General features: G+C 60.2%; 215 protein-coding genes, 1 tRNA gene and 7 pseudogenes (2 of these 223 cut by a window edge). 114 read left to right on the top strand and 109 right to left on the bottom strand.

The window, feature by feature from the left end; all coding sequences use genetic code 11:
- The 7 genes from OEG84_RS02290 to OEG84_RS02260 all read right to left on the bottom strand — a co-directional run.
- A protein-coding gene (locus OEG84_RS02290; protein WP_267652235.1) for a class I fructose-bisphosphate aldolase crosses the window boundary here: on the bottom strand, positions 1-108 show its 5' portion. 738 nt of this gene lie to the left of the window's left edge; only the first 108 of its 846 coding nucleotides appear in the window; it begins with the start codon at positions 106-108; its stop codon lies off the left edge, out of view.
- An 11-nt stretch (positions 109-119) separates the two neighbouring features.
- A complete protein-coding gene (locus OEG84_RS02285) occupies positions 120-1,823 on the bottom strand; it encodes a glycerol-3-phosphate dehydrogenase/oxidase (protein WP_267652234.1) in 1,704 nt (567 codons plus the stop codon).
- A 2-nt stretch (positions 1,824-1,825) separates the two neighbouring features.
- A complete protein-coding gene (locus OEG84_RS02280; protein WP_267652233.1) occupies positions 1,826-2,821 on the bottom strand; it encodes an aldo/keto reductase in 996 nt (331 codons plus the stop codon).
- Positions 2,802-3,785 carry a sugar-binding transcriptional regulator gene (locus OEG84_RS02275; RefSeq protein WP_267652232.1) on the bottom strand — a complete coding sequence of 328 codons (984 nt, stop codon included), beginning with the start codon at positions 3,783-3,785 and terminating at the stop codon, positions 2,802-2,804. The genes OEG84_RS02280 and OEG84_RS02275 overlap by 20 nt, the downstream gene beginning before the upstream one ends.
- 3 nt (positions 3,786-3,788) lie before the next feature.
- A complete protein-coding gene (locus OEG84_RS02270) occupies positions 3,789-4,760 on the bottom strand; it encodes an ABC transporter permease (RefSeq protein WP_267652231.1) in 972 nt (323 codons plus the stop codon).
- Positions 4,757-6,301, bottom strand: coding sequence for a sugar ABC transporter ATP-binding protein (locus OEG84_RS02265; RefSeq protein ID WP_267652230.1), 1,545 nt, complete (start codon positions 6,299-6,301; stop codon positions 4,757-4,759). Before OEG84_RS02265 ends, OEG84_RS02270 begins: the two co-directional genes overlap by 4 nt.
- An 87-nt stretch (positions 6,302-6,388) precedes the next feature.
- Positions 6,389-7,420, bottom strand: coding sequence for a substrate-binding domain-containing protein (locus tag OEG84_RS02260; RefSeq protein ID WP_267656060.1), 1,032 nt, complete (start codon positions 7,418-7,420; stop codon positions 6,389-6,391).
- 395 nt (positions 7,421-7,815) lie between these two features.
- Here OEG84_RS02260 and OEG84_RS02255 point away from each other — a divergent pair.
- The 7 genes and pseudogenes from OEG84_RS02255 to OEG84_RS02225 form a co-directional block, all read left to right on the top strand.
- A pseudogene (locus OEG84_RS02255) lies at positions 7,816-7,967 on the top strand (transposase); the annotation flags it as partial.
- A 152-nt stretch (positions 7,968-8,119) separates the two neighbouring features.
- Positions 8,120-8,884, top strand: a complete 765-nt coding sequence (locus OEG84_RS02250; RefSeq protein ID WP_267652229.1) for an NAD kinase — start codon at positions 8,120-8,122, stop codon at positions 8,882-8,884.
- Positions 8,885-8,937: 53 nt separating this feature from the next.
- The gene (locus OEG84_RS02245) at positions 8,938-9,537 is read left to right on the top strand and encodes a hypothetical protein (RefSeq protein ID WP_267652228.1); all 600 of its coding nucleotides are present in this window, start codon (positions 8,938-8,940) and stop codon (positions 9,535-9,537) included.
- A 281-nt stretch (positions 9,538-9,818) separates the two neighbouring features.
- Positions 9,819-10,781: an NAD(P)/FAD-dependent oxidoreductase gene (locus OEG84_RS02240; RefSeq protein WP_267652227.1), complete on the top strand. Its 963-nt coding sequence runs from the start codon at positions 9,819-9,821 to the stop codon at positions 10,779-10,781.
- Positions 10,768-11,628, top strand: coding sequence for a hypothetical protein (locus tag OEG84_RS02235; protein WP_267652226.1), 861 nt, complete (start codon positions 10,768-10,770; stop codon positions 11,626-11,628). Before OEG84_RS02240 ends, OEG84_RS02235 begins: the two co-directional genes overlap by 14 nt.
- Positions 11,600-12,379 (top strand): SDR family NAD(P)-dependent oxidoreductase, encoded by a 780-nt coding sequence (locus OEG84_RS02230; protein WP_267652225.1) that lies wholly within the window; start codon positions 11,600-11,602, stop codon positions 12,377-12,379. The genes OEG84_RS02235 and OEG84_RS02230 overlap by 29 nt, the downstream gene beginning before the upstream one ends.
- A 4-nt stretch (positions 12,380-12,383) precedes the next feature.
- Entirely contained in the window at positions 12,384-12,716 is a 333-nt protein-coding gene (locus OEG84_RS02225) for a dihydroneopterin aldolase (protein WP_267652224.1), read from the top strand.
- 108 nt (positions 12,717-12,824) lie between these two features.
- On the opposite strand, the gene prfB is transcribed toward OEG84_RS02225, so the two are convergent.
- From prfB to OEG84_RS02210, 3 genes are all read right to left on the bottom strand, one after another.
- Positions 12,825-13,953 (bottom strand): peptide chain release factor 2 gene (gene prfB, locus OEG84_RS02220; RefSeq protein WP_267652223.1). Its coding sequence is split into 2 segments (ribosomal slippage): positions 12,825-13,883 and positions 13,885-13,953, totalling 1,128 coding nucleotides; the frame shifts between segments, so codons are not numbered across the junction.
- A gap of 122 nt (positions 13,954-14,075) precedes the next feature.
- A complete protein-coding gene (locus tag OEG84_RS02215) occupies positions 14,076-16,538 on the bottom strand; it encodes a penicillin-binding protein 1A (RefSeq protein ID WP_267652222.1) in 2,463 nt (820 codons plus the stop codon).
- Positions 16,539-16,741: 203 nt separating this feature from the next.
- Positions 16,742-17,974, bottom strand: coding sequence for an N-acetylmuramoyl-L-alanine amidase (locus OEG84_RS02210; RefSeq protein ID WP_267652221.1), 1,233 nt, complete (start codon positions 17,972-17,974; stop codon positions 16,742-16,744).
- Between the two features lie 831 nt (positions 17,975-18,805).
- Between OEG84_RS02210 and OEG84_RS02205 the strand changes: the two genes are divergently transcribed.
- The gene (locus tag OEG84_RS02205) at positions 18,806-21,823 is read left to right on the top strand and encodes an Rne/Rng family ribonuclease (RefSeq protein WP_267652220.1); all 3,018 of its coding nucleotides are present in this window, start codon (positions 18,806-18,808) and stop codon (positions 21,821-21,823) included.
- A 129-nt stretch (positions 21,824-21,952) separates the two neighbouring features.
- Here the strand turns inward: OEG84_RS02205 and OEG84_RS02200 are convergent.
- Positions 21,953-23,072: pseudogene (locus OEG84_RS02200) on the bottom strand (pyridoxal phosphate-dependent aminotransferase).
- Positions 23,073-23,281: 209 nt separating this feature from the next.
- Between OEG84_RS02200 and OEG84_RS02195 the strand changes: the two are divergent.
- The 6 genes from OEG84_RS02195 to OEG84_RS02170 all read left to right on the top strand — a co-directional run bounded on the left by OEG84_RS02195 (position 23,282) and on the right by OEG84_RS02170 (position 30,517).
- Positions 23,282-24,694, top strand: a complete 1,413-nt coding sequence (locus OEG84_RS02195; protein ID WP_267652219.1) for a M48 family metalloprotease — start codon at positions 23,282-23,284, stop codon at positions 24,692-24,694.
- 51 nt (positions 24,695-24,745) lie between these two features.
- Positions 24,746-25,510 (top strand): DsbA family protein, encoded by a 765-nt coding sequence (locus tag OEG84_RS02190; protein ID WP_267652218.1) that lies wholly within the window; start codon positions 24,746-24,748, stop codon positions 25,508-25,510.
- Between the two features lie 266 nt (positions 25,511-25,776).
- A complete protein-coding gene (gene accB / locus OEG84_RS02185; protein WP_267652217.1) occupies positions 25,777-26,235 on the top strand; it encodes an acetyl-CoA carboxylase biotin carboxyl carrier protein in 459 nt (152 codons plus the stop codon).
- A gap of 12 nt (positions 26,236-26,247) precedes the next feature.
- A complete protein-coding gene (gene accC / locus OEG84_RS02180) occupies positions 26,248-27,609 on the top strand; it encodes an acetyl-CoA carboxylase biotin carboxylase subunit (protein ID WP_267652216.1) in 1,362 nt (453 codons plus the stop codon).
- 37 nt (positions 27,610-27,646) lie between these two features.
- A complete protein-coding gene (gene aat, locus OEG84_RS02175; RefSeq protein WP_267652215.1) occupies positions 27,647-28,267 on the top strand; it encodes a leucyl/phenylalanyl-tRNA--protein transferase in 621 nt (206 codons plus the stop codon).
- Between the two features lie 165 nt (positions 28,268-28,432).
- Positions 28,433-30,517, top strand: coding sequence for an OmpA family protein (locus tag OEG84_RS02170; protein ID WP_267652214.1), 2,085 nt, complete (start codon positions 28,433-28,435; stop codon positions 30,515-30,517).
- Positions 30,518-30,919: 402 nt separating this feature from the next.
- On the opposite strand, the gene OEG84_RS02165 is transcribed toward OEG84_RS02170, so the two are convergent.
- The 4 genes from OEG84_RS02165 to OEG84_RS02150 form a co-directional block, all read right to left on the bottom strand.
- Positions 30,920-31,351, bottom strand: a complete 432-nt coding sequence (locus OEG84_RS02165; RefSeq protein ID WP_267652213.1) for a DUF2155 domain-containing protein — start codon at positions 31,349-31,351, stop codon at positions 30,920-30,922.
- 151 nt (positions 31,352-31,502) lie between these two features.
- Positions 31,503-31,901, bottom strand: coding sequence for an NADH:ubiquinone oxidoreductase subunit NDUFA12 (locus OEG84_RS02160; RefSeq protein ID WP_267652212.1), 399 nt, complete (start codon positions 31,899-31,901; stop codon positions 31,503-31,505).
- Between the two features lie 104 nt (positions 31,902-32,005).
- Positions 32,006-32,410 carry a GNAT family N-acetyltransferase gene (locus OEG84_RS02155; RefSeq protein WP_425602886.1) on the bottom strand — a complete coding sequence of 135 codons (405 nt, stop codon included), beginning with the start codon at positions 32,408-32,410 and terminating at the stop codon, positions 32,006-32,008.
- A gap of 65 nt (positions 32,411-32,475) precedes the next feature.
- Positions 32,476-32,964, bottom strand: a complete 489-nt coding sequence (locus tag OEG84_RS02150; RefSeq protein WP_267652210.1) for a DM13 domain-containing protein — start codon at positions 32,962-32,964, stop codon at positions 32,476-32,478.
- Between the two features lie 239 nt (positions 32,965-33,203).
- Here OEG84_RS02150 and OEG84_RS02145 point away from each other — a divergent pair, with 239 nt between their 5' ends.
- Positions 33,204-33,590, top strand: a complete 387-nt coding sequence (locus OEG84_RS02145; RefSeq protein WP_267652209.1) for a hypothetical protein — start codon at positions 33,204-33,206, stop codon at positions 33,588-33,590.
- A gap of 52 nt (positions 33,591-33,642) precedes the next feature.
- Here the strand turns inward: OEG84_RS02145 and OEG84_RS02140 are convergent, their stop codons facing one another.
- The 3 genes and pseudogenes from OEG84_RS02140 to gatB form a co-directional block, all read right to left on the bottom strand.
- Entirely contained in the window at positions 33,643-34,140 is a 498-nt protein-coding gene (locus OEG84_RS02140; RefSeq protein WP_267652208.1) for a GNAT family N-acetyltransferase, read from the bottom strand.
- A 97-nt stretch (positions 34,141-34,237) separates the two neighbouring features.
- Positions 34,238-34,900, bottom strand: a complete 663-nt coding sequence (locus OEG84_RS02135; RefSeq protein ID WP_267652207.1) for a YdcF family protein — start codon at positions 34,898-34,900, stop codon at positions 34,238-34,240.
- Positions 34,901-34,910: 10 nt separating this feature from the next.
- A pseudogene (gene gatB, locus OEG84_RS02130) lies at positions 34,911-36,414 on the bottom strand (Asp-tRNA(Asn)/Glu-tRNA(Gln) amidotransferase subunit GatB).
- Between the two features lie 187 nt (positions 36,415-36,601).
- Between gatB and OEG84_RS02125 the strand changes: the two are divergent.
- On the top strand, positions 36,602-36,886 hold the full coding sequence (locus OEG84_RS02125; RefSeq protein ID WP_267652206.1) for a DUF6455 family protein: 285 nt from the start codon (positions 36,602-36,604) through the stop codon (positions 36,884-36,886).
- Between the two features lie 97 nt (positions 36,887-36,983).
- On the opposite strand, the gene OEG84_RS02120 is transcribed toward OEG84_RS02125, so the two are convergent.
- Positions 36,984-37,511, bottom strand: a complete 528-nt coding sequence (locus tag OEG84_RS02120; RefSeq protein WP_267652205.1) for a GNAT family N-acetyltransferase — start codon at positions 37,509-37,511, stop codon at positions 36,984-36,986.
- Positions 37,512-37,708: 197 nt separating this feature from the next.
- Positions 37,709-38,659, bottom strand: coding sequence for an AraC family transcriptional regulator (locus OEG84_RS02115; RefSeq protein ID WP_267652204.1), 951 nt, complete (start codon positions 38,657-38,659; stop codon positions 37,709-37,711).
- Positions 38,660-38,794: 135 nt separating this feature from the next.
- Between OEG84_RS02115 and OEG84_RS02110 the strand changes: the two genes are divergently transcribed.
- Positions 38,795-39,322 (top strand): DUF4142 domain-containing protein, encoded by a 528-nt coding sequence (locus OEG84_RS02110; protein ID WP_267652203.1) that lies wholly within the window; start codon positions 38,795-38,797, stop codon positions 39,320-39,322.
- The gene (locus OEG84_RS02105; protein ID WP_267652202.1) at positions 39,319-39,657 is read left to right on the top strand and encodes a cupredoxin domain-containing protein; all 339 of its coding nucleotides are present in this window, start codon (positions 39,319-39,321) and stop codon (positions 39,655-39,657) included. Before OEG84_RS02110 ends, OEG84_RS02105 begins: the two co-directional genes overlap by 4 nt.
- A 116-nt stretch (positions 39,658-39,773) precedes the next feature.
- On the opposite strand, the gene gatA is transcribed toward OEG84_RS02105, so the two are convergent.
- The 4 genes from gatA to OEG84_RS02085 all read right to left on the bottom strand — a co-directional run bounded on the left by gatA (position 39,774) and on the right by OEG84_RS02085 (position 43,186).
- Positions 39,774-41,255, bottom strand: a complete 1,482-nt coding sequence (gatA, locus tag OEG84_RS02100) for an Asp-tRNA(Asn)/Glu-tRNA(Gln) amidotransferase subunit GatA (RefSeq protein WP_267652201.1) — start codon at positions 41,253-41,255, stop codon at positions 39,774-39,776.
- Positions 41,256-41,393: 138 nt separating this feature from the next.
- A complete protein-coding gene (gene gatC / locus OEG84_RS02095) occupies positions 41,394-41,681 on the bottom strand; it encodes an Asp-tRNA(Asn)/Glu-tRNA(Gln) amidotransferase subunit GatC (protein WP_267652200.1) in 288 nt (95 codons plus the stop codon).
- Between the two features lie 120 nt (positions 41,682-41,801).
- Positions 41,802-42,392 carry a class I SAM-dependent methyltransferase gene (locus OEG84_RS02090; protein ID WP_267652199.1) on the bottom strand — a complete coding sequence of 197 codons (591 nt, stop codon included), beginning with the start codon at positions 42,390-42,392 and terminating at the stop codon, positions 41,802-41,804.
- A gap of 86 nt (positions 42,393-42,478) precedes the next feature.
- Positions 42,479-43,186, bottom strand: coding sequence for a metal-dependent hydrolase (locus OEG84_RS02085; protein WP_267652198.1), 708 nt, complete (start codon positions 43,184-43,186; stop codon positions 42,479-42,481).
- Between the two features lie 96 nt (positions 43,187-43,282).
- On the opposite strand from OEG84_RS02085, the gene ruvX reads away from it, so the two are divergent.
- Positions 43,283-43,780 (top strand): Holliday junction resolvase RuvX, encoded by a 498-nt coding sequence (gene ruvX, locus OEG84_RS02080; RefSeq protein ID WP_267652197.1) that lies wholly within the window; start codon positions 43,283-43,285, stop codon positions 43,778-43,780.
- Here ruvX and OEG84_RS02075 read toward each other — a convergent pair.
- On the bottom strand, positions 43,766-44,116 hold the full coding sequence (locus tag OEG84_RS02075; RefSeq protein ID WP_267652196.1) for a DUF6105 family protein: 351 nt from the start codon (positions 44,114-44,116) through the stop codon (positions 43,766-43,768). The two genes, ruvX and OEG84_RS02075, sit on opposite strands and share 15 nt — an antisense overlap.
- On the bottom strand, positions 44,113-44,700 hold the full coding sequence (locus tag OEG84_RS02070; RefSeq protein WP_267652195.1) for a hypothetical protein: 588 nt from the start codon (positions 44,698-44,700) through the stop codon (positions 44,113-44,115). The genes OEG84_RS02075 and OEG84_RS02070 overlap by 4 nt, the downstream gene beginning before the upstream one ends.
- A gap of 161 nt (positions 44,701-44,861) precedes the next feature.
- Between OEG84_RS02070 and OEG84_RS02065 the strand changes: the two genes are divergently transcribed.
- Positions 44,862-45,794: an AEC family transporter gene (locus OEG84_RS02065; RefSeq protein ID WP_267652194.1), complete on the top strand. Its 933-nt coding sequence runs from the start codon at positions 44,862-44,864 to the stop codon at positions 45,792-45,794.
- 2 nt (positions 45,795-45,796) lie between these two features.
- On the opposite strand, the gene OEG84_RS02060 is transcribed toward OEG84_RS02065, so the two are convergent.
- A complete protein-coding gene (locus OEG84_RS02060) occupies positions 45,797-47,443 on the bottom strand; it encodes an acyl-CoA dehydrogenase family protein (protein WP_267652193.1) in 1,647 nt (548 codons plus the stop codon).
- A 126-nt stretch (positions 47,444-47,569) separates the two neighbouring features.
- On the opposite strand from OEG84_RS02060, the pseudogene OEG84_RS02055 reads away from it, so the two are divergent.
- From OEG84_RS02055 to dprA, 4 genes and pseudogenes are all read left to right on the top strand, one after another.
- Positions 47,570-48,501 (top strand): annotated as a pseudogene (locus tag OEG84_RS02055) (aspartate carbamoyltransferase catalytic subunit).
- Entirely contained in the window at positions 48,498-49,784 is a 1,287-nt protein-coding gene (locus OEG84_RS02050; RefSeq protein ID WP_267652192.1) for a dihydroorotase, read from the top strand. Before OEG84_RS02055 ends, OEG84_RS02050 begins: the two are co-directional and overlap by 4 nt.
- Positions 49,785-49,874: 90 nt before the next feature.
- Positions 49,875-50,453, top strand: a complete 579-nt coding sequence (gene plsY, locus OEG84_RS02045; protein WP_267656059.1) for a glycerol-3-phosphate 1-O-acyltransferase PlsY — start codon at positions 49,875-49,877, stop codon at positions 50,451-50,453.
- Positions 50,453-51,520 (top strand): DNA-processing protein DprA, encoded by a 1,068-nt coding sequence (dprA, locus tag OEG84_RS02040; RefSeq protein ID WP_267652191.1) that lies wholly within the window; start codon positions 50,453-50,455, stop codon positions 51,518-51,520. The genes plsY and dprA overlap by 1 nt, the downstream gene beginning before the upstream one ends.
- On the opposite strand, the gene OEG84_RS02035 is transcribed toward dprA, so the two are convergent.
- Complete coding sequence (locus tag OEG84_RS02035; RefSeq protein ID WP_267652190.1) at positions 51,500-51,703, bottom strand: hypothetical protein; 204 nt, start codon at positions 51,701-51,703, stop codon at positions 51,500-51,502. The two genes, dprA and OEG84_RS02035, sit on opposite strands and share 21 nt — an antisense overlap.
- Before the next feature lie 252 nt (positions 51,704-51,955).
- Here OEG84_RS02035 and topA point away from each other — a divergent pair, with 252 nt between their 5' ends.
- The 6 genes from topA to rpmG all read left to right on the top strand — a co-directional run bounded on the left by topA (position 51,956) and on the right by rpmG (position 59,635).
- Positions 51,956-54,586, top strand: a complete 2,631-nt coding sequence (gene topA, locus OEG84_RS02030) for a type I DNA topoisomerase (RefSeq protein ID WP_267652189.1) — start codon at positions 51,956-51,958, stop codon at positions 54,584-54,586.
- Positions 54,583-56,949 (top strand): ribonuclease R, encoded by a 2,367-nt coding sequence (rnr, locus tag OEG84_RS02025; protein WP_425602885.1) that lies wholly within the window; start codon positions 54,583-54,585, stop codon positions 56,947-56,949. The genes topA and rnr overlap by 4 nt, the downstream gene beginning before the upstream one ends.
- A 57-nt stretch (positions 56,950-57,006) precedes the next feature.
- Positions 57,007-57,459, top strand: a complete 453-nt coding sequence (locus OEG84_RS02020; RefSeq protein ID WP_267652188.1) for a DUF983 domain-containing protein — start codon at positions 57,007-57,009, stop codon at positions 57,457-57,459.
- On the top strand, positions 57,456-58,172 hold the full coding sequence (locus OEG84_RS02015; protein ID WP_267652187.1) for an NUDIX hydrolase: 717 nt from the start codon (positions 57,456-57,458) through the stop codon (positions 58,170-58,172). Before OEG84_RS02020 ends, OEG84_RS02015 begins: the two co-directional genes overlap by 4 nt.
- Positions 58,173-58,190: 18 nt before the next feature.
- Positions 58,191-59,375, top strand: coding sequence for an MFS transporter (locus OEG84_RS02010; RefSeq protein ID WP_267652186.1), 1,185 nt, complete (start codon positions 58,191-58,193; stop codon positions 59,373-59,375).
- A gap of 92 nt (positions 59,376-59,467) precedes the next feature.
- Positions 59,468-59,635: a 50S ribosomal protein L33 gene (rpmG, locus tag OEG84_RS02005; RefSeq protein WP_267652185.1), complete on the top strand. Its 168-nt coding sequence runs from the start codon at positions 59,468-59,470 to the stop codon at positions 59,633-59,635.
- A 515-nt stretch (positions 59,636-60,150) separates the two neighbouring features.
- Here the strand turns inward: rpmG and OEG84_RS02000 are convergent.
- Both OEG84_RS02000 and OEG84_RS01995 read right to left on the bottom strand, forming a co-directional pair.
- A pseudogene (locus OEG84_RS02000) lies at positions 60,151-61,525 on the bottom strand (PleD family two-component system response regulator).
- 15 nt (positions 61,526-61,540) lie between these two features.
- Entirely contained in the window at positions 61,541-61,912 is a 372-nt protein-coding gene (locus tag OEG84_RS01995; protein ID WP_267656057.1) for a response regulator, read from the bottom strand.
- Between the two features lie 218 nt (positions 61,913-62,130).
- Here OEG84_RS01995 and OEG84_RS01990 point away from each other — a divergent pair, with 218 nt between their 5' ends.
- The 3 genes from OEG84_RS01990 to OEG84_RS01980 all read left to right on the top strand — a co-directional run bounded on the left by OEG84_RS01990 (position 62,131) and on the right by OEG84_RS01980 (position 64,548).
- A complete protein-coding gene (locus OEG84_RS01990; RefSeq protein ID WP_267652184.1) occupies positions 62,131-62,397 on the top strand; it encodes a DUF3572 domain-containing protein in 267 nt (88 codons plus the stop codon).
- Positions 62,397-63,053 (top strand): hypothetical protein, encoded by a 657-nt coding sequence (locus tag OEG84_RS01985; protein ID WP_267656056.1) that lies wholly within the window; start codon positions 62,397-62,399, stop codon positions 63,051-63,053. Before OEG84_RS01990 ends, OEG84_RS01985 begins: the two co-directional genes overlap by 1 nt.
- Before the next feature lie 181 nt (positions 63,054-63,234).
- Positions 63,235-64,548 (top strand): DNA polymerase IV, encoded by a 1,314-nt coding sequence (locus OEG84_RS01980; RefSeq protein ID WP_267652183.1) that lies wholly within the window; start codon positions 63,235-63,237, stop codon positions 64,546-64,548.
- Positions 64,549-64,585: 37 nt separating this feature from the next.
- Here the strand turns inward: OEG84_RS01980 and dnaE are convergent, their stop codons facing one another.
- The 5 genes from dnaE to OEG84_RS01955 form a co-directional block, all read right to left on the bottom strand.
- On the bottom strand, positions 64,586-68,143 hold the full coding sequence (gene dnaE, locus OEG84_RS01975) for a DNA polymerase III subunit alpha (protein WP_425602815.1): 3,558 nt from the start codon (positions 68,141-68,143) through the stop codon (positions 64,586-64,588).
- A gap of 535 nt (positions 68,144-68,678) precedes the next feature.
- Entirely contained in the window at positions 68,679-68,951 is a 273-nt protein-coding gene (hupB, locus tag OEG84_RS01970; RefSeq protein ID WP_267652182.1) for a DNA-binding protein HupB, read from the bottom strand.
- Positions 68,952-69,361: 410 nt separating this feature from the next.
- Entirely contained in the window at positions 69,362-71,794 is a 2,433-nt protein-coding gene (gene lon / locus OEG84_RS01965; RefSeq protein ID WP_267652181.1) for an endopeptidase La, read from the bottom strand.
- 359 nt (positions 71,795-72,153) lie between these two features.
- Positions 72,154-73,434, bottom strand: a complete 1,281-nt coding sequence (gene clpX, locus OEG84_RS01960; RefSeq protein WP_267652180.1) for an ATP-dependent Clp protease ATP-binding subunit ClpX — start codon at positions 73,432-73,434, stop codon at positions 72,154-72,156.
- A 300-nt stretch (positions 73,435-73,734) separates the two neighbouring features.
- Complete coding sequence (locus OEG84_RS01955) at positions 73,735-74,367, bottom strand: ATP-dependent Clp protease proteolytic subunit (protein ID WP_267652179.1); 633 nt, start codon at positions 74,365-74,367, stop codon at positions 73,735-73,737.
- A gap of 550 nt (positions 74,368-74,917) precedes the next feature.
- On the opposite strand from OEG84_RS01955, the gene OEG84_RS01950 reads away from it, so the two are divergent.
- On the top strand, positions 74,918-76,150 hold the full coding sequence (locus OEG84_RS01950; RefSeq protein WP_267652178.1) for a cytochrome P450: 1,233 nt from the start codon (positions 74,918-74,920) through the stop codon (positions 76,148-76,150).
- On the opposite strand, the gene OEG84_RS01945 is transcribed toward OEG84_RS01950, so the two are convergent.
- The 6 genes from OEG84_RS01945 to OEG84_RS01920 form a co-directional block, all read right to left on the bottom strand.
- On the bottom strand, positions 76,140-76,484 hold the full coding sequence (locus OEG84_RS01945) for a cupin domain-containing protein (RefSeq protein WP_267652177.1): 345 nt from the start codon (positions 76,482-76,484) through the stop codon (positions 76,140-76,142). The two genes, OEG84_RS01950 and OEG84_RS01945, sit on opposite strands and share 11 nt — an antisense overlap.
- A 75-nt stretch (positions 76,485-76,559) precedes the next feature.
- Entirely contained in the window at positions 76,560-77,360 is an 801-nt protein-coding gene (locus tag OEG84_RS01940) for a hypothetical protein (RefSeq protein ID WP_267652176.1), read from the bottom strand.
- A gap of 124 nt (positions 77,361-77,484) precedes the next feature.
- On the bottom strand, positions 77,485-77,631 hold the full coding sequence (locus OEG84_RS01935; RefSeq protein WP_267652175.1) for a hypothetical protein: 147 nt from the start codon (positions 77,629-77,631) through the stop codon (positions 77,485-77,487).
- Positions 77,610-77,900, bottom strand: a complete 291-nt coding sequence (locus OEG84_RS01930) for a hypothetical protein (protein WP_267652174.1) — start codon at positions 77,898-77,900, stop codon at positions 77,610-77,612. The genes OEG84_RS01935 and OEG84_RS01930 overlap by 22 nt, the downstream gene beginning before the upstream one ends.
- Before the next feature lie 125 nt (positions 77,901-78,025).
- Entirely contained in the window at positions 78,026-79,309 is a 1,284-nt protein-coding gene (locus OEG84_RS01925) for an O-acetylhomoserine aminocarboxypropyltransferase (RefSeq protein ID WP_267652173.1), read from the bottom strand.
- A gap of 144 nt (positions 79,310-79,453) precedes the next feature.
- The gene (locus OEG84_RS01920) at positions 79,454-79,990 is read right to left on the bottom strand and encodes a CoA-binding protein (protein ID WP_267652172.1); all 537 of its coding nucleotides are present in this window, start codon (positions 79,988-79,990) and stop codon (positions 79,454-79,456) included.
- Positions 79,991-80,158: 168 nt separating this feature from the next.
- Between OEG84_RS01920 and OEG84_RS01915 the strand changes: the two genes are divergently transcribed.
- On the top strand, positions 80,159-80,530 hold the full coding sequence (locus tag OEG84_RS01915) for a hypothetical protein (protein WP_267652171.1): 372 nt from the start codon (positions 80,159-80,161) through the stop codon (positions 80,528-80,530).
- Positions 80,531-80,554: 24 nt separating this feature from the next.
- On the opposite strand, the gene OEG84_RS01910 is transcribed toward OEG84_RS01915, so the two are convergent.
- Positions 80,555-80,989 carry a VOC family protein gene (locus OEG84_RS01910; protein ID WP_267652170.1) on the bottom strand — a complete coding sequence of 145 codons (435 nt, stop codon included), beginning with the start codon at positions 80,987-80,989 and terminating at the stop codon, positions 80,555-80,557.
- A 131-nt stretch (positions 80,990-81,120) separates the two neighbouring features.
- Positions 81,121-81,945, bottom strand: coding sequence for an enoyl-CoA hydratase (locus OEG84_RS01905; RefSeq protein ID WP_267652169.1), 825 nt, complete (start codon positions 81,943-81,945; stop codon positions 81,121-81,123).
- Between the two features lie 231 nt (positions 81,946-82,176).
- Here OEG84_RS01905 and OEG84_RS01900 point away from each other — a divergent pair, with 231 nt between their 5' ends.
- From OEG84_RS01900 to rpsI, 3 genes are all read left to right on the top strand, one after another.
- Positions 82,177-82,614, top strand: coding sequence for a PaaI family thioesterase (locus tag OEG84_RS01900; RefSeq protein WP_267652168.1), 438 nt, complete (start codon positions 82,177-82,179; stop codon positions 82,612-82,614).
- Between the two features lie 244 nt (positions 82,615-82,858).
- Positions 82,859-83,323 carry a 50S ribosomal protein L13 gene (gene rplM / locus OEG84_RS01895; RefSeq protein ID WP_267652167.1) on the top strand — a complete coding sequence of 155 codons (465 nt, stop codon included), beginning with the start codon at positions 82,859-82,861 and terminating at the stop codon, positions 83,321-83,323.
- A gap of 2 nt (positions 83,324-83,325) precedes the next feature.
- Complete coding sequence (rpsI, locus tag OEG84_RS01890) at positions 83,326-83,808, top strand: 30S ribosomal protein S9 (RefSeq protein WP_267652166.1); 483 nt, start codon at positions 83,326-83,328, stop codon at positions 83,806-83,808.
- A 227-nt stretch (positions 83,809-84,035) separates the two neighbouring features.
- Here the strand turns inward: rpsI and OEG84_RS01885 are convergent, their stop codons facing one another.
- Positions 84,036-85,130 (bottom strand): acyltransferase family protein, encoded by a 1,095-nt coding sequence (locus tag OEG84_RS01885; RefSeq protein WP_267652165.1) that lies wholly within the window; start codon positions 85,128-85,130, stop codon positions 84,036-84,038.
- Positions 85,131-85,295: 165 nt separating this feature from the next.
- On the opposite strand from OEG84_RS01885, the gene speB reads away from it, so the two are divergent.
- Both speB and argC read left to right on the top strand, forming a co-directional pair.
- Complete coding sequence (gene speB / locus OEG84_RS01880) at positions 85,296-86,246, top strand: agmatinase (protein WP_267652164.1); 951 nt, start codon at positions 85,296-85,298, stop codon at positions 86,244-86,246.
- A 100-nt stretch (positions 86,247-86,346) separates the two neighbouring features.
- Entirely contained in the window at positions 86,347-87,276 is a 930-nt protein-coding gene (argC, locus tag OEG84_RS01875) for an N-acetyl-gamma-glutamyl-phosphate reductase (RefSeq protein ID WP_267652163.1), read from the top strand.
- Positions 87,277-87,400: 124 nt separating this feature from the next.
- Here the strand turns inward: argC and OEG84_RS01870 are convergent, their stop codons facing one another.
- Both OEG84_RS01870 and OEG84_RS01865 read right to left on the bottom strand, forming a co-directional pair.
- On the bottom strand, positions 87,401-87,688 hold the full coding sequence (locus tag OEG84_RS01870; RefSeq protein WP_267652162.1) for a YrhK family protein: 288 nt from the start codon (positions 87,686-87,688) through the stop codon (positions 87,401-87,403).
- A gap of 141 nt (positions 87,689-87,829) precedes the next feature.
- Positions 87,830-88,966 (bottom strand): COX15/CtaA family protein, encoded by a 1,137-nt coding sequence (locus tag OEG84_RS01865; protein ID WP_425602814.1) that lies wholly within the window; start codon positions 88,964-88,966, stop codon positions 87,830-87,832.
- 198 nt (positions 88,967-89,164) lie between these two features.
- Between OEG84_RS01865 and OEG84_RS01860 the strand changes: the two genes are divergently transcribed.
- Both OEG84_RS01860 and OEG84_RS01855 read left to right on the top strand, forming a co-directional pair.
- A complete protein-coding gene (locus OEG84_RS01860; RefSeq protein ID WP_267656053.1) occupies positions 89,165-89,383 on the top strand; it encodes a DUF2842 domain-containing protein in 219 nt (72 codons plus the stop codon).
- A 162-nt stretch (positions 89,384-89,545) separates the two neighbouring features.
- The gene (locus OEG84_RS01855) at positions 89,546-90,766 is read left to right on the top strand and encodes a GNAT family N-acetyltransferase (RefSeq protein WP_267652161.1); all 1,221 of its coding nucleotides are present in this window, start codon (positions 89,546-89,548) and stop codon (positions 90,764-90,766) included.
- Here OEG84_RS01855 and OEG84_RS01850 read toward each other — a convergent pair whose 3' ends face one another.
- Entirely contained in the window at positions 90,767-92,890 is a 2,124-nt protein-coding gene (locus OEG84_RS01850) for a GumC family protein (protein WP_267652160.1), read from the bottom strand.
- 251 nt (positions 92,891-93,141) lie between these two features.
- On the opposite strand from OEG84_RS01850, the gene OEG84_RS01845 reads away from it, so the two are divergent.
- The 5 genes from OEG84_RS01845 to OEG84_RS01825 all read left to right on the top strand — a co-directional run bounded on the left by OEG84_RS01845 (position 93,142) and on the right by OEG84_RS01825 (position 98,344).
- Entirely contained in the window at positions 93,142-93,717 is a 576-nt protein-coding gene (locus OEG84_RS01845) for a polysaccharide biosynthesis/export family protein (RefSeq protein WP_267652159.1), read from the top strand.
- A 4-nt stretch (positions 93,718-93,721) separates the two neighbouring features.
- Positions 93,722-94,903, top strand: a complete 1,182-nt coding sequence (locus tag OEG84_RS01840; RefSeq protein ID WP_267652158.1) for a glycosyltransferase family 4 protein — start codon at positions 93,722-93,724, stop codon at positions 94,901-94,903.
- A 48-nt stretch (positions 94,904-94,951) separates the two neighbouring features.
- A complete protein-coding gene (locus OEG84_RS01835) occupies positions 94,952-96,517 on the top strand; it encodes an undecaprenyl-phosphate glucose phosphotransferase (protein ID WP_267652157.1) in 1,566 nt (521 codons plus the stop codon).
- Positions 96,518-96,543: 26 nt separating this feature from the next.
- Positions 96,544-97,773 carry an O-antigen ligase family protein gene (locus tag OEG84_RS01830; RefSeq protein WP_267652156.1) on the top strand — a complete coding sequence of 410 codons (1,230 nt, stop codon included), beginning with the start codon at positions 96,544-96,546 and terminating at the stop codon, positions 97,771-97,773.
- Between the two features lie 175 nt (positions 97,774-97,948).
- Positions 97,949-98,344 (top strand): hypothetical protein, encoded by a 396-nt coding sequence (locus tag OEG84_RS01825; RefSeq protein WP_267652155.1) that lies wholly within the window; start codon positions 97,949-97,951, stop codon positions 98,342-98,344.
- Here the strand turns inward: OEG84_RS01825 and OEG84_RS01820 are convergent.
- A tRNA-Pro gene (locus OEG84_RS01820) sits at positions 98,345-98,421 on the bottom strand.
- Positions 98,422-98,722: 301 nt separating this feature from the next.
- Between OEG84_RS01820 and OEG84_RS01815 the strand changes: the two genes are divergently transcribed.
- Positions 98,723-99,286 carry a DUF421 domain-containing protein gene (locus tag OEG84_RS01815; protein WP_267652154.1) on the top strand — a complete coding sequence of 188 codons (564 nt, stop codon included), beginning with the start codon at positions 98,723-98,725 and terminating at the stop codon, positions 99,284-99,286.
- A 107-nt stretch (positions 99,287-99,393) separates the two neighbouring features.
- Here OEG84_RS01815 and OEG84_RS01810 read toward each other — a convergent pair whose 3' ends face one another.
- Entirely contained in the window at positions 99,394-99,663 is a 270-nt protein-coding gene (locus tag OEG84_RS01810; protein ID WP_267652153.1) for a hypothetical protein, read from the bottom strand.
- Between the two features lie 97 nt (positions 99,664-99,760).
- Complete coding sequence (locus OEG84_RS01805; RefSeq protein ID WP_267652152.1) at positions 99,761-100,846, bottom strand: GNAT family N-acetyltransferase; 1,086 nt, start codon at positions 100,844-100,846, stop codon at positions 99,761-99,763.
- Positions 100,847-100,979: 133 nt separating this feature from the next.
- Between OEG84_RS01805 and OEG84_RS01800 the strand changes: the two genes are divergently transcribed.
- Positions 100,980-101,978, top strand: a complete 999-nt coding sequence (locus OEG84_RS01800) for a LysR family transcriptional regulator (RefSeq protein WP_267652151.1) — start codon at positions 100,980-100,982, stop codon at positions 101,976-101,978.
- A 40-nt stretch (positions 101,979-102,018) separates the two neighbouring features.
- On the top strand, positions 102,019-102,177 hold the full coding sequence (locus tag OEG84_RS01795) for a hypothetical protein (RefSeq protein WP_267652150.1): 159 nt from the start codon (positions 102,019-102,021) through the stop codon (positions 102,175-102,177).
- Positions 102,178-102,252: 75 nt separating this feature from the next.
- On the opposite strand, the gene OEG84_RS01790 is transcribed toward OEG84_RS01795, so the two are convergent.
- From OEG84_RS01790 to OEG84_RS01765, 6 genes and pseudogenes are all read right to left on the bottom strand, one after another.
- Entirely contained in the window at positions 102,253-102,798 is a 546-nt protein-coding gene (locus OEG84_RS01790; protein WP_267652149.1) for a MerR family transcriptional regulator, read from the bottom strand.
- A 209-nt stretch (positions 102,799-103,007) separates the two neighbouring features.
- A complete protein-coding gene (locus tag OEG84_RS01785; protein WP_267652148.1) occupies positions 103,008-103,331 on the bottom strand; it encodes an integration host factor subunit alpha in 324 nt (107 codons plus the stop codon).
- 184 nt (positions 103,332-103,515) lie between these two features.
- Complete coding sequence (locus OEG84_RS01780; protein WP_267652147.1) at positions 103,516-104,487, bottom strand: beta-ketoacyl-ACP synthase III; 972 nt, start codon at positions 104,485-104,487, stop codon at positions 103,516-103,518.
- A gap of 9 nt (positions 104,488-104,496) precedes the next feature.
- Positions 104,497-105,555, bottom strand: coding sequence for a phosphate acyltransferase PlsX (plsX, locus tag OEG84_RS01775; protein ID WP_267652146.1), 1,059 nt, complete (start codon positions 105,553-105,555; stop codon positions 104,497-104,499).
- A 105-nt stretch (positions 105,556-105,660) separates the two neighbouring features.
- Positions 105,661-106,216, bottom strand: a pseudogene (locus OEG84_RS01770) (DUF177 domain-containing protein).
- Positions 106,217-106,223: 7 nt separating this feature from the next.
- Entirely contained in the window at positions 106,224-106,721 is a 498-nt protein-coding gene (locus OEG84_RS01765) for a ubiquinol-cytochrome C chaperone family protein (protein ID WP_425602813.1), read from the bottom strand.
- 176 nt (positions 106,722-106,897) lie between these two features.
- Here OEG84_RS01765 and OEG84_RS01760 point away from each other — a divergent pair, with 176 nt between their 5' ends.
- Positions 106,898-107,413 (top strand): outer membrane protein assembly factor BamE, encoded by a 516-nt coding sequence (locus tag OEG84_RS01760; protein WP_267652145.1) that lies wholly within the window; start codon positions 106,898-106,900, stop codon positions 107,411-107,413.
- 129 nt (positions 107,414-107,542) lie between these two features.
- Here OEG84_RS01760 and OEG84_RS01755 read toward each other — a convergent pair whose 3' ends face one another.
- From OEG84_RS01755 to ribH, 4 genes are all read right to left on the bottom strand, one after another.
- On the bottom strand, positions 107,543-109,696 hold the full coding sequence (locus tag OEG84_RS01755) for a sodium-translocating pyrophosphatase (protein ID WP_267652144.1): 2,154 nt from the start codon (positions 109,694-109,696) through the stop codon (positions 107,543-107,545).
- Positions 109,697-109,942: 246 nt separating this feature from the next.
- Positions 109,943-111,181, bottom strand: coding sequence for an MFS transporter (locus OEG84_RS01750; protein ID WP_267652143.1), 1,239 nt, complete (start codon positions 111,179-111,181; stop codon positions 109,943-109,945).
- 5 nt (positions 111,182-111,186) lie between these two features.
- Entirely contained in the window at positions 111,187-111,687 is a 501-nt protein-coding gene (nusB, locus tag OEG84_RS01745) for a transcription antitermination factor NusB (RefSeq protein WP_425602812.1), read from the bottom strand.
- Complete coding sequence (ribH, locus tag OEG84_RS01740) at positions 111,684-112,139, bottom strand: 6,7-dimethyl-8-ribityllumazine synthase (protein ID WP_267652141.1); 456 nt, start codon at positions 112,137-112,139, stop codon at positions 111,684-111,686. The genes nusB and ribH overlap by 4 nt, the downstream gene beginning before the upstream one ends.
- Positions 112,140-112,433: 294 nt before the next feature.
- Here ribH and OEG84_RS01735 point away from each other — a divergent pair, with 294 nt between their 5' ends.
- Together OEG84_RS01735 and OEG84_RS01730 are read left to right on the top strand one after the other, a co-directional pair.
- A complete protein-coding gene (locus OEG84_RS01735) occupies positions 112,434-113,144 on the top strand; it encodes a DUF2161 domain-containing phosphodiesterase (protein WP_267652140.1) in 711 nt (236 codons plus the stop codon).
- 143 nt (positions 113,145-113,287) lie between these two features.
- On the top strand, positions 113,288-114,664 hold the full coding sequence (locus OEG84_RS01730) for an O-antigen ligase family protein (protein ID WP_267652139.1): 1,377 nt from the start codon (positions 113,288-113,290) through the stop codon (positions 114,662-114,664).
- A gap of 22 nt (positions 114,665-114,686) precedes the next feature.
- Here the strand turns inward: OEG84_RS01730 and OEG84_RS01725 are convergent, their stop codons facing one another.
- The 7 genes from OEG84_RS01725 to OEG84_RS01695 all read right to left on the bottom strand — a co-directional run bounded on the left by OEG84_RS01725 (position 114,687) and on the right by OEG84_RS01695 (position 121,175).
- Positions 114,687-115,301 carry a riboflavin synthase gene (locus OEG84_RS01725; RefSeq protein WP_267656052.1) on the bottom strand — a complete coding sequence of 205 codons (615 nt, stop codon included), beginning with the start codon at positions 115,299-115,301 and terminating at the stop codon, positions 114,687-114,689.
- A gap of 4 nt (positions 115,302-115,305) precedes the next feature.
- Positions 115,306-116,409: a bifunctional diaminohydroxyphosphoribosylaminopyrimidine deaminase/5-amino-6-(5-phosphoribosylamino)uracil reductase RibD gene (gene ribD, locus OEG84_RS01720; RefSeq protein WP_267652138.1), complete on the bottom strand. Its 1,104-nt coding sequence runs from the start codon at positions 116,407-116,409 to the stop codon at positions 115,306-115,308.
- 4 nt (positions 116,410-116,413) lie between these two features.
- Complete coding sequence (gene nrdR, locus OEG84_RS01715) at positions 116,414-116,896, bottom strand: transcriptional regulator NrdR (protein WP_267652137.1); 483 nt, start codon at positions 116,894-116,896, stop codon at positions 116,414-116,416.
- Positions 116,897-116,902: 6 nt separating this feature from the next.
- On the bottom strand, positions 116,903-118,216 hold the full coding sequence (gene glyA / locus OEG84_RS01710) for a serine hydroxymethyltransferase (RefSeq protein WP_267652136.1): 1,314 nt from the start codon (positions 118,214-118,216) through the stop codon (positions 116,903-116,905).
- A 234-nt stretch (positions 118,217-118,450) separates the two neighbouring features.
- Positions 118,451-119,722, bottom strand: a complete 1,272-nt coding sequence (locus OEG84_RS01705; protein ID WP_425602811.1) for a L,D-transpeptidase family protein — start codon at positions 119,720-119,722, stop codon at positions 118,451-118,453.
- A 356-nt stretch (positions 119,723-120,078) separates the two neighbouring features.
- Positions 120,079-120,603, bottom strand: a complete 525-nt coding sequence (gene ldtR, locus OEG84_RS01700; RefSeq protein WP_267652135.1) for a transcriptional regulator LdtR — start codon at positions 120,601-120,603, stop codon at positions 120,079-120,081.
- A gap of 125 nt (positions 120,604-120,728) precedes the next feature.
- The gene (locus OEG84_RS01695) at positions 120,729-121,175 is read right to left on the bottom strand and encodes a DUF6163 family protein (RefSeq protein WP_267652134.1); all 447 of its coding nucleotides are present in this window, start codon (positions 121,173-121,175) and stop codon (positions 120,729-120,731) included.
- A 216-nt stretch (positions 121,176-121,391) separates the two neighbouring features.
- On the opposite strand from OEG84_RS01695, the gene hemB reads away from it, so the two are divergent.
- Both hemB and OEG84_RS01685 read left to right on the top strand, forming a co-directional pair.
- Positions 121,392-122,447, top strand: coding sequence for a porphobilinogen synthase (gene hemB / locus OEG84_RS01690; protein ID WP_267652133.1), 1,056 nt, complete (start codon positions 121,392-121,394; stop codon positions 122,445-122,447).
- Between the two features lie 206 nt (positions 122,448-122,653).
- Complete coding sequence (locus OEG84_RS01685) at positions 122,654-123,037, top strand: RDD family protein (protein WP_267656050.1); 384 nt, start codon at positions 122,654-122,656, stop codon at positions 123,035-123,037.
- Here OEG84_RS01685 and OEG84_RS01680 read toward each other — a convergent pair.
- Positions 123,034-123,504 (bottom strand): Lrp/AsnC family transcriptional regulator, encoded by a 471-nt coding sequence (locus OEG84_RS01680; protein WP_267652132.1) that lies wholly within the window; start codon positions 123,502-123,504, stop codon positions 123,034-123,036. The two genes, OEG84_RS01685 and OEG84_RS01680, sit on opposite strands and share 4 nt — an antisense overlap.
- 127 nt (positions 123,505-123,631) lie before the next feature.
- Here OEG84_RS01680 and OEG84_RS01675 point away from each other — a divergent pair, with 127 nt between their 5' ends.
- The 5 genes from OEG84_RS01675 to OEG84_RS01655 all read left to right on the top strand — a co-directional run bounded on the left by OEG84_RS01675 (position 123,632) and on the right by OEG84_RS01655 (position 131,738).
- The gene (locus OEG84_RS01675; protein ID WP_267652131.1) at positions 123,632-127,066 is read left to right on the top strand and encodes an indolepyruvate ferredoxin oxidoreductase family protein; all 3,435 of its coding nucleotides are present in this window, start codon (positions 123,632-123,634) and stop codon (positions 127,064-127,066) included.
- A gap of 186 nt (positions 127,067-127,252) precedes the next feature.
- Positions 127,253-129,073, top strand: coding sequence for an SLC13 family permease (locus OEG84_RS01670; RefSeq protein ID WP_267652130.1), 1,821 nt, complete (start codon positions 127,253-127,255; stop codon positions 129,071-129,073).
- Positions 129,074-129,092: 19 nt separating this feature from the next.
- Complete coding sequence (locus OEG84_RS01665; protein WP_267652129.1) at positions 129,093-129,842, top strand: arginyltransferase; 750 nt, start codon at positions 129,093-129,095, stop codon at positions 129,840-129,842.
- A gap of 153 nt (positions 129,843-129,995) precedes the next feature.
- Complete coding sequence (locus OEG84_RS01660) at positions 129,996-130,907, top strand: DMT family transporter (RefSeq protein ID WP_267652128.1); 912 nt, start codon at positions 129,996-129,998, stop codon at positions 130,905-130,907.
- A gap of 102 nt (positions 130,908-131,009) precedes the next feature.
- The gene (locus OEG84_RS01655) at positions 131,010-131,738 is read left to right on the top strand and encodes a DUF3750 domain-containing protein (protein ID WP_267652127.1); all 729 of its coding nucleotides are present in this window, start codon (positions 131,010-131,012) and stop codon (positions 131,736-131,738) included.
- Between the two features lie 16 nt (positions 131,739-131,754).
- On the opposite strand, the gene parC is transcribed toward OEG84_RS01655, so the two are convergent.
- On the bottom strand, positions 131,755-134,001 hold the full coding sequence (gene parC / locus OEG84_RS01650) for a DNA topoisomerase IV subunit A (protein ID WP_267652126.1): 2,247 nt from the start codon (positions 133,999-134,001) through the stop codon (positions 131,755-131,757).
- 208 nt (positions 134,002-134,209) lie between these two features.
- On the opposite strand from parC, the gene OEG84_RS01645 reads away from it, so the two are divergent.
- Together OEG84_RS01645 and OEG84_RS01640 are read left to right on the top strand one after the other, a co-directional pair.
- Positions 134,210-135,409: a hypothetical protein gene (locus OEG84_RS01645; RefSeq protein WP_267652125.1), complete on the top strand. Its 1,200-nt coding sequence runs from the start codon at positions 134,210-134,212 to the stop codon at positions 135,407-135,409.
- A 242-nt stretch (positions 135,410-135,651) separates the two neighbouring features.
- On the top strand, positions 135,652-135,810 hold the full coding sequence (locus OEG84_RS01640; RefSeq protein ID WP_267652124.1) for a hypothetical protein: 159 nt from the start codon (positions 135,652-135,654) through the stop codon (positions 135,808-135,810).
- 98 nt (positions 135,811-135,908) lie between these two features.
- On the opposite strand, the gene aspS is transcribed toward OEG84_RS01640, so the two are convergent.
- Complete coding sequence (gene aspS / locus OEG84_RS01635) at positions 135,909-137,696, bottom strand: aspartate--tRNA ligase (RefSeq protein WP_267652123.1); 1,788 nt, start codon at positions 137,694-137,696, stop codon at positions 135,909-135,911.
- Positions 137,697-137,916: 220 nt separating this feature from the next.
- Between aspS and OEG84_RS01630 the strand changes: the two genes are divergently transcribed.
- Positions 137,917-139,200, top strand: a complete 1,284-nt coding sequence (locus OEG84_RS01630) for an MFS transporter (protein WP_267652122.1) — start codon at positions 137,917-137,919, stop codon at positions 139,198-139,200.
- Between the two features lie 15 nt (positions 139,201-139,215).
- Complete coding sequence (rnd, locus tag OEG84_RS01625; protein WP_267656049.1) at positions 139,216-140,361, top strand: ribonuclease D; 1,146 nt, start codon at positions 139,216-139,218, stop codon at positions 140,359-140,361.
- Positions 140,362-140,386: 25 nt separating this feature from the next.
- Here the strand turns inward: rnd and OEG84_RS01620 are convergent, their stop codons facing one another.
- The 6 genes from OEG84_RS01620 to OEG84_RS01595 all read right to left on the bottom strand — a co-directional run bounded on the left by OEG84_RS01620 (position 140,387) and on the right by OEG84_RS01595 (position 148,363).
- On the bottom strand, positions 140,387-141,682 hold the full coding sequence (locus tag OEG84_RS01620) for an SAM-dependent methyltransferase (protein WP_267652121.1): 1,296 nt from the start codon (positions 141,680-141,682) through the stop codon (positions 140,387-140,389).
- 212 nt (positions 141,683-141,894) lie between these two features.
- Positions 141,895-143,421, bottom strand: coding sequence for a Ppx/GppA family phosphatase (locus OEG84_RS01615; RefSeq protein WP_267652120.1), 1,527 nt, complete (start codon positions 143,419-143,421; stop codon positions 141,895-141,897).
- 242 nt (positions 143,422-143,663) lie between these two features.
- On the bottom strand, positions 143,664-145,886 hold the full coding sequence (locus OEG84_RS01610; RefSeq protein ID WP_267652119.1) for an RNA degradosome polyphosphate kinase: 2,223 nt from the start codon (positions 145,884-145,886) through the stop codon (positions 143,664-143,666).
- A gap of 57 nt (positions 145,887-145,943) precedes the next feature.
- Positions 145,944-146,651 (bottom strand): DnaA regulatory inactivator HdaA, encoded by a 708-nt coding sequence (hdaA, locus tag OEG84_RS01605; protein WP_267652118.1) that lies wholly within the window; start codon positions 146,649-146,651, stop codon positions 145,944-145,946.
- The gene (locus OEG84_RS01600) at positions 146,648-147,775 is read right to left on the bottom strand and encodes an AI-2E family transporter (RefSeq protein ID WP_267652117.1); all 1,128 of its coding nucleotides are present in this window, start codon (positions 147,773-147,775) and stop codon (positions 146,648-146,650) included. The genes hdaA and OEG84_RS01600 overlap by 4 nt, the downstream gene beginning before the upstream one ends.
- Before the next feature lie 51 nt (positions 147,776-147,826).
- A complete protein-coding gene (locus OEG84_RS01595) occupies positions 147,827-148,363 on the bottom strand; it encodes a CDP-alcohol phosphatidyltransferase family protein (protein ID WP_267652116.1) in 537 nt (178 codons plus the stop codon).
- A gap of 203 nt (positions 148,364-148,566) precedes the next feature.
- Here OEG84_RS01595 and purM point away from each other — a divergent pair, with 203 nt between their 5' ends.
- The 3 genes from purM (at position 148,567) to OEG84_RS01580 (ending at position 151,751) form a co-directional block, all read left to right on the top strand.
- Positions 148,567-149,637, top strand: coding sequence for a phosphoribosylformylglycinamidine cyclo-ligase (gene purM, locus OEG84_RS01590; protein ID WP_267652115.1), 1,071 nt, complete (start codon positions 148,567-148,569; stop codon positions 149,635-149,637).
- Positions 149,634-150,257, top strand: a complete 624-nt coding sequence (gene purN, locus OEG84_RS01585; RefSeq protein ID WP_267652114.1) for a phosphoribosylglycinamide formyltransferase — start codon at positions 149,634-149,636, stop codon at positions 150,255-150,257. The genes purM and purN overlap by 4 nt, the downstream gene beginning before the upstream one ends.
- A 219-nt stretch (positions 150,258-150,476) precedes the next feature.
- Positions 150,477-151,751: an SAM-dependent methyltransferase gene (locus OEG84_RS01580; protein WP_267652113.1), complete on the top strand. Its 1,275-nt coding sequence runs from the start codon at positions 150,477-150,479 to the stop codon at positions 151,749-151,751.
- 121 nt (positions 151,752-151,872) lie between these two features.
- Here the strand turns inward: OEG84_RS01580 and OEG84_RS01575 are convergent, their stop codons facing one another.
- Positions 151,873-152,295, bottom strand: a complete 423-nt coding sequence (locus OEG84_RS01575; protein WP_267652112.1) for an organic hydroperoxide resistance protein — start codon at positions 152,293-152,295, stop codon at positions 151,873-151,875.
- Between the two features lie 119 nt (positions 152,296-152,414).
- Between OEG84_RS01575 and OEG84_RS01570 the strand changes: the two genes are divergently transcribed.
- On the top strand, positions 152,415-152,879 hold the full coding sequence (locus tag OEG84_RS01570; RefSeq protein ID WP_267652111.1) for a MarR family winged helix-turn-helix transcriptional regulator: 465 nt from the start codon (positions 152,415-152,417) through the stop codon (positions 152,877-152,879).
- 42 nt (positions 152,880-152,921) lie between these two features.
- Here OEG84_RS01570 and OEG84_RS01565 read toward each other — a convergent pair whose 3' ends face one another.
- Positions 152,922-155,045 carry a molybdopterin-containing oxidoreductase family protein gene (locus OEG84_RS01565; protein ID WP_267652110.1) on the bottom strand — a complete coding sequence of 708 codons (2,124 nt, stop codon included), beginning with the start codon at positions 155,043-155,045 and terminating at the stop codon, positions 152,922-152,924.
- A gap of 112 nt (positions 155,046-155,157) precedes the next feature.
- Between OEG84_RS01565 and OEG84_RS01560 the strand changes: the two genes are divergently transcribed.
- From OEG84_RS01560 to OEG84_RS01540, 5 genes are all read left to right on the top strand, one after another.
- Positions 155,158-156,009 (top strand): 23S rRNA (adenine(2030)-N(6))-methyltransferase RlmJ, encoded by an 852-nt coding sequence (locus OEG84_RS01560; RefSeq protein ID WP_267652109.1) that lies wholly within the window; start codon positions 155,158-155,160, stop codon positions 156,007-156,009.
- A 70-nt stretch (positions 156,010-156,079) separates the two neighbouring features.
- A complete protein-coding gene (locus OEG84_RS01555; RefSeq protein ID WP_267652108.1) occupies positions 156,080-156,490 on the top strand; it encodes a hypothetical protein in 411 nt (136 codons plus the stop codon).
- Between the two features lie 8 nt (positions 156,491-156,498).
- Positions 156,499-157,215, top strand: a complete 717-nt coding sequence (locus tag OEG84_RS01550; RefSeq protein WP_267652107.1) for a ribonuclease T2 family protein — start codon at positions 156,499-156,501, stop codon at positions 157,213-157,215.
- Between the two features lie 40 nt (positions 157,216-157,255).
- Positions 157,256-157,852 carry a glutathione S-transferase gene (locus OEG84_RS01545; protein WP_267652106.1) on the top strand — a complete coding sequence of 199 codons (597 nt, stop codon included), beginning with the start codon at positions 157,256-157,258 and terminating at the stop codon, positions 157,850-157,852.
- Positions 157,849-158,235, top strand: a complete 387-nt coding sequence (locus tag OEG84_RS01540; protein ID WP_267652105.1) for a diacylglycerol kinase — start codon at positions 157,849-157,851, stop codon at positions 158,233-158,235. Before OEG84_RS01545 ends, OEG84_RS01540 begins: the two co-directional genes overlap by 4 nt.
- 17 nt (positions 158,236-158,252) lie before the next feature.
- Here the strand turns inward: OEG84_RS01540 and OEG84_RS01535 are convergent, their stop codons facing one another.
- Complete coding sequence (locus OEG84_RS01535) at positions 158,253-158,879, bottom strand: TetR/AcrR family transcriptional regulator (RefSeq protein ID WP_267652104.1); 627 nt, start codon at positions 158,877-158,879, stop codon at positions 158,253-158,255.
- 167 nt (positions 158,880-159,046) lie between these two features.
- Between OEG84_RS01535 and OEG84_RS01530 the strand changes: the two genes are divergently transcribed.
- From OEG84_RS01530 to OEG84_RS01515, 4 genes are all read left to right on the top strand, one after another.
- Positions 159,047-159,601 carry a carboxymuconolactone decarboxylase family protein gene (locus tag OEG84_RS01530; RefSeq protein WP_267652103.1) on the top strand — a complete coding sequence of 185 codons (555 nt, stop codon included), beginning with the start codon at positions 159,047-159,049 and terminating at the stop codon, positions 159,599-159,601.
- A 125-nt stretch (positions 159,602-159,726) separates the two neighbouring features.
- Positions 159,727-160,425, top strand: coding sequence for a haloacid dehalogenase type II (locus OEG84_RS01525; RefSeq protein ID WP_267652102.1), 699 nt, complete (start codon positions 159,727-159,729; stop codon positions 160,423-160,425).
- A 76-nt stretch (positions 160,426-160,501) separates the two neighbouring features.
- Entirely contained in the window at positions 160,502-161,155 is a 654-nt protein-coding gene (locus OEG84_RS01520; RefSeq protein ID WP_267652101.1) for a DsbA family oxidoreductase, read from the top strand.
- 59 nt (positions 161,156-161,214) lie between these two features.
- Positions 161,215-161,634, top strand: coding sequence for a hypothetical protein (locus OEG84_RS01515; RefSeq protein ID WP_267652100.1), 420 nt, complete (start codon positions 161,215-161,217; stop codon positions 161,632-161,634).
- 84 nt (positions 161,635-161,718) lie between these two features.
- Here the strand turns inward: OEG84_RS01515 and OEG84_RS01510 are convergent, their stop codons facing one another.
- Positions 161,719-162,357: an outer membrane protein gene (locus OEG84_RS01510; protein ID WP_267652099.1), complete on the bottom strand. Its 639-nt coding sequence runs from the start codon at positions 162,355-162,357 to the stop codon at positions 161,719-161,721.
- A gap of 277 nt (positions 162,358-162,634) precedes the next feature.
- On the opposite strand from OEG84_RS01510, the gene OEG84_RS01505 reads away from it, so the two are divergent.
- From OEG84_RS01505 to OEG84_RS01470, 8 genes are all read left to right on the top strand, one after another.
- Positions 162,635-163,573 (top strand): calcium/sodium antiporter, encoded by a 939-nt coding sequence (locus tag OEG84_RS01505; protein WP_267652098.1) that lies wholly within the window; start codon positions 162,635-162,637, stop codon positions 163,571-163,573.
- 42 nt (positions 163,574-163,615) lie between these two features.
- Positions 163,616-164,374, top strand: coding sequence for an SDR family oxidoreductase (locus OEG84_RS01500; protein WP_267652097.1), 759 nt, complete (start codon positions 163,616-163,618; stop codon positions 164,372-164,374).
- Positions 164,371-166,464, top strand: coding sequence for an excinuclease ABC subunit UvrC (uvrC, locus tag OEG84_RS01495; protein ID WP_267652096.1), 2,094 nt, complete (start codon positions 164,371-164,373; stop codon positions 166,462-166,464). The genes OEG84_RS01500 and uvrC overlap by 4 nt, the downstream gene beginning before the upstream one ends.
- A gap of 116 nt (positions 166,465-166,580) precedes the next feature.
- Positions 166,581-167,165 (top strand): CDP-diacylglycerol--glycerol-3-phosphate 3-phosphatidyltransferase, encoded by a 585-nt coding sequence (gene pgsA, locus OEG84_RS01490; protein WP_267652095.1) that lies wholly within the window; start codon positions 166,581-166,583, stop codon positions 167,163-167,165.
- Entirely contained in the window at positions 167,162-167,419 is a 258-nt protein-coding gene (gene moaD / locus OEG84_RS01485; protein ID WP_267652094.1) for a molybdopterin converting factor subunit 1, read from the top strand. Before pgsA ends, moaD begins: the two co-directional genes overlap by 4 nt.
- 1 nt (position 167,420) lies before the next feature.
- The gene (locus OEG84_RS01480; RefSeq protein WP_267652093.1) at positions 167,421-167,891 is read left to right on the top strand and encodes a molybdenum cofactor biosynthesis protein MoaE; all 471 of its coding nucleotides are present in this window, start codon (positions 167,421-167,423) and stop codon (positions 167,889-167,891) included.
- Positions 167,888-168,577: a uracil-DNA glycosylase gene (gene ung / locus OEG84_RS01475; protein ID WP_267652092.1), complete on the top strand. Its 690-nt coding sequence runs from the start codon at positions 167,888-167,890 to the stop codon at positions 168,575-168,577. The genes OEG84_RS01480 and ung overlap by 4 nt, the downstream gene beginning before the upstream one ends.
- Before the next feature lie 232 nt (positions 168,578-168,809).
- Positions 168,810-170,162: a ferredoxin reductase family protein gene (locus OEG84_RS01470; protein WP_267652091.1), complete on the top strand. Its 1,353-nt coding sequence runs from the start codon at positions 168,810-168,812 to the stop codon at positions 170,160-170,162.
- 100 nt (positions 170,163-170,262) lie between these two features.
- Here OEG84_RS01470 and ndk read toward each other — a convergent pair whose 3' ends face one another.
- The 4 genes from ndk to OEG84_RS01450 all read right to left on the bottom strand — a co-directional run bounded on the left by ndk (position 170,263) and on the right by OEG84_RS01450 (position 172,344).
- Positions 170,263-170,685 carry a nucleoside-diphosphate kinase gene (gene ndk, locus OEG84_RS01465; protein WP_267652090.1) on the bottom strand — a complete coding sequence of 141 codons (423 nt, stop codon included), beginning with the start codon at positions 170,683-170,685 and terminating at the stop codon, positions 170,263-170,265.
- A gap of 308 nt (positions 170,686-170,993) precedes the next feature.
- Positions 170,994-171,686 carry a glutathione S-transferase family protein gene (locus OEG84_RS01460; RefSeq protein WP_267652089.1) on the bottom strand — a complete coding sequence of 231 codons (693 nt, stop codon included), beginning with the start codon at positions 171,684-171,686 and terminating at the stop codon, positions 170,994-170,996.
- A gap of 47 nt (positions 171,687-171,733) precedes the next feature.
- Positions 171,734-172,150: a type II toxin-antitoxin system VapC family toxin gene (gene vapC, locus OEG84_RS01455; RefSeq protein ID WP_267652088.1), complete on the bottom strand. Its 417-nt coding sequence runs from the start codon at positions 172,148-172,150 to the stop codon at positions 171,734-171,736.
- Positions 172,147-172,344, bottom strand: a complete 198-nt coding sequence (locus OEG84_RS01450; protein ID WP_267652087.1) for a type II toxin-antitoxin system VapB family antitoxin — start codon at positions 172,342-172,344, stop codon at positions 172,147-172,149. The genes vapC and OEG84_RS01450 overlap by 4 nt, the downstream gene beginning before the upstream one ends.
- 106 nt (positions 172,345-172,450) lie before the next feature.
- Here OEG84_RS01450 and OEG84_RS01445 point away from each other — a divergent pair, with 106 nt between their 5' ends.
- The 4 genes from OEG84_RS01445 (at position 172,451) to OEG84_RS01430 (ending at position 177,782) form a co-directional block, all read left to right on the top strand.
- Positions 172,451-174,331, top strand: coding sequence for an ABC-F family ATP-binding cassette domain-containing protein (locus OEG84_RS01445; RefSeq protein WP_267652086.1), 1,881 nt, complete (start codon positions 172,451-172,453; stop codon positions 174,329-174,331).
- 247 nt (positions 174,332-174,578) lie between these two features.
- Positions 174,579-175,832, top strand: a complete 1,254-nt coding sequence (locus tag OEG84_RS01440; RefSeq protein ID WP_267652085.1) for an efflux RND transporter periplasmic adaptor subunit — start codon at positions 174,579-174,581, stop codon at positions 175,830-175,832.
- A gap of 38 nt (positions 175,833-175,870) precedes the next feature.
- Positions 175,871-176,578, top strand: coding sequence for an ABC transporter ATP-binding protein (locus tag OEG84_RS01435; RefSeq protein ID WP_267652084.1), 708 nt, complete (start codon positions 175,871-175,873; stop codon positions 176,576-176,578).
- Positions 176,568-177,782, top strand: a complete 1,215-nt coding sequence (locus tag OEG84_RS01430) for an ABC transporter permease (protein WP_267652083.1) — start codon at positions 176,568-176,570, stop codon at positions 177,780-177,782. The genes OEG84_RS01435 and OEG84_RS01430 overlap by 11 nt, the downstream gene beginning before the upstream one ends.
- 41 nt (positions 177,783-177,823) lie before the next feature.
- On the opposite strand, the gene OEG84_RS01425 is transcribed toward OEG84_RS01430, so the two are convergent.
- The gene (locus tag OEG84_RS01425) at positions 177,824-178,273 is read right to left on the bottom strand and encodes a DNA polymerase III subunit chi (protein WP_267652082.1); all 450 of its coding nucleotides are present in this window, start codon (positions 178,271-178,273) and stop codon (positions 177,824-177,826) included.
- 14 nt (positions 178,274-178,287) lie between these two features.
- On the bottom strand, positions 178,288-179,775 hold the full coding sequence (locus OEG84_RS01420) for a leucyl aminopeptidase (protein WP_267652081.1): 1,488 nt from the start codon (positions 179,773-179,775) through the stop codon (positions 178,288-178,290).
- Between the two features lie 259 nt (positions 179,776-180,034).
- On the opposite strand from OEG84_RS01420, the gene OEG84_RS01415 reads away from it, so the two are divergent.
- The 6 genes from OEG84_RS01415 to rsmA all read left to right on the top strand — a co-directional run bounded on the left by OEG84_RS01415 (position 180,035) and on the right by rsmA (position 187,678).
- On the top strand, positions 180,035-181,225 hold the full coding sequence (locus tag OEG84_RS01415) for an LptF/LptG family permease (RefSeq protein WP_267652080.1): 1,191 nt from the start codon (positions 180,035-180,037) through the stop codon (positions 181,223-181,225).
- 2 nt (positions 181,226-181,227) lie between these two features.
- Positions 181,228-182,313 carry an LPS export ABC transporter permease LptG gene (gene lptG, locus OEG84_RS01410; protein WP_267656048.1) on the top strand — a complete coding sequence of 362 codons (1,086 nt, stop codon included), beginning with the start codon at positions 181,228-181,230 and terminating at the stop codon, positions 182,311-182,313.
- A 62-nt stretch (positions 182,314-182,375) separates the two neighbouring features.
- On the top strand, positions 182,376-184,658 hold the full coding sequence (locus OEG84_RS01405; protein ID WP_425602810.1) for an LPS-assembly protein LptD: 2,283 nt from the start codon (positions 182,376-182,378) through the stop codon (positions 184,656-184,658).
- Positions 184,659-184,861: 203 nt separating this feature from the next.
- Positions 184,862-185,800 (top strand): SurA N-terminal domain-containing protein, encoded by a 939-nt coding sequence (locus OEG84_RS01400; RefSeq protein ID WP_267652078.1) that lies wholly within the window; start codon positions 184,862-184,864, stop codon positions 185,798-185,800.
- Positions 185,801-185,813: 13 nt separating this feature from the next.
- On the top strand, positions 185,814-186,848 hold the full coding sequence (gene pdxA / locus OEG84_RS01395) for a 4-hydroxythreonine-4-phosphate dehydrogenase PdxA (RefSeq protein WP_425602884.1): 1,035 nt from the start codon (positions 185,814-185,816) through the stop codon (positions 186,846-186,848).
- Positions 186,848-187,678 (top strand): 16S rRNA (adenine(1518)-N(6)/adenine(1519)-N(6))-dimethyltransferase RsmA, encoded by an 831-nt coding sequence (gene rsmA, locus OEG84_RS01390; protein ID WP_267652076.1) that lies wholly within the window; start codon positions 186,848-186,850, stop codon positions 187,676-187,678. The genes pdxA and rsmA overlap by 1 nt, the downstream gene beginning before the upstream one ends.
- A 6-nt stretch (positions 187,679-187,684) precedes the next feature.
- Here rsmA and OEG84_RS01385 read toward each other — a convergent pair.
- The 5 genes and pseudogenes from OEG84_RS01385 to OEG84_RS01365 all read right to left on the bottom strand — a co-directional run.
- Positions 187,685-188,191 (bottom strand): annotated as a pseudogene (locus tag OEG84_RS01385) (methyl-accepting chemotaxis protein); the annotation flags it as partial.
- Positions 188,192-188,257: 66 nt separating this feature from the next.
- The gene (tnpC, locus tag OEG84_RS01380) at positions 188,258-189,535 is read right to left on the bottom strand and encodes an IS66 family transposase (RefSeq protein WP_267651873.1); all 1,278 of its coding nucleotides are present in this window, start codon (positions 189,533-189,535) and stop codon (positions 188,258-188,260) included.
- A gap of 12 nt (positions 189,536-189,547) precedes the next feature.
- On the bottom strand, positions 189,548-189,883 hold the full coding sequence (locus OEG84_RS01375; protein WP_267652075.1) for a hypothetical protein: 336 nt from the start codon (positions 189,881-189,883) through the stop codon (positions 189,548-189,550).
- Complete coding sequence (locus tag OEG84_RS01370) at positions 189,880-190,437, bottom strand: protoglobin domain-containing protein (RefSeq protein WP_267652074.1); 558 nt, start codon at positions 190,435-190,437, stop codon at positions 189,880-189,882. Before OEG84_RS01370 ends, OEG84_RS01375 begins: the two co-directional genes overlap by 4 nt.
- 197 nt (positions 190,438-190,634) lie before the next feature.
- Positions 190,635-191,093, bottom strand: coding sequence for an Lrp/AsnC family transcriptional regulator (locus OEG84_RS01365; protein WP_267652073.1), 459 nt, complete (start codon positions 191,091-191,093; stop codon positions 190,635-190,637).
- A 112-nt stretch (positions 191,094-191,205) separates the two neighbouring features.
- Between OEG84_RS01365 and OEG84_RS01360 the strand changes: the two genes are divergently transcribed.
- Positions 191,206-192,411: a methionine gamma-lyase gene (locus OEG84_RS01360; protein ID WP_267652072.1), complete on the top strand. Its 1,206-nt coding sequence runs from the start codon at positions 191,206-191,208 to the stop codon at positions 192,409-192,411.
- Positions 192,412-192,444: 33 nt separating this feature from the next.
- On the opposite strand, the gene OEG84_RS01355 is transcribed toward OEG84_RS01360, so the two are convergent.
- Complete coding sequence (locus OEG84_RS01355; protein ID WP_267652071.1) at positions 192,445-192,897, bottom strand: Lrp/AsnC family transcriptional regulator; 453 nt, start codon at positions 192,895-192,897, stop codon at positions 192,445-192,447.
- Between the two features lie 130 nt (positions 192,898-193,027).
- On the opposite strand from OEG84_RS01355, the gene OEG84_RS01350 reads away from it, so the two are divergent.
- Both OEG84_RS01350 and OEG84_RS01345 read left to right on the top strand, forming a co-directional pair.
- The gene (locus tag OEG84_RS01350; RefSeq protein WP_267652070.1) at positions 193,028-193,180 is read left to right on the top strand and encodes a hypothetical protein; all 153 of its coding nucleotides are present in this window, start codon (positions 193,028-193,030) and stop codon (positions 193,178-193,180) included.
- Positions 193,177-195,555, top strand: a complete 2,379-nt coding sequence (locus OEG84_RS01345) for a transketolase (RefSeq protein ID WP_267652069.1) — start codon at positions 193,177-193,179, stop codon at positions 195,553-195,555. Before OEG84_RS01350 ends, OEG84_RS01345 begins: the two co-directional genes overlap by 4 nt.
- A gap of 81 nt (positions 195,556-195,636) precedes the next feature.
- Here the strand turns inward: OEG84_RS01345 and gmk are convergent, their stop codons facing one another.
- The 7 genes from gmk to fabD form a co-directional block, all read right to left on the bottom strand.
- On the bottom strand, positions 195,637-196,293 hold the full coding sequence (gene gmk / locus OEG84_RS01340; protein WP_267652068.1) for a guanylate kinase: 657 nt from the start codon (positions 196,291-196,293) through the stop codon (positions 195,637-195,639).
- A gap of 2 nt (positions 196,294-196,295) precedes the next feature.
- On the bottom strand, positions 196,296-197,183 hold the full coding sequence (locus OEG84_RS01335; RefSeq protein WP_267656047.1) for a YicC/YloC family endoribonuclease: 888 nt from the start codon (positions 197,181-197,183) through the stop codon (positions 196,296-196,298).
- Between the two features lie 52 nt (positions 197,184-197,235).
- Entirely contained in the window at positions 197,236-198,435 is a 1,200-nt protein-coding gene (gene mltG / locus OEG84_RS01330; RefSeq protein WP_425602809.1) for an endolytic transglycosylase MltG, read from the bottom strand.
- 100 nt (positions 198,436-198,535) lie between these two features.
- A complete protein-coding gene (gene fabF / locus OEG84_RS01325) occupies positions 198,536-199,798 on the bottom strand; it encodes a beta-ketoacyl-ACP synthase II (protein ID WP_267652067.1) in 1,263 nt (420 codons plus the stop codon).
- Positions 199,799-199,897: 99 nt separating this feature from the next.
- Positions 199,898-200,134 carry an acyl carrier protein gene (locus tag OEG84_RS01320; RefSeq protein ID WP_035526784.1) on the bottom strand — a complete coding sequence of 79 codons (237 nt, stop codon included), beginning with the start codon at positions 200,132-200,134 and terminating at the stop codon, positions 199,898-199,900.
- Between the two features lie 281 nt (positions 200,135-200,415).
- Entirely contained in the window at positions 200,416-201,153 is a 738-nt protein-coding gene (gene fabG, locus OEG84_RS01315; RefSeq protein ID WP_267652066.1) for a 3-oxoacyl-[acyl-carrier-protein] reductase, read from the bottom strand.
- Positions 201,154-201,252: 99 nt separating this feature from the next.
- Entirely contained in the window at positions 201,253-202,206 is a 954-nt protein-coding gene (fabD, locus tag OEG84_RS01310; protein ID WP_267652065.1) for an ACP S-malonyltransferase, read from the bottom strand.
- A gap of 218 nt (positions 202,207-202,424) precedes the next feature.
- Here fabD and OEG84_RS01305 point away from each other — a divergent pair, with 218 nt between their 5' ends.
- The 7 genes from OEG84_RS01305 (at position 202,425) to OEG84_RS01275 (ending at position 206,832) form a co-directional block, all read left to right on the top strand.
- A complete protein-coding gene (locus tag OEG84_RS01305; RefSeq protein ID WP_267652064.1) occupies positions 202,425-202,751 on the top strand; it encodes an ArsR/SmtB family transcription factor in 327 nt (108 codons plus the stop codon).
- A complete protein-coding gene (locus OEG84_RS01300) occupies positions 202,748-203,182 on the top strand; it encodes an SRPBCC family protein (protein WP_267652063.1) in 435 nt (144 codons plus the stop codon). The genes OEG84_RS01305 and OEG84_RS01300 overlap by 4 nt, the downstream gene beginning before the upstream one ends.
- Positions 203,183-203,244: 62 nt before the next feature.
- Positions 203,245-203,553 carry a YciI family protein gene (locus tag OEG84_RS01295; protein ID WP_267652062.1) on the top strand — a complete coding sequence of 103 codons (309 nt, stop codon included), beginning with the start codon at positions 203,245-203,247 and terminating at the stop codon, positions 203,551-203,553.
- A 107-nt stretch (positions 203,554-203,660) separates the two neighbouring features.
- A complete protein-coding gene (locus tag OEG84_RS01290) occupies positions 203,661-204,056 on the top strand; it encodes a DUF1761 domain-containing protein (protein ID WP_267652061.1) in 396 nt (131 codons plus the stop codon).
- 175 nt (positions 204,057-204,231) lie between these two features.
- Complete coding sequence (locus OEG84_RS01285) at positions 204,232-204,528, top strand: hypothetical protein (protein ID WP_267652060.1); 297 nt, start codon at positions 204,232-204,234, stop codon at positions 204,526-204,528.
- A 237-nt stretch (positions 204,529-204,765) separates the two neighbouring features.
- The gene (locus tag OEG84_RS01280) at positions 204,766-205,692 is read left to right on the top strand and encodes a calcium/sodium antiporter (protein WP_267652059.1); all 927 of its coding nucleotides are present in this window, start codon (positions 204,766-204,768) and stop codon (positions 205,690-205,692) included.
- Positions 205,693-205,788: 96 nt separating this feature from the next.
- Positions 205,789-206,832, top strand: a complete 1,044-nt coding sequence (locus OEG84_RS01275) for an aldo/keto reductase (RefSeq protein ID WP_267652058.1) — start codon at positions 205,789-205,791, stop codon at positions 206,830-206,832.
- 153 nt (positions 206,833-206,985) lie between these two features.
- Here the strand turns inward: OEG84_RS01275 and OEG84_RS01270 are convergent, their stop codons facing one another.
- The 3 genes from OEG84_RS01270 to OEG84_RS01260 form a co-directional block, all read right to left on the bottom strand.
- A complete protein-coding gene (locus tag OEG84_RS01270; RefSeq protein ID WP_267652057.1) occupies positions 206,986-208,188 on the bottom strand; it encodes an MFS transporter in 1,203 nt (400 codons plus the stop codon).
- Between the two features lie 217 nt (positions 208,189-208,405).
- The gene (locus OEG84_RS01265; protein ID WP_267652056.1) at positions 208,406-210,388 is read right to left on the bottom strand and encodes a putative bifunctional diguanylate cyclase/phosphodiesterase; all 1,983 of its coding nucleotides are present in this window, start codon (positions 210,386-210,388) and stop codon (positions 208,406-208,408) included.
- A gap of 26 nt (positions 210,389-210,414) precedes the next feature.
- Complete coding sequence (locus tag OEG84_RS01260; RefSeq protein ID WP_267652055.1) at positions 210,415-210,903, bottom strand: putative pterin-binding protein; 489 nt, start codon at positions 210,901-210,903, stop codon at positions 210,415-210,417.
- A 578-nt stretch (positions 210,904-211,481) separates the two neighbouring features.
- Here OEG84_RS01260 and rpsF point away from each other — a divergent pair.
- The 4 genes from rpsF (at position 211,482) to rplI (ending at position 213,931) form a co-directional block, all read left to right on the top strand.
- A complete protein-coding gene (gene rpsF / locus OEG84_RS01255; protein ID WP_267652054.1) occupies positions 211,482-211,901 on the top strand; it encodes a 30S ribosomal protein S6 in 420 nt (139 codons plus the stop codon).
- An 11-nt stretch (positions 211,902-211,912) separates the two neighbouring features.
- Positions 211,913-212,161 carry a 30S ribosomal protein S18 gene (rpsR, locus tag OEG84_RS01250; RefSeq protein ID WP_267652053.1) on the top strand — a complete coding sequence of 83 codons (249 nt, stop codon included), beginning with the start codon at positions 211,913-211,915 and terminating at the stop codon, positions 212,159-212,161.
- A gap of 148 nt (positions 212,162-212,309) precedes the next feature.
- On the top strand, positions 212,310-213,278 hold the full coding sequence (locus tag OEG84_RS01245) for a DUF2232 domain-containing protein (RefSeq protein ID WP_267652052.1): 969 nt from the start codon (positions 212,310-212,312) through the stop codon (positions 213,276-213,278).
- Positions 213,279-213,310: 32 nt separating this feature from the next.
- Positions 213,311-213,931: a 50S ribosomal protein L9 gene (gene rplI / locus OEG84_RS01240; protein ID WP_267652051.1), complete on the top strand. Its 621-nt coding sequence runs from the start codon at positions 213,311-213,313 to the stop codon at positions 213,929-213,931.
- A gap of 77 nt (positions 213,932-214,008) precedes the next feature.
- Here rplI and OEG84_RS01235 read toward each other — a convergent pair whose 3' ends face one another.
- Together OEG84_RS01235 and OEG84_RS01230 are read right to left on the bottom strand one after the other, a co-directional pair.
- Positions 214,009-215,280 (bottom strand): hypothetical protein, encoded by a 1,272-nt coding sequence (locus tag OEG84_RS01235; protein WP_267652050.1) that lies wholly within the window; start codon positions 215,278-215,280, stop codon positions 214,009-214,011.
- Positions 215,274-215,603, bottom strand: coding sequence for an ArsR/SmtB family transcription factor (locus OEG84_RS01230; RefSeq protein WP_267652049.1), 330 nt, complete (start codon positions 215,601-215,603; stop codon positions 215,274-215,276). The genes OEG84_RS01235 and OEG84_RS01230 overlap by 7 nt, the downstream gene beginning before the upstream one ends.
- A 119-nt stretch (positions 215,604-215,722) precedes the next feature.
- Between OEG84_RS01230 and OEG84_RS01225 the strand changes: the two genes are divergently transcribed.
- On the top strand, positions 215,723-216,631 hold the full coding sequence (locus OEG84_RS01225; RefSeq protein WP_267652048.1) for a uracil-DNA glycosylase: 909 nt from the start codon (positions 215,723-215,725) through the stop codon (positions 216,629-216,631).
- 181 nt (positions 216,632-216,812) lie between these two features.
- Positions 216,813-218,114, top strand: coding sequence for an MFS transporter (locus OEG84_RS01220; protein ID WP_267652047.1), 1,302 nt, complete (start codon positions 216,813-216,815; stop codon positions 218,112-218,114).
- A 103-nt stretch (positions 218,115-218,217) separates the two neighbouring features.
- Here the strand turns inward: OEG84_RS01220 and OEG84_RS01215 are convergent, their stop codons facing one another.
- The 3 genes from OEG84_RS01215 to OEG84_RS01205 form a co-directional block, all read right to left on the bottom strand.
- Positions 218,218-218,631: a universal stress protein gene (locus tag OEG84_RS01215; RefSeq protein ID WP_267652046.1), complete on the bottom strand. Its 414-nt coding sequence runs from the start codon at positions 218,629-218,631 to the stop codon at positions 218,218-218,220.
- Positions 218,632-218,847: 216 nt separating this feature from the next.
- Positions 218,848-219,759 (bottom strand): DMT family transporter, encoded by a 912-nt coding sequence (locus OEG84_RS01210; protein WP_267656045.1) that lies wholly within the window; start codon positions 219,757-219,759, stop codon positions 218,848-218,850.
- 285 nt (positions 219,760-220,044) lie between these two features.
- Positions 220,045-222,342, bottom strand: a complete 2,298-nt coding sequence (locus tag OEG84_RS01205) for a xanthine dehydrogenase family protein molybdopterin-binding subunit (RefSeq protein ID WP_267652045.1) — start codon at positions 222,340-222,342, stop codon at positions 220,045-220,047.
- A gap of 286 nt (positions 222,343-222,628) precedes the next feature.
- On the opposite strand from OEG84_RS01205, the gene pepN reads away from it, so the two are divergent.
- On the top strand, positions 222,629-225,271 hold the full coding sequence (pepN, locus tag OEG84_RS01200) for an aminopeptidase N (protein ID WP_267652044.1): 2,643 nt from the start codon (positions 222,629-222,631) through the stop codon (positions 225,269-225,271).
- Between the two features lie 288 nt (positions 225,272-225,559).
- On the top strand, positions 225,560-227,938 hold the full coding sequence (locus tag OEG84_RS01195) for a PAS domain-containing sensor histidine kinase (RefSeq protein WP_267652043.1): 2,379 nt from the start codon (positions 225,560-225,562) through the stop codon (positions 227,936-227,938).
- Between the two features lie 29 nt (positions 227,939-227,967).
- Here OEG84_RS01195 and OEG84_RS01190 read toward each other — a convergent pair whose 3' ends face one another.
- On the bottom strand, positions 227,968-228,423 hold the full coding sequence (locus OEG84_RS01190) for a MarR family winged helix-turn-helix transcriptional regulator (RefSeq protein WP_267652042.1): 456 nt from the start codon (positions 228,421-228,423) through the stop codon (positions 227,968-227,970).
- A gap of 270 nt (positions 228,424-228,693) precedes the next feature.
- Here OEG84_RS01190 and OEG84_RS01185 point away from each other — a divergent pair, with 270 nt between their 5' ends.
- On the top strand, positions 228,694-229,233 hold the full coding sequence (locus tag OEG84_RS01185; RefSeq protein WP_267652041.1) for a cytochrome b: 540 nt from the start codon (positions 228,694-228,696) through the stop codon (positions 229,231-229,233).
- A gap of 63 nt (positions 229,234-229,296) precedes the next feature.
- On the opposite strand, the gene OEG84_RS01180 is transcribed toward OEG84_RS01185, so the two are convergent.
- Positions 229,297-230,686 carry the 3' portion of a methyl-accepting chemotaxis protein gene (locus OEG84_RS01180; RefSeq protein WP_267652040.1) on the bottom strand. Its footprint extends 428 nt past the window's final position, so only the last 1,390 of its 1,818 coding nucleotides appear in the window; its start codon lies beyond the right edge, outside the window; its stop codon occupies positions 229,297-229,299.

Raw genomic sequence — 230,686 nt, 5'->3', positions numbered from 1 at the left:
ACCAGACATGAAGCTCGGTTCGTTGCAGACGCCGTGGTCGATGGCCACATCGAGACAGCGGCCATTGTTCATCAGCCGGTTGAGACGAACCTTTTTGGTGAGATACATGAGATTTCCTTTCAGGCTTTGCTTTGCTGCATGCGGTGGCGGCGAGCGAAGGTTTGATTGAAACGGTCGATGGCAGCTTGCCTCTGGCTTTCGGTCCATCCCAGTGGGGCCGCCAGCAATTCCGATACTTCGGCCAGCAAATCAGCCGTGATGCGCCCCTCGATGCCGAGTGTGGTGCGCCGCAGCAGGATATCCCCGAGCTCGCGCACCCGCTCGTTCCTGACCAGAAACAGCATTTCCCGGCGGCTATAGTCACTGGCTGTCAGCAGCGGACCGTCGGCCTCTGCGGCGCAATAGGCGGCCACATCGGCAGCGCGACTGCCATAGCGCCCTGCCAGCGTTCGAACACACTCCAGCGGCAGCGCGGTTCGCGCGGCAATCTCGCGCAACCAGTGTTCACGCGCTGGCGACTCCGTCGGGAAGTCGCGCCCACCACCAATGCGAAGATTTCGGGTATCGACTTTCCGGGGAATTCCGAGCCTGGAGAGCGCAAGATCGGCAACCTCCTCGCCGAAGATGCGGAAGGTAGTCCACTTGCCGCCGATCAGGGTCAGTACGGCATAATCACGCGCACCCGGCGCTTCCACATCGATGGAATGATCGCGGCTGATGCGGCCGGTAAAGCCTTCGGCACTCACCGGCAACGGACGCACACCGGTAAAGACATGAACGATTTCCTCGTCCTTGACAACGATGGATGGAAAGACGTTCGCAAGCGCGGAAAGCATATAGGCCTTCTCGTCCTCGAAGCACACAGCGCTGTCAGGATCCTCTACCCGTATATCGGTCGAGCCCACCATCACCGAGCCGGCATGGGCGAAGGTAATGCAGATGCGGCCATCGGCGTTCTCGTAGTAGACCATGCGATCGCCCAACGCGGCTTTAAGAGCCTCGTTGTTGATCATCAAATGCGAGCCCTTGGTTCCCTCCACCCGCTTCTGATCGTTGCCCCGGTCGATCCGTGTCGAAACCTTGTCGACCCATGCGCCGGTGGCATTGACCACCACTTTAGGCACGATCCGGCCCTCGGCGCCGCTAAGCCTGTCCCGCCACACCAGTCCGGTGCGATCCCCTGAGACAATCTCGGTATAGGAAAAGGCACGGGCATCGGTGGCCGCCTCGGTCTCAATCACCATCTCGACACCGAGCCGCTCAGGATTGGTCACACGAGCGTCAAAATAGAGCACGCCACCAACCGCCTTGTCGGTGATACCAGGCACAAGCTTGCGGATGGCTGCGCGGCTCAGCCCCTTGTGCCGAGGCATCGACCGGCTGCGCCAGGACATCACGTCATAAAGCGTCAGGCCAAGGCGGATCATGAGACCAGGCCGGTGGCGCGGCTTGCCGGCAAGATTGAAAAAGGCCGCGGTGGTGGCCAGGGTGCCGCGGAACCAGGTCATGATCGGAACCACGGTGGGCAGCGGTGACACACAATGCGGGGCATTGTTGAGAAGGCGGTCGCGCTCCTCAAGCGATTGCCTGACCAGGCGGAATTCGCCGTTTTCCAGGTAGCGAAGGCCGCCATGAACCATCCGCGACAAAGCCGCACTCGCCCCGGAGCAGAAATCGTCGCGCTCCATCAGAACCACGTTCACGCCTTGCAACGCCAGTTCCCGGAAGGTGCTGATGCCATTTATGCCGCCGCCGATGATGAGCACATCGACGGCCTCCGGCGGCGGGGTCGGATCTTGCAGCTGGGACGGCGAACGATCCATGTTCACGCCGCCGACGCAACGGGACCGAGATGCTCGGCGATGGCCCCATCAATGAGGCGGAGTTCCTCGGCAGTCAGCCGCAGGCTTCCGGCGCGCGCGTTTTCGGCCGCCTGTTCTGCATTTCGCGCCCCGCACAACGAGAAGGTAATGCCCGGTTGTGCCAGGGTCCAAGCGATAACGATCTCGCCCACATTGACGCCACGGGTTTGCGCCATCGGTTCGAGCAAAGCAGTGAAATCGGACACCCGCTGCAGGTTATCCGGCGAAAACCGCGGATTGGTGCGGCGCAAATCGTCGCCTCCAAACACCCGATCCGAATTGATGCGGCCGGTGAGCAGGCCAAGCGCAAGGCTGGAATAGCTAATCACCGAGACACCCTCGTCGAGGCAAGTCGGCAGCAGGGTCTTTTCCAGGCCCCGGTCGAGCATATTGTAGGCTTCCTGGACGCAATCGACGGGGCCGGCTGCGAGATAGGCCGCCAGATCCTGTGGATCCGCGTTGCTGATACCGATCGCCCTGGTTTTGCCCTCGGCCTTGAGCGCGAGAAGCGCTTCCATCGTTTCGGCGATTGGTGTCGTGGGATCTTGCCAATGGGTTATGAAGACATCAACGTGATCGGTCCCCAGCCGTTTAAGGCTGGCCTCAAGCTCATCGCGCACCGAGCGTGCGCCAAGATAGCGATGGATCATCTTGCCATCCTGCTCAACAAACGGACGGCCTTCATCCGTGTCCCAGACCAGGCCACATTTGGTCACCAGCACGACTTCGTCACGTCGCCCGGCGATTGCGCGGCCGACGATCTCTTCGGCGCGGCCCAGCCCGTAGGCCGGTGCGGTATCGATCAGGGTGATGCCGGCGTCCAACGAGGCGCGGATTGCGGCGATCGAAGCGGCGTCATCGCCACCGCCCCACATCCATCCACCCATGGCCCAGGTGCCCAGTCCGACTGCGGTTGCGGATATGCCGCTGGTCCCGATTTCACGCTTCATTTGCATCATTCTTGCCTTTCATCATTTCCACGACAGCCGTCGCCGTGCGCTCGTCGGTAATCACGCTGCTGGCCAGACCTCCCCTGAGCACGGCGGCTATGGGCGATACTTTCTTGGTTCCCGAAGCGATTGCGATCCGATGTGGAATGCTCGCCAGTTCCTCGAGTGTCAGGGCCACCAGCCTGCGGTTGGTGGGGTGATCACAAAGCTCTCCGGTTTCGGTCACCAGATGAGCGAGCACTTCTCCTGTCGGACGGGCAAGCTGCAACGCTTCACGGCCGATGGCGTCGGTAAGTGAAAGATAGGTGGAATCTTCTTCCTCGACCGAGCCGATGCCGAAGACCGCGATGTCCGCTTTCTTGGCCATGTCGAGAACCGACCGGTTGGCCTCTGCGCGGATCAACGCGGCGCGCTCTTCCTCGCTGGCAGCAAACAGCGGCGCGTAGAGTTGGTAGGCAACGCCGCCGAGCTTTTCGGCCAACTCCACCGCGACATGGTTGACGTCGGTGCGGAACCGGCCCTGCACGCCCCCCGTCGCCGGAATCACCCGGACATCATATTTCCGTTTCGGAGCAATGGCCTCAATGAGAGCACAGAGGCCTTCGCCGCCGGAAACAGCAATGGTCATGCCGTCCGACAATTGGTCAAGCAGCGCCGTCGCCGCCGCCTCGGCGACGGCCTTGAGCACGATGGCCGGGTCGCTCGATGGCGCGTGGACGGCCACCGCGGAATCGAGATTGCCCAATTGCTTGAGACGCGTCTTGAGTTCCGCCTCCATGCCGAACGGCGCGTGCAGTTTGATCTCCACCAACCCGCGCTCGTGCCCCTCGCGGATCATGCGATTGATGGTGGCCGGCGAAATGCCCATGTGCTTGGCAATGTCAGCCTGCGAGCGGTGCTCTTGGTAGAACAACACCAGCACCTGATAGATACGCCGCAGCCGTTCACTGTCGCTGTAGAGCGGAGCTGCCATTTTCTAGCCTCTCGACTTGCGGCTGTTGAGCATGTGGTCGGCTGTGACAGCGACCAGCAGAATGCCGCCGCGGATGATGTCCTGCCAGTACACGGGCACGTCGAGAAGGATCAGTGAGGATGTAACCAGCGACAGCAGTCCAGCGCCGAGCACCGCACCGGCAATGGTGCCGGAACCACCGTTGAGGCTGGCGCCGCCGATCACCGCCGCGGCGATCACGCTGAGTTCCATGCCGACCCCGAATTGCGGTGTCGCCGCACCGAACCGGGCCATGTAGACAACGCCGGCCACCCCGGCCAATGTGCTGCATATGGTGGCGCAGATGACCTTGGTGCGGTTGGTGTTGATACCCGAGAACCGGGCGGCCTTTTCATTGCTGCCGGTGTAATAGACCCGCCGGAACAAGGTCGACCGCCGAAGCAGCACATCGAACAAAGCGATCAGCACGAAAAAGATGACGATCACGAAAGGCAGGCCCTTGATCGTGCCCTGGCCGATGAACTTGAAGGACGGCGGCAGCGAGAACAGCGACTGCGGCGTCCCCCGGGTGATCAACAGGCACAACCCGCGCGCAATCACCATCACGGCCAGCGAAACGATGAAGAAATGCAGGCCGATGCGGGTGACGATCTGCCCCATCAGAAAGCCAATGAAACCGCAGCAGGCGATGGCAATCAGGCTTGCTATCCACGGATCGATGCCAGCCAGAAACAACGCGCCGCCAATGACCATTGACAGGCAGACGACAGAGCCGACCGACAGGTCGATACCGCCGACAATCAGCAGGATCGTCATGCCGATCACCACGATTCCCTCGATCGAGAACGACAGCATGATTGCGCGCATGTTCGACCAGGTCAAAAAGTAAGGCGATGCAAAGCTCATCCCCACCGATATCAGGATGATGATGGCAAGCAGGCCAAATTCGCGGACCCGGATCAGACGCTGGAGAGGGTGAAGGGCTTGGCTGCTCATAGGGGCATACTCGGATTTTCGTGTGAATTTACAGGCGCGCCGGTCGGCTGTTCGCTCAGGCCGGACGCCAAATGCATGATGTTTTCCTCGGTCATGCGCTCGCCGCTGACCTCGCCGGCAACTCGACCTTCATGCAGAACGACGATGCGGTCGCTGACGCCGATGAGTTCGGGCATCTCCGAAGAGATCATCACAATGGCGCTGCCCTGATCGGCAAGCGACCTGAGGATGGCGTAGATTTGCGACTTGGCGCCAATGTCAACGCCACGGGTGGGTTCATCCACGAACAGGACCTTCGGCTCCACCGCCAGCAGCTTCGCCAGCGCGACCTTCTGCTGATTGCCGCCCGAAAGCGTTCCGACGGGTTGGTGGACATCGGCGCACCTGATACCCAACCGGTCGCGCATCACCTCGGCAAGGGCTGTTTCGGCAGGCCCATTGACGGCCAACCGGCCGGCCACCCGGCGCAGATCGAGGGCGGAAATATTCTGTGCGATCGACAGATCGAGAAAGATGCCGCTGCCCTTGCGATCCTCGCTCAGATAGACAATTCCCTGGCGAATCGACGCACGATAATCTTCCTGGGAGATCTCCGAGCCCTGATAGCAAATCCGGCCGGAACTGCGCCTGGTGAGGCCGCAGATCGACTGCGCCGTTTCTGTACGGCCCGAGCCGATCAAGCCTCCAAGCCCGAGGATTTCCCCGGGACGAATTTCCAGGCTGACATCGCGAACACAATCGTCGTCGGACAAACCTTCGACCGTCAGTACCGATGCGGCGGGAGAACCCTGCCTGCGTGGCGGGTACAAATCCAGCAGCGCGCGGCCGACCATTTTCGCCGCCACCTCTTCAGGATCGGTGTTCGCGGTCACCAGCGTGTCGACATATCCGCCATCGCGAAACACGGTAATCCGGTCGGACAGGGCAAAAATCTCGGCCATGCGATGGCTGATGTAAATGATGGCGATGCCTTTGGACTTCAACTTCGAGATTATCCGAAACAGCGATCGGGATTCGGTTTCGGTCAGAGCTGCGGTCGGTTCGTCGAAGATCAGCACATCGCACTTGAGCGTCAGCGCCTTGGCTATTTCGACGATCTGCTGGCTGGCGATCGGCAGGTTGCCAACCTTGGCGTCGGCTGGCACCGGATGCAATTCGGACAATGCAGCTTCCGCGCGCTGCTTCAGATCCGCAGGCCTCATCCAGACCGCGTGGCTGGCATTGGTTTCGGCCATGAAGATGTTTTCGGCCACCGACATATCCGGGCACAGGGCGATTTCCTGATGCACAAGCCCGATGCCCAACGCCTGGGCGACCGCCGGGCTGGCAATCTGCCGGGTCTTCCCCTTGAGCACGATTTCACCTGCGTCCGGTTGCAGCACGCCGCCCAAGATGTTCATCAGCGTCGATTTACCAGCGCCGTTCTCCCCCATCAGGGCGTGAACTTCACCGGCTTTGACGTCGAGACGCACGTCGTTGAGAGCGCGAACAAAGCCGAAGGACTTTGAAATATGGCTGACCGTGAGAACTGTGTCTGACATGGTGACCTCAACGGGCGCCGGACACCCGCGCGCATGAAAGGGCCGGCCGGACATTGCAGCCCGGCCGGGAAACAAATGCGTCGACGCTTACTCGTCGATTCCCTTGGTGCCGCGCCGCTTGAGATAGCTGTCCCAATAGAAGAAGTCAGCATTTTCGGCGGTGACCACGGCATAGCCATTGTCAATGAAGGGAATATTCATTGGGTTCTTGCCGGCGGCGACATCGCCGTTCATCGGATCGATCATTTCCGGATGAGCGGCAAGAAACAGGGTGATAAACCCGATATAGCCTTGCATGCCCTGGTTCGGATTGATCGAACCGAAAACTTCGCCAGCCTTGATCATGTCGAGAATCTTGGCATTGACGTCGGCGGTCATGACCTTGATCTTGCCACCCAGTTCAACGCTGGCCTGCGCAGCGCCGAGTGCCGAATTGGCTTCCGGCATGAACACGGCACCCAGATCCGGATGCGCCTGGGCCATCGACAGAAGAGCCTGGTAGGCCTTGTTCGGATCCTGGTTGGACGCTGCCCGCGCCACCAGTTTCATATCCGGATATTTCGCTTCCATCCGTCCGATGAACGCGGCGATGCGGCGGTCATGGTTGTCCTGGCCCGGATTTTCCAGCACCGCATATTCACCCTTGCCACCCATGGCTTCGGCAACTGCGTCGGCGGCGCCCTGCCCTTCAAGATCATTGTTGGAAGTGATGAAGGCCGTGCGGTTGGAATTGGGCGAGTCGGCGGCGAAAGTGACGATTGCCGTGCCCTGCTCGATTGCCCGGTTGATCGGTTCGATGAACGGGTCGGAGTTCATCGGATGAACCATAATGCCCTTTGGCTGGCGCGCCAGGATCTGGTCAAAGCTGGCGATCTGCTTGGTCACGTCATATTCCGGCGTGCCGGTATAGACCGTGTCGCAACCCATCTGCTTGGCCGCTTGCTTGAACATCTCGTAGACCGGGAACCAGTATTCCACACCCGAAACCATCACGTTCATCGCGTAAAGGTCACCCGGTGCGCAGCGGAACGGGCCGGGATCTTCGGCCTTGGCTGGCGCCAGACCGAACGAAAGACCCAACACCGCGGCCCCTGCCAGCAATTTCCCCAGATTCGTCATCATGTTGCACTCCTCCCAATTAAACCAACTGTCTGTCGGCTCTCGCCGATCACGACTGGAAGATATTTCAATCATTGATTTATCTTCCATCTTAGAAAATGGATTTCGCGCTGACTGTCAAGAGCTTTCTACGAGGCGGTCGAACAATTGGCGTATCTGCACACCGCTCGGCACCGAATCGAACTTCAGGGGATTAATGAAAGGCACGAGGAGTAGAAACGTTGCGTGACACTTAGCGAACGACTGATAATGGGGCCGATTGTGCAAACAGCAATAAGCGATAGGAACCACAGACAGGGTGTTCTCCGCCATCGCCAATGGTTCAGACTTGAGGTTCTGATTTAAGGCGAGTTTTGGTTTCGTCGTCGTATCGAAGGAACGAAGATGAAACTTGAATCTGCAAGTACCAAAAGCCTGCTGAGCAGGTGGTGAAAGACATTCGCGTAAAACACGGCGGCATTTTTCTGCGGACGACCAGATCAGGATCGTGTTGGAGGGCCTGCGCGGCGAAGACAGCATCGCTGAGCTTGGCCGCAAGGAAGGCGTCAAATTCTGGTGATTGCGGCGTCACATCCGCCGCTATTGAGATTGAGCCAAAGCCCCCCTTGCCGCACCCGGATTCCGCTGCGTGTCGGCGGCTCTTGCATCCTGACCGGGCAATCGGCATTGTCCAGCAATGACCGGGAGCAAGTTCATCATATGACACGGAAATTCAGTTTCATTGCCTCCGGCGCCCCGGATGCGCGGGCGGCGGCCAAGCATTTGGCGGCGCTTTACGGCAATACTCGCCAGGAGGACGCCGACGTGATCATCGCGCTCGGCGGCGACGGCTTCATGTTGCAGACCCTGCACGAGCAGATGAACTCCGGGCGGATGGTTTACGGGATGAATCGCGGCTCGGTCGGGTTCTTGATGAACACCTATGCGGATGCCGACCTTCCGGGACGCATCGACGCAGCGGTGGAAAACGTCATCCGGCCGCTGGAAATGGAAGCGACGGACGACGAGGGCGTCACCCATCGAGCGCTGGCGATCAACGAGGTTTCGCTGCTCAGGCAGAGCTATCAGGCCGCCAAGCTGCGGCTGTCGATCGACGGCCAGGTGCGGATGGAAGAATTGATCTGCGACGGCATCATGGTCGCGACGCCCGCCGGATCAACCGCCTACAATTTGTCGGCCCACGGGCCGATATTGCCGCTGGACGCGCAATTGCTGGCGTTGACCCCGGTGAGCCCGTTCCGGCCCCGACGCTGGCGCGGCGCGCTGCTGCCCAACAAGGTCACCGTCAGCATGGATGTGCTGGAACATGAGAAACGGCCGGTCAACGCGGTGGCCGACCATCAGGAAGTCAAATCCGTGGTTCGGGTTCAGGTTTCTGAATCACAGGATCAGACGGCCCGGATCCTCACCGATTCGAGCCATTCCTGGAATGATCGCATTCTCGCCGAACAGTTCCTGTACTGATCCTCGGCAAACCACAAAACGCTTTCGGAGCAACCACCAACCCTGAAGAGGTCATGCCGATGTCGCTTTGCACACCGAAGACCCTGCTGTTTCTGGCCGGACTGATCCCGGCACTGGCCAGCCCGAGCCTTGCCCAGGATATCGACGGCATTGCCGAAAGCTTGTCCGAACGGGTGTTGTTCGTCACCAGCGGCGGGGCGTGGATTGAAACCGCCAGCGCCGAACCGACGTCAACCGATGCGACCAGCGAAGACAGGGTAACAGAGCCGCAGGCGGAGACAGATGCGGACCCGGCGGAGGTTAGCTCCAACGCAGACGCTGCGGGAACCAACCCTGAGGCTGCGCCGCAGCGCGGCTATTACCGACTGGTGGCACTGCGTGGGCCCGACAACAGATCGCTGCTGCATCTGCAGCAAATAGCGCTGACCGCTGACGGGCCTGAGTTGATTCAGTCGATCGAGGTCGAGGAAATCAACACTCTGGGCGCCTATGTCACCGATATCCGTCCCGAGGATTCAACCGGCGCCGCCAGCCAGCCGGGCTTCGCCGCCTATATCTATCTGAAAACCGATCCGACCATGGTCGAGCCAGAGACCTGGACATTGTACGTCGATGAATTCGGTGACATCGTGGTGGAAAAATCGTCCAACTGACGCATGCGGTACTCAAACAGTTTGGTTTGAGCCCAAACTGCAGCCCCCAAATCAAAGCGCTGAGACAGCCGCTAAAAATCGACAAGGGAGCGCAGTTGGTATTAGCTGCTGGTTGAGGCGATACATACACTTTTCGGCTGAACTTCGCTCCCGCCCTTGCAAATACGCCAGGCGGCATAATTGCCCGCCCATCAAGGATGGTATCCGCGGGATCAAGGCCCCGGAAGGTATCCCGTGATTAGCGACATCTGAGAAACAAACCGACCGCCGACACAAGCGCGATGGCCGTCTCGATCTTTGTTTTGCAACAACCTGCCAGATACGTTAACACGCACGACACAGGAAACCATGGAACGCTTGGCGCCGCTTTCAACATGAAAACGAACTACGATACAGTCGTGATTGGTGGAGGCCCTGCCGGTTCGCAGTGCGTTTTGTGGCTAACGAAGCTCGGCCTGGATGCGTGCATGGTGGAGCCATCCGAAATTGGAGGCCTTCAAGCGCGTTCGCCCTACACGAATTCATGGCTGTCGGTGGTTCAGGCAACCACTTCCGCCAAACAGGTAGCACAAAACATTGCGGCGAACGTTTCGTCCCAAGGGTGCATTGTCCACCGGATTAACTGCGACAAAATCAATTATTCGGATCAATTCGGAGTTTTCACAGTTCACTCTGGGGATCAACGAATTGAAGCGAAGAATGTGGTTATCGCCACCGGTACAAAGGAACGTACCGGCGGACTCAAGCTGACAAACCAGGTATTGGGATTGGTCGGCGCATTTTCAATGGAATGCCTGGGTTTAAGAGTGGCGATAATTGGCGGAGGGGATGCATCCTGCGAAGCCTATCAATTGGCCAAGGAAAAGGCGGCCAAGGACGTCAAAATTTTCGCACGAAATGTGCGTGCGCGGAGTTCACTATGGGATGCGATACCGGTTGCAGACAAATACGTCGGGGTATACGCGGCCAGCGACAGCAAAATCGATCATCGAGGCGGCAGCTACGATTTTGACATCATATGCATTTGCTATGGGTGGGAGGCAGTGGTGCCAGAACTCGGCTTCAATATCGATACCAACGACATTGGTAGAATCGTCGTTGACAAATCCATGCAAACATCGCTCCCAGGACTTTATGCCATTGGCGACAACAACGACGCCTCATACCCTTGCGTGGCGACCGCAATATCTGACGGAGTTTGCGCCGCGAAATCAATAGAAAGATTCATGAATGAATATTTCTAATCAAGTACAAATAATTTATGTACCATACTGGGTACGACTAGTTGTTTTTTTACTAATGTTCTCTTCGATTTCCATTTGTGGATATCTGTTTTTTCGCGCATTGGCCGATGGTGACAAGCCTGACTGGATAGCCGCCGGCGCATATCTCTTGGGTGTCGTTTTTCCAATTCTGCTGCTCGTGATCGTCGTCGCCGGCGCCTCTTTCGGTGAACGCTCGATCGTCAAAAGAACGGAAAAGATGCTGGTCAAAACAATACCGTATCATCTTCAGTTTCTCCCGGAGGAAAAACGCACCTTCGTTGACTTCCGGCGGCATAAGAAATCACCGAAAACCAAAAGCGGCGAACTTGCAAAAATCCAGGTATTTCATTCACTCGGGCGCTGCTATGCCGACTACATCATCGACACTCCATTTGATGGCGCGACACTGAGACTCGAATTACGTGTGGAGATGAACGTAAAGAGAGCAAATATCAATGTTTGGTTCTCCTTGGACAAACTGAACGCTCTTATCGCCAAAGAAGGCCATGGGGGGGATGTCCGCGCTTTTCTGAGAGACAAGTTTCGCCACTCACTCGATATCGAAGAGCTGCAAGCCGCTGGAAACACTACAACTCCGGCAGAGAGTTCATCTACGATCGCCTACTCGTTCAACCGAGCATTCCTGACCCGGACGGTCGATGACGTCGAGTATCTGATTGTTGTTGCCACGACGAACCTTCCTGAAGACACGGTGTGGAACCCATCGGAGCGCGTCTTCTTTGCGCAAGACTTGATGTTCATGGTCCGCTCATTCATGCAGGAACGCCCCGAGATTTTTGAAACAAGGGAGCACCAGAATTCCTAGCGTACTTATAACGGGTGGAGCCAAGCGAATAGGTGCGGAACTTGCGCGCCGATTTGCGAAAGAAGGTTTCAAGGTCGCGATCCACTATAACTCTTCTTGCGAAGAGGCTGCTGCATTGGGCGCCAAATTGAATGCCACCGCAAAAATCTGCACGATACTCAAGGCCGATCTACGCAGCAGGGATGGAATTGGGGACCTTTTCAACAAAGCGAGAGATGCTGTTGGTGAAATTGACGTGTGCATCAACAATGCCGCAATGTTTGTAAATGACGATGTTTTTGACATCGACGACAAGCAATTTGACGACCATCTAAGTGTCAACGTCAAAGCTCCGGTCTATTTGAGCGCCCTCGTCGCTGCTCAGCCGGAAAAAGCGGATGACCGCCTTGTGATCAATCTACTTGATAACAAGGTGTTCGCGATCAACCCGGATTTTTTCACCTACACATTGAGTAAGTCCGCTTTGCTTACCGCTACCCATATGATGGCGATGCGGTTTGACGGATTCCCTCGAGTCTGCGGCATCGCTCCGAGCATAACTCTTATCAGCGGCAAACAAAGCGAAGAAAACTTTGACAAAAGCAGTCGACTAAATCCTCTGCACCGGAGGATCCTCCCCTCGGACATCGCGGACGCAGCCATTTTCATATGGAAAACCAAAACCTACAACAATCAAATAATAACAATAGATGGGGGACAGACAATGTGGAAACTACCCAGAGACGTCGCATTTTTGACAGAGAAAGCATAATTCGATGAGTGACTACAAGATCCTGATTGAAGACATTGAAATAGAAATGTACTTGGGCATTCACGATTTTGAAAAAAAACAACAGCAAAGAGTTTTACTCAATATCGACATAGATATATCCTCCCCCAGCCCGATGAAGGAGCATCTATTTGACTACGACAAAGTCGTTCACTTCATTCGCAAATTTAACGGCAGATCCATAGAAACACAGGAAGAATTAATTGAGACAGTATATAACTACATTATCGATTTGGGCGCAAAATCGGCAAAAGTATACTCTCGAAAGCCTGATGTATACAAGGATTGCAAGTCCGTAGGCGTCGTATACCAGGGTTGAATAGAGTTAAATTCGCGCCGTAGAACGCGTATCGCGCATATTTCTTGATCGGTTGGACCCCGACGTGCCGCCATCCGGAACAGGCTGAAACCACCAGTGTGGTATCGCTCAGTCGATGTCGTCGACGTCGGCAGCTCCACCGTAAACCCGCTGCGCCAGTGCCGCTTCCATGAACTGGTCAAGATCGCCGTCAAGCACGCCCTGCGGATTGGTGCTTTCGGTGCCGGTGCGCAGATCCTTGACCAGCTGGTAGGGCTGCAGCACGTAGGAGCGGATCTGGTGGCCCCAGCCGATTTCGGTCTTTGACGCCGCTTCTTCGCTGGCCGCCTCTTCGCGTTTCTTCAGCTCGGCCTCGTAGATCCGCGCCCTGAGCATATCCCAGGCCTTGGCACGGTTCTTGTGCTGCGAGCGTTCCTGCTGGCACTGCACGACGATGCCGGTCGGAATATGCGTGATACGGACCGCGGAATCGGTGGTGTTGACGTGCTGACCGCCAGCGCCAGACGCGCGGTAGGTGTCGATGCGGCAATCGCTTTCGTTGATGTCGACATCGATCGAATCGTCGATCACCGGATAGGTCCAGATGCTCGAGAACGAGGTATGGCGGCGCGCCTGGCTGTCATAGGGCGAGATCCGCACCAGACGGTGAACGCCGGATTCGGTCTTGAGCCAGCCATAGGCATTGTGGCCCTTGACCAGCAGCGTCGCCGATTTGATGCCGGCTTCTTCGCCATCGTGGATTTCCATCAGTTCCACCTTCATGCCACGGCGCTCGGCCCATCGGGTGTACATGCGCAAAAGCATGTTGGCCCAATCCTGGCTTTCGGTGCCGCCGGCGCCCGAGTGGACTTCCAGGTAGGTGTCGTTGCCGTCCGCCTCACCCGACAGCAGCGACTCGATCTGCTGCTTGGTGACTTCGGTGCGCAGTTCCTTGAGCGCTGATTCGGCCTCGGTGACGATGTCGCTGTCGCCCTCCTCCTCGCCCATCTCGATCAATTCGAGATTATCGGCAAGCTGGGTTTCAAGCCGCTTCAGGCCGTTGATGGAATCATCAAGCTGCTGACGCTCGCGCATCAGATTTTGCGCCTCCTGGGGATCATCCCAGATCGTCGGGTCTTCAGCCTTGGCGTTCAGCCATTCCAGACGTTTTTGAGCAGGATCCCAGTCAAAGATGCCTCCTCAGCAGGCTTACGGCCTGCTTGATTTCATCGACAACAGTCTGGGTTTCTGAGCGCATGGATCAATAATTCCGTCAGGTGATACAGTGTGGCGAACATGCCAAAGCGGGCGGAACATAAGGTCCACGCCTGGCGATGTAAAGCCGTCAGACGAAGCCTCGTGCCCGTTTATCTGACGGCCTCAGTAGAGCCCGCCGGAACCGGTAACAACAGCCTGGTTGGCCTGCGGTGAGATGTTGGTTATGGCTTCCCCGGTGGCGTAATCCTCAAGCCCGATCACCGAATAGACATCAGACGGGCCTGTGCCGGGCTTGAATGCTTCCATGATCACGCCGGGCTCTCCCGGATTGGCCTGCATGCCGGTCTTGCGGTTAATGGCAATCAGCTTCATGCCATCGGGAATGCGGAAATCGACCGGCCGTGTGCCTTCCAGCGCCGCGAGCATGAATTCATTGAACACGGGTGCCGCAAGGGCGCCGCCAGTTGAACCGCGGCCCATCGGCGTCGGGTTGTCGAAACCGATAAACACGCCGGTGACCAGGTCTGGTGTGTAGCCAACAAACCAGGCGTCCTTTTCGTCATTGGTGGTGCCGGTCTTGCCGGCCGTCGGACGGCCGAGATTGACCTTGCTGGCGGCAGTCCCGCGGGTAACCACACCCTCCATCATCGAGGTGATCTGATAGGATGTCATCGGATCGAGCACCTGCTCGCGGGTATCAACCACCTCGGGCTCGTCCTGCGACAGCCAGGCGGTGGCGACACAGGCATCGCAGCTGCGCTCTTCGTGCTTGAAGATAGTCTTGCCGTAGCGGTCCTGGATACGGTCGATCAGCGAGGGTTTTATCTGCTTGCCGCCATTGGCCAGTACCGAATAGGCCGACACCATGCGCATCACCGTGGTTTCGCCCGAGCCCAGCGACATCGCCAGCACCGGAAGCATCTTGTCATAGAGGCCAAAACGCTCTGCATATTCGGCGACCAGGCTCATGCCCATGTCCTTGGCAAGCCGCACCGTCATCAGGTTGCGCGACTTCTCGATACCCAGACGCAACGTCGACGGACCGGCGGAACCGCCGCCATAGTTTTTAGGCTTCCAGATTTCGCCGCCGGAGACGATTTCGATCGGCGCGTCGAGCACCACGGATGCCGGCGTATAACCATTGTCGAGCGCTGCCGCATAGATGAATGGCTTGAAAGCGGAGCCGGGCTGGCGTTCAGCCTGAGTGGCGCGGTTGAACTCGGACTGGGCATAGGAAAAGCCACCGACCATCGCCAGCACGCGGCCGGTATGGGGGTCCATGGCGACAAGCGCACCCTGGATCTTCGGCGGCTGGCGCAACCGCAGCCGGCTCTCGCCTTCCTTGTCATAGGCCTCGACATAGACCACGTCGCCGGGGTTGAGCACCTCGGCAGCGGACTTGACGTTGCGGCGCTTGTCGCCGGTGATGTTGAGCCGATAGGCCCATTTCATGTCTTCGGCGAGGATCGTACCGGTGTGCCGGTCGGTCTCGACTGCGCCGGATTCATCGCGGCCCGGACGCAGCCCGACATCGACCGTTTTGTCGGCTGCCGACAAAACCACTGCCAGCGTCCATTCGGGCACATCGCGCAGCGGATCAATGTCAGCGAGAAGCGCGCCCCAATCGCCCGACACATCAACGCGCTCGACCGGTCCGCGAAAACCACGGCGCTCGTCATAGGTGACAAGGCCATGCTGAAGCGCCTTGCGTGCCAGCGCCTGAAGCTTCGGATCGAGTGTGGTACGGACCGACAACCCGCCTTCGTAAAGCGCATCCTTGCCGTAACGGTCAATCATCTCGCGGCGCACTTCCTCGGCGAAGAATTCCGAGGCGAACAAATATGAACCGGTTTTACGCACCGAGACCCCGAGCGGCTGGTTCTTGGCAGAGCTTCCGTCGGCGGCGGTGACATAGCCATTTTCGACCATCCGGTCGATTACCCAATTGCGGCGCTCGATCGCGCGGTCGGGATGGCGGAATGGATGATAGTTGGACGGCGCCTTGGGCAAGGCGGCGAGGTAAGCGGTCTCGGCAATGGTCAGTTCGTTGACCGACTTGTTGAAATAGGTCAGCGCCGCGCCGGCGATCCCGTAGGCGTTCTGGCCAAAGAAAATTTCGTTGAGATAGAGTTCGAGAATCCGGTCCTTGGAATAGGCCTGCTCGATACGGAACGATAGAATCGCTTCCTTGACCTTGCGGTCGATGGTCTGGTCGGCCGACAGCAGGAAGTTCTTGGCAACCTGCTGGGTGATGGTCGAGGCGCCGACCGGCCTGCGGCCTGAGCCGAGGTTCTGGATGTTGACGACGATTGCACGCGCAAGACCAATCGGGTCTACGCCGGGATGAGAATAGAAATTCTTGTCTTCGGCAGACAGGAAGGCAGCCTTGACGCGGTCGGGAATGGCCTGGATCGGCAGGAACAGCCGCCGCTCACGGGCATATTCGGCCATCAACTCACCGGAAGCGGCATGAACCCGGGTGGTCACCGGCGGTTCGTAGCTGTTGAGCACTTCGTAGTCTGGCAAATCCTTGGAGACATCACCGATGTACCAAGCCACGCCGGCAGCCACGATCAGGAACATCACTGCCCCGATCCCAAAGAAATATCCAATCAGTCGTATCATCAGTCAGCTACCGTTTTCTATTCTTGTTGAGCCGCCGGACAGGCGCCGGCAAAGACCATCTTTCCGCCGACCGGTTAGCCCGGACAATGTGCGGAAAATAGGGCCTAAATTCGTATTCGGCGAGACCATGCCATTTGCCGCGACCGTCGTTGCCAATCTATCACACCGCGTGCGCACCGCCGAGAACCATATGGCGAACCCCGTCAATGTCGTCCCGCCAAGATGGTTTGCCGGTACTTGTGGACCGATTGAGCCAGCAGCCGCGCGGTGTTTTTCCGCCAGGTTTCGTCGGTGAGAAGCTTCTCGTCTTCCGAGTTTGAGAGATAGCCCAATTCAACCAGCACCGAGGGGACATCGGGGGCCTGCAACACCTTGAAACCGGCCTGGCGGTGCGGATTATTGATCAGCTTGACCTGACCTTCGAAGGAATGGATCACCTCCTGCGCAAGATCCGAGGAGAACACCCGCGTCTCGGTTCGCGCCAGATCCACCAGAATGGCTGCCACCGCCTCGGGCGCTTCATCAAGACTTGCACCACCAGCAAGGACGTCATCCCGGTTCTCCTGGTCGGCGAGCGACTGGGCCAGCACGTCGGAGGCCTTGTCGGACAGGGTGTAGACGGTTGCCCCGCGCAAGGACCGGACCCGGATCGAATCAGCGTGCAGTGAAATCAGCAGATCGGCCTTTTCCTCACGCGCCTTGCGCACACGCGCCGAAAGCGACAGGAACGTATCATCGGTGCGGGTCATGGCGACGCGGATGCCGTCTTCCTGCTCGAGCGCCCGCTTGAGCGCCTCGGCAAATGCCAGGCTGATGTTTTTTTCCATCGAACCGTCCGCGCCTTCGGCGCCGCCATCGATACCACCGTGACCAGGATCGATGACGATAGTCAGCGTGTCGCTGGCAGCGCTCGCATTGCGGTCTGCGGGCCCCTTGAGATCCGGCTCCAGCCAATCAGAATCGTCAACCTGTGCAGCGAAGGTTTGCGCGTCCACAGTAACGGCGTCGAACACCAGCCGATGAATGCTGCCACCGGCCTCCTCGCTGGTATCGGCGAGTTCAAACCTGGCTGGCGCGGCGAGACCGAACACCATTCGCGCCCTGCCCTCGCCGGATTTGCCGTAGCGAACTGCCGAGATCAACCCACGCGCGACCAGAGATTTGTTTTCAAAAGCAAAAACCGTCTCGGGAAGATCGATCACAACCCGATTTGGTTCAGCGAGATAGCGCAACTTGAAGTCTGACTCGCCTTCAAAATCCATCACCAGACGGACACGGTTCTCATCGCCAGCAATGCGCGCGTCGATCGCAACCAGCGGCTGCCTGTCGGCGGATTGAGGGTCGTCTCGGGCAAGGGCCGGGACACATGCAACGGTAACCAGCAGACAGCAAGTCCACAGACAACGCCGCCATCCCTGAACATCTGCACCCGTCATATGATTCTGCCTGTCATGCGCGATCGATCGCATTCACCCGCCCTGATCTCTGGCCACGCAGCCACGCCTCTTGCCGCATCTCGTCGTCGACCGACCAAACGTGGATCGACTCACCGTATTGACCCTGGTTATCTTCCCGCAATCTGGTTAACCAGCCGTTTACCATGTTCACCTCGGCCCGCTTTCTTACGCTGCGGTACACTTAGCCGGGACCGAGCACACCACTACCAAGGGGTGCAAGCATTTCAGCTTGCCAGATCGCACCTCACCCCATAGAAGCATGAAGTGGGAAAGTGTTCTGACGGGATAGAACTGTCACCCTTCCGGCCGCCGCCCGAATCGGGCTTACGGCGCCAGGAGTGCGGATCGTCCGTCGTCTAGAAGAATTCTTCCCCAGGGCAACCGGTAATTTTGTTCTCATGTCGAGAACCCATCCGGGGTGCTCGTGCAAGGCAATATGGCCCAAAATGCGGCGAAGTGCTTCAACTTTTATCCGCCTGCGGCCAGGACACATATTCAACCCGGCAGGCAAAGTAGCCTGCCACAACCTTCGCGGCGAACTTGCCGCACACCCCGACAGGGGTTCTTCATCGGTCCGCAAGGACTATACGCAAATGAATTTCCGGCCGGCTATCATGGTGCAACAGCGGATCTCCCCTAGTGTAAACAGGCCCCGGGCGTTAATCGCTCCGGCTTCTGCCTCTTTGCATGCCGCCCTTGACCGAGCATCGGAAAATCTTTCATCCGGCACCCGCCCCCCGTTCCTCCGCTGTACCTGTCATCAGGCCGGCGGATCAAACGCATCTGGGCGTGCCGAGGAGCTCATACTCAATGGCAGAAAAAATGCTTATCGACGCGTCCCATCCCGAGGAGACCCGCGTTGTTGTCGTCCGTGGAAGCCGCATAGAGGAATTCGACTTCGAATCGCAGCACAAGAAACAGCTGCGAGGCAATATCTACCTGGCCAAGGTGACCCGCGTTGAGCCGTCGCTGCAGGCTGCGTTTGTCGATTACGGCGGCAATCGCCACGGCTTCCTGGCCTTCTCCGAAATCCACCCGGACTACTATCAGATCCCCCTCGCCGACCGGCAAGCGCTGCTTCAGGCAGAAGCCGAAGACGCTGCATCCGATCCAGATTTCGACAGCGCTGACGAGGCGGAGAGCGAAACCAGCAAACCCAAGGCCAAAGCAAAGTCACGCTCACGCTCGCGGTCGAAATCCAGCGACGCCAAGTCAGATGATGCTGACACAAGCGACGCCACGTCGAGCGATGCCGAAGAAGGCGACGAGACGGCAAAGACCGCGAAATCGCGCCCGCGCCGCAGCCGTCGCGGCAAGAAGACAGGCGACGAGGCAACGACAGACGCGGCTGACGACACAACAGCGGAAGCAGCTGAGCCGGCAGAGCAGCCCGCTACCAACGTGGAAGCGGACGCGGACGCAGCGAAAGCCCAGGACGACGGCGACGACAAGCCGACCGAAATGGCAGCTGAAGTGGAAGCCGATGAAATTTCCGAACCGGTGTCGCGCCGCAGGCGCAAGAAGGGCAGCGAAGACGACGACAATAATGGCGCCAGCGAAGATGATGCCGTCGAATCGGTAGGCTCCGAAGACGCGATGGAAGAAGTTCCGACGCGCTCGCAGCGCAAGCCGCGCAAGCAGTACCGTATCCAGGAAGTCATCAAGCGCCGGCAGATCCTGCTGGTTCAGGTGGTCAAGGAAGAACGCGGCAACAAGGGCGCAGCGCTGACGACCTATCTGTCGCTCGCCGGTCGCTATTCGGTGCTGATGCCAAATACCGCCCGTGGCGGCGGCATTTCCCGCAAGATCACCAACCTGCCCGACCGCAAGCGTCTCAAGGAGATCGCCCGCGAGCTCGAAGTACCGAAGGGCATGGGCGTGATCCTGCGCACCGCCGGGGCCAACCGCACCAAGGTCGAGGTCAAGCGCGACTTCGAATACCTGATGCGGCTGTGGGAGAACGTTCGCAACCTGACGCTTAAATCAACGGCGCCGAGCCTCGTCTATGAGGAAGGCAGCCTGATCAAGCGGTCGATCCGTGACCTTTACAACAAGGACATCTCGGAGATCGTCGTCTCCGGCGAGGAAGGCTACCGCGAAGCCAAAGACTTCATGAAAATGCTGATGCCGAGCCACGCCAAGGTGGTTCAGCCCTATAGCGACCTGCATCCGATTTTTGCGCGTTCAGGCATCGAAGCCCAGCTCGACCGGATGCTGCAGCCGCAGGTGACGCTGAAGTCCGGCGGTTACATCATCATCAACCAGACCGAAGCGCTGGTCGCGATTGACGTCAACTCGGGTCGTTCGACCCGCGAGCACTCGATTGAAGACACGGCGCTGCAGACCAATCTGGAAGCAGCAGAAGAAGTCGCCCGCCAGCTCAGGCTGCGCGATCTGGCCGGCCTGATCGTCATCGACTTCATCGACATGGAAGAAAACCGCAACAATCGGTCGGTTGAAAAGCGGATGAAGGATTGCCTGAAAAACGACCGCGCCCGCATCCAGGTCGGTCGGATCTCGCATTTCGGCCTTCTGGAAATGTCGCGCCAGCGGATCCGCGCATCGGTGCTGGAAAGCACCATGCAGATCTGCCCGACGTGTGGCGGCAACGGGCTTATCCGGTCGCAGTCGTCGGTGGCGCTGCATGTGCTGCGCGGCGTTGAAGAGTATCTGCTCAAGAACACCACGCACGACATCATCGTGCGCACCACCGCAGAAACCGCGCTTTACATGCTCAACCACAAGCGTGACACGATTGTCGATCTGGAGAACCGGTTCGGCGTATCGATCAGCTTCTCCGCCGACGACGCAGTGGGCACCAACCACTTCGCCATCGACCGCGGCGCGGCCGTGGAAACGCCGGTCAATATCGAGCACATCACTGTCAACTCGCCGGCCTATCCCGAAGATGATGATGATCCCGAAATCGTCGAAGATGAAGCCGAGGTCGATGAGAGCACCGAGGCAGAAGAGCCGAAGGCCGAGGCACAGGGCGATGATCACAGCGAGCGCGAAGACGGCTCGGGCCGCAAGCGTCGTCGGCGCCGGCGGCGCGGTGGACGCAAGTCCGAGGGTGAAAACGGCAATGGCGACGAAAACGCAGCCTCGTCCGCGGATACTGCGGGCGACGCCGGTGACAAGGATGAAGATAACGACAACGACGATGCTTCGGGCGATGATGACGCTTCGGCTGATGCAGCCGAGAGCGATGAGCACCGCCGGGGCAAGCGCCGCCGGCGTGGCAAGCGTGGCGGACGCCGCAATCGCGAAGACGAGGCAACGACAGGTGAAAACGGCGATGAAGCGGTAGCCGCAGAGCAGTCCGAAGCTTCGACTGAGACCGACGCCACAGCAGACGCTGCTCCGGTAACGAAAGAAGCCGACGTCACCGAGCCTGCTGCAGAAACCGTACCCGAAAAGACGGAACCTGCGGCCAAGACTGAAGCGCAGCCGGAGGCTGAAGCCGAGGCGCCTGCCAAACCGGCGCGTCGCCGTCGCCGCACCAAGGCCCAGATCGCTGCCGACGAAGCTGCCAAGGCAGCAGAGGAAGCCGCGACCGAAAGCGATGAGGCAGCCGCCACCGAAACCCCGGACGTCTCCGGCGTGGTGATCGAGGAGCCGGCGGCAGAAGAAGCTCCTGCTCCGGCGGAAGTGGCAGCGGAAACGCCAGTTGAGAGCGAAACGGCTGCTGCCGAAGAAGACAGTCGCCGCGCCCGCACCGATCTTGCTGCCAGCGCCACGGCGCCGGTGGTGACGTCATCAAGCACACCGGACAAGGGCACGAAGCCCAAGAAGGCCGGCTGGTGGCAGAAGCGCGGTTTCTTCTAGAATTCGCTCAAATCAATACAGAAAACGGCCGCTTTCGAGCGGCCGTTTTTGTTTGTCAGTTCAAGATGTTGGCTTCAACACACAGATGCCGGTCAAGGGTTTGACTAACGGGCTCGGTTTTGGCGCGCGTCAACGCCGTCCCAGCCAACCTTCCAGGCGATCGAGCGCGGTCTTCATCTCGTCCTGGCTGCCGGCATAGGAAAATCGCATGTAGCGTGCGCCATCGACCGGGTCGAAGTCACGTCCCGGGGTCGCAGCGACATGGATGTCGGCCAGCATCTGATGCGCGAATGCCATCGAGATCATTGGTGTGACCAGAAGCATCGACCCATGCATAGAACGCGCCGTCCATGGGGGCTGCGAACGGCAATCCGAGTGCCGGCAAGCGTTCGGCCAGCAGCGTCCGGTTCTGCCGGTAACCGGCACACACCGCGTCCATCTCGGCAGTTCCCGTCAGCGCCGCTTCCGCGGCAATCTGGGAGAGCTCCGGCGGGCTGATGTAAAGGCTCTGGGCCAGACATTCCACCGGCCGCACCAGATCTTCGGGCAGAACCATCCAGCCGATCCGCCAGCCGGTCATGCAGAAATATTTCGAGAATGAATTGATGACGACCGCCCGGTCCGAGACCGACAGCGCTGTGGCCTCTTCACCGCTCCAGGTCAGGCCGTGATAGATCTCGTCGGATATGAAGGCAACGCCACGCTCGGCGCACCAGGCATCGAGTGTGGCGATGGCATCACGCCCGTGGACTGCGCCGGTTGGATTGGCCGGACTGGCGATCAGCACGCCGGCAACGCGGCCGCCGGCCTCGCGTTCCGCAGCCTCTATGGCCGCAGGCGTCAAGGCGTGCCCGGTCTCGGCACCGACCGCGATTTCCACTACCTGGAGGCCGAGCGCTGCAAGGATGTTGCGATAGGCGGGATAGCCCGGTCGGGTGATCGCCACCCGATCGCCAGGGCTAAACAATTGCAGGAAAGCCAGATTGAACCCGGCAGAAGAGCCTGTGGTAACTGCAACCCGTTGCGGATCAAGGTCGATGCCGTATCGGGTTTGGTAGTGGCTGGCGATAGCCTTGCGCAGGCTTTTCAGCCCAAGTGCGTCAGTATAACCCAAACGCCCAGCCTCGAGCGCTCTGGCCGCTGCCGCGCGCGCCGCGGTCGGAGCCGGATGCGCCGGCTGGCCCACCGCCATCGAGATCACATCGTTGCCGAGTGCCTTCAAACGGGTGGCTTCGGCGAGTATATCCATGGCATGGAACGGCTCTACCGATGATTTGCGCTGCAAATTCACTTTATCAACTCCGGGATGTTCGTTTCGTCGATCACGATTGGCCGCACAATTGCCCGATTGTCGTGGCCATCACAAGTGCGAGAGCAAGCCAGTCCAACCGTTTTGAGCAATTGCTTTTCCGGGCTTTGCCGCTACCTTTCATCTGAAGGACGAGGACATCAGCATCCATGAAGACCAACACAGCGTTGAATAGCGAGCGACCGGCCGCGACCATACGGTTCGGAAAAGGATACGCCGCACGGCTCTCGCGCTGCGTCATCACAGCAGCTCTGGCCTGTTCGTTCGCATTGCCGGCGCTGGCCCAGGGACGGGTGGCGGTGGTGCGCGATGCTGAAATCGAAACACTTCTCAAGGAATACGCCCAACCGGTGCTCAAGGCCGCAGGGTTAAAATCGAGCCGGGTGCAGATCGTGCTGGTCAATGATCCAAGCTTCAACGCCTTCGTTGATGGCCAACGGATTTTCGTCAATACAGGCGCGCTGGCCGCAGCCTCCGTCCCCAACGAAATCATCGGCGTGATCGCCCACGAGGCCGGACATTTGGCCGGTGGTCACCAGCAGCGCCTGCGTGAACAGATCGCCGCGGCGCGGACGATGGCCATCGTTGGCAGCCTGCTTGGCGCCGGCGCTATTGCCGCGGGCAGCATCTCGGGCAACTCGGGTGGTGCACAGGCAGGTGGCGCGCTGATTACCGCGGCGCCGGGTTTGGCCCAACGCAGCCTGCTCAGCTATCGGCGTTCTGAGGAAATGAACGCCGATCAGGCCGCTGGCCGTTACCTCAACGCCACCGGGCAATCGATGCGCGGGATGCTGACGACGTTCGAACGCTTCTCGCAGAGTCTTTCATTGTCGGGCGTGCAGGTCGACCAGTACCAGATCAGCCACCCGCTGCCACGCGACCGTATCGCGTTGCTGGAGGAACTGGCGCGCAAGAGCAAATATTTCGACGCTAAGGATCCGGCCGGACTGGTCGCCAGGCACAATCTGATGCGCGCCAAGATCGCCGCCTATAGTGGCGGCGCGCAAGCGGTTGCGCGGTTGTTTGCCAAGGATCGTGGTTCCCTGCCCGCACGCTATGGCGATGCGATTGCCACCGACCTGGCTGGCAATTCGACCGCAGCGTTGAAAAAGCTGGATGGATTGATCAAGGAACAGCCGAAAAACCCGTATTTTCACGAATTCCGAGGCGAAGTGCTGATCAAACTGCGCAGGAATGACGAAGCGGTCAAGGCACTGAGCACAGCGACCAAGCTGGATCGAAGCGGTTCCGCGCTGATCCGGGCGCGGCTCGGTTTTGCACTGGTCGCGTCGGGCAAGGCCGGTAACGTCAAACGCGCCATCGAGGAACTGAGGGCATCAATCCAGAGCGAGCCGGACAATTTCACCGCCTACAGGAACCTGTCGCAAGCCTATGGCCAGTCCGGAGATGTCGGCAACGCCGAACTGGTGCTGGCCGAAGGTAATTTTCGCGCCGGCAACACCCGTGACGCAAAGGTGTTTGCCGCCCGCGCACTGCAAAAGCTTGCCAAAGGATCGCCGGGCGCGGTTCGCGCCAATGACATCTTAACCATCGGAAAATAGAACTGCTTTCCAAGAAAGCGCTCCGCTAGAACTGACAAGAGGAAACCCGACATGGCATTTCGCAAACGCATCCCCCTGATGGCAGCGCTGCTGATTGGCACCGTTTCTGCCGTTCCGTTTCCGGCTGCTGCGTTCGACGATGCCGAAAAACAGGAAATCGGCGAAATCGTACGCGACTATCTGCTGGCCAATCCGGAAATCTTCGAAGAGGTGCAGCAGGCTCTGGCCCTGAAAAAGGAAGCCGAAAGCCGCAATATTGCGCAGGCGGCGATCACCGGCAACACCGACGCGATCTTCAACGCAGCCGAGGACATCTCGCTTGGCAACCCGAATGGCGACGTGACCGTGGTCGAATTCTTCGATTACAATTGCGGTTTCTGCAAGCGCGCCATGCAAGACATGGTCACCATCATCGAACAGGATGACAATGTCCGCTTCGTGCTCAAGGAATTCCCGATCCTGGGACCGGATTCAGTGGCAGCGCACCGGGTCAGCATGGCGTTTCGCAAGATTGCGCCTGAGCAATACGAGGCGTTTCACCTGAAACTGCTAGGCGGCGACGTGCGGGCAACTGAAGCCCAAGCGATTGATGTGGCGGCGGGTCTCGGGGTCGACGAGGCAACGCTGCGGGCCGGCATGGACGACCCGGAAATCGAGCAGTCGATCCGGCAATCGTACCAGCTCGCCGATGCGCTGGGCATTTCCGGCACACCGTCCTTCATCCTTGGCGACGAAGCGGTTTTCGGCGCCGTGGGCGCAGAGCCGTTGCTTGACAAGATCGCCAATCTGCGGTCCTGCAAAAGCACCGTCTGCTGATCAGAAACCTATCCTGCACAAGGCAATGCCCCGCAATCGCTTGTGGACAATCCGGAGGGCGGGTCAAAAGCCTTCCCCCGGCTTGGAGTCAAGGTGTATGACTGGGGCCGCGCGGCTCGACGCTGGCTGCAGGATCGGAACCATTTTCGCGGCCGCAGATCCCTTGGCGGGCTTGTCAGCAGACGGCACGGGGCTGTAAAGGGACGAACAAACAACGAGACGGCTGAAGCCGCCGTCCACGGCACCAACAATAGAGGCAATGTCCGATGGCAACAAGAAAACCGTCGATCGACCAGGATCTGATCCGGGATCTGGCCAATATTCTCAACGAGACCGATCTGACCGAAATCGAAATCGAGCAGGACGACTTGCGGGTGCGCGTCAGCCGCGCCGGGACGGCTCAGACGATTCATGCTCCAATTGCCCAGCCGCAGGTTACCGCCCCTCAGCAGGCCCCTGTTGAAGCGGCGCCGGTTGCGGCGACTCCATCAGCCAACGCCATCACGGCGCCGATGGTCGGCTCGGTCTACCTGTCGCCGGCGCCCGGCTCCAAGCCGTTCGTCGAGGTTGGCCAGATGGTCAAGGAAGGCCAGACCATCCTGATCATCGAAGCGATGAAGACCATGAACCAGATTCCCTCACCGCGCGCCGGCAAGGTCATCCAGATTCTGGTTGCCGATGGCGATCCGGTGGAATTCGCCGAACCGATGATCGTGATCGAATAAGTGAGTCAGCCCATGTTCTCCAAGGTTCTCATCGCAAACCGTGGCGAAATCGCTCTGCGGGTGCTGCGCGCATGTAAGGAGCTGGGCATCCAGACCGTGGCTGTGCATTCGACGGCCGATCAGGACGCCATGCATGTACGGCTGGCCGATGAAAGCGTGTGCATCGGGCCGCCGCCTTCGCGCGACAGCTATCTCAATATCCACCAGATTGTCGCGGCCTGCGAGATCACCGGTGCCGATGCGGTGCACCCGGGCTACGGCTTTTTGTCGGAGAACGCCAAATTCGCCGATATTCTCGATGCGCACGGCATCACCTTCATTGGCCCGACTGCGGATCATATCCGCCTCATGGGAGACAAGATCACGGCCAAGAAAACGGCTGTGTCGCTTGGCATCCCTTGCGTGCCGGGCTCTGATGGCGAGGTGTTCGACGTAGAACAGGCGATAAAGGTTGCCGAGGAAACCGGTTACCCGGTGCTGATCAAGGCAACAGCTGGCGGCGGCGGCAAGGGCATGAAAGTGGCCCATAATGCCGAGGAGCTGTCGGAAGCCCTGTCGACGGCCCGATCGGAAGCGCTGGCAAACTTCGGCAATGACGCCGTGTACATGGAAAAATACCTGGGCAAGCCGCGTCATATCGAAATTCAGGTTCTTGGCGATGGCGAAGGCAACGCGATTCATCTGGGCGAACGCGATTGTTCGCTGCAGCGGCGCCACCAGAAGGTCTGGGAAGAAGCAAATTCGCCTTCGCTGAACGAAGACCAGCGCATGGAAATCGGCGAGATCTGTGCCGCTGCGATGCGCAAGCTGAAATATCGTGGCGCAGGCACCATCGAGTTTCTCTATGAAAACGGGGAATTCTATTTCATCGAAATGAACACGCGGCTGCAGGTCGAACACCCGGTGACCGAGGCGATCACCGGCATCGACCTGGTCAACGAGCAGATCCGGGTCGCTTCCGGCGCAGGCATGTCCGTCACCCAGAGCGACATTCGCTTCCACGGCCATGCCATCGAATGCCGCATCAACGCCGAGGATCCGGACACGTTCGTGCCGTCGCCGGGAACGATCACCCATTACCACACACCCGGCGGCCTGGGCGTACGGGTCGATTCAGGCGTCTATCAGGGTTACAAGATCCCACCCTATTACGACAGCCTGATCGGCAAGCTGATCGTGCACGGGCGCACCCGGGTCGAATGCATGATGCGGCTGAGGCGCGCGCTGGATGAATTTGTGGTCGACGGCATCAACACCACGCTGCCGCTGTTTCGCGATCTTCTTGCCAATCCGGACATCGCCAATGGTGACTACGACATTCACTGGCTGGAAAAGTTTCTTGCCGCCAAGGCTGCGGCCAAAGCCGGTAAATAGGATCGCGGGCAGGTCCGCGGCGCGGGGCACCTGAGGTATGGCACGCAGTTCGTATCCGCCGATCACGCCCGACCTGCTGTTGCAGGCCTATGCCTCGGGGCTGTTCCCGATGGCCGATTCGGCAGATGATCCTGAACTTTTCTGGGTCGAGCCGGAAATCCGCGGCGTGCTGCCCCTGGACAAGTTTCATGTGCCGCGGCGGTTGGCCCGGACGGTACGTCAGGCCCCCTATCAGATCCGATTTGACACGGATTTCGACGGCGTGCTGGCAGCGTGCGCGGCTTACGCCGACAATCGGCCATCGACCTGGATAAATTCCACCATCTCAGAACTTTACAGCAGCCTGCACCGGCTCGGTCATGCCCATTCGGTGGAAGCCTGGCTGAATGGAAAATTAGTTGGCGGGCTCTATGGTGTCTCGCTCAGGCGCGCCTTCTTCGGCGAAAGCATGTTCACCCGCGCCACCGACGCCTCGAAGATCTGTCTCGTGCATCTGGTCGAGAGGCTGCGTGCGCGCGGTTTCATCCTGCTTGATACCCAGTTCACCACAGAGCACCTCAAGCGGTTCGGCGCGATCGATATCCCGCGCCAAGAATATGCCGATCTGCTTGCCGCAGCGCTTGAGGGCGACAACATCGCCTTTTCCGACCCTGCATAAAATACTCCCTTATTTACACGATGGCTGATGCCCCACCGACCGCCGCTACGCGTCGCTGAGCAGCCCAGCGCTTGTCGAACTCTGCGTGCAGATTGCCTGAAGGGAACCAAGCAAAGCCACAATGCGTTGTCAGGGTGAAGGAACATCCACCTATAGGAGTCACCCGTGATCTCAACCCGCCTCTTACTCGCCTCGACTGCTGTTTTCAGCTTCGGCACCTTGGGCCTCTCGCATGCCGCCCCATTTCCGCAAGCCGGGTTGCTGAACGTTGCCCCGCCTGCGGTTACACAATATCTCATCAAGGTGCAGGTCAGCGCTGACGACGCACAGGCAGCCCTTGCTGCGGCCCAGGCGCGGCTGGCAGAAGCGGGAGCTTCCGGCGGCGACGTTGCCGCCGCCCAGGCAGACGTGCAGGCTGCGCAGGCAGCGCTTGCTGCCGCACAGGCTTCGCCGGCTCCCGAGCCGGAACCCGCGCCTGAACCGGCAGCCAAAACTCCGGAACCTGCACCCGCAGCAGAAGCGCCGCCGGCACCAGAAGCAGCACCGGAACCGGCTCCGAAACCTGTAGAAGAGGCAGCACCAGCTGCGGAACCTGTTCCGGCGGCCGAAGCAGCACCCGAGCCGAAGGCAGAAGTGCAGGCTGAGCCCGAGCCAGCGGAAGAGGCTGCACCGACGGCAGAATCTGCTCCGGCACCCGAAGCAGCAGCTGAACCGGCAGCACCTGCGGATGCCGCACCCGAGCCAGCGGCAACGGTCGAAAAAGCACCTGAGCCCGCAGCAGATGCACAAGCAGAGCCAGCTCCTGAAGCAGCCACTGACCCGGCAGCAGAATCCGCGCCAACAGAGCCAGCAGCCGAGGCGGCGCCCGCAGCTGAACCGACAGCAGTACCGGCTGCTGAAGCTGAGCCCGCAACGGAGCCTGCTGCTGAGCCCCCGGCCGAGCCTGCCGCGGAAACCGACGTCAAACCTGAGCCAAAGCCCGACGCCGCCCCTGCGGCCAAAGCTGCCCCGACACCAGAAGCCAAACCAGACACGACGCCTGAAAACACGCCCGCTCCGCAAACCAAGCCGGAAACAGCAACAGAACCGGCCGCAGACGCTGCTGGGGCCGAGCAGTCAGCTCCCGCCGACCAGCCAGCAGAAGAAGTGCTGACGCTGCCGGTTGAGGGTGGCGCGCCGGTGCTCGACAGCGCCAAGGAAGACGTTGAACCGGCGGAAGCGGGTGCTACTCCCGCCCCTGCCCGCACCAAAAAGCCATCCGCACCACCTGCAGCCGCGCCCAAATCGGACGCCGAAGCCCAAGGTCCTGCAGCAGCCGATCAGGCGACCCCCGAACGGGCCATGTCCGAACAGGGTGAACGGGTCAAGGAGCGCCCGGCACGAGAGCGCCAGACCGAAGTGACGATCATCAACCAGATCGACAACCGCACGATCATCGAGGTGGACAACCGCACCATCATCGAACATGACGACGATCAGCGGCTGCGCGCGGGCAGCGAGGAAGTCTATTACGAGCAGCTGCGTGGCGGCCGCGTGCGTGAAGTAATCGTCAGGCCCAACGGCGTACAACTGGTCACCATCACCAATCGCTGGGGCGATGTGATCCAGCGCAGCCGGATCATGCCTGATGGTCAGGAATATGTGCTGTTTTTCGCCGAAGCCCGCAGCGATGGCTCACGCGAAGCCTTTGTCGACCCGGGCCGCGAACTGCCGCCATTGCGGCTGTCGATCCCGATTGACGAGTACATTCTCGAGGCCACGGTCGCCGAGCCATCGGCCTACCTCGACTTCCTGATGGAGCCGCCGGTTGAACAGGTCGAACGGCTGTATTCGGTAGAAGAAGTTCGATATTCGGCCCGAATCCGCGACAAGGTCCGGCGTATCGACCTTGATTCGCTGACATTCGAGTTTGGCAAGGCGGCAATCGCCGAGGACCAGATCCAGCATCTTTCCGACGTTGCCGATGCGATGGAGAAGATTCTCGAAGCCAACCCAGCGGAGACTTTCCTGATCGAGGGTCACACCGATGCGGTAGGGCGCGATGAAGCCAATCTGGTGCTGTCGGACAAGCGTGCCGAAACCGTGGCCATCGCGCTCACGGATGTGTTCGGGATCCCACCGGAAAACCTTGTCACCCAGGGCTATGGCGAGCGATACCTGAAGGTGCGTACGGAAGCACCAGAACGGCTTAATCGCCGCGTGACCATCCGCCGGATCACGCCACTGGTCACCCCGGTCGCCTCACGCTGACCTGAGGCCCGGCAACTTTGAACCTGAGGCGTCGCGCATTCTTGCCAATGCGCGACGCTGCCTGGTAAAGAGCCGTCCGCAAAGGTCGTGCAATTACTTAATCTCGAGGCAATGGAGCAAGCTGCCCGGCACCAAGACAACCTCCCACCCGTGTCTTGTCGTCGCCTACACAACGGGCCGCTTTACATTTGAAGAATGAGTTGGTGACCCAGTGGCGCCGCTCGTTACAGCAGGTTCATCTGGCTGGCATGATCAACTTTATCAATGAATGTGTGGAGTGTGGACAGACAGGACGAGTGTCACGGCAGTCTCCTTGGCACTCGACGATGCGATTGCCCAGGCCTCGTGGCAACAGATAAATCTGCCAGCAGGAAGTGACTGACCAGGGAGTTGCCGCTCAGTTCAGTCGTCAACTGCAGGCGCTGGAATGTCTGATTCCTGCTTGCAGGCCTTGAGCCAAACGTCATAGACGGCGTGGTCCACGGCATTGAGGCCGGGAGAATCGGCAAACATCCAGCCGGTAAACAACCGCCGGATCTTGCGGTCGAGGGTGATCTCATCAACCTCGACAAAGGTGGTGGTCTTGGGCGCTTCGGTATCGTCGCGGCTGTAACACACACGCGGCGTCACCTGCAGTGCACCGAACTGCACGGTCTCGTTGACATAGACATCGAAGGTCGTGATCCGTCCGGTGATCTTGTCGATGCCGGAAAAAACGGCCACCGGGTTTTCAATGCGCGCGGCGACTGCTGGCGTCTGGGCACCGAAGACCGCGATCGCACCGAGAATCAGCGCCATCCCGCGCCCGGCAAAATTGTTAGTTTGGAAATTCATCTGCTTCACTCGTCACAACGATGTCCCGTCGGCGGGATGCCAGGCCGGGACGTGATCCGGCGCGTCTCGAATCGAGACCCTAATTCAACGCCGTCAATGAAGCGTTAACCATGCAATTGTGTCATGGCTGCGCCAAACCAGAGGCAGGAATTCAGGATTTCGGGGTCCAGGCATCGTAGTCGCCGGTCACATGCGGACGGGCGCCCTGATTGAGGATCGATCCCTTCGGCCGGTAGGCCTGCGCGGTGCCGGTGTAATTTTTCCGGTGCGCCAGTTCCCACGGCTTGGCCACATAGGTTTCCGCTGACGGCGCAACATCGGTGCGGTGATGCATCCAGCCATGCCAGCCGGCCGGAATCGCCGAGGCTTCGGCCGGGCCATTGTAGATTACCCAGCGCCGGGTGCGGCCTTCCGAATCGGACCCGCCCTCGTAATAGATATTGCCGAGCTCATCATCGCCGACGCGTGTGCCATGCCGCCAGGTATGGAAACGCGTTCCCATTGTCTGACCGTTCCACCAGGTGAAAATCTGAAGAAGTAGCGTCTTCATGTAAGCCTCTCGTCCGGGGAGCCGCGTGGGGGCATTCCCCCTTGGGCCGTGCCTGCCTTATGACCCGGCCCGGCGCTGATGTCCAGTGGCGCACGTGCCGATGCTCAGCGCAATTTCATCTTGAAACCGAGATGACTCTGGACGAAGCCGAGACCGCTGTAGAAGCGATGCGCGTCAACCCGTGTGGCATTCGACATCAATTGCACCAGTCGCACGCCCTGCACCCTTCCCAGTTCGATCGCGTGGCGTATCATCGCCGCACCAATCCCCATTCCGCGGCAATCCGAACGGGTGTGAACCGCCTCGATGATCAGGCTCGACGAACCCCTGCCGGTCATCGAGACAATCAACGTTGTCTGAAACGTGCCCACCACCTCGCCATCCCTTACGGCGACAAACAATGTGTCATTGGCGCTCGCGGCGATGCGTTCAAAGGCCGCATGGTAGAATGGCAGGTTTTCGGGACCGGCGCTGTCGCCATGGCCGCCAAGCGAATCCGCGGCAAACATGGCGGCAATCGCTGCCACATCAGCCTTTTCGGCGAGGCGGATCTCGACAGGTTGGGCCAATAGCGTCAGCCTTCGGTCGGGTTCAGCGTCGCCACCGAAAACAGCACGCCGAACTGTTCGCACCAGACTACAGCCGAGCCCCACTGGTCAATATCGGTGCCGTCGGCAATGACATAGGTCTGGTCGCCCTTGTTGCCCTTGAGCGGGCCAAGCGAAATCCATTCACTGGCGGTGACATCTGCGGATTTCTTCGGATCCGGGTGTTTGACCAGCCAGACTTCCAGATCGGGGCCATTGGTGACTTCGAATTCGGTAAAGCGCAACACCGCGCCACCAGCGTCGGAAATCAGCACCTGCGCCTTGCCCGATCCGCGGTGGGCACCGTCAACGTCGCGGAACTCCCCGGCCCGCGCATGGTTAAGCGTAATGCCTGACGGCAATTGCTCATTGACCACCCGGTCGATGAGCAACGGCGAAAACAGATACCAGAACGCGCCGCCGGCAATGAAGCCAATGACAAACACCGGAATAGCGATCTGGAGAAACCTGTTCATGCGCACTTCCTTCTATCTACCTTGCCGATTTTACCTTGCTTGACTGCCCGCCAATACCTGTTTCCACGCAGGCGGTTTCGCGCACGGCGACAATACCCGGCCTACCGCCGAATCCCATAGTTTCTTGGTTGTCGTTGCCGGGCAAGCAGTTTTGCCATCATACTGCGAAATCTTGCAGGAACCGTCAGGAGCAGACGTTCATCACCGCCAGCCCCACACTTGCCGCCTTGTATTGCCTCTTGCTGGCTGCCCCGGCGGCCATCGCCCAGGACGGCCCGATCGGCATTGCTTTTTCCGAAGCACCGAAACGATCGTCAGGCGTATGCACAGGCCAGAACACCGAGGCGACCCTCAATTCCGCGCGCGCCAAATGCGTCGAGGGTGGCGCCATGGCCAGTGACTGCCTGCGGGTCAAATGGTGCTATCCGGCAGGCTGGTCGGCCGACCTGTTCGTGCAGCATCGGGAAGGCATTCACTGGCATGAATATCTGTGCGGCTGGAATTCGAAGGAGGCAGTGATGGCGGCGGTCACCGTCGCCTGTGACCGAGAGCGCCGTAATTTCCTTATCGAATGTTCGGCAGTGCAATTGTGGGATGACAAGGGCCGGGAACTCACACCAAACTGATCCGGCAAACTACACCGAAAGCCGGGAAACCGCGCCTTCGACGCGCGGCCCCCTATCCGGCGAGTGGTTTTTCGAGAATCAACGCCGGAATGCCGGACTGATCCTTGCCGCAATTGTCGGTGCGGCCAGCTTCGACCATGCCGTGGGCCCGGTAGAAGCCAATCGCCGGCTCGTTGCCCGGATCAACCTCCAGCGTAAGTTTTTGCGCGCCGGGAAAACAGCTTTCGATCTCGGCAAAAAGATCGCGGCCAATGCCAAATCCCTGACATTTGGGGCGGACATAGAGTTGGTGCAACGTGATGGTATTGCCGTCGGCAGACTTGCTGGCAAAGGCGACGCCGCCAATCATCTTGCCATCATCGGCTACCAGATACTCGCCATCCGGTCGCGAAAGCGCGGCCTTGACGGCGGCTTCGGAATGCCAATCGGCTATGATTTCCTCAACCTTGGCAGCGCCATAGAACAGCGCATAGGTCGCCCGCCAGGTTTCGGCCAGGACTTCACGGATGGCGGTCACATCCCGGGGCGACGCGGAGCGGACAAAAAACATGGGCAGTTTCCTCAGTTTGTCTCGGCTTGGCGCCGTGGCTGGCCAGACTGTCAGCGGTCGGTGACCAACGAACGGCGCCGGTGCATCTGGAAATCAATCATTGCTCAAGTGAGCGTACACCCGGCGGCAAATGGTGGGTAAACCCCGCCGTGACAAGGGTGTCAAACGCGATTCGTACCGCGGGCGGTAGCGGTTGGCTGGCTTGAAAGCCCTTTTTGGTATAGGCCGCCATCCGCCAAACGTCGCCGACCATTTCGGAAATCAATGCCTCGAGCGGATGATGCGCGCTCGGCTGCGCCGCCAGATCATGCGCGGGAGCGGCGATCATCGAGGTCACCTCAGGCCAATTGACAAGCAGCGTTGCGCTCACCCGACGTCTTGTTTGCGGCTTGGTCACCCAGATCACTTGTTGCGCATCTGGCAACAGGGCGCGGACAAAGCTGATGTTCTCGGCAATATTGGTGGATTTTGGCTCGAGGCTGATCACGCCGGCGGGGACACCGAGGGCGATGGCGCGATCAGCAAATGCGTGCGCTTCGGAACTCGCAAACATGCCGCGCGTCCAGTTGCCCATTGCACCGGCAAAGACAACGCGTGGCGCCAGACCGCTTAAGAAAAGCTCAGCGCAGCGATCCGCCACCCGCAGGTCGTAACTGCCCAGACCAATGATCGCATCAGCAGCCGCAAGCGGCGTCCCGGTGTCGTGGTAGTCCCAGAGAATCCGGGCTTTCTGCATCACCAGGACGTCGCTGATGGCCATTAGCTATCAGTCAGTCTTCGATGCCGAGCTTGGCCTTGACCAGATCCTGCACCGCTTTGGGGTTGGCCTTGCCGCCGGTCAGCTTCATCACCTGGCCGACGAACCAGCCGGCCAGTGCCGGCTTGGCCGCGACCTTGGCCACCTGATCGGGGTTGGCGGCGATGATTTCGTCGACCGCCTTTTCGATGGCGCCGGTATCGGTGACCTGCTTCATGCCCCGGGCTTCGACGATGTCGGCCGGGTTGCCGCCTTCAGTGAAGACGATCTCGAACAGATCCTTGGCGATCTTGCCGGAGATGGTGCCGTCCTTGATCAGGTCGAGAATAGTTCCGAGCTGATCGGGAGAAACCGGAGTCTCTTCAATGCTTTTGCCGGCTTTGTTCAAGGCGCCCAGCAAGTCATTGATGACCCAGTTGGCGGCGGTCTTGCCGTCACGACCCGAAGCCAGCAATTCGTAATAATCGGCAATCGCCTTTTCCGAAACCAGGATCGAGGCGTCATAGACGCTCAGCCCCATGTCGGCGACAAGCCGGGCCTTCTTGTCATCGGGCAGTTCCGGCAGATCGGCCTTCAGCGCTTCGACAAAAGCATCATCGAACTCAAGCGGCAGCAGGTCGGGATCGGGGAAATAGCGGTAATCATGCGCGTCTTCCTTCGAGCGCATCGAGCGGGTTTCGCCCTTGGCCGGATCAAACAGACGCGTTTCCTGATCAATGGTGCCGCCATCCTCGATGATGGCGATCTGGCGACGGGCCTCATAGTCGATCGACTGGCCAACAAAGCGAGATCGAGTTGACGTTCTTGATCTCGCAGCGGGTGCCGAACTCGCCACCGGGCTTGCGGACGGATACGTTGACGTCGGCGCGCATCGAGCCTTCATCCATGTTGCCGTCGCAGGTCCCGAGATAGCGCAGGATCGAGCGCAGCTTGGTGACATAGGCTTTGGCCTCGTCGGCCGAACGCATGTCGGGCTTGGAGACGATTTCCATCAGCGCCACGCCGGAGCGGTTGAGATCGACATAAGACATGGTCGGATGCTGGTCGTGCATCGACTTGCCTGCATCCTGCTCCAGGTGCAGCCGTTCGATGCCAATCTCGATATCCTCGAAATTGCCCTTACGATCGGGACCCACGGAAATGATGATAGTGCCCTCGCCGACGATCGGGTCCTTGAACTGCGAAATCTGGTAGCCCTGCGGCAGGTCGGGATAGAAATAATTCTTGCGGTCGAATACCGAGCGGTTGTTGATCTGGGCCTTGAGCCCCAGCCCGGTGCGCACGGCCTGGGCCACGCATTCCTGGTTGATCACCGGCAGCATGCCGGGCATGGCCGCGTCGACCAGGCTGACATTGGAATTGGCGGCATTGCCGAAATGGGTCGAAGCGCCCGAGAACAATTTCGAGTTGCTGGTCACCTGGGCGTGGACCTCGAGACCGATGATGATCTCCCAGTCGCCGGTCGCGCCGGGAATCAGTCGTTTCGGATCGGGAGTGCGGGTATCGACGAGGCTCATGGCATGCTCATTTTTTGGGAACGTTCAGCGTCCTGTCCGGTAGAGCAAAGCAGGCCAGACTGCAAGGCTTTCGGCACATTACGACGCTTCTTGCCCCGCACAGCTATCTGCAAATTGTTTGACCAGGATCAAGGCAGACAGCGGGATTGGGTGCAAAACTTACTTTGAATTAACGGAGGAATAGCCGATGAGCGTTCTCGATATTTTCAGCCGACTGACCCAGCAAGCCGACCTGATGGACGCAATGATGGACAAGCTCGGCGTCGCTGACGAGATGCGCAGCATGCCCGATCATGCCGCAGTTTTGCGCCGGGCGGCCAATCGTTGCCTGACCTGTGATCGACCCGACAGTTGCCAGGAATGGCTGGGCCATGAAACCAACCCCGACGAAGCGCCGGGATTCTGTAAAAATCATGACCTGTTTGACCGGGTCCTGGATCAGATGGCCGTCGAAACGGCGCCAACCGCATGAATTCACGTACCCTCTAGGCGAAGTGATCTTTGCCCAACTCGGAAACCCGGAACGCACTCTTGCTTCCGGGTCTTTTTTTGCGCACGATCGGGCAGTTTCAGATGCCGTAGAGCCCGTCTTCGTCCAGGTCTTCGGAGGTGGCGCCAAGATCGAAATCCTTGATCATCTCGACCTTGTCGACATCCTCGTCGAGTACGTCCGAATAGGTGACAAGATAGGCCTTCACGCGGTAGCCGAGCCGCTTGTAGAGCCGGATTGCACCGGCGTTGCGAGCATGGGTTTCAAGTCGGGCTGCGGGATAGCCGCGCTGTTTGATTTGCCCCTCGATGACCTCAAGCAGGCCGGTGCCGAGGCCTCTTCCCTGAAATGCCGGATCCACCCAGAGATCGGTAATGAAGTCATCGGCCTTTTCGCAAGAGCCCCACCCGGCGAGATCGCCGTTCCATTCGGCGACAAGGATGTCGGGCCAGAAGCGCGTGCAGAAATCGTAATAGGCGGCCTCGGCGTTGTCGCGCAGCCTGTCGGCGTCCTCGCCCCAGGCGCCGACCGCGGCCTCCCATGCCGCCAGACCGATGCGGGCGAGATGCTGGGCGTCGGCGGAATTGGCCGGCCTTATAGCAAGCATGCGGTCTCTGCTCCCTGAGTTGCAGGCCGTTACCTCTCAACCGGCCCTGATTGCCACTGTCGCCGGTAACGGATCCGTCATCAAGCCCCCTAAGGCGCCATACAACGCTTCAGGTCTGCCACTGCCATGGCAGCGCATGATGGAATATCAATCCGGATTCTCAGGTGTCGGCGAATGTGTCGCGACGGCGAGCCGGGTCAGATTCGTTCGGAATGACCCTGGTTGCGGCTGGCGGCGGGAGAAAAACCGGTCTCGCGCTTGAACACCCGCGAGAACGCCGATTCGGAGGCGTAACCCGCGAGCGCCGCGGCATCGGCGACGCTTGCCTGATGCTCGACCAGCGCTTGACGGGCAATCTGCATTCGCCAGGACGTCATGTAGTGCAGCGGCGTCACCCCGAACTTACCGGTGAAAGCAACGGCAAATGTGGTGCGCGACATGCCTGCTTCGCGTGCCAGCGCGTCAATGCTCCAGTTGCGCTGGGGATTGCGGTGGAACGCTTGCAGCGCGCGGGCCAGCCTGCGGTCGGCGAATCCCGAAAGCGAATGGGCGTCGCCCTCGCTGCGTTCGATATAGGCCCGGATCGCCTGGGCGAAAATCGCCTCCGACATTTTCAGCGCGATCAAGTCGCCACCGAGCCGCGAGCCACCGGCCTCGGCACCGATCACCCTGAGCGTGGCGTCAAGCCAGGCGCCTGCCGCCTCGCCGTAATTAGGGATATGCAGGATCGGCGGCAAACGATCATAGATCATGTGGCGGACACCGGGCGCCAGGGAAAAATGCCCGCAAATCAACTGAATGTCGCGCTTGCCGCCATCGCCGCCCCAGACCAGCACTCCGTCACCGTTGAATCCCGAGCGCTCGATCACCTGTTCCAGCTCGATCGCATCGGGCGGCACTGTGATCGGGCAATGCAGCACATGCTGGGCGCCATGCGGGATGATCGCCAGGTCACCCTGGGCCAGCATCAAGGTGTCACCGGTCGATGGCAAATAGATCAGGCAATCGCCGCGGTGGGCGTAGTGAAACCGGGCTACGTTGTTAAAGGCCGGCACCCGCACCCCCCAGGGTTCGGAAAAACTCGAGCGGAAATAGAGCGTCCCCTTGAGGGAAAGCCGGGTGAGGATATCACTGAGCAGGTCAAGCATGCTGACATAATGCGCCAAACCTCGGAAATGTCCACACTGCGGAACGATCGGACAGAATTATCGGCGTATCCGGCATTCACCCGTACTGATTCTCTTGCGATCAATGGGGTCTCGAAACCAACCGGAGTACCCCCGATGAGACACTCGATTCTTTCCCTTGCGCTCGTACCGATGCTGTTTACGGCCCCTGCCATCGCCGCCGACGCCATGAATGACCTGCAGATCGCCCACACCGCCTACACCGCCGGTGACATCGATATCCGTTATGCCCATCTGGCGCTGGCACTGTCGGATAATGCTGACGTGCGCGATTTTGCCACTACCATGGTGCGCGACCACGCAGCCGTCAACGACGCCGCCATCGCGCTGGTTACCGAGCTCAAGGTCACGCCCGAAGACAATGCGCTGAGCCAGGCGCTGGTCAAGGGTGCCGCCGACAAGCGGGCCGAACTGATGTCGCTTGAAGGCGAAGCTTTCGATTGCGCCTATGCAACCAACGAGCTGGCCTACCACCAGGTCGTCAACAAGACGATTGCCGAGAGCTTCCTGCCCGCCGTCACGGTGGCACCGCTGAAGGACCTGCTCGAGGATGCGCTGGCCACCTTTACCCAGCATGAAGGCCATGCCGAGCACATGGTTGCGCAACTGGGCTGCGCCTCATGAGCAGCATAACCCGTCGGCAATTCGGTGGCGTACTCGCCGCCGGATGCGCCGGGCTGCTCTTGGGCGCCCGTGAAGGTCGCGCCGCCACCACCCACCAGATCGAGATCAAGAGCTTTCACTTCAAGCCCGAAAGGCTGGTGATCAAGGCCGGAGACACGGTGGAATGGGTCAATCACGACATCGCCCCGCATACCGCGACGGCCGATGACAAGAGCTGGGACACGAAGACGCTGCGCAAGAACAAGAGCGGCAGCATCACCTTCGCGGACGCAGGCACGCAGACCTACTACTGCAAATTCCATCGCAAGATGGTCGGGGAAATCATCATCGAATGATCCCCGCGCAATGTCGCCCCGGTTTCCCGCCACGACAAATGGGCGACAAGCCCGCCGCACATACTCGCTTGCGGCGGGCGTTTTGCTGTCTTGTTACAACCGCATTTACCGGCCTGCTACCACCAGCGCTTGGGCTCGAAGCGGCCGGCGGCCTGCTCGATCACGTGAGCGGTCCTGAACAGGGTTTCCTCGTCGAACGGGCGACCAATCAACTGCAGGCCGAGCGGCAGCCCCTTGGGATCGAGGCCGGCGGGCACGGCGATACCGGGAAGGCCCGCCATGTTGACGGTAACGGTGAAGATGTCGTTGAGATACATCTTGACCGGATCACTGGCGAGGTTCTCATCCCCCACGGCAAAAGCCGAGGACGGAGTGGCGGGCGTCAGAATGGCGTCGACACCGGCGTCAAAGGCCAGTTCGAAATCGCGCTTGATCAGCGTACGGACCTTCTGCGCGCGCAGGTAATAGGCGTCGTAGTAGCCGGCCGAAAGCACGTAGGTGCCGATCATGATGCGGCGCTTGACCTCCTGGCCGAAACCGGCGGCGCGGGTCTTTTCATACATCTCGGCAATGTCCTTGCCGGGCACGCGCAGGCCGTAGCGGACACCGTCGTAGCGGGCGAGATTCGACGAGGCTTCGGCAGGTGCGACGATGTAATAGGCGGGCAGCGCGTATTTGGTGTGCGGTAGTTCGATGTCGACGATCTCGGCGCCGGCGTCCTTGAGCCATGCGATGCCCTGCTGCCAAACGGCGTCGATCTCTTCGGGCATGCCATCCATGCGGTATTCGCGCGGGATGCCGATCTTCAAACCCTTGACCGAGCCGCCGAGTGCTGCTTCGTAATCGGGCACAGGCAGGTCGACCGAGGTGGTGTCCTTTGCGTCCGCCGAGGCCATCGATTTAAGCATGATCGCCGCATCACGGACATCGCGGGCAATCGGACCGGCCTGATCGAGCGAGGAGGCAAAGGCAGCGATGCCCCAGCGCGAGCAGCGACCATAGGTGGGCTTGATGCCGACGGTGCCGGTAAACGCCGCGGGCTGGCGGATCGAGCCACCGGTGTCGGTGGCGGTAGCACCGGCGCACAGCAGCGCTGCAACCGCTGCGGCTGAGCCGCCCGACGAGCCGCCCGGCACCAGATTGGCGTTCGAGCCCTCCGCGCGCCAGGGGTTAATCACCGGGCCGTAATAGGAGCTTTCATTGGACGAGCCCATCGCGAACTCATCCATGTTGAGCTTGCCGAGCATGACCGCGCCGTCGGCCCACAGATTGGCGGTAACGGTGGATTCATAGCGCGGCTCAAATCCGTCGAGCACGTGGCTGCAGGCCTGGGTGTGCACGCCTTCGGTAGCATAAAGATCCTTGATGCCGAGCGGAATGCCTTCAAGCGCGCCAGTGGCGCCGCTGGCGCGGCGGACATCGGAGGCCTTGGCCATGTCACGGGCCTTGTCGGCGGTGACCTTCACATAGGCATTGATTGCCGGATTGGCGGCCTCGATGGCGGCCAGATAGGCATCGGTCAACTCGAGGCTGGAAAAACCGCCCTTGCCCATTTCGTCACGGGCTTCGGCGATGGTCAGACGGGTCAGGTCGGTCATGCGGACAACTTCTTTTCAAAGAACCGGGAATAGCCGGAATCAGAATTATCGAACACGGCACCACGCTCGGCGAAGCCATGATTTTCAAACAGCCGGACGGCGGCGCTGCTGCAGAGTGCGATTGATGCAGCCATGATGTTACTCGACCACCTTCGGCACCATGAAGAAATTGTCGGTGGTTTCGGGCGCGTTGGCGACGATATCATCGGCCTTGGAGCCATCGGTGACGACATCCTCGCGCTTCTTCATCGCCATCGGCATCACCGAGGTCATCGGCTCGACGCCATCGACGTCAACTTCCGAAAGCTGCTCGACAAAGCCGAGGATGACATTGAGTTCGCCTTCCATGCGGCTGGCTTCCTCGTCTGTCACGGCGATACGGGCCAGGTGCGCGACACGTTTGACGGTGGCTAGATCTACGGACATCGGGTCCTCATCGGGTGGTGTGAACTGTTGGCCCCGCTATAGCGGGGGGCGGCGGGACGCGCAACTGCGGGCCGGGGTTTTGTCGCAGCAAACCCGGTCATGGCCGCGCGCGAGCCAAGCTCACTTGGTCGCGGTAACATGGAGCCAATCCGTTGGCATCTGGTCATAGCCTCCACCGATTTCGGCGGAGATTTCCACTTCCGCCCAACCTGCAGCCATGTACCATTCGCGCAACGAACGCTCTGACGGGTAATTGTAGTACCGGTCAAATCGGTCGCGGCCTTCGGTTTCACCCGCTTTGAAGCTTGCGTAAAATAGCCCGCCGTCCTTCAAGGCAGTTCGAATTTTCGCAAGAACGCCGGGCAGATCTGCTCTGGGGACATGCAAAAGACAGGCATGTGCCCATATTCCATCATAGGCCCCCTCCTCGTTCATATCGGCAAAAAGCAGGTTGGCAACCGGAATTCCAAGACGCTTTTCGGCCGCCCGCGCGATTTCAAAGGTACCGTCCGTGGGGCGCACGTCGAACCCTCTGGAGATCATGAATTCACTGTCCTGCCCGGCGCCGCATCCCAGTTCGAGAATGACGGACCCAACTGGCAGCGCAGACAGGAATGCCTCGATATATGTCAGATTCGGCTTCAAACACCGTGATGTATAGGCGATCGCTTCCTGGCCATAAAACTTGAGTGTCCTGTCGTCCTGGGCCACTTTTTATTCTCATTTCCAGTTTGTCAGCGAACGGGCATTGGGACTGATGCCCGTGTATTTTCGCCCAGTGTGCTCCGGTCTCACGGTCAGACCTCGATGCTGCCGCCGGATTTCGGCACGGCCACGCTGGCGGCGTCGTCTTCCATTGCTTGCAAAAACGCGTCGGCTGACTGGTCGAGAATCGGAAACGAGCCGTAATGGCATGGCAAGACCTTGGCAAAGGAGAAAAACCGGCGGCAGGCCAGTGCCGCCACCGCGCCGCCCATGGTGAAACGGTCGCCGATCGGCACGATGCCGATTTCCGGACGATGCAGTTCGTTGATCAGCGCCATGTCGGAAAAAATGTCGGTGTCGCCCATATGCAGCAGCGACGGTTCATCATCAAAATGCAACATCAAGCCGTTGGCGTTGCCGAGCGAGTGCGACACGCCATCGGAGGTGATCTGGGCGGAGGAATGCAGCGCATTGACGAAGGTGGCGGAGAAACTGCCGAGCGGAACGGTGCCACCGGTATTGCCCGCTTCGATCTTCTCAAGCCCGTGATGATGGCCAATCCATGCCGCCAGATCGGCGTTTGCGAGAATGGTGGCACCGGTCTGCTTGGCAATCTCGGCGGCGTCGCCTACGTGATCGCCATGGCCATGGGTAAGCAGGATGTGGGTTACACCCTTGAGCGCGTCTTTCCTGTCATTGCCTTCAAAGCCCGGATTGCCAGTCAAAAACGGATCGATCAGGATCGTCGCCTTGGCGGTTTCAAGCCGGAATGCCGAATGGCCGAGCCAGGTGATCTTCATTGGATATCTCCTCGTATTTGTCGGTTTTGTCCGTTAAACCGGATTTTTCCATACCTAACGCGGCATCGCCGCTGGCGCAAAGGCAGAGTGCAGGAAATGGCAGCAATCGAAATAGAGGAGCTGGCCGGTCGCATTCTGCCAGGTCAGACCATTGCCGGGATCGATCTGGGGACGGTGACCATCGGACTGGCGGTCTCGGATCTGTCGCTCAGGTTGGCGTCGCCGCGACCAATGATCAAGCGCAAGAAATTCACGCTTGATGCCGTGGTGATGCTGGCGTCGTTTGAACGCGACCGGGTTGGTGCTGCCGTGATCGGCCTGCCGGTCAATATGGACGGCAGCGAAGGTCCGCGGGCGCAGGCCACCCGTGCATTCGTGCGCAGCATGGCGGAAAAATCCGACCTGCCCTTCGTGTTCTGGGACGAGCGATTGTCGACGGTGGCTGCCGAACGGGCGCTGATCGAGATGGATGTGTCGCGCAAGAAGCGCAAGGAGCGGATTGATTCGGCCGCCGCCAGCTTCATCCTGCAGGGCGCACTCGACCGGTTGACCGGCTTGCGCGCTGCGGCTCGGGCCCAGTCAGGGGATGTTTGAGAAATTGGCCTCGGGAACGGTCTCACTCTCGCGCGCTTTCTGCTCACCTTGATCCCACCCGAAAAAGCGCTGAACAGCCGACCAGATCTGCTTGCGCCGGCGCTTGATCACGATGAATCCGAGCACCAGGAAAGTATCGAAGACAATCGCCTTGAGCACCAGCGGCGGGATCGATTCGGGCGGGATACCGAGAAGATTGCCGTAGATCACGAACACCAGGTCGTGCAGATCACGGGTGAGAATCCGAAACCCGAAATTGAGATCGTAATAGGATAGCCCGTACCAGCCGCCGAGCAGCACGATGGGGGCGGCCCAGAGGATGAGGAACACCTTCATGTCATCTGCTCCCGGCGTGAAAGCTGGGCCAGCTGGGCGCTGAAGGCAGCATGGCTGGCGGCATGATCGGCGATAACGTCATCCAGAACGGCAGTCTCGTCACATTCGGGGGCGCTGACGACAGGCACTGAGGTAAGTGACAGCACGATCAGCAGCAGCCCGCCAAGTGCCGCGGTTTCAAGCAGCAACAAGGCACCTGCCTGACCGCCGGCAAAACCGACGATCACGGTAACCGCGGCCGCCGCCGCCGCGCACATCGCCGCCCCTTCGGCCAGCGGCCGGGCGTCGCGTTGCTCGGCTTCTTCGCCGAGTACGCGGAACATCGCGGCAAACAGGACCAGGCCGGCAGCGGCAAGATTGAGGCCACCGAGAAGGCCGAACACCACGCTTTGGGTGGTCTGATGGAAGCCAATGGCTTTCATCGCCAGCAGCAGAGAATCGATCAATCCGGTGTTGGCAAACAGTTTCAGCCCTGCCAGATGCACCCCGCCCTGCGGCGCATAGGTGACCACCAGCGCCAGCAACGACAGGAAGCAGACCCAGAAAATCATCATGGCGGCATAAAACAGGCGGCTCGGTGTCATAGCAGGTCCGTCACCTCTCACTGGAGACATATCATTCAACTCCAACCATGAACGCCGGGTTCCCCGGGCGCAATGTAAACCATTTGTTAAGGTTAACGGACGGCATTGCCCTGTGGAGACAGCCCGCTTATGACGTGCCCCTTCTTCAAATGGCACAGATCATGATTCCGATATTCGAAAGCATCCTGCCGATATTCCTGATCGTGCTGCTCGGCGTGGCGCTCAAACGCACGCCCTTCATCGATCAAAGCGTCTGGCCGGGTCTGGAAACACTCGGCTATTACGTGCTGTTTCCGGCGCTTTTGTTCCTGACGCTGGCGCAGGCCGATTACAGCAGCTTCGAATTGGGCACGATGGCGATGGTCTCGCTCATCGCGGTCATGGTGATGATTGCGTTGTTGCTGGCGATCTATCCCCTCGCCCGGGCCCACGGCATCTCGGATGCCAGCTACAGTTCGGTGTTCCAGACCTCGTCACGCTGGAACGGGTTCATCGCGCTGGCGATTGCCGAGAAGCTGGCGGGCGTCGAAGGACTGGCGCTGGTCGCGCTGGTCATGGCGGTGATCGTCATCCCGCTCAACCTGATCAACGTGGCGATGCTGGTGTGGTTCGGGACCGGCGCCCGCAGCTTCGGTTCGCTGGCCCGGCGGATCATCGGCAATCCGCTGATTCTCGGCTGTCTCGGGGGGATCCTGTTTGGCGCGCTACCTTTTGGAATCTACCCGCCGATGGAACAGGCCATCGACCTTGTCGCCCGGTCGGCGCTGGGGCTTGGCCTGGTCATGATCGGCGCCGGATTGACGGTCACCGACGCGTTGCGCCCGACCCCGGCACTGATAATGCCGGTGGTTCTCAAGTTGCTGGTATTTCCAGTGATCATGATCGGGCTGGCGCTCGGTTTCGGGCTCGGCGGCGAGACGCTGATCATCCTGGCGCTGTGCGCAGCGGTTCCAACGGCGATGAACGGCTTTGTACTGGCGCGACAGATGGGGGGTGACGCATCGCTCTACGCGGCGGTCGCAATGCTGCAGACCATCGCCTCGTTCCTGACGATTCCTGCCGTTCTATGGGCCGCCGGCCAGTTGGCCGGATAAATTCAGCTCGCCGGCGGATACAGCATGTCGACGATCTGGCGCGCATCAAATCGGGCGTCAAGCATGCCATAGGTCGAGCGCCAGGCGCCGCCCAACCGGGTTTCGACAAAGGCTTCGGCAACATGGCCGGCGCCAAGACGGGTGAGCTCGGCGGCAGCAGCAGCCAACGCAAGTTGCTCGGTCAGCATCCGGCTTGCGCCCTCGTCGCGTTCGGCAACCGCCATGCAGGCCCTGAGCACGTCGACCGTGCGGGGGCCGGCTGCGCCAAGATCGTCGTTGATGCTTTGCAGCGCCACATCGCAAAGTTCGCGGCCGCGAGTCAGAACCCTGAGCACATCGAGCGCCATGACATTGCCCGAGCCTTCCCAGATCGCGTTGACCGGCGCTTCGCGGTAATGACGCGCAGCGGCACGCTCCTCGACATAGCCGTTGCCGCCCATGCACTCCATCACCTCATAGATGATAGATGGCGCGATCTTGCAGACCCAGTACTTGATCACCGGCGTCATCAACCGGGCAATGGCGGCTTCGGCTGGCTTGTCGCGGGCGTTATCAAAGGAGCGGGCAAGCCGCAGCGACAGCGCCGTGGCGGCGGCGACATCGAGCGCCAGATCTGCCAGAACCCGGATCATCAGCGGCTGATCGATCAGCAACTCGCCAAACACCCGGCGGTGGCGGCAGTGATGCACCGCCTCGGCGAGGCTCGCGCGCATCATGCCGGCGGAAGCAAGCGCGCAATCGAGCCTGGTCAGGGTGACCATGTCGAGAATGGTGCGGATGCCGTCGCCTTCGCCGCCGAGCAGGAACCCGTAGGTGTCAGAAAACTCGACTTCCGAAGAGGCGTTCGAGCGGTTACCGAGCTTGTCCTTGAGCCGTTGCAGCCGCAGGCCGTTGAGGTTGCCGTCTTCGAGAATGCGCGGCACCAGAAAACAGCTCAGCGCATCGCCGGTCTTGGCCAGCATCACGAATGCGTCCGACATCGGCGCTGACATGAACCATTTGTGGCCTTCGAGCCGATAGACGCCCTCGCCGGCGCGTACGGCTACACTTTCATTGGCGCGGACATCGGTGCCGCCCTGCTTTTCGGTCATGCCCATGCCGATGGTGACCCCGGATTTCTGCATCGCCGGGCGGTTGCTGGAATCATAACGGCGCGAGACCACCAGCGGCGCCCAGCTTTTTTCAATGCGCGGCGAGGCCATGATGGCGGCGATGGAGGCGTTGGTCATGGTCAGCGGGCAGAGGTGGCCGCATTCCATCCCGGCGGTAAGATAGAAGCGGATGGCGCGGGCCTGGTGGGCAAAGCCTGCTTCCTCGCGCTTTCCCTCCCAGACCGAGCCCTGCAGTCCGATCGAGACGCCACGGCGCATCAGCGCATGCCAGCTGGGATGGAAATCCACCTGGTCGATGCGGTTGCCGAATCCGTCATGGGTTCTCAATTCCGGCACCGCGCGATTGGCGATGCGGGCGAGATCCTGGGCTTCAGCAGAGGCCACGAACTTGCCGGTGGTCTCGAAATCGTCGCGCAGCGCACGCGGCATGTCGCTGGCGATATCCTTGAGCAAGGGATCGGAACGAAACGCGTTGTGCCCCGAAAACAGCGGGCTCTGATTGTCGGCCTGGTGGCCTGAAGGTTGGGTCGGGCTCATCGCACCTCGCTTACAGGGATTCGTTACGTATTGCATGGGGACATCAGCGTTTTCCGCCAGCGCATCCTTGCCCCCGTGCGAGAACCTTTCTATGAACACTGCAAATTCTAGATCACAGGACACCCGATGTCATTTCCGCACCGTCACCTGCTGGGTATCATGCAGCTCTCGGAGCAGGACATCCATTATTTGCTCGACCGCTCGGACGAGGCCGTCAAACTTTCGCGACAACGCGAAAAAAGACCTCGACCCTGCGCGGGCTGACCCAGATCAACCTGTTTTTCGAAAACTCGACGCGGACCCAGGCTTCGTTCGAACTCGCCGGCAAACGGCTGGGTGCGGACGTGATGAACATGTCGGTGGCCAATTCCAGTGTCAAGAAGGGCGAAACACTGGTCGATACGGCGATGACGCTCAACGCCATGCGGCCCGACGTGCTGGTGGTGCGTCATTCCTCGGCCGGCGCCGTGGCGCTGCTTGCGCAAAAGGTCGGCTGCCCGGTGATCAATGCCGGTGACGGCGCCCATGAGCACCCGACCCAGGCGCTTCTGGACGCGCTGACCATTCGCCGCGCCAAGGGCAAGGTCGGGCGGTTGATCGTTGCCATCTGCGGCGACGTGCTGCATTCGCGCGTTGCCCGCTCCAACATCCTGTTACTCAATGCAATGGGCGCGCGGGTGCGGGTGATCGCCCCTTCGACGCTGCTGCCCGCCGGTATCGCCGACATGGGCGTCGAAGTATTCCACCGGATGGAAGACGGGCTCAAGGACGCCGATGTGGTGATGATGCTGCGGCTGCAGCGCGAGCGCATGGCCGGTTCCTTCGTGCCATCGGTGCGCGAGTATTTCCGCTATTTCGGGCTTGATGCCGAAAAACTGAAACTGGCCAGAGAAGACGCGCTGGTGATGCATCCCGGCCCGATGAATCGCGGTGTCGAGATCGCCTCCGACATTGCCGACGGGCCGCAAAGCGTGATCGAGCAACAGGTCGAGATGGGCGTGGCGGTGCGCATGGCAGTGATGGAAACACTGATGCTCGAAGGGGAGTTGGCGCGATGAAGCCGCGGGTACTCGCCAATGTGCGGATCATCGATCCGTCAACGCAGATGGACGAAACCGGCGATATCGTCATCATCGACGGCAGGATTGCCGCCATTGGCGCTGCGGCGACAGGTTTTGCGGTGCCAGCCGGCACCGAGATCGAGGATTGTTCCGGGCTGATTGCGGTTCCCGGCCTGGTCGACGCCTGCGTGCATATCGGCGAACCCGGTGCCGAGCACCGCGAGACCATTGCCTCGGCAAGCCGCGCGGCAGCCTGCGGCGGCGTCACATCTATCGTCATGATGCCGGATACCGATCCGGTAATCGACGATGTGGCGCTGGTGGATTACGTGCAAAGACTGGCGCGCGACGAAGCCGTTATCCGGGTCTATCCGGCCGCGGCCCTGACCAAGGGGCTCAGGGGCGAGGAGATGACCGAATTCGGCCTGTTGCTGGAAGCCGGCGCTGTGATGCTCAGCAATGGCCGGCACACTGTCGACAATCCAGCAGTGATGCGCCGGGCGATGACCTATGCGCGCGATTTCGGCGCCGTGGTGGCCGTCGCCACCCAGGACCGGCAACTGATCGCCACCGGGGTTATGAACGAGGGCCTGTTTGCCAATTGGCTGGGCCTGCCGGGAATTCCGCGCGAAGCCGAGATCATTCCGCTCGAGCGCGATCTGCGGCTGGCAGCGCTGACGAAGGCGCGTTACCACGCGATGAGCATCTCGGTACCTGAATCCGCAGACGTGATCCGCGCCGCCAAGGCGCGCGGGATGCCGGTCACCGCAGGAATTTCCATCAACCACCTGACCCTCAACGAGACCGATATCGGCGAATACCGCACCTTCTTCCGGCTATCGCCGCCGCTCAGGACCGAAGACGACCGCCGCGCCATGGTAACCGCGATTGCCGACGAGACCATCGACATCATCGTCTCGGCGCATGACCCGCAGGATGTCGACACCAAGCGGCTGCCATTTGCCGATGCAGAGAACGGCGCGATCGGGCTGGAAACACTGCTGGCGGCAGCGCTCAGGCTTTACCATTCCGGCGACGTTTCGCTGATGCGGCTGATTGATGCGCTGTCGACCCGTCCGGCGCAGATCCTCGGTCTCGACGCCGGGACGCTGAAGGTGGGCGCGCGCGCCGACATCGCCCTGATCGACCCTGAATACCCATGGGTGCTGAGCAAGGACGAGATCGTTTCCAGGTCCAAGAACAGTGCCTTTGAGGATGCCCGGTTCACCGGCAAGGTGTTGCAAACACTGGTTGCAGGTGCCACAGTTCACAGTGCCTGATCCACGCCCGTACGGCGGCAGATTGCGCAGCAACGCAGGAGACATCGCACCGTGCCTGAACTGGTCAGTTGGTCCCTTCCCGCTTCGGTGATGCTCGGCTCGTTGCTGTTTGGCTATCTCTGCGGCTCGATCCCGTTTGGCCTGATATTGACCCGCATGGCCGGACTTGGCGACGTGCGCAAGATCGGCTCGGGCAATATCGGCGCCACCAATGTTCTGCGCACCGGCAACAAGAAGCTGGCAGCCGCGACCCTGATTGCCGATATGCTCAAGGGCACGGTGGCGGTTGTCGTCGCCCGCGAGGCAATCGGGCTGGAGGCGGCGCTGATTGCCGGCCTCGGCGCGTTCTTGGGGCACCTCTATCCGGTCTGGCTGAAATTCAAGGGCGGCAAGGGCGTGGCCACCTATATCGGCGTGCTGCTCGGGCTGGCACCGATGGTGGTAATTGTGTTCGCAGTTATCTGGCTCGGCATGGCAAAGCTGTTTCGCTATTCCTCGCTGGCCGCGCTTGCAGCGGCGGTGGCGGTGCCGATTGCACTTTATCTTTATGGGAGGCCGGACATCGGCTCTCTGTTCGTGGTGATGTCGCTCATCACCATCCTGAAGCACCACGCAAACATCCGCCGGCTGCTGGCAGGAACCGAAAGCCGGATCGGGGACAAGGGCTGATGCCTGCGGGCGGCGAAGGACGACGCGGTGTCGTCCTCTCCGACCGCCAACGGCTCTCCTGGCTGCGGCTGATCCGCTCCGACAATGTCGGCCCGGCGACCTTTCGTGACCTGATCAATCATTTCGGTTCTGCCGAGCGCGAACTGGCGGCGATACAGCGCTTCGGCGCGCAATTCATCGGCATCGGCGAGCCCGACTACCCACCCGCACTCAGGCGCATCGACGGCGCACCACCGCTGATTTCGGCCATCGGCGATTTGACGTTAGCAACGCAGACAAGCGTCGGCATCGTCGGCGCCCGCAATGCCTCGGTGTCGGGCGCGAAGATGGCGGCTCGAATGGCGCGCGAACTGGGAGTTGCGGGCTACGTGATCGTCTCAGGAATGGCCCGCGGCATCGACGCTGCCGCCCATCGTGCCAGCCTGGATCAGGGCACAATCGCCGCCATGGCCGGTGGGCTGGACCAGCCCTACCCGCCCGAAAACTTGGACCTGTATAACGAGATCTGTTCGGGCAAGGGGCTGGCTCTGAGCGAGATGCCGATGGGCTGGGAGCCACGGGCGCGGGATTTCCCGCGCCGCAACCGGCTGATTGCCGGCATCGGCCTGGGGCTGGTGGTGATCGAAGCGGCGCAGCGCTCCGGCTCGTTGATCACGGCACGGCGGGCGGCGGATTTTGGCCGACTGGTGTTTGCCGTTCCCGGCTCTCCGCTGGACCCACGCGCGGCGGGCACCAACGGTCTGCTCAAGGACGGGGCAATCGTGACCACCGAAAGCCGCGACGTGATTGATGCGCTGGCACCGTCGAGTCAGCTGTTTTCACGCGATGACCCGAACCTGGAAGAACCGGGTGATGACGGCGCCCTGCCGTTCTCAGAACCTGCGGAAAACGACCGGGCGCGGATCATCGAGGCGCTGGGCCCCTCGCCCGCGGAAATCGACGACATCATCGCCCATACCGGCGTCGATCCGGCGACAGTCTATCTGGTATTGCTGGAACTGGATCTTGCCGGCCGGCTGCATCGCCACCCCGGCGGCATGGTATCGCTAGCGTTCGACGGCCCGTAAAGGTCGCTGCCCAGCCAGCACGTCGCCAGCCTCAATGTAGGCCATCTCGATCAAATAGCACAGCATATCGGCATTTTCACTGTCGGCCACGGTGCGCAACTCCGATAGCATCTGCATTATATAGGTGATGCTCTGCTCCGTCCGGGCGCTCTGCAGTGAACCTGCTGTGGGGCGGACTGCCATGCTCGTTCCCTCTTCCTGAGCCGCGAATATATCTTCTGAAAGCCGCCAGACGGTGCTGAAACACAAGATAATCTAAATATCTTTAATTGCAATACGATTACTATCGCGCAAAGGTTGTATTAAGGTGTGAAATGTCCCCTTTTCAGAAGATGGACTTGACCGCGCCGCTTTCCCTGTACATTTCGTGGACCCAACCGATACGGCGCAAATTGCGCGGTACCGTGAAATTCAACGCCCGAGTGCGAGAAACTTATGAATGTAGTGGTAGTGGAATCGCCTGCGAAGGCAAAAACGATCAACAAATACCTGGGCAGCGGCTTCAAGGTGCTGGCCTCCTTCGGCCATGTACGGGATCTGCCGGCCAAGGATGGCTCGGTGCTGCCCGACGAAGATTTTGCCATGAAATGGGAGGTCGACACCGCCTCCAACAAGCGCCTCAAGGACATCACCGAGGCGCTCAAGGGTGCCGACTCGCTGATTCTGGCGACTGACCCCGACCGCGAGGGTGAGGCCATTTCCTGGCATGTGCTTGAGGTACTGACCAAGAAAAAGGCGCTCAAGGACAAGAAGGTCTCCCGCGTGGTGTTTAACGCCATCACCAAGAAATCCGTGCTCGACGCAATGGAAAATCCACGTGAGATCGACACGCCGCTGGTCGATGCCTATCTGGCGCGCCGCGCACTTGACTATCTGGTGGGCTTCAACCTGTCGCCGGTGCTGTGGCGCAAGTTGCCCGGCGCGCGTTCGGCAGGACGGGTGCAATCGGTGGCGCTGCGACTCGTCTGCGACCGGGAAAGCGAGATCGAACGGTTCATCTCCGAGGAATACTGGCAGATCTCCGCCGATCTGAAGACCCCGCGCGGCGATGGCTTCACCGCACGGCTGACCACGCTTAACGGCGAAAAAATCAACAAGATGTCGGTGACCAATGGCGATCTGGCCGGCAGCATCCGCGACATGCTCGACGGCGCATCCTTTATCGCCGACAGCGTTGAGGCCAAGCCGACCCGTCGCAACCCATCACCGCCATTCACCACCTCGACATTGCAACAGGCCGCCTCCTCCAAGCTGGGATTCAACGCATCACGCACCATGCAAGTGGCGCAGAAACTCTATGAAGGCATCGACATCGGCGGCGAGACGGTCGGTCTGATCACCTATATGCGTACTGACGGCGTGCAGATGGCGCCGGAAGCCATCGACGAGGCCCGGTTGGCGATCGCCGCGCGCTTTGGTGACCGTTACGTTCCTGAAAAGGCCCGGATTTACACGACCAAGGCAAAGAATGCCCAGGAAGCTCATGAGGCAATCCGCCCGACCGGCTTTGAGCGCGCGCCCGACGAAGTCAAACGCTATCTCGATGCAGATCAGCTCAAACTCTACGATCTGATCTGGAAGCGGGCGACCGCCAGCCAGATGGCGTCAGCAGAGATCGAACGGACCACGGTCGATATCACCGCTTCCAAGGACGGCAAGACCGCGGGCTTGCGCGCCACCGGCTCGGTTGTAAGGTTTGACGGCTTTATCGCCGCCTATACCGACGCCAAGGAAGATGGCGAACAATCCGACGGCGACGATGATGATGCCCGGCTGCCGGAGATCAATGCGCAGGAAGCGCTGGCCAAGGACAAGATCAACGCCACCCAGCATTTCACCGAACCTCCACCGCGCTTTTCCGAAGCCTCGCTGATCAAGAAGATGGAAGAACTCGGCATTGGCCGCCCTTCGACTTATGCCTCGACACTGTCAACGCTGCGCGATCGGGAATATGTGGCGATCGAGAACCGCAGGCTGACCCCGGAACCCAAGGGTCGCCTGGTCATCGCGTTCCTGGAGAACTTCTTCAACCGCTATGTCGAATTCGGCTTTACCGCCGATCTTGAAGAAAAGCTGGACCGGATCTCGGCGGGCGAACTGGCCTGGAAGGACGTGTTGCGCGAATTCTGGACGGAATTCCACCAGCATATTGACGACACCAAAGAACTTCGCGTCACCCAGGTGCTCGATGCACTCAACGAGGCGCTTGCACCGCTGGTCTTCCCTGTGCGCGAAGATGGCTCGAACCCGCGGATCTGCCCGACTTGCGGCACCGGCAACCTGTCGCTCAAGCTCGGCAAGTACGGCGCCTTTGTCGGCTGCTCGAACTATCCCGACTGCAGCTTCACCCGGCAACTGTCTTCGGAAGGCTCGGATACTGATGCGGCACTCTCCAACGAGCCAAAGGATCTGGGCATCGATCCGCATACCAGCGAGCCGATCACGCTGCGCACCGGACGGTTCGGTCCCTATGTCCAGCGTGGCGAGGGCAAGGAAGCCAAGCGCTCCAGCATTCCCAAGGGGTGGGATGTGGCAAGCATCGACCATGAAAAGGCCATGGCGCTGATCAACCTGCCGCGCGATATCGGCCAGCACCCCGAATCCGGCAAGATGATTTCGGCCGGCATCGGCCGCTATGGCCCGTTCGTGTTGCATGACGGCACTTACGCCAATCTCGAGACGGTGGAAGAAGTGTTCAGTATCGGGCTTAACCGGGCGGTCACAGTGATTGCCGAAAAGCTCGCCAAGGGTCCCGGTCGCGGCCGTGGCACACCGACCGCATTGAAGGCGCTGGGCGACCATCCAGACGGCGGCCCGATCACCGTACGCGATGGCAAGTACGGTCCTTATGTCAATTGGGGCAAGATCAACGCAACTCTGCCCAAGGATAAGGTCCCGGCTGATGTCACGGTCGAAGAAGCGCTGGAAATGATCGCCGCCAAGGCTGCGACTTCGGGCAAGAAGACCAAGGCCCCGGCCAAGAAGGCGGCAAAGCCCAAAGCCAAGGCCAAAACCACCAAGGCAAAACCGGCTAAGGCAAAAACCGCGACGGCGAAGAAGGACTGAGTTTGACCACCCCTCCGCGCACCACCGAATCCGGCAAGCCAGGCGGCGAAGACGACACAACGGCCCAAAAGCCGGTGGCGTTTCGACGTGGCGACATGCCCGACCGCGAGACGATCCTGCGGTTTTTGAGCGAGAACCCAGACCGCGCCACCAAGCGCGACATCGCCAAGGCGTTCGGGCTCAAGGGTGAGACCAGAACCGAGCTCAAGGATGTGCTGCGCGAACTTGAAGATGAAGGGCTGCTTGAACGCGACCGCAAGATGCTCAGGCGTCCGGGTACGCTTCCCGCCGTCACCGTGCTGGAAATCACCATGCGCGGTAGCGGCGGAGACCTGATCGCCCGTCCGGCCGAATGGCTGGAAGAGCACGGTGCTGCGCCGGTTGTCACCGTGCGCCAGAGCAATGCCGGACGTGATAGCGGTCGCGGCAAATCCCGCTCGCCGTCGACAGCCGCTGCGATTGGCGATCTTGTGCTGGCACGGATATTTGCGGCCCCGCATGGCAAGTCCACGGCTTATACCGCACGCATCATGAAAATTCTCGAGCGCCGCGGCGGCGCTGTTCTGGGCGTTTTCAAGGAAACACCGGGCGGTGGCGGACGGCTGATGCCGATCGAGCGGCGCGGCGAGGAATATCTGATCGATCAGGATGCCGCCGGCGAGGCCAAGGATGGCGATCTCGTCGAGGTCGAAACCCTTCGCGCCGGCCGCGTCGGGCTGCCGCGCGCGAAAGTGCTGACAGTGCTGGGCTCGGTCGAAAGCGAAAAGGCGATCTCGATGATCGCCATTCACGCCCACGGCATTCCGCATGTTTTTCCCGCAGAGGTGTTAAAGGCTGCGGATGAGGCCAAGCCGGCGCCGCTGTCGGGCCGCGAAGACTGGCGGCACATCCCGCTGATCACCATCGACCCCAGCGACGCCAAGGATCATGACGACGCGGTCTATGCCGAGCAGGACCCCTCGCCCGACAATCCCGGCGGCGTCATCGTTACCGTGGCGATTGCCGATGTCTCCTGGTATGTGCGCGCCGGCTCGGCGCTCGACCGAGAAGCGCTCAAACGCGGTAATTCGGCCTATTTCCCCGACCGGGTGGTGCCGATGCTGCCCGAACGGATCTCCAACGACCTTTGTTCGCTGCGCGAAAAGGAGGACCGGCCGGCGCTTGCGGTGCGGATGCGGTTTTCCAGTGAAGGCCGCAAGATCGGTCACAAATTCCACCGGGTGATGATCAAAAGTGCCGCCAAACTCTCCTACCAGCAGGCCCAGGCAGCGATCAACGGTAAACCGGACGATGCCAGCGGCCCGTTGCTCGAGCCTGTACTGAAGCCGCTGTGGGATGCCTACGCGGTGCTCAAGCGCGGACGCGAACGGCGCCAGCCGCTTGAACTCGACATGCCGGAACGCAAGATCCTGCTGGCACCGGAAGGCAAGGTCGACAAGGTTGTGGTGCCCGAACGTCTGGATGCGCACAAGCTGATCGAAGAGTGCATGATCCAGGCCAATGTGGCGGCTGCCGAAACGCTGGAGCAACGACGCCAGCCGCTGATCTTTCGGGTGCACGACCAGCCTTCGCTGGCCAAGCAGGAAGTCTTGCGCGAATTCCTGACCACCCTTGGGCTATCGCTGGCACGTGGGGCAGCGGTGAGGGCCAGTTCGTTCAACGGCATTCTCGCCCGCGCCTCGGGCGAACCCTATCAGATCATGGTCAACGAGATGGTTCTCAGGAGCCAGAGCCAGGCAATCTACTCGCCGGAGAACATCGGCCATTTCGGCCTCAACCTGATGAAATACACGCATTTCACCTCACCGATACGGCGTTATGCCGACCTGATCGTCCACCGCGCTCTGGTGGGGGCGCTGGGGCTTGGCGAGGGCGGCATCACTGCGGACGAGGAAGCGGCGCTGGAAACCATCGCCGCCGAGATCTCCACCACCGAACGCCGGGCCATGAAGGCCGAACGCGACACGGTCGACCGCCTTGTCGCACACCATCTGGCCAGCCGGATCGGCGAAGCTTTTGACGGGCGCATCTCCGGCGTGACAAAATCAGGTCTGTTTATCAGCCTGCCTCAATTTGGCGCAGATGGTTTCGTCCCGGTTTCGACCTTGCGGCTTGACTATTACCACTATGACGAGGCTCATCAGGCGTTGACCGGCGAGAAGACCGGTCTGGGTTACCGCCTTGGCGACAGTGTCGAGATCAAGGTGGTTGAAGTGATACCACTTGCCGGCTCGCTGCGATTCGAGATGCTCAGCGAAGGCCAGAAGATGCCGACCGGCACGCGCTCGTTTCACAAATCCGGACGTGCCCGGCGCGGTGGACCCAAAAAACCCGGCACGAGACCGCCACGTGGTCGCCGTTGACGGAATTGCCACGATTGGCGGCGTGAAGACGCGTCCGCTTTAAAAAGGAGATGAACATTGCTCGAATTTGGCGCCCCCACCACCGAGAGTGTTTCCGAAGATGAGCCGCGTAACACCTGGCTTTCCATCAAGCGCGGCCTGCTCGGGCGTTGCCCGCATTGCGGCGAAGGCAAGTTGTTCAGGGCCTATCTCAAGCCGGTGGATGCATGTGCGGTCTGCGGCGAAGAGATGTTTCACCACCGCGCCGATGATTTTCCGCCCTATCTCGCGATCTTCATTGTCGGTCACATCGTTGTCGCCGGTTTCATGGCAACCGATAGTTGGCTGGTGCTCGAAAGCTGGCAGCACCTGATGATCTGGATCCCGATCACGATAATCCTGTCGCTGTCGCTGCTGCCCCCGCTCAAGGGCGGGGTCATCGGCCTGCAATGGGCTTTGCGCATGCATGGCTTTGGCGGCGAGGACGATGAGGTGCTGTTGGCGCCGGTGGCCCACGAGGATGCACGGTGAGCGACAAAGGTGCGCACAAGGCCGACCTGCTGACGGAAGACCTTAAACACCGAAACGAAATACGGCATGCACCGCGCACGCCGCGCGATGCTGCATCGTTGCTGCTGATTGACCGCAGCCAATCAACCCCGCGCGTGCTGGTGGGAAAACGCGGCAAGAAGCATGCCTTCATGCCCGATCTCTATGTGTTTCCCGGCGGGCGCCGGGATCCGGGCGACAACAGGACCCCGTTTGCCTGGCCGCTGCACGAGGAGGTGGAGGGCAAGCTGATGGAGCGGACCAATTCCCGCTTCAGGCCGACGGCGGCCCGCGGCCTGGCCGTTGCCGCCGCCCGGGAAATGCTCGAGGAAGCGCATCTGTCGCTGACGCCGGCCGAATATGCCGGGTTGCTGCGTCCCGATGTCTCGAAATTCCGGTTTCTCGCCCGGGCGATCACGCCGCCGGGCATGCCACGCCGCTACGATACTCGATTTTTTGCCTGTTTTACTGACGAGACAAGTGCGGATCTGTCTGCGCTCAGCGACAGCGACGAATTGCATGATCTGAGTTGGGTGGCGATCGACCACCACGAGGAGTACCCACTGCCCCGTATTACCAAGGTAATTCTGACCGATCTTTGCCAGGCGATGAAGGAAGATCCGTCTTTACCATTTGGCAGGGCAGTTTCTTTCTACTATTTCCGCAATGGACGATTCGTTCGCGAGTTGATTTAACCCACCAGGTTTTTGCAGATGGATCATTCTTCCTCAGGCACACCGGCGATCCGCGAGGAGATCCACTGGCCAGCGCTGATAGCTGCCGTTGCAGCCATTACCGCTGTCGGCATTGCTATAGGTCTTGGGCTACCGCTGCTTTCAGTCATTCTGGAAAAACGCGGCGTCTCCTCGACAATGATCGGGCTCAATTCGGCCATGGCTGGTGTGGCGGCGATGGCGGCGGCGCCGGTAACCACCTGGATTGCCCAGCGACTGACCGTGGTCAACACCATGGTGCTGGCCATCATCGCGGCGGCGGCCAGTGCACTGGGCTTCTTTTATGCAGAAGCGCTGTGGATGTGGTTTCCGCTACGAATCATCTTTCACGGCGCGATCACGGTGCTGTTCGTACTCTCGGAATTCTGGATCAACACGGCTGCCCCACCATCGCGACGCGGCCTGGTGCTGGGAATTTACGCCACGGTTCTTTCCCTGGGATTTGCCGCGGGACCGCTGATCTTTTCGGTGGTCGGCTCTGAAGGCGTGATGCCGTTTGCAATCGGCGCCGGCATCATCCTGATGGCTGCGATCCCAATCCTGATGGCGCGCAAGGAAAACCCGGTAATCGGCCCCTCAACCGACATTCCGTTCATGCGCTATATTTTCCTGGTTCCCACGGCAACGGCTGCAGTGTTCGTGTTCGGCGCGGTCGAATCAGGCGGTCTTTCGCTGTTTCCGGTCTACGCCAACCGCACCGGCTTCACCGAATCGCAAGGCGCACTGCTGTTGACCATGATCGGCCTGGGCAACGTCTTGTTCCAGATCCCGGTGGGACTGGTCGCCGACCGGATTGGCGATCGCCGTCGGCTGCTTTCGTTATTTGCTGTGATCGGGCTGGTCGGCTCGCTGGCGCTGCCCTTCCTGATCCACAACTGGCTGCTGACAGCCGTCATCCTGTTGTTCTGGGGTGGCAGCGTTGCCGGGCTCTACACCGTCGGGCTGGCGCATCTGGGCGACAAGCTGCATGGCGCCGATCTGGCCTCGGCCAATGCCGCCTTCGTGTTCTGCTATGCAATGGGCATGTTGCTGGGACCGCAGACCATCGGCGTGGCCATGGATCTGAGCGGGACTCACGGTTTTGCCTGGGCGTTGGCGTTCTTTTTCGGCCTGTATGTGGTGCTAACGCTGTTTCGGCTGCTGCTTAGCCCAAAACGGACTTGACTTTCCGCCGGGCTTTTGTAGTTTCCGCGCAAGTTTCGCCGTGGAGCCTTGTGTGCTGCCCGCGGCTTCATTTTTGAAGAAGGCAAAACACCATGGCCAAGGCGACCACCATCAAGATCAAGCTCCAGTCGACCGCCGACACGGGCTTTTTCTACGTAACAAAGAAGAACAGCCGTACCTTTACCGACAAGATGGTGAAGACCAAGTACGACCCGATTGCCAAGAAGCACGTCGAATTCAAGGAAGCCAAGATCAAGTAACAGGCTCCCTGCCCCGGCGACTCACCGGAACAGTATCGATCAAAGCAAAAAACCCGCCTCTTTCCAGAGGCGGGTTTTTTGTATCAAGGGCCGACCAAAACAAAGGCGTGGAACGAGGATGCCACTATGCACTTAATTTCGATCGGCCGCCCCACGACCCAGGAGATGCGGCGGACCTGAACATCATGGGGTTTTCGTATTCAGTAAGACTGTATCAGTTTGATGTGACAACACTTGGACACCGTCTTCACTATGAACTTTTGTACAAAATCGCCCAAAAATCAATAGTTTCTTAACCAACGACCAGCTCTGTCCACGGTTGTGGTTAATTACAGCGCGTAAAACTGCTGATGCTGCACGAAATAGTGACTGTGCGAAAACGGCACTACGCGACGCGCCGATCAGCTGTTTATGCCGATAGGTCCGCTTTGATGTGGTTTAATCATGAAATGCCTAGGATTTAAGGGGTTTCGCCGACAACACGAGCATCAACCCGCTCCACCCGCAACGCAGAATCAGGCGGCTTCACAGACGACGCGGTTGCGGCCGGCGTTCTTGGCCCGGTACAGTGCCTGGTCGGCGCGGCGAAGCAGCGCATCGACACCCTCGCCGGCGTTCTCCAAGGTGGCGATGCCGACCGAGGTGGTCACCGCCGCCATGGCACCGGTGGCTGAAACCTTGAATGGCGCCGAAGCGATGGCATTGCGCAGCCGTTCGGCAACCTGTGAGGCGACATCAGGCGTCGTGTCGGGCATCACCACGACAAATTCCTCGCCGCCATAACGGCAGGCAAGATCGGCACCGCGCACCGCGCCGCGCAACCGGCGGGAAAATTCGCGCAGCACGTCATCGCCGCCTTCATGGCCATGAACATCGTTGATAGCCTTGAAATGATCGATATCGGTAATCAGCACTGACAACGGACGGCCACGTCGGTTGGAGCGCTCGACCAGCGCCGCCAGATGGGTATCGAGATAACGGCGATTGTTGAGCCCGGTCAGCGAGATCGGTGACGGCAAACTCGACCGATTGCGTCAGGCTCGAACGCAGTTGGCCGGTGTAGCGCATGCGGCGGATCTGGGTGACGCTGCGGGCAACTAGTTCGTTGGGATCGAGCGGCCGCAGCAGATAATCATTGACGCCGAGATCGAGCGCCCGGATCATCAGGTCCTCTTCGCCCTGCTCGGCGACCATCAGCATCGGGATGAAGCGCGTGCGATCGAGCGAACGCAGTTGCGAGCACAGCCTCAGCGGATCGTAATCTTCGAGCGCCGAGGAAACGATTACCAGCTCATAAGGTTTTTCGGCCGCCTCGAACAGCGCCGCCTGCGGATCGCCGATGGCGGTGACATCTGCGATGCCCTTCAGCGCCCGGGTCATGCGGTCCTGGGTGTTGGCGCGGCCTTCGACCAGTAACACAAGTCCGGGCTCTTCCAGATGCCCCTGGTGCGGCGCCAGCAGCCCCTCGAGGCCAAGGTCGCGCGCAGTCTCGGCACGCAGCCGAAGCTCGTCAGAGAGCGCCTTGAAGCGAACCAGGCTCTTCACTCGGGTCATCAGTTGCAGGTCATTGACCGGTTTGGTCAGGAAATCGTCGGCGCCGGCCTTGAGGCCGCGGACCCGGTCAGCCGGTTGGTCGAGTGCGGTGACCATGACCACCGGGATATGGGCTGTGCGCGGGTTCTGCTTGAGCCGCTCGCAGACTTCAAATCCGTCGATGCCCGGCATCATGATGTCGAGCAGGATGAGATCAACCTGGGTCTGGTCGCAGATCGACAGCGCGGTCATGCCGTCTTCGGCCGTCAGCACCTCGAAATATTCAGCCAGCAGCCGAGCCTCGAGAAGCTTCACATTGGCCGGAATGTCGTCAACCACCAGGATCCGCGCGGTCATCTTGAGTCTCCGCCCCTATGCATCGCCGAGATAGGTCTTGAGGGTTTCGATGAATTTGGGCACCGATATGGGTTTGGAAATATAGGCCTCGCAGCCCCCCTGCCGGATGCGCTCCTCATCACCCTTCATCGCAAAGGCGGTAACCGCGATAACCGGAATCATATGCAGGTCGTCATCCTGCTTGAGCCATTTGGTGACTTCCAGACCCGAGACTTCGGGCAACTGAATATCCATCAGGATAAGGTCGGGGCGATGCTTGCGGGCAAGATCCATCGCTTCCATGCCATTGCGGGTCTGGATGGTCTTGTAGCCTGACGCTTCGATCAGGTCCCGGAACAGCTTCATGTTGAGTTCATTGTCCTCAACAATCATCACCTGCTTTGTCATATCCATTCCCATCCTCGAATCGGCGGTTCTTCCAACCTGCCAGATCCTCCCGATGCCAACCGCCACCGCCAAGAATTGCCAGTCTCACACCAGACCCGATTGCAAACAAACCGCGTCCTGATGCCAGTCAACACAACCACCTTAGTTTCATTAGGTTGAAAAAGTGGTAATCGGATCGTGCGAATGCGGTACATGATCCAAACAAGGAAACCCGGGCGATGGCGGATGCAGAAGAAACGGCGATTGCGGTGCTTGGATGGCTGGCCGGAGAGCCCGAACTGATGGGCCGTTTTCTGGCCTTGACCGGGCTTGAGGCTTCCAATCTGCGCGAAGCGGCAAAGGAACCGGGGTTTCTCGCCGGCGTGCTCGGTTTCCTGATGAACCACGAGCCGACATTGATGGATTTTTGCGCCTCGACCGGCACCCGGCCGGAAGCGGTGACGCGCGCCTTCCAGGCGCTGGGCGGCGCCAGCGAGGCCGGATGATGATACGCATTCCCGACGCCGAACATGACGATCTCAATCTCGGCGAAAGAGCCTTGATCGTTTGCGATATCGACGAGGTGGTGCTGGAGTTCATCACCCCGTTCCAGGCATTCCTGATCGATAACGGCCACGAGTTGCGACCGCGCTCGTTCCGGCTCACCGGCAACATATTCAATCTTGCTGACAGTTCCGAAACCGGACACGACGAGGTCGAGCAACTGTTGGAGAGCTTTTTCACGGCCCAGGATGGCTGGCAGACGCCGATCAAGGCGGCAGCCGACAGTCTGGCCCGGCTGTCGGAAGACGCCGATATCGTGTTTCTGACGGCGATGCCGCCGCGCCACCGATCGGTGCGCCGCATCTTGCTCGACCAGCACGGCTTCGATTATCCGATGATTGCCACCGAGGCGCCCAAAGGACCGGCGGTCAAGGCGCTGCATGCCGGCCGAGATCACCCGCTGGTGTTCATCGACGACATTTTCACCAATCTTCAGTCGGTAAGGGCGCACATGCCCGAAACGCTGCTGGTCAACCTGATGGCCAACGACGCTTTCCGGGCGTTGGCGCCGCATCCAGGTGACGGCGTTGCGATGGCGGGCGACTGGAACGAGGCGGAAGCGCTCATAAGGACCCATCTGACGTCCCTTCCCGGCTGAACAGATAGCGCTTTTGGGCCCGAACGGCGTTCCCGGCTGTGGCCATAGCGCCTCGGCCAGAAGGCGAGATCGACATCGACATCAAAACCGGCTCCCATCACATAATGGTGGACTTGTGAGTCGCCAGACTATTGCGTAATCTGGCGATGTTCAACGTTTGTTCTCTTTTGCTATCGAGCCGATGCCCCAAGCGCCGCAGCATTCCGATCCACTTCCCGGTTTTTGCCGTGATTGCCTGACGCCGGCAGGCGCCGGGCGACGCTGTGCGATGTGCGGCAGCCCGCGCCTTATCCGCCACCGCGAAATCGGGGAGCTGACGCTTGCCCATGTTGACTGCGATGCGTTTTACGCCACGGTGGAAAAACGCGACAATCCTGAACTGGCCGACAAGCCTGTTATCATCGGCGGTGGCAAGCGCGGCGTGGTTTCCACCTGCTGTTACATCGCCCGGATCAATGGCGTGCGTTCGGCCATGCCGATGTTCAAGGCGCTCGATGCCTGCCCGGATGCAGTGGTGATCAAGCCCGACATGGAAAAATACGCGCGCGTCGGCCGCGAAGTCCGGCGGATGATGGAAGAGCTCACACCGCTGGTACAGCCGATTTCGATCGACGAGGCGTTCCTGGACCTTGCCGGCACCGAACGGCTGCACAAGGACACCCCTGCCCGCACGCTGGCCAGGTTTGCCGCACGGGTGGAGGCCGAGATCGGCATCTCGCTGTCGGTGGGGCTGTCCTATTGCAAGTTCCTGGCCAAGGTCGCCTCCGATCTCGACAAGCCGCGCGGATTTTCGGTGATCGGCAAGCAGGAGGCGCTGGATTTTCTCAAGCCGCGTCCGGTGACGATGATCTGGGGCGTTGGCAAGGCATTCGGGGCAACGTTGGAGCGCGACGGCATCCGCACCATTGGCCAGTTGCAGACCATGGAGCTGACGGCGCTGATGCGCAGCTACGGGGTGATGGGCAAGCGCCTCTATCATCTGGCCCGTGGCGAAGGCGATCGCACCGTGCACCCCAATGAGGGCGCCAAGAGCGTCTCGGCGGAAACCACCTTCAACCACGATCTTTCGGAGGCCAAGGATCTGGTGCCGGTGCTCCGGCGGCTGTCGGAAAAGGTCTCGGCCCGGCTCAAGGCCTCGGGCATTGCCGGGCAGACAGTGGTGCTCAAGCTCAAGACCGGCGATTTCAAAAGCCGCACCCGCAATATCAAGCTTGAAGATCCGACCGTGCTTGCCGACCGGGTTTTCCGCACCGGACTGCATCTTCTGGAAAAAGAACTCGGCGGCGAGCGTTTCCGGCTGATCGGCATCGGCGTTTCAGACCTGACCGACGCGGCGCGCGCCGACCCGCCGGATCTGGTGGACCCCGCCGCCGCGCGCCGGGCGGTGGCGGAAAGCGCCATCGACAAGGTCCGGCAAAAATTCGGCCGCGACATTTTGGAGACCGGTTATACCTTCGGAACCTCGCGCAAGACCAAGCAGGCCGAAGAGGATTAGCTCAGAGAGCGGCTCCAAGCAGCGAAAGCCGCCGACATTAAACCAGCTCGACGTCAAGCACACCGGGCGCCGCCTTCAGCGCGGAAGCCAATTGCGGTGTGAGCTTGTAGCGGTCCGGCAACGTAACTTCGATTTCTCGACGACCGTCATCCTTGATCATGACGAAAGACACCTGCCCTTCACCGCGCGATTTCAACTGGGTCGAGACCGAATTGAGCGGCTTTGCATCACGCATGTAAACCCTGAGTGCGGACTGGCCGCGCGCGGCCCGATCTTCGAGCGAGTCGGCCGTCTGGATGCGCAGACCGATGCCTTCGGGACGCTCCTCGGCAGTGACGGTGATGACGATCGACTTACCCGGTTCGAGCAACTCGCGGTAAAGCGCCAAGCCTTCGGAAAACAGCACTGCCTCGTACTGGCCGGAACTGTCGGAGAACGCCACAATGCCCATCTTGTTGCCGGTGCGGGTCTTGCGTTCCTGCTTGCTGGTGACAGTGCCCGCCAGCCGCCCCGCGGTGGCGCCGGCCTTGACCGAGACCGAAAAGTCGGCCCAGGTCTGCACCCGCATCTTGGCCAACAGATCATTATAGGAATCAAGTGGATGGGCTGACAGATAGAAGCCCAGCGACTGATATTCGCGGTGCAGTTTCTCTGCCGCCAGCCAGGGCATCGTTGCCGGCAGGTGGATGGTTTCAATGTTTTCGGCAGCGCCTGAGCCGAACATATCGCTCTGCCCGCTGATACGGTTTTCCTGCGCGCGCTGGGCGAAGCCGAGAATGCGGTCAAGGCCGGCGACGAGGATGGCCCGGTCATGGCCGAAACAATCGAGCGCGCCGGCGGTAATCAGGCTTTCAAGCACCCGCCGGTTGACCTGGCGCGGATCGATCCGCAGGCAGAAATCCTCCAGCGTGGCAAACGGCGCGTCGCCGCGGACTTCGACGATGTGTTCAACGGCGGCATCGCCCACACCCTTGATTGCCGCCAACGCATAATAGATCCGGTTTTCGCCGGTCTCGAAATGCCGGAAGCTGGTCTGCACCGATGGCGGCACCACCTCGATGCCAAGCCGTTTGGCGTCCTGGCGGAAATCGTTGATCTTGTCAGTGTTCGACATATCCAGCGTCATCGAGGCAGCCAGAAATTCGACCGGGTAATGGGCTTTCAGGTAGGCCGTCTGATAGGAAACAATGCCGTAGGCTGCGGCGTGAGACTTGTTGAAGCCGTAATTGGCGAATTTCGCGAGAAGATCGAAGATCAGATTGGCCTGCGGCTTGGACACATCGCGTTCGACGGCACCATCGACGAAGCGGGCGCGCTGCTTGTCCATTTCCGCCTGGATCTTCTTGCCCATGGCACGGCGCAGAAGGTCGGCTTCTCCAAGCGAGTAGCCTGCCAACACCTGGGCGATCTGCATCACCTGTTCCTGATAGACGATCACGCCCTGGGTTTCGGCCAGCAGCCCGTCGATCTTGGGATGGATCGAGGCCAGTTCCTCCTCGCCATGCTTGCGCGCATTGTAGACCGGGATGTTTTCCATCGGGCCGGGACGATAGAGCGCGACCAGCGCAATGATGTCCTCGATCCTGTCGGGGCGCATGCCAATCAGCGCCTTGCGCATGCCCGCCGATTCCACCTGGAACACGCCGACCGTCTCGCCGCGTGACAGCATCTCGTAGGTCGGCTTGTCATCAAGCGGCAAGGCTTCGAGATCGATGGTGATGTTGCGCTTGGCGATAAACCCGACTGCCGTCTTCAGCACAGTCAGGGTCTTGAGGCCGAGAAAGTCGAACTTGACCAGGCCGGCCTGCTCGACCCATTTCATGTTGAACTGGGTGACCGGCATGTCGGAACGCGGATCGCGGTACATCGGCACCAATTGCGACAGCGGCCGGTCGCCAATGACGATGCCGGCGGCGTGGGTGGAGGCGTGGCGGTACAACCCCTCGAGCTTCTGGGCGATATCGAGCAGGCGCCCGACGGCGGGTTCCTTGTCGACTTCCTCGGCGAACCGCGGCTCTTCCTCTATTGCCTTGCCCAACGGCGTCGGGTTGGCGGGATTGTTGGGCACCAGCTTGCAGATCCGGTCGACCAGACCATAGGGCATTTCCAGCACCCGGCCGACATCGCGCAACGCCGCGCGCGCCTGAAGGCTTCCGAACGTGATGATCTGCCCAACCTGCTCTCGGCCATATTTCTTCTGCACATAGCGGATCACCTCTTCGCGGCGATCCTGGCAGAAGTCGATGTCAAAGTCGGGCATCGACACACGGGCGGGGTTGAGAAAACGTTCGAACAGCAGCGAAAAACGCAGTGGATCGACATCGGTGATAGTCAGCGCGTAGGCGACCAATGAGCCCGCACCGGAACCACGACCGGGTCCCACCGGAATGCCCTGATCCTTGGCCCATTTGATGAAGTCGGCCACGATCAGGAAGTAGCCGGGAAACTTCATGTTCTCGATGATGTCGAGCTCGATCTGCAACCGTTCGCGATAATCCTCGATGGTGTAGCCATCGGCCATCCCGACCCGCGTCAGACGCCGTTCCAGCCCCTCGATCGACTGCCGCCGCAGTTCTGCTGCTTCTGCGGCAAGCGCAGCTTCGGGGTTCCCATGATCGGCACCGGTGAAATGCGGTAGAATCGGCGCACGGGTCTCGACAATCGCCGCACAGCGGCGGGCGATTTCCACCGTGTTGGCCAGCGCTTCGGGGGCATCGGAAAAGATCGCCATCATTTCAGCGCGGGATTTCAGGCAGTGGTCGACACTCAGGCGCGGCCGACGGTCGTCCGACATGACGGCGTTGTGGGCGACCGCCATCAGCGCGTCATGGGCCTCAAAATCGTCCGGTCCGGGAAAAAATGCCTCGTTGGTGGCAACCAGCGGCACCTCGCATTGATACGCAAGCGCGATCATCGTCGCCTCAAGTCCGCGATCATAGCCTTTCTGGCGCTGCAATTCGAGGTAAAGCCGATCGCCAAAAAGCGCCTTGAGGCGTTCAAGCCTGTCCCTGGCCTTGTCGGGATGCCCCTCGCGCATCGCCTGGTTGACCGGCCCGCCATCGGCGCCGGTGAGCGCGATCAGGCCTTCGGCGCCCTCTTCCAGCCAGGAAATGGTGATATGCGGGCGCTCAACGCTGTCGCCTTCGAGATAGGCGCGGCTGACCAGCGCCACCAGACGGTCGTAGCCGGCAGCGGTGGCGGCGTAGAGGACAATCGCAGGTGATTTTTGCAGGTGGTCGCGGTGAGACCGGCGATCACCCTGCTGGCCGTCCTCCATATCGATGTCGAGTTGACACCCGATCAGCGGCTGGATTCCGGCTTCCATGGCCTTAACCGAAAATTCAAGCGCGCCAAACAAATTGTTGGTGTCGGTAATTGCCAGTGCCGGCTGCTGATCGGCAACGGCGCGTTTGATCAGCGTCTTGATCGGCAATGCGCCTTCAAGCAGCGAATAGGCCGAGTGCACCCGCAAATGCACGAAGCCCGGCCAAGTGCCGGTCTCGCCGAGCTCAACATCATCGGCCCCATGGCGCGTCGATTTGGCCCCCGCGGCCAGATTGGCGAGCATTTTCGCCGCCTTGTTTTCCCGTGCCATGGATATCCCCTGCTGAACGGCCGCGGCATCTGCACCTTTTTGGGCGCACCACAGACTCAAGCAGCAATTGTGAGGACCCGGACTCGAAAGTCCAGAGCAGGAGCAAGCAAAACCGGCGCTTCACACAGGCACGGGCACGCGTACCTCAAAACGGAAACAGAGAACCCGCGTGGGATAATTGGCCATGCGGGACCCGGATCACCTCAAGTACGCCCGCAGGCGCCAGCTTGAGTGACCGGGTTGGCACCAACAATGGCGGCCTAAAACGCCATTACAACGACGGCAAAACTTGCAACAAACAGAGACATGGAAACGAAGGCGGCGAGATCGCGGGCAAATGCAGTCATGATCAACTCCTGTGTATTCGCTTTATGTTTCTATCTTGTTCTATATCTGTTCCGCTGTCAAGCACCGCACGAATGCCGTCACCGCGAAGAGCCCGCAGCGGAAAGCCGCCCGCGGACCGGGTCTGCACGAAAAAGCCCGGAGGATTTCTCCCCCGGGCTTTTCATTCAATCAATCGAATGGATGCGGCTTAGTTGCACGCGTCCTTGAGGCCCTTGCCGGCCGAGAATTTCGGCACGTTGCGAGCCGGAATATCGACTTCCTTGCCGGTCTGCGGGTTGCGGCCCTTGGAGGCTTCGCGGCGCGACACGGTGAAGTTGCCAAAGCCGATCAGGCGGACGTCGCCGCCATTCTTGAGCTCACCGGTGATGGTTTCGAAAACCGCCTCGACTGCCGATGTTGCGTCACCCTTGCTGATGCCCGACTTCTCGGCAACTGAGGCCACGAGTTCGTTCTTGTTCATTTTCCGTCCCTTTCTGGCGTAATGTCGACTCAATGTGTTCGATGGCGTGATCCTACGCATCTCGCGGTATCGCGCAACAAAACTCCTTGCAAACGAACGGTTTTCAGCGGTTTTCACAGGGCTTCACACAGAAAACTGACTGAACGCCCCGTGCCTGACCGCCCAGTTGCCCGGTTTGGCTGTATTGCAACGACTCCAGTGTTCGCTACCGGCGGTGGGAGCCTACCCAAATTGCATTGCAATCCTCCGGGGCCATTACCAGCAGACAATTACCGCCGGACGGCTCTCGCCGGTCAGGCAGCGGCAAACGCAAAAGCGCCGCGCATTGAAGCCAACGCGCGGCGCTTTCATGGTTCAAGATGAGGCAAGCAGGATGACGCTTGAATCAACCGATCCGGGCGCCACCACCATCAATGGGCGATTGCAGTGCCGCTCTCATCAACGGTCTCAGCGACAATCGGCGCTTCAGGCTTGGCGTCAGGATCCCAGGTGATCGCCTCGGGCATGCGCACAAGCGCGTGGCGCAGCACGTCACCCATCTTGGCGACCGGGATGATCTCCAGGCCGTTTTTCACATTGTCCGGGATCTCGGGCAGATCCTTGGCATTGTCCTCGGGAATCATCACCGTCTTGATGCCGCCCCGCAGGGCTGCCAGCAGTTTTTCCTTGAGGCCGCCAATCGGCAGAATTCGTCCACGCAGTGTGATTTCGCCGGTCATGGCGACATCACGGCGTACCGGAATCTTGGTCATGATCGACACAATAGCAGTTGCCATTCCCACACCGGCCGAGGGACCGTCCTTCGGGGTAGCCCCTTCGGGTACGTGGACGTGGATATCGCGCTTGTCGAACAATGGCGGCTCAATGCCGAAATCAACCGCACGCGAGCGGACATAGGAGGCCGCCGCCGAAATCGATTCCTTCATCACGTCGCGCAGATTGCCGGTGACGGTCATCTTGCCTTTGCCCGGCATCATCACGCCTTCGATGGTCAACAACTCGCCGCCCACTTCGGTCCAGGCCAGCCCGGTAACCACGCCAACCTGATCGTCGGTCTCGGCTTCGCCATAGCGGAACCGCGGCACCCCGAGATAGTCGGCAAGATTGTCCTCGGTGATCTTGACCGACTTGACGCCGGTTCTCAGAATCTCTGTGACCGCCTTGCGCGACAGCTTCATCAATTCGCGTTCGAAATTACGTACGCCTGCTTCCCGCGTATAGGTGCGGACAATCTGCAGCAGCGCGCCGTCGGTGATTTCGAATTCTTCCGGACGCAGCGCGTGATCGCGCACTGCCTTGGACAGAAGATGCCGGCGGGCGATCTGCTGCTTCTCATCCTCGGTGTACCCGGCGATGCGGATGATCTCCATCCGGTCCATCAACGGTGCCGGGATGTTGAGCGTATTGGCCGTGGTGATGAACATCACGTTGGACAAATCGTACTCAACTTCGAGATAGTGATCCATGAAGGTCGAGTTCTGTTCCGGATCAAGCACCTCAAGCAGCGCAGAAGACGGGTCGCCACGGAAATCCTGACCCATCTTGTCGATCTCGTCGAGCAGGAACAACGGGTTGGTTTTCTTCGCCTTCTTCATCGACTGGACGACCTTGCCGGGCATCGAACCGATATAAGTGCGGCGGTGACCGCGAATTTCGGCCTCGTCACGCACACCGCCAAGCGCCATGCGGACGTATTCGCGGCCGGTTGCCTTGGCGATCGACTTGGCGAGGGAGGTTTTGCCGACGCCGGGAGGTCCGACGAGGCAGAGGATCGGCCCCTTGAGCTTGGATGAGCGCGCCTGCACGGCGAGATACTCGATGATCCGCTCCTTGACCTTCTCAAGGCCATAGTGATCCTCCTCGAGCGCCTTTTCGGCGGCAGCAAGATCGATCTTGACCCGAGATTTTTTGCCCCAGGGCAAACCCAGCAACCAATCGAGATAGTTCCGCACCACCGTGGCTTCTGCCGACATCGGGCTCATCTGCTTGAGTTTCTTGAACTCGGCATCGGCCTTTTCGCGGGCTTCCTTGGACAGCTTGGTCTTGGCGATCCGCTGTTCGATCTCGGTCATCTCGTCGCGGCCGTCCTCGCCGTCGCCGAGTTCCTTCTGGATCGCCTTCATCTGTTCGTTGAGATAATACTCGCGCTGGGTCTTCTCCATCTGCCGCTTGACGCGGGAGCGGATGCGCTTTTCCACCTGCAGAACAGAAATCTCGCCTTCCATGAAGCCGAGCGCCTTTTCCAGCCGGCCCTTGACCGAAACCGTCGAGAGCATGTCCTGCTTTTCGGTGATCTTGATCGACAGATGCGAAGCCACCGTGTCAGCGAGCTTGGAGTAATCGTCAATCTGGCTTGCTGCGCCCACAACTTCGGGCGAGATCTTCTTGTTCAGCTTGACGTAATTTTCGAACTCGGAGACCACGGAGCGCGACAGTGCCTCGATTTCCACCGGGTCTTCATCGGGCTCGGCAAGCTCGACGGCATGGGCCTCGTAATAGTCGACCCGATCAGTGTAATTGACGATCTCGGCGCGGGCGCGGCCTTCGACCAGAACCTTTACAGTCCCGTCGGGCAATTTGAGCAACTGCAGCACATTGGCGATGGTGCCGATCTGATAGATCCCTGCGGGATCCGGATCATCATCACCGGCATTGATCTGGGTGGCCAGCATGATCTGCTTGTCCGATCCCATCACTTCCTCAAGCGCCAGGATCGATTTCTCGCGACCGACGAACAATGGTACGATCATATGCGGAAATACAACGATGTCGCGCAGCGGAAGAACGGGATAGACCCCGGCATCTTCCGGCGTCTGTGAGGGGCTCACGATTTTGTCCGGCATGTCATTTCCTTTCATGACCCTTTTGTCAGGGCCGATTGGCAACGCAGGACGCGGCCCCGGGTGAACCAGCAACCGCTGTTAGCGTCCTTATCGAGGGTTCAATCCCTCCTGATATCTAATTGGAGAACCAGAGGCCCTGTTTCAAGTCGGATTAATGGCCGGCGAACGCTTCCTCACCGATTCGTGACGATATTAGACAATGAAAGTGGCGGGAAGCTGGAGTGACAGAAAAAGCCGCCCCTATGATCGACGCTCTCGTTTCAGTCATATGATTGCGGTCACAAACCATTCCTATAGCAAAAAGCCCTCCGGATGGCTCCGGAGGGCTTGATTTTCAGAGGCTTTCAGAAGAAGCCCGATCAGGCCGAAGCCGATCCCTTGGCGTCATCGTCACGCTCGGCGTAGATGTAGAGCGGTCGGGCGTTGCCGTTGACCACCTCATCGGAGATCACCACTTCGCGCACACCTTCAAGCTCGGGCAGTTCGAACATGGTGTCGAGCAGGATCTTCTCCATGATCGAACGCAACCCGCGGGCGCCGGTCTTGCGGATGATGCCACGCTTGGCAATTTCCGTAAGCGCGCTCTCGTGGAAGGTCAGTTCGACATCTTCCATCTCGAACAGCCGCTGATACTGCTTGACCAGCGCGTTCTTGGGTTCGGTCAGAATCTGGATCAACGCCGATTCATCAAGGTCTTCAAGCGTTGCCAGCACCGGCAGCCGGCCGATGAATTCCGGAATCAGGCCGAATTTCACCAGATCCTCGGGCTCGAGTTCGCGCAACACTTCGCCGACCCGGCGTTCGTCCTGGGCGCGAACCGTAGCGGAAAAGCCAATCGAGGTCTTTTCGCCACGTGCCGAGATGATCTTGTCGAGGCCGGCAAACGCTCCGCCACAGACAAACAGGATGTTGGTGGTGTCCACCTGCAGGAATTCCTGCTGCGGGTGCTTGCGACCGCCCTGGGGCGGCACCGAAGCGACAGTTCCTTCCATGATCTTCAGAAGCGCCTGCTGGACGCCCTCGCCCGAGACATCACGGGTAATCGACGGATTGTCCGACTTGCGCGAGATCTTGTCGACCTCGTCGATATAAACGATGCCGCGCTGGGCGCGTTCGACGTTGTAATCGGCTGACTGCAGCAGCTTGAGGATGATGTTTTCGACATCCTCACCGACATAACCGGCCTCGGTCAGCGTGGTCGCATCGGCCATGGTGAATGGCACGTCGATGATGCGGGCCAATGTCTGGGCCAGATAGGTCTTGCCGCAACCGGTCGGTCCGACGAGCAGGATGTTGGACTTGGCCAATTCCACTTCACCCGACTTGGACGAATGGTTGAGCCGCTTGTAGTGGTTGTGTACGGCGACCGAGAGGATCTTCTTGGCCTGATGCTGGCCAATCACATACTCGTCGAGCGTTGCGATGATTTCCTGAGGAGTAGGCACGCCGTCGCTCGACTTCACCATCGAGGATTTGTTTTCCTCGCGAATGATGTCCATGCACAATTCCACGCATTCATCGCAGATGAACACAGTGGGACCGGCAATCAGTTTGCGCACTTCATGCTGGCTCTTGCCGCAGAAAGAGCAATAAAGGGTATTCTTGGAATCGCCGCCGTTGCTGCCGCTGACCTTGCTCATTTCACTTTCCTTCCCGCGATCCAGGCAACAGACCTGGATGTATAGCGCCTGACCGCTCCCAACGCCGAAACGGTGGGGCATACAGGCAATTTCGGGGTACAAACCCGGTCTCAGGTAAAACATTCCCGAGACCGGTGGCAACGAATCCCCGTCAATCCGGCGATGTTACGCCCGAGAATTTGAACATAGACTTAACGTTCAATACTAACGCGATCCAGCCATAGCGCCACCCCGCAGACACGAAAACGTGTTGCAAAGGGGGCGCAATGACATGAAAAACGCAGTGTCATGGACGTCTTTCTAGGTTGAAGCCGGAGCCTCGATGTTCTCGCGCTTGTCGAAGACCCGGTCGATCAACCCGAACTCGAGCGCTTCGTTCGCAGTCATGAAGTGGTCACGATCAAGCGTCTTTTCAACTGTCGCGTAATCCTGACCCGTATGTTCGACGTAAATTTCGTTGAGCCGGCGCTTCATCTTGATGATGTCCTGGGCATGCCGCTCGATGTCGGACGCCTGGCCCTGGAAGCCGCCGGAAGGCTGGTGCACCATGATGCGGGCGTTGGGCGTGGCAAAGCGCATGTCCTTGTGCCCGGCGCACAACAGCAGCGAACCCATCGATGCCGCCTGGCCGATGCACAGCGTCGAAATCGCCGGTTTGATGAACTGCATGGTATCGTAGATTGCCATGCCGGAGGTGACCACGCCGCCGGGCGAATTGATGTAGAGCGCGATTTCCTTCTTCGGATTCTCGGCTTCCAGGAACAGCAATTGCGCGCACACCAGCGTTGCCGTGTGGTCCTCGATCGGACCGGTGATGAAAATGATGCGCTCCTTGAGGAGCCGCGAGAAAATGTCGTATGACCGTTCACCGCGGTTAGTCTGCTCAACGACCATCGGCACAAGTGCCATGGCGGTATCGACTGGATTTGTCATTACGCTTCCCTTGTCAAACGGCCCGGCAGACGCCTCGGCCCGCGGGGAATCAATCTTGTTGAACCCACTACATAGAGTGTGCCCCCCGCCGCTTCAAGACGCAAGACGGCGAAACGGCGTGCGTCTCTTGTTCACGTACGGTGTTAAATTGAGGTTACGGTTTTCAAAGCTTCTGCATTCCAGTGCGATTCCGGATGGTTGCGAGGGTTTGTTTGTGCCCTCCGCCGCGGCGAATCAGTAACGCCGTGGTCAATCACGGATCAGGTTCTGAGTAAAACCAGCCCCCACATCGCGGCAATCCGACCGGTATGGACCACCGCATGGCGGATGTTCTCACAATGAAGACCGAAGCGCGCACGGTGGAGATCCTCCCTATAGTCTCCGGCTGGCTGCAGATTTCTGACAAGCGACACTTGCCATCAAGCTGAATCGGCTGCCGTGCAAAGCCGTGATGCGCTGGCAGTCCGGCGGAAAGGGTATCTTTGAATAATTGCGGGGATCAGTGCATCCCCGGATACACGCGCGGCCAGATCCACGATATGGCTCTTGAATGTCAAAGCTTTCTCATACCGTTTCGCAAGACCCGAGAGATCCCGAATTCGTTCAGGACCCCTATGATTTTTATGCCGAGATGCACCGGCTTTCGCCTGTATTTTACTGGCGCGAATACGGCATGTGGGCGGTGGCAGGCTACGATCAGGTCAATGCGCTCTTGCGCGACCGGCGGCTGGGCCGCGAGAACCGTTGGGGCGCACCGCTCAATCCGGTCGAAGGCCGCGGCCATCTTGGCGATTTCGACCGAATTGAAAGCGGATCGCTGCTCGAACGCGAACCGCCGGCGCACACGCGGCTCAGAACTCTGGTCAACCGGGCGTTCGTCTCGCGCTCGGTCGAGCGGCTGCGACCGCGTATCCATGCGCTCGCCCACGATCTGGTCGACGCCCTGCCCGCTGGCCAGCCGTTCGATCTGCTGTCGGAATTTGCCACACCCATTCCGGTCACCGTGATCTGCGAGTTGCTCGGCGTGCCGGTCGAGCGCGGCGATGACCTGCTGGGCTGGTCGCATGCAATGTGCGAAATGTACGTGCCACAGCGCTCACGCGAGACCGAAGAGCGCGCCAATCTGGCCGCAAGCGCCTTCGGGGCGTTCCTCACCGCCCATATCGACGAACACCGGCACACCAAGGCCGATGATCTGCTTTCGGCGTTGATCGCCGTACGCGATACCGGCGAGAAACTCAGCGATGAGGAGTTGATCTCGACCTGTGTGCTGCTGCTTAATGCCGGGCACGAGGCCACCGTGCATCAGACCGGTAACGCGGTAAAAACCCTGCTCGAACAAGACGGCGACCCACGGCGGTTCGTGGCAACGCCCGAAGCAACGACTGCAAGCATCGAGGAAGCACTGAGGTTTGGTGCGCCGCTGCACATGTTTACCCGCTACGCCTATGAGCCTGTCGACCTCGGCCCGGTCACATTGAAACCGGGCAAACAGGTGGCGCTGCTGCTTGGCGCGGCCAACCGCGATCCGTCAGCCTTCGAGGCACCGGACGAATTCCGACCCGGACGCGCTGACCAGAAAAACGTCACCTTCGGCGCGGGCCTGCATTTTTGCATCGGCGCGCCGCTGGCACGGCTGGAACTGCAGGAATCGCTGTCGGTGCTGTTTGAGCGACTGCCGACGCTGCAGATGGACGGTGTGCCGCGCTACCGAGACAGCTTTCATTTTCACGGGCTCGAGCAACTTAAGCTTTCCAGCCGGGACGCCGGCGCTACAGCCTGATCACATAGTCCTTGCGAGTCGTTTCAATGACTTCCCAGCTTCCCTTGAAGCCGGGCCTGAGGACGAAGCTATCGCCGGCCTTGACCGTAACTGCCTCGCCGCCATCTTCGGAAATTACCGACACGCCTTCAAGAATGCGGCAATATTCCCATTCGTCGTAGGAGATGCGCCATTTGCCCGGCGTCGATTGCCAGATGCCGCAATAAAGCCCGTCCCGCTCCTCCAGGCTCCAGGTGGTGTGCACCGGATCGCCGGAGAGAATCTTGGCGGCCTCGGGACGAGAAACCTCAGGCTCGGCAGACGGGGTCACGGGGATTATATGCGCAGTAGCCATGAACCGCTCCAATGTTGGTGAGCCGAGATTACCCTGATACACAGCCATCGCGCCAGCCATGCGTGCCTGTCCGGATCAGCCGCCGAGCTGTGCTGACAACGCCTCCGGCGGCAGATATTTCAGTTCATCGTTGGAAAATGGAATTGTGAAACTTGCCGTGGCGTCAGGATCGGAGCTCTCCAGCTTGCGGGCGACAAGATCGGCAAAGCGCGCTGACCCGCTGTCCGCGTCGCTGACGATTTCATAGCTGTGGCGATAGCAGGTGCCGAGCCCATCGCCGCAGGTGCCCTCATTGTCGGAATAGGTGTCGATAAAGCCGAGATCGACGACCTTGTCGCCGAGCACACCAAACACGCTTACGCCACCCTGGGTGTATCCTTGCCCGGTAAAGCCGCTCTCGATCAGCCAACCGTAATTGTCTTTGCCAAGACGTACCACGCGGAACGCCTCCTCCGGAGGAGCCATCCCCCATGACCCGATGTCCTCAGAAAGGCTGTTGCGCGCCACCAGAGCCAGGCGGTTGCCCGCGGCGCGCAAGACAACAAGCCCGAGCTTACCGGCGCAGCCGTGACACTCGGCGTGGCTTCCATCAGGCTGGATCGCATGGCCCGACATGGCGGCAAACTGGGTCACTTCGCCCCCAACCATGACGGAAGATAACAGGTGCGGGCGCATGCACAGCCGCTCGGCGCCAGCTTTGCCGATCCAGCATTTGGAGCGCTTGCTGTAGGGGCCGTAAAATTCCTCCATGACCGCGCCCCAGAAGCTTTTGGCATCGTCAACAGTCGAAGCCGGGATCGAGGTCAACACCTGCGACCGGACCGGCCCCAGTCCGGCGAGCATGCAAAACCCCAAAAACAGTAAAAGTCTCGCCATGGTGCGCTTCCCCCTCGCCGTCATCATCGCTTTGGCACGCCGATCCTGCAAGCCCATGCTGCCAAACGAAAAACGACCCGATGCGAACACCGGGCCGTCATCATTGACGGTGATTGGTTGAGGCCTACCCCTTGACCAGCGCCTGTTCGGTATCGGCGATCATGGCAATGCGTTTCGGAGCTTCCATTTTCCGGGGACCTTCTCCGCTTGGTTGCGCAACAAATTCCTTCGACAAGACACTGGCCGAAGTCAGCAAATCTGAACGCCGCATTCGCTAATGACGAATTTATCCGCGGGCTCGGTCAGGGTGCCGTCGAACCGGCGGCCGTCATCACACTGGGCGCGGGCTTCAAAGGTCAGCCTCCCGGCCAACTCGCCTTCCGTGATGTTGAAAAAATAGCTGACGGCGCACTGTTTCTCGACGGCGAGCTGGTCGGACAGATTATCAAGCCAGGCCGGATTGGCGGATTGGGCGTAGGCCAGTGGCGCCAGCACCAGGATCGCGACAGTTGTGAAAGTCAGCACATTGAATTGCGGCATGGGGGCCTCCACGGATTAACTTTGGTGGAAGCCTAGCGCCATTTGGCGTCTGCGGACTTGTTGCAGATCAAACGGCCCGGCATCAAATGCCGGGCCGCCGAAGATATTCATCAGGCAATCAAGGCTTATGCCTTGGCCAGCGCCTGTTCGATATCGGCGATGATATCGTTGACATCCTCGATGCCGACCGACAGCCGCACCACGTCCGGACCAGCGCCTGCGGCAACCAGTTGCTCGGCGCTCAGCTGACGGTGAGTGGTTGATGCCGGGTGAATGACCAGCGAACGGGTGTCGCCGATGTTGGCGAGGTGGGAGAACATCTCCAGGCCTTCGACGAACTTGACGCCGGAATCGTAACCGCCCTTGAGGCCGAAGGTGAACACCGAGCCGCCGCCCTTGGGGGCGTAACGCTGCTGCAACGCGTGGTTTGCGTGATCCGGCAGGCCGGCATAATGCACCCATGCCACCTTGTCGTGCTTGGAGAGCCATTCGGCGACAGCCAGTGCGTTGTCGCAATGGCGCTGCATGCGTAGTGGCAGGGTCTCTACGCCGGTCAGGATCATGAAGGCGTTGAACGGCGAGATCGAAGGACCGAAATCGCGCAGACCCAGCACCCGGCAGGCAATGGCGAATGCAAAATTGCCAAAGGTTTCATGCAGCACCATGCCGCCGTATTCCGACCGCGGCTCCGACAGCATCGGATACTTGCCGGATTTCGACCAGTCAAACGAACCGCCATCGACAATCACGCCGCCCATCGAGTTGCCATGGCCGCCAATGAACTTGGTCAGCGAATGGACCACGATGTCCGCGCCATGCTCGATCGGACGAACCAGATAAGGCGAGGCCATGGTGTTGTCGACGATCAGCGGAATGCCATGCTTGTGGGCAAGCTCAGCCAGCGCATTGATATCGACAAAGGTGCCGCCGGGATTGGCGAGGCTTTCGACAAAGATCGCCTTGGTGCGCTCATCGATCTGGCTCTCGACACTGGAAAGATCAGCCGGATCGGCCCAACGGACATGCCAGTCGAACGACTTGAAGGAATGGCCGAACTGGTTGATCGAACCGCCGTAAAGCTGATTGGCGGCAATGAAATTGTCGCCGGGGTTCATGATGGTGTGGAACACCAGCAGCTGCGCGGCATGGCCGGAAGCCACCGCCAGCGCAGCGGTGCCGCCTTCAAGCGCTGCCAGACGCTCTTCAAGCACCGCCTGGGTCGGGTTCATGATGCGCGTATAGATGTTGCCGAATGCCTTCAGGCCAAACAGCGAGGCTGCATGATCAGCATCGTCAAAGACGAAGCTGGTGGTCTGGTAGATCGGCGTGGTGCGCGCGCCCGTGGTCGGGTCCGGCTGGGCCCCCGCATGAATGGCTAGTGTATCAAATCCCGGTTGGCTGTTCGACATGATCGTCTCCCCTATGTGCCCTGTTGGCTGTCGAGGTGTTTATCCCGCATGTCTGCGCCCCGGTCAAAGAAGATTTTTGCGGGAAATCTGCCATTGCCTAGCATGCACGCGCAAACAAGGCCGGTTGCAAGAAATATTATTCCATCAATCGCCATCCCGTGGCGGCACCCGAAGGCCAAAACTCTGGTAGCCCTCGCGGCGTACCGGCTTGCGCGACGAAATTACGCCGCTGTTGACACCGCTCCAGCCGATTTCACCCGACAGCCGGGCATATTCAATCTTCGGGCAGCGGTTCATTACCACCTTGAGGCCAGCCGCTTCAGCAAGCGCTGCCGCCTCGTCATGGCGGACGGTCAGCTGCATCCAGATCACCTTGGGCAGTGACTCAAGCTTGAGTGCCTCCTCGACAATGCCAGGCACTGCGTCAGAGGCGCGAAACACGTCCACCATGTCGATCGGCTCAGGGATCTCGGCAAGCCGCGCATAGGTCATCTGCCCCAAGATTTCCTTGCCCGCCTGCCCGGGATTGACGGGAATGATGCGGTAGCCTTTGCCAAGCAGGTATTTCATCACGAAATAACTTGGCCGCACGTCGTTGGCCGATGCGCCCACCACGGCGATGGTCTTTACCGATTGCAGAATTCCGGAAATATAGGCGTTGTCATAGTGATCGTGGTTCATGAGCGGTTTTTCCTCGGCGAGGCTTCCGGTTTGGCAATGCGCGCCGATCACGTCAAGTCTACGTATTTTGATGTTTCCGCCATTTGAAGGCTAGGCCCTTGTCCAACCTTCTAATCCGCGCCACATGTGAGCGAGACCATCTTGTCGAAAGCCAATTGGGAGACACTCATGACCTGTATGCACATGCCCATGCGGCAATTGATCCCGCTCACCGGCTTGCTGGCAGTTTTTGTGGCGATGGCGGTGACGCCGGCAAACGCCATCAACCGGATCGAGACCACCCAGACCGATTGCGCCGACATCCGCGCCACCCTGATTGACGAGGGTGCGGCCATTCTGCGCTATACCTCGAAAAAAGGACTACCGATCTATGATCGTTACGTCAGCAACTCACGGATGTGTCAAAACTACGAAGTTGGCGTCTGGGTCAGCCTGCCGGCTCGCGACACCAACGCCTGCCGGGTGATCGCCTGCCAGGCCGACCCGAATGACAATGACGACATGACCCGTTTCCGGCCACTGCTGCAGATCACACGATAGCGGATTCCTTAATAAAAGGCCTGATCACTCCGGCAGACGCATGTGACCATCCTCGCCCAGCGGCATGAACGGATTGTGCGCCAGTTCCCACAGATGCCCGTCAGGATCGGCAAAATACCCCGAGTAGCCGCCCCAGAATACCTTGTGCGGCTTCTTCACCGGCCCAGCGCCGCACTCGACAGCAAATTGCCAGGCCGCATCCACTTCGTCGGGCGAGCCGAGATTTTGCGCTACAGAAAAGCCTTCGAAGTTTTGCCGCGCGGTCGGCTCACGACCAGCGTCGGCGGCGAGTGCGTCGCGGCCGAACAGGCCCAGTACGGTTCCATTCATGTGGAAGAAGGTGACTTCGTCATTTGACGCCGAGGAACGCTTAAAGCCCAGACGCTGATAAAACGCCGTTGACGCGGCCACATCGGCGACGCCCAGCGTGATCATGGTGATGCGGGGTTCAAATGTCACTACCACCTCTCCTCCGGCGCAGCGCAATTTGCGACAGCGCTTTCAATCAGAACATAACGCGAACAGAATGCTGCATTGAAGCCTGGTCAAGATCGGCATGTCGCCGGGTAATCTGGGCGACAACGCAGCCCCTATTCCCCGGTCCACTCGGCCTTGCGCTTGTCGATGAAGGCGCCGATGCCTTCCTCCGCGTCCCGTGCCATCATGTTTTCGACCATCACCTGGGCTGTGTAGTCATAGGCATCCTCAAGCGTCATCTCCGCCTGTTTGTAGAACGCCTCCTTGCCAATCTTCAGCGTCAAAGATGATTTGGAAGCAATGACTTCGGCGTATTTCCTGACGATCTGATTCAGGTATTCGCGCGGCACGATACGGTTGATCAGGCCGAATTCACGCGCCGTCGAAGCGTCTATGGTCTCGCCGGTGAGCAGCATTTCCATGGCTTGCTTGCGGTGCACGTTGCGGGTCAGCGCCACCATCGGGGTGGAGCAGAACAGGCCGATATTGACACCTGGGGTGCAGAAGGTGGAGGTGTCGGTGCAGACCGCCAGATCGCACGAGGCCACCAGCTGGCAACCGGCGGCGGTGGCCAGTCCGTCGACTTCGGCGATCACCGGCTTGGGCAGACGGACAATGGTCTGCATCAACTCGGCGCAAAGTTCCATGGTCTGGCTGAAAAACGCCCTGCCCTTGTCGGCATCGGCGCGGTGGGCGGTCAGTTCCTTGAGGTCGTGACCGGCGGAAAACAGCTTGCCGGGTTTGGCCGAGGCGATCACCACGACCCGCACCGCCTTGTCGTCACCGGCGGCGGCAATCCGGTCGCGCAGCGCCTGCATCAGCGCGATCGACAGCGCGTTGGCCGGCGGATTGTTCATTTCCAGGCGCAGCCCACCCTCGCGCAGTTCCTCAATCACCACATCGGATGGTGTATCCGGTTTCAGCTCAACCACATTCATCTCACGTGACCCTTGTTTGTTCGCACTCCAGCTTAGCGTTTCAAAGGCGGCGCGGAAACCCTCTGGCAACGTTGACCGGACGATCAATTTCCGCAACGGTGGGCCTGAAACAGTCGGGTCAGTTGGCGCAGATGGCCAACATCTTGCCGGGCTGCGACGGGCAGGCTGAGCGCTTACCCGGCCATTTGCAATTGTATCCTGCCTGCAGGACCATGTTACAGGAATATTCCCATGCCCGCACCGGCTTTGCCCGTGATGACCGCCCCGGAAGTCTCGGCCTATCTCGACGAAGTGTTCCCACAGATCAGAGCGAATGGAGACAACATAGAAGTGATTGAGGTATCACCGGGGAATGCGCGCGTCTGCCTCCATGCCGACGAGCAGCACCTTCGCCCCGGCGGCACAGTCAGCGGGCCAACCCTGTTCATGCTGGCCGACCTTGCTGCTTACGCAGTGATCCTGGCGCATATCGGCCGGCTGGCGCTGGCGGTCACCACCAATCTCAATATCAACTTCCTGATGAAGCCCGCCCCCGGGGCGCTGGAAGCCACCGCCAGCATCCTCAAACTGGGCAAACGACTGGTGGTCACCGACATCGCGATCCGCGACGCAAACGGTGAATTGGTGGCGCACGCGACCGCCACCTATTCGATTCCGCCGCAGAATTGAGCGGTATTATAATACCGCATTACTAAGTCATTGTTTTTGCTTTGATATTTTCCGATGCGCCGCAAATCATCGTCTTGACGGAAAAATCGGGCTCGCCTATAAGCACGCAGCGTCCGGATCTCGTTGGATCTGGCGCACGGTTGTCACCGATCAAATGCCTCTGGCAAGGGTCGCGGCAACACAAGCAACAAGAAACGTCCGGCCGCTGGCTTGATCAGCCCGGATCCTGAATGAGAGAAAATCCATGAAAACCTTTTCGCAGAAGCCTGCTGAGGTGGAAAAGAAGTGGGTGATTATCGACGCGACAGATCTCGTCGTCGGTCGTCTCGCCACTGTCATCGCCACCCGCCTGCGCGGCAAGCACAAAGTCACCTACACCCCCCATGTTGATGATGGCGACAACGTCATCGTCATCAATGCGGCAAAGGCTGTGCTGACCGGCAACAAATACACCGACAAGAAGTACTACTGGCACACCGGTTATCCCGGCGGCATCAAGGAGCGCACCGCGCGCCAGATTTTCGAAGGTCGCTTTCCCGAGCGGATCGTCGAAAAGGCTGTCGAGCGCATGGTTCCGCGCGGCCCGCTTGGCCGTCGCCAGATGAAGAACCTGCGCGTTTACGCCGGTGCGGAACATCCGCATGAAGCCCAGCAGCCGGACGTCCTCGACGTCGCCGCGCTAAATTCCAAGAACAAAAGGAGCGCCTGATAATGGCTGAACTCAATTCGCTTGAGGAGCTCGGCGCATCTGTCAACGCGACCGAAGCTGAACCTGCGGCACCGGTTCACGTCCGCAAGGTCGACGATCTGGGCCGTTCCTACGCGACCGGTAAGCGCAAGAACGCCATTGCCCGCGTCTGGATCAAGCCGGGTACCGGCAAGATCACCGTCAACGGCCGTGATTTCGTGACCTACTTCGCACGTCCCGTGCTGCAGATGGTTGTTCAGCAGCCGGTTGTCGCCGCTGACCGCCAGGGCCAGTTCGATGTCGTCTGCACCGTCACCGGCGGCGGCCTCTCCGGCCAGGCCGGTGCGGTACGCCACGGCATCTCCAAAGCGCTGACCTACTATGAACCCGCCCTGCGCGCGGTTCTCAAGAAGGGTGGCTTCCTGACCCGCGACAGCCGCGTGGTTGAGCGTAAGAAGTACGGTAAGGCCAAGGCCCGCCGTTCGTTCCAGTTCTCCAAGCGTTAAGTCGCCTGGTCGACATTGGAATGCATTTTTGGACGGGGCTTCGGCCCCGTCTTTTTTGTGCCTGGCGGCAGCAGTTCCTCTTCTGTGTCGGGCAAACAATGGCAATCTACGCTTGCGGCCTCAGCAAGCCCTTGATTGCTGCGCATCGCCCGCGACGCTGGAACCCGTATTCATCAGCGGCCCGATCACGCATGTACAGATGACAAGCGGCTAGTTTGCAAACGCGCTCAGGCGCCGTGGCTCGGCTCGGCGACCGAAAGCGCTCGGGGTCGGCGAAGCCAGGCAAGGGTCAAGCGCGACAATGGCCGTTCGACGAGCGTGTAAAAACCAGCGGCGACGGCCAAGGCAGCACCGGTCATGATCAGATAATGCGCTTGCCATGGCAGGCTGATGGGAGCGATCGCTGACATAATATGCTTGATATAGAGCGTCACCACGAAGACGTGGGTGATATAAAGTGCATATGACCAGTATCCCAGGCGAGCCAGAAATGGGCTGGTGAAGGTGAGTACACCCAATCCGCCATACAACACCGCCATCGCCGGCACGCCCCAGAAAAACGGACGCCAATCCTGCAGCGGCCGCTCCCATTGCCCCACCAGCAGAATGATGCCAAGCGCAAAAATGGCAATCGAGGCAAGACGTCGGCCACCAAGTTCGCGCCCGCCGCCCCATTTCCAAGCGTGATACACCAGGATGCCGAAGACGAATTCGAGAAGTATCGGGTTGGTATAAAATTCCAGCGTCAGGTTGGCCGGATGGGCCACAATGCCAGTCACGACCACAGCGATGATGACCGCCGATGCAGCAAGTAGTCTGCGGTCGGAAAACAACCCCGCCGTCACCGCAACGAGCACGTAGAAGGCCATCTCGTAATTCAGCGTCCAGCCGACCACCAGCAGCGGCCCGGTGTTGCCATCGCTCTGCTCGAGCGCAACAAAAGACAGTGACACAAACAGATTGTGGAGGCTGGCGACCGTGGAATTGAACAGGCTCGGCAAAGTCCAGGCCAGCACGAACACCAGCAGTGTAATCACCCAATAGGCTGGAACCACGCGGGCAACCCGCCGGATCCAGAAATCACGGACGTCAAACCGGCCCGGTCGACCGACGATCATCGCCATGATGAACCCGGAAATGACGAAAAACAGATCGACGCCGGCCGCGCCAACATGATCGACCCGTTCCGGATCAAGTCCCCAGGTTTCCTGTGACAATGCGGACACATGATAAAAAACCACCGCCAGAGCGGCGGCTGCGCGCAGGTATTGGACGGCAAACAGGGTGTCGGACGATTTTGTTAGCGGGGGCGTGGCGATCAATTGGTTTTCCGTTCATTAAGGCGTGGACCATATCACCGCCCAAACCGGCGCACCGGACAAACCGCCCTTAACCTTAACGTCGCAGCCCAGCGCCCAACGGTCTGCGGACTTTATCCGCTGGCGGGAATACGCTAGGCAAGAACAAGTTCAAGCCGGAGCACCGCCATGGCCGCCAAATCCATCGACCACGCCTTTACCGCCCGTTCGCTCAACACGGCGGCTACCGACCCGACCTATGCCGGAGCGCTGTCGTTCATGCGGCGTAAATACACCAAGACGCTCAAGGGCGCTGATGCCGTGGTCTGGGGCATTCCGTTCGATGCGGCAGTGTCAAACCGACCCGGCGCGCGCTTTGGCCCGCAGGCAATCCGCCGCGCCTCGGCAATTTTCGACAATGACCCACAATACCCGTTTGACCGCGACCTGTTCGAGCAGTTGGCGGTGATAGATTACGGCGATTGCCTGCTCGATTACGGCAACCACCAGAAGACGCCGGCAACGATCGAACGAGAAGCGGCCAAGATCCTCAAATCCGGCGCGTTCCTGATGAGCATGGGCGGCGACCATTTTGTCACCTGGCCGCTGCTCAAGGCCCATGCAGCCAAATACGGACCGCTGGCGCTGGTGCAGTTCGACGCTCATCAGGACACCTGGTTTGATGATGGCAAGCGGATCGATCACGGCTCGTTCGTCGGACGCGCAGCGCGTGACGGGGTGATCGACACCACACACTCAATCCAGGTTGGAATCCGCACCCATGCACCGGAAGATTGCGGCATCCGCATTCTCTATGGCCACGAAATCGAGGACATGAAGGCCGCCGAGATTGCCGCCTCCATTGTTGAGCACGTGGGCGATGCGCCATGCTACATCACCTTCGATATCGATTGCCTCGATCCGGCGTTTGCACCCGGGACCGGAACGCCGGTGGCCGGCGGACCATCAAGCGCCAGAATGCTGTCGGTACTACAGAAGCTCGGCGCGCTTGATATCAAGGGTGCCGATATTGTAGAAGTCGCTCCAGCCTATGATCACGCGGACATCACCGCGATTGCCGGAGCCTCCGTCGCCATGCACTATCTGGGACTTCTCGCGGAACGTCGCGCTCGACGATAACACGCGCAAACCTGTTTCCGGATCTGGTTTGCGAGGTTGGCAAACTGAGTCCGGAACCCTGCACAAGCACTTGATTTTCATGCATGAACGGAGAAGCCCTATGGCTCCCAAGATTTTTATTGACGGCGAACATGGCACAACTGGCCTGCAGATCGTCTCGCGGCTACAAGGTCGGGACGACATCGAACTAATGTCGATGCCGGCCGAACAACGGCGCGATCAGGAGGTACGGAAAAGCTTCCTGCGCGATGCCGACATCGCTATCCTGTGCCTGCCCGATGACGCAGCGCGGGAAGCCGTGACGCTGGCGGCAGACGCCGGAACCCGGTTCATCGACGCCTCTACCGCGCACCGCACCCACCCCGACTGGGCCTTCGGCTTTGCCGAGCTGTCGTCGGAACAGGGCGCCCGCATCGCCTCGGCGCAGTTTGTCTCCAACCCGGGCTGCTATTCCACTGGCGCCATCGCGCTGCTGGCGCCGCTGGTCAATGCCGGCTTGCTGCCCACCGATTACCCGGTGACCATCAATGCCGTTTCGGGTTACACCGGCGGCGGCAAACAGTTGATCGCACAGATCGAGGATGGTTCGCGCGACGACGCGATCAGTGCGACTTATTTCTCCTATGCACTGACGCTTGCCCACAAGCATGTGCCGGAGATCGTCACCCGTGCCGGGCTATCCCGGCTGCCGATCTTCACGCCCGCAGTCGGCCGCTTTGCCCAGGGCATGTTGGTCAATGTGCCGCTGCATCTCGACCTGCTGGGTAAAGACGCGTCGATTGCGACGCTGCACGCAGTGCTCGCTGACCATTATTCCGGCGGCAGCGTGGTCGAGGTTGTCTCGCTCGCTGCGACTTCCGCCCTCGCCCGCCTCGATCCCGAAGAGATGAAGGGCACCGATCAGATGAAGCTCTATGTCTGCGGCAATGAAGAGGCCGGACAGGTCAATCTGGTTGCCTCGCTCGACAATCTCGGCAAGGGCGCATCGGGTGCGGCAGTCCAGAATCTGGGATTGATGATCGGCGGCTAATTTCGGAATGGCCGACGCGTCATTATTATGCGCGTTGGCGTTTTCGCTTCGGTTTGCAGCTATGATCGGGCAAAATACCGGAAACGACCAGCCAACCTCGCGAGGTACGGCTCACGAAACCGGTTTACTGCTCTTTCTCGAACCGTTTGGCCAGATCTTCGTAATCGTCGTTCTTCATGTAGCGCAGTTCGCGAACGATCCGTAGCACCGGCTTGAGCGCAAAGCAGATCGAACCAATCAGAAAGCACCAGGTGCCTGCCGTCAGCCAGGCTTCCGAGAAAAACATGATCGAGCCAATCACGAACAGGCCGGCGGCGGAGACGTCCACTGCCGTGTAGGCCAGTTCGAACCAGGCATAGGTCTGTTCATCGGAAACGTATTTGCGATGCCTAGAGAGTTTGAAAAGCGTCATGTCATTCTTCCTTCCGGAGAGGTCGACCGACAGCACCACGCATCCAACGAAATGCGCAAAACAAGCGGTAACAGATTGAATTAATGCATGTACGTTAAATTCGACTGAACGCGATTTGCATCAAACTCCGGTGGACCGCACTCAGTTGCCGATGCGAATCCCTGATTCCATCGGATAAGCGCCGTAAAAGCCGCGCCAATGAGCGACCGAGAAGCCAAGCACGACGATGGCCCAGCCCTGATGGACCAGCGCCCAGCCAATCGGCACCTGCCCGAGGATAACGACAATCCCGAGCACCGCCTGAATGGTGACAAGGCCGAACAGCATGACGGTGCGACGGCCATGGGTACTGCCGCGCCCGCGGCCGATGGCGGCCAGCATGTGCCAGAACGTCAACGCAAACAGCGTGTAGCCGCCCAAGCGGTGAACGAATTGCACGGTAAGCTGGTTTTCGAAGAAATTGTGCCAGGCGGGCGACAATTCCAGCAGACCTTCAGGCACGAAGGCGCCGTTCATCAACGGCCAAGTGCTGGATGCCAGACCGGCATCAAGGCCGGCCACCAGACCGCCAAGATAGATCTGCACCAGAACCAGAACACTGATCACCCCTGCCCCGCGCCTCACCCCAACGCTTGGCACAGGATCATCCGAATGCGGCACCAGTCCGCGCATCACCCAGACAATGGCGGCGAAGATCAGGCAGGCGAGCGTGAGATGGGTGGCGAGCCGGTACTGACTGACGTCGACGCGGTCGACCAGGCCTGAAGCCACCATCCACCAGCCGACAGCCCCTTGCAGCCCACCCAGCAGCAGCAGGCCGAACAGCGGCCAGCGCAGGCGCTTTTCGACACGTCCGGTGGCCAGAAAGAACACGAATGGAATGGCAAACAGCACGCCGACGCCGCGCGCCAGAAACCGGTGCGCCCACTCCCACCAGTAGATCTGCTTGAATTCGCCCAGGCTCATGCCCTTGTTGATCAGCTGATACTCGGGAATCTGACGGTAAAGTTCAAGTTCCTGCTGCCAATCGGCCTCGCTCAAGGGAGGAATGACGCCATGGATCGGCTTCCACTGGGTGATCGACAGGCCGGAATCGGTCAACCGGGTGGCACCACCGACCAGAATCAGTGCGAAAATTGCCACCAGCACAGTCCAGAGCCAGATCTTTTGTGCGGTCCGGTTGCGCTCGATACGCTGCTCCGCCGCGATCACGTTTGGCGCCGTTGAAGCGTCAAATGGTGGCTGAGATGATGGCATGGAAACGGAGCTCGTGGTCATCGGCGGTGTCTTTCCTTGGATCTACCGGACATGTGCCCCACCGGGCCCTGCAAGGCAAGGCCGAAGCCTTTGCGGCATGCGGTCGCGGCGAGCCGCAGGCATCCGACCACCCTTGCGTTCAGCGTCAAAGCCGCTATGTCCGGGGTAGACGCCAGCAGCAGGTCGCACCCTGCAGCCGACACCATGGAAGACCAGATCATGCCTGTTCGCCTGAAGAAACTCATAGGAACCGTCATCATTGTGGCGCTGGTGGTGCTGTACGCGCTGATCGCCACCACCATCGCCAGCTACCGGCTGGCCGAATCGGCCTGGTATGTGCACATGCTCTATTTCCTGTTCACCGGCATCCTGTGGATCGTACCGGCCATGTTCGTGATCCGCTGGATGGAACGGCCGCCCAAGCACCGGCAATCGTGACAACCGCAGCAGTGCGCAAGCCGCCCCGGACAGAGCGCCGTTAACCCATTGTTAGCCCTGAGGCTTAGTTTCCGGTGCCGTGCTTGCGTGTTTACCGGAATTTTGAGGCCTGAGGACCATGCTTGCGCGCAAGGAAGAACAAACCCCGCGAGCGTTCAAACAATGGCAAATGCGCACGACATCACCGCAACACCGATCGCCAGAGCCGCGGTCGTCTCCCGGCGTCCGCGACTTTCCGCCTTTGTCTGCCATGACGTGACCGGCGCTGGCCGGCTATGGCAACAGCTTGAGGCCAACCCCGCGGCGACATTTCATCAAAGCCGCGCATGGGTGGAAGCCTGGGTCGGTGGGACCGGAACAACGCTTTCGATCGTCACACTGGAACTGGAAGGCCAACCGCTGGCTATTCTGCCGCTGGAAATTGTCCACCGCCGCGGATTGAAAGTGGCGCGGTTTGCCGGAACTGCTTTTTCCAACGCCAATACCGGTTTGCTACCCGAGAGCTTGACCGGCGCACGCGCCGATATTGCACCGGGCGAACTGGCCGCAGCGCTGTCGCGCGCCGGGCTTGACGCCGATATCGTCCTGTTTGACAAGATGCCGCCTGACGCAGCCAGCCAATCCCCTTTCAGCGAATTGCCGCGGGTATTCCATCAAAATCCAAGTTTCCAGCTTCCCTTGCTTACCGATTTCAACGCGGTACTGGCGCAAATCAATGGCAAGCGCCGGCGCAAGAAATTCCGGGTGTCGCAACGACGGCTGGAAGCCTTGGGCGGCTATCGCCACATCATCGGCGAGGATGATGAGCAAGCGCTCAGGTTGCTCGAAGTGTTTTTGAAGCAAAAGCCGGTGCGCCTGGCCGCGCAAGGCCTGCCCAACGTGTTTGCCGATCCTGGCGTTCGCGCTTTCATGGCGCGACTGGCCATGACCCGAGACCAGCGAGGCCGGCCGGCGCTGGAACTGCACGGCATCGAGCTGACCGGCGGAGACAACAAGGGCGAGATCATCGCTGTCGCCGGACTGACGATCAAGGACCGGCACGTCACCTGCCAGTTCGGATCCATCAACGACGAAATTGCCCCCGATGCCAGTGTCGGCGAATTGCTGTTCTACCACATGATCGAGCGTGCTTCGGTGGCCGGCGAGCAGGTGTTCGATTTCGGTGTCGGAGATCAGCTCTACAAGCGTTCCTGGTGTCCTGTGCGGACCGATCTGGTGGATTGCCATGTGCCGCTGACCGTCAAGGGGCGATTGGCGGCGCCGGCTATCACCGGCATGATCCGCCTGAAACGCAAGATCAAGACTTCGCCGATGTTACACCGGTTTGCTGCCTGGTTGCGTGGCCTTGTCGTCCGCCGCCAGAGCGCGCCGGTCGACATCTGATCAGGCCGCCGAACTGCGATTTCCCAACGGGCTGAGCGGTTCGCCCGGCGTCATCAACAACACATCCTCAAAGCCATGTTCGTGGAAGTCGGCCAGCAGCGTCTTCACCGCCGCCTCATCCGCATGCAGGATCGACAACACGATCTCGCCGGTGTCGGCGCGCGCAATCCTTGCGATGGCAGCCGCATCGGCTGCACCGCATTCGACAATAACGATGTCATAGGCCTCGGTCAGCGCATCGATGACCATTGGCAAGCGGTCGATCGCCCGCATGGCGCGGCGCGCATTGGCGTTGCCGCGCGGAATGATATGGGCAGACGACAACCGGTCCGGGTGGATCGAATCGGCAATCGCGATCTCGCCACACATGAGGTCGGTGAGCCCCGGCAGCCGTAACGATTCGGCCATAAGTTCGGTCGGACATGCAGATCCCGTCAAGTCAATCAGCAGGGTCTGCAGGCCTTCACCGGCAATCGTGCGCGCCAGCATCACCGAAGTCGCCGAGCCTTCGTCGCCTTCCGGCGAGACGCAGACGGCGACGGAAACCTGATCCGTGACAAGCTGCTCGGCAACGGCTTCGACGGTGAAGTCATCGGCCTCATTGGCGATGATCGGCAAGGCCGCAGTACCGGCTTCGATGTCTGCATTCGGGGACACAGGTACCGCAGCCGCGACCACCGGTTCGGCTTCGGCCTGGTAGGCTTCATCGCGCAGCATGGGCGTTGACGGACGCAGCGCTCGCCCGGAAAACAGCTCGCCCAGCATGATGCCGACGGTCGACAGCAGCAATGTCGCAAAAGCGGCGACAATGATAATCGGTCCCTTCTTCGGGTAATGAGATTCAGAAGCCGGGACGGCGCGCGAAATCACCCGTGCGTCGGCCGGCAGGGCCTTGGGCTCGGTCCGCGAAGCAGCCTCCCGGTAGCGACCGAGGTAGGTTTCCAGCAGGTCGCGCTGGGCAGCAGCTTCGCGCTCGAGCGAACGCAATTCAACAGCTTCCTCGCCCTCCCGCGCCGATCCGGCCTTGAGTTCGTTGAGCTGTGCGGTCAATTCCTCTTCGCGGATCTTGGCCACCCTGGCATTGCTTTCGAGGCTCGACAGCACCTTGCGGATTTCAGCCAGGATCTGCCGTTCGATATCAGCCAGTTGCGCGCGCAAGCCCTTCATGCGCGGGTGCGCTTCAAGCAGGGTTGTCGAAAGGTCAGCCAATTGTGCGCGGACCGAGCCTTCGCTCTCGCGCAGGCGCTGGACCAACGCCGAACCCAGCACATCAGAAATGGCATCCACAGATTGACCGGATTTCAAGGCATTGCGAACCGACTGGGCGCGTGCTTCGGAATCTGCGCGCTCGGCGCGAACCCGGCTCAATTCGGTGGAGATGTCGGACAGTTGCTTGGCGGCGATGGTGTCCTGCTGGTTGACCAGCAGAAGTCCCGTTTCAGACCGGTATTGCGCGATCTTTTCCTCGGATTCACGCACTTTCTGCCGCAGCTTGGTGATTTCCGGCTCCAGCCAGGCACTGGCGTCGGTGTTGTTTTCAAGCTTGGCGCCGGATTGCGAAGTGAGATAGGCATCAATCAACGCATTGGGAACCTGGGCGGCAATGTCCGGATCTTCGGAGGAAAACTCGATGGCAATGACCCGTGATCCGGGGACAGCGTAGACCTCGAGCTTCTTGTAGAATTCCTTGAGAACCCGCTCATCGGCAGGTACCAGAAGCGGATCCTTCTTCATCCCGACCAGCACCAGCAGATTGCCGATTGCAGAGGTATTGGCAGCGGAATCGAATTCTTCCCGCGAGGAAAGGTCGAGCTCGCGCGCTACCTGCTTGACCAGGTCGGTCGATCTGAGGATCTCCACCTGACTGGTGACCGCGCGCTCGTCGAGCATCGCCGCATCACTGCCGGTCCGGTTCTGGTCACTGCTGTAAACAGGCTCTCGGGTTTCAATCAGCAGCCGGGCTTCCGACTTGTAGAGCGGATTGATCATCCCGGTGATGATGAAAGCCAATCCCGCAGCCGCGGCTGTGAGCCCCGCAACAAGCAACTTGCGCTCCCAGACCGCCTTGAAAAGACGCCCCAGATCAATATCGACATCCGGCTGATTGACTGGTCCCACAGACATAATCGGGATACTCCTACTAACACAAGTCCGGGAGGGTAAAGGAACATGGTAACGCAACGGTTAAGGCGCCGGTGACGCTTCCTTTACTTATCGCGCCCTGCCCGCGACTGTGATTTGTCGGCTTCACGCTCGGGCCCTGCTTCCACCAGCAACCGCCGCAAATAATGCTCGTCTCTTTTACCGACCGTTAACCCTAATGGATCGATAACGGGCTTCGACATTCACACGTCTCGCGTGGAGCAAGCACAAGCATGAAACCCGCCAAGTCCAAAGTGACAGCCCTGCTGGCGGCCGCCATGACCTCGGTCATGCTGGCGGGATGCTCGGGCTACCAACCTGCCCCCAAGGCGTTTCACGAAGCCGTCATCCAACCCTATCGGCTCGACGCCGGCGACCGGCTGCGGATCACCGTGTTTGAACAGACCGGCCTGACAGGAACCTATGCAGTGGATCAGGCGGGCTATATCGCCTTTCCGCTGATCGGCGCCGTGCCGGCGCGCGGACGGACGCTGCAGGAGCTTGAAGCTGGTATCGCCGCGAGCCTGCGTCAGGGCTACCTGCGCGACCCGGACGTTTCCATCGAGATCGACCGTTACCGCTCGTTCTTCATCATGGGTGAAGTCGGACAAGCCGGCCAATACTCCTATGTCGCAGGCATGAACGTTCAAAACGCCATCGCCATCGCCGGCGGATTTTCGCCACGCGCCAATCAACGCATGGTCGACATCACCCGCAAGATCAACGGAAAGGTCATGACCGGACGGGTCTCGATTTCCGATCCGATCCTTGCCGGCGATACGATTTATGTACGCGAGCGGCTGTTCTGATCTGATGACAGGCCATAAACCCCTGCGGATCCTGCATTGTTTCCGGTCGCCGGTAGGCGGAATATTCCGCCATGTCCGCGATCTCGCCGAAGAACATGCCAAAGCTGGCCACGAGGTAGGGATCCTGTGTGATTCCTCGACCGGCGGAGCCTATGAAGAGGCGTTGTTCGACGCCATCATGCCGCATCTCTCGCTCGGGCTGATGCGGATGCCGATTCGCCGTTCGCTTGGTCTCTCAGACCTTTCGGCTGCATACAAGACATTCAACAAGGTCAAAGATTTGAAGCTGGACGTGTTGCACGGACACGGCGCCAAAGGTGGCGCTTTCGTACGACTTGCCGGCTCACGGTTACGGGTATCCCAGTCTCGCGTTGCCCGTTTATATTCGCCCCATGGCGGCAGCCTGCACTACAACAGCCACACGGCGCGGGGGCAGGCCTATTTTTGCATCGAGCGCCTGCTCGAACGCTGGACCGACAGTCTGGTGTTTGTGTCCGAGTACGAGCGACAAACCTATACGGAAAAAATCGGCAAACCGCGCGCACCTTGTCGGTTGATCCACAACGGCTTGCGCGCCGATGAGTTCGAGCCAGTGGAGCCCGTGCCCGACGCTGTGGATTTTCTCTATATCGGCATGATGCGCGACCTCAAGGGGCCGGATGTTTTCATCGAAGCCATACGGCGCGCCGAACAACTTGCCGGAAGACCGTTGCGCGGGGTCATGGTCGGCGATGGCGACGACAAACCGCGCTACCAGGCACGCATCGACGCGCTGGGCATGGGAGCACGGCTAACCATGCACGACGCAATGCCTGCGCGCGAAGCCTTTGCGCTGGCACGCACGGTCGTCATCCCATCGCGGGCTGAATCAATGCCCTATATCGTTCTCGAAGCGGTGGCTGCGGGCAAACCGGTAATTTCCACCAGGGTTGGTGGCATTCCCGAAATTCTGGGCGAGAATTGTGCAGCCTTCGTGCCGCCAGGCGATGCCGAGGCGATGGCTCAGGCGATGGCACAAGCGGTTTCAGAGCCCGAGTGGCTCACCGCTGCGATGCCCGAGCTCAACCGGTTCCGTCACCAGTTCTCGGCCCAGACGATGGCCGAGAGGATGACCAAAACCTACCAGGAATGCCTGGTCAGCAAGGTGAACCTCAAGGCCAACCGGACCGCGTCAAGTCTTTCTTAGGGCCACCGTGCTATCTCGGGAAGAACAGTTTCCCGGGAGAGTTTGGTCGTGAACAAGATAGACCGAGACGATGCATTCAATTCGGACAACATTCGCAAGGCGATGGCCGAAATCGAAGCCACGCCCGCTGCCAAGTCCGAAGCCGGTGCCCCCAAACCAGAAATGAGCCGTTTGGCCGTCCAGACCGCTCACCGGTTGTCCCAGGAAAACTACTCCCCGACAATGATTATCGGCACCTTGAGGCTGGCCGAATTCGCCCTGCTGGCGCTCACCGGTTTCGTCATCTACGCGCTTTATGTCGGCTTCAGCCAGGAGGTCCTGCTGCTGTACTATGGTCCGGCGATCTTTGTCGGGTCGGCGCTTGCCGTGCTCCTGATCCAGACCGCAGATGGCTATCAGGTGCCGGCGCTGCGCAGCGCGCTGAAAACCCTGCCACGGATCCTCTCGGCCTGGGCCGCGGCCTTCGCGCTGATCGCGCTGGGTGCCTTTTTCCTGCAAAGCGGCCTGGCGTTTTCGCGTGTCTGGTTCGCCGCCTGGTTCATTACCGGCGCGATCGCCCTGATCATCGGTCGCAACATCGTCGCCTACAGCATTCGCCGCTGGGCCCGCAACGGCATCATGGAGCGCCGTGCGGTGATCGTCGGCGGCGGCAACATGGCCAAGGCGCTGATCCGTTCGATCGAGCAGGATCCCGACAATGACATCCGCATCTGCGGAATTTTCGATGATCGCGATGACCGCCGATCACCGCCGATGGTGGCAGGCTATCCGAAACTCGGCAATATCGACATGCTGGTGGATTTCGCACGCATGGCGCGGATCGACATGTTGATCATCGCCATGCCGCTGAACGCGGAATCGCGGGTGCTGGAACTGCTCAAGAAGCTGTGGATCCTGCCGCTCGACATCCGGCTTGCCGCACACGCCAACAAGCTCAGGTTCCGGCCACGCGCCTACTCCTATGTCGGCGCTGTGCCGATGCTCGACATCTTCGACCGGCCCATCACGGACTGGGATTCGGTGGCCAAGCGGATTTTCGATATCTTCTTCTCGGTGCTTGCGATCCTGCTTTTGTGGCCGGTGATGATCGGCACTGCGATCGCCATAAAGCTCAACTCCAAGGGCCCAGTGCTTTTCATGCAAAAACGGCACGGCTTCAACAATGAAGTCATCGACGTGTTCAAATTCCGCTCGATGTACACCGACCAATGCGATCCCACGGCGCGCGCCGCCGTGACCAAGGGCGACCCGCGCGTCACCAGCGTCGGCCGCTTCATCCGCAAAACCTCGATCGACGAACTGCCGCAGTTCTTCAACGTGCTGCGCGGCGACCTGTCGCTGGTGGGACCGCGGCCGCATGCCGTCGTCGCCGCCGCCCATGACCGCCTGTTCGCCGAGGTGGTGGACGGCTATTTCGCCCGTCACCGGGTCAAGCCCGGCGTCACCGGCTGGGCTCAGATCAACGGCTGGCGCGGCGAGATCGACAATGACGAGAAAATCAAGCAGCGCACCGCCTGCGACCTCTATTACATCGAAAACTGGTCGCTGCTGTTCGATCTCAAGATCCTGTTCCTGACACCGTTGCGGCTGCTCAACACGGAAAACGCCTATTGACCAGTGCCACTCTCCCCGCACCCGCGATGTTTCAGCCGCAGCGCGCGGCGATGTCGATGCTGGCCTCGCTGTGCGTGGCGTTCGGTGTGTTCTTGTCGGGGTTCGTCATTCGCGAACCGGCGCCCTATGAGCTGTTTCTGGCGGCACTGATCAGCATCTGGGCCTTGTTCGGGCTGAAACTGTCGCGTCATATCGCGCCGCTGATTGCGCTCTATATTCTCTTCAACATCGGCGGCATGTTTTCGATCCTGACCATGGAAGCGGTCAAGGATACGCCGATGTACATGGCAGTTTCGCTGTTCCTGGCGCTTTCGGCGATCTTCTTTGCAGCCATCATCGAGGCCGACCACCGACGGCTCAGGCTGATTTTCCGCGCTTATGTGGCGGCGGCGATCATTACCGCACTGCTGGGTATCCTGGGCTATTTCGGAGCCATCCCCGGTGGCGAGGTGTTTACCCGCTACAGCCGTGCAATGGGCGCGTTCCAGGACCCCAACGTGTTCGGCCCCTATCTGGTGCTGCCGACGCTCTATCTGATGCACGGGCTGCTGACCGGCACCCTGAGAGCAGCGCCACTGCGCGTCATCGGGCTGATGATCCTGGCGCTCGGGGTGTTTCTGTCATTCTCGCGCGCGGCCTGGGGGCTGCTGGCGATCTCGATGGCGCTGTTGGTGCTGACCATGCTGATCAAGGAGCGCACCGGCGCATTCCGGTTGAAAATCCTGATGATGTCGCTGCTGGGTTTTGTGTTGCTGGTCGGCGCGATTATCGTCGCGCTGCAATTTGACCAGGTCGCTGACCTGTTTACCGATCGCGCCAAGCTGGTGCAGGCCTATGATGGCGCGCGACTGGGCCGGTTCGAACGCCACGCCATCGGTTTCCGCATGGCGATGGAGCATCCGCTTGGCATCGGTCCGCTGGAGTTCGGGCTGATGTGGGGCGAAGACACCCACAATATCTGGCTCAAGGCGCTGATGGATTATGGCTGGCTCGGCTTCATCAGTTATCTGATGCTGATGTGCTGGACATTCGTGCTGGGCTTCCGCCACCTGCTGCGCGACCGGCCCTGGCAGTCCTATCTGATGTTGGCGCTGATCGTCCTGTTCGGCCACACCCTGATCGGCAGCGTGATCGATACCGATCACTGGCGTCATTTCTACCTGCTGATGGGAATTGTCTGGGGCTGCATCGCGCTGGAGATGCGCTGGCAGGCAAATCTGCGCAAACAGCGTCGCCGCCGTGCCCTGCCCGCCTGACGAGTCAACCGCATCGCCGGCGCACACCAACCGCGTCCGACAAAGGCTACGCCAGCGGCACGCCTTTGGCCATTGTCGGGGACCATCTTGTATTATCCAAAAGAAGGCCTATATTGTTGATAACGCTTCCCTTGACGCCGGATGTACGCGCAGGGTGAGGCAACTAGGCCGGTCTATGACCGGCCTTTTCGTTTTCAGGCAGGGCGTTCCGCATGCCCCACATACCGCGCCGGATTTTTTGCGCGAAGACGCACACGCGATGCTAAAAAAACGAAACCGAAATCCGGCGCAATGGTCGAGGCAGACTGTGCCGCATGGCTCAATGACACCGACAGCAAAGGTTGATCAGCAAATCCAATGGCAATGGCGGGTCATCACGCTGTCGACTGTAAAAACCAACGCATCCGCCGCCAACCGAATTTGGGGTCCGGTAAGCGATCGGCGCCGTTTCGGTGTCTCCCCACTAACTTTTCGGCAATATCAAACTCTTGTAAAACGGCAGGAATGGCGCGCCTGGGTCTCCACTGACGGAGATCCAAAACAAAAACTCTTGATTATTATAAGGAAATAATGGTCGGAGCGGCGGGATTCGAACCCACGACCCCTTGTCCCCCAGACAAGTGCGCTACCGGGCTGCGCTACGCTCCGACTGGAGACAGGGATTAGATCATCACGGATATGCGGGCAAGGCCAAAATGGCCCGTGCCGGATAAAAACCAAGATCAGTGCACCGATAACATTCCACATGACGCCTCTCGGTCAGGTTCGGCCACGCTCAGACGCCCCCCTGCCCGGCTCTCTCTCAGGTTCGTGTGCTCTATATGCTTTCCTTGTACGCCCTGTTTCATCGGGCGCGGATTGCAACAAAACACAAGTCTCGCGCGTTACCGGCAGTCAGCAGGTTTTGCCATCGCAATGATGCCTGCACCCTTTCTGTACCGAGGCAGCCATGGAACCACCAATTACCCCGTTCGATCTGACGCGCATGTTTGTCGGCGATCAGCCGCCGCTGTTCTTTCTGGAAATTTTGGTCCGAACGGTGTTGATTTACGGCTACACGTTTCTGCTGGTCAGATGGGTCGGCGGACGCAGCATCGCACAGCTTTCTGTGGTTGAATTCATTCTGGTGATCGCTCTGGGTTCAGCGGTCGGTGATCCGTTCTTCTATCCCGACGTGCCGATCCTGCACGCGCTTACTGCCATCACCGTGGTGGTGCTGATCAACAAGGGGCTTGATTTCCTGATCCTGAGATCATCGTCTGTACAGCGGAAGATTGACGGTGTTCCCGTACTGGTCGTCAAGGATGGCAGGCTACTTGACCACAATGCCCGCAACCGCGGCATCGGAGAGGCGGAGATCTATGAGCAGTTGAGAATGTCGGGTATATCCGATCTCGGGCAGGTCAGCGAAGCCTACCTCGAGACCAGCGGCAAGCTCAGCGTCTTCAAGGCCGATATCCCTATTTCCACCCAGCCGATCGTTCCGCCGCCCGAGACCGGGAACCAAGCCTGACGCGGCAGCGCCGCGTTGGTTGGTCGGTGCGCCTGTAAAGAAAACCGGGTGGGTACGCCGCGAACGGTGGCGTCAACCCAAGCACCCACCCGGTAAACCGCTGGTCGTTAGGCTTCCCCGGCGGTTTTGGAGTTCAGAAGGACGACATTGTCGCTCCGTTCCGAAAACGCGAGTTTCATTTTCAAACGCAACAGCGAATCGAGATTTGTCTCGCTGCAGTTTGAGGGTTCCTCGCCCTCCCAATTGAGGGCGGTTTGCAGCACCGCCATGTTGATCAGATGGCTCAGCTCGCCCAGTTTGAGACGCTCGGCCTCCTCCCGGCACGTCACCAGGGTGCGGATGATCCAGGCATAGGAGCCGGCATCGTCTGTTTCCATGTCAGATGTCCTTACAGCATTGAAACGTGGTGCGCCGACTGCGGCACCGCCGACGCTTCAAGTGGGCCGCGCTTGTGCCATGCGCCTTCGGGACGGATCAGCCGATAGGGATCATCCGAAAGTGACAGTGCAGTTTCGGAGGGCTCGATCTCGTCGACCATCTCGACAAACACCTGACCGGAAAAGGCAAACGGGGCGCCATTTCCTTGAGTTTGAACCCGAAGTGCTGCCAGAAATCGAGGTAATCCTCTCGGGCATGGCCATAGATGCGGCGATAGCCCTTTTCCTTGCACAGGGCAACGCTGGCGCGGACGAGTTCGAACGCGGTGCGCGAGCGCCGATATTCCTTGCGCACGGCCAGCCGCTCCAGCTTCGCGAAATCGCCGAAAAATCTCAGCCGCATGCAGCCCACCGGTTCATTGTCGATCAGCGCCAACAGATGGGTCGCGGCAAGATCGTTGCCATCGAACTCCTCGTCAAACGGACATGCCTGTTCGCCGATATAGACCGCCGAGCGGATCGCAGCGACCCGCATCATGTCATCAAAACCGCCGACCACGCGGATACCGGTGGGACGCAGCATCGGATCATGGGTGGCGTAGCGCGGCAACCGCTGGGCCAGCGTCTCGGGGCGTCGCGGGATCATGTAAAATCCGTCGAGGAAACGGCCCTCATGCCAGACCCCACGCTCAAAACCACGGCGCATCATGGCGCGGTGACCGCTGAGGGTAAACGAGGTCGAGATGACATCGGCGCCGGCATAATGGGGAGAATCGAACCGGTCCATGACGCGGTTGATCCCGGCGGCCAGAACACCCGGTGTAAAACTGGCCCAGACATAGATTGCCGCCGGCCGCTGATGCTGGCTGACGAGAAATTCATCTTCCGGGTCAAGCAGGTTCAATTCGCCATTGAAAAGGGCTGTACGCCCCGCCTCGTTGAGCAAAAGCGCCGACATGAAACCCTCGGGCCGGGGCCGACCACGGCGCGCAAACAGCCAGATGGCGTCCGGATTTCTCTCGCCGACGCGGATCACCGTCTCCGGCGTGGCCAGTCGACCAATTACCTTACCAGCAGATTCAAGAAGCCGCGGCACATCCGCCCGATCAAGCCGGTTGGTCACGGTCACCAAGGCAGCAACGCGGTTCATGCGTACAGCCTCCAGCGCCGCTTCGGACGTCAAATTGCTTGCATTTGCAGGCAAAAATCTATTTTGTGGTGTGGCAGGCATGGTCTTGAATCCCTTGTCTTCAGGGGAAGGTAGCCGGACCGTAGAGTTTTGACTTTGGCAAATATTGTTACAGAGAGTTCCACCCATGGAACACCAATGGCGCAACGCCGATTGGAACAGCATCCGGGTTTTTCTGGCGGTCGCCAGATTGCGCAGTTTCCGCAAGGCTGCGGACGAACTCGGCATGTCTGTCAACACGGCGCGGCGAACCATTACGCGGCTTGAAGACCAACTCACCTATCCCTTGTTGCTGCGCGACGCCGATGGCGTCAGGCTGACGGATGCGGGCCGACGGGTGGTCATGGCTGCCCGCGATGTCGAGAACTCGGTTTCCGACATGTGGCGCGTTGCCGAGGTGGCCGAGCGCGAAGCCAACGGACCGATCCGGCTGGCCATCACCGAGGGGCTCGGCAGCTTCTGGCTGACGCCGCGCATCGTCGAACACATGAACGCCACCGGTGCAAAAAACCGGATCGAACTGCAATGTGCGATGCGGTCGGTCGATGTGTTGCGCATGGAGGCCGATATTTCGGTTCAGCTCGAGAAGCCAAATCGCCCCGAACTGGAGGTCAGGCAACTGGGGTACCTTCACCTCAAGCCGTTTGCCAGCAGCAGCTATCTGGAAAAATTCGGTCGGCCCAAGAATGTCGCCGACATGGTCAATCACCGTGTCGTCGAACAACAGACCGATCAGCTGCGTGGCTATGAGCTCGACAAAATCTTCGGACCCCAGATCGCCGACCGCATGGTGCGGATGAAAACCAATTTCTCGTCCGCTCATTACTGGGCCGTCGCCAAGGGCGCGGGCATCGGACTGATGCCGAACTACGCGCGCGCCATCGGTGGCGATGTCGAGCATGTCAATCTCGGATTCGATTTCCGTGTAGAAATTTGGTTGGCGACCCACCCCGAGATTGCCAAGAGCGCACGCCACAGCGAATTCATCGATTTCCTGACCGAAAGTTTCGATGAGCGCACATACCCCTGGTTCGGGCCCGACACGATGACGCCCGAAGAGATCGAGCAACAGTTTTCCCGCGAAGACCTGCGGTCTTATTTCGAGGGGTTCACCGCACGTACATGAGTCCGCGCAGAACCTCCCCTTCATTGTCGAGACCGTCAGCTTGGCCACCCAGGACGAGCACGACCGGCTTGCCATGGTGATCATGCAGCTCGACATGGCGCTAGCGCTGGCTCGGGAGAAAAACCTGCATGATGTCGAAGCCTATCTCGAAGAGGCGTTGGCAGAGGCCAGAATCGTCCGCGATGCCGCACTCCATTAAAGCGGATCCGAGGTTCCCGCCGGAACTTCCTTCGAACCGAGCCGCTGAGCGCTGCTCAATCCGACACGGGCGGCTTTAGCGGACCTGATCGAGCAATCGCTTGCATTCCAGCAGATCGTAGAGCGCTTCCTGCAGCAAGGCACGGTCGTCCCGCGATATCCCGGTCCCGGTAACGGCTTCTCCCGCCTCGCCCTCGGCCTTTCCGGCATCGCCCCCGAGCCCGAAGAAGCGGCGGGTTGACGGTAGTCGCGCCTTGCCCACCAACTGGTCATCTTCCGGTGCAGGCGCGCGCGCAGCTGGCTTGGCATCCTCGGCCATGCTCGCAGACAAAGCCTCGACAGCGTCCATGTCCCCCACGCCTATGGCGATGACGAACTTGTTGCCGTTCTGCTTGAGCAGCTTCTGCACACCCTTGATGGTGTAGCCCTGATCATACAGCAGGGTACGGATTCCCTTGAGCAGATCGACATCGTCAGGCCGGTAGTAGCGGCGGCCGCCGCCGCGCTTCATCGGCTTGATCTGTGTGAAGCGGGTCTCCCAGAACCGGAGCACATGCTGAGGCAAGTCGAGGTCGTCGGCCACCTCGGAAATGGTCCGGAACGCGTCTGGGCTCTTGTCCATTGTGCCACTCCGTTCTGTGGGGCGCTGGCCCCCGGGCCCCAGGTGCGGGCCGCTTTCAGCCAGGCCAAAGCGACCTGACAATCTGCTTGCGGCCATGGCACCCGCGAGATCGCAGCACCAAAGCTCGAAGCCAACACCATTTCAACGGTTTGTGACGAAAATATCAAGCGGGCCGTCGGTCACACCGACGGTTCGGGCAAAAAACCGGTTTACGGTTTGGGCTTTACCTTACGGGCCAGATGACCCTTCAACACGCGGCTCTTGAGCACATTCGACGCTTTGAAGGTCATCACCCGGCGCGGGCTGATCGGCACTTCCTCGCCGGTCTTGGGATTTCGGCCAATGCGTTCCTTTTTCTCGCGGACCTGAAAGGTCGCAAACGAGGATAGTTTCACACTGTCGCCGCGCACAATGGCGCCACAGACTTCTTCAAGCACCATTTCGACAAGTTCTGCGGATTCGGTCCGTGAAAGCCCCACTTTGCGGAATACCGCTTCTGCGAGGTCAGCTCTGGTGATCGTCTTGCCACTCATATTTTCCAACCAGCCTGGTCAGCATCCCCGCCGCCCGTAAATGCAGTTTTGTGAGTTTATGGATCATACCGGGCAAGGTCAAGCAACTCCCGCTGTTGCCAGCATATTCCCCTCAAAGACCTCAACTCGCCTATCATTCCCTAAGTCTTGTCCCACCCACCGTGACACGCAGAAAAGGCGGCTGTCACCAGCGCAGAAGCACGGATCCCCAGGTAAACCCTCCGCCCATGGCTTCCAGCAACACCAGATCGCCCTTCTTGATACGACCATCGGATGCGGCCTCGTTCAGCGCCAGCGGAATCGACGCCGCCGAGGTATTGCCGTGCTTGTCGACTGTAACGACCACCTTGCTGTCGGCAATCCCGAGTTTCCTGGCCGAGGCGTCAATGATCCGTCGGTTGGCCTGATGGGGCACAAACCAGTCGATGTCTTCAGAGCCAAGTCCGGTTGCCTCATAGGCCGCTTCGATAACGTCGGTGATCATGCCAACGGCATGCTTGAACACTTCCCGTCCCTGCATTCTGAGATGGCCAACGGTGCCGGTGGTCGAGGGGCCGCCATCGACATAGAGCTTTTCACGATGGGCGCCATCGGAGCGCAGGTGGGCCGTCAGCACGCCGCGGTCGGCGATTGTGCCCTCGCCCTCCTCGGCTTCCAGTATAATGGCGCCAGCGCCATCGCCGAACAGCACACAGGTGCTCCTGTCATTCCAGTCGAGTATCCGCGAGAAGGTTTCCGCGCCGATTACCAGAACGCGGCGCGCGAGGCCGGACTTGATATAACTGTCGGCAGTGGTCACGGCGAATACAAAACCCGAGCAGACTGCCTGCAGGTCGAACGCGGCGCCATGATGCATGCCCAGGCGGTTCTGGATGTTGACGGCGGTAGCGGGAAAGGTGTTGTCGGGTGTCGAGGTAGCGCAGATGATCAGATCGAGATCGGCGGCGGTCATGCCGGCGCGGTCGAGTGCGGCGCGGGCCGCCATTTCGCCCAGAGATGCGGTGGTTTCGTGCTCACCGGCAATATGACGCTGGCGAATACCTGTACGCTGGACGATCCATTCGTCACTGGTTTCAACGATGCCTTCCAGGTCGCTGTTTTTCATTATGCGCTCGGGCATGTGCGCCCCGAAACCACGTACGACTGAACGGATCATGCTGGCATCCTAATTTGAAGAACTGTCCGTGGCCGGAACAACCAGGGTCGAGCGATGGTTATGAAACAGGTTGAGATCGTGCTCGATTTTCGATTTCAAACCATTGCGGGCCATGTCGTAGCCGACATCGACAGCAGCAGCAAAGCCCTCCGCGTCGGCGCCGCCATGGCTTTTGATGACGATGCCGTTGAGCCCCAGGAACACACCGCCATTGACCTTGCCCGGGTCCATTTTCTCGCGCAGCAAGTTAAACGCGCTCTTGGCGAAAACATAGCCGATGCGGGCCATCAAGGTGCGCGACATTGCGGCGCGGAGGTATTCTGCAATCTGGCGGGCGGTGCCTTCGGCGGTCTTGAGCGCGATGTTGCCAACGAAACCTTCGGTCACCACCACATCGACCGTCCCCTTGCCGAGATCGTTGCCTTCGACAAAGCCGTAATAATCAAGGCTCGGCATCTGCGCCTCACGGATCATCCGCCCGGCTTCCTTGACCTCATCCTGCCCCTTGATTTCCTCGACGCCGATATTGAGCAGTCCGACGGTGGGCTTTTCGATTTCGAACAGCGCCCGGGCCATGGCCGCGCCCATCATTGCATAATCGATGAGTTGCTGGGCATCGGCACCTATGGTGGCGCCGACATCAAGCACAATGCTTTCGCCCCGCAGGGTTGGCCAAATGGCGGCAATGGCGGGGCGTTCGATGTTGGCCATGGTGCGCAGGCAGAATTTCGACATCGCCATCAGCGCGCCGGTGTTGCCAGCCGACACACATACATCGGCGTCGTCGGTCTTGACCGCCTCGATCGCCCGCCACATGGTCGAGCGGTAACGGCCGCGCCGCAGTGCCTGGCTGGGTTTGTCGTCCATCCCGACAGCAACTTCACAGGCCACAAACGTCGAAGCCTGGGCAAGCGCGGGATATTTCGCCAGGATCGGCGCACATTCAGGTTCCAGACCGAACAGGGTAAAGCGAATATCGGGATGCCGCTCCAGCGCCTTGGCAACACCGGGCACGACCATTTCGGGGCCATGGTCGCCCCCCATCAAATCGACCGAAATCCTGATCACGCCCCGTCCTTTTTCCCCGGCTCTGCCGACCGGATATGTGCGCAGAAAATACTCGTTTTCACACCGGGCACAACTGCTTTGTCGCCGCACACATGGCTATCTGGCTCAATCATCCCGCTTCAGACCCTGCAAGACAGCAAAAGGTGACGGTTTTTTGTCGGTGCTCGCATCGCTTTCAATCCGATCCACATAATCCTGCCCCGGTTTGCGTGGATAGGGGTCAATCGCCAATGCAGCAAATTCGGCAACGACCGCGCCCATGTCAATCGAGATCGCCGCTATAGGTATCGGGCAGATCCGGTCCTTCGGGGTCGAGGAACATTTCGCCCTTGCCATCGGTCATCCGGCTCAGCAACCGCGAATTTTCCGGCAGGAAGACGGTGTCGATGTCCTCGTCAATCTGCTGCTCCACCGGATCAAGCGTCACCACGCATTGCTGGACGATGACGGCCCGAATATGGCCTTTTGCACGCACGCCGTCACGTTTCCAGCGGCCGAGCGAAATATCGGCATCGAACGAAAGGACTTCCATCACGTCCCACTGTTTTTGCAACAACTTGCGGTCGTTGTCGTCAGCCGAAATTTTCACGGTCAGCGGATTGGCCGATACGTGGCCGACCTTGACCATGAAGGAGAATGCGGAATTTTCCGGTTCAGTCATTGAAGCCTCATTCTGCCGTGGCCGGCGGGTAAGTCAGACGTCCAGATGCGAGCGTTTCCTCGCCGGTTTGCTCAAGCGCACGCGCCGCTTGCATCACCCAGTGCGACAATTGCTGCATGGACTTTGCGGCCTCCGCGTCATCAGGATGGATATTGCGCCCGAGCGCATCAGCCAGAACCGCCTCATCGCCCGCTTCGATCGACTGCCCATAGGATTTGACGCGTCCATAAAACATCCGCGCCAGTTTCTTCATCCGTTTTGGCACACCCATGTCGCCAATACCAAGTTCGCGGATGGAATGATCTATATCCTCGAAGAATGCGTCAACAATTTCCTGAGCGATCCCCTGAGCGGCGACTCCGGCCGTACCGGTGCGACGCAAATAGAGGATCAGGTGAACAGCAATCATCTCAAACCGCCCCATCACCGTATCAGGCACGCCCATGTGTTGATAGAACGCCGGCGACCGGGCCGCCTGGGTGATCAGCGCATATTGCTGAGCCACCAGAGCCTGGTTGGCTTTTTTCTCTTAAACAGGGACCAGATCATTAAATTGCCTTCAATGGCGGTTGGATATCATTGCACTCGCGAGGGACAGGCGTGTTGCATCCATGTGGAAGCTGGTTTACCGAATGGAACGCAAAACGCAATGGCTCTAGCTTACATGCGCGCCAAAGGGAGATGTCGTTCAAGATGAGAGTTTTCAAGGCAACCGGACGGAGTTTGCGTCTCGGGGCTGCAATCGCAGTCATCTCCACGGCCGCGTTGGCCGGCTGCACGACAAGTGAAGTATTCAATCAGGGCTATGTGGTCGACCAGACCGCGCTCGACCTTACCCCGGTCGGGTCCAGCCGTGAACAGGTTCTGTTGTCGCTGGGAACGCCGTCGACGACAGCGACCTTCGACAATGAAGTATTTTACTACGTGTCGCAAAAACGCACCCGCGCGGCGATGTTCCTCAAGCCACAGCTGGTCGAACAGACAGTGCTGGCGGTCTATTTTGACGAAGACGGCACGGTCAAGCAGATCGCCAACTACACGCTGCAGGACGGCAAGGTGTTCGACATGATTTCGCGCACCACGCCTACCGGCGGGATCGATAAGTCATTCCTGGCCCAGGTGCTCAGCGGTGCCGGCAGCGCTGAAAGCACCCGCAACGCAGTTGCTCGCTCGATCCTGGGGGGCGGCGCCAACTAAGGCGCCCTTCCCGTTCGGTAAGTGCTGTCGCAAGCAACCGGGCACAACGGGCACACACAGAGCCAACGAAAAATCCCGCGGAGATTGCTCTCCGCGGGATTTTTATTTTCAGGCCATCGCCAGATGCTGTCAGTGCGCGAGCACTGCCAGCAGCAGAAGGGCGACGATGTTGGTAATCTTGATGGCCGGGTTGACGGCCGGACCAGCGGTATCCTTGTAAGGATCGCCGACGGTATCACCGGTCACCGATGCCTTGTGAGCATCAGAGCCCTTCTCGTGCTTGACACCATCCTTGTCGACGAAACCGTCTTCAAAGGACTTCTTGGCGTTGTCCCATGCACCACCACCCGAGGTCATCGAGATGGCGACGAACAGACCGTTGACGATCACGCCCAGAAGCGAAGCGCCAAGTGCGGCAAAGGCGGAGGCCTTGGAGCCGGAGATCAGCAGCACGCCAAAATAGACGAACAGCGGAGCCAGAACCGGCAGCAACGACGGCACGATCATTTCCTTGATCGCCGCCTTGGTCAGGATGTCCACAGCGCGGCCATAGTCGGGCTTTTCGGTGCCTGCCATGATGCCCGGCTTCGCCTTGAACTGGGCGCGGACTTCTTCCACGATCGAACCTGCAGCACGTCCCACAGCTGTCATGGCGATACCGCCGAACAGATAAGGGATGAGACCGCCGAAGATCAGGCCCGCAACCACGTAAGGGTTGGACAGATCGAACGAGATCTCGCCCATGTCCTTGAAGTAGGGATAGAGCGTCGAGCCTTCCGCATTTGCCTTCGTGGCAAAGAACTTCAGATCGTTCGAGTAGGCTGCAAACAGCACCAGTGCGCCAAGACCAGCCGAACCGATGGCATAGCCCTTGGTCACAGCCTTGGTGGTGTTGCCGACCGCGTCGAGAGCGTCAGTTGCCTGACGAACTTCCGGCGGAAGACCCGACATTTCGGCGATGCCGCCGGCATTGTCGGTGACCGGACCGAAGGCGTCGAGAGCCACGATCATGCCGGCGATGCCGAGCATGGCGGTAACCGCGATACCGGTGCCGAACAGGCCGGCGAGCTGGTAGGTCGAGATGATGCCGCCAACGATGACGATCGCCGGCAGAGCCGTCGATTCCAGCGAGATGGCAAGACCCTGGATCACGTTGGTGCCGTGACCGGTGACCGAAGCCTGGCTGATCGAGTTGACCGGACGCTTGTTGGTGCCGGTGTAGTACTCGGTGATCACCACGATGAGCGCAGTGACGATGAGGCCAACTACGCCGCAGGCAAACAGGCCTGAACCGGTGATTGCCTTGCCGTCGATGGTGGCGATTTCGCCCCAACCGATGGTCATCTGAGTTGCGCCGGCGAGGCCGACAATCGACAGCAGACCGGTAACGATCAGGCCCTTGTAAAGAGCGCCCATGATCGAACCGTTCTGGCCGAGCTTGACGAAGAAGGTTCCGGCGATCGAGGTGATGATCGAGGCACCGCAGATGGCCAGCGGATAGAGCATGGCCGAGCCGAGGATGTCCGAACCGCCAAAGAAGATCGCTGCCAGAACCATGGTGGCGACAACGGTCACCGCGTAGGTTTCAAACAGGTCGGCCGCCATGCCGGCGCAGTCGCCGACGTTGTCGCCAACGTTGTCAGCGATGGTGGCCGGGTTGCGAGGATCGTCTTCCGGGATACCGGCTTCAACCTTGCCGACGAGATCGCCGCCAACGTCGGCACCCTTTGTAAAGATGCCGCCGCCCAGACGGGCAAAGATCGAAATCAGCGAAGCGCCGAAACCGAGCGCCACCAGCGCGTCAATCACCTGACGGCTGTCAGACGCCAGCCCCATCGGGCCAGTGAGGAGGTAGTAGTAGACCGCAACGCCCAAGAGCGCGAGGCCAGCCACCAGCATGCCGGTGATGGCGCCCGCCTTGAAAGCGATGTCGAGGCCGCTTGCAAGATTGACGGACGATGCCTGTGCCGTGCGCACGTTGGCGCGTACCGAGACGTGCATGCCGATATAACCGGCCGCACCCGACAGAATCGCACCAATCAGAAAGCCAATTGCGGCGGTGGCGCCAAGAAGCAAATAGGTTACGACGACAACCACTGCGCCAACGATGGCGATGGCCGTGTACTGACGGTTCAGGTAGGCCTGAGCGCCTTCACGAATGTAGCCTGCGATTTCCTGCATGCGTGCATTGCCCTGGTCGGCTGCCATAACCGATTTGGTCGCCCAGATGGCGTAAACAATGGAAAGCAATCCACAGGCGATCACAGCAAAAAGAATTGTCATGCTGATGTCCCTCCAATTTGGCCGGAATCAGATGACTTCCCCCGACCACAATATGCCGCGGCGAAAGGAGCACGAACCACATGCTCGGGCCCCCAGCCGCATCGCGGCGGATGTTTGCTGTAGAGGGGCTACGACGTCAAGTCCGCAGGCGGTGTTATTGCCGTGCAGCCCTCAATAAGCATTGGGTAATTGGTCTATGATGCCGGTTTGCAGCCTGCTGGCCCCGACCGGGCACAGCCATAGCGCTTAAAACGACCTGCGACGGTCTCTCGCGACCTGCACGCCAAGCGCCAGCAGACAGAACAGCGCGACCGGCCAGAACACCGAGTTGAGCGCATCCCAGCCCCAGGTATTGAGCACCTGACCCGACATCAGCGAGGAGAACGCGACGATGCCGAACAGGGTGACATCATGAAAGCCCTGAACCTTGTTCTTCTCCGAAGCCCGGTAGGTCATCGTCACCATGGTGGTCGCGCCGATGAAGGAGAAATTCCAGCCGATTCCGAGCAGCACCAGGGCAAGCCAGAAATTCCACAGCTCAATGCCCATATGCGCGACGATGGCGCAGCCAAGCAGAATGAACAGGCCGGTGGCGGTGATCGTATCACGGCCAAACCGGGCAATCAGCTTGCCGGTAAAGAAGCTCGGCGCAAACATCGCCATCACATGCCACTGGATGCCCAACGTCGCCAGTTCCGGCGAAAAGCCGCAGCCGACCATGGCCAGCGGCGCACCGGTCATCATGAAGGTCATCAGCCCATAGGAGCCGACGCCGCAGATCATGGCGGTGATGAAGCGCGACTGCTTGATGATCTCGATCAGCGGTCGCGGCGGGGTCTCGTCATGACCAGCCTCACCGGGCTTGGTGTCGTTGGGAATGCGCAGGAACCACAGGATCGAAATGGTGATCAGCGCCAGCGGCAATATCGCCACGAAAGAACCGGCAAACATCACCGGCGCCAACAATTCGCGGGTGAAAATTACCGTCTGCGGGCCGATGATGGCGGCAAACACGCCGCCGGCAAGGACCCAGGAAATCGCCTGGGCCTTGAAATTTGTCGGTGATCCGTCGGCGGCGGCAAACCGGTATTGCTGAACGAACGCCCCGCCCATGCCGATGAACGCCATGGCGAAGGCGAACAGCCAGAACTCGTGGCGAAACAGCGCGATTGCCGACAGCAGGCCGCCCAGCGCGGTCATCGCCATGCCCGATATGAAACCGTAGCGGCGACCGATCTGGCGCATCAGCCAAGCGGCCGGCAAGGCGCCAACGGCAACACCGAGGTTGAACCCGGTGACCGGTGCGGTGGCGAGCGCCTTGTCGGCGCCGAGCAGATAAAAACCGGCAAGACCACCCATCGAAATGGCGATCGGAGCGGCAGCGCCGCCAAATGCCTGAGCGCCCGACAACAAAAGCGCGTTGCGGCGGGCCAGATTTTCGGCATCGTTGGTGCCGGCCAGTCTGACCCTGTCAAGAAACGCCATGGTGCTCAGCTCTTCGCGGGGAGGGAATCTTCACGGTAGGTTCGTGCCAGCCGGTCCAGCACCGCATTGACGATCTTCGGCTCTTCGCCATCGAAGAAGGCGCGCGCAACATCGACATATTCGGTGACGATGACGGCAAAGGGCACATCCTTCTTGGCCGAGAGTTCCCAAGCCCCTGCCCTGAGGATGGCGCGCAAGGTGGCGTCGAGACGGGATAGGGGCCAGTCTTCGTTGAGACTGGCGCGGATCACCGGATCGAGCGCACGCTGGTTTTCGACCACGCCTGAGACCACCGCGCGGAACCAGGCCGGGTCGGCAGGACGGTATTGATCCCCGTCGATTTCACCACCCAGGCGATGGTCTTCGTATTCAGCGACGATTTCGAGCACACCGGCACCGCCGATATCCATCTGGTAGAGCGCCTGAACCGCAGCCAGTCGGGCGGCGCCGCGCTGGTTGGCGGGTTTGATTTCCGGGGTCTGTGATTGGTTTGGTGTCACGATCAACCCGCCAGCTTTTCTTTCAACGCAATCATGGTCAGCGCCGCACGCGCCGCAAAACCGCCCTTGTCGAGCCGGTCCTTCTTGACCCGCTCCCAGGCCTGTTCGGCGTTCTCGGTGGTCATGATGCCATTGCCGAGCGCCAGCGATTCGGAGACCGAAAGCGTCATCAGGCCGCGGGCTGATTCATTGGCGACGATGTCGAAATGGTGGGTATCGCCGCGAATGACGACCCCGAGAGCGACAAAGCCGTGATACTCGACATCGCCTTCATCCATTGCATCAAGAGCAATGGCGATTGCCGGCGGAATTTCCAGTGCACCCGGCACCGTGACAACGTCATAGGTTGCGCCGGCCGCGTCGAGCGCGGATTTGGCGCCATCGAGCAGGGCGTCGGACATGTCGTCGTAAAAGCGAGCTTCGACAATCAACAGATGCGGAGGGGAGGCTTTTGCCATGACGGCTTTCCTTCTTGCGGGCGGGTCATGCCACGCGTCACAGGGTTCCGGAGTGGAACCGGAGATAAGGTCGGATCAGAGCGCGGGTCAAATCACTTTGTCCGACGCTTGGCAAGTAGAAATGGCCCGCTGACCCGGCTCAGCGGCGAATTGTCGGTCTGGCCGTCAGCCGTTGGCGACCGCCGGCACCCCATGATTGGTGTTCCGCGAACCGCGCAAATGCGCCTATACGCATCATTAAGACCACATCGTTTGGCTTTGCGCGCCACAGCGACTCCGCTAGAGATGGCGACCATGAGCGCCACCAGACCCCGCGAAACCGATCTCTATCCCCCGGTCAAGGCCCTGCTTGAAAGCCAGGGCTACGAGGTCAAGGGGGAAATCGGGGCCGCCGACGTGGTTGCGGTTCGCGACGGCGGCGAGCCGTTGGTGGTCGAATTGAAGACCAGTTTTTCGCTGTCGCTGTTTCACCAGGCAATCGAGCGTCAGGCGATAACCGATGTCGTCTATATAGCGGTGCCGCGTGGCAGTGGTCGCGCCGCCCTGAAATCGCTGAAGGTCAACACTTCGCTGTGCCGCCGGCTCGGCCTGGGATTGATGACCGTGCGCCTGAAAGACGGGCTGGTGGAGGTGCACGCAGACCCCTCGCCCTACAAGCCGCGGAAATCGGCCGTCAAGAAAACCCGCCTGCTGCGCGAATTTGCCAAGCGTACCGGCGATCCCAATTCCGGCGGCGCAACCCGGCAGGGGCTGATGACCGCCTACAGGCAGGATGCCCTGCGCTGCGCTCGTGTGCTGCTGGAGCTCGGCCCGACAAAGGCCGCGCTGGTGGCCAAGACTTCCGGCGTTGAGAAAGCCCGGGCGTTGATGGCCGACAATCATTACGGCTGGTTCGAGCGCGTCGCCACCGGCATTTACGCGGTTTGCCCAAAAGGCGCCCAAGCGCTCGAGCAACATGGCGACCCCGATGCTGGCACCCCGCGCACGGTGCCAGCCGAAGACTGACGCGCCTTTCCCGGACCCGAGAGCCATCTCCTGGCCGGTGTGCCGCAACGATAAACGCCCTCGGCAACGGCGCGCTCTTTACCACTGGTTAACCATAAATCGACGATGGTGGCGCTTTAACAGGTCGCTTCGGGGTTGTTGGCATGCGAGCTTCATCGGCAAACGGCGCCGCCGTCTATCCGCAGCGCCGCAGCAACCCCGCGCTGCAGGCGCAGCTGAGGCTTGCCCATCCCGGCCTGCTTCCGGCGGGAACAGCACGGATCCTGGCGATCGCGGTTTCCACGCTGGGCATTGCGTTGATGCTGATTTCGCTCCGGCCTTTTGCCGCTGCCAGTATTTTCGAGAGTTCCAGCGCCGATGGTGATGCGCTCAACCAGATGGGATTTTTGGCAGCAGGTGCAATCTGCCTGCTGGCACTGATCAGCCTGGCCAACAAGAAGGCGCTGGCGAGCCTGTTTACGCCCAGCTTCGTAGCCCTTGGCCTGCTGATTGCCGTCAATGTTGCCCAGGCCCCCGACCCTGAATCGACCTTGCGCAGTGCCATCTTCACGATAATCGGCATGCTGCTGGCGTTTTCGGTGATTGTGCTGCCACGCGGCGAAGGTGATTTCCGGTTCGCGCTGCTGATCGGCGCCGGCGCCGCGCTGGGCCTTTCCTATATAGGCGTATTGCTGTTTCCCAACCTCGCGCTGCACGGCTTCGATGTTTACGAGCCGCAACATGCGGGGCTTTGGCGTGGGCATTTCAGCCACAAGAATATTGCCGGACCGGTCATGTCGATCATCGCTTTTTTCGGCCTCTACATCATGCGTTCGGGGCAGCGGCTCGCCGGGCTCATAATGTTCAGTGCAGCAACAATTTTCGTGCTACACACCGGCTCCAAGACAACCACCGGATTTTTCCCGATCGCCATCATGATCGTGTTGCTGGCCCCGCTCTTCCACCGTAGCAGTGTCGCCATATTCGCAACGCTGGTGACGATGGCGACGGTGGCAATCTTTACGCTGGGATCGCTCTACAGCACCGAGATCAGCCAACTGGTGGGCGATTTTCTGGGCGATCAGACCTACACAGGCCGTACCACCCTGTGGGAAGTCAGCCTGTCAAAGATCCCCGAACACCCATGGTTCGGTTTCGGCATGTATAACTTCTGGATGACGGACAATGTGCTCGGCCTAGACAAGCCGTTCGAGGCAGCATGGGACTACCGCCACATCGTTCACGGACATAACAACTATCTCGATATCCTGCTGAATTTCGGCTTTATCGGCGGCGCTCTCGTGTATTGGGTGCTGTTTATCGGGCCGATGTTCAACTATGCCCGAGCCCGACGCCTGCCCGGCAACCGCAAGCTCGCCGACATGTTTTTCATGATTATCGTGTTTGCCTGCCTGCTGTCGTTCATCGAGACATTCTTTCTCGCGCGAAATGTGCCGCTGTGGCTGATGCACATTTTTGCGGTGTTCGGGCTGCATTTGCTGGCCCGATTCGACATTGGCCGGTCACTGCCCGACCATTGACGGGGGTCAGATTACGGCCCTGTCAGGAATTGGCTGCAGCCTCGGCAAGCCTTGCTGCGTAGCGCGCCATCTGGTCGACTTCGAGATTGATGCTGTCGCCGACTGCGTGCTCGCCCCAGGTGGTCACCTCAAGCGAATGGCGGATCAGCAGCACGTCGAATTCGGTACCGTTGACGCCATTGACCGTGAGCGATGTGCCATCGAGCGCCACCGAGCCCTTGGGGGCGATAAAACGTGCCAGCGCGTCTGGCGCGCGCAGCGTAAACCGGCGCGCCTCGCCCTCGTCCTTGATCGCCACAAGCTCGGCAAGCCCGTCGACATGACCGGAGACCATATGGCCGCCCAGCTCGTCACCGATCTTCAGCGACCGCTCAAGATTGATCCGGGTGCCCTGCTGCCAATTGGCAATGGTGGTCAGGCGCAGCGCCTCTTCCCAGGCCTCCACCTCAAACCAGCGGCCATTGTCGCCGTGTTGTGGCAACGCGGTCACCGTCAGGCAGACGCCGGAACAGGCGATCGAAGCGCCGATATCAATTCCGGCGGGATCAAACGCGGTTTCGATGCGCAGGGCAACGCCCTGATCGCGCTCGGTAACGTCGGCAACCCGGCCGATATCGGTGATGATGCCGGTAAACATGGTGCTAGGCCCTTTCGTACTCATCCATCCGGTCCGCACCATAGGTGCTTGTGGCAACCGCACGGAATCCGGATGGAACGGTCTGTGACGTCAGCGGCGCGGCTACCGAGTCGCCGTCAATGTCGTCTGGCCCGGTCAACAGTATGATGCGGTCGACCAGATCCTCGGCAAGAAATGACTGAGCCACTTCCGCGCCGCCTTCGACCAGCACCGTCGACAGCCCCCGGGCGGCCAGATCCTCGAGCAGCTCCGGCAGTGCGATGCGGCCATCATGGGTTTCACTGGCGATGAAATCGACCCCGGCAGCTGTCAGGCGCGTCCGCGCCTCAATATCCTGAGCAGCAGCGGTGGCGACCCAGACCGGGGTCTGCCGCGCCGAGGCTGCAAGCCGCGACCCCAAGGGCAGTCTCAGTCCCGCATCAAGCACCAGCCGGATCGGGGAGCGCGCCTCCAGTCTCGGCAGGCGGCATGTCAGGTCCGGGTCGTCGTTGAGCACGGTGCCGATGCCAACCAGGATCACATCGCTCTGCGCACGTATGGCGTGAACCTGACCGCGGCTGATTTCACCGGTAATCGAGACCTGGGCGCCGTCCCGGCGGCCGATCATGCCATTGCGGGAAACTGCAAGTTTGAGAGTCACATGCGCCCGGTTGCTGATGCGCCGGGTGAGGTATCCGCCAAGATCGCGGGCTGCCGTCTCGGCGAGTACCCCCTGCTCCACCTCGATACCGGCGTCGCGCAAAATTGCATAGCCGCGGCCCGAAACCCGGTCATCGGGATCAGTGGCGGCCGCCACCACGCGGGTCACCCCGGCGTTGACCAGCGCTTCCGCGCAAGGCGGAGTGCGGCCGTGATGGGCGCAGGGTTCAAGCGTTACATAAGCGGTGGCGCCGCGGGCAAGTTTGCCCGCTTCAGCCAGCGCCTGGGGTTCGGCGTGCGGCCGTCCGCCGATCGCGGTAACACCACGGCCGACAATCACCGAATCGCCTTCGATCTCGCGCACAATCAGGGTGGCGACCGACGGATTGGAGCCAGTGCGCCCCTCGTGCCAGCGCGCCAGGCGAATGGCGGCGGCCATGAAGCGGCGGTCGAGCGGGCTGACCGCCATCGGATCAATCGTCGCCAGCGATGGTATCGCCGGCGATCCTCGCTGTCAGTTCGGCGATCGTGCGTTCAAAATCCTGCGGTCCGGTGAAATCCCGGTAGACCGAGGCGTAGCGCACGAAGCCGACATCATCGAGCGCCTTGAGCGCCTCGAGCACCAGCAAGCCGATCCCGTCAGTGGCAATTTCGGTCTCGCCCGAGCTTTCCAGCCGGCGAACGATGCCCGACACCGCGCGATCTATGCGTTCAGGGTCCACCGGCCGCTTGCGCAGCGCGATCTGGAATGATTTGGCCAGCTTGTCGCGGTCAAACGGCACCCGACGTCCGGTTTTCTTGAGCACCTGCAGATCGCGCAATTGCACCCGTTCGAAGGTGGTGAAACGCCCGCCGCAATCGGGGCAGACGCGCCGACGGCGAATCGCGGCGCCGTCTTCGGCGGGCCGCGAATCCTTCACCTGGCTGTCTTCAGAGCCGCAATAGGGACACCGCATCAGCGCCTACCCGAGATGCGGGTAGATCGGAAAGCGATCGGTGAGCGCAATCACCTTCTGCTTCACGGCGGCTTCGACCTTGGCGTTGCCGTCTTCCGAATTGGCTTGCTTGAGGCCGTCGAGCACTTCCAGAATCAGCGCACCGATCTCGCGGAACTCGGCTTCGCCAAAGCCGCGGGTGGTGCCTGCGGAGGTGCCGAGACGAACGCCCGAGGTGATGGTCGGCTTTTCCGGATCGTTGGGAACGCCATTCTTGTTGCAGGTGATGAAGGCCCGGCCGAGCGCTGCCTCGGAGGCCTTGCCAGTGAGGCTCTTGGGCCTGAGATCAACCAGCATCAGATGCGTGTCGGTGCCGCCGGAGACGATCTCGAGGCCGCCTGCGACCAGGGTTTCAGCAAGCACTTCGGCGTTGCGAACGACCTGGCCGACATAATTCTTGAATTCCGGCGTCAGCGCTTCGCCGAAGGCTACCGCCTTGGCGGCGATCACATGCATCAGCGGCCCGCCCTGCAAGCCGGGAAAGACGGCAGAATTGATCTTCTTGGCGATATCCTCGTCATTGGTCAGCACCAGGCCACCGCGCGGGCCGCGCAGAGTCTTGTGGGTGGTCGAGGTGGCAACATGGGCGTGCGGGAACGGATTTGGGTGCACCCCGCCTGCCACCAGACCGGCAAAATGGGCCATATCGACCCAGAGAATGGCATCGACGGCATCAGCGATGGCACGGAAGCGGGCGAAATCGATATGGCGGGAATAGGCCGAACCGCCAGCGATGATGATGCGCGGCTTGTGTTCGCGGGCCAGCGCCTCGACCTGATCATAATCGATCACGCCGGTGGCAAGATCGAGACCGTATTGCACGGCATTGAACCATTTGCCGGAAAGATTGGGGCGGGCGCCGTGGGTCAGATGGCCGCCGGCGTCAAGGCTCATGCCGAGCAGCGTATCGCCCGGCTTGGCCAGGGCAAGCAGAACCGCCTGGTTGGCTTGCGAGCCGGAATTGGGCTGAACATTGGCGAAACCGCAGCCGAACAGTTGCTTGACCCGGTCGATGGCAAGATTTTCGGCGACATCGACGAAGTGACAGCCGCCATAATAGCGTCGGCCCGGATAGCCCTCGGCATATTTGTTGGTCATCACCGAGCCCTGTGCCTCGAGCACGGCGCGCGAGACGATATTCTCCGACGCGATCAACTCGATTTCATGGCGCTGACGACCCAACTCGTCCTTAATCGACCCATACAGCGCGGGATCGGCCTCGGCCAAAGTGCGATTGAAGAATGCATCGGAGAAGCGGGCTGCTGGTGTCGCGTTGGACATGATCCGGGTTCCTTGTGACTCAGGGTGTGGCTCGGCTCTGCCGCGAAACCGCGGCGTCGTGAGATACGGCTCGAATCCAGCCCGGAATTCTCCCGACCGGATGGCGCTGTTTACCCCCGTCGCATGGCAAGGGCAACATCTGCGGGCCTGATTGCGTCATGACAGTTCGTGGAATGAAAAAGCCGCCCGGTTAAGGGCGGCTCTGTCAGCTTGTTGTTGCGTATCCCGGAAGCTTCAGCGCAGCGCCAGTTCGTCGACGCCATCGCGCTGGTAGACGTCGTCGCGGAACTGGACAACGCCGTCCTCCGACGCCCAGGCGGTGAAATAGGTGAAATAGACCGGCACCGGGTCGCTCAGATCGATCTCGGTGTTTTCGCCCGAGGCAATCACTGCTTCCATGGTCTGGCGGTCCCATCCCGGCGTATCGCGCAGCAACCAGGTGTTAAGATCACGCACGTTCTGAACCCGCACGCAGCCCGACGATTCAAACCGCAAAAGCTTGTTGAACACGCCCTGTTGCGGGGTGTCGTGCATGTAGACGGCATGCGGATTGTTGAAATTAATCTTGGTCGACGCCATCGCGTTGCCCTTGCCCGGGTCCTGACGGAACATCAGGTTGGGCGCTTTTTCCGCATTCCAGTCGATTGATTCAGGCGCCACCTCGTTGCCCTGCCCGTCAAACAGACGGATCGAATTGCGCGCAAGGTAGGTTGGGTCCTTACGCATCAACGGCACTATGTCCTTCTGGATGATCGAGCGCGGCGAGGTCCAGTAGGGATTGAGAATGATCTGGTGGATCTTGGAATTGAGAATCGGCGTCTGCCGGTCGATCTTGCCAACAATGGCGGTATGGCGCAGCACCACGCGGTCGTTCTCCACTGCCTCGATCTGGGCTGCGGGAATGTTGACCATGACGTAACGATCGCCGAGAAAACCCGACATCGAACGCAGCCGCACGAGGTTGGTCTCAAGCTGGCCGAGACGCACGGCCGCCGACACATTCAGCGCCTGGTAGGTATAGCTGCCCAAAACGCCATCCGGCGGCAGACCGTGGCGGGCCTGGAATTGCTTGACGGCGCCATCGACATAAGAATCGAACGCATTGGAAAGACCGGCATTGCGGTCGAGATCGCCCGAGGCAATCAGGCGCTGACGCAACAGCCGCACTTCGGGTTCGGAATCGCCCATGCGCAGCTTCTTGGTGGCCGGCACGATTGGCCAGCCGCCGCTTGCAACGATGTTCTGGTAATCAAAAATCGAGCGCTCGACAAAACCGATCGTACCGGCGCTGGTGATCGGAAAACGAGTCGCGGTCTTTGCCACCGAACGGGAGCTTTCGGCATCGAACTGGTCATCCCAGGAACCGCGTTGCGGGGCCGAGATGATGTCCTGGATGGTCGACTGGGCCAAGGCCGGGCCGGCTGTCACAGTTGCCGCGGCCAGAGCGGCGGCGCGGGCGATAAAGCGGCGGCGGGTCGGTTTGTCTAATCCGGTCATTGTCTTCATTCTCAATCCACCATGCAATCGGGTCTGACGTTAAGGCTGACTTTATCGCGTAGCATTGTTAACGTTAAAATTTCCGGACCAAAACCGGATCGATCAAACGCCTGCGACACATTAACGTGAAACGCGGACAGGACAAAGACCCGAATGATCCTGTCTGCACCTGGCCCCACACACTCAATTAGCGGTTTCATGAAAATAGGGCCAAACGATGATCCGGTGCCGGATTTGATCGCTCACATCAGGACGCCCCCTGCCCCGCAACCAGGTTCAGCACGACAGTTGCAGATCAATGGCGGCAAACGCAAAAGCGGCGGGCTTGCCGCCCACCGCTTTTGATGAATGCCTGCGAACAAGTCTTACAGACGGTAGAGAATCTGGTCGTTCCAGAACCGGTCGAGCCGCTGCATCAGCTTGTTGAGTTCCTCGAATTCGCTGGCGCCGATGCCGCCAACCTGGGCGATCGAATTGATGTGGCGATCATAAAGCCCGGCAACAATTTCGGCGATTTCAACACCGTGTTCGGTCAGGCTGATGCGGACCGCGCGACGGTCAACCCGCGAGCGCTGGTGGTTAATGTAGCCCAGATCGACCAGTTTCTTGAGATTGTAGGAAACATTGGAGCCAAGATAGTAACCGCGCGAGCGAAGTTCGCCAGCGGTCAGTTCGGAATTGCCGATGTTAAACAGCAGCAATGCCTGGATCGCGTTGATGTCGGTACGGTTGGCACGGTCGAACTCGTCCTTGATGACATCGAGCAGACGGCGGTGTAGCCGTTCGACCAGTTGCAAGGATTCGAGATAAAGGTCGCGAAGCGCTTCTGCCTGATCGTTGGCAGCTGCTGGTTTGGGCGCGGTGGCGAGTGCCGAATTGGAAAATGACATGATGACTGCCTCACTGTTGATGTTGGCGGTTTTTGTTCCCGCCTTGAGACAGACCCTATCGAATACGCATAAAATTCTACTTAAACTGCAAGCTTAACAACGTCTTACCTGCAAGCAACCAGCAATCAAAGTGAATCAGGTCTTACCTGCGTGGCGTCCCTGCGCCATTTCAGGAACAACAGGATGCGGAAGCACAGATACACCGCCAGCACCACGCCATGGCCGATGACAAGCAACGGGCGTTCGCCGAACCAGAGCGGCAGACCCTGGTGCATGGCCACTTCCGCGCCGGCGCCTGCAACCCAGATCACCGGTCCCCAGGACACCTGCATCCACAAGCCGACGGCGGCCACCGGCAAAAGCACAGCCAACGAGGTAGCGGCGAGTTGCCAATAGGACGGAAGCAGATCAAAGCGCGCCATGCCGCCATCGGTAAAGCCGATCAGCTTGCCCCAATATTGCAGCCCGGCAAAAAGGCTGCTCACGGCTACCAGCCGGAGAAACAGCCGGAAACTCGCTTCGAGGGTGCTGGCGCCGGGCGCCGGCACCGCGCCAACTTGCAATATCGCCATCAACGGCGTCTCCTGATCCTTTGTGCCAACGGGATCAACCGCCGGAATCGACCGCAGTCAATATCAAAGCCTGCAACAGGGCAAGCCGTGAAGGGCAAGCCCGGGCGTGGGAAGCGCGCGGAGGAGCTTGACCAGCCCACCCCCGGTGCGGTCTATAGCCCGGAAAACGGCGCACCCGCTGATCGAGTCCGCCTGACTGACTGAGGATGAAAGAAGATGGGCGAGAGCACGAAGAATACAGAAGCTGGACTGGCAGCTGCGGCAGCGGTCAATGTCGACGAGATCACCGCTCGCCGGCGCATGCGCCGCAGCCGTGGCGCCGACTGGTCGCGGCGGCTGGTGCGGGAAACCCGGCTGACGGTGGATGATCTGATCTGGCCGATCTTCATTGTCCCCGGCACCAATATCTCAGAGCCGATTTCAGCCATGCCCGGCGTCAACCGGCTGTCGGTGGACCGGGCGGTGGAGGCGGCGCGGATGGCGGCCGATCTCGGCATTCCGGCACTCGCCACCTTCCCCAATGTCGAACTTGAACGCCGCGACCAGACCGGTTCGCTGGCACTTGAAGCGGACAACCTGATCAACCAGGCCACCCGCGCCATCAAGCAGGCAGTGCCCGACATCGGCGTGATTACCGACGTGGCGCTCGATCCGTTCACCGATCACGGCCATGACGGCATCCTGCGCGATGGCGAGATCGTCAACGACGAGACCGTGCGCGCGATTGCAGCCGCCGCGGTGCACCAGGCCGACGCGGGCTCCGACATCATTGCGCCGTCAGACATGATGGACGGCCGCATCGGCGCCATCCGGCAGGCGCTCGACGCCGCCGGTCACCAGAATGTGGCGATCATGTCCTATGCCACCAAATTTGCCTCCGCCTGCTATGGCCCCTACCGCGAGGCGATCAACACCTCGGGGCTTTTGAAGGGCGACAAGCGCAGCTATTATCTCGATCCGTCCAACGCCATGGAAGCGGTGCGCGATGCGGCGCTCGATGTCGAGGAAGGCGCCGACATGCTGATGGTCAAGCCCGGCCTGCCCTATCTCGACATCTGCCGGGCGCTCAAGGACAATTTCGGCCTGCCGACGTTCGCCTACCAGGTGTCGGGCGAATATTCGATGGTCAAGGCAGCAGACGCTGCCGGCTATATCGACGGCGAGCGGATCATGTTGGAAACCCTGCTGGCCTTCAAACGTGCGGGCTGCGACGGAATCCTGACCTATTTCGCGCCCGAGGCCGCGCGGCTGATCGCCAAGGGGCTTGGCTGAACCGACAGCGTTTGCGGGCCAAAACCGGTAACAAAGCCTTTAACTGAGGCGTTTGACTTCCTACATCTGGTTCAAGGCGAGCCATTTGCCCGCACCGATAACAGGAGAGAGCCGTGAGCCAACAGTACCCAGACAGCGCAGCCGAGCCGACAATCGACCGGTATGACGACATTGCGCTTTACGACGGGGTACGCTCGCGGCGGATAATGGCGTTTTTCATCGATTACGCGTTTGTGCTGCTATTGTGCGTCCCGGTGGCGGTGCTGGTATTCTTCATCGGCATCTTCACGCTGGGTCTGGGATTTTTCCTCTACCCGATCCTTTTCCTGCTGGTGGTCATTCCCTATGTCGGCATGACCATGGGCGGACCAAACCAGGCCACACCCGGCATGCGGATGATGGACATCCGGCTTGTCCGGCTTGACGGCCGCCCGGTGGATTTCATGCTCGCCGTGGTTCACAGTGTGCTGTTCTGGGCGCTCAACGCGGTGCTGACACCGCTGATCCTGCTCGCAACCCTGGTGCTCGACCGCAAGCGCACCGTCCACGACTGGCTACTGGGCACCGTGGTGGTGCGGGGAACAGTTTAAACCGGCAGCCGAGTCTCGTGCTTTAATTGCCTGAGGATCAGGTTGGTCTTGACGGTGGAGACGCCCTTGAGCGCGAACAGGAATTTTTCGAGAAATTCGTTGTAGGCGCCAAGATCGCGGCAGCGTACGCGCAGATGATAATCGGCGTCGCCGGTGGTGGCGAAACAATCGAGTACTTCGGGCCGGGTCATCACCGCACCAATGAAACTTTCGACATGATCGGCCTGATGGCGTGAAAGCACCACATGCACCATGGCGTGGAAGCCGAGCCCGCAGGCATCCGGGTTGATGACCGCCGTATAACGCTCGATCACGCCTGCCTGCTCCAGCGCCCTGACCCGGCGCCAGCAGGCCGAAGCCGACATGGCAACACTTTCGGCAAGTTCCTGGTTGGAGATGCGGCCGTTGTGCTGAAGCGCATCGAGAATCTGCCGATCTCCCGGTTCTATTTCTATTTTCCCTGCCATTCCGGGTAATCCTTCCAATATCTGCGTGCTCACTGAGAGGCCTTGCCATTTTTCTGCGTCACGGCGGTCTCTTTGGCAAGTCCTGTCTGTTGGCTGGTGCTAAAATCGATGGCGGAGGAGACCGCCGATGACATTCCAGCCCGCACCTGCCCAGGCCTACCAACTGTCCGACCGCTACACGCTTGCCTCTGGCCGGGTGTTCATGACCGGCACCCAGGCGCTGGCGCGGGTTCTGTTTGACCAGGCGCGGCGCGACCGCGAGGACGGATTGAACACCGGCGGATTCGTGTCAGGCTATCGCGGCTCGCCGCTGGGCGGGCTCGACATGGAATTATGGCGGCAGAAGCCGCTTCTGGCTGAAGCCGGGATCGAATTTCTGCCCGCCGTAAACGAGGATCTGGCTGCCACCGCCGTGCTCGGCTCGCAGCAGGTGGAAACCAATCCCGGGCGCCAGGTCGAGGGCGTGTTCGGCTTCTGGTATGGCAAGGGTCCGGGCGTCGACCGGGCCGGTGACGCGCTCAAGCACGGCAACGCCTATGGCTCCTCACCGCATGGCGGGGTGCTGGTGGTGGCGGGCGACGACCATGGCTGTGTCTCATCGTCGATGCCGCACCAGTCCGACGTTGCCTTCATGGCCTGGTTCATGCCGACGCTCAATCCGGCGAGCGTTTCGGAATATCTCGAATTTGGCGAATATGGCTACGCACTGTCGCGCTATTCGGGCATGTGGGTCGGCTTCAAGGCGATATCGGAGACGGTCGAGGCAGCAAGCTCGTTCATGCTCAAGCCCGACCGTGTGTTTTCCACGCCGGATTTCCAGATCCCCGCTTCCGGGTTGCATTACCGTTGGCCCGACCTGCCCGGCCCGCAGATCGAGGAAAGAATGGAGGCCAAGAAGCACGCGGTGCTGGCCTTTGCCGAGGCCAACCCGATCGACCGGGCGATCTATGGCGTCAGCGACGCGCAGTTCGGGTTCGTGACCACCGGCAAGGCGCATCTCGATCTGATGGAAGCGCTCAGGCTGCTCGGACTCGATGAGGCGCGCTGCCGGGCGCTCGGCATCGACATCTACAAGGTCGGCATGGTCTGGCCGCTGGCACGGCGGGCGGCGCTCGATTTCGTGCGTGAAAAGCGCGAAGTGGTGGTAATCGAGGAAAAACGCGGCATCATTGAAAGCCAGTTCAAGGAATATTTCTATGACTGGCCCGGCCACAAGCCGCAGCGCATGGTCGGTAAGAATGACGAGACCGGGCACAGACTGATCCCTTGGACCGGCGAACTCTCGCCCCGACAGTTACTGCCGCTGATCGCCAGACGGCTCGACGGCATATTTGGCAATGAGAATTTTACAGCTCGCGCCGCCGCGATCACCGGCGCCCCGCCGATCCTGCTCAACAATCCCGGCGCGACCCGCACCCCCTATTTCTGTTCGGGCTGTCCGCACAACACTTCGACCAAGGTGCCCGAAGGCTCCAAGGCACTGGCCGGCATCGGTTGTCATTTCATGGCCAGTTGGATGGATCGGGAAACCTCGTCGCTGATCCAGATGGGTGGCGAAGGCGTCAACTGGGCGGCCTCCTCGCGATTTACCGGCAAGGATCACATCTTCCAGAATCTGGGCGAAGGCACCTGGTATCATTCAGGTTCGATGGCGATCCGACAGGCAATCGCCGCAGGCGCCAACATCACCTACAAGATCCTCTATAATGACGCAGTCGCCATGACCGGTGGCCAGCCGGTGGATGGGCCGGTCAGCGTTTCGGCTATCGCCGATATCTGCCGCGCCGAGGGCGTCGATCGGATCGCGCTGGTGTCGGACGACCCGGCGAAATTTTCGACCGCCGATCTGCCGCGCGGGTCGTCGATCCATGGACGAGCCGAGATGGACGCCGTGCAGCGCGAATTGCGTCAAATTCCCGGCGTATCGATCCTGATCTATGAACAGGCCTGCGCCACCGAAAAACGCCGCCGCCGCAAGCGCGGGCAATTGCCGGATCCGAAGAAATTCGTGGTCATCAACGAACTGGTCTGCGAGGGCTGCGGCGACTGCTCTACCGAATCCAACTGCCTCAGCGTCGAACCGAGGGAAACCGAGTTCGGCCGCAAGCGGCAGATCAACCAGTCCAATTGCAACAAGGATTTTTCTTGCCTCAATGGTTTTTGCCCAAGCTTTATTACCATCGAGGGCGGCACAAGGCGCAAGCCGAAGCCTGCGAAAATCGATCTGTCCCGGCTTGCCGGCGAGATCCCCCTGCCCGCCCTGCCGGCGCTCGATGCGCCGTTCAACCTGTTGGTGACTGGCGTTGGCGGCACCGGCGTGGTCACGGTCGGGGCGCTGATTTCGATGGCGGCGCACCTGGAGGGCAAGGGTGCCAGCATTCTCGATTTCACCGGCTTTGCCCAGAAATTCGGTGCAGTGCTGAGTTTCGTGCGGATCGGCAACGCGCCGGATGACATCAACCAGGTGCGCATCGACCAGGGGTCGGCGGATGCAGTGATCGGCTGCGATGTGGTGGTCTCGTCCTCGCCCAAGGCATCGGCAAGCTATCGAGCCGGTACGAAGGTAGCGCTGAATCTAGCCTCGATGCCAACCGGTGATCTGGTGCTCAGACGCGACGCGGATCTCAACATCGATGGACGCCAGGCCGCCGTCGAAACCGCCGTTGGCACCGGCAACGTCGCCGCATTTGATGCCAACCGGGCGTCCGAAGCGCTTTTTGGCGACGCCGTGTTTGCCAATGTTATGATGCTGGGTTTTGCCTGGCAGCGCGGGCTGGTGCCGGTGGGGCTGGAGGCGCTGGAGGCGCTGATGCGGGCCGTTGAGCTCAACAATGTCGCCGTCGAGGACAACAAGCGGGCATTTTTGTGTGGACGGCTGATGGAGGCAAATCCGGGGGCACTGGAACGGCATCTTGCCCCGCCGCCGGATTTCGCCATTGCCCTCGACGACGTCATCGAGCGCAGGGCGACCTTTCTGCACGCCTACCAGGACAAGGCTTGGGCAGAACGCTACCGCCGTCAAATCACGGATTTTTCTAAGCAACTGCCGCCGGAAACCCATGAGGAATTGGCCGTGGCGGCGGCAAAATCGCTGTTCAAGCTGATGGCCTACAAGGATGAATACGAAGTGGCGCGGCTGCATAGCGACAAGAGTTTCGTTAGGAGTCTCTCCGGCCGCTTCGAAGGTGATTTTCGCATCGTCCATCATTTGGCGCCGCCGATGATCAGCCGCGAGAAGGATGCGCGCGGCCGCCCGCTCAAACGCCGGTTCGGTCCGGCAATCCGGCCGGTGCTGTCATTGCTGGCACGCTGCAAGTGGTTGCGTGGCAGCATTTTCGACCCATTCGGCCATACTGCGGAGCGAAAGATGGAGCGCGAATTGATCGGCTGGTTCGAGGCACTGATAGCCCACTGCGCTCGCGAGATCCGGACCGAAACCGTCGTCCTGTGGACACATATCCTCACAGCACCGATGGAAATTCGCGGCTATGGCCCGGTTAAGCAGGAGGCCGTGGTCAAGACCAAATCCAGGGTCGAAGCACTGTTTGCCCAGCTTGGGTAACGGCAAGCCGTCATATCCGGGTCAGAAGCCTTGGTTGAGCACGGGTTTTTGGTTTCGCGCGGTTGATAATTCTCGCGCCGGATGTTTCGCGGTAAACGGTAAGCTGAGAATATTCGCCCTAGGCGTATGGCAGGGCGGCACGGTAATGTGAAGGGTAACCTGCGCCTCGGGGGTCGCTACGCATTAATGCCGGATTTTCACCTTGTCGCCATCTTCGTCATCATCGCAGCGACGATCGCCGCCTATGCCTCCGAGCGCTGGGCGATGGAGACCGTCTCGCTGGTATCGCTGGCGGCGGTGCTGGTGATATTCGGCGCGGTTCCCTATACCGGCCCGGATGGCCAGACTCTGCAGATCGAGCGGCTATTGTCGGGTTTTTCCAACCCGGCGCTTGCCACGGTGATCGCACTTCTGATCGTCGGCCAGGGCCTGTTTGCCACCGATGCGATGGAGGCACCAGCGCGCCGACTTGGGCGCATGGGTGGCGCCAAAACCTTCCGGCCGATCCTGTTCATCCTGATCGGTGCCGGGGCGATTTCAGCGTTTCTCAACAACACACCGGTGGTGGTGATCTTCATTCCGATTCTGGTGGTGCTGGCAGCGCAACGCTCGATTTCACCGAGCCGGGTGTTCATTCCACTCTCGTTCATCACCATTCTGGGCGGCATGACAACGCTGATCGGCTCATCAACCAACCTGCTGGTTGCCGGTGTTGCCCGCGATTATGGCTATGAAATCGGCTTTTTCGATATCACCGGCATGGGCATAATCCTGGCGCTGGTCGGCGGCGTCTATGTGCTGCTGGTATTGCCGCGGCTGTTGCCTGAACGCGAGGCGGAATTGTCTGCCGGCGCCAAATCTGGCGCCCAGTTCATAGGCGAGATCACGCTGACGCGTGATCACCCCTTTGTCGGAATCTCGGCCAAGGCCGGCATGTTTCCCGGGCTTGGCGATCTGACGCTCAGACTGTTGCAACGCCGCGACGCACCGTTCCTTCCGCCATTCGAGGATCTCACCCTGTCAGCCGGCGATACGCTAGTGGTCACCGGAACCCGGCGTGCCTTTTCCAAGGCGCTGGCGCGCGGACGCGCCGGACTGGAGTCCGATGTTGCCGAGTCCGATGACAGCGCCCACGAGCCACCGCCGGGGCCCGACTACCACCTGGCGGAAGCCGTGATTTCGCCGGGTTCGCGCTATGCCGGGCGAACCATTCAGCTCTCGGGCCTGCGGGCGCAATTCGGGCTGTCGGTGCTGGGCGTGCAGCGCAAGAGCCGGATGGCGCGATCTGCTTTGTCGGCGATTCGGCTCGAACCCGGCGACACGTTGCTGATCGGCGGGCCGATGGAGGAAATCACACGGCTCCGCGGCAACCACGATCTGTTGCTTTTGGAGCATTCGGCGGTGGCGGTGCCGCAATCACGCAAGGCACGCATAGCGGTGGCAATCTTCGCCGCCATCGTGATTACCTCGGCGATGTCTATCGTGCCGATCGTGGTGGCGGCCATCTGCGGCGCGGTGCTGATGTTGGTCACACGCTGCCTGTCGATCCTTCAGGCGGCGCGTGCCTTCGACCGGCAAATCTTCCTGCTGGTGGGATCGTCGGTAGCGCTGGCAACAGCACTGGAGGCCACCGGCGGGGCCAGACTGATTGCCACGACCACGCTGTCGGTGATGGACGGCGCGTCGCCGGGGATGATTCTTTCGGCGCTGTTTCTGGTCATGGCGGCACTCACCAATGTGCTGTCCAACAACGCCACTGCGGTGTTGTTCACACCCATTGCGCTGGGCATTGCCGCCGGCATGAACGTCCCCCCCGCCCCTTTCATCGCCGCGGTAATCTTTGCCTCCAATGCGTCGTTTGCCACGCCAATCGGCTATCAGACGAATCTGCTGGTGATGGGTCCCGGTCACTACCGGTTCAGTGATTTTCTGCGCGCCGGAACCCCGCTTGTGATAATCATCTGGTTGACCTTTTCGTTACTTGCGCCATGGTATTACGGATTATGATCCGCTTAGAACCCATGGCATGACAAACCACACCGTCAATTCACCGCAGTTCTTTCTGACCGCGCCCTCGCCCTGCCCCTATCTTGAAGGCGAGAGCGAGCGGAAGGTGTTTACCCACCTGGTCGGCGACAAGGCACCGGCGCTAAACGACCTGTTGACCCAGGGCGGATTTCGCCGGTCGCAGAATATTGCCTACCGGCCGGCCTGCGAAACCTGCCGCGCCTGTATCTCGGTGCGGATCCTGGCTTCCGAGTTCAATTCGACCCGGTCGATGCGCAAGAACATGGCGACCAACGCCGATCTGGTTGCCACCGAATATCACGCCGAACCTTCAAACGAGCAGTTCAAGCTGTTCCGGCGCTATCTCGACAGCCGCCACAAGCGCGGCGGCATGGCCGACATGAGCATCAGCGACTACGCGATGATGGTCGAGGATTCGCATGTCGACACCCGCATCATCGAATACCGCGTCAAGGTCGAGGGTGATGGCCTGCAGGAGTTTCCGGCCGGGCCGCTGGTCGGTGCCGCTCTGACCGACCGGATGAGCGACGGGCTGTCGATGGTCTATTCCTTCTATGACCCGAACGCGACCGCGCGGTCGCTGGGCACCTACATGATCCTCGACCATATCGAGCGCGCCAAGGCGCTGGGTCTGCCACATGTCTATCTGGGCTATTGGGTCGAGGGCTCGCGCAAGATGGAATACAAGACCCGCTTCTTGCCCCAGGAACATCTGATGGCGCAGGGCTGGCGACGCTACCAGGGCTGATCAGCCCCTCGCCCGCTCCGGCTTCGCCCGTTATCCACCCGATTGCGCAGGTTTCAAAGCAAGTGCTCCAGCCAGGCTGACGGCTTGTCTCCGGCCAGTCCTGCGCCTATGGCAAGAGGCGATCCAAATGAATCTGCTGGAGGCCAATCGTTCATGCAAGACCAACTTCCCGCAGCGGCCGAGCACCGCAAGGGCCTTCTGATCACTGCATTTGGCGGGATGATGCTGACCATCGACATTCCGCTGCTCAGGCTTTCGCAAAGCGATGCCTGGTCGGCGCTCGCGGTGAGAAGCACTTTGACCTTTATCGCGGCGCTGATTGCCTGGAGCGTGATCCGGTTTGTCTTCAAGCGGCAGATGCCGTTGATCCCGGGAAAGGCCGGGCTGCTGGTGGTGTCGCTCTACAGCCTCGCCTCGATCACCTTCCTGATGGCGGTGTTCAACACCACCACGGCGAACCTGGTTTTCATACTGGCGTTCAACCCGATGTTCTCGGCTTTGCTGGCCTGGTGGCTGGTAGGCGAAAAACCCAAGCCCCAGACATTTGTTGCCATGCTGGTAATGCTGTTTGGTGTGCTGCTGATTGTTTCTGATGGCATCAAGGCCGGCAATCTGACCGGTGATCTGTTCGCGCTCGTTTCCAGCCTGATTCTGGCGACTGCCATAACCTTCAGCCGCAAGGCGCGCACCGACATGGGATTTGCGCCGCTATTCGGGGCGCTGGTGCCGGCGATTGTCGGATTGACCATGGTCGGCGGCGTTTCCGGCCTGGCGGTCGCCGAACCGGCCTGGCTCGTGCTCAACGGGCTGATCGTGATTCCGATTTCATTCTGGTGCCTGGCCACCGGGCCGCGCTACATATCCGGTCCGGAAGTGGCGATGTTCTATCTGCTTGAAACAATTCTGGCGCCGATCTGGGTGTGGATGATCTTTGCCGAGGCGCCGACCCTGATCGGGCTGATTGGCGGGGCAATCATTATCACCGCGCTGGTCGGACATTCGCTGTGGCGGTTGTTGTCGCACCGCCGCACTGTGCGCACGCTGGCGCCGCGGCATCCTGTGTGATGCGGTCGACGCAAGGTGACCTGCAAGAGCGTGTGGCCGCATTATCGTCGCATGGCCCTGCTTGGATGGCGTACTGACCGCACAGGATCACCGTCGTCCATCATGAAAAAACTCGTCGCCTTCATTTTTCTCTGTTTCATCCTGCCGGCGCTGGCCTCGCTCGGGGTTCGCGCTGCCGGTTCACAGCCAGGGTCCTGGCGCACCGCAGACTGGTCATCATCGGGGGTGCTGCCTTCAGCCGAAAGCGATGCGCCCGCCGCTCTCTACGTAATGGCTGCCCGGACCGGTGGCCTTAAAGGTGGGCTGGCGGTTCACAGCTGGATCGTCACCAAGGCCCCTGAAGAGGCTCACTACACCCGCTATGACAAGGTCGGGTGGGGAAGCCCGATCCGGATCAACCACTATCCCGCCGATGGCCGCTGGTATTCGAACGAACCGGAGATCCTGTTGGCCCGGCATGGTGCGACAGCCGAGAAGCTGATCCCGAAGATCGAGGCAGCAGTTGCAGGCTATCCGCATGCCGAGCGCGGCGATTACAGCATCTGGCCCGGGCCGAACTCCAATTCCTTTATCGCCTACGTGCTTCGTTCAGTGCCGGAGCTTCACACGACACTGCCTCCCGAAGCGATTGGCCGCGACTACCGGCCTTTCGGCGATTTTGTCACCTTGTCGGAAGATTGGCGCAATCTGGAACTGTCGCTGGGCGGCTATGCCGGGGTGGCATTGGGCGAACTGTACGGGCTTGAAGTGCGACTGGGAGGGCTGGTGTTCGGCATCGACATCGCCCGGCCGGCGCTCAAGCTGCCGGGCTTCGGCCGCATCGGGGTGTGATGCGGCCGGCAATCGATCAGCTGAACTTGCCGGATCTCGGGAAGCCCTTGGGGACCACCCGGCCGGCGGTCGCGCGGTCTGCAATCCACTCGGTGAGTTCAGCCTGCTGGCGATTATGGGCACGACCGGCGCTGTCTTCCCAGGTCAGTCCGTCAGCCATGGCAAAACAGCGGATATCGGCAACGCCACCGTCCTTGTAGCGCTGCAGCCGCACACCCTTGCCGCGGCTCATTTCCGGCAATTGCGAAATCGGGAAGATCAGCATCTTGCGGTTTTCGCCGATAATGGCAACATGATCACCCGTCACCGGGACACACAACCGGGTTTCAACCGGCAGGCTGACATTCATGATCTGCTTGCCCTTGCGGGTATTGGCGACCATGTCCTTCTCGGCAACAATGAAACCGTTGCCGGCGGTCGAGGCCAACAGCAGCTTGCATGACGGGTCGTGAATGAAAGCGGTCAACACCGCCTGATCATTGTCCATGTCGACCATGATCCTGAGCGGCTCGCCGTGGCCGCGGCCGCCCGGCAACTTGTCGGCGCCCAGCGTATAAGCCTTGCCGCCGGTAGTGACGACAACAATCTTGTCGGTGGTGTGCGCCGGAAAGGCAATTTTCAGGGCGTCTCCGTCCTTGAACTGCAGCGTGCTGTAATCGGCCAGATGGCCCTTCATGCCGCGGATCCAGCCTTTATCCGAAATCACCACAGTGATCGGCTCTTTTTCGATCATCGCCTGCTCGATAGCCGCAAGATCGGCCACCGGCGCCTGGGCAAACTTGGTGCGGCGGGCGCCAAGTTCGGTTTCCTTGGAAAAGGTCTTGCGAACATTTCCGACTTCCCAGGCAACCGTCTGCCATTGCTTCGCGTCGGAGGCGAGCAAGGATTCGATTTCGGCCTTCTCACCCGTCAGGCCATCGAATTCTTTGCGGATTTCCAGCTCTTCAAGCTTGCGCAACGACCGCAGCCGCATGTTGAGGATCGCCTCGGCCTGAACATCGCTGAGTTCAAAGGTCTTCATCAATTCGAGCTTCGGCTCATCCTCCTCGCGGATGATGCGGATCACCTCGTCGAGATTGAGATAGGCAATCAGGAAGCCAGAGAGCAGCTCCAGCCGGCGTTCGATCGCCGCCAGTCGGTGGCGCGAGCGGCGCTGCAGCACTTCGCGGCGATGCGCCAGCCATTCGCTGAGCACTTCCGCCAACCCCATCACCCGGGGCACCTTGCCCATCGACAGCACATTGAGATTGAGCGGAATACGGTTTTCGAGTTCGGTCAGGCGAAACAGCGATTCCATCAGCAGGGTGGGATCAACCGCACGGCTCTTGGGGATCAACACCAGGCGGACATCTTCGGCGGATTCGTCACGCACATCGTCGAGCAGTGGCAGCCGACGGGCGATCAGCAGTTCGGCGATCTTTTCGATCAGCCGTGACTTCTGCACCTGGTAGGGCATCTCGGTGACGATGATCTGATAGCCGCCGCGGCCGGTGTCCTCGTTCTCCCATTTGGCGCGCACGCGAAATCCGCCGCGACCGGTCTTGTAGGCCTCGAGAATCGATTCACGACTGTCGATGACAATCCCGCCGGTTGGGAAATCCGGACCTTCGATATATTGAAGAAGATCCTCGACCGTGGCGTCGGGTTTGCGGATCAGCGCCAGCGCAGCGTCGCAGAGTTCGGCTGCGTTATGCGGCGGGATCGAGGTTGCCATGCCAACGGCAATGCCGGTGGCGCCGTTGGCGAGAAGATTCGGGAACGCACCGGGCAAGACCACCGGTTCGCTGTTTTCCTCGTCATAGGTGGTGCGGAAATCGACCGCATCCTCGCCGATGCCCTCGATCAGCAATTCGGCCACCGCTGTCATCTTCGATTCGGTGTAGCGCATGGCGGCGGCGTTATCGCCGTCGATATTGCCGAAATTGCCCTGCCCGTTGACCAACGGGTAACGTACGGCGAACCCCTGCGCCAATCGCACCAGCGCGTCATAGATCGACTGGTCGCCGTGGGGATGGAAATTACCCATCACCTCACCAACCACCTTGGCGCATTTCTTGAACGATCCGGCTGATTTGAGCCCCATCTCGCTCATCGCATAAACAATGCGGCGATGGACCGGCTTCATGCCGTCGCGCACATCGGGCAACGCCCGGTGCATGATCGTCGACAATGCATAAGCCAGATAGCGCTCTTCCAGCGCTTTCTTCAGATCAACAGGTTGAATATCATCGCCACCACCGGGCGGAAGCAGGCTTTTTCCCATAGCGCCGGGTTACCGGAAGGGGTGATTCGGGGCAAGAGGCAGATCGGACCGTGCCTGTATAGATCCGCGGCGGTTTCGCGGGCCGCCATTTTTCTGCCGCTTAGACCCTGCTCAACTGTGGACGGAGAAGCACAGCCAACGCTAATATAACAATTGACCGATTTCACAATCAGGGCGCCGCCCGCAGGGATACCGGAAGGAATTATCGATGAGGATCTACTCACATATGGCGCGCACCGCCGCCGCAACGGCGATGGTCGTCTCGCTGGGCACGTTTTCCTCCGTTGCATTTGCGCTCGACACTGACGATTTCGCCACCAAGGTTGCCGCCATCGGCAGCCAGGGCGGCACCAAAATGACCTTTGGTGCCATCGAAACGAATGGCGACACCATCGTGCTCAAATCCGTGCGTTTAGCACCGGGCGGCGAACCGCCGGTCGAGCTCGGCGATGTCAGCTTTGAAGGCGTCGAAGAAGAGGATGACGGCGCCTATTCGGTCGAACTGGTAAAGTTTCCCGATGTCGATGTCACCAACGAAGGCGACCATCTGTCGATTGTCGATATCGAAATCGGCGGGCTGTATGTTCCCGAAACCATGACTTACGACACGCTCGACAACATCCTGTTCTACGAAAGCATGTCGACAGGTCCGCTCAAGATTACCCACAAGGGTGAAGAGGTGTTCTCGATGTCAGGCATCGAACTTGAGGTGAACCGGGCAGACGATGATTCAACAGTCGGCTTGACACTGAACGGCACCGGACTTCGTGCCGACATCAAGCATATCGACGATCCCAAGCCCAGGCAGATGCTGAATGACCTCGGCTACGAGACCCTGACCGGCGATCTTGCACTCGACGTCAACTGGGATGTGGAAAGCGGTACGGTGAAACTGAACGAATACGGGCTCACACTCAATGATGTCGGGAAGCTCGCCGTGCAGCTGGAAATTTCCGGCTACACCATGGAATTCATACAGGCTATGCAGCAGGCTCAGGCTGCCGCCGCCGCCAATCCTGATCCAGAAGCAGCACAACAGGCAATGGGTTTTGCTATGTTGGGGATGCTGCAGCAATTGACCTTCAAATCGGCTTCAATCCGCTTTGACGATGCGTCGGTGACCGAAAAGGCGCTGGCTTATGCGGGCAAGCAACAGGGCATCTCTGGCGAGCAGATGCGTCAGGCGGTCAAGGGAATGATGCCGCTGATGCTCGGTCAATTGGGAATCCCTTCCCTGCAGCAGCAGATTTCCGCTGCCGCCAACATCTATCTCGACAATCCCGGCAACCTCACGGTTTCGGCCAAACCGGCAGCGCCTGTGGCGGTTCCGGCGATCATGGGCGCCGGCATGGGCGATCCGCGTGCGCTGGTCGACCTGCTCAATGTACAAGTGACGGCGAACGACTGACTGCTGCTATAATGCAGCCAACTTCAGAAGGCCCGGCTTGCGAGAGAGCCGGGCCTTTTGCCTGACCGACCAGCCTTGCGACGTCTGCGAAGATAATGCGCGGTGCGAAAGATCAGCGCGCGCACCGGATTGTGTTGCCCTTGGCGTGCGCCCGGCGCAAGATGGGCGTTACCACTCCAGGGTTCGACGGGCACCGATTCCCGCCCGGGACCTTGTTCTCCTGCCCGCACTGGACCCATCGCATGATCCGCTTCAAGGCCAAGACCGACGAAAAGCCGACGCCACCTGCCAAATCCGCGGCGAAAGCCAAACCTGTGGAGAAAGCCAAGGCCAAGGCCAAAACCACAGAGGACAAGGATCTTCTCGACCTGACTCCGGATCAACCGGCGTCGGAAGACTGATAGGCTTCGTTTTCTGAATGCGCATAGAAAAGCCCGGGCAAACAATAGTTTACCCGGGCTTTTTCGTCTCTTGATTCCGGCTATGGCCGACCTGTGGCCTACTCGGCCTTGGGCGGGATGGCGCGGATCGAGAGGTCGCGCAACTGGGCCGGAGAGGCCTGGCTCGGCGCGCCCATCAACAAATCGGCTGCCTGCTGGTTCATCGGGAACAGCGTGACTTCGCGCAGGTTCTTGGCGCCCACCAGCAGCATCACGATCCGGTCAACGCCGGCAGCCATGCCGCCATGCGGCGGCACGCCATACTGAAATGCCCGGTAGAGCCCGCCAAAGCGTTCCTCGACATCGGCTTGGCTGAGGCCAACCATTTCGAAGGCCTTGACCATCAGTTCCGGCGACTGGTTGCGGATCGAGCCCGAGGCAATTTCGAAGCCGTTGCACACCAGATCGTACTGATAGGCCTTGATCGTCAGCGGATCCTGGTTCTCTAGCGCTTCCATGCCACCCTGCGGCATCGAGAACGGGTTGTGAGCGAATTCGACCTTCTTGGCTTCCTCGTCCCATTCATAGAACGGGAAATCAACGATCCAGCACAGGTCGAAACGGGCGTGATCGACCAGTTCCAGTTCTTCGCCAACCCGGGTGCGGGCATCGCCTGCGAAGCGGTAGAATTTCGTGGGATCGCCCGCGACAAAGAAGCAGGCATCGCCGTCTTCCAGGCCCATCTGGGTGCGGATTGCCTCGGTGCGTTCCGGACCGATGTTCTTGGCGAGCGGGCCGGCGCCGGCCAGCGCTTCGGCTTCGGTGCGCCAGAAGATGTAGCCCAGGCCCGGCTGACCCTGGCCCTGCGCCCAGGAATTCATCCGGTCACAGAATGCGCGGGAACCACCGGTCTTGGCCGGGATGGCCCAGATTTCGACCTTTGGGTCGTTGGCAATCATGCCGGCAAACACCTTGAATCCGGAACCGGCGAAATGCTCGGTGACGGCCTGCATTTCGATCGGGTTTCTCAGATCCGGCTTGTCGGAACCATATTTGCGCAGTGCTTCGGCGTGAGCAATCCGCGGGAATGTCTGGCTGACCGGCTTGCCCTCGGCAAAGGTCTCGAAAATGTCGCGCAGCACCGGCTCCATGGTCGAAAGCACTTCATCCTGCTCAACAAAGCTCATTTCCAGGTCAAGCTGGTAGAACTCGCCCGGTAGCCGGTCGGCGCGCGGGTCTTCGTCGCGGAAACATGGCGCGATCTGGAAATAGCGGTCAAAGCCGGAGGCCATGATCAGCTGCTTGTATTGCTGCGGCGCCTGCGGCAGGGCGTAGAACTTGCCCGGATGAATGCGCGAAGGCACCAGGAAGTCGCGTGCGCCTTCAGGCGACGAGGCGGTCAGGATCGGAGTCGAGAATTCGGTGAACCCCACCCCTTCCATGCGGCGGCGCATGTCCGATATGATCTTGGTGCGGCTGACGATGTTCTTGTGCAGGGTTTCGCGGCGCAGGTCGAGAAAACGGTATTTGAGCCGCACATCCTCGGGATAATCAGGCTCGCCGAACACCGGCAACGGCAGTTCCTTGGCCGCCGACAACACTTCGATCTCCTGGGCGAAAACCTCGACTTCACCGGTATCGAGATTGGAATTGATGGTGTCGGATGTACGTTCCTTGACGACACCATCGACACGGATCACCCATTCGCTGCGAACCGTTTCGGCGGTCTTGAACGCGGGCGAATCCGGATCAGCGACCACTTGGGTGATTCCGTAATGATCGCGCAGGTCGATAAACAGCAAGCCACCGTGGTCGCGCACACGGTGTACCCAGCCCGAAAGGCGGACATTGGCACCGGTATCGTCCTTGCGGAGTGCTGCGCAGGTGTGGGAACGGTAGCGGTGCATGGCATATCCTCGATGGCTGGGTCCGGCGGATCAGCGGAAGCGATGGCTCGGGTCCGGTGCGGTTCGCGCACGGTCAAAATCGCGCGGAAAAGCGCATGACCGACCGATTTTGTCAAGGCTGAAGGCGGCAAAGGGGTTGTGCAAAGCCCGGTTTAACGGGCGACGCTCAACCAATTTCACTATAGGGGTTGAACCATTCGTTTTTCCAGCCCGGCCATCCATGCACTCGCTCCGCCCCTTGATACCGCTTTTGACCACCGCCGGCGTGCTGCTGGCAGGTAATGGCCTGCAAGGCACGCTGATTTCCTTGCGCGGTTTGGAGGAAGGGTTTTCACCGACGGTGATCGGTCTGGCCGGAGCCGGTTACTATCTCGGCTTCATCATCGGCTGCTGGATGACGCCGTGGCTCTTGAGGTCCGCGGGCCACATCCGCGCCTTTGCGGCGCTGGCGGCAATTGCGGCCTGCGCCTCGCTGGCAATGGTGTTGATTATCGACCCCTATGTCTGGTTCGTGCTGCGGCTGATCACCGGCATCTGCTTTTCGTCGCTGTTTGCCAATGTCGAAAGCTGGATCAACTCGCAGGTCACCAACACCAACCGCGCCCGCACATTGTCGATCTACCGCTTTGTCGATCTCGGTGCTGTGACGCTGTCGCAATACATGCTGCCGGTTTTCGGCATTGGTGGGTTCGAGATCTTCGCAGTGATGACCATGCTGATGATCCTGTCGATCGTCCCGGTCTCGCTGGCTGACCGCTCCAATCCGGCGCCGCCTGCGCCCTTTTCCTTCAGTCCGAAACGGATCTGGGCGATCTCGCCGCTGGCCTCTGCCGGAGCCATCACGGTTGGCCTGACCAACGCCTCGTTCCGCTCGGTCGGGCCGCTCTATGCCGAAGGTCTTGGGCTTGATGTCGGCGACATCGCCTCGTTCATGAGTGCCGGCATTGTCGGCGGGATCGTGCTTCAATACCCGCTTGGCTACCTCTCCGACATCATCAGCCGCCGCTCGGTGTTGATGATGGCCACCACCGGATCGGTGCTGGCGGGATTGTTCATGGTCTGGTTTGCCGGCGACAACGTGACGTTGACGCTTGTCGGCATCTTTCTGTGGGGCGCGTTCACAATGCCGCTGTTTTCGCTGTCCTGCGCCCACGCCAATGATCGCGCCGAAGCAGGCGAGTATGTGCAGATCGCCTCCGGCCTATTGTTCTTCTGGGCCATCGGCGCATCGGTCGGGCCGCTGCTGGCGGCGGTCATGGTGGACTGGTTCGGACCGGTGGCGTTTTTCAGCTTCGTTGGCGCGATGCATGGCGCCTTCCTCATCTACACCATCGTGCGGATACTCCGCGGCGCGCCTGATGAACCGAGCCGCAGCCGCTTCGCTGCGCTGCTGCGCACCTCGCCGGTGTTCGCCCGCATGGCGGAACAATCCGCCAACAGCGATTTCAAACCTGACAGCCCCGATCAACCGTCAGGGCAAGACAAACCCGAAAAATCCGGATAAACGCCACATATGGACATGATTACTACGACCGAGGCGCTTGCCGCCTTTTGCGCCCGGCTCGCCAGCCACGACTTTGTCACCGTCGACACGGAATTCCTGCGCGAGACCACCTATTGGCCCGAACTGTGCCTGATCCAGATGGCTGGTCCCGAAGACGAAGGGATCGTCGACCCTATGGCTAAGGGTATTGATCTCAAACCATTTTTTGAACTGATGGCGGATGCCTCGGTGGTCAAGGTATTCCACGCCGCCCGGCAGGACATCGAGATCGTGGTCAAGCTCGGCGATCTCGTACCGCATCCGATTTTCGACACCCAGGTGGCCGCCATGGTCTGCGGATTTGGCGAATCAATCTCCTATGACCAGTTGGTGTCGCGAATCAGCGGCGCGCATATAGACAAGTCGTCACGCTTTACCGACTGGAGCCGCCGGCCGCTTTCCGACAAGCAACTCGACTACGCGCTGGCCGATGTCACCCATTTGCGCGACGTCTATAACGAGCTGGTGCGGCGGCTCGCGGCGGAAGGCCGTGGCCATTGGGTGGCCGACGAGATGGCGGTGCTGGAATCGCGCGCGACCTATGAGCTGGACCCGGCTGATGCCTGGAAGCGACTGAAAATGCGGGTCAAGAAGCCGGTGGAACTGTGCGTGCTGCAGCATCTGGCGGCCTGGCGCGAGCGCGAGGCAAAAGCCCGCAATGTGCCGCGCGGTCGGGTATTGAAGGATGATGCTCTCTACGAGATCGCCCAGCAGCAGCCGCTGGACGCCGAGGCGTTGTCGCGGCTGAGAACCATCCCGCGTGGCTGGGAGCGCTCGGCGCAGGGCGGCAAGCTGCTCGAAATTGTCAATGAAGCGCTGCAAACGCCCAAGGAAGACATGCCACGCCTGCCCCGCCAGAAGCAGGCGCCGGAAGGCGCGCAGGCTGCGGTCGAACTGTTGCGGGTGCTGCTCAAACTGACGGTCGAGAAGGAAAATGTGGCCGCCAAGATCATCGCCACCGCCGATGATCTCGAGGCAATCGCAACATCAGGCGACGACGCCGATGTCGCGGCGCTGAAAGGCTGGCGGCGCGAATTGTTCGGCGAACAGGCGCTCAAGCTGATCCGCGGCGAGCTGGCGCTGCGGTTTTCCGGCAAGAAAGTCGACGCGCTGGAATTGTGAGCGACGGCAAAGCCGGATCTCGGCTTCAGCTGTAAAGATCGGCACGCGTCGGCGGCAAGCCCGCCGGCCCGCGCTTGGTCGGGGTCGCCACTGTCTGATAGAGCCGCACGGTGTTGCGTTCGAAGGCAATCGAACAACCGCCGAGATAGACCAGCCACAGCCTCGTCTTGACCTCGCCGACTTCGGCGACTGCAGCATCATAATTGGCCAGCAGCCGGTCGTGCCAGAGCCTGCAGGTGCGCTGATAATGCTCGCGCCAGTTTTCCACGTCATGCACCTCGAAGCCGTGCTGCTCCAGCATGGTGATGGTGTTGCCAATGTGGTCGAGCTCGCCGCCAGGAAAGATGTATTTGGTCAGTAGCGCGAACTCCTTGTTCTTCCGGCGGAACGTCTTGGCGTCCTTCTTGGCCGGCCGAGTGATCGCGTGGTGGAGATAGATCCCGCCCGGTTTGAGCACCCGGGCCACGGTGTTGTAATAGGTCGGATAATTGTCGATGCCGATGGCTTCGTGCATGCCGATCGATGAGATCTTGTCGAACTGGCCCGTGACATCAGCATAATCGGTGAGCAGAAAGGTCACACTGTCTTCCAGAGCGAGCTGTTTGGCCTTGGCCTGGGCAAATTCGAGCTGACGCTGCGACAGTGTCACGCCGGTGACGTGAACACCGTAATTGGCCGCGGCATAAAGTGCCAATGAGCCCCAGCCGAAGCCGATGTCGAGCATCTTGTCACCCGGCTTGAGCCGCAGCTTGCGACAGATCATCTCGAGTTTGTCGCGCTGAAGCTGGTCTATGCCGTTATCCCACTTGGTGCAGTAGCCGCAGGTGTAGACCATCTGCTCATCGAGGAAGAGCTCGTAAAATGCGTTGGAGACGTCGTAGTGATACTGAATGTTTTTCTGGTTTTCCTCGCGGTTGCCATCTGAGGGTTTTTCATCCGGTTGATCGGCCAGCGGCCAAGGCCCGCCCTTGCCTACGAACAGGAATTTGCGCGCCGTATTGAGCGCCAGGTATTTGCTCAGTTGCTTGCGGATCAGCCGGGTACGTACCTTCGGACGGCGCGCTACCAGATCGAACATGTCACCATTGACCAGATCAATGCGTTTGGACACCCAGAGATTAAGCAGGGTTTCGGGATTGGGCGAACGCAGCAAGGACGCAAATACGCCTTCATCGGCAAACGCGATTGTGAAAGCATCCGGGGCGAGATCGGCGGGAACCGTCGTGCCATCCCAGAGCCGGAAGCCAATGTCGAGTTCCAGAATCTTGCGGGCATGATCCAGCAGTTTGCGGACACTCTTGAGCCGGCTTTGTGCACTCATCGATACTACTCCAAATAACCAAGAATTCAGCAGGACTGCAGCTTCCAGCCGCACTGCACTCTCCACGCTGCCGCTCTTTTCGGGCGAACTATTGCATCTCTGCCAGTGTGAAGCCATGACCGGTCGCGGCCTATATCAAGACAGACCAGAGCAATCCGGATTACCCGTCTTGCCCGGCATCACACCCAATTGCCGCTAGAAAGCGGGTTTCGTCACACCAGGCGGAAACCGAGCTTCTTGCCAGTCAACTTGGCCAGTTGCTGCAGACGCCCTTCGAGCCGTTCACCGATCATTGCCTCGAACGCACGTGGCACCAGAAGCACGATATCGACATCGCCATCGTCTGGTGCTGCGGCCTCGAATTTGAGATGTGGCACTACCCCTGGCATCGAGGCCGAGAACAGGTAGACCACGCGCAGCATGCCGCCGAGCAGCTTGGCGTATTTTAGGTATTTAGGCCCGGCGATTGCCGCCAGCCGCGAGGAAACTCCGTCGTCGTTGAGACCTTCGAAACGGAAGTAATTGGCGAGCGCGATATAAACGCGGCCGCCGTGGGAAATGCCGGTGAATGTGCCATGGGCAATAATGTTGAGCGCCTGCAGACCGCGATAGTCGGGGTGTGCGCGCCAGGAGATGTCGGCCAGCAGGCACGCCGCCTGTCGATACCGGGATTCCTCGTCGCTCTCCTCAACGCCGAAGACCGGAAACATGCGCCCGGTCCAGGCCGCCAGTTCACGAGCATGTTCGGGAGAACGGGCGCGCAGAATTGCCAGTTCGCCAGCTGCCGTCAGCAACGGGTCACGCGCGGCTTCTGCACTGGAAAGCAATGAATGCAGATAGCCCTCGCGCACGCCAAGCGCGGAAAAGCTCACTCGCGACGCCTTCATGATCGTCAGCGTTTCCTGCAACACCACCGCGCCATAGGGCAGCAGCGCCCGTCGATTCTTGGAAATCCCCTTGAACTCGTCGAACCGCGAAGGTTTCATCGAGGCAACCTCGCCCAGAAACTCGATTGCTGACGCAGCATCGATTTCATAGGCCTGCATCATGTGCAGCGGATACTTGCCTATCTCCATGTGCAGTTTGGCAATGTTACGCCAGGTGCCGCCGACCGCATAAAAGGTACGTCCGGCGCCGCCCTTGAGCACGCTCGACTTCTTCAGATAGGGGCGGACAATCGACCGTGCCTTGGAGACCGAGTTACCGGACAGCTCGGAAAGCCGCAAACCGCCCAGCGGCAGCGTCTGCCCACCGGAATGGCGGCCGTCATCGACATCCACCAATTCCAGTGATCCGCCACCGAGGTCTCCGGCGACGCCATCTGGATCGTAATATCCGGAAATGATTCCGAGCGCGGAAAAGCCGGCTTCCTCGACCCCGGTCAAGACCCTGATGCGGCAACCGAGAATGGCCTCAGCCTGTTCGATAAAGCTGGCGCCGTTTTCCGCTTCACGGGCCGCCGCGGTCGCCAGAACGTGCATTTCCGAGGCACGGGCCTGTTCGGAAAGCGCGCGAAACCGTTTCAGCGATGCCAACGCGCGGGAAATCGCGGTTTCATCCATGCGACCACTGGCGGCAAGTCCCTTGCCCAGTCCGCACAGCACCTTTTCATTGAAAAGCACCGAAGGCGCGCGACTCAGCCCCTCATAGATCACCAGGCGCACAGAGTTTGAGCCGATATCGATCACCGATACCGGATGAATACCGGGCAACCGGCCCTGCGCTTCTGATTCAACCATATAAGTGGCGTTTCACAGTTGGAGTGAGCCCGCTCCGCAGGCGCGAAACGGATCAGAGTGCGGCGTATCTGGAAGCCTCATACTAGAGAATGGATCAGGCCGAAACCCGCTTTTGTCGATCAATTGAGAGGCAACCGAAATGACCCAACGTCAAAAAACACCGACCGCCGCCCCCCGAAAGGCGACGTGGCGACCCGTGGCTAGCGCCGGCAGCATCTCCCCCACCCCCTTGCAAACCCCGCCTAGGCGGGCGCGCATTTGGGGCGGGCTGTCCGCGCCAGCCGATCGGCAATCAGCTTGGGGGCGTTGGACTTCAAGGCTTCGCCGCGGCCCGACAAGCTCGGATTGGTCATGAAATAAAGCTGTGAGTTAAACGGTTCCTCATCGACGCCCGGCTCGATCCGGCGCGAGGTTCCATCCGGCAAGATTTCGTAGCTCTGCTGATTATCGATCATGTTGCCGAGCATGATCTGCGACAGTACCTGTTCATGCACGGTCTTGTTGGTCAGCGGCACCAGCGTCTCGACCCGACGGTCAAGATTGCGCGGCATGATGTCTGCTGACCCGATATAGACCAGCGCCTCGGCCGACGGCAGCCCGTTTCCATTGCCGAAGCAATAGATCCGGCTGTGTTCAAGAAACCTGCCGACGATCGATTTGACATGAATATGATCGGAAAGCCCCGGAACCTGAGGCCGCAGGCAACAGATGCCGCGCACCACCAGGTCGACTTCCACTCCGGCCTGGCTGGCACGATAAAGCGCATCGATCACGTCGGGATCGACCAGAGAATTCATTTTCATCCAGACTGCCGCCGGTCGTCCGGCCCTGGCATGCAGGATCTCCGCCTCGATATTGTCGACGATGCGGGTGCGTAGGTTCAGCGGCGAGACGGCAAGCTTGCTGAGGTGTTCGGGTTCGCCGTAGCCGGTAATGAAATTGAACACATGGGCGATGTCGCGGGCAATCTCCGGATCGCATGTAAAATAGGACAGGTCGGTGTAAATCTTGGCCGTGACCGGGTGGTAGTTACCAGTACCGAGATGGCAGTAGGAGACCAGCCGCCCCTCCTCCCGCCTGACGATCAGCGACATCTTGGCGTGGGTCTTGAGTTCGATAAATCCGAATACCACCTGCACGCCTGCGCGTTCGAGATCGCGCGCCCAGCGGATGTTGGCTTCCTCATCAAACCGGGCCTTCAATTCCACCAGCGCTGTGACCGACTTGCCGGCATCGGCCGCATCGATCAGGGCGCGGACAATCGGGCTGTCGTTGGAGGTGCGGTAGAGCGTCTGCTTGATGGCCAGTACATCGGGATCGCGCGCTGCCTGGAACAGGAACTGGACGACCGCGTCGAACGATTCATATGGGTGATGAACGATCAGATCCTTTTCGTGGATCGCCGCAAAGGTGTCGCCCGCATGTTCGCGGATGCGTTCAGGAAATCGCGCATTGTAAGGCTCGAACTTCAGATCATCGCGTGGCGCCTTGGTGATTTCCGAGAGCGTGTTGAGCGCCAGCAGACCCGGCAACACCGCGATCCGGTCCTCGGGCACATTGGTCTCGTGGGCCACGAAATCGCGCAGGCTTTGCGGCAATTCGGAATCGAATTCGATGCGGATCACCGAACCACGGCGGCGACGCTTGAGCGCGCTTTCGAACAACCGCACCAGATCCTCGGCCTCTTCCTCGACCTCGATATCGGAATCGCGGATGATCCGGAATGTGCCCGATCCGCGAACCTCGTAGCCCGGATAAAGCGAGGATATGAACAGGCTGACCACGTCTTCGAGCGTAATGTAGCGAATCGCGCCATCGAGATCAGGCAAACGCAGGAACCGGTCCAGCGCCACCGGCAGGCGGATCAGCGCCGTCATTGGCTCGTTGGCTGCTTTCGAGGCCAGTTGCAGACAGATCGAAAAGCCGAGATTTGGAATGAACGGGAACGGATGCGCCGGATCGATCGACAGCGGCGTGAGCACAGGAAAGATCGATTGCAGGAACTCGTTCTCCAGCCAGTCCATATCGCCTTGCGACAGGCCTGATGGCCGTATGAAAAGGATTTTCTCGGCAGCCAGATGCTGTTGCAGGATGGCCAGCGAGGCCTGCTGCTCAAGCTGTAACCCGTCGATTTCCTCGAGGATCCGCTCAAGCTGTTCGTTTGGCGACAGGCCGTCGGGCGAGCGATTGGAGATGCCTTGGCGAACCTGGCCTTCCAGCCCGGCCACACGGACCATGAAGAACTCGTCGAGATTGGCCGCCGATATCGACAGGAAGCGAACCCGTTCAAGCAGCGGATGGCTTACGTTGAGAGTTTCTTCAAGCACACGGCGATTGAATTGCAGCCAGGAAAACTCGCGGTTGACGAAGCGTTCTGGGCTGGTGAGCAAATCGGTTCCCGGCGGCAGGTCGGCAACAGGATCAACCCGCAATTCGCTCGTGCCAGTGCTTTCGACATTATCCATTCCGTGCTCCACAACCTTCAATCCGAAGGCCCCCTGTATAGCACAACAAAGAAGGATCTATGACAGTTCAGTGTCGACCGCGCCTGCATCCATTTCGGCAAGCACTTCGGCAGCCAGCACGCGAGTGATCCTGCTACCACGCGCCAGCGCCAACTGATCGAGGCGGGTGACAATCCGCTGCGCGGCGGCCAACGAACGCTCCATGCGGGCAACCAGCCAGAAGATCAGCTTGTCATCAACCTTGACCTGACGGTCGGCGAACAACTTGACCAGCACCTGGGCCAGCAGTTCCTCGTCGGGTTCGCCGATCTCCACCACCGTTGCCGCCTTCAGCCGCGAGGCGAGATCCGGCAAGGAGACGTTCCAACCGGCCGGCCACAGCCGCGTGGTTATCAGCGCGGCGGTGCCATGCTCGCGCACCGCGTTGATCAAGTGAAACAGCGTGGTCTCATCAAACCCGTTACGGTCGATGTCCTCGATCAACACCGGGCCGTTGGACGCAATTTCGATCACCCCGGCATCGGCGCTGCGAACATCGACGGTGCGCGCGCCGACCCGTTCGGCCCAGATTCCCGCCAGATGCGATTTTCCCGATCCGGTGGGACCAGCGACAATAACGACCGGGGACGGCCAGTCGGGCCAACGGTCAACGATCGCCACGGCGGCGCTCAACCGGTCGGACACGATCAAATCATCGCGGCTGGAAGCCGGGTCATGGTCAAACTGGAGCGGCAATTGCCGTGTGGGTGGCGGCTTGGCCATCATTCGGATGCTTCAATGTCAGTCGCGTCGGGTTGCCCGCGTAACGGTCGCTGGCGTCCGTGATAGAGATCGCTATCAAGATAGCGCGAGATGCCGAAACGTACCAGCACGCCGACCGACGCCGCCGCCGGCACAGCGATCATCATGCCGACGAAGCCGAACAGCGCGCCAAAGGCAAACAGCGCAAACATCAGCCAGACGGGGTGCAGGCCGACAGACGAGCCGACCAGACGCGGCTGCAAAATGTTGCCCTCGAAAAACTGTCCGACGGCGAAAACCGCAATCACTGCGCCGATCATGAAGAAATCCGGCCAGAACTGAACGATCGCCACCACCAGCGCCAGAACCAGTCCGACCATCGAGCCGACATAGGGGATGAAACTAATCACGCCGGCGAACAGGCCGATCAGCAGGCCGAAATTGAGCCCGACAAGAGAAAGGCCAACGGCATAGATCACGCCCAGGATCAGGCAGACACTGCCCTGCCCGCGCACGAAACCGGCAATCGCTCGGTCTATCTGCCGCGCCAGATCGCGCACCGTGTCAACCTGATCACGCGGTATCCAGCTGTCGACCTTTTCGACCATCCGGTCCCAGTCGAGCAGCAGATAGAACGCCACCACGGGCGTGACCACGAACAGGGCGGCGATATCGAGCAGCGCCATGCCGGAATTCCATATCTGCTGGAAAATGGTGCCGACAAACCCGGCCCCCTCTTTCAGCAGTGCTGCAAAACTGTCCTTGATCTGCGCCAGCTGGCCGCTCATCCAGTCCGGGATCAGTATCGAATCCGATGACAGCAGCACCTGCAACTCGGTGATATAGCCGGGAATGCGTCCACCCAGATCGGCGGCCTGGGTCACAAGAATCGGAATCAGCACGACCAACGCAATCGCAAACAGCGTCACGAAACAGATCAGAATCATCAGCGTCGCCATCAATCGCGACAGGCCGCGGCGCTCGAACCAGTCGGCCACGGGATCGAGAAAATACGCCAGCGCCATGCCGGCGATGAAAGGCAGCAGGATCGACCTGAACACCATCAGGAAGCCGATGAACACCACCAGCGCCAGCAGCCAGAAGAAGATTTGCAGCCGAAGCGCCGCCCGATCGATTTGGGTAGTCATGCTCACCTCGCTTGCCGGCCAATTGGGGCCGGGCGCTGCAACTTAACCGGCTTACTGCTCAGCAGACATATGCTTGAGCCAGGTGACGAGATAGGCGCTCGCCGAAGCGATGGTCAAGCCCGCGACGGCATAGATCGCCCAGGGAAGAACCGCGTCCAGCTTGGCTAGACCGGCCAGATCGCCCAACACAAGGCCAACCAGAATGATCTGGGCGGTGGTGTTGGCCTTGGAGATCAGCAGCGGTCGCATCGCCACCGGATTCTCCATCAAACTCGACAGGACTACGGCGGCAATGATCAGTCCGTCGCGGGACACGGCCAGTATGACCAGCCAGGCGGGCAGCACCTCGAGCCAGCCCAGCACGACAAACACGCTCACCAGCAGGAATTTGTCGGCCACCGGGTCAAGCCAGCTTCCCAGTTCCGATTTCTGGTTGAACTGCCGGGCGATGAAGCCATCCACCGCATCCGACACGCCGGCCAGCAAAAAAAGTACGAACGCCGTCACCATCTGGCCATTGATCATGGCGAGAATGATCACCGGGACCATGATGAAGCGGGCGATGGTGATGAAATTGGGCAGCGTCATGTTTGCAATATTTTCCTGACTGGGCCCGATATGGCGATCCCGGCACCGCAATCCAAGGGATGACGCGCCGCTCGCTGGCAGTTGTCCCCGATTTTCATCAGTTTGTCGTGGGCCGCGGCGCGCTGTGACTTGCGGAAACGCCCGCAAAATGTCATCCCCCGCGCTTATCGCAGCTCCCTTTGCAATCAAGGAGGAGAAACCTGATGGCGGATCCGAAAAACGGCCTGACTTATGCCGACGCAGGTGTCGACATCGACGCCGGTAATGAGTTGGTCAATCGCATCAAACCCCTGGTGCGGTCCACCCGCAGGCCCGGTGCAGACGGCGAGATCGGCGGCTTCGGCGGCCTGTTCGACCTGAAGGCCGCGGGCTTTTCCGATCCGGTACTGGTGGCCGCCAATGACGGCGTCGGCACCAAGCTGATGGTGGCGATCGAATCCGGCGTGCACGACACCGTCGGCATCGATCTCGTCGCCATGTGCGTCAACGATCTGGTGGTTCAGGGTGCCGAACCACTGTTTTTTCTAGATTATTTTGCCACAGGCAAGCTCGATCCTGCCCAGGGCGCGGCCATTGTCAGCGGTATCGCACAAGGCTGCCTGCAAGCCGGGTGCGCATTGATCGGCGGCGAAACCGCGGAAATGCCGGGCATGTACCGCGAAGGCGATTACGATCTGGCGGGCTTTGCCGTCGGCGCCGCCGAGCGCGGCCAGCTGTTGCCGTCGGGTGAAATTGCGCCAGGCGACTTGTTGCTCGGATTGGCATCTTCAGGCGTCCATTCCAATGGTTTTTCGCTGGTGCGGCGGATCGTCGAACGCAGCGGGCTTAGCTATGACGCGCCAGCACCGTTCGACCCTTCGACCAGTCTAGGCGCAGCGTTGATGGAGCCGACCAGGATCTATGTGAAATCACTGCTTGCGGCAATCCGCGAGACCGGATCGATCAAGGCGCTGGCGCATATTACTGGCGGCGGCTTTCCCGAGAACCTGCCGCGGGTGTTGCCGGAGGGCCTTGCAGCCGAGATCGACCTCGGCGCGATCACCCCGCAGCCGGTGTTTTCCTGGTTGGCGCAAACCGGCGGTGTCGCGATGGAAGAGATGCTGCGCACCTTCAATTGCGGTGTCGGCATGGTGGCCGTTGTCAGCGCTGGCGACAGTGACACGGTGATCAAAGCGCTGGAAGCCCAAGGGGAAAGCGTGATCCGGCTGGGTCGCCTGACGGCGCGCGGTGACGGTGAAGCAGGGGTTCGTTATCAGGGAAGGCTGGCGCTGTGAGCGAAAAGCTCAAACAGCCGGTCGCGGTGCTGATCTCGGGGCGCGGTTCCAACATGGGCGCGCTGATTGCCGCGTCGCTCGACAAGGATTACCCGGCGCGAATCGTAACGGTGATATCCGACAAACCGGACGCCAAGGGGCTCGACCATGCCCGCGAATTCGGCATAAACGCGGTGGCGGTTCCCCGTGCAGACTTTGATAGCAAGGCCGCACATGAAGCCGCGATCATTGCCGCCATCGATGCCTCAGGCGCTAAATTCGTGGCGCTGGCAGGTTATATGCGATTGTTGTCGGGAGATTTCGTTAACACCTATGCGGGGCGGATGATCAACATTCACCCCTCACTGCTTCCCGCCTTTGCGGGGCTTGCAACCCATGAGCGGGCGCTGGCGACGGGATGCCGGGTGCATGGCTGCACGGTCCATTTCGTCACCGAAGCCATGGATGAAGGCCCGATTATCGAGCAGGAAGCGGTGCGGGTGGAAGCGAACGATACACCCGAAACCCTGGCCGCACGTGTGCTTGAAGCCGAACATCGGATCTACCCCAAAGCGTTGGCAATGCTGGCAAGCGGCCAAGTCCGCATGGGCCGTGGTGGCCAGACCCGGTTCGCCGACTAGGCAAGCCTTCGCGCACGGTGCGATAACCGCCCTGAGAGCCGAAGAAAATCAGGCTGCATACGACGCAACGAATAGTAATAATTTGCCATGAAACCTGCCTATTGCATGTTGCGTATAAATCCATTCTTATGGGTCGATACGTAATATTTCAAAGCGTTAGGGCGCGCTGTGCGGGATTTGCTGTTTGAAGCGCGCTCTCATGATCAGATCGGAGGCACCATGCTTTCGCTTTACAGCATGCTCGACAAGGTCATCAAGAATGGCCGACTGACGTTGATCGACGCCAAAGGCGTTACCCATTCATTCGGCGGCACAGCACCAGGTCCGGAAGCAGCGATCCGCTTCACAAAGGCCTCAACACCGCTCAAGATCGCCGTCAACCCCGAACTCAATGCGGCCGAAGCCTTCATGGACGGCGAGTTGGTGATGGAAAGTGGCTCCATCCACGACCTGATGCTGTTGATCTTCGCCAACAAGACGCTTTTTGACCGGTCGCCGAACCAGATTTTCTGGCGCCGGGTGTCGCGCAACCTGCGTCGGTTCCAGCAAAACAACGCGCTGACACGCGCCCGCGCTAATGTTCAGGCGCATTACGATATCGGCGAGGACATCTACAAGCTGTTCCTCGACCGCGACATGCAATATTCTTGCGCCTATTTTCCCGATGGTCCGGCGACACTGGAACAGGCGCAAACGATGAAGAAGCGGCATCTGGCCGCCAAGCTCCGGCTTGCAGATGGTCAGCGGCTGCTCGACATCGGCTGCGGCTGGGGCGGTCTCGGGCTGTACCTGGCGCATGCGGCGGACATTGAAGTGGTGGGCGTCACCTTGTCGGAAAGGCAATTGGCGGTTGCCCGACGTCGCGCCGAAATCCTCGGGGTCAGCGATCGGGTTAAGTTCGAACTGATCGATTATCGCGAAGTCGAGGGCAAATTCGACCGTATCGTCTCGGTCGGCATGCTCGAACATGTCGGCGCCCACTTCCTGCTGCCCTACTTCCTGACCGTGCGCGATCGCCTGGCGGAAGACGGTGTGGCGCTGATCCATTCGATTTCAGGGATCTCGCCGCCGGGCACTACCGGGCCATTCCTGCGCAAGCACATTTTCCCCGGCGGCTATGCGCCATCGCTGTCGGAAGCTGTCGCGGCGATCGAGCACACCGGGCTGTGGATGCTCGATTGCGAGGTATGGCGGTGCCATTACGGCTACACGCTGCGGCAATGGCGTGAACGCTTCCTCGCCAATCGCGAGGCGGCGATCGCGGCCATGGACGAGCGGTTCTGCCGGATGTGGGAAATCTATCTGTCGATGTGCGAATGCGCCTTTCTTCAAGGCACCAGCAATGTTGTTCAGATCCAGCTCGGCCGTGCCCGCGACGCGGTGCCGATCAGCCGCGACTATATCGGGGCGGAAGAAGCCCGGCTGGCAGAGCGGGAAAAGGAATTTCTCGAACGCGTCGTCGCCAGCGCCCATCAGGCGCTGGAAGGCAACTAACCGTTTCGTAGTGCGATCGACCTGGTAACCGAACCGCGTCGGCAGATTAGCGATAACCCATGCTGAACTTGCGTCCGGACCCGCCAAAGGGTCCGGACGCTCGTCGCTGGAGCAGACGTACTCAGGCGCGGACCGGGGTCACATTGAGCGTGCCGGAAATCGCATGCGAATAGGGGCAGACCTTGTGACCACCGGCAATCAGGTCATCGGCGACGTCATTGTCGACGCCCGGCAGATCGACCTTGATGCCGACATCGAGCCCGAAACCCAAATCTTCGCGCGGACCGATGCCGACGCTAACCGTCACTGTCGCATTATCCGGCACCTGCACATTTTTCTGGCCGGCGTAGAATTTCACCGCGCCGAGAAAACAAGCTGCATAACCGGTGGCAAACAGCTGCTCGGGGTTCACGCCGCCGCCGGGGCCGCCCATTTCCTTGGGGACGGCCAGATTAACATCTACGGCGCCGTCTTCGGTTTTGGAATGACCGTCGCGACCGCCGGTAGCGGTGGCCGAAACGCGATAAACAACCTTGCTTGGCATAATCATTTTCCTTTTGTGCGATTTAATCGTGTGCGATACATATCGCGTCAAATGCCAACCTTCAAGTGATTGATTGTCGCAAGCGCACGAAATAGGCTCAGCCCACAGGAGAAAACACCATGGCCAAGGGCAAACTGCCGGCAGGGTTCAGGCCGATTCCCGAATCGATGCTCTGCTTCGATATCTACGCCACCCACCATGCCGTCGGGCAGGTGTATCACCCGCTGTTATCGGGGCTCGGGCTGACCTATCCGCAATATCTGGTGATGCTGGTGCTGTGGGACGGCGACGGGGTGACAGTGGGCGATCTGGGCCAACGGCTTGACCTTGCCTCTTCGACCCTGACGCCGCTGGTCAAGCGTCTCGAAAGCCAGGGCCTTGTGGCACGCACGCGCGATGCCACCGATGAACGCAAGGTGCGGGTGCACCTAACCGAGGCCGGACAGGCGATGGAAGCCCGGGCCAGCCATGTGCCGGCTTGCGTTGCCGAAGCTTTCGGCCTGACCACGGCAGAATTCTCTACCCTGCATGCAATGCTGGGCAAAGTTCGACAAACGCTGCAAACCGACACGGAAGTGGCCTGACATCGTCTGTCGCCGGAGGGACGCTGCGGCCCGGTGCGTGGTCTAGGCTTTCCGCACCCACACCTTGGTGTCGTGAAACGCTGCACCACCATAGGGGGCGCAGGCATCGGCGCCGGTGAGGATGTTGATCCCCTCGCCGCCCTCGAACGCAGAATTGGGCCACAGTCCTTCATGGATGACGACGCCGCGGCGCGGACCGGGGTCGAGCTTTGCGTGCATGGAGAGATCGCCTCGCATATTACCAAGCCGCACCCGGTCGCCGTCGCCCAGGCCAAGCGCTGCGGCGTCTTCCGGGTGGATCAGCAGGGTCGGGCGTATTTCCTTGGCCTTCGATCCCGGCGTTTCGCTGAAGGTCGAATTGAGGAACGAACGTGAGGGCGACGTGGCGAGCCGGAACGGATGCTCCGCGTCGGCGCTTTCAATCAGTTCGACATGATCAGGGAACGTTGGAAGCCGATCTACCGGCCCTTGCGGCCCCATCCGCTTTGGCGGTTTGTTAGCGGCAGGTGTTCCGGTCCAGTCGGGCCGGAAGCGGTACTTGCCATCCTTGTGGCCGAATCCACCGAGGAAATGAGATGTTTCGAAATCCGGCTGCAGATCGACCCATTTGTCGGCCTTGAAACTGTCGAAATCTCCCAAGCCCCGCTTTTGCAGCATGTAGTCGATGTGCTGCCGCTCGGTGAGCCCGAACCCCTCGTGGTCGCCCACGCCCAGACGCTTGGCCAGTTCCTCGATCACGTAATGGTTGGATTTCGGGCCTTCGGGCGGATCGACCAGTTTCGGCCCGAGAATGATGTGCTGGTTGCCGCCGCCACGGTAGATGTCATCATGTTCGAGAAACATGGTGGCCGGCAGCACCACATCGGCCAGAAGCGCCGTGTCGGTCATGAATTGTTCGTGGACGGCTACGAACAGGTCCTCGCGCATCAGCCCCCTGAATGCCTTGCGCTGCTCGGGCACGACATTGGCGGGGTTGGTGTTCTGGATCAGCATGGCGGTCACCGGTGGTCCGCCATTGAGCGATTCTGGTTCGCCGGTAAGCACCCGGCCCAACTGCGACTGATCGAGCCAGCGCAGGCCGGGATCATACTGCTTGCGGCCTTCGACGAGGGATTTGTCGAGCCGGAAAATACCGGAATTGGAATGAAACGCGCCACCGCCTTCATACTGGTAAGCGCCGGTAACGACGGCGAGCGACAGTGCCGCATGCATGTTGATCGCGCCGTTGCGCTGACGCGAGAAGCCGTAACCAAGCCGGAAGAATGAGCGCTTGGTGGTGCCGACCAGCTTCGCAAAAGCCTCGATCTCGGCTGCTGGAACCCCGCAGATCGCCTCCGCCCATTCCGGCGTACGGCTTTGCAAATGTGATTCAAGTCCCGCCGGGTCATCGCTGTATTTGTTGAGATATTCGCGATCGGCCAAACCGTCACGAAACAGCACATGCATGGCCGCACAGGCCAGCGCCGCATCGGTACCGGGCTTGACCACCAGCTTGACGTCGGCCTGTTTCATGGTCTGGTTTTCATAGACATCGATGACCACGATCTTGGCGCCACGTTCCTTGCGGGCGCGCATTGCGTGGGTCATGACATTGACCTGAGTGGAGACCGCATTGGTGCCCCAGATCACCACGCAATCGGATTTGGCCATCTCGCGTGGATCGGGGCCACGCAGGGCGCCCGCGCCCATGGAAAAGCCGGTCCAGGCCAGATTGGTGCAATAGCTATCGAATTGGTTGGAATAACGTTTGGCGTGGCGCAGGCGGTGGATGCCGTCGCGCTGCACCAGCCCCATGGTGCCGGCATAGAAGGCCGGCCAGACAGTTTCGGAACCGAACTCGGCTTCGGCCTTGAGAAACTTTTCGGCGATCAGGTCGAGTGCGGCGTCGAAGCTTGCCTCTTTCCACTTCCCCTCGCCCTTGGCGCCGGCGCGGATCAGCGGTTTGAGCAGACGGTCCGGGTGATGAATGCGATCGGCGTAGCGCGCCACCTTGGCGCAGATCACACCGGCGGTGTAGCTGTTGGCCGCATCACCGCGCACCCGGCCGATGCGGTTATGGGCCAACACTTCTACTTCGAGCGCGCAGGTTGAGGGACAATCATGCGGGCAGGCAGAATAGCCGATGGCCGGCGCCTGGCCGGACTTAAGCGGGCTTGCGTCGTTCATGTTTTCTCCACTCGCATCATTGATGCTTTCTCTATAAGAGAAACCGCGACGCCGCGCTACTTCGGGGCGAAATTTTCAACTGACCCACGCCAAGGATACATCAGGCCAGACGATGAATTATCGCCACAGCTACCACGCGGGCAATTTCGCCGATGTGCTCAAGCACGCGGTGTTGGCCCAGATCATCACCTATCTCAAGCGCAAGGATCAGGCGTTCCGCGTGATCGACACCCATGCAGGCATCGGTGTCTACGACCTTTCTTCGGTCGAGGCGCAAAAGACCGGCGAATGGCGCGAAGGCGTCGGCCGGGTGATGAAGGCCAGCCTGTCGCCGGACCTGGGCGCGTTTCTGGCGCCATGGCTTGAGACCGTCACAACGCTCAATCCCGAAGGCGGGCTGCGCCACTACCCCGGCTCGCCCAAACTTGCGCGGCTTCTGATGCGCAAGAAAGACCGGCTTTCGGCAATCGAGCTGCATCCGGCCGACGCGGAAAAGCTCAGAGCGGCGTTTGAGGGCGATTATCAGGTTAGGGTAATCGAACTCGATGGCTGGCTGGCGCTCGGCGCGCATCTGCCTCCCAAGGAAAAACGCGGCCTGGTGCTGGTCGACCCACCGTTCGAGGAAGAAGGCGAATTCGACCGGCTGGTCGATGGGCTGGCGCGGGCGACGCGGCGCTTTGCCGGCGGCACCTACATGTTGTGGCACCCGATCAAGGCCGACAGCCCGCTCAAGGCATTCGACGCCAAGCTCACCAATCTCGGCCGGCCGAGCACGCTGACGGTGCGGCTCTGGATACGCAACAACACCACCGCACCCGGACTTAACGGCAGCGGACTGGTTATCGTCAACCCGCCCTACACGCTGGAAGCTTCACTCAGGGCCGTACTCCCCGAACTAGCTGGCCTGCTGGCCCAGGGGCCAGGTGGCGGTACGGAGATCCGCATGCTGGTGGGCGAAGGTTGAAAGCTCAATGCCCTTGCTCCGGGCGGGACCTCCCCGTATACCGGGAATCATCGTGGACAAAGGACCGGTCATGAACATGAAAAGTCTGATACTTGCCCTCGTAATCGCGTTTTCGGGCTACTCTGCGCCAGCCATGGCATTTACCGGCGGCACATTCGCCGCTTGCGATGCGCCGCAAGTGCTCACCTATATTCAGAAGCGGTTTCAATGGACCGACCGGGTGCTGTTACAGCGCGGGCTTGCCATCGACAGCATCGAGCGGCCGCACGCCACGCGTGGCCGCAACACGCGGTATTCCTCATCGATTCCCCGGCTTTATTGCCATGGCACGGCACGTATGAACGACGGCCGGGATCGACCGATCTGGTGGTTGATCGAAGGCGACATGGGATTTGCCAGCCTGCGCGACAATCTCGAATTCTGCATCTCCGGACTCGATCCGCTCAAGGTTTACGGCGCCTGGTGCCGGTCGGTACGCTGATCCCACTCGTGTCAATTTCAGCAGCAATCCGGCTTCTGGTAGCACTGCCACTGACTGCGCTGCTGTTTGCCTGTTCCGATGATAGCGACGCAGCCGCTTCGGCAAGGAAGCCGGTCGCGGCCTCCTCCTCGCCCAGCGCAGATCTTCCGCTTGGAACCGGTTTTGATTTTTACGTGCTGGCGTTGTCCTGGTCACCTGCCTATTGCCTGATCGAAGGCGCGCGCGCCAATCGGAACCAATGTGCCGAGGACCGCGATCTGGGGTTCGTGGTACATGGGCTGTGGCCGCAATTTGAGGACGGCTACCCGCAATACTGCGATTCGCGCGAGCCTGAACGGGTGCCGTCACAGCTTGGCCAGGCCTATCTCGACTTGCTTCCGTCAATGGGCCTGGTCGGCCAGCAATGGCGCAAACACGGATCTTGCTCCGGGCTTGGCCAGAAGGATTATTTCGAAGTACTGCGGGCGGCGCGGCAACGCGTGGCAGTGCCCGCGGCCTTTGCGCTTGACAAATTACCGGCCAAGATTGATGCGTTCGACGCTGAAAAATCCTTTATTGCTGCCAATCCCGGCATGGAGCGCGATGGAATTGCCGTGACATGCGACCGTGGCATGCTTCGCGAAATCCGAATCTGCATGAGCAGTACCCTTGAATTCCGCAGCTGTGCCAAAGTGGATCGTTCCGGCTGCACGCTCGATAATCTCTCGGTGCCCGAGCCCAATTGAACGCAACCGCCCATTTTTTGACAAAGCAGAGAAAAAACCGATGAAACTCCTTTACGCCCCCGCCTCCCCCTATTCCTCCAAGGTTCGCATGGCCGCGCATTTTGCCGGCATCGACCTCGAACCGGTGCTGACCAATACCGGCGCCCTGCCCGCCGAACTGGTCGACAACAATCCGCTCGGCAAGATCCCGACGCTGGTCACCGACGAGGGCCAGGCGGTTTATGACAGCCGCGCCATCATGCAGTTTCTCGACCGCACCGGCGGCAAGCGGCTGTATCCACGCAACGCCGCCAAGCGCACCGATGCGGAAGTGCTGGAAGCATTGTGCGACGGCCTCTGCGACTGCCTGCTGGTGATCGTCTATGAGCGCCGGCACCGGCCCGAAGAAAAGGTTCACCAGGACTGGATCGACATGCAGTGGGCAAAGGTGACCCGGACACTTGACCATCTCGAAAACAATCTGCCACGCATCACCAAGACGCCGAATGGCGGTCATCTGGCGCTGGCGGCCGCTACCGGCTACCTGGCACTGCGGTTTGACGAGCAATGGGAGCGCGGGCGGCCGAAGCTGAAGCGCTGGAGCGCCAAATTCGCGTCAAGCTTTCCCGAACTCGACGCCCTGCGTCCCAAGGCGTGAGCCCGCGTCCGGACAAAGAGACCGGGCTGGCCCATGTGTTCGCCGCCGCGCGCTATTCGCTCGGCGGCGTCAGGCGGCTGTGGGGAGAGACCGCATTTCACCACGAAACGCTGGCCTTCTGCGTCATCATCGGCCTGTTCATATTCTCCGGCGCCCCCCTGTGGGGCCATGTCGGCGCGGCGCTGCTTTATCTGCTGACAGTCTCGATCGAGGCACTCAACACCGCCGTGGAAGACATTACCGACCATGTCTCGCCGGATTATTCCGACATGGCTCGGCACGCCAAGGATCTCGGCTCGTTTGCCGTGTTCTGCCTGCTGATGGCCAACGCTATCTGGCTGCTCTTCGTGCTGGCAACGCAGTGGCTACCCGTCGGCAATTAGACTAATCCATTTGGGAATCAGGCGAGCGCTTCGCGCTCCACAGCGGCAGGCGGCACCCGCAGCCGTTCCAGTTCCCCGACCATGTCTTGCGCCAGTGCAGTGATTTCGGCCTGGTCGACACCGCGGTGCAATTCGATCCTGAGCGCGTTGATGCTTGCCTGGTAGCGGCGGGCAAGCCGTTTGCTATCGGCGTCGGTCGCAATCTCGCCAATTTCCCTTGCGCGGTCGAAGGCGGCAGCAAATTCGGTCTGGATCTGTTCGAGGTAGGCATTGGCCTTCTCGGCAATCACTGCATCGGTCGATGTCGTATCGAGTAGCGTGCGGACCAGCATGCAGGCCTGTCCCTGCGGCTCCTGCGACCGGGTGCGGGCAAGTTGCACCAGATAATCCGACAAGCCGTCAAGCGGGGAAGCGACGCTCTCGATTTCCTGTCTGAACCCGTTCCGCGACTTCTCGAAGTACCGCTCCAGCGCTTCCAGATAGAGCGCCTGCTTGCTTGAAAACGCCGCGTAGATGCTGCCGGGCTTCATTTGCAGGGCTGCTTCGAGATCCTTGAGCGAGGTGGCGTGATAGCCCTTCGTCCAGAACAGGTTCACGGCTGCGTCTAGCGCAACCTCACGATTATAGGGGCGAGCACGTTTCATGATCCTTCATAGATAGGCGAGATTGAGCGCTTTGTCTCGCATGCTGCGGAGGCGATAACAATCACCATTGAGTGAATGCTCAAATTTGCTGTTGAGCAATCACTCAAAGCGCCCATATTGGCAGGACGTTCGCTCCCGGACGCTCAAGTCAATTTCAGGAGACGCCAATGACCGATTTCCCGCTGCACGATGAAACCACCGCCCCTGACGAGAGCAAGCCAATGCTTGCCGAATCAAAAAAACAAAACGGCATGATCCCCGGCCTGCACGCCACCATGGCCGAAGCGCCGGGCCTGCTTGCAAGCTACCGTTTCGTTCACGATCAATTCGTCAATTCGAGCTTTTCCAAGGATGAACTGACGGTGGTCTGGCAGACCGTCAATGTCGAGCATGCCTGCCATTACTGTGTTCCCGCCCATACCGGCATCGCCAAGGCGATGAAGGTCAGCGACGAGATTTCCGATGCGCTGCGCAACCAGACCGCACTGCCGAACGCCCATCTTGAAGCGCTGCGCAGCTTTACCCTCAGCGTTGTTCGCGACCGCGGTAATGTCGATGATGCCGCTGTCCAGGCTTTCCTCGACGCCGGCTTCACCAAGCGCCAGGTTCTCGAAGTGGTTCTTGGGGTCGCCCAAAAGGTGATGTCGAACTACACCAACCACCTAGCGCAAACCCCGATCGACCAGCCGTTCCAGAAGTTCGAGTGGCACAAGGCCGCCTGATCGATCAGAATGCGCCGGCCTGGCAGCTTCCAGGCCGGCGCATTCGGTGACCACAGCAGAGCAACTGCCGGGTTTGACTGTTCCAGTGTATGCGACAGATCTGAACGATGCCGGAAGGAAAGCTGATGAACCAGAACAAGCCCGTTTCAACCCTCGTTTTCGATGTCAACGAGACGCTGCTCGACATCACCACACTGGAGCCGCTGTTTGACCGCCTGTTCGGCGACCCGGCAGTTTTGAGGGAGTGGTTTGCACAACTGATCCTGTACTCCCAGACGATGACACTTTCCGGCCTCTACACCCGGTTTGGCAAGCTCGCAGGCGGCACGCTGAAGATGATCGGCTCAATCCACGATGTCGACATTACCGACGACGACATCAGCGAACTGGCCGAGCGGATCGGCACCATGCCGGCCCATGAAGACGCGGTTCCGGCGCTCACGCTGCCGCGCGATGCGGGTTTCCGGCTTGTGACATTGACGAACTCGGCCAGTGCGGCGTCACCGACACCGCTTGAGCGGGCCGGGCTCGGCGGCTTCTTCGAGCACTCCTTCAGCGTCGAATCAGTCGGTAAATTCAAGCCGGCGCCCGAAACCTATCACCTTGTCGCCGACGCACTGAAAGCCGAAACCTCGGAACTGTGTCTGGTCGCCTGCCATTTGTGGGATACAATAGGTGCACAGGCTGCAGGCTGGCATGGCGCGCTGGTCACCCGCCCGCACAACGCCCTGTTGCCGGCAGAGGAAGTGCCTGTCCCCGACCTTGTCGCGCCGGACCTTACCGAGCTTGCCGACCAGATTGTCCGGCGCTGGAAATCCACCTGACCGCGGGCACGATACCGCTCGACCAAGCAACACACCAATCAATCAACATCCAAACTTGAAAAACACGGAAAACATCATGACCAACCAATCCCAACCCCTGCGCATCGACATCGTGTCGGACGTCGTCTGCCCCTGGTGTGTGGTCGGCTACCGCCAATTGGCTCGCGCGCTTGAAGAGACCGGTACCGACTATGAAGTTCACTGGCATCCGTTTGAGCTCAACACCGACATGCCGCCCGAGGGCCAGAACCTTGGCGAACACATCGCGGAAAAATATGGCAGCACCCGTGAACAATCGCAGGAGAACCGGGAAAGAATCACCGCGATCGGCGCCGAGGTCGGGTTTGACTTCAACTTTGCCGATGACATGCGCATGTACAACACGTTCAACGTCCACCAGCTGATCCATTGGGCCGACACCCAGGGCCGCGGCCATGATTTGAAACAGGCGCTGTTTGCAGCCTATTTCACTGACCGGCGCGACCTGTCCGACGTTGCAGTGCTCGCCGATATCGCTTCAGAAACCGGTCTCGACCGCCCCGAGGCCACCAAGGTGCTTGAGGATCAACGTCATGCGGCCGAAGTCCGCGCCGAGGAAGAATTCTGGGTCCAACAGGGAATTCGTGGCGTGCCGGCCATGGTATTTGAAAAGAAGCATCTCGTCACCGGTGCTCAGGGCGTCGCCAATTACACCGAAATCCTGAAACAGCTTGCCAGCACGCGGGCCTGAGACACGCCGGCGGACACGGCTCCGTCGCCTATGTCGCCGCTTCAGACAAGGACCCCACCATGACATCTTCTCGTGAGGGCTCCCGCTACATGGCAGCCGACATCTGGCACTCATTCAGGGCGTTGCCCGGCTGGGTGCAGATCTGGGTCGTGTTCCTGCTGGTGCCAATCAACGTGGCGAGTGTGTTCTTCATAGACAAGCCGATGGGGTTGTGGGTCGCGCTGCTTGCCAACATCGCCATGCTGCCCAATCTCTGGGTGATGATCCATGACCGCGGCTTTTCAAAGCTGATGGCGTTGCCGCATATCGTTCCCTGGACGGCGCTGGTGCTGCTGCTGGTGTTTGCCCGGCCAGAGGCGACCGGTGCTTATGACACCTATCTCTGGATCCTGCTTGCCACCAATGTGGTCTCGCTGGCGTTCGACTATCCCGACGCCATTGCCTGGCTGAAGGGCAACCGTGCTGTAGCCGGAAGATAGTCACCGCGAGACAGTTGGCCCACGACCATAAAAAAACCCGGGCACCTTGGCACCCGGGTTTTTAATTTGTGAAGTTCTGTGGGATCAGAACTTCATGCCGATGCCGAGACGAACGGAATGGTCATCAAAGCCGGACGAGACGTTACCGCCGCCAAGATTGAAGTTTTCCGAACCGTAGTCGGAGTAACGGTATTCAACCCGGGTGGTGATGGTGTCGGTCACGAAAGCTTCCGCGCCTGCACCGGCGGTCCAGCCGAGCATCGTCTTGCTGTCGGAGCCTGCACCGTTGGTCAGCTTGGCCTGGGTCGCGGCGACACCGCCGGTGGCGTAGACCATGAACGGGTTGATGTCATAACCGATACGCGCCCGGAGTGAACCATTGACGCCCTGCTTGGCGGTCAGGCCACCAGCACTGGAGTCAACGCCGGAATAGCCAATATCGGCTTCCGCACCATAAACAATGTTGTCGGTCTGCCAGTTGTAGCCGCCGTAGACGCCGCCGCCGAAGCCATCGGCGTTCTGCGATGCCAACGCGTCAAACTCGCCCCACTTGTACTCGCCATAACCACCGAGATAGCCGCCCGACCAGAGAAAGCTCTGCGGTGCGAGTTCCGCCATCGGCGGCTCAGGGGCTTGTTCGAGGATCGCGTCCGCGGCCAGCACGGGGGTGGCGAGCGGCACAGAAAGAGCTGCAGCCAGCAGTGCCAGTTTACGAATACGCATGTCATTCTCCTTGGTTTGTTCGGCCCGACGCATAACAGCGGGCCGCTAAGGCCGGGGTCGGTTGATTTCACGCCCCCAACAGCTGCCAAGATGGAGGTCGAATGCGGCAGCCGCGAAGCAGGAATGTGGAATCACAGCGGCAGAAAAAGGGCATGCAGAACTGTGGCTTTCAGGCAACAATTTGACTGTGGTGTTTTCGCCCGCTCCATTGCGGATAAGGCTGCGAGGCCTATATGTGATCAGGTCCATTCCTAATCGCGAGCGTTGATTCCCCGGCATGTTGAGCATTTTGACCCTGATTGCGGGTTTGGTCGTCCTTGTGTTTGCCGGCGACTATCTGGTTCGCGGCGCCGTGGCGCTGGCCGAGAAATTGTCGATCGACCCGCTGATCATCGGCTTAACCATTGTGGCGTTCGGCACGTCGGCGCCGGAATTGTTCGTCTCGCTGCAGGCCGCCTTCGACGGGGTATCCGGAATCGCCATCGGCAATGTGGTCGGCTCCAACATCGCCAACGTGCTTCTGGTGTTGGGCGCGCCGGCGCTGCTGATGACCATCAATTGCCGCGAGGATGGCATCGGCATCTCGCTGGCGGTGATGGTGGGCATGAGTGTCGCGTTGATGGTGATGATGGCCTTTGACGGGCTCGGCCGTCTCGACGGCGCCATTCTGCTGGCGATGATGGGCGCCTATCTGGGTTGGCAGATCATGGCCGCGCGGAAATGTGGCATGGCGCCGCCGTCTGACTATCACGACGACGTACCCGACCTGCCGCAGCAAAACTGGAAGACCATCGCCTTCATTCTCGGCGGCCTGATCGGCCTGCCGATCGGCGCCTGGCTGACGGTGGAAGGAGCCGCGCATATCGCCCGTATGCTGGGCGCTTCGGAGACGGCGATCGGGCTGACCATTGTCGCCATCGGCACATCGCTGCCGGAACTGGTGACATCGGTGATGGCCGCCTGGCGCAGATCCGGCGCCGTGGCGATCGGCAATGTGGTGGGCTCCAACATTTTCAACATAGGTCTGATTCTGGGCGGCACCTCGCTGATTTTACCGCTCGAGGTCGATGCCCGGATCATCTCCATCGACATGTGGGTGATGCTGGCCGCGAGCCTATTGGTTGTGGCGCTGGCGCACTGGAACATACCGTTGAAAAAGTACGGTGGGCTGGCCATGCTTGCGCTCTTCACAGCCTATATCCTATCGGTATTTTGATGGCTGACCGCGTTACGGTGGCAGATATGGACTGACAAACTGATGACTTCGTTTACGCCGACAGCATTGATCACCGGCGCCGGTCGCAGGATCGGCAAGGCCATAGCTCTGGACCTGGCCGCCCATGGCTTCCAGGTGGCAGTTCATGCCAACAGCGGCCGGGCCGAGGCTGTGGTGGACACAATACGTTCGAATGGCGGCGTAGCCGAGGTGTTTGTCGCCGATCTGTCCGACGGCAGCGCCGTGCGGCAACTCCATGCCGACGTCTCGGCGCGGATGGACTCACCCGATCTGATCGTCAACAACGCCTCGGTGTTCGAAGATGACGACATACGGGCGCTCGACGATGCGGTGTTCGATCTGCATTTTGCGATTCACCTGAAAGCCCCGCTGATCCTGGCCGAGGCCATGGCTGGCAGCCTGCAGAAAGACCGTGAGGGGCTGATCGTCAACATCATCGACCAGCGGGTTTGGCGGCTTGCGCCCCGGCGTTTCTACTACACCTTGTCGAAATCGGCACTCTGGAGTGCAACACAGCTACTGGCGCAAAATCTGGCGCCGCATATTCGTGTCAACGCCATCGACTCCGGCCCGACACTGGCCAATGAGCGCCAGAGCGAAAATGATTTTGCTGATCAGACACGCGCGGTTCCCCTCGGCCACGACTCCGATCTAACCGAATTTGGCGCAACCATCCGCTATCTGCATCAGGCGCGCTCGATCACCGGCCAGGTGATCGCGCTCGACGGTGTTCAGCATCTTGCCGGGCAGACACCGGTTGTTGCTAATATCGCAGAATGAGTCGCCGTCCCCGCCCATCGTCACCAAAGAAGTCCGCAACGGCAGCGCTGGTCGACGGCGGCGTGATTTATGACGGAAATGAAACCGATGAGGAAGATGCCGCCGACGTCGATCCGTCCCCGGTTTCGGCCCGCGTCGATATTGCCGGCATCGAGTGGAACGAAAGCCCCGGTCTCGACTCCGGCCTGAAGGGCGCGGAAGTCATCCAGGCCTTCGTCAAGCATCTGCCCAATCAACCCGGCGTCTACCGGATGATGAACGACGCCGGCGATGTTCTGTATGTCGGCAAGGCACGCAGCCTCAAGAAGCGGGTGACCAATTACGCGCAGGGGCGTGGCCACTCCAACCGCATCACCAGGATGATCGCGCAGACGACCAACATGGAGTTCGTCACCACCCGCACCGAAACCGAAGCGCTGCTGCTGGAAGCCAATCTGATCAAGCGGCTGAAGCCGCGATTCAACGTGCTGATGCGCGACGACAAGTCGTTTCCCTATATCCTGATCACCGACGACCATGTGGCGCCGGCAATTCTCAAGCATCGCGGTGCGCGTTCGCGAAAGGGCACTTATTTTGGCCCGTTCGCCTCAGCCGGTGCCGTCGGCCGCACCATCAATGCGCTGCAGCGGGCATTTTTGCTGCGTACCTGCACCGACAGCGTCTATGAAAGCCGCACCCGGCCCTGCCTGCTCTACCAGATCAAGCGCTGCTCAGCGCCATGCACCGGCGAGATCGACGCCGAGGGCTATGCCAAGCTGGTGAGCGAGGCCAAGGATTTTCTCTCCGGGCGCAGCCAGGCGGTCAAATCGCAGCTGGCAAAGGCCATGCAGCAAGCTTCCGAAGATCTCGATTTCGAACGCGCGGCGGTTTACCGCGACCGGCTTTCGGCGCTCAGCCATGTCCAGAGCCATCAGGGGATCAACCCGCAGACAGTGGAGGAAGCCGATGTGTTCGCGATCCACCACGACGCCGGCATGGCCTGCATCCAGGTGTTCTTCTTCCGCACCGGCCAGAATTGGGGCAACCGCGCCTATTTCCCCAAGGCCGATCCGTCGCTGGCGCCGGGCGAGATCCTGGGCGCCTTCATCGGTCAGTTCTACGATGACAAGCCGACGCCACGGTTGATCCTGGTTTCCGATGATTTCGAGGACCGGACGCTGTTGCAGGAGGCGCTCGGCGTGCGCATGGACCACAAGATCACCATCAGCCTGCCGCAACGCGGCGAAAAGCGCGAGCTGGTCGATCAGGTCCTGTCGAATGCCCGCGAGGCGCATGGCCGGCATCTGGCCGAAACCGCTTCCCAGACACGGTTGCTCGAAGGGCTGGCCCAGACCTTTGGCCTGCCGCGTCCGCCGCGCCGCATTGAGGTCTACGACAATTCCCACATTATGGGTACCAACGCGGTCGGCGGCATGATCGTCGCCGGACCCGAAGGGTTTGTGAAAAATCAGTATCGCAAGTTCAACATCCGCTCGACCGACATCACCCCGGGCGATGATTTCGGCATGATGCGCGAAGTCATGCAGCGGCGGTTTTCGCGACTGATCAAGGAGCATGGAGACGAAAGCCCGAACGATCCCGACCCGGCCCACGACGACGATCCGGACATACCCGCACCAAGCGGTATCCCGGCCTGGCCCGACCTGGTGCTGATCGATGGCGGCAAGGGCCAGATGAGCGCCGTACGCGGCATTCTGGAAGAGTTAGGGATCGCCGACAAGGTGACCGCGATCGGCGTCGCCAAGGGCATGGATCGGGAAGCCGGACGCGAACGCTTCTTCATGCAGGGCAAACCCGATTTCACCCTTCCGCCGCGCGATCCGGTGCTGTATTTCGTGCAGCGGCTGCGCGACGAGGCGCACCGCTTTGCCATTGGCACCCACCGCGCCCGGCGCAAGAAGGAACTGATCAGCAACCCCCTCGACGAGATCGCCGGCATAGGGCCGGCGCGCAAGCGGGCGTTGCTGCACCATTTCGGCACCGCCAAGGCAGTGTCGCGCGCAGGTATCGACGATCTGCTTGATGTCGAGGGCATTTCGGCGGCGACGGCGGAGCTGATTTACAATCATTTTCATGAGGAAAAACGATAATCAACGCCATGATTGACGCCGAACTGAGACATTACGCCGCTATGGCGATTTACAGCAGTTGACCTGACCGGCCACTGCCGCGCATCTTGCTCAAAATCATACGAATGGGGGGCCCCATGGCTTCGCCTGCACTGAATATCCCGAATATGCTGACCTACGCACGGATTCTCGCGGTCCCGCTGATCGTACTGTGCTTTTTTGTCGAGGGGGAACTGCATGGATCGGATTTCGCTCGGTGGAGCGCACTGGTCATTTTCACCCTGGCTTCGGTGACCGACTTCTTCGACGGTTATCTGGCCCGGATCTGGGACCAGACCTCCAATATCGGCCGCATGCTCGACCCGATCGCCGACAAACTGCTGGTGTCCGCGATCCTGTTGCTGGTTGCCGCCGACGGTACCATCGCCGGCTGGTCGATCTGGGCGGCCATCATCATCCTGTGCCGCGAAATCCTGGTCTCGGGCTTGCGCGAATATCTGGCAGCTCTCAAGGTGTCGGTGCCGGTCACCTGGATTGCCAAGTGGAAAACCACGTTGCAGATGATTGCGCTCGGGTTCCTGCTGGCAGGCCCTGCCGGTGACAAGGTGCTGCCCTACACGACGCAGATCGGCATTGGCATGTTGTGGATCGCGGCGCTGATCACGATGTATACCGGCTACGACTATTTTCGCGCCGGCCTGAGACACATGGTGGATGAATGAGCATCAGGATCGTCTATTTCGCCTGGGTACGTGAACGTCTTGGCAAGGGATCGGAAGAGCTTGAGCTTCCGGCAAGTGTGAAGACCGTCGGTGATTTGATTGCCCATCTGACGACGCTGGGCGAGGAATATGCCGAGGTTTTCGCCGTTCCCAAGGTAATCCGCGCGGCGATCGACGAGGAACACGCCGACCATGACGAGGCCATCGGGGCGGCGCGTGAGATCGCGCTGTTTCCGCCGATGACAGGTGGTTGAGATGGCGCGCGAGATCACCGTCCGAATCCAGGCCGAGGATTTTGATATCGCGGCGGAAATCGACCTGCTCACCAAGGGCCGCCACGATATCGGCGCGGTGGCGAGCTTTATCGGCCTGTGCCGTGACGAAGGCGGGCGGCTGACAAATCTGGAACTGGAACATTATCCGGGCATGGCCGAGCGCGCGATTAGCGCCATTGCGAACCAGGCAGCAGAGCGATTTTCGCTCAACGGCGTTACCGTCATCCATCGCTATGGCAAGATTGCCCCGGGTGGCAACATCGTGCTGGTGCTGGCCTGCGCCAGCCACCGGCAGGCGGCGTTTGATGGCGCAGCGTTCCTGATGGACTATCTGAAAACCGACGCCCCGTTCTGGAAGAAAGAACATCTCAAGGACGGCGGCACCGGCGAATGGGTCTCGGCCAAGGATGCCGATGACGCTGCCAAGGCACGCTGGCAAAGCGACCAGTGACCGGGGCCGTGAAGCTCGACGATAGCTGGAAGGCGGCTCTATCGGAGGAACTGGCAAGTCCCTACATGGCTGATCTGCGATCTTTCCTGAAAGCCGAGATGGCGGACGGCAAAGAGATATTCCCGAAAGGCTCGGAAATTTTTGCCGCTCTCGATCTTACGCCACTTGACCGGGTCAAGATCGTCATCCTCGGTCAGGATCCCTATCACGGCGACGGTCAGGCGCACGGCCTGTGCTTCTCGGTCCAGCCGGGCGTCCGCACCCCGCCGTCGCTCAAGAACATCTACAAGGAACTCGCCGCCGACCTCGGTATCGCACCGGCCAAACACGGAAACCTGGTCAACTGGGCACAACAGGGTGTGTTGTTGCTCAACAGTGTACTGACGGTGGAACGGGGCCTCGCCGCCTCGCATCGTGGCCGCGGCTGGGAACGATTTACCGACGCGGTGATCGCTCGGGTCAACGAACTCAGGAATCCGGTGGTGTTTCTGCTCTGGGGCTCCTACGCCCAGAAGAAAGCCCAGTTCGTCGATGCCAGCCGCCATCTGGTGCTCAAGGCGCCGCACCCCTCACCGCTGTCAGCCCATACCGGTTTCCTGGGCTGCCGGCATTTTTCCCAGGCTAACGCCTTTCTTGAGAAAAACGGCATGGAGCCGGTTGACTGGCAACTGCCGGAGACCCCCTGACCGGGCTTATAGGTAAGACCGACCGTCTTGCGCAATGATGCTCCCTGCCCGCGCCCTCTGCCCACGATCATGACTGCAGTCAATTCCCCCAGCCGCCCGAAAAACCGATCACGCTTGATCTGAAACAATTCATGCTTTTGCCAATCGTCCTATGACCAGAATGGTTGTGGTGATGGGTCCGACCTCATGATCCCGGCTGCGGATATGTGAGATTGGCAAAGGGGCCTTGGCAGTGAAAAACATCAAGCTTGTGTTCTGGGGCATTCTGGCGCTCATCACCCTGCTCTGGATCGCAGCCGATCCGGCGGTGTTTGAGGCGCGCAGTGTTTTTGTGTTGCGCAATTTCATGATGCAGTACAGCGGCCTGCTGGCGATCGGCGTCATGAGCATCGCCATGGTGCTGGCACTGCGGCCGCGTTGGCCGGAGCAGAGGCTGGGCGGTCTCGACAAGATGTACCGGCTGCACAAATGGCTCGGCATTTCCGCGCTGATCTTTGCCGTCGTCCATTGGCTCTGGTCCGAGGCGCCAAAATGGGCTGTCGGTTTCGGGCTGCTTGCACGCCCCGCCCGTGGCGCACGTGCGGAGCTTGCCAATCCCGTCGAACAATTCCTGGCCGGGTTGCGCGGCCCTGCAGAAGGGCTGGGCGAATGGGCCTTTTATGCAACCGTGCTGCTGATCGTCGTGGCTCTGGTGCCGCTCATTCCCTACCGGCTGTTTTACAAGTCCCACCGCTTGCTGGCCGTAGCCTACCTGGTTCTGGCCTTCCACACAGTGGTGCTGACGTCATTTGACTACTGGATGACGCCGCTGGGGATCGCTCTGGCGCTCATGCTGGCGTCGGGCATTTATGCGGCGGTGGTGGTGCTGTTCAGACGGGTTGCGCACGAGCGTCAGGTGGAGGGCGAGATTGTCGAACTCACCAGCTTTCCCGGCGTGCGGGCGCTCGAAAGCCGGATCAAGCTGCAACCCGGCTGGCCCGGTCACCAGCCCGGCCAGTTCGCCTTTGCCACTTCGGACGGTCAGGAAGGTGCCCACCCTTACACCATCGCCTCGGCATGGGACCCGTCAAATCCGGAAATCACCTTCATCGTCAAGGCGCTGGGTGACCACACAAAGCGGCTCGCCGAGACGCTGCGCATTGGCCAGAAGGTCAAGGTCGAAGGTCCCTATGGCTGTTTCACCTTCGATGACAACGCCCCGCGACAGATCTGGATCGGTGGCGGCATCGGCATCACGCCTTTCATTTCGCGTATGAAACACCTTGCACATCAACGCAAACAGGCACCAGATGCCGCGCGGCAGATCATCGATCTGTTTCACACCACGGCTGATCTCGACGAGGAGGCGCTGGCGCGGCTTGCAGCCGATGCCGTAGACGCCGATGTGCGGCTGCATATCCTGGTCGACGCCAAGGACGGCAAACTCAGCGGCGACCGCATTCGCGCCGAAGTCCCGGACTGGCGCACCGCCAGTTTCTGGTTCTGCGGTCCGGTCGGGTTCGGCGATGCGCTTCGCGCCGACTTCGCCGCTCAAGGTCTGGATATCAACGCGAAGTTTCACCAGGAACTGTTCGGCATGCGGTGAAAGCTTATACCGAGAATGCGCACGAAAAAGGCGGCCCGGAGGCCGCCTTTTCACATTTGTATCAGGCGCACCGGCAAACCGGCTGCGCTGTCAGTTGGCTTCAGCCGACGATTTCGGTGCCGGCGAACCAGTAGGCGATTTCTTCGGCGGCTGTTTCCGGCGCATCCGAGCCGTGGACCGAATTCTCGCCGATCGACAGCGCAAAGGTCTTGCGGATGGTGCCTTCGGCAGCATCGGCCGGGTTGGTGGCGCCCATGATTTCGCGGTTCTTGAGAATGGCGTTTTCGCCTTCGAGAACCTGAACAACGGTCGGGCCGGAAGTCATGCCGTCAACCAGCTCGCCAAAGAACGGGCGTTCCTTGTGCACGGCGTAGAAGCCTTCGGCTTCGCGGGTGCTCATCCAGACGCGCTTGGAAGCAACGACGCGCAGGCCATTGTCTTCAAAAATCTTGGTGATGGCGCCGGTAAGGTTGCGCTTGGTGGCATCGGGCTTGATCATCGAGAAAGTGCGTTCAATCGCCATTGTGGTCTGTCCTGTCATTTGGTTGTTGTCACGAGACTTGAGCCCGGCGTTTGCCTGCGCAAGAAAATCGGTGCGAAAATCCGGGCTGAAGCTGGTCCGGCCCGGAGTTGGCGCCTAAATAGCCGCATGCCCGAATATCCGCAAGGGGCGTCAAGAGCATCATGCCCTGCCCTGCGGCGCGGTCCGAGCATCCGGCACGCCCCGGACCAATCGTCAATTCCTCGTGGAATTGTGACATGGCTGGTGCTATGGCCACATTCGGAGTTGCCGCTGCTGCCGGGGCTCTGCGGGCTTCAGCTCGATGCTTCTCAGCTCAAAGCCGGAACCGACCGGCCAAGGCCATCATGCAGATCGAGACAGCGTTCGAACCAGTCAAAGACCGGATCGTCCTCCTCCAGCAGCTTGGCCGATGAGATGACCCGGGCCCATTGCAGTGCGCCAAAGACAATGTAATCAGCAAACAGCGGCGATGACCCGCCGATCCACGGCTGCGCCTTGAGCGTCAGGCGCAATGGCATGAGTTTGGTGGAGAAGCCGGCGATTGCGGCCTCGCGGCCTTCGACGATCTGTTCCAGCTTCTTGCCCATACGGGCTTCTCGCGACTGGCGGAAATAGGCCTGATCTTCCGGCTCGAGGACGTCATGGATATCCTTCATCACGATGCCAGCCAGGGCCGTGTGCAAGGTCGAATTGGACCAGGACTCGATGAACCGCGCCATCGCCTGTCCGCCCTCTCCGCCAAACAGAGACGGACGGTCGGGATAGGTTTGTTCCAGATAATCGGCGATCAGAAAGCTGTCGGCGACAACCTTGGTGCCATCACGGACCACCGGCACGATCTTGGAGATACCGCCCTCGACCTCGAGAACCTTTGTAAAACAGACGTTGTTGCGTTCAAACGGCAAACCCTTGTGGGCCAGCGCCATCGCCACCTTCCAGCAATGCGGGCTGAACGGGCGCGCCGGATCGGCGCCAATGAGATCATGAAAGATAATGGACATTAATTGTACTCTCTGGGAATGGTGAGATTATCGAAATCCGGAAGAAATCATGGATCCGGGAACTGATCAGCGCTCATTGCCGAAAGCAATCCCAATTTTCGCTCCATCACTTCAAAATCCCGATCCTTATGCAAAAGCGGCACTGCGCTTTCGATACACCAGGTAGCAATAATGACATCCACCGTCCCGCGCGGCGTGATCCCCGATAGCCGCAATTTGCGATAATTGGCTGCAGCCTTCGGCGCGATCAGAGGACCGCAGAGTGTTTCAACCGGTAGATCAGAAAAGGCCTGTTGCAGGCGTCTCACATCGGCGTCATGTTTTGGCCCCTGTAGCAGTTCAACCAGAATAAGATCACCGACCAGCAGCCGGCCGGTATCCGTAATGTCCTTCAGGCGGTCAACATGTGTCGATTTGCGCCCCGAAAAGAAATCGATCCAGACGGAAGTGTCGACGAGGATCACTGCTCACCACGCAACGTGGCGATTGAACCTTCCCATTCAATCGCACCTTCGAGCTTCAAAATAGCCTGGGCGGCACGCTTGCGCAGCAACTGATCGCGCAAGGCATCATCAACTACTTGGCGCTTGGTTTTCCGGCCCGTCAGTTTCATCAATTCAGCTACCAACTCATCGTCTATTTCGATATTTGTGCGCATGACAATTTCCGATGTGTATATTTTTGGGCATTATACACCTGCAGAACTCAGCTTGCAAACCGCTTGCCCCTTGCCATTTACCCAAAATGCAGCCAGAAGCGCGGCCATGCTTACGATTACAGACCTTTCCGCACGCATTGCCGGGCGCCTTTTGATTGACAATGCCTCGCTGGCGCTGCCTGCGGGCATCAAGGCCGGACTTGTCGGTCCCAATGGCGCAGGCAAATCAACGCTGTTCAAGATCATCACCGGCGAGATGGCGACAGAGACCGGCCATACCTCGATTCCGAAGAACACCCGGATCGGCCAGGTGGCGCAGGAAGCGCCATCGGAAGATACCGCGCTGGTGGAAATCGTGATGCGCGCCGACCTTGAGCGCAGCAAGCTGATGAAAGAAGCCGAAACCGCCACCGACCCGCACCGTATTGCCGAGATCCAGACCCGGCTGGTGGATATCGATGCACACTCGGCCGAAGCCCGCGCTGCCTCGATCCTGGCCGGCCTTGGCTTCGACCAGCAGGCCCAGCAGCGCCCGGCATCAAGCTTTTCGGGTGGTTGGCGGATGCGCGTGGCACTGGCGTCAGTGTTGTTCTCTGAGCCGGACCTGCTGCTACTCGATGAGCCGACCAACTATCTCGACCTTGAAGGCACGCTGTGGCTGGAGGAATATATCCGCCGCTATCCACACACAGTGCTGATCATCAGCCATGACCGCGACCTGCTGAACACAGCAGCCAACGCCATTGTCCATCTCGACCAGAAGAAACTGACATTTTACCGCGGTGGGTTCGACCAGTTCGAGCGGCAAAAGGCCGAGCGCGACGAGCACCAGATGAAGGCGCGCGAGAAGAGCCTGGCTGCGCGCAAGCACATGGAAGAGTTCGTCGAACGCTTCCGCGCCAAGGCGTCGAAGGCCCGCCAGGCACAGTCACGCATCAAGGCGTTGGAAAAAATGGGCACCGTGGACGCGGTGATCGAAAACAATGTCAGCGGCTTCTCGTTTCCGAGGCCGGACCGTGGCGTTGCCTCGCCGATCATCGCTATCGAAGACGGGTCGGTCGGCTACACGCCGGGCGCACCGATCCTGACCCGGCTCGACCTCAGGATCGACGCCGATGACCGCATCGCGCTGCTGGGCTCGAACGGTAACGGCAAATCCACCTTCGCCAAATTTATCGCCGGCCGGCTGCAGGCCGAAGCCGGGCTGATCCGCACTGCGCCACAGCTCAAAACCGGATTTTTTGCCCAACACCAGATGGACGATCTGATCCCGGAAGAATCCGCCGTGGCGCATGTGCGCGCCTTGATGCCGGATGCGCAGGAAGCCCGCGTCCGCGCCCGGGTGGCGCAGATGGGGCTGAAACAGGACAAGATGAACACCCCGGCCAAGGATCTGTCGGGTGGCGAGAAAGCGCGGCTGCTGATGGGGCTGTCGGCATTCCACGCGCCCAACCTGATGATCCTCGATGAGCCGACCAACCATCTGGATATCGACAGCCGCGCAGCGTTGATCCGCGCGCTCAATGATTTCCCTGGCGCAGTCATTCTGATTTCCCATGACCGGCATCTGATCGAAGCCACGGTCGACCGGCTGTGGATCGTCAAGGACGGCACGGTGTCGCCATTTGACGGTGACCTCGAGGACTATCGCCAGGAAGTGGTCGGCAGCGGCAAACAGAGTTCCAAGTCCGGCGGCGGTGGCGGCCAGTCCAAGGCGGAAAAGCGGCGGGAAGCTGCCGAACGCCCCGCCGCGGGTGCCCCGATCCACAAAAAAATTAAGGATATCGAGGCCTTGGTGGAACGGCTTGGCAAACAGATTCAGGCGATCGACACCGAGCTTGCCGACCCTGACCTGCACACCAAGGCCGCCTACAAGGTGCCGCAACTGTCCAAGAAGCGTGCTGAACGGCAGGCCGAACTGACCAAGGCGGAAGCCGACTGGCTGGAACTGACCAGCCAGGTGGATGATCCCGACGCGGCAGAATAAATCTGCCGCCACGCGGATTCGTGACTGATTGCCGTCAAAACGGCGGCCCCGGTACCCGGGCCGGATATTCGCCGGACGCCTGATTTCCGATAGGCAGCCATCAGCTGCCCTGCCCGCATGGGTGCAAGCATCGATTGATTTCGCCATTGCCGCCACACAAGACCCTACCGCCACGGCGTAGCTTGACGCACATCAAGCAATACTCGCCATTGCCGTGCTAGCAAGGTCCAAACGATAGGACTTGCAGATGCCTCCTTCCAAATCCGAAATCGAAGCAATCGTCAAAACCGCGGACAAGGGATCACCGCTTCGGCGCAGGCTGATCTGGGGTCTAGTGCTGCTGATCGCAGCCATCGGGGCCTGGTACTGGTGGAACGCCACCTCAAAACAGAGCCTGCCGGTCTATGTGACCGAGGCCGTCGACCGGACCGATATCATCGTCCAGGTAACGGCAACCGGCACGGTGGAACCCACCAACCAAGTTGAAATCTCCAGCGAATTGTCCGGTACCGTTCGCTCGGTGGAGGCCGACTTCAATGATCTGGTCACCAAAGGCCAAATCCTGGCGCGTCTCGATACCGACAAGCTTGAAGCCAATGTCGAACTCAGCCAGGCCTCGTTAACGGCCACCCAGGCCCGCCTGGCCGAAGCCACCGCGACGCTAAATGAAACAAAAGACAACTATGACCGCGCGGTGCTGCTTGAGCAAAAGAACGTCACCACGCTGGAGGGGATGCTGAAAGCGAAAGCCGCCTATGATCGTGCCAAAGCCGCTTTGAAGAGTGCGGAAGCCGACATTCGCGTGGCCGAGGCCAATCTGAAAATCAACCAGGCCAATCTCGAGAAGGCCTGTATCTGCTCTTCCATTGATGGCGTCGTGCTCGACCGTAATGTCGAGGTCGGACAGATCGTTGCCTCGTCGCTGCAAGCACCGGTGCTGTTCACGCTGGCGGCCGATCTGACGAGCATGCAGTTGCAGGTAGATATCGACGAGGCGGACATCGGCAAGGTCAAGGTTGGTGACAAGGCGATGTTTACGGTCGAGGCCTACCAGGGCCGCAGCTTCCCCGCTGCCATTTCCGAATTGAGATTCGCGCCCAAAACCGTCGATGGCGTGGTCACCTACGAAGCAATCCTGTCGATCGACAATTCCGACATGCTGCTGCGTCCCGGTATGACCGCAACTGCCGACATCACGGTTGCCGAAATCAAGGATACGCTGGCAATCCCCAACGCGGCGCTGCGGTTTGCCCCACCTGTGGAAGCGGCGGAAACTGGCGGCACAGGGTTGCTGGGCATGCTGTTCAAGAATGCACCCCGCCCGCCTGCCGCAACACCGAAAACGGATACCGACGGGCGTCGCCAGATCTGGATCCTGAAGGATGAACAAGCCACAGCCATCGATATCCTGCCGGGTGAAACGGACGGGTCCAAAACCGAAGTTCGCGAGGGAGAGCTGAACGAGGGCGATCTGGTGATTACCGATCAGACTACCGAATGACGGTCGCCCGGCCCCCAGCAACCGAAGCATCCGCAGATATGCCGCTGATCCGGCTGCAGGGGATCACCAAGATCTACGGAACCGGGGATGCGGAAGTCCGGGCCTTGCGAGGCATCGACATGGATATTCATGGCGGCGAATTCGTCGCCATCATGGGCCCCAGCGGTTCGGGTAAGTCGACCGCCATGAACATAATGGGATTTCTAGACAAGCCGACGAGCGGCACATACCTGTTTGGCGGCGCCGAGGTTGACAATCTGGGGCGCGACCAGTTGGCGCTGTTGCGCCGCAATTTCCTGGGCTTCGTGTTCCAGGGCTACAATCTTCTCGCCCGCACATCGGCGCTCGACAATGTTGAACTGCCGCTGATTTACCAGGGCATGGCCGGAACCAAGCGGCGTCAATTGGCGCGCGAGGCGCTTGCCAAGGTCGGACTGAAGGGCCGCGAGGACCATGACCCCTCCCAGCTTTCGGGCGGGCAGCAACAGCGCGTGGCGATCGCTCGCGCCATCGTTACCAACCCGGACGTGATCCTGGCCGACGAGCCCACGGGAAATCTGGATACCGCCCGCAGCCGCGAAATCATGGATTTGCTGACCGACCTCAACCGAACCGATGGCATCACCATCCTGATGGTCACTCATGAGCCCGACATGGCCGAATATGCCGACCGGCTGGTTCATTTTGTCGATGGCCTGATCGAATCGGACACGCGCAACGAGAAGGTTACGACCGATGCTCTATGAAGCAGTGCGGCTGGCCTTGCAGGCCATCTTGAGAAACGCATTCCGGTCCTTCCTGACGGTCTTGGGGATCGTCATCGGCGTCGCCGCGGTCATTGCCATGGTTACTGTCGGACAGGGCTCCACCGAGCAGGTGCAGGCCGATGTATCGACGCTCGGCACCAATTTGCTGATGATCCGTCCCGGGCAGCCATCGCAAGGTCCGGGTTCGGGCGTCGGTGGCTCTGCTGCAAGCTTGACGCTGAAGGACGTCGAGGCCATCGAGCAGCAGATCGCAAGTGTTGCGGTTGCCACACCCAGCAATTCGCGGTCGATGACAACGATTTTTGGCAATGTGAACTACTCGACCACCGTGACCGGCACCGACAACCGCTTTCTCACAGCCCGCGATTGGGGGCTTGCAAGCGGGCGTTCATTTTACGAGAGCGAACTGCGAACCGGTTCCTCGGCCTGTATCCTGGGCGATACCGTGCGGCAAAAACTGTTCGGAAATGGCGATCCGCTCGGCGCCAACATCCGGCTCAAGCAGATCTCCTGCCGGGTCATTGGCACGCTTGAGGTCAAGGGCGCTTCCAGCTTCGGTACCGATCAGGATGACATTGTGCTGATTCCGATCCGGGCCTTCCAGCGGCGTGTATCCGGAAACCAGGATGTGTCGATGATCTACGCCTCGATCAGGGACGGCATATCCACCGACAAGGCCAAGGCCGACATCGAAAGCCTGATGCGCGAGCGCCGGCGGATCGGCCCCTTCGAGGAAGATGACTTCAATGTCTTTGACATGAAACAGATCAGCTCGATGCTGACCGGCATCACCAGCGTGCTGACCGGCCTGCTCTCCGCTGTTGCCGCCGTGAGCCTGCTGGTCGGCGGTATCGGTATCATGAACATCATGCTGGTCTCGGTCACCGAGCGCACCCGGGAAATCGGCATCCGCTTGGCCGTCGGCGCGACCGAGCGGCAGGTGCTGCTGCAGTTCCTGGTCGAAGCCACGGTGTTGTCGCTGATCGGTGGATTGATCGGCATTATGCTGGGACTGGCCCTGGGGCTGCTGGGGGCGCGCATGTTATCGGTGCCCTTTGCCCCGTCGGCAAGCATTGTGCTGGCGGCCTTCGTGTTTTCAGCGTTGGTGGGGATTGTGTTTGGCTATTTCCCCGCCCGCCGGGCCGCGCGAATGGACCCAATCGAGGCGCTGCGCCATCAATAGCGGCAGCCTCGTGCGGCAAAGGTCACGCGGATTGAGTTCTGTTACGCCTTTTTCTCCCAGCGCCGATCCTCGGTCTGCTGCCAGTAGGTCAGCGTATGACCGGCTGTTTTGAGGCTGCGCCATTGGCCGCGCGCGGCCTCGAGCTGGCTCTGGTCATGGCCATCAAACATCATCACCAGCCGCTCGACGTCGTCGAGCGTGGGGATTTCCGCGCCATCAACGACAAACCGCACGGTCGCTGAATTCGCCGCCTCGGCACCAAGTGTCAGCAACACCGGCTGACGATCGGCATGCGGTGCCTGGTCGCCGCCATGGGGCAGAAAACTGTCTTCCCGGAAGGTCCACAAATGGGCGTCAAGCGCTGCGCGGCGCTCCTCGCTGCCCAGATGCACGGAGACGCGCCAGCCACGCTCGAGACTTTTCTCAAGCAGTGGCGGCAGCGCATCTTCGAGCCGCGATTCGGTCAGATGGTAAAACAGCACCTCGGCCACGCTGGCAGGTCCCTTCAGTTTTCGTAGTTGGCGCGCACCAGTTCATCGAGCAGCCGCACACCAAAGCCCGAGGCCCATGACTGGTTAATGTCGGTGGCGGGCGACCCCATCGCCGTGCCGGCGATATCGAGATGCGCCCAAGGCGTGTCCTTGACAAAGCGTTTGAGGAACTGGGCGGCGGTGATCGACCCGGCGTGGCGGCCACCGGTGTTCTTCATGTCGGCGAACTTGGAATCGATCATCTTGTCATACTTGTCACCAAGCGGCATCCGCCAGACCCGCTCCTCGGTCACCTCGCCAGCCTTGGTCAATGCCGCAGAGAGATCATCATCATTGGAGAACAGGCCAGCATGATGCTGCCCCAGAGCCACCAGGACGGCGCCAGTCAGGGTCGCCAGGTTGATCATGATTGCCGGCTTGAAACGTTCCTGACAATAAGTCAGCGCGTCGCACAGCACCAGACGGCCTTCGGCGTCGGTATTGATGATCTCGATGGTTTGACCGGACATCGAACGGACGATGTCACCGGGACGCTGAGCAGCACCGTCGGGCATGTTTTCAACAAGTCCGATGATGCCAATGGCGTTGACCTTGGCCTTGCGTGCGGCCAGCGTGTGCATCAGTCCGGTAACCGCGGCAGCCCCGCCCATGTCACCCTTCATGTCCTCCATGCCGGCGGACGGCTTGATGGAAATGCCGCCGGTATCAAACACCACACCCTTGCCGACAAAGGCTACGGGCTGATCCTTGGCCTTGCCGCCCTGCCAGCGCATGATGGCCAGACGCGGCGGTCGCGGCGAGCCCAGCGAAACCCCGAGCAGCGCTTCCATCTTGAGCTTTTTCATTTCTTTCTCGGTCAGGATCTCGACTTCCACACCGAGCGCTTCGAGCTCCTTCGCGCGGGCCGCAAACTCGACCGGGCCCAGCACATTGGCGGGCTCATTGACCAGATTGCGCGCCAGCATCACCCCATCGGCGACCGCCTGGCGGCTGACGAAGGCTTTCTTGCAGGCGGCCGTATCGTCGTGCTGGAATACCACCTTGACCTTGCGGTCGCGGGTGTTTTCTTCGTCAGGCTTCTTGGTCTTGTAGGTGTCGAAGGCGTAGGCACGCATCATGAGGCCGAGCGCCATGTCGGCGGCGGCTTCGGCCGAGATGGCTTCCCCCTCGCCCAGCAGAACGGCCACCTTGTCGACCTTGCGGATCAGTGTGAAAATCTTCCCGCCTACCCGCATCCAGTCATGCGCGGTCAGCTTTTCTGGCTCGCCCGCGCCCACCAGCGCGACCCGGTCCGCGTCGGAACCAGCGGGGGCAAGAATGTCGACGGTCGTAAATGTCTTTCCAGTAAAACCCGTCACCTTGACGGCCTTGTCGAGCTGGCCTGCCGGATCCATCGAGCGCGCGGCGGCGGCAACCGGATCGGCGACAGAACCGACGGCAACGGCCAGGCCGCCTGCTACTTTCACGGATTTGGAAAAACTGACTTCGAGACTCAGCGACATGACGACTCCAATGAATTTTCAAGTGATTTGGTTTGGGCCGCGATCTTGGCGTTTTCATGCCAGAAGGCAAGAGCGATCGGTCCGATGCGGGTGCGCGCGCAGCATTGCATTTGCGACACAGCGCTGCAAGAAACGGTTAACCGTCTTTGTTTGCCGTAGATTATCCATTTTGCGGTTTTATAGGACTGATGCATAGGTCGTCTAATCCGATCCGTTCATTTCCGTGTCCGCGCGGTTCATACCGCTCCGGAAAGGCACAATGAAGCAAATCGAACGTTACATATTGCGGCGCATGGCGTCCTTGACCTTCTGGTCACTGACTGCGGCAACGCTCTTGGTGATGACCACACAGGTGCTGATCCGCGTCGATGTGTTGACCACGACCGGACAGGCGTTCGGTGCGTTCATGATGCTGGCTGCCACGATCATACCATCGGTGATTTCCATCGTCGCGCCGTTTGCCCTTCTAATCGGCGTCGGCCAGGTGCTCTCGGGCATGAATTCCGACAGCGAACTGGTTGTCATCGAAGCGGCCGGGGTGCGACCGGTGACGGTGTTGAAACCGGTTCTGGCGCTCTCGGTGGCGGTTTCGATCATGGTGCTGCTGGTGGCAAATTTCGTCGAGCCGTGGTCAAACCGCAAACTTTATGACGTGCTGGCGCAAGCGCAATCGGATCTGTTCTCGGTGGCGGTGCGCTCGGGTACCTTCATGCGGCTCGAAGACGGGCTTTATGTGCAGGTCAATGAAAAGCTGCCCGGCGGCGTATTGGGCGGGATCTTTCTTTCCGACACGCGAACCAAAGGCACAGAGGCAATCTACTACGCCAAGAGCGGGGTCATCAAATCAAACGGTGACACCGACATCCTGTTCCTGGTGGACGGCGAGTTGCAGCAGCGCGACCTTACCAACGACCGTATTTCGATTGTCACCTTCACTTCCTACGCGCTCGACATGGCCGCCTTTGTGCCTGCCGGCAGCACGGCCGCGCGCAGGCCAAAGGAGCAACCGACTTCCTATTTGTTCAACCCATCCGAGGATGATTTCTATTTCAAGGCAGTACCGTTTGTCTTCAAAGAGGAGATCGTCCAGCGATTTGCCAGTTGGATGTATCCGCTGGCGTTCGGCCTGGTCTCGTTCACTTTCCTAGGCAAGGCACGATCCAACCGCCATGAGCAATTTCAGAATGGCGCAATTGTTGCCGGCATTACCCTCGCCGCCCGCGGGTTCGGTTTTTACAGCGGCGACGAGGCCGGCACCAACGTGATCCTGGAGATCCTGTCCTATGCCGTTCCGCTGGGCCTCATAGTCATATTCGGCTTTTTTGCACTAACCGGCAAATCGCTGACCATTCCGAAAGCCTGGGCGCGGCTCAACGACCGGCTGCTTGAAGCTTTCAACGCCCGCTGGGCGCGCTGGCGCGGCGGCAGTCATGACGGGCAATCAGCATGAGCATGCTCTGGTCCACGCTGTCGCGCTATTTCTTCAGGCGCTATGTATTCACTTTCCTGACCTATTGCCTGGCAATCCTGCTGGTGATTCTGCTTGTCGATTTCAATGAATCGGCCCGGCGAATGTCGTCTTTGGCCAACTACACCCTGGCGACAGGACTGTTCATTTCGGCATTGCGCGTGCCGACAATCCTGCAGACGGCGATCCCCTTCGTGGTGTTGATCGCCTCAATCGCGACGCTTTTGCAGCTCAACCGGAAATATGAGCTGGTGGTCACCCGTGCGGCCGGGATTTCGGCCTGGCAATTCCTGGCCCCAATAATTGCCGCCAACCTGCTGATCGGTATTATTGCCGTGGTCGGACTCAACACGCTCGCCGCCTCGGCCATGCAACTGGCCGAAGACATTGTGGTGGAACGCAAATTGGGAGCCCGGCAGTCCACAAGCGGCAGCGCCCCGTGGCTCAGGCAACGTACCGAACTCGGCGATACGGTTGTGGGCGCCCGCGCCACCGCAGCGGGCGGCACCAAGCTGTCAGGCGCGACATTCTTTCTTTTTGATGAGGATCAGCGGATCAAGGAGCGGCTTGAGGCCGAAAGCGCGGTGCTGGGGGACGGCGAATGGGTGCTCAAGAATGTGAAAGTCATTCGCAGCTCGCAGCCGATGGAACTATTGGAAACGGCAACCGTGCCAACCACGCTGAAAGCCGAATTCGTTGGCGAATCACTGACTTCGCCCGATACCGTGCCGTTCTTCGAATTGCGTTCGAAGATTGCCACCGCAAAATCCTTTGGCCTTTCCGCCACCAGCTACGAGATGCAATTTCACCGTTTGGTGGCACAGCCGGCACTTTTGGCGGCAATGACGTTGATCGCGGCGATGGTGTCTTTGAAATTTGTGCGCTTCGGACAATCTTTAGCGGTCATTCTGGGTGGAATCCTAGCGGGCTTCGTGCTTTATGTCGTTTCCGAGTTGATCCAGGCGTTCGCCAATGCGGGAACCGTCCCGCCGGTGGTGGCTGCCTGGCTTCCGGTTTTGGTCGCTTCTGCATTGGGGACGACAGTGCTTCTCCACAAGGAGGATGGATAGTGACGGGTGTGCGCCGGTCTAGAGTTCATGCGTTCGCCAGCGCCCTGTGCGCCGGCGCGGCTATGTGCGCAATTTTTACGTTCGCGGCTCCCGAGGCCTCGGCGCAATCCTCATTTGGTGGCGACTTCAGCATACCGGCAGATCAGAAAATGCTGCTGGCTGCGGATGAGCTGATATACAACAACGACACCGGCCTCGTGGTGGCAAAGGGTGGCGTGCAGATCGATTACGGCGCCTACAAGCTGGTCGCCGACCGGGTTGAATATGATCAGACCACCGGTCGCATGAAGGCAATCGGTTCGGTCGAGATGGTCGAGCCCGATGGCAACAAGATCTATGCCGACGATCTCGACGTGACCGATGATTTTGCCAATGGCTTCATCAATGCGCTCAGGGTCGAGACGCCCGACAAGACCTACATCGCAGCCGAGAGCGCTGAACGCAGCGACGGGCGGGAAACCACCTTCAACAACGGCGTCTACACCGCATGCGAACCCTGTGAGGAAAATCCTGAGCGGGCTCCGGTCTGGCAGATCAGGGCCAAACGGGTAATCCAGAACGGCGAAACCAAGACGATCCGGCTGATACGGCCAACCTTCGAGTTGTTCGGCCTGCCAATCGCAATGCTGCCCTATCTCGAGATCCCCGATCACGACGCCAAGCGCAAGACCGGCTTCCTGTCGCCCAGCTATCGCAGCTCCGACACACTCGGTTATGGGCTGACGGTGCCCTACTATGTTGTGATTTCACCGCATATGGACGCGACGCTGACCGGCACGGCTTTCACCAAGCAGGGATTTCTCGGCGAAGTCGAGTTCCGACAGAAATTCGCCAACGGGTCTCACACCCTGCGCATGGCCGGTATTTCACAGACCGGGCAGGACAATTTCACGGCCAACACGTCCGACGCACTTGTGCAGGAACGTGGCCTGATCGCGTCGAAGGGCGCGTTCCGGATCAACCCGCGCTGGACCTTTGGCTGGGACGTGATGGCCCAGACCGACAATAATTTCGCGCGGACCTACGGGATTGAGGATTATAACGCGAGCACGGTGAAGTCGGAAATTTATCTGACCGGCCAGTCCAACCGCAGTTACTTCGATCTGCGCGGCTACCGGTTTGACAAACAGAATGCCGACGAAACCAACAGAAGTGAACGCCTTCAGGCCTTCGTTCACCCTTCGCTCGATTATAGCCGCACTTTCTCCGATCCGATCGCCGGTGGCGAACTGGCGCTCAACGTCAACGGCTATTCGCTGTCACGCAAGGCCGACGACATTGGCATACGGGTCGGACCAGACCGCTACAGAGGATTTGCCGGCGACAATGCGCGGCTGAGTGCCGAACTGGAATGGAAGAAGACCGTGACCGTTGGCAACGGCCTGCGGCTGACCCCCATTCTGGCCGCCCGCGGCGATCTCAACTCGGTCAATGTCGACAACGCACCGACCGATTATGACGGCGCCTTTGCCGGCAATGGTTCGCATGCCCGTGGTATGGTGACCGCCGGGCTTGAAGCCAGTTACCCGGTACTGGTAACCACCGCCACCTCCAGCCATGTGTTTGAACCGATCGCACAGATATTCGTCCGCCCCGATGAACAGCTTGCGGGCGGCATTCCCAACGAGGATGCGCAGAGCTTCGTGTTCGACGCGACCTCGCTGTTCGAGCGCGACAAGTTTTCCGGCTTCGACCGGACCGAGGGCGGTACCCGCGCCAATGTCGGCCTGCGTTACACCGGCAATTACGACAATGGCCTGAAGACCCAGGCGGCGTTTGGACAATCCTATCACCTGGCCGGTCTCAATTCATTCGCCACACCGGATCTGGCGCAGGCCACGCGCAATTCCGGTCTTGACCAGAATGTATCAGATTTCGTTGGCATGGTTGGCCTGTCTACGGCGAACGGCCTGTCGCTGGCTGCCTCGGCACGGTTCGACAAGGATGATTTCCGCGCAGAACGCACCGATGTGCGGGCCGGGTACTCCAGGGACAGGTTCAGGACCAGCGTCACCTACACCGAAATCAAGGCGCCGCGGCCAAATCTGTTGAGCGAGCTGGATCGACGCGAAGTCACCGGCTACGTCTCGCTGAAGCTTCACGAGAACTGGAGCGTTGCCGCCTCGACCAGTTATGATCTGGTGGATGGCGAGTTTAACCGACAGGCATTCGGGGTGCTGTATGCCGACGAATGCATCGCACTGTCGCTTTCCTACGAAGAGATCCGCGACGAATTCAACACAGAGGCGCGTGACTGGAAGGTTGGCGCACGGCTGAGCTTCCGGACCCTCGGTGGCATCGATGGCGGAGACGACGTGTCTCCATTGGTGAAGGCAGATTTCTAAGGCATGCGGCGGGTCAGCGATTTCCGCCGGATAACGCGGCAGAGGCGCTGCCTCGACCAGTTCTAACGTTGCCTGCACCGGCAACGCACGTGGCACGGACGGTTAACGCCTCGTTTTCGCCGCATGACAGATGCATTTACGTGCGGCTTCGGATTTGCAAGACTGATTTTGACGGATCTGCCTGAAACAAAGGACCTGAAAGCATGCAATTTCCCGCGATCACCCGCTTCACTGGCCTGTTGCTTGCGGCCACCATGGCTTTTTGCTTCGCACCGATGTCGGCGCCCACAGCCCGGGCGGCCAGCGAAATCAAGATCGTGGTCAACAATCAAGCCATCACCAGCGTCGATATCGCGCGCCGGGTGGCGTTTTTGAAATTGCAGCGTACCGGAGGCAATCTCGGCCAGAAGGCGCGGGAGCAACTGGTCGAGGAGGCCCTCAAGTACCAAGAGTCGGCCCGGATTCGCGCGCTTGTCTCCGACGCTCAGGTCGAGGCCGCCTTCGAGCGATTTGCCAAATCCAATAAGCTGTCAACCAAGCAGCTCACCCAGGTCCTCAACCAGGCCGGCGTCACCCCCAAGCACTTCAAGAACTTCGTCCGCATACAGATGAGCTGGCCGCGCGTGATCCAGGCCGCGACCGGTAACAGCGGCAGCATGTCCACCCAGGATCTGGTATCCAAAATGCTCGAGCGCGGCGACGACAAGCCGTCGACCACCGAATATATTCTGCAGCAGGTGATTTTCGTGGTTCCCGCCAGCAAGCGGTCAAAGTCAACGCTCAACGCACGCAAGCGCGAAGCCGACCAATTGCGCGGACGTTATCAAGGCTGTGACAACGCCGCGGCTCAAATCACCGGCCTGCGTGACGTCACCCTGCGTCAGCTCGGCCGCATCATGCAGCCGCAATTGCCGCCGGACTGGAAGCCGCTGATCGAAAAAACCAAGGCAGGCAAGGCCACGTCAACGCGCATTACCGATCGCGGTGTCGAGTTCATCGTCGTCTGCTCCGCCAAGACGGTTACCGATGACAAAGCTGCAGAATTGGTCTTCCGCGCTGAAAACGAAGGCAGCGGCGATAGCGAAGAGGCCAAGAAATTCCTCGCCGATCTGCGCAAGCGCGCCGTCATCGCCAACCGATAAGGGGCCATCCGTGATCAATCGGAGTAGCCACGCTCTGGCTTTGACCATGGGCGATCCCGCTGGCATTGGTCCCGACCTGACGCTTGCTGCCTGGCGCGCCCGCGATTCCCTTGAACTGCCAGCGTTCTTTCTGATCGGTGATCCGGGGATGTTCGAAGCGCGGGCGAAACTGTTGGGTATCGACGTTGCGATCGCCGAGGCGACGCCGGAGACCGCCGCCGGACTCTTCGCCACCGCCCTGCCCGTGCTGCCGATCAAGATGGCAAAACCGGTCCGCCCCGGCGAACCGGATCCCGACAACGGCAGTTCGGTGATCGAGGCCATCCGGCTGGCGGTGGAATTGACGCTTGCCGGACACGCCCGCGCTGTCGTCACCAATCCGATTGCCAAATCGGTTCTTTACGCTGCCGGATTCAAATTTCCCGGCCACACCGAATATCTGGCGCATCTGGCCGGTCAGTCGCTTGGCACGACCGTCACCCCGGTGATGCTGCTTTCGGGGCCGCATTTGCGTGTCGCCCCGGTCACCATTCATATACCGCTCAAGGATGTGCCCGCTACGCTCTCCACCGTGGCCATCATCGAGACGGCGCGCATCATGGCCTCGGATCTCGCCAGCCGCTTCGGCATTCACGCCCCACGGATCGCCATTTCCGGGCTCAACCCGCATGCCGGCGAGGACGGAGCACTGGGCAAGGAAGACGCCGAGATTGTTGCGCCCGCCATCGCGGCACTGCAGGCCGAGGGTATTGATGCGTTCGGTCCGCTGCCAGCCGACACCATGTTTCACGCCGAAGCGCGCGCCGGCTATGACGCGGCGCTGTGCATGTATCATGACCAGGCGCTGATCCCGGCCAAGACGCTTGGGTTTCATGATTCAGTCAATGTCACGCTGGGATTGCCGTTCATCCGCACCTCGCCCGACCATGGAACTGCGTTTTCGCTTGCCGGAACCGGCGTTGCGCGCGCCGACAGCCTGGTGGCGGCGATCAGGCTTGCGGGCACGATGGCTGAAACCGAAGCCCGCCACACGTCGAGTGCCGCCTGATGGCGCTGGCGCATGATGGATTGCCTGCGTTGCGCGATGTCGTGGCCGCCCACGGCCTCGCCCCCAAAAAAGCGCTAGGCCAGAATTTCCTGTTCGATCTCAACCTGACTGCAAAGATCGCCCGGTCGGCAGGTCCGCTTGAAGGTTTCACCATCTTCGAGATCGGCCCAGGTCCCGGCGGACTGACGCGGGCGCTGCTGGCCCAGGGTGCTGACCGTGTGGTGGTGATCGAACGCGATCCCCGCTGCCTGCCGATCCTGGCCGCGATCTCCGAGCACTATCCAGGACGACTGGAGGTAGTGGAAGGCGACGCGCTGAAGGTTGATCTGGCAGCTCTCGCCGACGGGGCGCCTGCAAAGGTCGTCGCCAACCTGCCCTACAATGTCGGCACCCAGTTGCTGATCAACTGGCTGACTGCCAATCCCGAAAACCCGTTCTGGCAATCGATGACGCTGATGTTCCAGAAGGAAGTCGGCCAGCGGATCATCGCCACGCCGGGCTCCAATCATTACGGCCGGCTCGGTGTGCTTGCCGGCTGGCTGACCATGGCCGACATACTGTTTGACGTGCCGCCACAGGCGTTTACGCCACCGCCCAAGGTGACGTCCAGCGTGGTGCAACTTGTGCCGCGAACGACCCGCCTACCCTGCGAACTGTCCAAGCTCGAACACGTTACCCAGGCCGCGTTCGGACAGCGGCGCAAGATGCTCCGACAAAGCCTCAAACCGCTGGGTGGCGAGGCGTTGCTCACCAAGGTCGGCATCGATCCGGCGCGGCGCGCCGAAACCCTGAGCCTCGAGGAATTCTGCGCGCTCGCGAACGCGCTCTGAAAACGTGAGTGACTTGCCGGTCTCGCCCACAAGTGCGACGCCATTCCTGACCTGATCACCGGAGTTGGTGATCAGCGTCTTGATCTCCTTGGCCGCACCCGCGGATCTTTGCGCCAGTTCACGAACCTCCTGGGCCACCACCGCAAAGCCTTTGCCTGCATCTCCGGCGCGCGCAGCTTCGACGCCGGCATTGAGCGCCAGCAGATTGGTCTGGAAGGCGATATCGTCGATCACGCCGATGATGTTGGAGATCTCTCGGGAGGATTGTTCGATGATCGCCATCGCCTCCACTGCCCGACCGACCACCTCGCCGGCCTTCTCGGCGCCGATCTTGGCACGTGTGACGATCTGGCCGGCCTCTTCGGCACGGCCGCTGGTGTCCTTGACGGTAGTTGTGATCTGTTCCAGCGCGGCGGCGGTTTCCTCAACTGACGCAGCCTGCTGCTCGGTCCGCTTGGAGAGGTCGTCAACCGATGCCATGATCGAATGGGCGCCGGCATTGATCTGCGACGCACCGGCGTCAATATCGCCGAGTAATTACCCACCCCCGAATTCGTGATTTCCGGTTCTTCTACCGGCCTATGCCAGGACGGATGCGATGACCTGGAAGGGGTTTGCGCCTTTGAGGCGGGCGGTGTCGATGGTCGTGCGTACATCCGCCTCGGCTTGGGCGGCCCACATGGCGCGATATCCGTTTGTCACCTTTCGCTGAATGACCCATGGACGGAGCTTTCGCTCAGATGTGTTGTTGGTGACATCGACTTCTCCGGGATAGTCGCAAAACGTCAGCAGCTGATCGCGGGCCCGCCCGATCTTGGCCTGGAGCTTTTGGGCCAGGTCGCACGAAGTCGGGGCGCATAGAAGCCCGGCAAGCTGTTTATCGAATTTGCGCTTCTTGCTTGCGACGGTAGACGCAGCGAATGTGCTTATGGCTCTGGCGAAATCAAACACACGGCCAAACCAAAGCTGGAAGCGAAGAGGGAGATCATCCTCGCCATGTTCCAGCGCAAAGGCTGTATCACGCGCCAAATGTGCAAGGCAGGTTTGATGTCGATGGCCGTGAGATTGCTGGGCTGAATACCGATCAGATATCCATACCTCGGGGACATGGCCGCCCATGGTCTCGTGAACGACCCGTGCTGCACGGGAGTAATCGGGCTGGTGGACAACAGCATCCTTGCAATGAAAAACCCAGTGTTGGGCATTTGTGCCCTCGATACGCACACCGGTTTCGTCGCTGGCGACAACGCGGGCGGCTCGAAGGCTGGCCTTGGCGGCCTGTGCTGTGGCCTGGAAGCTCGGACGGGAGCGGGAAAACATGTTCATGATCGCGCCCTCGCTCACATTAAGGCCGAAGATATCCATGAACACACCGCTCAGGCGTTCGTAAGACAATGCATGGAAACTCTTGAGGTAGATCGCCAGCGCGTGAATGCCTGGCCCGAACGGCGTTGCGGTTGCCACGGCAGGTGCGGTGGCTTTTGTTGTCGTGCCGCATTGCGGGCAATGACAGGAAAAACGCCGATGCCGGGTGACATGAGGACGGATCGCAGGAATATCGATCTCGTCATAGGCCCCGGCCAGCACCATCGTATCATCACCGGAAAACGCATGGCCGCATCTCTTGCAGGCGGTCGGTTCATGATCGCGAAACATGTCGGCAAAATCCGCCAGCACCCTATTGTGGGGTTCATGCCCGGGCTTGGCTCCACCCGGTCGTGAGTTGACGCGTTTCTCTTTCTTGTCCGTCGAGGGCGGCTTGGAAGACGTCCGAGAATCCTTGGAAGGCCGTTGGAGCCGAAGCACCATCTCGATCAATTCGTCCTTGCTCAGCTGCTGCAAATCAGTCCGATCCATATCATCATGGATTCAGACATTGTGGTGCATGGCAAGGGGGTGGGTAATTACATCGCCGATGGTGGCGGACAATTGCTCCAGTGCGCTGTTGAAATTGTCCCGCAGGGCTTGATAGGCGTCGGGCAGATCGTCGTTGATCCGGTAGGATAGATCCTTGTTGACGATGGCGCTCATCGCCTTGCCAAAACAATCGCTGACCAAACTCCGTTCTTTGGCGATGGCTTCCTGCTGCGCCTTTTGCTTGGCCACCTCGGCTTCCTCGATATAAACCGAGATCGCCAGATCCATGTCGAGGAACACGGCTTTTATCAGGCTGCCGAGGGCTTCGCCGAGCTTGTCCGGGCTCATGCCCTTGTTCGACAGCAGGCCACGCTTGGGCGCTGTTTCAAAATAATGCTGTTGATCAGGTGATCGAGAACGACGGCATAGCCGCCCATGTACCATCGTGGTTCGAGCCCTATTTCGGCGTGAACCTTGCCGATGATTCGGACCTTTCGGACAAACTCCTCGCTAAAATCGCCGTTTGCGATGTTTTTCCAGTGGCTTTCCTGGCCGGACTTGGCGCGTCCTATATGCTCTTCGGAGGAGAAGAAACGCTTGACCCTCGGGGTCTTACGCAACTGATCATAAAACCGGTCAAGACCATTGGGCAACTCACGGTCGACGATGGCTTTCAGGCTGCGGATCGCGGCGCGGCCTTCGTCATTGAGTTGCAGGAACTCCAGGCGCGCGGCAATATCCTGGTCCAGAACCGGCGTGCCAGTTTGGTGTATGTCTCGATCTGATTTCGATAACTGTTGCATGTTTGGATCTCCACCCACAATATTTTCAAGGCTGTTTTTCTTTCCGTTCCCGATCCCCTGAAATTTTTGGGGCCCTCGATAGGTAAAAATGAGACCCACTCATTGACTATTGGTTAATGCTGTCTGAACCGGGTAAAGTATTCCCACATAACCAAGCTCCCACATTCGTCTTGATACGGTGAATTCATCTGTTTTTATTGATTTTTTCTTACCAGACCGAGCCAGCAACAGAATTCCCAATTGTTACCCATCCCAATCTCCGGGTCTCAATTTTCGGATCCGCAGGCAGTCGGATGTCAGACTAACGCCGGGAAAACGGCGGTTTTCTTCACTGTGCCGTAAACGATGCTGGTGTCGATCGAGGCGATGCCGCCGATGGCGTGAATGCGGTTGCGGATAAAATCTTCGTAATGGTCGAGCCCGGCCACCACCACGCGCAGCTGATAGTCCGCCGGACCGGTCATCAAATGGCATTCCAGCACCTCGTCGAGGCCCCTGATCCGGTCTTCGAACGCCTTGATGTGGTCTCCGGTGTGGCGCTCGAGGCGGATACGAATGAACACAGTCATCGGCAAGCCGTAGGCCTTGGCGTCGACATCGACGCTGTAACCGAGAATGACTCCGCTGTCTTCGAGAATACGCAACCGACGCAGACAGGGCGACGGCGACAGATTGACCTCCGCAGCCAGATCCTGATTGGTGATCCGGCCATTCTTCTGCAGGGCCCGGATGATCTGACGATCCTTGCTGTCCATATCGCTGTTCCTTGGCATTTAATGCCACTAGATGTATCTTTGGTGGCATAAATATCAATCAAATACCGCTTGCGATAGGGCAATATTGTCCAAACCAGCAAGGAACATTGTCATGAGCACGACCAGCAAGAGCTTCTCCACCCGCGCCATCCATCATGGTTACAATCCGCTCGACAATGAGGGCGCATTGACGCCGCCTCTGCATCTGACCTCGACCTTCGCTTTTGAGAGCGCCGAAGCCGGCGGCGAGATGTTTGCCGGCGAACGGCCCGGCCATGTCTATTCGCGCATTTCCAACCCGACACTCGACCTTCTGGAGCGCCGTATCGCCGTGCTCGAAGGTGCAGAAGCAGGACTGGCGCTGGCGTCCGGCATGGGCGCGATCACCGCGGCGTTGTGGACGCTGCTGGCGCCGGGTGACGAGATCATCGTCGACAAGACGCTCTATGGCTGCACGTTTGCCTTCATGCGTCACGGGCTGGCCAAGTTCGGCATCAAAGTCACCCATGTCGACATGACCGACCCCGACAAGCTGACAGCGGCGATGTCGGAGAGCACGAAGGTGGTTTATTTCGAAACCCCGGCCAACCCGAACATGCGGCTGGTCGACATTGCGGCCATCTCGGAGATCGCCCACCAGGGCGGCGCTACGGTGGTCGTCGACAACACCTATGCCACGCCGTACCTCACCCGGCCGGTTGAACTGGGCGCTGATATCGTCGTGCATTCGGCCACCAAATATCTCGGCGGCCATGGCGATGTGGTGGCCGGACTGCTGGTGGGCACGGCCGAACAGGTGGCCGCCATCCGTCTGTTCGGCATGAAAGACATGACCGGCGCGGTGATGGCCCCGTTCAACGCCATGCTGGTGTTGCGCGGCTTGAAGACACTGGCGCTCAGGATGGACCGTCATTGCGCCAATGCGCGACAGGTGGCCGAGATGCTTGAAGCCAGCCCGGGCGTAACAAAGGTCTACTATCCCGGCCTCGCAAGTTTTGCCCAGCATGATCTGGCAAAGCGGCAGATGCCGGGGTTCGGCGGCATGATCGCCTTTGAACTCGATGGCGGGATCGACGCCGGACGGCAGTTGATGAACCGGTTGTCGATGATTGGCCGCGCGGTGTCACTCGGCGATGCGGAATCGCTGATCCAATACCCGGCGAGCATGACGCATTCGACCTACAACCCTGAAGAGCGCGCCGAATACGGCATTTCCGACGGGCTGATCCGGCTTTCGGTCGGCCTGGAAGATATCGACGACATCATTGCCGATCTGCACCAGGCGCTGACCGCGGACCCGATCCGCGCCGTCGCCTAGCGGTTTCCAGCCATGAACCGGAACGGCGCCGGCTCACGGAATCCGCGCCGGTGTCGCCTTGACCCGGCGCAGCGGGATCGAGGATTCAATCGACGCCACGCCCCTGATCTTGGTCAGTCGGTGGGTCAGGAACCTCTCGAAATCGGCCAGGTCGCGGGTCGCAACGCGCATCAGGTAATCGCGGTTGCCGGTCATCAGCCAGCAATCAACCACCTCTGGCAACCGCGCCACGGCCTCCTCGAACAGCGCAAGCGCCTCGTCGATCTGCTTGTCGAGCCGGACCGAGACAAACACGGAAACAGGAAAACCAAGCGCGGTCTCGTCAAGGCTGGCATAGTAGCCGGTGATAACACCGGCAGCTTCGAGCTGCTTCACGCGACGTGCAGTCGGAGTCGGGCTCAACCCTACCGCATCACCGAGATCATTGAGCGATATCCGGCCGTTAGCGGCGAGTTGGCGAAGGATCGCGATATCCTTGTCATGCATAGCTACTTCCACCACCGATTAGTTGATCTGCGAGATTTGTCCGCGAAATTACTCAAATTTGCAGGTTTTTTTGCACGAAACCACTCGTTGGTACAGAGTAATGTCTCCAAACCAAACGCAGGAACCAAAGATGTTTTCCATTTCCGAGATCGAACAGGCCGCGACGCTGGTGCGAGCAGCATCTTTGACTGCGGGAAAACGCGTCGGCGTGATCCTGTCCGGCGGCAATATCGACACCGATCAGTTCACCACAATCATGCAGGGCGGGATCCCCCAATTATGAGCAATGCGCATCTCAAGACCATCGAACAGCGGCTGCTGTGGCTGTCGCACTGGATGATTCACAACGCCAACCACATTCGCGAGAAGGCGGACGGTATCAAGGTCGGTGGCCACCAGGCCTCATCGGCCTCGATGGTGTCGATCATGACCGCGCTCTATTTTTCGGCGCTGAAGCCCGAGGACCGGGTGGCGGTGAAACCGCACGCCTCGCCTATATTTCATGCCATCCAGTATCTGATGGGCAACCAGACCCGCGAGAAAATGGAAAACTTCCGAGGGCTTGGTGGGGTGCAGTCCTATCCGTCACGGACCAAGGACATCGACGATGTGGATTTTTCCACCGGATCGGTCGGCCTCGGCGTGGCCATCACCTCGTTTGCCTCGATCGTGCAGGATTACATCACCGCCAAGGAGTGGGGCAGCGATCTTCCGTTGGGCCGCATGGTGGCGCTGGTGGGCGATGCGGAACTGGATGAAGGCAACATCTATGAATGCCTGCAGGAGGGCTGGAAGAACGATCTGCGCAACACCTGGTGGGTCATCGACTACAACCGCCAATCGCTCGACGGCATTGTCCATGAAGGCCTGTTCCGCCGCGTCGAAAAGATCTTTGAAGCCTTTGGCTGGGACGTGGTGCGGGTCAAATACGGCCATCTTCAGCGTGCAGCTTTTGCCGAAAAGGGCGGAGACAAGCTCAAGCAATGGATCGACGATTGTCCCAATCAGCTCTATTCGGCGCTGACCTTCATGGGTGGCTCGGTGTGGCGCAAGCACCTGATGGACGATCTCGGCGACCAGGGTGACGTCACCGCTCTGATAGACGCCCGCTCCGACCAGGAACTGGCTGCGCTGATGGAAAATCTTGGCGGCAATTGCGTGACCACCATGGCCGATGTGTTTGCCTCGATCGACCATGACCGGCCGGTCTGCTTCCTGGCCTACACCATCAAGGGCTGGGGCACGCCGATCGCCGGGCACAAGGACAATCATGGCGGGCTGATGAACAAGACCCAGATGGCCACCTGGCAACGCCACATGGGCGTTCCCGAGGGCCAGGAATGGGAAAAGTTCGCCACCGTCGAGGATCCCGACGCCCTGCAGGCATTTCTCGACCGCACGCCGTTCTTTGCCAAGGGTCGGCGACGCTATTCGGCCGAGGTGATTGCCACGCCCGAAATCGAGATTGCCAGTGATCGTGAGATCTCAACGCAGATGGCGTTCGGCAAGATCCTCGATGATCTATCGAAGACCGACAGCGAACTGGCGTCGCGCATTGTCACCACCTCGCCGGATGTGACCGGCACCACCAATCTCGGGCCCTGGGTCAACCGGCGCAAGCTGTTTGCGCGCGCGGTTCGCGAGGACACATTCAAGACCCACAACATTCCCTCGACAGCGAAATGGGAGTTCACGCCCGACGGCCAGCACATCGAACTCGGCATTGCCGAGATGAACCTGTTCCTGCTGCTCGGTGCTGCGGGTCTGTCGCATTCGCTGTTTGGCAAGCGGCTGATCCCGATCGGCACTGTCTATGACCCGTTCGTCGCCCGCGGGCTCGATGCACTCAACTACGCCTGCTACCAGGACTCACGCTTCATGATCGTCGGCACCCCTTCGGGTGTGACGCTGGCGCCGGAAGGCGGCGCGCACCAGTCGATCGGCTCTCCGTTGATCGGCATGAGCCAGGACGGGCTGGCCGCGTTTGAGCCGGCCTTTGCTGACGAACTGGCGGTGATCATGAAATGGGCATTCGACTACATGCAGAAGGATGGCGAGGGCGATCCCGACGAACGCACCTGGCTGCGCGACGAGACCGGCGGTTCGGTCTATCTCAGGCTGACCACCAGCCCGCTTGAACAGCCCGGCACGCGCGCCGACGAAGATTTTCGCCAGGGCGCCATCGACGGCGCCTACTGGCTGCGCAAGCCGGGGCCGAATTGCGAGGTCGTGGTGGCCTACCAGGGCGCAGTGGCGGCGGAAGCAATCCGCGCTGCCGGCCGCATCGCCGAAACACGGCGCGACGTCGGCGTGCTGGCGGTAACCTCGGCCGACCGCCTCAATGCCGGCTGGACGGCGGCGCAAAGGGCGCGTGCGCGTGGCAATACGGCTGCCGAAAGCCATATCGAAACGCTGACCCGCGACCTGCCAGGGCATTGCCGCTTTGTCACGGTGATCGACGGCCATCCGGCAACGCTCGGCTGGATCGGATCGGTGCAGGGTCACCAGACAATTCCGCTGGGTGTGGAGCATTTCGGCCAGACCGGCACGATTGGCGATCTCTACGCCCATTTCGGCATCAATGCAGAGGCGATCGCGCAAGCGGCCATCGGGTTGACCGACGGCAGACGGGCAATGCCGAGGTTGATCGGCGCATAGGACCGCGTTCAAGCGATATGGCCACGGTGTTTGCACACATGCAGACCACCGTGGCTTTTCTCACAGCCGGAGCGAAGGTAATTATTCGCCGAGCAGGCCGGCGACGAAGTCGAACAGGCCGGGGCGGCGGTCGCGGCGCAGGCGCTCGGCCTGGACGATCGAGCGCACGGCGGAATAGGCCCGGTCGAGGTCGTCATTGATGACGACATAATCATATTCGCGCCAATGCTCGATTTCCGACCGGGCATTGGCAAGCCGGCGCTCGATCACATCGTCGGCGTCTTCGGCGCGACGTTGCAGCCGGGCGCGCAGTTCTTCCATCGACGGCGGCAGGATGAAGATCGAGACCACATCGGCGCTCATTTTTTCCTGCAATTGCTGGGCGCCCTGCCAGTCAATGTCGAACAGCATGTCGCGGCCTTCGGCCATGGCAACTTCAGCGGATTCGCGCGGCGTGCCGTAACAATTGCCATGCACCTCCGCCCATTCGAGCAGAGCTTCCGAATCGCGCATGCCATCGAACTCGCGCTGCGACTTGAAATGATAATGCACACCCTCGATTTCACTGCCACGGCGCGGCCGCGTGGTAACGCTCACCGACAGGCTCAGGCCGTTGTCATTTTCGAGCAGATTGCGCGCGATCGTCGATTTGCCGGCACCCGATGGCGACGAAATAACCAGCATCAGCCCGCGTCGCTTGAGACGGCTAGAGGGAAGGTCGGCGGGAGGCAGGTTCATCGCTACTCCAGATTCTGTACTTGTTCGCGAAACTGATCGATCAGCACCTTCAAATCAAGCCCCATGGCCGTGACCGAAGCCGCATTCGATTTCGAGCATATGGTGTTGGTTTCCCGATTGAATTCCTGGGCCAAGAAGTCCAGTCGTCGGCCTGCGCCACCACTGGTTGCAAGCAGCGCCCTGGCCGCCTCGACATGAGCCTTGAGCCGGTCGATTTCCTCGCGCAGATCCGCCTTGGTGGCAATCAGCGCCGCCTCCATATGCAACCGATCGCGGTCCAGTCCGGCACCGGTATCCATCAGCGCGGTAATCTGGTCAGCAAGCCGGGCTCGGATCACTTCGGGTGAGCGCGACGGATCGGTTTCGACTGCCAGCGCCAGCGCCTCAATACGGTCGACCTGATCGCCCAGAACCCGGGCCAGTGCCGCACCCTCGCTCAGACGTACCGAAACCAGTTCCTCCAGCGCCGTCCTGAAGCCCGCCAGCACCGCCTGGTCGCGAGCGGCGCGGTCAGCGTCGGAAAGTTCGGGATCGCGAAATTCGAGCACGCCGCGGATATTAAGAATGCCGTCGAGCGCCGGCTTGCGCGCATCAATCCGGTCACTCAGCCGTTCAACCAGCGCGATAACCGCTTCCAGCGCTGCTTCATTGACCACAGCCTCGGTGGTCGCGGTGGTGGCGTTGACCGAGAGTACGACCTGCACATTGCCGCGTGCGAGCACGCCAGCGGCTGCCTTGCGCACTGGCTGTTCCAGCGCTTCAAAACCTGTCGGCAATCGCAGCCGGATATCAAGCCCCTTGCCATTGACAGAACGAAGCTCCCAGACAAAACGGCAGCCTTCGGCCTCTCCCTCATGGCGTGCGAAGCCCGTCATTGACTGGATCGCCATGTCGTCCCCTTGCTTGCCCATTGACGTCAGCATAGTTGCCGGTGCCGTCAGATCAATTGCCTTCCGGCTTTTCTGCGTCCGCCGCGGCCTTCTCGGCCGCAAGCGCCTTCTGGCGTTCGGCCTCGAGCCTGCGCCAGCGCGCGACATTGGTATTGTGTTCGTCGAGCGTTTCGGCAAAGGCATGGCCGCCAGTGCCGTCAGCCACGAAGTAAAGGTCCTTGGTGCGCGACGGGTTGGCCACAGCCTCCATCGCTTCGCGACCCGGATTGGCGATCGGCGTCGGCGGTAGCGCATCGATCACATAGGTGTTGTAGGGCGTCGGCTTTTCGATGTCGGACTTGTAGATCGGCCGATCTGATGGCTTTCCGGCACCGCCGAACAGGCCATAAATGATGGTCGGGTCCGACTGCAGTCGAATGCCGCGCTCAAGCCGGTTGATGAACACGCCTGCAACCCGCGGTCGCTCATCGGCGCGCGCGGTTTCCTTCTCGACAATCGATGCCAGGATCACCAGTTCTTCCCGGGTTTCGAGCGGAAGCCCCGGTGCCCGCCGTTCCCAGATCTGCTCGAGCGCACGGGTCTGGGCCTTGGCCATCTGATCGATGATTTCGGCACGCGTTGTGCCACGGGAGAACTTGTAGGTCTCGGGCAGCAGCGCGCCCTCGGCCGGCATTTCCTCCGGCAGGTCGCCAACAAGCACGGTCGCTTCACGCAGCCGGTCGAAAACCTGCTGCACAGTCTGGCCTTCGGGCACGGTGAAGGTGTGCAGGATCGACTTGCCGGATTGCATCAGTTCAACAATCTCGCGCATCGATGCGCCAGCCTTGATTTCGTATTCGCCGGCCTTGAGCGTGTCATCGCCGAGCACGCCCTTGGCGCCCAGCGAGAAGATACGCTGATTGGTGATGATGCCCTGACGTTCAAGCCCGGCTGCGATCTGATTAAGACCGGCGCCGTCACGCACCATGTAATCTGTGGTTTGGTCGAGCGGACCATTGGCTTCGAATTCGCTGTGACCATACCAGAACACGCCGATGCCGATGATGGCGACAAAGATGATCAGCGACAGGATGAAATTGAGGAAAACCACAATCTGGTTGCGGGCGCGGCGCGAGCGCTTGGGCGGCTGCGGCGCCTGTTCCGGCTTCAGCGCCTGCGACGGCGACACCGGCACGATCGGCCCAGAGGGTGTGGAAGCGCGATCACCAGCACGGCCAAACACGCTACGATTCTGGTCTTTGGGGTCGTTCACGGGAGCACCCTCCGCAGGAATTGGAATCGGCTGACTTGTTGCCGCTCAATGTGGCAAAATGCTGGTTCGCATAACTTCGCCTGACCCCGGCACTCAGCCATCACGCTTGAAAGCGTTTGAGCACAAGTGATGCATTGGTGCCACCAAAACCGAAGGAGTTGGACAGGGCAACGTCGATATTCCGCTTGCGCGCCACCTTCGGCACCAGATCGATCCGGGTTTCCTTCTCGGGATTGTCCAGATTGAGGGTCGGCGGGGCAATGTTGTCACGAATGGCGAAGGCGGAAAACACCGCTTCCATTGCACCGGCAGCGCCAAGCAGGTGGCCAATCGCCGATTTGGTCGATGACATCGACACGGTGCCGGCTGCCTCGCCGAGCAATCGCTCGACTGCACCCAGCTCAATCGTGTCGGCCATGGTCGAGGTGCCGTGGGCGTTGATGTAGTCGATGTCGGACACATCAAGGCCGGCGCGCTTGATCGCCATCTGCATGCAGCGATAGGCGCCATCGCCGTCGGCTGCCGGCGCGGTAATGTGATAGGCATCGCCAGAAAGGCCGTAGCCGACCACCTCGGCGAGGATGTTGGCGCCGCGGGCCAGGGCGTGTTCGAGTTCCTCGAGCACCATGATGGCAGCGCCCTCGCCCATGACGAAGCCGTCGCGGTCGCGGTCGTAGGGGCGCGAGGCCTTTTCGGGCGTGTCGTTGAACGAAGTCGAAAGTGCCTTGCAGGCGGCAAAACCGGCAATGCCGATGCGGCAGATGGCGGCTTCGGCGCCGCCGGCAACCATCACGTCGGCGTCACCCAGAGCGATGAGCCGGGACGCGTCGCCAATCGCATGGGCGCCGGTGGAGCAGGCAGTGACCACGGCATGATTGGGGCCGCGCAAGCCATGCCTGATCGAAACATGGCCGGAAACCAAATTGATCAAGCGACCGGGAATGAAGAACGGCGAGACCCGGCGCGGACCCTTGTCGCGGAGCGTGTAGCCAGCCTCAACTATGCCTTCCAGCCCGCCAACACCGGAGCCGATCATGACACCGGTAGCGATCTGGTCTTCACGGGTTTGCGGATTCCAGCCGGCATCCTTGAGCGCCATCTCGGCCGCGGCAACGCCAAAAAGAATGAACTTGTCGATCTTGCGCTGTTCCTTGGGCTCCATCCAGTCATCCGGATTGAAGGCGCCCTCGACCGACGGATCGGTGGGCACGGAACAAGCTATCTGGGCCGCGATGTCACTGACATCGAAACCGGTGATGCGCGAGGCACCATTTTGACTGTTGATCAGACGGGACCATGTGATTTCCGCACCGCAGCCGAGTGGTGAAACCACGCCTGTACCGGTGATGACGACTCGACGCATCGTCTCAATTCCCCGTCATGTCAGAAAAGCAACAAACCGGCGCAGGAACTGCGCCGGCCTTGAAAACGGGCCGTTTAACCGCCCGTCCGTTCATTCCATTCAGGCCTGAGCCTTGGAAATGAACTTGACCGCGTCTCCGACGGTCAGAATGGTGTCGGCTGCGTCATCAGGGATTTCCACGCCGAATTCTTCTTCGAACGCCATCACCAGCTCGACCGTGTCGAGCGAATCCGCACCGAGATCGTCAATGAAGCTTGCGCCTTCGTTCACCTTTTCAGCGTCAACGCCCAGATGTTCGATGACAATTTTCTTTACGCGGTCTGCGATGTCGCTCATGTCGGTTTCCTCGACCTGTTCTACGTTGGACTTGTGCTTCGTTACCTGCACAAGCATGGGTAATCAAGTTGGTTGCACGTTTTTATGCGCTCGGCTCGGTTCCGTCAAAGCCGAAGCTGTGGATTTCGACTTTTTCGACCACGAAGCGGGCGCAAACTGTGCTCTCAGCGGGGCGAAGTACCATGGTTTGGCAAACGGGCAAAGCCGGAAAATGTTCCGCAGCGGTGATTCCACGCGCTGCGGCCATAACCTGTGCAAAACCGCGACAGCCATGCCCCCGCTCAGACCATCAGCATGCCGCCATTGACGTGGATGGTCTGGCCGGTGACGTAAGACGCCTCGTTGGAGGCCAGGTAAGTGACTGCTGAAGCAATTTCGGCGCCCGATCCCATGCGGCGCATGGGAATCGCGCCCATGATCGCTTCTTTCTGCTTGTCGTTGAGCTTTTCGGTCATCGCGCTTTCGATAAAGCCCGGCGCAACGCAATTGACGGTGATGTTGCGGGGGGCGATTTCCTGGGCGAGGCTCTTGGAAAAGCCGATCATGCCAGCCTTGGAGGCGCAGTAATTGGCCTGGCCGGGGTTGCCGGAAACGCCGACCACGGAGGTGATATTGATGATGCGACCATGGCGGCGCTTCATCATCGGATGGGCCAGTTCACGGGTCAGACGGAAAACCGCTGTCAGATTGACCTCAAGCACCTGATCCCAGGCATCGTCACTCATGCGCACAAACAGGCCGTCCTTGGTGATGCCGGCGTTGTTGACCAGAATGTCGACACCTTCGAGCTCGCGCCCGGCGGTCTTGCCGAGCTCAGACACCTGATCGCGGTCAGACAGATCAGCCGGGAACAGTTTCACCCGTTCGCCAAGATCGGCGGCGAGCGCCTCGAGCCGCTCGACGCGGGTGCCGTGCAGGCCGACAGTTGCGCCGCGGCTGTGGAGCTGGCGGGCGATTGCCTCGCCAATGCCACCGGATGCGCCGGTCACCAGGGCCTTGCGGCCGGTCAGATCGAACATGGTTGGTCCCTTTCGCTAATTCTGCTCTTTGGCTGGCTCAAGCCGGGATCGTGAACAATGACGTTCGCCCCCGGATAGCCTACCCTAGAGGGTCTACCCCTAGGCTGTCTGCCCGTTGATTGCGGCCAGAAATGGATCTATATCGGCAGGTCCGGCGACATTGAGACCAGTCACCGAACGGTCGATGCGGCGGGCGAGCCCGGTGAGCACCTTGCCAGCGCCGATTTCGGCGAGGGTGGTAACACCATTGTTTGCAAACCAGAGCACCGTCTCGCGCCAGCGGACGCGGCCTGTGACCTGTTCGACCAGCAACCCGGCGATCTCGTCGGGATCGGACACCGGTGCCGCGCGGACATTGGAAATCACCGGCACCACCGGTGCCGATTTTGCAACGCCTGCCAGCGCTTCGCGCATGGCGTCGGCAGCAGGCTGCATCAAGCTCGAATGGAACGGGGCGGAGACCGACAGCATCAGCGCCCGCTTGGCGCCCATGGCGGTAGCCGCTGCAGCTGCGGCTTCAACTGCCGGCTTGATCCCGGAAATTACCAACTGGCCGCCGCCATTGTCATTGGCGATCTGCACTGCGCCGTGAACTGCGCCCTCGGCGCAGGCAGCTTCGACGTCTTCCTGTTCGAGGCCGATGATCGCCGCCATCGCGCCCTCGCCAGCCGGCACCGCCGCCTGCATGGCGTTGCCGCGGATGCGCAACAGTCGCGCCGTATCGCCGATCGAGAACATGCCGGCTGCACACAGCGCCGAATATTCACCGAGCGAATGGCCGGCAACATAGCTGGCGGCGTCCCCAAGTTTCAGGCCGCGCGCTTCGAGTACTCGGATCAGTGCCATCGACACCGCCATCAGCGCCGGCTGGGCGTTGGCGGTCAGCGTCAGGGTTTCCTCGGGGCCTTCGAAAATCGTCGTCGACAGCTTTTCACCGAGTGCCGCGTCGACTTCGTCAAACACTGCGCGGGCCTCAGGATAGGCTTCGGCGAGATCCTTGCCCATGCCGACTGCCTGACTGCCCTGCCCCGGAAAAGTGAATGCTGTGGCCATATCGCGGATCCGTTCCTGATGTTTGGTTGGGGATTGCCGTTGGCGCTTCAATTCACATTCCAACCGCCGGAGTCAAGCACGGCAGTCAGATGTCTCGTGCCGGAACCGATGAATTGGCGAACCAGGACGCCGGTTTCCACCTCCGCGATGCAGGTTCGTTGGTTGACAAAACCATTATTTTACATTTACGTTAATTAACTACTTTTGAAAGAACATGCATGAGTGATCTGTCCACGATCTTTGCCGCCCTGGGCGATCCGACACGGTTTGCCATTGTCGAGCGCCTGCTCAGGGAGGGTGAGCAGCCCGCCGGCAAGTTGCTCGACACCGGCCCGGTTTCGGCGCCGGCGATTTCACGCCATCTCAAAGTGCTGCGCCAGGCCGGCATTGTCGAGCAACGAATTGACCAGCAGCGTCGGATCTACTCGGTCCGTCCCGAAGCGGTGCAGAGCATCGGTGCCTGGACGATGAGCCACCGCGAATTCTGGCAAACCAGCCTCGACCGGCTGGAATTTGCCCTGCAACAGGAAAGCGACCGAAAATGAGCGACCTCACACTTGAACGCAATTTTCCGCAACCGCCCGAGAAGGTGTTTGCCTTTGTCACCCGGACCGAACACCTGCTGAGTTGGTGGGGACCGGAGGGGATGGGGCTGCGCGCCCACGCCCTCGATTTCACCCGCCCCGGCGCCTGGTCGTCGACGCTGGTCAATGCGGAGGGCGGCCTGCACAAGATGAGCGGTGAAGTGATCGAGGTCGATCCGCCGCGCGCGGTGGAGTTTACCTGGGGCTGGCACGACGACAAGGACGTCCGCGGCCATGAAAGCCGGGTGCGTTTCGAAATCGAGCCGGACGCCAAGGGCGGCAGCATCTTCCGGCTAATCCACAGCGGACTTGTCGATGAGGAAAGCGCTGCCAACCACAACCGCGGCTGGACATCGACATTGCGCAAGCTCGAACAATTGGCCGGCGCCTGAGGCGGCGATCGCCGAACCGGCAATTCATACCGGAACCAGATCACAACAGAGGAGTAGACACGATGCCTGAATTTGTTTTCGCCTATCATGGCGGCAAGAAGCCCGAAACGCCGGAAGCCGGTGCCAAGGCAATGGAGGAATGGGGAGCCTGGTTTGCCGGCATGGGTGATGCCGTGGTCAATCCGGGCAACCCGGTCGGCCAGTCCTGGACCGTCAGCAGCACTGGCATTACCCATGATGGCGGTGCCAATCCGCTATCGGGCTTCACCGTGGTCAAGGCCGACAGCATGGAAGCCGCCGCGGAAATGGCCAAGGGATGCCCGATCCTCGACGGCGGCTCTATCGAAGTCGCCCAAGTCATCGAGATGTAGCCAGTTCCGGTCCGAGACCGGGGTTCAATCAGGCGACGGAGCGGCATCAGAACTCCGTCGTCATCATGCCGACGCCCGACAGGCGCATAACAAGGGGAGCATATCTGATGTCGGAAATTACGATGGGTGTGAGCTGGCTGGCGGTGATCATCGGCGCCGTGGTTTCGTTTCTGGCCGGCTGGTTATGGTACTCGCCGATGCTGTTCGGACCGAAATGGGCCAAGGGCGTCGGCGTTGAAATGGGCACCGCCAGCGAAATGCCGTTTGCCGCCATGGCCGCCCAGCTTGTCGGTCTGTTGCTGATGAGCTGGTTTGTCGGCGTTACCGCCGTCTCGAACGCGCTGTGGACGGCAATCTTGGCGACGCTGGCGTTTACGGTGCTGACCTATTCGGGTGGATTGTTCACCAAAAAATCGAGCTACGCCCGCACGGTCGATGCCGGTTACTGGATCGTCGCACTGGTGATCATGGTGCTTTGCCAGGGCCTGCTTGGCGGCATGTAAAGTGGCGTCGAGGCCGTTGCCTGACCGGGGTTCGCACCGGCGTTCAGCCGGGCTCGGTGCGGCGTCAGAATTTATTTTCTCAGAGAGCGCGCGCGGATCTTGAATTCGCCCTGAACCGCGATCACATCTCAGCCGTCGCGCTCGGTCCCAGCAGCGCTCTCCGGAAAACACGAAGATGTCGCAAACCGCACCTTCCCCCTCCCCGCACCTTCCCGCAGCTGGCTCCAGAGCCATACACCCCAAAACCAGGTTCCTTGCCTTTCTGACCGCCATTGGCGCCATTATCCTGATCACCTCGGAAATCTGGCTGGCCGCAGTTGCCGCCTTGTGGGCCGCCGGCGGTGTCTTCGGCTTTGGTATGACCGGCGATATTATTCTGATTGCACTGATCATACCGCCCGCGCTGTGGGGTACATGGATGACGGTGAAACTCGCCATCGCCGCCGAGCTGGACCCGGAAAACGCTGACTGAGCAGGCACGTTTGCGCTGTTTTGCTTCGGCTTCAGCGGTGCGAAGACCTGATCCGCAGTGGTCGCTGGACCTGCCCGATGCCAACCGGTGACAGCGTTTCCTGTTGCGCAAAATCGCGTAGCAGTTGACCAGTTTGGCCGGGGCCGCTGCCTGCGCCCAGGCTTCGTGACGCAGGCCTCCCGATGGCCAACACAGGCGCGCTCGCTCTTCCCGCGATGGCGCGCAGGAACAAGAACCATGCTGATGCATATCGTTTTACTGTCTCTCGGCCTGGCGCTTCTCACCGCCGGGGCTGAATTTCTGGTGCGCGGCGCGATCTCGCTCGCCAATCGCTTCGGCATGCCGCCATTGCTGATCGGGTTGACGGTGGTTGGCTTTGGCACGTCGATGCCCGAATTGCTGGTATCGCTCAAGGCAGCCCTTGCAGGCGCGCCGGCGATTGCGGTGGGCAATGTGGTCGGCTCCAACACCGCCAATATCCTGCTCATTCTCGGTGCTGCGGCAATCGTATCGCCGATCGCCGCTCGCATCCCCAATCTTACGCGCGATCTGGTTATGATGCTGGTCGCCGCCCTGATCATGCTCGGGCTTGGCTATCTGGGCAACGTCACGCCCGCGTTCGGCGGCGCCATGGTGATGCTGCTGGTGGGTTATCTGGTCTGGGTGACGCGCTCCAACGGCGCAACCAACTGCGAGGACGAAACGGAACTGCACACCCGGCTTGCCGGGTGGAAGGAGGCAGTCTTCATCATCGGCGGGCTTGCCGGCCTGTTCGTCGGCGCCAGCCTGCTGATCGATTCGGCCACTGCCATTGCCCGGCAGTTTGGCATCTCCGAGGCAGTGATCGGCCTGACCATCGTCGCCATCGGCACCAGCCTGCCAGAGCTTGCCACATCGGTGGTCGCCGCCATTCGCGGCCACGCCGAAGTGGCGCTGGGCAATGTGGTAGGCTCCAACATCTTCAACATTCTGGGCATTCTCGGGGTCACAGCAATGGTGGCGCCGGTGCCGGTCGACGCCTCGATGGCCAACTTTGACATCCCGGTGATGCTTGCCGTCTCGCTGGCGCTGTTCGCACTGATCCTGATTGCCGGACGGATCGGCCGTGGCGCCGGGTTGGCGATGCTGGCGGCCTATACCGGCTATGTCGCCTGGCTGTACTAAGCCTGATCCATAACGATGGTTTTACCGGTGCGCGGGTTGCGCCGCGCCTGCCCGCCGGTATTGTGCGCCGAATTCAGGACAAGAGGGATGACCAGCATGAAAATGAATCCGCTCGGGCGCACGGAGATGATGGTGAGCGAGATTTGTCTCGGTACCATGACCTGGGGCGAACAGAACACCGAGGTCGAAGCGCACGCGCAGATGGATTATGCGCTGACGCAAGGCGTGAATTTCTTCGACACGGCTGAAATGTACCCGACCGCGCCGACAAGCGCTGAAACCCAAGGCCGCACCGAGGAGTATATTGGCAGTTGGTTTAGAGCCTCGGGCAAACGCAACGATGTGATCCTGGCCACCAAGATGGTCGGCGACGGCGTCAAATGGATCCGCGACGCAAAAGGCTTTACCCGTGCGTCGGTGCAACAGGCCGTTGATGGCAGCCTGAAACGGCTCGGCGTCGATCACATCGACCTCTACCAGCTTCACTGGCCCAATCGCGGCTCCTATCATTTCCGCAAGCACTGGGCCTATGATGCCAGTACGCAGAACAAGTCCAGCACCGTGCCCGACATTCGCGAGACGCTGGAAGGCTTGGGTGATGCGGTCAAGGCCGGCAAGATTCGTGCCATTGGCCTGTCCAATGAAAGCGCCTGGGGAACCATGCAGTTCGTGCAACTGGCCGAACAACACGGCCTGCCGCGGGTGGCCTCGATCCAGAATGAGTACAATCTGATCTGCCGGTTGTTCGATACGGATCTGGCTGAAGTCGCCCACCACGAGGATGTCGGTCTGCTGGCGTTTTCGCCACTTGCCGCCGGCATTCTGACCGGCAAATACCAGGGCGGTGCGCTGCCCGAAGGCTCGCGCCGGGAAAGGGTCGAAAATCTCGGCGGACGTTGGCGCCCGGAATCGGAAGCGGCAATCCAGGCCTATCTCGATGTCGCCCAAAAACACGGTCTCGATCCGGCGCAGATGGCGATCGCCTTCTGCCTGACGCGGCCATTTATGACCTCGGCCATTATCGGTGCGACCAACATGGATCAGTTGAAAGTCGCAATCGACGCCAAGGATGTAAAACTGTCGGATGCGGTGCTTGCGGACATCGCCACTGCCCGCCGTGCCCATCCGCTGCCGATTTGACATCAGGACTGCCGCCGGCCTGACGCAAAAGAGCCGGCGGCAGCTTCTTTCCCGAGGTTGATGCTGCCCCTCCTCCAGCTGACAATATGCTGGATCCCTTGTGCCATGTCTGAGTCAATTCATAGGTTTGTGGGCCGATGCTTGCGCGGTGCTTCAGACCCTGCGCCCGCCAAGCCGGCGGTGGGTGCGCCGGGCGATGAAGGCGCAACCAATCAGTACCAGGCCGGTGGCCGCAAACACCCCCTGAACCGGCACGAATACGAGCACCAGCCGGGCGAGCGCCGGCGAGCTGACCGCGGAGACATCTCGGTAGGTGGCATAGACCGCCGCCATCTCGGTGCGTTCGGAGGGCTTGACGGTGAGCAGGAACGGCAGCCCGCCGCTGACATCAAGCAGCACCAGAAACAATGTCGCCGACAGCAATATGGCAAGCGCCGCATAGGGCACTGGCGAGGCCAGGGCTGCAATCACAAACAGGATTCCGCTGCCCGCAAACCCGGTGATGATGGCGTTGCGCACACTGGTTTTCTGCAGGAACCCGAGCATCAGCGGGGTAAGAAACAAAAAACCGTTGGAGATCGACAATGCCAGCCCGCCAAGCTGGTCGCTCAGCCCTGATTTGACCGCGAAAATCGGCACATAAATAATATAGACGGCCCAACCGGTCGAGCGCAGGCAGGCAAAGAACCAGCCAGCCACCAGTGTCGGCTGACGGAAAAAGCGCGGCACATAGCGCAGCGGATTGGTCGGCGGCCTGCGTGCCTTGGTAATCGCCTTGCCGTCGCCAAGTCGCAGATGCCAGAAATAGGCCAGCATCACCAGGCTGGCGAGGATCGAGATCAAAAACGGTATCTGCGGGTGCAGGTCCATCAGGAACACGCCCAGGAAAGGACCGACGCTCCAGGGGATGCCGCTGTAGAGCAGCCGCCGACTCTCGTTGCGACCCATCGAGGCGCGCTCGACATAGTCCATCACATAAGCGTTGAAACAGATCGCCAACATCACCAGCCCGGCGGCGTTGGCGGCGACGGCAAACGGCACGAACCGCAGTGGCAGAAAGCCGCCGATGATGCTGCCGCAGATCATCATCACGATGCCCAGCGTGTAAAGCCAGCGCCGCGGCAGGAAGCGCGCCAGCAGCGGCACCCCCATGGCAAAGGCCAGGCTGGTGAGACCGACAAGCACGTAGATTTCGGAGACCCGCGCGGCATTGCCGAGCGCGCGGTACATCAACACCGGATAGACCGATATCAGCGTCGAACGGGCTGCAGCTTCGCAGGCGGCCAGCGTCGCAAAGGCATGGATACCGGGGCGGGCCGGCGGAAATTCAGAAAGAGAAAGGCGGTTCTGGATCAATTTGCTGGCTACCGCGAAAATGAGGCAACTGAAAATCTCTGCTGGCGGTACAGTCTGCGCGAAACCTGATTCTGGCAAGACACCGGAGCGACATCACAACCATGCACCAGCGACTTCGGCGATTGCGGTGCGCAGGCGGCTCAGCGTTCGCGGCCCTGTCAGCGAGAGCGGCTCCAATTTTAGCGATGGTATCGGCATCTCCGGCAGCGGCCCGGCCTTAGCTGCGGGCCGCGGTTTTCGCTTCGACGTCAGTCCCATTCTCGGCCAGGGACTTGAGCAAGGTCAGATGGACCTGATCAATCGGCTGCGGGCGACCAAGCAGATAGCCTTGTGCAATGTGGCAGCCGCTTTTGCGCAGGATCTCGTGCTGAGCGCCGGTCTCGACCCCTTCAGCCACGACCTTCATGCCAAGTTCCGTGGCCAGATCAACCACCGATTCGACAATCGACAACGCCCGCGGATCGTCGCCAAGATCGTCCACGAAGGACTTGTCGATCTTCAGTTCGTCCCAGTCAAACTGCCTGAGATAGGACAGCGCCGAATAGCCGGTTCCAAAATCATCCAGCGCAATCGAGATGCCGAGATCCTTGAGACCGTTGAGAATGCGGGTGGCCAGTTCCGGCTCTGACATCATCACCGATTCTGTCACTTCCAGCGTCAGTCGGTGCGCCGGGAAACCGGTGCTGGCGAGGATGCCGGTCACCATGCCGATGACATCGTCACGCAACATCTGGCCAACCGAAAGATTGACCGATACCCTGATGTTGTCGGGAAACGCCATCGCATCGACGCATGCTGTGGTCAGAATACAACGTCCCAGTTCGACAATCTGCGACGATGTTTCGGCGATCGGGATGAATTCGTTCGGCCCGATCCAGCCCAGTTCAGAATGCTTCCAGCGCGCCAGGGCCTCGAAGCCAACCAGTTGCCCGTTCCTGATGTCCATCTGCGGCTGGTAAAACGGGAAGATATCACCATTGGTGAGTGCATGTTTGAGATTGGTTTCGAGGCGGCCACGCCTTTCGAAATCCTTACGCATGGAGGGATCGAAGGTTACCACAATCCCCTTGCCAAGTGCCTTGGCATTGCTGAGCGCCAGATCAGCGTCCAGCAAGGGATTGGAGGCCGAATCCCTGACCCGGTCAAGCAGCGCCAAACCGATCGTGGCGCCGATCGCTACCGTGCTGTTCTGAATGAGGTAGGGCTGGCTCAGTTCAGTCAGCATTTCTGCGGCAATGGCTTCATGTCGATCAAAGGCAGCCTCGCCCTGCAACAGCACGACGAACTCATCTCCACCAAAGCGGGAAACGATATTGCCCAAACCCGCCTCGGCGACCAGCCGCCTGAGACGCTTGGCAACCGTGACCAGCAATTCATCGCCGGCGGCGTGGCCGAGCAGATCATTGACTGCCTTGAAGCCGTCGAGGTCGACGGCAAACACCGCCAGCATATTGCTTTCGCCATCGTTGGCGGCCATGGCTGCGTCAAAGTCGCGCTTGAAGGCGAGCCGGTTGGGAAGACCGGTCAGGCCATCATGGTGGGCAAGATCAGAGAATTCCGTCGCAGCTTCGCGGGCCGCGCGATGGGCGCGTTCGAGCGATCTGTTCTGATACATCATCACCAGCAATAGCAATGCGCCGACACCAATCAGTCCGAAGGACAGGTATTTCTGCACACGTTGCTCTTCGGCCAGTTGCGTGCGAATTGCGCCATTGACCATCATTGTGTTGGTGTGAGCGTCAGCGCCAATACGATGGATGACCGGAGCGATCTTCGCGAGTTTTCTGACGATGCGTTGTTGAACCTGCGGGTCGTCAAGATTGGCAAATTCTGTGACCGCTTCGCCAAATTCAGCCCGGATCTGGTTGAACGTGGCGCGGCGTTCGGGCGATTGATCGATATACTCACCAAATTTGCCCGCGTTCCAGTTGTTCAACCGACCTTCGACGATCTGGCTGTACAGCTCTACCTGGGCAGCGTCATCCGCACTGCCGCTAGCGATATAGTCGGACACCCACTTTTGCAGTTCCAGAATTTCCATCCGCCCCGCCGAACCCGTCCATGTCACGTCATAGCGGGCTGAGCGGGCGACGGACTCCTCGGATTCGGCCACGAGACCTGCATGAATCCAGCCAATGGCGCCGAGGGCGACAAGGCTGACAATCGCGATCAGGTTGAATGTGGTTTTGGGAAGCCGCATGAATGGGATGGTCTTTTGAACTCGAACTATTCGATGATGATGCCGCGAACCTGCCAGGCAGACCGCGAATGATAGATTTCCGTGTTCAATTCGGGCTTGTCGTCGAAGGGATAGACGACTAACAGCGGCCCCTTGTCGCTGATCGGCATACGCTCACCATTTTTCTTGCTTGCAAGGATGACGCCATGATCGGTGAAATCAGAGACAGGTATCTCGGTGCGGTATTTGTTGAGTGCCACAACGGCCGCAGCGTCACCGGTCGCTCCCACGGCCAGCAGCAACGCCGCAATTGGCACGCCTTCAAAAGTAACTGGATCAGTTTCCCAGGGCGAAGTGGTGGTGATGGTCGACGTGCCAAGCGCTTCGAGTTCGGCGACCGTAAAGTCCACCGCTTCGCCGTTGGTCACTTTTCCGGAGACAGTCAGCACCACCTTGTCAGAATCTGCGGCCTGGGCAGAGATGCCACCAAGCATGAGTGTCGCGCCGACAAGCAGGGCCTTCAGGAATAAAGACATAAGCGTTTCCTTCTGTTTCAACAATCAGACCAATTTCGCCGCCGGACGGCAATTCCAGCGCAAGATTTTGAATGCATACTGTTCAGCTTCCAATGAATCCGGGGTTAAGCTGGCCATATAGTAGTTACCCGTACGAATTCAGGGTAAAAATGCAGACTGAAAACTATGTAGGTTTGTATTTATCTGAAAACCCCGACGCCTGCCTGCTATGGTGGAGCAGGAAACAACACGCTTTTACCCCCGCCTTGCAGAGGCAGGGGCAGATATCATGACGGCCGGCCCGACAATTCGGTTTGTGGCCCGCCTTTGTCCCGACTGGGGGCTTTGGTCTTGCAATGCAGCAAAAACCGCGTATAAGCCCCCTTGTTCGAACACCCGGTCATCTGGCTGGTGGCTGAACGGAGGGTGCGATCCTTGTCAAAGGGTCCTAGGGGCAAAAGCGCTCCGGCCTCCCGTGTCTCCGCTCACGACCGTCTCGATACCACGTCTTTCTTGCCCGGCTTACCGCCGACAGGACAAGTCGCTGGGGCTTAGCGCCGGACCCGGGTGATGTAAAATGCAAGAAAGGCAAGTCAATCATGGCTCTATATGAACATGTACTCCTTGCCCGACAGGATGTTTCCAGCCAGCAGGTCGAAGCCCTTGTGGACCAGTACAAGGGTGTGATCGAGGCAAACGGCGGCAAAGTCGGGCGTATTGAACACTGGGGGCTGAAGTCCCTTACTTACCGTATCAACAAGAACCGCAAGGCGCATTACGCGCTGATGGACATCGACGCACCGTCGGATGCCGTGAAGGAAATGGAGCGTCAGATGCGCTTCAACGAAGACATTCTTCGCTTCATGACCGTCTCGGTTGCTGCTCATGAAGAAGGCCCGTCGGCCATGCTTCAGAAGCGCGAACGTGACGACCGCCCGCGTGGCGGCGACCGTGACCGAGGCGATCGCGGTGACCGCGGCGATCGTGGCCCGCGCCGTCCGCGCGAAGACCGCGAATAGGAGAACAGACAATGGTCGACATCAACCAGATCCCGACACGCCGTCCGTTCCACCGCCGTCGCAAGACCTGCCCGTTCTCGGGCGCCAATGCACCGCGGATCGATTACAAGGACGTACGTCTGCTGCAGCGCTACATTTCCGAGCGCGGCAAGATTGTTCCTTCACGCATCACTGCCGTGAGCCAGAAGAAGCAGCGCGAACTCGCCCGGGCGATCAAGCGTGCACGTTTCCTCGGCCTGCTGCCTTACGTGCTGAAGTAGGACCTTTTCGGAACCCTGCCTAACGCAGGGTTCCGTTCCCTTCCCGCGAACGGGCGCGGGGTCTGGGTCAACACTCTCCCGGGTTGGGGTTGAGGCGCGAAATCGGTCGCGACTGACCTCTAACTGCTTGAACGCAGGACAGCGACTTATGACACAGCAAAGCACATCGCTCCTTGTGGGCCTGCTCGCCGGCGTATCCGCCGCGCTTCTGCTTGTCAGCGCCGGCTACACTTCCGGTCTTTCCTTTCTGATGTTCGCCACTGCAGCGCTGCCGATCCTGATTGCCGGACTGGGCTGGTCCAACCTCGCCTCGATTGTCGCGGTTGCTACGGCGATGGCCATTGTCGGCCTTGCCACCACGCCGGAGGCTGCGCTGGTGACCGCCGTCACGACGTTGGCGCCAGCCGCCTGGATCGCACATCTGTCCAATCTCGGCCGACCGGCCGAGGAACTTGGCGGGCCCGAGGGCGCGGTCGCCTGGTATCCGCTGTCAGACATCCTCTTGAGCATTTCGTCCGTGGTCTGCACAGGCCTGTTCGCTGTCGGCCTGGCGATGGGTTATGGCGAGGATTTCATCGGCGAACTGGTCGACATGTTTGTCGAAGCACTGAAGTTGAACAACGCCGAATACCAGCCTACCGCAACCGGCATTGCCGAGATGAAACGGTTCTTCCTGTTTGCCCTCCCCGCCATCCAGGCGGCGATCTGGGTGCTGATCCTGCTCGCCGGCTGGTATGTCGCCTCTGCAATCGTGCGCCTGTCGGGTCGTTCACGGCGACCGAAGGACGATCTTCCTACACAGTTGCGGATGCCGTCCATGGGCGCAGTCGGACTTGGCGCCGGCGTTGTGCTGAGTTTTGTGCCCGGTGTTGCCGCCCTGGTCGGCTGGACCATTATCGGGGCTTTCGGCATCGGCTTCGTGGCAGCCGGTTTCGCCATCGCTCACAAGCGTACACGCGGCAAGCCGGCGCGTGGCCTGCTGTTGTGGATGGCCTATCTTTCGACGGTGGTGTTCACGCTGCCGCTCGGCTTCTTTCTGTTTCTCGGGCTGTTCGACACTGCCCGCACACTGACGGTGACCGGCGGCCCCGGTCCCGGCCCCGATTCCAACCCCTGACACCCTGAACAACTCCTTGAAAGGACACCACAATGGACGTCATTCTTCTTGAACGCATCGCCAAGCTCGGCCAGATGGGCGACACTGTAAAGGTTCGCGACGGCTACGCACGCAACTTCCTGCTGCCGCAGGGCAAGGCGCTGCGCGCCAACGCCGCCAACAAGACCCGTTTTGAAGCCGAGCGCACGGTGCTGGAAGCCCGTAACCTCGAGCGCAAGACGGAAGCCGAGCAGATCGCCGAAAAGCTCAACGGCAAGACCTTCGTGGTCGTCCGTTCGGCCGGCGAAACCGGTCAGCTTTACGGTTCAGTCGCTGCCCGCGACGTGATCGCCGTTCTCGCCGACAACGGCTTCACCATCGGCCGTAGCCAGGTCGACATGAACAACCCGGTAAAAACCATCGGCCTGCACACCGTGCCGCTGGCGCTGCATGCCGAAGTCAATGTCGAAGTGACCTTCAACGTTGCCCGTTCCGCTGATGAAGCCGAGCGTCAGTTCAAGGGTGAGGATCTTTCCTCCGCCGATGCCATCTATGGCATTGATGAGGAAGCCGTTGCGGAAGCAGAAGAAGCTGCTGCCAACGATCCGGACTACAATGACGACGAAGACGGCGAAGGCAATGAAGGCGCCGGCGAGAACGAATACAACGCCTGACATCAGGCCATCTGATCGCACACATCAACCGCCCGGGACCTCGTTCCGGGCGGTTTTTCATTTCCTGATCGCAGGCATCAAACCAGGATCACCGGAGCCAGACCGCCGCCGGACGTACGGAAATTCGTGGTCTGCCCCGAGTACATCCGCGCCACCGGGAACAACGGCTTGCCGGCATAGGCGTAGAGCCGGATATCGAATTTGAGCCGCACCGGAACCCCATCCACCAGCAAACCACGATCGGCGGGCGCAACATATTGCTGGGCAACATAATCCCCGTTCAGAATGGTCTTCCAGACACCCGTCGTCAGCTTGTCTCCACGATAGGCAGCCCGACTGCCAAAGCCGCCCGCGGGTTTGAAAAACTTGGACTTGCGCGCCTTCCAGGCAGCTGCCGGATCGATCAGGCCAACCGTTTGCGTCAGCGGAATCATGACGCGGAGATCGGCCTCCACCGCTCCAGGCGTACCATCAGCGCCACCGAGCAGCACGAGATTGCGCTTGTCGGCATAGAGCGCATGGTGGCGCGGCGACGGCGAGATCACCGCCCCGTCCTCCAGATATGCCTGTTGCAGCGCCCGGCTGCTGTCGGCTTCGAGTTTGAAGTCGGTGAGCCGGTTATAGACCATATCGATGGTTTCACCGTCATGGCGCAATGCGCCGTCGCGATAGGTAAGCGCCGATGGGTCGACAATCAGCGTGCGAATACCACGCGAATTGAGCAGTTCGGCGGCAAGCAGCATATCGGGGTAGAGATACTGGTTTTCGGGATTCTCATCGACAATGGCGAGCGTACCAAGTTGTTCGCCCCGTCGCAGAGTGTTCCATTCGTCCAAGAACATCGACACCAGCAAATCGTCGAGCCGGGACTCGGTAAAATCCGGACGGTTTGTTCCGACAGGCAAACAGGATGACCCTGGCTCGGCAAATTGCTTGGCGAGGAAGGCCGCGCCGGCATTGGTGTTGATTTCGATCAGCCGCGGCCCATCGGCCGAGACATGAAAATCAAAACCCATCAACAGGCCCTGGCTTTCCTGCTGGCACGTCAGGTCGATACCTGGATCACGTGCGTGAATGGCTACCTCATAAGAGTTGGTTTCCGTGCTGTGGGCAACTGCCTCCACCAATTGGGCCATCTGCAGGTAGTGGTCGCGGGCAAGGAACACTGCCGTGCCGGCATAGAGCCCGGGCCGATCCGCGAGCAGGCCTGGCAGCCGCGGATTGTGACTGCCGGATGACACCCGATCCCGACGGACGGCAGCATCAAACGGCAGGCAATGGCAGGAGCGGTTGATCTCGGCGACGGCCGTTGTCGCGCAGCAATTGGCGTTTGAAGCCGGGGTCAGCATTTGCACACCCGCAGCACGGTGCGGCGCAGGTCTTCGTGACCGCCACAGCAATCATGCATGATGAAGGAAAACAGCGCGCCAAGTGTGTCGTATTGCGCACAATAGATCATCTGCTTTCCCTCGCGGCGGGCGCGCACCAGCCCGGCATCGGCCATCAGTTGCAACTGCGCGGAGACGGTTTTGAGGTTTTGCCCGATTGCCTCGGCCAATGCGCCGACAGATGCGCCCTTTTCACCGGCCTGCACCAGTGTTTGAAGCAGTAAAACGCGGCCTTCATGGGCCAGAACAGAGAGAACCTTGACGGCAACTTGAGTGTCCGTCATTCTTTTATTCCATGGAATGTAGGAATATGCAAGCGACGTGAACCTGAAGACGCACAGCACGGTGGACCGGGTCGATTACGCCCCTTCCCACTGCATGGCCCATCAGATAGAATCGGGCGATGGCAAGCATGGCACATGAAATGGACCCGGCGGGATGGGCCGCACTTCTGCACTTCTACGCCGACAGCGGCGTCGGAGAGCTGTGCGAAGACACGCCGATCGACCGGTTCGTGCAAACTGCCGAGGCGCATCAGGCCCGCGGCCGTCCGCAGCCGCAGCCCAACGCCGGCGCGACCACGACACCGGGCCAAACGTCTTCATCCCCGGCAACACAGCCTGCGCCGAGCGCAAGCCGCAAACCCGCCCCGCAACCGCTTGCCCCGGACCCGCAAGCCTCGCAGTTGACGGTTCCAGGAGCGGCCGCGTTCGAGCATGCCCGCGCGCTGGCCGCTGGCGCCAACTCAATTGCAGAACTGCGCGCAGCACTCGACGGCTTTACCGGCTGCAATCTGCGCCATAGCGCCAAATCGCTGGTGTTTGCGGACGGCAACCCGGAAGCACCGGTGATGTTTATCGGCGAAGCACCGGGACGCGATGAGGACCTGCAGGGCGCGCCGTTCGTTGGCCGCGCCGGGCAGATGCTCGACCGCATGCTGGCCGCCATCGGGCTTGACCGCGACAGTGCCTATATCACCAACATGATTCCCTGGCGGCCGCCCGGCAACCGTACCCCTGCCCCGCACGAGATCGAACTCTGTCGCCCCTTCATCGAGCGCCATGTGGCGCTGGCTGCGCCCAAAATCGTCGTCATGCTCGGCAATGTGGCAAGCAAGTCACTGCTGGGCACCGACAAGGGGATTTTGTCGATCCGTGGCAACTGGATGGACTATCTGGCCGGTGATGCGCCAATCCCGGCGCTGCCGACGCTGCACCCGGCCTATCTGTTGCGCAACCCGGCGCAAAAACGGTTCGTCTGGGCTGATCTGCTGTCGCTGCAGGAACGGCTGGAGGCGCTGGCGACAGGCTGACCCGCCGCCGTACCAACTCCCCACCTCACCGGAAATATTTTCGTTAGGTCGCAATCGGGCATTCCCGTCGCAATCCGCCATGGCATGATCCCCAAAGAACCCAGTGCAATCAGGTCTTGTCTTCTCCAGATGACACACAGGAGAAAGGCAAGGCCGCTTTCTGTTGGCAGGAATAGCCGCCATGATCCAATCCGTACGATCGGTGGCGTCGCTGCTGCTTTCAACGTTTTTCATGCTCGCAGCCGTAGGACTGTCAGGTTATCTGATCCCGATCAGAGCGGTGGAAGAAGGCTGGTCAACCTTCGCCATTTCACTGATTGCCACCGGCTATGCGATTGCGTTCACCGCAAGCTGCATCATCACGCCGCGGCTGGTGCTGCGCGTCGGCCATGTGCGCGTGTTCGGCGTGCTGACGACGATGATGGCGATGTCGTTTCTGTTGCATTCGCTGCTGGTCCATCCGATGGCCTGGGTGCTGATCCGGGCGCTGGCTGGCTTCTCCATCGCCGGCGGTTACATGATCATCGAAAGCTGGCTCAACGAGAAGGTCAGCAATGAAAACCGCGGCGCGCTGTTTTCGGTCTACATGATGGTGACCATGTCGGCGATCATGCTTGGACAGTATGTCGTGCCATTCGGCGACGTGCTGGGGCCGACGTTGTTCATGGTCTGCGCGCTGATCTGCTCGCTGGCGATCATGCCGACGGCACTGTCGAGCGCACAGTCGCCGCAACCATTGACCCAGGTAAAATTCGATGTGCCGGCTCTCTACCGGCGCTCGCCGGCGGCCGTCATCGGCACGCTGCTGGCCGGTCTGATCGCCAGCGGGTGGAATGGCCTCGGGCCGGTCTATGCCTCGCAACTGGGCCTCACGACGACCGAAGGCGCCTCGATGCTGGCGGTGGCGATGATCGGCGGCGCGATTTTCCAGTACCCGCTTGGCCGTGCATCGGACCGGATGGACCGTCGCAAGGTGATGATTTTTGCCGGCATCGTCGGTGTTGTAACCTGCGGGATGACCGCGATGTTCGGCGTCGAAAACCGGATGATGTTCTTCGCCCTGATGCTGGTACTGGGCACCGTGCTGTTTCCGATCTATTCGCTCAACGTGGCGCATGCCAATGACCATGCCGAGGCCGATGAATTCGTCGAGGTATCGAGCGGCCTGATGATCATTTATGGCGTGGCCACCATGATCGGGCCAATCATCATCGGTCTGGCGATGGACTGGCTTGGCCCGTACGCGCTGTTTGCGGCCATGGCGATCTGCTTTGCCACCTATAGCGGCCATGCCGCCTGGCGCATCAGCCGCCGCGAGCAGCCTTCCGAAGAGACCCGCTCGGACTTCCTGATGATGGCGCCAATGCGCGAACAGACCCCGCAGACCGCCGAACTCGACCCGCGTTCCGACCCTGCCTATGGCGACGATCCGGAGGAAGAACCCGAAGAAACGGAAGCCGACGAGACATCGCGCACGCTGTAACCAGCCCGCTCCCTGCCGCAATCCATGGCGGGGCACCGGGCCGTTTCCCGCGCAGCCGACCCAGCAGGCACAGAACCCGGTGCCTGCACGGTCTTGAAGTGGGTTATCTGACGATGAACACGGATATATTGACATGAGAGGCCAAGTAGCCGGCCTTAGACGAGAAGAAATGGTCGAGAAAGCCGGGCACATGCGAGGCCATGACCACCAGATCAGCGCCGAGTTCTTCCGCCGCCTGCTTGAGTCGAATATCGAGATCGACTGCCGGATCGTGCGAGGTCATGGCCAACGCCGCGAATGTCACGCCGTGCTTGACCGACTGATCGGAGGCAAAGGCATCGAGCTTGGCCGCGAATTCCTTCGGATTATGCGACACCGGCCCCGGCTCTGCGCCCACCACGCCAACAATTGTCACCGATGAATTGTAGATTTTTGCCAGATCTGCAGCAGTGGTCAACGCTTTTTCGAGCTGAACAGCGTGAGTGAGATCGACCGGTACCATGATTTTTGAATACATCTCTTGCTCCCTTCAGGATCAGTCCCAGAACTGGGCTTGATCGACGGCGCAAGCATGGCGCGCCGTTTCAATGCACCTATTGGAGCAAATGTCGGGAAGCATCGCCTTGACCAGTGTCAATTAGCCTATATCAGGAGATAATACTGAGATTCCGGCCAGATCTACCTTGCGTGTGCCAAGCGCCACAAAGCGGCCATTGCATGATGCCTGGCTTAACTACCCCTGCGGGGTCACAAGCCGGCGCTGCGCCCGGCGCTCAAGCCCCAGCTTGTGCTCGCGCAGGATGACAAACAGGCCGGCGCTGACGACAATCGCGGTGCCGGTCAGCATGGTCCAGGTCGGCACGTCACCAAACACGAAATAGCCGATGACGATACCCAGAATGATCGAGGTGTATTCAAACGGCGCAATCGTCGACACATCCGCATGCCGGTAGCTCTGGGTCAGCAATATCTGCCCGAGACCGCCGCAAAATCCGGCCAGCGCCATCAGCACCAGTGTCTGCCAGTCCGGCACGACCCAGCCAAAGGGAATCGTCGCCAGCGACAGAACCGTGGCGGTGAGCGAGAAATAGAGCACGATCGTCGGTGTCCGTTCGGTCAGCACCAGCCTGCGCACCAGGATCATGGCGGTGGCGCCGAGGGAGGCGGAAATCAGAACCGCAACCGCGCCCAGCGCTTCGCCGGAACCGAAACCGTCGCTGAACAGGCTCAGCCGCGGCCAGGAGATGATCATCACCCCGCCAAGACCAACGGCCACAGCCGACCAGCGGAAGATGCGCACTGTCTCGCGCAAGAAAACGGCGGCGAACACCACGGCAATCAGCGGCATGGCGTAGCCAATGGCAATCGCGTCGGGCAATGGCAGGTGCATCAGGCCATAAAACCCGAACCCCATCGCCATAACGCCGACCAGACCGCGCATTACATGCGACATCGGGTTGGCCGTGCGCCACGCACCATCCAGCTGTCCGCGCAGAGCCAGATAGACCAGTATCGGAACGATGGCGAAGGCCGAGCGGAAGAACACGATCTGGCCTGCGGGCAGGCCCTCACCGCCAGCCTTGATAAAGGTCGACATGCTGACGAAAACGCAAACCGAAACCACCTTTAGTCCGATTCCTACCATCGGCGACACGTTCTGTGCCGGGGTCGGCAGGGCCGTTGCCGGCGCAGCGCTGGTCTCGGTTTCAATCGGGCTGGTTTCGCTCACCTGATTTCCTTTTTATCCGGGCCGTGAGAAGAAACACGCACCGTACATTTCGCCGCAACGGCAATGTGGCGGATGGGTCGGAGTAAACCAGATTGCCGGGCCGCCCGACCATAGCCGCTCCGCGTGCCTGCGTCCGATCAATATAGCTGATGATCGGTACGTACTTCGCTGATGGACCGCTGTCCGCCGGCAATCGCTGGCCTAGCTGTTGAGCGCCTCCCAGACCCGTAGCGGCGTCGCCGGCATGTCGATGTGGCGCACGCCGCGGGCCCGGTCGAGCGCATCGACCAGCGCGTTGGCCACCGCCGGACAGGCGCCAATGGTGCCGGCCTCGCCCGCCCCCTTGATGCCCATGGCGTTGGTGGTCGAGGGCACATTGCGGGTCTCGAAATCAAAATACGGCACGCTGTCGGCGCGCGGCATGGCATAGTCCATGAAGCTCGCAGTCAGCAATTGTCCGTCCTCGGAATAGACAACACCCTCGCTCAGGCACTGGCCGATACCCTGCATGACGCCGCCATGCACCTGACCCAGAAGCAGCACCGGGTTCACGGTCACGCCGAAATCGTCGACGATGGTATAGGCGACAATCTCCACATGACCGGTCTCCGGATCGATCTCGACCTCGCAGATATGGGTGCCGTTGGGATAGGTCGCCTCGTCCTGGACAATGTCTGCCTCACCGGTGCGGTCTTCGTCGGACTTGGCCGCAAGGGCAATTTCGGCGAAGCTGAGCACCCGGTCGGTGCCGACAATCCGAGCCGAACCGTCGACAAGTTCGATGTCGGCGGCTGAGGCTTCGAGTTCATCGGCGGCCAGCTTTCTGATCTTGTCGGCCAGCACTTCGGAGGCGCGGTTGACCGAGACGCCGCCGAGCGGGATCGATCTCGAACCGCCGGTGCCGCCGCCCTTGGCAAGTTCGTTGGTATCGCCCTGACGCACGGTAATCCTGTCGAAATCAATGCCGATCTTGTCGGCGACGAACTGACTGTAGGCCGTGGCATGGCCCTGGCCGTTGGTCTGGGTGCCGATATAAAGGGTCACGCCGCCATCCGCATCGAGCGTCAGCCTCGCAGGTTCGGAACCTGCAAAGGCGCATGCCTCGATATAGACAGCTGTGCCAAAGCCGCGCAGCTTGCCGCGCGAAACAGCCTCGGCGGCCCGTTCGGGAAAGCTTGCCGCGCCCGCCTTTTCCAGCGCCCGGGTCATGTGGCCATCAAATTCGCCGACATCGTAGTTGCGCCCGCCCTGGGTCATATAGGGCATCTGCTCGGGCCGGATGAAATTGCGCCGGCGCAGCTCAGCCACCGGCATGCCGATTTCGCGCGCGGTGGCATCGATCAGCCGCTCGATCAGGAACGCCGCTTCGGGGCGCCCGGCGCCGCGATAGGCGTCGACGGGCGTGGTGTGGGTGTAGACCCCGCGTAGCTTGAAATCGAGATTGGCGATGTCGTAGACACCGGTCGCCATCGAGCCGCCAAAAGTTGGCACATAGGGGCCGAACTGGCTCAGATAGCCACCCATATTGGCGAGAATATCAATTTTCAGGCCGGTGATGCGCGCATACTTGTCGAGCGCCAGCGAGGCGGTCACGAGGTGATCACGGCCATGGGCGTCGGAAAGGAAATGCTCGGTACGGTCGCAGACCCATTTGACCGGGCGGCCGAGCTGGCGCGCGCTTTCCAGCGCCAGCGGGTATTCGCGGTAATTGAACGATTTGGTGCCAAAGCCGCCGCCAACATCGCGGGTGACAACCCGGAAGGCGTCGAGGTCCATGCCGAACACATCCTTGGCGAGCGTGCGGCGAATGGCGTGAACGCCCTGCGAGCCGAGCGTCAGCGTGAATTTTCCGGCCTCATCATCCCATTCGGCGAGACAGGCGCGCGGTTCCATATAGTTGGAAACCAGCCGGTTATTAACGAAATGGACGGTCGTCACATGATCGGCACTGGCGATAGCCGTCTCGGTCGCCTCGGCATCGCCGACCCGGTAGAGGAACGCCTGATTGGTGCCCAGATCGGGCCAGACCAGCGGACGACCCTCATCCAGTGCTGTGGCAAGATCGACATGAGCATCGCTGAATTTCCAATCAATGTCGATCAATTCGGACGCATCGCGCGCCTGCTCCAGCGTGTCGGCGACAATGAAGGCCACTGCATCGCCGACGTGGCGTACCTCGCCGTCGCACAGAAGCGGCGTGTGCTTGAGCGCGTGGCGGGTTCCATCGGGCTGCTTGAGTGTCGTCTGGCAGATCACCGGGCCGAGATGGGCCACGTCCTGGGCAGTCAGCACCAGATGCACGCCATCAGCCGAGCGGGCGGCGTCGAGATCGTTGAAGCTGAAGTGCGCCGCCGCATAGGCCGAGCGCAGCACGAACCCGCGCAGTTCACCTTCGGCGGTGATGTCATCGGTAAAGGCGCCCTCGCCGCGAATCAGCTTTGGGTCTTCCTTGCGCAACGCAGATGCGCCGACTCCGAATTTGGGCGTGGCGATGTTCATGGCATTTCCTGATGAAAGCTCTATTTTCGGGCACAAGCCCGGCTCGTCCGTATACTTATCGTGCTCGGACGATTTGTCGAGACAAGCGGGGAAGAGAAACTGGCGTCCATTTTCGGCACAGGGGATGCGATGGGCCAATCAGGCGGCAAAACGCGCCAAATTTGCAATTTTGTATCGATTTTGGTGAAAAAGCACTCACCCCCGAAGGCGCCAGGCATTTTAACGCCTTCTCAGTATCCTCCATGATAGCGTCTGTCCCAATATTGAATATTGCGGGACACATAATATGCGGACTGAATCGGGACAGATATTCAAGCTCGGTGACTATAGACCCACGGATTTTGTTGTAGAACGGATCGATCTTACCTTCGAATTGGACCCGGCGGCGACCAAGGTGGTCTCGCGGATGATCCTGCATCGCCGCGAAGGCGTGGCGGCGGATGCAGCGCTGGTGCTCGATGGCGACGAATTGACACTCGACGGTTTGCAGCTTGATGGCAATGACATCGATCCCGCCGGTTACGCGGTAACACCCGACAGCCTGACCATCCGCGCCCTGCCCGAAAGCGGCCCGTTCGAAATCACCGTCTCCACCACAATCTCGCCTGAGACAAACACCACGCTGATGGGGCTATACCGCTCCAGCGGGGTCTATTGCACGCAATGTGAAGCCGAAGGGTTTCGCCGCATCACCTATTTCTATGACCGGCCGGATGTACTTGCGGTCTACACCGTAACTGTCATTGCCCGCAAAGATGATGCCAAGCTGTTGTTGTCGAATGGCAATTTCCTCGGCGGCGGCGACTATGACGAAGGCCGCCATTTCGCCGCGTGGTTCGATCCGCACCCCAAACCTTCCTATCTTTTCGCGCTGGTTGGCGGCGATCTCGGCATGATCGAAGACAGCTTCACCACCATGAGCGGCCGCGATGTGGCGCTGAAAATCTATGTCGAACACGGCAAGGAAGCGCGTGCTGCCTATGCGATGGACGCGCTCAAGCGCTCGATGAAATGGGACGAAGAAGTCTATGGCCGGGAGTATGATCTCGATATCTTCCAGATCGTCGCTGTGTCGGATTTCAACATGGGGGCGATGGAGAACAAGGGCCTGAATGTCTTCAACGACAAGTATGTGCTGGCTGACCCGGAAACCGCGACCGACGCTGATTACGCCAATATCGAGGCGATTATCGCACATGAATATTTTCACAACTGGACCGGTAACCGCATCACCTGCCGCGACTGGTTCCAGCTCTGCCTGAAAGAAGGGCTGACGGTCTATCGCGATCACACGTTCTCGGCCGATCAACGCTCGGCACCGGTCAAGCGCATTGCCGAAATCCGGCTGCTCAAGGCGCATCAGTTTCCCGAGGATGCAGGGCCGCTCGCGCATCCGGTGCGCCCGCAAAAATATCGTGAAATCAACAATTTCTACACAGCAACCGTCTATGAAAAAGGCTCTGAAGTGGTGCGCATGATCCGCACCATTCTGGGCGCGGAAGACTTTCGCAAAGGTATGGATCTGTATTTCGAACGGCATGATGGCGACGCCTCGACGATTGAGGATTTTCTCGCCTGTTTCACAGACGCCAGCGGCCGTGACCTGACACAGTTCGCGCTCTGGTACAGCCAGGCCGGCACACCGCTGGTCACCGTGTCGACCGACTGGAACGAAGCCGGCAAGACCTTCAGCGTGACGCTCGAGCAATCGCTGGCGCCGACGCCCGGACAGTCACGCAAGGCACTGATGCATATTCCGCTGGCCTATGGGCTGATCCTGCCCGATGGCCGTGAATTCGAAGGGCAACCCCACGGTGGCGAGGCCGGGAACGGCGTGTTTCACCTGACAAAACGCAAGCAGACCTTTCGTTTTGCCGGTGTGCCCGAGCGGCCGGTGCTGTCGATCAACCGCGGGTTTTCCGCCCCGGTCAACATTGCCATGGAGCAAAGCATCGCGGATCTCGCGCATATCGCCCGCCACGACAGCGACGGCGTGGCCCGCTGGCAGGCAATCAACGACCATGCGACCCGAAGCCTCATCAGCGCAGCACGGCTTAGCCGCGACGACCGCAAACTGCCGTCTGTCGCCGAGCTTGCTGAAATCCTGATCGCCACGGCAGCAGACGAAAGCCTGGAGCCAGCCTTCCGCGCCCAGACGCTGACACTGCCGTCAGAAAGCGACATTGCCCGTGAAATCGGCGGCAATATCGATCCCGACGCGATCCATGCGGCCCGCGAGGCGGTGATGAAGGAAGTCGCGCATGCGGGTCTTGAAACCTTTGCTGCGTTGGCTGACAGCGCGCCAACGGGCCCCTACAGCCCGGATGCAGAGGATGCGGGCAAACGGGCGCTTGCGGCTACCGCAATGGCCTATGCGTCGATCGCCGAAGGCTGGCCGGATAGGCTCAAGAAGGCGTTCGATGCAGCCGACAACATGACCATGATGGCACAGGCGCTGCAGCTGCTGGTGTACCAGTTTGCCAGCGCGGAAGAAACCCGGGAAGCTCTGGAAAGCTTCAGAGCGCGTTTTGCCGACAACCCGCTCGCCCTTGATAAATGGCACACGATCCAGGCCATGGCGCCGGGCGCAAAGAGCTACGACCGGGTCGAGCACCTGCTCGCCGGACCGGACTTTGATCGTACCAACCCCAACCGCATGCGCGCCCTCGTCGGTGCGTTCTCGGCGGGCAATCCCACCGGTTTCAACCGTGCCGATGGCGCCGGTTACCGACTGCTGGCGCGCGAGGTGATTGCCATCGACAAGCGCAACCCGCAACTTGCCGCGCGACTACTGACCGCGCTGCGATCGTGGCAGTCACTGGAATCCGGCAGGCAGGAACATGCCCGTCTTGCACTTGTCTCGATCCGTGAAGCCGGAGCGCTGTCAGCCGATGTCAGCGACATTGTCGATCGCATGTTGCCAGGCTGAAGCTGGCTCGGCGCCCATTCGATCCTTGCCCTAGCTGCGGCTGGCTCCCGTCCCGGGGCGGCCGCAGCCGACCGTGCCAGAGTTCAGCCGCGGCGGATTTGCCGAAACGGCGCTGCAAGCGGTGTCCGGATCCGAAACAGTTGCGACTCGATTCTAACAAATTCGCCATTAAATCAACTCGTTAACAGATCCTTGCTTTTAGGACTGGACAAGCCGAATCACCTTTGATTCATTAGGTCAGATTCGGAGATGCGGTTGTCCGAATCCCAACGGGGACAGATACAAATCATGGCGGACGCGCAGACTACACCTGCGGCCGAAGGGTCGATTCATGCTCAAAAACCAGACGCGAAACGGGCGTCGGGACGAGCGCTTTCGGGGCATGCGAAACTGTTCGCGCAGCCCGCCTATGATCGCCTGATTGGCGCCGAGCCTTTTCTCAAACGCCTCATTCCCGTGCTCATCATCGCCTTTCTGGTGGTGGTGGCCGCAGCGCGCTACATCAATATCAATGAGGGCCGAGAGCGACTGCAGACCGCTGCCGAGCAGTTGACGGCGCTTTCGGCCGTGGCAGCGAGCGCGGCGCTGTCGGTCGACCTGACCCCGGTGCGCGAAGGATTGCGTTGGGAAACGGAAGCACGGCTCAACCGGGCACTGGATTCGATTTCCGAGAATGAAGGACGTTCCCTGCTGGTGCTTGACGCCCACAACCGGGTGTTCGCCGCCACTGCCGGCGGGCGTCATCTGGTCGGCCGCTCAGCGTCGAGCCTGATGCCCGAAGCCTCGCCGCTGTGGCTGTTCGGTAATCGCGCCGGCGTTCAGGCGATCGAATTTGACGGCGACCAGAATCTCGCCGCCTTGACGCGGCTTCCCGACGGCGTGGGCGCGGTGCTGTCGCTGACCCCGATCTCGGACATGAACGAGGCCTGGCGGCAGGCGATATCGGTCAATGTCACCCTGTTCATCGCCACCTCCTCCATTCTGCTGGTCATCCTCTATGCCTATTTCAGCCAGGCCGGGCGTGCCCAGGAGGCCGATGACATCTATCTCGAAAGCCACCGGCGGGTCGACATGGCGCTGTCACGCGGGCGCTGTGGCCTGTGGGACTGGGACATGGCGCGCGGCCGGCTCTACTGGTCGCGCTCAATGTACGAGATCCTCGGGCTGCCGCCACGCGACAGCGTGATCTCGTTCGGCGAAGCCTCTCAGCTGATCCACCCCGACGACGGCGATCTTTACGAAGTCGCGCAGAAAGTGGCCAGCGGCGATCTCAAGCAGGTCGATCACCTGTTCCGCATGCGCCACGCCAACGGGCACTATGTGTGGATGCGGACAAGAGCGCAGGTGGTGGACCCGACCTCGGGACAGACCCATCTGATCGGCATTGCCATGGACGTGACCGAGCAGCATCGGTTGCAGCAGCACTCCGCAGAGGCCGATCAGCGGCTGTTCGATGCGATCGAAAGCACCTCTGAAGCCTTTGTGTTGTGGGACAGCAGCGACCGGCTGGTGTTGTGGAACAAGCACTATCAGGAAATCCACGGCCTGCCAGACGACATCCTCGCGCCCGGCACGCCGCGCACGGTGGTGGAAAGTGCCGCGACCCGACCAGTGGTGGCACGACGGCTGGCAGTGCCCTGCGCCCAGGGCGGCGCGCAGAGCTTCGAAGTACAGCTTGCCGACGGCCGCTGGCTGCAAATTAACGAACGCAAGACCCGCGACGGCGGCCAGGTTTCGGTGGGCACCGACATTACCCCGCTCAAACGCAACCAGGAGCGGTTGCGCGACAGTGAAAAACGGCTGATGGCAACAATCGGCGATCTCACCTCGTCCCAGGCCGAGCTTAACCGCAAGGCCGCCGAACTATCCGAACTCAACCGTGATTACCAGATCGAGACCGAACGCGCCGAGGCCGCCAGTCGGGCCAAGTCGGAATTCCTGGCCAATATGAGCCATGAGCTGAGAACCCCGCTGAATGCCATCATCGGCTTCTCCGAAGTGCTGCAGGCGCGGATGTTCGGTCCTCTCGGATCGGAAAAATACGCCGAATACGCCGACGACATCCACGGCTCCGGCATTCACTTGTTGAGCGTCATCAACGACATTCTCGATATGGCCAAGATCGAGGCCGGGCAGATGCAGATCGATCGCGAAGATGTCGATCTGGCGCTGCTGCTGGAGGAAACCATGCGGCTGGTGGCGATTCAGGCGGAGAAGAAGGGCATCGAGGTGCAGCCACGAATCTCGCCCCTATTGTCGCTGCACGCCGACCGCCGGGCCATGAAGCAGATCCTGCTCAACCTGTTGTCCAACGCGGTCAAGTTCACCGAACCGGGTGGCCGCATTCTGGTGCGCGCCCGCAAGACCTCCTGCGCTGTAACGCTGACCATCGAGGATACGGGCATCGGCATCCCCAAGGGTGTGCTACGCCGGATTGGCCAACCGTTCGAACAGGTGCAGAACCAGTTTTCCAAATCCACCGGCGGTTCCGGTCTGGGACTCGCGATCTCGCGCAGTCTGGCCGAACTGCATGGCGGAGCGATGAAAGTTCGCTCGACCGAGGGCGTAGGGACGATTGTCAGTGTACGAGTGCCGATCGATTGTCCACAATCAATGACCGTCGAGACCGAAATTAAGGCCACTGAGGATAAAAGCGCCGCGGCCTGAACAGCGACACCAGTCGAGCATAAGCAGTTTCAGTCAGTGTCGGTCGATCCGAACCGCGCGTTTTTATCAACCCGCTTGAGCAGTTCGAAAAGCTGGGCGGCGTCTTCGTCGCTAATGCCGCTGAGCAAGCGCGCATTCACCCGGTCATGAAAATCGCTGAGATGATCAAGGCTGCGGCCAAGTTCCGTGAGATGGACGCGGACCACGCGCTTGTCGTCAACGGACGGTTTTCGAACAACCAGCCCCCGCTCCTCCATTCGGTCGATGATGCGCGAAGTCGCCGGCGCGTTGTTGCCGGTGTAATCACCGATCTCGCTGATCAGCATGCCATCCTGCCGCCAGAGCGCTGACAGGATCACCCAATGCGCTAGCGTCAGATCGTGCTCGGCCAGCATCTCGTGGCACATCGCTGCCGTCGCCGAAGTTGCGAAGGTCAGGACTTGCCCCAGTGATCGGGGACGGGCCAGCGGTTTTTTAGTTGCCATGTAAATATTTCCATGTAAAGTGTATTCATTCTCGGCGATAAATGCAAGCCGGGTTCGCGATGCAGGCGCCCGCCCGGGCCCGGCATTCGTGCACGAGGTAACAGATGCTGACGATCTTTGCAGCCTGTTTGCCAGAGATGGCTTGCGCCAACTCGGCCGCAAACTGGAGCGCCAAGCGCGCCAACAGCACAGGTGAAACGGCCGACAAGGGCCACCGCCATAAGGCTCCTGTTGCGATTGACGCAGCCCGCCAACTGAAAGGATATGACGATGGCCATCAAAAGCTCCCCCACCGCCTACGGCAACGTCGCTGCCGGGCTGCACTGGCTCACCGCGCTGCTGATTATTGCGCTGCTGGTTTCCGGCACCGTGGCTGATAACGCCACAGAACCTGCGATCAAGGCCAGCGTTTTGACCGTCCATGCGCCGATGGGGGTTACCGTGTTGCTGCTGACGCTGGTAAGGCTGTTCTGGTGGTGGCGAATTGATACTCGCCCACCCCCGCTCGGCGGTGACCCGGCATGGCAAGAACGGCTCGCCAAGGCGGTCCACATCCTGCTCTATCTGCTGATCCTGGTGATGGCGGCAAGCGGCATCAGCCTGTTTGTGCTGTCGGGAGCCGGCAATATCCTGTTTGGCGGCGCGCCCGGTCCGCTGCCCGATTTTGCCGATTTTGCGCCACGTATCCCGCACGGCATTGGCGCCAAGGTGTTGCTGGCACTGCTTGTCGGCCATGCGGGTGCAGCATTCTTCCACCATTACATCAAAAAGGATGCCACCCTCAGGCGGATCGGTTTCGGTCGGTCCTGAACACAAAGCCGGCGCCGGAGGGGATCCGGCGCCGGCTTTGAAAGCGGGGTGTCAGTTTTGTGCTCAGGCGGCGCGGGCCGAAACCTTGTGACCAGCAGTGTCCTGCGGCAGGCGGAAATTGCGCAACATTCCGTGCAGCTGTGCACTTTCCTGGCTCAGCGTCTGGCTTGCCGCGCTGGTTTCTTCAACCATTGCCGCGTTCTGCTGGGTCATCTGGTCCATCTGATTGATGGCGGTGTTGACCTCGGCCAGGGCGCTGGCCTGTTCGCGGGCAGCGGTGGCGATCGAATTGACCTGGTCATTGACCTGATTGACGAAGGCTTCGATTTCAGCAAGCGCCTCGCCTGTCGACTTCACCAACGCCACGCCGGACTGGACCTCGGTGGCCGAACTGCTGATCAGCTCCTTGATCTCACGCGCCGCGGTGGCCGAACGCTGGGCCAGTTCGCGCACTTCCTGGGCGACCACGGCAAAGCCCCTGCCCGCCTCGCCGGCACGCGCCGCCTCGACACCGGCGTTGAGCGCCAGCAGGTTGGTCTGGAAGGCGATCTCGTCGATCACGCCGATGATCTTGCCGATCCGGTCGGATTCATCCTTGATCCGGGTCATCGCGGTTATCGCACTGTTGACGATCTGGCCTGATTTGTCAGTGCTCTGGCGGGTCTCTTCGACCACCCGATTGGCCTCATTGGCCCGCTCGGAAGAACTGCGCACCGTCGAGGTGATCTCGTCGAGTGCTGCGGCGGTTTCTTCCAGCGACGCCGCCTGCTGTTCGGTCCGCATCGACAGATTATTGGCGGCCTCGGAAATGCCGTCGGCGCTGGCGTTGACGACATCGGTCGACTGCGCAATCGTGGCGATCACATCGGCGAGCGACATCACCGCATTGTTGAAGTCATCGCGCAGCTTGGCGTACTCCGGCGCGATCTCGCCAATGTTGACGGTCAGGTCACCACCGGCCAGGCGCTCCAGCGCCGAGCCCAGCGTGTGCATGACGTCGCTTTGGGTCTGGTTGATCTGTTGTTGGCGCCGTTCACTTTCACCACGCTCGCTGTCGAGATGCTGCTGCTGTTCGACTTCGCGCTCTTTCAATTGCAGACGCTCACGGACACTGTCACGCAACACCAGAACCGCGGCAGCCATTTCACCCACCTCGTCCTTGCGTTCGGTTTCGGGCACTTCGCCGCTGACATCTTCCTGCGCAATCGCATTCATCGTCGCGTTCAGCCGCTCGATCGGGGTGACGACGCTGCGGACGATGGCGACCGAAAACAGGATGATCGCCAGCGCGCCCAGGCCCAGGATGATCGCGGTGTTGATGGCATTGTCGCGAAACATCGCGGCCAGGTCATCGCCATAAACACCGGTGCCGATCACCCAACCCCAAGGCGCAAATCCGGCCACGTGGGAGTATTTCAGTACCGGCTCCTCGTTGCCCGGCTTGGGCCAGTAG

The organism is Hoeflea algicola, from assembly GCF_026619415.1.
Classification (GTDB): Bacteria; Pseudomonadota; Alphaproteobacteria; order Rhizobiales; family Rhizobiaceae; genus Hoeflea; species Hoeflea algicola.
Note: the sequence above shows the minus strand (reverse complement) of the source record. Positions and strands in the feature narration are given on the sequence as shown.

Coding starts and splice junctions, on each gene's coding strand:
- OEG84_RS02285 (WP_267652234.1), bottom strand. CDS start 1,823: ATGGATCGTTCGCCGTCCCAGCTGCAAGATCCGACCCCGCCGCCGGAG.
- OEG84_RS02280 (WP_267652233.1), bottom strand. CDS start 2,821: ATGATGCAAATGAAGCGTGAAATCGGGACCAGCGGCATATCCGCAACC.
- OEG84_RS02275 (WP_267652232.1), bottom strand. CDS start 3,785: ATGGCAGCTCCGCTCTACAGCGACAGTGAACGGCTGCGGCGTATCTAT.
- OEG84_RS02270 (WP_267652231.1), bottom strand. CDS start 4,760: ATGAGCAGCCAAGCCCTTCACCCTCTCCAGCGTCTGATCCGGGTCCGC.
- OEG84_RS02265 (WP_267652230.1), bottom strand. CDS start 6,301: ATGTCAGACACAGTTCTCACGGTCAGCCATATTTCAAAGTCCTTCGGC.
- OEG84_RS02260 (WP_267656060.1), bottom strand. CDS start 7,420: ATGACGAATCTGGGGAAATTGCTGGCAGGGGCCGCGGTGTTGGGTCTT.
- OEG84_RS02250 (WP_267652229.1), top strand. CDS start 8,120: ATGACACGGAAATTCAGTTTCATTGCCTCCGGCGCCCCGGATGCGCGG.
- OEG84_RS02245 (WP_267652228.1), top strand. CDS start 8,938: ATGCCGATGTCGCTTTGCACACCGAAGACCCTGCTGTTTCTGGCCGGA.
- OEG84_RS02240 (WP_267652227.1), top strand. CDS start 9,819: ATGGCCGTCTCGATCTTTGTTTTGCAACAACCTGCCAGATACGTTAAC.
- OEG84_RS02235 (WP_267652226.1), top strand. CDS start 10,768: ATGAATATTTCTAATCAAGTACAAATAATTTATGTACCATACTGGGTA.
- OEG84_RS02225 (WP_267652224.1), top strand. CDS start 12,384: ATGAGTGACTACAAGATCCTGATTGAAGACATTGAAATAGAAATGTAC.
- OEG84_RS02215 (WP_267652222.1), bottom strand. CDS start 16,538: ATGATACGACTGATTGGATATTTCTTTGGGATCGGGGCAGTGATGTTC.
- OEG84_RS02210 (WP_267652221.1), bottom strand. CDS start 17,974: ATGACGGGTGCAGATGTTCAGGGATGGCGGCGTTGTCTGTGGACTTGC.
- OEG84_RS02205 (WP_267652220.1), top strand. CDS start 18,806: ATGGCAGAAAAAATGCTTATCGACGCGTCCCATCCCGAGGAGACCCGC.
- OEG84_RS02195 (WP_267652219.1), top strand. CDS start 23,282: ATGAAGACCAACACAGCGTTGAATAGCGAGCGACCGGCCGCGACCATA.
- OEG84_RS02190 (WP_267652218.1), top strand. CDS start 24,746: ATGGCATTTCGCAAACGCATCCCCCTGATGGCAGCGCTGCTGATTGGC.
- accB (WP_267652217.1), top strand. CDS start 25,777: ATGGCAACAAGAAAACCGTCGATCGACCAGGATCTGATCCGGGATCTG.
- accC (WP_267652216.1), top strand. CDS start 26,248: ATGTTCTCCAAGGTTCTCATCGCAAACCGTGGCGAAATCGCTCTGCGG.
- aat (WP_267652215.1), top strand. CDS start 27,647: ATGGCACGCAGTTCGTATCCGCCGATCACGCCCGACCTGCTGTTGCAG.
- OEG84_RS02165 (WP_267652213.1), bottom strand. CDS start 31,351: ATGAATTTCCAAACTAACAATTTTGCCGGGCGCGGGATGGCGCTGATT.
- OEG84_RS02160 (WP_267652212.1), bottom strand. CDS start 31,901: ATGAAGACGCTACTTCTTCAGATTTTCACCTGGTGGAACGGTCAGACA.
- OEG84_RS02155 (WP_425602886.1), bottom strand. CDS start 32,410: ATGTTTGCCGCGGATTCGCTTGGCGGCCATGGCGACAGCGCCGGTCCC.
- OEG84_RS02150 (WP_267652210.1), bottom strand. CDS start 32,964: ATGAACAGGTTTCTCCAGATCGCTATTCCGGTGTTTGTCATTGGCTTC.
- OEG84_RS02140 (WP_267652208.1), bottom strand. CDS start 34,140: ATGTTTTTTGTCCGCTCCGCGTCGCCCCGGGATGTGACCGCCATCCGT.
- OEG84_RS02135 (WP_267652207.1), bottom strand. CDS start 34,900: ATGGCCATCAGCGACGTCCTGGTGATGCAGAAAGCCCGGATTCTCTGG.
- OEG84_RS02125 (WP_267652206.1), top strand. CDS start 36,602: ATGAGCGTTCTCGATATTTTCAGCCGACTGACCCAGCAAGCCGACCTG.
- OEG84_RS02120 (WP_267652205.1), bottom strand. CDS start 37,511: ATGCTTGCTATAAGGCCGGCCAATTCCGCCGACGCCCAGCATCTCGCC.
- OEG84_RS02115 (WP_267652204.1), bottom strand. CDS start 38,659: ATGCTTGACCTGCTCAGTGATATCCTCACCCGGCTTTCCCTCAAGGGG.
- OEG84_RS02110 (WP_267652203.1), top strand. CDS start 38,795: ATGAGACACTCGATTCTTTCCCTTGCGCTCGTACCGATGCTGTTTACG.
- OEG84_RS02105 (WP_267652202.1), top strand. CDS start 39,319: ATGAGCAGCATAACCCGTCGGCAATTCGGTGGCGTACTCGCCGCCGGA.
- gatA (WP_267652201.1), bottom strand. CDS start 41,255: ATGACCGACCTGACCCGTCTGACCATCGCCGAAGCCCGTGACGAAATG.
- gatC (WP_267652200.1), bottom strand. CDS start 41,681: ATGTCCGTAGATCTAGCCACCGTCAAACGTGTCGCGCACCTGGCCCGT.
- OEG84_RS02085 (WP_267652198.1), bottom strand. CDS start 43,186: ATGAAGATCACCTGGCTCGGCCATTCGGCATTCCGGCTTGAAACCGCC.
- ruvX (WP_267652197.1), top strand. CDS start 43,283: ATGGCAGCAATCGAAATAGAGGAGCTGGCCGGTCGCATTCTGCCAGGT.
- OEG84_RS02075 (WP_267652196.1), bottom strand. CDS start 44,116: ATGAAGGTGTTCCTCATCCTCTGGGCCGCCCCCATCGTGCTGCTCGGC.
- OEG84_RS02070 (WP_267652195.1), bottom strand. CDS start 44,700: ATGACACCGAGCCGCCTGTTTTATGCCGCCATGATGATTTTCTGGGTC.
- OEG84_RS02065 (WP_267652194.1), top strand. CDS start 44,862: ATGATTCCGATATTCGAAAGCATCCTGCCGATATTCCTGATCGTGCTG.
- OEG84_RS02060 (WP_267652193.1), bottom strand. CDS start 47,443: ATGAGCCCGACCCAACCTTCAGGCCACCAGGCCGACAATCAGAGCCCG.
- OEG84_RS02050 (WP_267652192.1), top strand. CDS start 48,498: ATGAAGCCGCGGGTACTCGCCAATGTGCGGATCATCGATCCGTCAACG.
- plsY (WP_267656059.1), top strand. CDS start 49,875: ATGCTCGGCTCGTTGCTGTTTGGCTATCTCTGCGGCTCGATCCCGTTT.
- dprA (WP_267652191.1), top strand. CDS start 50,453: ATGCCTGCGGGCGGCGAAGGACGACGCGGTGTCGTCCTCTCCGACCGC.
- OEG84_RS02035 (WP_267652190.1), bottom strand. CDS start 51,703: ATGGCAGTCCGCCCCACAGCAGGTTCACTGCAGAGCGCCCGGACGGAG.
- topA (WP_267652189.1), top strand. CDS start 51,956: ATGAATGTAGTGGTAGTGGAATCGCCTGCGAAGGCAAAAACGATCAAC.
- OEG84_RS02010 (WP_267652186.1), top strand. CDS start 58,191: ATGGATCATTCTTCCTCAGGCACACCGGCGATCCGCGAGGAGATCCAC.
- rpmG (WP_267652185.1), top strand. CDS start 59,468: ATGGCCAAGGCGACCACCATCAAGATCAAGCTCCAGTCGACCGCCGAC.
- OEG84_RS01995 (WP_267656057.1), bottom strand. CDS start 61,912: ATGACAAAGCAGGTGATGATTGTTGAGGACAATGAACTCAACATGAAG.
- OEG84_RS01990 (WP_267652184.1), top strand. CDS start 62,131: ATGGCGGATGCAGAAGAAACGGCGATTGCGGTGCTTGGATGGCTGGCC.
- OEG84_RS01985 (WP_267656056.1), top strand. CDS start 62,397: ATGATACGCATTCCCGACGCCGAACATGACGATCTCAATCTCGGCGAA.
- OEG84_RS01980 (WP_267652183.1), top strand. CDS start 63,235: ATGCCCCAAGCGCCGCAGCATTCCGATCCACTTCCCGGTTTTTGCCGT.
- dnaE (WP_425602815.1), bottom strand. CDS start 68,143: ATGGCACGGGAAAACAAGGCGGCGAAAATGCTCGCCAATCTGGCCGCG.
- hupB (WP_267652182.1), bottom strand. CDS start 68,951: ATGAACAAGAACGAACTCGTGGCCTCAGTTGCCGAGAAGTCGGGCATC.
- lon (WP_267652181.1), bottom strand. CDS start 71,794: ATGCCGGACAAAATCGTGAGCCCCTCACAGACGCCGGAAGATGCCGGG.
- clpX (WP_267652180.1), bottom strand. CDS start 73,434: ATGAGCAAGGTCAGCGGCAGCAACGGCGGCGATTCCAAGAATACCCTT.
- OEG84_RS01955 (WP_267652179.1), bottom strand. CDS start 74,367: ATGACAAATCCAGTCGATACCGCCATGGCACTTGTGCCGATGGTCGTT.
- OEG84_RS01950 (WP_267652178.1), top strand. CDS start 74,918: ATGTCAAAGCTTTCTCATACCGTTTCGCAAGACCCGAGAGATCCCGAA.
- OEG84_RS01945 (WP_267652177.1), bottom strand. CDS start 76,484: ATGGCTACTGCGCATATAATCCCCGTGACCCCGTCTGCCGAGCCTGAG.
- OEG84_RS01940 (WP_267652176.1), bottom strand. CDS start 77,360: ATGGCGAGACTTTTACTGTTTTTGGGGTTTTGCATGCTCGCCGGACTG.
- OEG84_RS01935 (WP_267652175.1), bottom strand. CDS start 77,631: ATGCGGCGTTCAGATTTGCTGACTTCGGCCAGTGTCTTGTCGAAGGAA.
- OEG84_RS01930 (WP_267652174.1), bottom strand. CDS start 77,900: ATGCCGCAATTCAATGTGCTGACTTTCACAACTGTCGCGATCCTGGTG.
- OEG84_RS01925 (WP_267652173.1), bottom strand. CDS start 79,309: ATGTCGAACAGCCAACCGGGATTTGATACACTAGCCATTCATGCGGGG.
- OEG84_RS01920 (WP_267652172.1), bottom strand. CDS start 79,990: ATGAACCACGATCACTATGACAACGCCTATATTTCCGGAATTCTGCAA.
- OEG84_RS01915 (WP_267652171.1), top strand. CDS start 80,159: ATGACCTGTATGCACATGCCCATGCGGCAATTGATCCCGCTCACCGGC.
- OEG84_RS01905 (WP_267652169.1), bottom strand. CDS start 81,945: ATGAATGTGGTTGAGCTGAAACCGGATACACCATCCGATGTGGTGATT.
- OEG84_RS01900 (WP_267652168.1), top strand. CDS start 82,177: ATGCCCGCACCGGCTTTGCCCGTGATGACCGCCCCGGAAGTCTCGGCC.
- rplM (WP_267652167.1), top strand. CDS start 82,859: ATGAAAACCTTTTCGCAGAAGCCTGCTGAGGTGGAAAAGAAGTGGGTG.
- rpsI (WP_267652166.1), top strand. CDS start 83,326: ATGGCTGAACTCAATTCGCTTGAGGAGCTCGGCGCATCTGTCAACGCG.
- speB (WP_267652164.1), top strand. CDS start 85,296: ATGGCCGCCAAATCCATCGACCACGCCTTTACCGCCCGTTCGCTCAAC.
- argC (WP_267652163.1), top strand. CDS start 86,347: ATGGCTCCCAAGATTTTTATTGACGGCGAACATGGCACAACTGGCCTG.
- OEG84_RS01870 (WP_267652162.1), bottom strand. CDS start 87,688: ATGACGCTTTTCAAACTCTCTAGGCATCGCAAATACGTTTCCGATGAA.
- OEG84_RS01865 (WP_425602814.1), bottom strand. CDS start 88,966: ATGACCACGAGCTCCGTTTCCATGCCATCATCTCAGCCACCATTTGAC.
- OEG84_RS01860 (WP_267656053.1), top strand. CDS start 89,165: ATGCCTGTTCGCCTGAAGAAACTCATAGGAACCGTCATCATTGTGGCG.
- OEG84_RS01855 (WP_267652161.1), top strand. CDS start 89,546: ATGGCAAATGCGCACGACATCACCGCAACACCGATCGCCAGAGCCGCG.
- OEG84_RS01850 (WP_267652160.1), bottom strand. CDS start 92,890: ATGTCTGTGGGACCAGTCAATCAGCCGGATGTCGATATTGATCTGGGG.
- OEG84_RS01845 (WP_267652159.1), top strand. CDS start 93,142: ATGAAACCCGCCAAGTCCAAAGTGACAGCCCTGCTGGCGGCCGCCATG.
- OEG84_RS01840 (WP_267652158.1), top strand. CDS start 93,722: ATGACAGGCCATAAACCCCTGCGGATCCTGCATTGTTTCCGGTCGCCG.
- OEG84_RS01830 (WP_267652156.1), top strand. CDS start 96,544: ATGTTTCAGCCGCAGCGCGCGGCGATGTCGATGCTGGCCTCGCTGTGC.
- OEG84_RS01825 (WP_267652155.1), top strand. CDS start 97,949: ATGACCGGCCTTTTCGTTTTCAGGCAGGGCGTTCCGCATGCCCCACAT.
- OEG84_RS01815 (WP_267652154.1), top strand. CDS start 98,723: ATGGAACCACCAATTACCCCGTTCGATCTGACGCGCATGTTTGTCGGC.
- OEG84_RS01810 (WP_267652153.1), bottom strand. CDS start 99,663: ATGGAAACAGACGATGCCGGCTCCTATGCCTGGATCATCCGCACCCTG.
- OEG84_RS01800 (WP_267652151.1), top strand. CDS start 100,980: ATGGAACACCAATGGCGCAACGCCGATTGGAACAGCATCCGGGTTTTT.
- OEG84_RS01790 (WP_267652149.1), bottom strand. CDS start 102,798: ATGGACAAGAGCCCAGACGCGTTCCGGACCATTTCCGAGGTGGCCGAC.
- OEG84_RS01785 (WP_267652148.1), bottom strand. CDS start 103,331: ATGAGTGGCAAGACGATCACCAGAGCTGACCTCGCAGAAGCGGTATTC.
- OEG84_RS01780 (WP_267652147.1), bottom strand. CDS start 104,487: ATGATCCGTTCAGTCGTACGTGGTTTCGGGGCGCACATGCCCGAGCGC.
- OEG84_RS01760 (WP_267652145.1), top strand. CDS start 106,898: ATGTCGTTCAAGATGAGAGTTTTCAAGGCAACCGGACGGAGTTTGCGT.
- OEG84_RS01755 (WP_267652144.1), bottom strand. CDS start 109,696: ATGACAATTCTTTTTGCTGTGATCGCCTGTGGATTGCTTTCCATTGTT.
- OEG84_RS01750 (WP_267652143.1), bottom strand. CDS start 111,181: ATGGCGTTTCTTGACAGGGTCAGACTGGCCGGCACCAACGATGCCGAA.
- ribH (WP_267652141.1), bottom strand. CDS start 112,139: ATGGCAAAAGCCTCCCCTCCGCATCTGTTGATTGTCGAAGCTCGCTTT.
- OEG84_RS01735 (WP_267652140.1), top strand. CDS start 112,434: ATGAGCGCCACCAGACCCCGCGAAACCGATCTCTATCCCCCGGTCAAG.
- OEG84_RS01730 (WP_267652139.1), top strand. CDS start 113,288: ATGCGAGCTTCATCGGCAAACGGCGCCGCCGTCTATCCGCAGCGCCGC.
- OEG84_RS01725 (WP_267656052.1), bottom strand. CDS start 115,301: ATGTTTACCGGCATCATCACCGATATCGGCCGGGTTGCCGACGTTACC.
- ribD (WP_267652138.1), bottom strand. CDS start 116,409: ATGGCGGTCAGCCCGCTCGACCGCCGCTTCATGGCCGCCGCCATTCGC.
- nrdR (WP_267652137.1), bottom strand. CDS start 116,896: ATGCGGTGTCCCTATTGCGGCTCTGAAGACAGCCAGGTGAAGGATTCG.
- glyA (WP_267652136.1), bottom strand. CDS start 118,216: ATGTCCAACGCGACACCAGCAGCCCGCTTCTCCGATGCATTCTTCAAT.
- OEG84_RS01705 (WP_425602811.1), bottom strand. CDS start 119,722: ATGAAGACAATGACCGGATTAGACAAACCGACCCGCCGCCGCTTTATC.
- ldtR (WP_267652135.1), bottom strand. CDS start 120,603: ATGTCATTTTCCAATTCGGCACTCGCCACCGCGCCCAAACCAGCAGCT.
- OEG84_RS01695 (WP_267652134.1), bottom strand. CDS start 121,175: ATGGCGATATTGCAAGTTGGCGCGGTGCCGGCGCCCGGCGCCAGCACC.
- hemB (WP_267652133.1), top strand. CDS start 121,392: ATGGGCGAGAGCACGAAGAATACAGAAGCTGGACTGGCAGCTGCGGCA.
- OEG84_RS01685 (WP_267656050.1), top strand. CDS start 122,654: ATGGCGTTTTTCATCGATTACGCGTTTGTGCTGCTATTGTGCGTCCCG.
- OEG84_RS01680 (WP_267652132.1), bottom strand. CDS start 123,504: ATGGCAGGGAAAATAGAAATAGAACCGGGAGATCGGCAGATTCTCGAT.
- OEG84_RS01675 (WP_267652131.1), top strand. CDS start 123,632: ATGACATTCCAGCCCGCACCTGCCCAGGCCTACCAACTGTCCGACCGC.
- OEG84_RS01670 (WP_267652130.1), top strand. CDS start 127,253: ATGCCGGATTTTCACCTTGTCGCCATCTTCGTCATCATCGCAGCGACG.
- OEG84_RS01665 (WP_267652129.1), top strand. CDS start 129,093: ATGACAAACCACACCGTCAATTCACCGCAGTTCTTTCTGACCGCGCCC.
- OEG84_RS01660 (WP_267652128.1), top strand. CDS start 129,996: ATGCAAGACCAACTTCCCGCAGCGGCCGAGCACCGCAAGGGCCTTCTG.
- OEG84_RS01655 (WP_267652127.1), top strand. CDS start 131,010: ATGAAAAAACTCGTCGCCTTCATTTTTCTCTGTTTCATCCTGCCGGCG.
- parC (WP_267652126.1), bottom strand. CDS start 134,001: ATGGGAAAAAGCCTGCTTCCGCCCGGTGGTGGCGATGATATTCAACCT.
- OEG84_RS01645 (WP_267652125.1), top strand. CDS start 134,210: ATGAGGATCTACTCACATATGGCGCGCACCGCCGCCGCAACGGCGATG.
- OEG84_RS01640 (WP_267652124.1), top strand. CDS start 135,652: ATGATCCGCTTCAAGGCCAAGACCGACGAAAAGCCGACGCCACCTGCC.
- aspS (WP_267652123.1), bottom strand. CDS start 137,696: ATGCACCGCTACCGTTCCCACACCTGCGCAGCACTCCGCAAGGACGAT.
- OEG84_RS01630 (WP_267652122.1), top strand. CDS start 137,917: ATGCACTCGCTCCGCCCCTTGATACCGCTTTTGACCACCGCCGGCGTG.
- rnd (WP_267656049.1), top strand. CDS start 139,216: ATGATTACTACGACCGAGGCGCTTGCCGCCTTTTGCGCCCGGCTCGCC.
- OEG84_RS01620 (WP_267652121.1), bottom strand. CDS start 141,682: ATGAGTGCACAAAGCCGGCTCAAGAGTGTCCGCAAACTGCTGGATCAT.
- OEG84_RS01615 (WP_267652120.1), bottom strand. CDS start 143,421: ATGGTTGAATCAGAAGCGCAGGGCCGGTTGCCCGGTATTCATCCGGTA.
- OEG84_RS01610 (WP_267652119.1), bottom strand. CDS start 145,886: ATGGATAATGTCGAAAGCACTGGCACGAGCGAATTGCGGGTTGATCCT.
- hdaA (WP_267652118.1), bottom strand. CDS start 146,651: ATGATGGCCAAGCCGCCACCCACACGGCAATTGCCGCTCCAGTTTGAC.
- OEG84_RS01600 (WP_267652117.1), bottom strand. CDS start 147,775: ATGACTACCCAAATCGATCGGGCGGCGCTTCGGCTGCAAATCTTCTTC.
- OEG84_RS01595 (WP_267652116.1), bottom strand. CDS start 148,363: ATGACGCTGCCCAATTTCATCACCATCGCCCGCTTCATCATGGTCCCG.
- purM (WP_267652115.1), top strand. CDS start 148,567: ATGGCGGATCCGAAAAACGGCCTGACTTATGCCGACGCAGGTGTCGAC.
- OEG84_RS01580 (WP_267652113.1), top strand. CDS start 150,477: ATGCTTTCGCTTTACAGCATGCTCGACAAGGTCATCAAGAATGGCCGA.
- OEG84_RS01575 (WP_267652112.1), bottom strand. CDS start 152,295: ATGCCAAGCAAGGTTGTTTATCGCGTTTCGGCCACCGCTACCGGCGGT.
- OEG84_RS01570 (WP_267652111.1), top strand. CDS start 152,415: ATGGCCAAGGGCAAACTGCCGGCAGGGTTCAGGCCGATTCCCGAATCG.
- OEG84_RS01565 (WP_267652110.1), bottom strand. CDS start 155,045: ATGAACGACGCAAGCCCGCTTAAGTCCGGCCAGGCGCCGGCCATCGGC.
- OEG84_RS01560 (WP_267652109.1), top strand. CDS start 155,158: ATGAATTATCGCCACAGCTACCACGCGGGCAATTTCGCCGATGTGCTC.
- OEG84_RS01555 (WP_267652108.1), top strand. CDS start 156,080: ATGAACATGAAAAGTCTGATACTTGCCCTCGTAATCGCGTTTTCGGGC.
- OEG84_RS01545 (WP_267652106.1), top strand. CDS start 157,256: ATGAAACTCCTTTACGCCCCCGCCTCCCCCTATTCCTCCAAGGTTCGC.
- OEG84_RS01535 (WP_267652104.1), bottom strand. CDS start 158,879: ATGAAACGTGCTCGCCCCTATAATCGTGAGGTTGCGCTAGACGCAGCC.
- OEG84_RS01530 (WP_267652103.1), top strand. CDS start 159,047: ATGACCGATTTCCCGCTGCACGATGAAACCACCGCCCCTGACGAGAGC.
- OEG84_RS01525 (WP_267652102.1), top strand. CDS start 159,727: ATGAACCAGAACAAGCCCGTTTCAACCCTCGTTTTCGATGTCAACGAG.
- OEG84_RS01520 (WP_267652101.1), top strand. CDS start 160,502: ATGACCAACCAATCCCAACCCCTGCGCATCGACATCGTGTCGGACGTC.
- OEG84_RS01515 (WP_267652100.1), top strand. CDS start 161,215: ATGACATCTTCTCGTGAGGGCTCCCGCTACATGGCAGCCGACATCTGG.
- OEG84_RS01510 (WP_267652099.1), bottom strand. CDS start 162,357: ATGCGTATTCGTAAACTGGCACTGCTGGCTGCAGCTCTTTCTGTGCCG.
- OEG84_RS01505 (WP_267652098.1), top strand. CDS start 162,635: ATGTTGAGCATTTTGACCCTGATTGCGGGTTTGGTCGTCCTTGTGTTT.
- OEG84_RS01500 (WP_267652097.1), top strand. CDS start 163,616: ATGACTTCGTTTACGCCGACAGCATTGATCACCGGCGCCGGTCGCAGG.
- uvrC (WP_267652096.1), top strand. CDS start 164,371: ATGAGTCGCCGTCCCCGCCCATCGTCACCAAAGAAGTCCGCAACGGCA.
- pgsA (WP_267652095.1), top strand. CDS start 166,581: ATGGCTTCGCCTGCACTGAATATCCCGAATATGCTGACCTACGCACGG.
- moaD (WP_267652094.1), top strand. CDS start 167,162: ATGAGCATCAGGATCGTCTATTTCGCCTGGGTACGTGAACGTCTTGGC.
- OEG84_RS01480 (WP_267652093.1), top strand. CDS start 167,421: ATGGCGCGCGAGATCACCGTCCGAATCCAGGCCGAGGATTTTGATATC.
- ndk (WP_267652090.1), bottom strand. CDS start 170,685: ATGGCGATTGAACGCACTTTCTCGATGATCAAGCCCGATGCCACCAAG.
- OEG84_RS01460 (WP_267652089.1), bottom strand. CDS start 171,686: ATGTCCATTATCTTTCATGATCTCATTGGCGCCGATCCGGCGCGCCCG.
- OEG84_RS01450 (WP_267652087.1), bottom strand. CDS start 172,344: ATGCGCACAAATATCGAAATAGACGATGAGTTGGTAGCTGAATTGATG.
- OEG84_RS01445 (WP_267652086.1), top strand. CDS start 172,451: ATGCTTACGATTACAGACCTTTCCGCACGCATTGCCGGGCGCCTTTTG.
- OEG84_RS01440 (WP_267652085.1), top strand. CDS start 174,579: ATGCCTCCTTCCAAATCCGAAATCGAAGCAATCGTCAAAACCGCGGAC.
- OEG84_RS01435 (WP_267652084.1), top strand. CDS start 175,871: ATGCCGCTGATCCGGCTGCAGGGGATCACCAAGATCTACGGAACCGGG.
- OEG84_RS01430 (WP_267652083.1), top strand. CDS start 176,568: ATGCTCTATGAAGCAGTGCGGCTGGCCTTGCAGGCCATCTTGAGAAAC.
- OEG84_RS01420 (WP_267652081.1), bottom strand. CDS start 179,775: ATGTCGCTGAGTCTCGAAGTCAGTTTTTCCAAATCCGTGAAAGTAGCA.
- OEG84_RS01415 (WP_267652080.1), top strand. CDS start 180,035: ATGAAGCAAATCGAACGTTACATATTGCGGCGCATGGCGTCCTTGACC.
- lptG (WP_267656048.1), top strand. CDS start 181,228: ATGCTCTGGTCCACGCTGTCGCGCTATTTCTTCAGGCGCTATGTATTC.
- OEG84_RS01405 (WP_425602810.1), top strand. CDS start 182,376: ATGTGCGCAATTTTTACGTTCGCGGCTCCCGAGGCCTCGGCGCAATCC.
- OEG84_RS01400 (WP_267652078.1), top strand. CDS start 184,862: ATGCAATTTCCCGCGATCACCCGCTTCACTGGCCTGTTGCTTGCGGCC.
- rsmA (WP_267652076.1), top strand. CDS start 186,848: ATGGCGCTGGCGCATGATGGATTGCCTGCGTTGCGCGATGTCGTGGCC.
- tnpC (WP_267651873.1), bottom strand. CDS start 189,535: ATGGATCGGACTGATTTGCAGCAGCTGAGCAAGGACGAATTGATCGAG.
- OEG84_RS01375 (WP_267652075.1), bottom strand. CDS start 189,883: ATGAGCCCGGACAAGCTCGGCGAAGCCCTCGGCAGCCTGATAAAAGCC.
- OEG84_RS01365 (WP_267652073.1), bottom strand. CDS start 191,093: ATGGACAGCAAGGATCGTCAGATCATCCGGGCCCTGCAGAAGAATGGC.
- OEG84_RS01360 (WP_267652072.1), top strand. CDS start 191,206: ATGAGCACGACCAGCAAGAGCTTCTCCACCCGCGCCATCCATCATGGT.
- OEG84_RS01355 (WP_267652071.1), bottom strand. CDS start 192,897: ATGCATGACAAGGATATCGCGATCCTTCGCCAACTCGCCGCTAACGGC.
- OEG84_RS01350 (WP_267652070.1), top strand. CDS start 193,028: ATGTTTTCCATTTCCGAGATCGAACAGGCCGCGACGCTGGTGCGAGCA.
- OEG84_RS01345 (WP_267652069.1), top strand. CDS start 193,177: ATGAGCAATGCGCATCTCAAGACCATCGAACAGCGGCTGCTGTGGCTG.
- gmk (WP_267652068.1), bottom strand. CDS start 196,293: ATGAACCTGCCTCCCGCCGACCTTCCCTCTAGCCGTCTCAAGCGACGC.
- OEG84_RS01335 (WP_267656047.1), bottom strand. CDS start 197,183: ATGGCGATCCAGTCAATGACGGGCTTCGCACGCCATGAGGGAGAGGCC.
- fabF (WP_267652067.1), bottom strand. CDS start 199,798: ATGCGTCGAGTCGTCATCACCGGTACAGGCGTGGTTTCACCACTCGGC.
- OEG84_RS01320 (WP_035526784.1), bottom strand. CDS start 200,134: ATGAGCGACATCGCAGACCGCGTAAAGAAAATTGTCATCGAACATCTG.
- fabG (WP_267652066.1), bottom strand. CDS start 201,153: ATGTTCGATCTGACCGGCCGCAAGGCCCTGGTGACCGGCGCATCCGGT.
- fabD (WP_267652065.1), bottom strand. CDS start 202,206: ATGGCCACAGCATTCACTTTTCCGGGGCAGGGCAGTCAGGCAGTCGGC.
- OEG84_RS01305 (WP_267652064.1), top strand. CDS start 202,425: ATGAGTGATCTGTCCACGATCTTTGCCGCCCTGGGCGATCCGACACGG.
- OEG84_RS01300 (WP_267652063.1), top strand. CDS start 202,748: ATGAGCGACCTCACACTTGAACGCAATTTTCCGCAACCGCCCGAGAAG.
- OEG84_RS01295 (WP_267652062.1), top strand. CDS start 203,245: ATGCCTGAATTTGTTTTCGCCTATCATGGCGGCAAGAAGCCCGAAACG.
- OEG84_RS01290 (WP_267652061.1), top strand. CDS start 203,661: ATGTCGGAAATTACGATGGGTGTGAGCTGGCTGGCGGTGATCATCGGC.
- OEG84_RS01285 (WP_267652060.1), top strand. CDS start 204,232: ATGTCGCAAACCGCACCTTCCCCCTCCCCGCACCTTCCCGCAGCTGGC.
- OEG84_RS01280 (WP_267652059.1), top strand. CDS start 204,766: ATGCTGATGCATATCGTTTTACTGTCTCTCGGCCTGGCGCTTCTCACC.
- OEG84_RS01275 (WP_267652058.1), top strand. CDS start 205,789: ATGAAAATGAATCCGCTCGGGCGCACGGAGATGATGGTGAGCGAGATT.
- OEG84_RS01265 (WP_267652056.1), bottom strand. CDS start 210,388: ATGCGGCTTCCCAAAACCACATTCAACCTGATCGCGATTGTCAGCCTT.
- OEG84_RS01260 (WP_267652055.1), bottom strand. CDS start 210,903: ATGTCTTTATTCCTGAAGGCCCTGCTTGTCGGCGCGACACTCATGCTT.
- rpsF (WP_267652054.1), top strand. CDS start 211,482: ATGGCTCTATATGAACATGTACTCCTTGCCCGACAGGATGTTTCCAGC.
- rpsR (WP_267652053.1), top strand. CDS start 211,913: ATGGTCGACATCAACCAGATCCCGACACGCCGTCCGTTCCACCGCCGT.
- OEG84_RS01245 (WP_267652052.1), top strand. CDS start 212,310: ATGACACAGCAAAGCACATCGCTCCTTGTGGGCCTGCTCGCCGGCGTA.
- rplI (WP_267652051.1), top strand. CDS start 213,311: ATGGACGTCATTCTTCTTGAACGCATCGCCAAGCTCGGCCAGATGGGC.
- OEG84_RS01235 (WP_267652050.1), bottom strand. CDS start 215,280: ATGCTGACCCCGGCTTCAAACGCCAATTGCTGCGCGACAACGGCCGTC.
- OEG84_RS01230 (WP_267652049.1), bottom strand. CDS start 215,603: ATGACGGACACTCAAGTTGCCGTCAAGGTTCTCTCTGTTCTGGCCCAT.
- OEG84_RS01225 (WP_267652048.1), top strand. CDS start 215,723: ATGGCAAGCATGGCACATGAAATGGACCCGGCGGGATGGGCCGCACTT.
- OEG84_RS01220 (WP_267652047.1), top strand. CDS start 216,813: ATGATCCAATCCGTACGATCGGTGGCGTCGCTGCTGCTTTCAACGTTT.
- OEG84_RS01215 (WP_267652046.1), bottom strand. CDS start 218,631: ATGTATTCAAAAATCATGGTACCGGTCGATCTCACTCACGCTGTTCAG.
- OEG84_RS01210 (WP_267656045.1), bottom strand. CDS start 219,759: ATGGTAGGAATCGGACTAAAGGTGGTTTCGGTTTGCGTTTTCGTCAGC.
- OEG84_RS01205 (WP_267652045.1), bottom strand. CDS start 222,342: ATGAACATCGCCACGCCCAAATTCGGAGTCGGCGCATCTGCGTTGCGC.
- pepN (WP_267652044.1), top strand. CDS start 222,629: ATGCGGACTGAATCGGGACAGATATTCAAGCTCGGTGACTATAGACCC.
- OEG84_RS01195 (WP_267652043.1), top strand. CDS start 225,560: ATGGCGGACGCGCAGACTACACCTGCGGCCGAAGGGTCGATTCATGCT.
- OEG84_RS01190 (WP_267652042.1), bottom strand. CDS start 228,423: ATGGCAACTAAAAAACCGCTGGCCCGTCCCCGATCACTGGGGCAAGTC.
- OEG84_RS01185 (WP_267652041.1), top strand. CDS start 228,694: ATGGCCATCAAAAGCTCCCCCACCGCCTACGGCAACGTCGCTGCCGGG.